Annotated in this window: 206 protein-coding genes (2 of these 206 cut by a window edge); 87 read left to right on the top strand and 119 right to left on the bottom strand. The window is 74.2% G+C overall.

Going from position 1 to position 230,686, the window contains the following annotated elements:
• The 3 genes from O2W17_RS17425 to paaI all read left to right on the top strand — a co-directional run.
• A protein-coding gene (locus O2W17_RS17425) for a SpoIIE family protein phosphatase (protein WP_269193708.1) crosses the window boundary here: on the top strand, window positions 1–1,282 show its 3' portion. Its footprint begins 473 nt before the window's first position; the window shows 1,282 of its 1,755 coding nt (coding positions 474–1,755); its start codon lies off the left edge, out of view; it ends in the stop codon at window positions 1,280–1,282.
• Between the two features lie 108 nt (window positions 1,283–1,390).
• Window positions 1,391–1,840, top strand: coding sequence for an ATP-binding protein (locus O2W17_RS17420; RefSeq protein ID WP_269193707.1), 450 nt, complete (start codon window positions 1,391–1,393; stop codon window positions 1,838–1,840).
• A gap of 152 nt (window positions 1,841–1,992) precedes the next feature.
• Entirely contained in the window at window positions 1,993–2,433 is a 441-nt protein-coding gene (gene paaI / locus O2W17_RS17415) for a hydroxyphenylacetyl-CoA thioesterase PaaI (protein WP_269193706.1), read from the top strand.
• Between the two features lie 12 nt (window positions 2,434–2,445).
• Here paaI and O2W17_RS17410 read toward each other — a convergent pair whose 3' ends face one another.
• Both O2W17_RS17410 and paaK read right to left on the bottom strand, forming a co-directional pair.
• Window positions 2,446–3,045, bottom strand: a complete 600-nt coding sequence (locus O2W17_RS17410; RefSeq protein WP_269193705.1) for a TetR/AcrR family transcriptional regulator — start codon at window positions 3,043–3,045, stop codon at window positions 2,446–2,448.
• Window positions 3,042–4,373, bottom strand: a complete 1,332-nt coding sequence (paaK, locus tag O2W17_RS17405) for a phenylacetate--CoA ligase PaaK (RefSeq protein WP_269193704.1) — start codon at window positions 4,371–4,373, stop codon at window positions 3,042–3,044. The genes O2W17_RS17410 and paaK overlap by 4 nt, the downstream gene beginning before the upstream one ends.
• A 116-nt stretch (window positions 4,374–4,489) precedes the next feature.
• On the opposite strand from paaK, the gene paaA reads away from it, so the two are divergent.
• Genes paaA through paaE form a run of 5 tightly spaced genes read left to right on the top strand, consistent with a single transcriptional unit; the run spans window position 4,490 to window position 8,350 of the window.
• The gene (paaA, locus tag O2W17_RS17400) at window positions 4,490–5,455 is read left to right on the top strand and encodes a 1,2-phenylacetyl-CoA epoxidase subunit PaaA (RefSeq protein WP_269193703.1); all 966 of its coding nucleotides are present in this window, start codon (window positions 4,490–4,492) and stop codon (window positions 5,453–5,455) included.
• Window positions 5,452–5,817, top strand: coding sequence for a 1,2-phenylacetyl-CoA epoxidase subunit PaaB (paaB, locus tag O2W17_RS17395; RefSeq protein WP_442864583.1), 366 nt, complete (start codon window positions 5,452–5,454; stop codon window positions 5,815–5,817). The genes paaA and paaB overlap by 4 nt, the downstream gene beginning before the upstream one ends.
• A 17-nt stretch (window positions 5,818–5,834) precedes the next feature.
• Window positions 5,835–6,746 (top strand): 1,2-phenylacetyl-CoA epoxidase subunit PaaC, encoded by a 912-nt coding sequence (gene paaC / locus O2W17_RS17390; RefSeq protein ID WP_269193702.1) that lies wholly within the window; start codon window positions 5,835–5,837, stop codon window positions 6,744–6,746.
• On the top strand, window positions 6,743–7,255 hold the full coding sequence (gene paaD, locus O2W17_RS17385; RefSeq protein WP_269193701.1) for a 1,2-phenylacetyl-CoA epoxidase subunit PaaD: 513 nt from the start codon (window positions 6,743–6,745) through the stop codon (window positions 7,253–7,255). The genes paaC and paaD overlap by 4 nt, the downstream gene beginning before the upstream one ends.
• A gap of 3 nt (window positions 7,256–7,258) precedes the next feature.
• Window positions 7,259–8,350 (top strand): 1,2-phenylacetyl-CoA epoxidase subunit PaaE, encoded by a 1,092-nt coding sequence (paaE, locus tag O2W17_RS17380; RefSeq protein ID WP_269193700.1) that lies wholly within the window; start codon window positions 7,259–7,261, stop codon window positions 8,348–8,350.
• A gap of 21 nt (window positions 8,351–8,371) precedes the next feature.
• Here the strand turns inward: paaE and O2W17_RS17375 are convergent, their stop codons facing one another.
• Window positions 8,372–9,622, bottom strand: a complete 1,251-nt coding sequence (locus O2W17_RS17375) for a 3-deoxy-7-phosphoheptulonate synthase (RefSeq protein WP_269193699.1) — start codon at window positions 9,620–9,622, stop codon at window positions 8,372–8,374.
• A gap of 187 nt (window positions 9,623–9,809) precedes the next feature.
• Between O2W17_RS17375 and O2W17_RS17370 the strand changes: the two genes are divergently transcribed.
• Window positions 9,810–10,013: a zinc-ribbon domain-containing protein gene (locus O2W17_RS17370; protein WP_269193698.1), complete on the top strand. Its 204-nt coding sequence runs from the start codon at window positions 9,810–9,812 to the stop codon at window positions 10,011–10,013.
• Between the two features lie 31 nt (window positions 10,014–10,044).
• On the opposite strand, the gene O2W17_RS17365 is transcribed toward O2W17_RS17370, so the two are convergent.
• The 3 genes from O2W17_RS17365 to O2W17_RS17355 are packed head-to-tail and all read right to left on the bottom strand — an operon-like array spanning window position 10,045 to window position 13,407.
• Entirely contained in the window at window positions 10,045–11,523 is a 1,479-nt protein-coding gene (locus O2W17_RS17365; protein ID WP_269193697.1) for a mannitol dehydrogenase family protein, read from the bottom strand.
• Between the two features lie 13 nt (window positions 11,524–11,536).
• Window positions 11,537–12,637, bottom strand: coding sequence for a LacI family DNA-binding transcriptional regulator (locus O2W17_RS17360; protein ID WP_269193696.1), 1,101 nt, complete (start codon window positions 12,635–12,637; stop codon window positions 11,537–11,539).
• A gap of 41 nt (window positions 12,638–12,678) precedes the next feature.
• On the bottom strand, window positions 12,679–13,407 hold the full coding sequence (locus O2W17_RS17355; RefSeq protein ID WP_269193695.1) for an SDR family oxidoreductase: 729 nt from the start codon (window positions 13,405–13,407) through the stop codon (window positions 12,679–12,681).
• A gap of 221 nt (window positions 13,408–13,628) precedes the next feature.
• On the opposite strand from O2W17_RS17355, the gene O2W17_RS17350 reads away from it, so the two are divergent.
• A complete protein-coding gene (locus O2W17_RS17350; protein WP_269193694.1) occupies window positions 13,629–14,324 on the top strand; it encodes a nucleoside/nucleotide kinase family protein in 696 nt (231 codons plus the stop codon).
• A 68-nt stretch (window positions 14,325–14,392) separates the two neighbouring features.
• Here the strand turns inward: O2W17_RS17350 and O2W17_RS17345 are convergent, their stop codons facing one another.
• The 4 genes from O2W17_RS17345 to O2W17_RS17330 are packed head-to-tail and all read right to left on the bottom strand — an operon-like array spanning window position 14,393 to window position 18,364.
• Complete coding sequence (locus tag O2W17_RS17345) at window positions 14,393–15,382, bottom strand: ABC transporter substrate-binding protein (protein WP_269193693.1); 990 nt, start codon at window positions 15,380–15,382, stop codon at window positions 14,393–14,395.
• Window positions 15,379–16,476, bottom strand: coding sequence for an ABC transporter permease (locus tag O2W17_RS17340; protein WP_269193692.1), 1,098 nt, complete (start codon window positions 16,474–16,476; stop codon window positions 15,379–15,381). Before O2W17_RS17340 ends, O2W17_RS17345 begins: the two co-directional genes overlap by 4 nt.
• Window positions 16,473–17,231, bottom strand: coding sequence for an ATP-binding cassette domain-containing protein (locus O2W17_RS17335; protein ID WP_269193691.1), 759 nt, complete (start codon window positions 17,229–17,231; stop codon window positions 16,473–16,475). The genes O2W17_RS17340 and O2W17_RS17335 overlap by 4 nt, the downstream gene beginning before the upstream one ends.
• Window positions 17,228–18,364 (bottom strand): LacI family DNA-binding transcriptional regulator, encoded by a 1,137-nt coding sequence (locus O2W17_RS17330; protein WP_269193690.1) that lies wholly within the window; start codon window positions 18,362–18,364, stop codon window positions 17,228–17,230. Before O2W17_RS17330 ends, O2W17_RS17335 begins: the two co-directional genes overlap by 4 nt.
• 268 nt (window positions 18,365–18,632) lie before the next feature.
• Between O2W17_RS17330 and O2W17_RS17325 the strand changes: the two genes are divergently transcribed.
• Window positions 18,633–19,886: an AGE family epimerase/isomerase gene (locus tag O2W17_RS17325; RefSeq protein WP_269193689.1), complete on the top strand. Its 1,254-nt coding sequence runs from the start codon at window positions 18,633–18,635 to the stop codon at window positions 19,884–19,886.
• Window positions 19,887–19,890: 4 nt separating this feature from the next.
• Here the strand turns inward: O2W17_RS17325 and O2W17_RS17320 are convergent, their stop codons facing one another.
• Complete coding sequence (locus tag O2W17_RS17320) at window positions 19,891–20,724, bottom strand: class II fructose-bisphosphate aldolase (RefSeq protein WP_269193688.1); 834 nt, start codon at window positions 20,722–20,724, stop codon at window positions 19,891–19,893.
• 194 nt (window positions 20,725–20,918) lie between these two features.
• On the opposite strand from O2W17_RS17320, the gene O2W17_RS17315 reads away from it, so the two are divergent.
• Together O2W17_RS17315 and O2W17_RS17310 are read left to right on the top strand one after the other, a co-directional pair.
• The gene (locus O2W17_RS17315; RefSeq protein ID WP_269193687.1) at window positions 20,919–21,893 is read left to right on the top strand and encodes a 1-phosphofructokinase family hexose kinase; all 975 of its coding nucleotides are present in this window, start codon (window positions 20,919–20,921) and stop codon (window positions 21,891–21,893) included.
• Window positions 21,890–23,278, top strand: a complete 1,389-nt coding sequence (locus tag O2W17_RS17310; RefSeq protein ID WP_269193686.1) for an FGGY-family carbohydrate kinase — start codon at window positions 21,890–21,892, stop codon at window positions 23,276–23,278. Before O2W17_RS17315 ends, O2W17_RS17310 begins: the two co-directional genes overlap by 4 nt.
• Window positions 23,279–23,287: 9 nt before the next feature.
• On the opposite strand, the gene ppsA is transcribed toward O2W17_RS17310, so the two are convergent.
• The 6 genes from ppsA to O2W17_RS17280 all read right to left on the bottom strand — a co-directional run bounded on the left by ppsA (window position 23,288) and on the right by O2W17_RS17280 (window position 31,337).
• Window positions 23,288–25,708: a phosphoenolpyruvate synthase gene (ppsA, locus tag O2W17_RS17305; protein WP_269193685.1), complete on the bottom strand. Its 2,421-nt coding sequence runs from the start codon at window positions 25,706–25,708 to the stop codon at window positions 23,288–23,290.
• Window positions 25,705–26,619 carry a pyruvate, water dikinase regulatory protein gene (locus O2W17_RS17300; RefSeq protein ID WP_269193684.1) on the bottom strand — a complete coding sequence of 305 codons (915 nt, stop codon included), beginning with the start codon at window positions 26,617–26,619 and terminating at the stop codon, window positions 25,705–25,707. The genes ppsA and O2W17_RS17300 overlap by 4 nt, the downstream gene beginning before the upstream one ends.
• A gap of 229 nt (window positions 26,620–26,848) precedes the next feature.
• Window positions 26,849–27,049, bottom strand: a complete 201-nt coding sequence (locus tag O2W17_RS17295) for a dihydrofolate reductase family protein (RefSeq protein WP_269193683.1) — start codon at window positions 27,047–27,049, stop codon at window positions 26,849–26,851.
• A complete protein-coding gene (locus tag O2W17_RS17290; RefSeq protein ID WP_269193682.1) occupies window positions 27,004–27,441 on the bottom strand; it encodes a dihydrofolate reductase family protein in 438 nt (145 codons plus the stop codon). Before O2W17_RS17290 ends, O2W17_RS17295 begins: the two co-directional genes overlap by 46 nt.
• 189 nt (window positions 27,442–27,630) lie before the next feature.
• Window positions 27,631–29,985 (bottom strand): penicillin acylase family protein, encoded by a 2,355-nt coding sequence (locus tag O2W17_RS17285; RefSeq protein ID WP_269193681.1) that lies wholly within the window; start codon window positions 29,983–29,985, stop codon window positions 27,631–27,633.
• 125 nt (window positions 29,986–30,110) lie between these two features.
• On the bottom strand, window positions 30,111–31,337 hold the full coding sequence (locus O2W17_RS17280) for an MFS transporter (protein WP_269193680.1): 1,227 nt from the start codon (window positions 31,335–31,337) through the stop codon (window positions 30,111–30,113).
• 339 nt (window positions 31,338–31,676) lie between these two features.
• On the opposite strand from O2W17_RS17280, the gene O2W17_RS22305 reads away from it, so the two are divergent.
• Entirely contained in the window at window positions 31,677–32,054 is a 378-nt protein-coding gene (locus tag O2W17_RS22305; protein ID WP_442864582.1) for a helix-turn-helix domain-containing protein, read from the top strand.
• Here the strand turns inward: O2W17_RS22305 and O2W17_RS17270 are convergent.
• Window positions 32,021–32,629, bottom strand: a complete 609-nt coding sequence (locus O2W17_RS17270) for an Lrp/AsnC family transcriptional regulator (protein WP_269193679.1) — start codon at window positions 32,627–32,629, stop codon at window positions 32,021–32,023. The genes O2W17_RS22305 and O2W17_RS17270 overlap by 34 nt on opposite strands.
• A gap of 108 nt (window positions 32,630–32,737) precedes the next feature.
• Between O2W17_RS17270 and ald the strand changes: the two genes are divergently transcribed.
• Window positions 32,738–33,853, top strand: coding sequence for an alanine dehydrogenase (ald, locus tag O2W17_RS17265; RefSeq protein ID WP_269193678.1), 1,116 nt, complete (start codon window positions 32,738–32,740; stop codon window positions 33,851–33,853).
• A 483-nt stretch (window positions 33,854–34,336) separates the two neighbouring features.
• Here the strand turns inward: ald and O2W17_RS17260 are convergent, their stop codons facing one another.
• The 3 genes from O2W17_RS17260 to O2W17_RS17250 all read right to left on the bottom strand — a co-directional run bounded on the left by O2W17_RS17260 (window position 34,337) and on the right by O2W17_RS17250 (window position 38,597).
• Window positions 34,337–35,086 carry an alpha/beta fold hydrolase gene (locus tag O2W17_RS17260; RefSeq protein ID WP_269193677.1) on the bottom strand — a complete coding sequence of 250 codons (750 nt, stop codon included), beginning with the start codon at window positions 35,084–35,086 and terminating at the stop codon, window positions 34,337–34,339.
• Between the two features lie 133 nt (window positions 35,087–35,219).
• Entirely contained in the window at window positions 35,220–37,931 is a 2,712-nt protein-coding gene (locus O2W17_RS17255) for a helix-turn-helix transcriptional regulator (RefSeq protein ID WP_269193676.1), read from the bottom strand.
• 312 nt (window positions 37,932–38,243) lie between these two features.
• Window positions 38,244–38,597, bottom strand: a complete 354-nt coding sequence (locus tag O2W17_RS17250; protein ID WP_269193675.1) for a nuclear transport factor 2 family protein — start codon at window positions 38,595–38,597, stop codon at window positions 38,244–38,246.
• A 78-nt stretch (window positions 38,598–38,675) separates the two neighbouring features.
• Here O2W17_RS17250 and O2W17_RS17245 point away from each other — a divergent pair, with 78 nt between their 5' ends.
• Window positions 38,676–39,473 (top strand): MerR family transcriptional regulator, encoded by a 798-nt coding sequence (locus O2W17_RS17245; protein ID WP_269193674.1) that lies wholly within the window; start codon window positions 38,676–38,678, stop codon window positions 39,471–39,473.
• 30 nt (window positions 39,474–39,503) lie between these two features.
• On the opposite strand, the gene O2W17_RS17240 is transcribed toward O2W17_RS17245, so the two are convergent.
• Window positions 39,504–40,544 (bottom strand): NAD(P)-dependent alcohol dehydrogenase, encoded by a 1,041-nt coding sequence (locus tag O2W17_RS17240; protein WP_269193673.1) that lies wholly within the window; start codon window positions 40,542–40,544, stop codon window positions 39,504–39,506.
• Window positions 40,545–40,680: 136 nt separating this feature from the next.
• Here O2W17_RS17240 and O2W17_RS17235 point away from each other — a divergent pair, with 136 nt between their 5' ends.
• Complete coding sequence (locus tag O2W17_RS17235; RefSeq protein ID WP_269193672.1) at window positions 40,681–41,577, top strand: helix-turn-helix transcriptional regulator; 897 nt, start codon at window positions 40,681–40,683, stop codon at window positions 41,575–41,577.
• 247 nt (window positions 41,578–41,824) lie between these two features.
• Here the strand turns inward: O2W17_RS17235 and O2W17_RS17230 are convergent, their stop codons facing one another.
• Window positions 41,825–43,276, bottom strand: coding sequence for a family 14 glycosylhydrolase (locus O2W17_RS17230; RefSeq protein ID WP_269193671.1), 1,452 nt, complete (start codon window positions 43,274–43,276; stop codon window positions 41,825–41,827).
• Between the two features lie 983 nt (window positions 43,277–44,259).
• Here O2W17_RS17230 and O2W17_RS17225 point away from each other — a divergent pair.
• Window positions 44,260–45,288: a sensor histidine kinase gene (locus O2W17_RS17225; protein ID WP_331254320.1), complete on the top strand. Its 1,029-nt coding sequence runs from the start codon at window positions 44,260–44,262 to the stop codon at window positions 45,286–45,288.
• 26 nt (window positions 45,289–45,314) lie between these two features.
• Here O2W17_RS17225 and O2W17_RS17220 read toward each other — a convergent pair whose 3' ends face one another.
• Window positions 45,315–47,927: a SpoIIE family protein phosphatase gene (locus O2W17_RS17220; protein WP_269193670.1), complete on the bottom strand. Its 2,613-nt coding sequence runs from the start codon at window positions 47,925–47,927 to the stop codon at window positions 45,315–45,317.
• Window positions 47,928–48,157: 230 nt separating this feature from the next.
• Between O2W17_RS17220 and O2W17_RS17215 the strand changes: the two genes are divergently transcribed.
• The 4 genes from O2W17_RS17215 (at window position 48,158) to O2W17_RS17200 (ending at window position 51,476) form a co-directional block, all read left to right on the top strand.
• Window positions 48,158–48,487, top strand: coding sequence for an MFS transporter (locus O2W17_RS17215; protein WP_269194394.1), 330 nt, complete (start codon window positions 48,158–48,160; stop codon window positions 48,485–48,487).
• Window positions 48,488–48,660: 173 nt separating this feature from the next.
• On the top strand, window positions 48,661–49,416 hold the full coding sequence (locus tag O2W17_RS17210; protein WP_269193669.1) for a type 1 glutamine amidotransferase domain-containing protein: 756 nt from the start codon (window positions 48,661–48,663) through the stop codon (window positions 49,414–49,416).
• 310 nt (window positions 49,417–49,726) lie between these two features.
• Window positions 49,727–50,104 carry a DUF2267 domain-containing protein gene (locus tag O2W17_RS17205; protein ID WP_269193668.1) on the top strand — a complete coding sequence of 126 codons (378 nt, stop codon included), beginning with the start codon at window positions 49,727–49,729 and terminating at the stop codon, window positions 50,102–50,104.
• A gap of 106 nt (window positions 50,105–50,210) precedes the next feature.
• Window positions 50,211–51,476, top strand: a complete 1,266-nt coding sequence (locus tag O2W17_RS17200) for a DUF2254 family protein (protein WP_269193667.1) — start codon at window positions 50,211–50,213, stop codon at window positions 51,474–51,476.
• A 220-nt stretch (window positions 51,477–51,696) separates the two neighbouring features.
• Here O2W17_RS17200 and O2W17_RS17195 read toward each other — a convergent pair whose 3' ends face one another.
• The 3 genes from O2W17_RS17195 to O2W17_RS17185 all read right to left on the bottom strand — a co-directional run bounded on the left by O2W17_RS17195 (window position 51,697) and on the right by O2W17_RS17185 (window position 54,419).
• Window positions 51,697–52,800: an alpha/beta hydrolase fold domain-containing protein gene (locus O2W17_RS17195; protein ID WP_269193666.1), complete on the bottom strand. Its 1,104-nt coding sequence runs from the start codon at window positions 52,798–52,800 to the stop codon at window positions 51,697–51,699.
• Between the two features lie 180 nt (window positions 52,801–52,980).
• On the bottom strand, window positions 52,981–53,811 hold the full coding sequence (locus O2W17_RS17190) for a DUF2182 domain-containing protein (RefSeq protein WP_269193665.1): 831 nt from the start codon (window positions 53,809–53,811) through the stop codon (window positions 52,981–52,983).
• Between the two features lie 5 nt (window positions 53,812–53,816).
• A complete protein-coding gene (locus O2W17_RS17185; protein WP_269193664.1) occupies window positions 53,817–54,419 on the bottom strand; it encodes a DUF1326 domain-containing protein in 603 nt (200 codons plus the stop codon).
• A 528-nt stretch (window positions 54,420–54,947) separates the two neighbouring features.
• On the opposite strand from O2W17_RS17185, the gene O2W17_RS17180 reads away from it, so the two are divergent.
• On the top strand, window positions 54,948–56,684 hold the full coding sequence (locus O2W17_RS17180; RefSeq protein ID WP_269193663.1) for a DUF429 domain-containing protein: 1,737 nt from the start codon (window positions 54,948–54,950) through the stop codon (window positions 56,682–56,684).
• Window positions 56,685–56,898: 214 nt separating this feature from the next.
• Window positions 56,899–57,870, top strand: a complete 972-nt coding sequence (locus O2W17_RS17175; protein WP_269193662.1) for a quinone oxidoreductase family protein — start codon at window positions 56,899–56,901, stop codon at window positions 57,868–57,870.
• An 85-nt stretch (window positions 57,871–57,955) separates the two neighbouring features.
• On the opposite strand, the gene O2W17_RS17170 is transcribed toward O2W17_RS17175, so the two are convergent.
• The 8 genes from O2W17_RS17170 to O2W17_RS17135 all read right to left on the bottom strand — a co-directional run bounded on the left by O2W17_RS17170 (window position 57,956) and on the right by O2W17_RS17135 (window position 67,068).
• On the bottom strand, window positions 57,956–58,912 hold the full coding sequence (locus O2W17_RS17170) for a VWA domain-containing protein (RefSeq protein ID WP_269193661.1): 957 nt from the start codon (window positions 58,910–58,912) through the stop codon (window positions 57,956–57,958).
• The gene (locus O2W17_RS17165; protein ID WP_269193660.1) at window positions 58,909–59,940 is read right to left on the bottom strand and encodes a DUF58 domain-containing protein; all 1,032 of its coding nucleotides are present in this window, start codon (window positions 59,938–59,940) and stop codon (window positions 58,909–58,911) included. Before O2W17_RS17165 ends, O2W17_RS17170 begins: the two co-directional genes overlap by 4 nt.
• Window positions 59,937–61,217 carry an AAA family ATPase gene (locus O2W17_RS17160; protein WP_269193659.1) on the bottom strand — a complete coding sequence of 427 codons (1,281 nt, stop codon included), beginning with the start codon at window positions 61,215–61,217 and terminating at the stop codon, window positions 59,937–59,939. Before O2W17_RS17160 ends, O2W17_RS17165 begins: the two co-directional genes overlap by 4 nt.
• A gap of 277 nt (window positions 61,218–61,494) precedes the next feature.
• Entirely contained in the window at window positions 61,495–62,874 is a 1,380-nt protein-coding gene (locus tag O2W17_RS17155; RefSeq protein WP_269193658.1) for a C40 family peptidase, read from the bottom strand.
• Between the two features lie 185 nt (window positions 62,875–63,059).
• Window positions 63,060–64,595 carry an AMP-binding protein gene (locus O2W17_RS17150; protein WP_269193657.1) on the bottom strand — a complete coding sequence of 512 codons (1,536 nt, stop codon included), beginning with the start codon at window positions 64,593–64,595 and terminating at the stop codon, window positions 63,060–63,062.
• A 105-nt stretch (window positions 64,596–64,700) separates the two neighbouring features.
• A complete protein-coding gene (locus O2W17_RS17145; protein WP_269193656.1) occupies window positions 64,701–65,126 on the bottom strand; it encodes a DUF1772 domain-containing protein in 426 nt (141 codons plus the stop codon).
• Window positions 65,127–65,317: 191 nt separating this feature from the next.
• The gene (locus O2W17_RS17140; RefSeq protein ID WP_269193655.1) at window positions 65,318–66,076 is read right to left on the bottom strand and encodes an SIR2 family NAD-dependent protein deacylase; all 759 of its coding nucleotides are present in this window, start codon (window positions 66,074–66,076) and stop codon (window positions 65,318–65,320) included.
• Window positions 66,073–67,068 (bottom strand): phosphatase PAP2 family protein, encoded by a 996-nt coding sequence (locus tag O2W17_RS17135; protein WP_269193654.1) that lies wholly within the window; start codon window positions 67,066–67,068, stop codon window positions 66,073–66,075. The genes O2W17_RS17140 and O2W17_RS17135 overlap by 4 nt, the downstream gene beginning before the upstream one ends.
• A 274-nt stretch (window positions 67,069–67,342) precedes the next feature.
• Between O2W17_RS17135 and O2W17_RS17130 the strand changes: the two genes are divergently transcribed.
• The 4 genes from O2W17_RS17130 (at window position 67,343) to O2W17_RS17115 (ending at window position 72,619) form a co-directional block, all read left to right on the top strand.
• Window positions 67,343–70,198, top strand: a complete 2,856-nt coding sequence (locus O2W17_RS17130; protein WP_269193653.1) for an aconitate hydratase — start codon at window positions 67,343–67,345, stop codon at window positions 70,196–70,198.
• A gap of 25 nt (window positions 70,199–70,223) precedes the next feature.
• A complete protein-coding gene (locus O2W17_RS17125; protein ID WP_269193652.1) occupies window positions 70,224–70,985 on the top strand; it encodes an SDR family oxidoreductase in 762 nt (253 codons plus the stop codon).
• A 17-nt stretch (window positions 70,986–71,002) separates the two neighbouring features.
• Complete coding sequence (locus tag O2W17_RS17120) at window positions 71,003–71,698, top strand: sirohydrochlorin chelatase (protein WP_269193651.1); 696 nt, start codon at window positions 71,003–71,005, stop codon at window positions 71,696–71,698.
• A 297-nt stretch (window positions 71,699–71,995) separates the two neighbouring features.
• Complete coding sequence (locus O2W17_RS17115) at window positions 71,996–72,619, top strand: DUF881 domain-containing protein (RefSeq protein WP_269193650.1); 624 nt, start codon at window positions 71,996–71,998, stop codon at window positions 72,617–72,619.
• Window positions 72,620–72,625: 6 nt separating this feature from the next.
• Here the strand turns inward: O2W17_RS17115 and O2W17_RS17110 are convergent, their stop codons facing one another.
• The 5 genes from O2W17_RS17110 to O2W17_RS17090 all read right to left on the bottom strand — a co-directional run bounded on the left by O2W17_RS17110 (window position 72,626) and on the right by O2W17_RS17090 (window position 78,338).
• Window positions 72,626–73,090: an SgcJ/EcaC family oxidoreductase gene (locus O2W17_RS17110; protein ID WP_269193649.1), complete on the bottom strand. Its 465-nt coding sequence runs from the start codon at window positions 73,088–73,090 to the stop codon at window positions 72,626–72,628.
• Window positions 73,091–73,339: 249 nt separating this feature from the next.
• The gene (locus tag O2W17_RS17105; protein ID WP_269193648.1) at window positions 73,340–75,232 is read right to left on the bottom strand and encodes an ABC transporter ATP-binding protein; all 1,893 of its coding nucleotides are present in this window, start codon (window positions 75,230–75,232) and stop codon (window positions 73,340–73,342) included.
• 77 nt (window positions 75,233–75,309) lie between these two features.
• Window positions 75,310–76,101 carry an enoyl-CoA hydratase/isomerase family protein gene (locus O2W17_RS17100; RefSeq protein ID WP_269193647.1) on the bottom strand — a complete coding sequence of 264 codons (792 nt, stop codon included), beginning with the start codon at window positions 76,099–76,101 and terminating at the stop codon, window positions 75,310–75,312.
• Between the two features lie 69 nt (window positions 76,102–76,170).
• Window positions 76,171–76,401: a helix-turn-helix domain-containing protein gene (locus O2W17_RS17095; protein ID WP_269193646.1), complete on the bottom strand. Its 231-nt coding sequence runs from the start codon at window positions 76,399–76,401 to the stop codon at window positions 76,171–76,173.
• 335 nt (window positions 76,402–76,736) lie between these two features.
• A complete protein-coding gene (locus tag O2W17_RS17090) occupies window positions 76,737–78,338 on the bottom strand; it encodes an ABC-F family ATP-binding cassette domain-containing protein (RefSeq protein ID WP_269193645.1) in 1,602 nt (533 codons plus the stop codon).
• 84 nt (window positions 78,339–78,422) lie between these two features.
• On the opposite strand from O2W17_RS17090, the gene O2W17_RS17085 reads away from it, so the two are divergent.
• A complete protein-coding gene (locus tag O2W17_RS17085) occupies window positions 78,423–80,252 on the top strand; it encodes an SCO7613 C-terminal domain-containing membrane protein (RefSeq protein ID WP_269193644.1) in 1,830 nt (609 codons plus the stop codon).
• A gap of 12 nt (window positions 80,253–80,264) precedes the next feature.
• Here O2W17_RS17085 and O2W17_RS17080 read toward each other — a convergent pair whose 3' ends face one another.
• Window positions 80,265–80,741, bottom strand: coding sequence for a DUF6194 family protein (locus tag O2W17_RS17080; protein WP_269193643.1), 477 nt, complete (start codon window positions 80,739–80,741; stop codon window positions 80,265–80,267).
• Window positions 80,742–80,768: 27 nt separating this feature from the next.
• Here O2W17_RS17080 and O2W17_RS17075 point away from each other — a divergent pair, with 27 nt between their 5' ends.
• Window positions 80,769–81,515, top strand: a complete 747-nt coding sequence (locus O2W17_RS17075) for a MerR family transcriptional regulator (protein ID WP_269193642.1) — start codon at window positions 80,769–80,771, stop codon at window positions 81,513–81,515.
• A 124-nt stretch (window positions 81,516–81,639) separates the two neighbouring features.
• Here O2W17_RS17075 and O2W17_RS17070 read toward each other — a convergent pair whose 3' ends face one another.
• Genes O2W17_RS17070 through O2W17_RS17035 form a run of 8 tightly spaced genes read right to left on the bottom strand, consistent with a single transcriptional unit; the run spans window position 81,640 to window position 88,613 of the window.
• Window positions 81,640–82,044 carry a metal-sulfur cluster assembly factor gene (locus O2W17_RS17070; protein WP_269193641.1) on the bottom strand — a complete coding sequence of 135 codons (405 nt, stop codon included), beginning with the start codon at window positions 82,042–82,044 and terminating at the stop codon, window positions 81,640–81,642.
• A complete protein-coding gene (sufU, locus tag O2W17_RS17065) occupies window positions 82,044–82,511 on the bottom strand; it encodes a Fe-S cluster assembly sulfur transfer protein SufU (protein ID WP_269193640.1) in 468 nt (155 codons plus the stop codon). The genes O2W17_RS17070 and sufU overlap by 1 nt, the downstream gene beginning before the upstream one ends.
• A gap of 28 nt (window positions 82,512–82,539) precedes the next feature.
• Window positions 82,540–83,853 carry a cysteine desulfurase gene (locus O2W17_RS17060; protein ID WP_269193639.1) on the bottom strand — a complete coding sequence of 438 codons (1,314 nt, stop codon included), beginning with the start codon at window positions 83,851–83,853 and terminating at the stop codon, window positions 82,540–82,542.
• Window positions 83,850–84,623: a Fe-S cluster assembly ATPase SufC gene (gene sufC / locus O2W17_RS17055; protein ID WP_269193638.1), complete on the bottom strand. Its 774-nt coding sequence runs from the start codon at window positions 84,621–84,623 to the stop codon at window positions 83,850–83,852. Before sufC ends, O2W17_RS17060 begins: the two co-directional genes overlap by 4 nt.
• 15 nt (window positions 84,624–84,638) lie before the next feature.
• Window positions 84,639–84,992 carry a Rieske (2Fe-2S) protein gene (locus O2W17_RS17050; RefSeq protein ID WP_269193637.1) on the bottom strand — a complete coding sequence of 118 codons (354 nt, stop codon included), beginning with the start codon at window positions 84,990–84,992 and terminating at the stop codon, window positions 84,639–84,641.
• A 2-nt stretch (window positions 84,993–84,994) separates the two neighbouring features.
• Window positions 84,995–86,311 (bottom strand): Fe-S cluster assembly protein SufD, encoded by a 1,317-nt coding sequence (gene sufD, locus O2W17_RS17045; protein ID WP_269193636.1) that lies wholly within the window; start codon window positions 86,309–86,311, stop codon window positions 84,995–84,997.
• A complete protein-coding gene (gene sufB / locus O2W17_RS17040; protein WP_269193635.1) occupies window positions 86,311–87,750 on the bottom strand; it encodes a Fe-S cluster assembly protein SufB in 1,440 nt (479 codons plus the stop codon). Before sufB ends, sufD begins: the two co-directional genes overlap by 1 nt.
• Window positions 87,747–88,613: a helix-turn-helix transcriptional regulator gene (locus O2W17_RS17035; protein WP_269193634.1), complete on the bottom strand. Its 867-nt coding sequence runs from the start codon at window positions 88,611–88,613 to the stop codon at window positions 87,747–87,749. Before O2W17_RS17035 ends, sufB begins: the two co-directional genes overlap by 4 nt.
• A gap of 163 nt (window positions 88,614–88,776) precedes the next feature.
• Between O2W17_RS17035 and O2W17_RS17030 the strand changes: the two genes are divergently transcribed.
• Window positions 88,777–89,703, top strand: coding sequence for a COX15/CtaA family protein (locus tag O2W17_RS17030; RefSeq protein ID WP_269193633.1), 927 nt, complete (start codon window positions 88,777–88,779; stop codon window positions 89,701–89,703).
• A 20-nt stretch (window positions 89,704–89,723) separates the two neighbouring features.
• Here the strand turns inward: O2W17_RS17030 and O2W17_RS17025 are convergent, their stop codons facing one another.
• A complete protein-coding gene (locus O2W17_RS17025; protein ID WP_269193632.1) occupies window positions 89,724–90,053 on the bottom strand; it encodes a hypothetical protein in 330 nt (109 codons plus the stop codon).
• A 10-nt stretch (window positions 90,054–90,063) separates the two neighbouring features.
• Window positions 90,064–90,996 (bottom strand): heme o synthase, encoded by a 933-nt coding sequence (locus O2W17_RS17020; RefSeq protein WP_269193631.1) that lies wholly within the window; start codon window positions 90,994–90,996, stop codon window positions 90,064–90,066.
• A 275-nt stretch (window positions 90,997–91,271) separates the two neighbouring features.
• Between O2W17_RS17020 and tkt the strand changes: the two genes are divergently transcribed.
• From tkt to pgl, 6 genes are all read left to right on the top strand, one after another.
• A complete protein-coding gene (tkt, locus tag O2W17_RS17015; protein WP_269193630.1) occupies window positions 91,272–93,485 on the top strand; it encodes a transketolase in 2,214 nt (737 codons plus the stop codon).
• A 44-nt stretch (window positions 93,486–93,529) separates the two neighbouring features.
• A complete protein-coding gene (tal, locus tag O2W17_RS17010; RefSeq protein ID WP_269193629.1) occupies window positions 93,530–94,630 on the top strand; it encodes a transaldolase in 1,101 nt (366 codons plus the stop codon).
• Window positions 94,627–96,231, top strand: coding sequence for a glucose-6-phosphate isomerase (locus tag O2W17_RS17005; RefSeq protein ID WP_269193628.1), 1,605 nt, complete (start codon window positions 94,627–94,629; stop codon window positions 96,229–96,231). The genes tal and O2W17_RS17005 overlap by 4 nt, the downstream gene beginning before the upstream one ends.
• A 138-nt stretch (window positions 96,232–96,369) precedes the next feature.
• Window positions 96,370–97,887, top strand: coding sequence for a glucose-6-phosphate dehydrogenase (gene zwf, locus O2W17_RS17000; protein WP_269193627.1), 1,518 nt, complete (start codon window positions 96,370–96,372; stop codon window positions 97,885–97,887).
• A gap of 40 nt (window positions 97,888–97,927) precedes the next feature.
• The gene (locus O2W17_RS16995) at window positions 97,928–99,004 is read left to right on the top strand and encodes a glucose-6-phosphate dehydrogenase assembly protein OpcA (RefSeq protein ID WP_269193626.1); all 1,077 of its coding nucleotides are present in this window, start codon (window positions 97,928–97,930) and stop codon (window positions 99,002–99,004) included.
• Entirely contained in the window at window positions 99,001–99,801 is an 801-nt protein-coding gene (gene pgl / locus O2W17_RS16990) for a 6-phosphogluconolactonase (RefSeq protein ID WP_269193625.1), read from the top strand. Before O2W17_RS16995 ends, pgl begins: the two co-directional genes overlap by 4 nt.
• A gap of 56 nt (window positions 99,802–99,857) precedes the next feature.
• Here the strand turns inward: pgl and O2W17_RS16985 are convergent, their stop codons facing one another.
• The 13 genes from O2W17_RS16985 to O2W17_RS16925 all read right to left on the bottom strand — a co-directional run bounded on the left by O2W17_RS16985 (window position 99,858) and on the right by O2W17_RS16925 (window position 116,221).
• The gene (locus tag O2W17_RS16985; RefSeq protein ID WP_269194393.1) at window positions 99,858–100,199 is read right to left on the bottom strand and encodes an RNA polymerase-binding protein RbpA; all 342 of its coding nucleotides are present in this window, start codon (window positions 100,197–100,199) and stop codon (window positions 99,858–99,860) included.
• Window positions 100,200–100,326: 127 nt separating this feature from the next.
• Window positions 100,327–100,563 (bottom strand): preprotein translocase subunit SecG, encoded by a 237-nt coding sequence (secG, locus tag O2W17_RS16980; protein ID WP_269193624.1) that lies wholly within the window; start codon window positions 100,561–100,563, stop codon window positions 100,327–100,329.
• Window positions 100,564–100,810: 247 nt separating this feature from the next.
• The gene (locus O2W17_RS16975; RefSeq protein ID WP_269193623.1) at window positions 100,811–102,586 is read right to left on the bottom strand and encodes an ABC transporter substrate-binding protein; all 1,776 of its coding nucleotides are present in this window, start codon (window positions 102,584–102,586) and stop codon (window positions 100,811–100,813) included.
• A gap of 44 nt (window positions 102,587–102,630) precedes the next feature.
• On the bottom strand, window positions 102,631–103,440 hold the full coding sequence (gene tpiA, locus O2W17_RS16970) for a triose-phosphate isomerase (protein ID WP_269193622.1): 810 nt from the start codon (window positions 103,438–103,440) through the stop codon (window positions 102,631–102,633).
• A 13-nt stretch (window positions 103,441–103,453) separates the two neighbouring features.
• On the bottom strand, window positions 103,454–104,647 hold the full coding sequence (locus O2W17_RS16965) for a phosphoglycerate kinase (protein WP_269193621.1): 1,194 nt from the start codon (window positions 104,645–104,647) through the stop codon (window positions 103,454–103,456).
• A gap of 2 nt (window positions 104,648–104,649) precedes the next feature.
• Window positions 104,650–105,654, bottom strand: a complete 1,005-nt coding sequence (gap, locus tag O2W17_RS16960) for a type I glyceraldehyde-3-phosphate dehydrogenase (RefSeq protein ID WP_269193620.1) — start codon at window positions 105,652–105,654, stop codon at window positions 104,650–104,652.
• A 260-nt stretch (window positions 105,655–105,914) separates the two neighbouring features.
• Window positions 105,915–106,895, bottom strand: a complete 981-nt coding sequence (gene whiA / locus O2W17_RS16955; protein ID WP_269193619.1) for a DNA-binding protein WhiA — start codon at window positions 106,893–106,895, stop codon at window positions 105,915–105,917.
• Window positions 106,896–107,029: 134 nt separating this feature from the next.
• A complete protein-coding gene (locus tag O2W17_RS16950) occupies window positions 107,030–107,998 on the bottom strand; it encodes a gluconeogenesis factor YvcK family protein (protein ID WP_269193618.1) in 969 nt (322 codons plus the stop codon).
• Window positions 107,999–109,009, bottom strand: a complete 1,011-nt coding sequence (rapZ, locus tag O2W17_RS16945; RefSeq protein ID WP_269193617.1) for an RNase adapter RapZ — start codon at window positions 109,007–109,009, stop codon at window positions 107,999–108,001.
• Window positions 109,006–111,039: an excinuclease ABC subunit UvrC gene (gene uvrC / locus O2W17_RS16940; protein ID WP_269193616.1), complete on the bottom strand. Its 2,034-nt coding sequence runs from the start codon at window positions 111,037–111,039 to the stop codon at window positions 109,006–109,008. The genes rapZ and uvrC overlap by 4 nt, the downstream gene beginning before the upstream one ends.
• 156 nt (window positions 111,040–111,195) lie before the next feature.
• Window positions 111,196–111,486: a hypothetical protein gene (locus O2W17_RS16935; protein WP_269193615.1), complete on the bottom strand. Its 291-nt coding sequence runs from the start codon at window positions 111,484–111,486 to the stop codon at window positions 111,196–111,198.
• 208 nt (window positions 111,487–111,694) lie between these two features.
• Complete coding sequence (uvrA, locus tag O2W17_RS16930; protein WP_269193614.1) at window positions 111,695–114,592, bottom strand: excinuclease ABC subunit UvrA; 2,898 nt, start codon at window positions 114,590–114,592, stop codon at window positions 111,695–111,697.
• Window positions 114,593–114,772: 180 nt separating this feature from the next.
• Window positions 114,773–116,221 (bottom strand): amidase, encoded by a 1,449-nt coding sequence (locus O2W17_RS16925; RefSeq protein ID WP_269193613.1) that lies wholly within the window; start codon window positions 116,219–116,221, stop codon window positions 114,773–114,775.
• Between the two features lie 47 nt (window positions 116,222–116,268).
• Between O2W17_RS16925 and O2W17_RS16920 the strand changes: the two genes are divergently transcribed.
• On the top strand, window positions 116,269–116,934 hold the full coding sequence (locus tag O2W17_RS16920) for an MBL fold metallo-hydrolase (RefSeq protein WP_269193612.1): 666 nt from the start codon (window positions 116,269–116,271) through the stop codon (window positions 116,932–116,934).
• 27 nt (window positions 116,935–116,961) lie between these two features.
• Here O2W17_RS16920 and O2W17_RS16915 read toward each other — a convergent pair whose 3' ends face one another.
• From O2W17_RS16915 to O2W17_RS16885, 7 genes are all read right to left on the bottom strand, one after another.
• Complete coding sequence (locus tag O2W17_RS16915) at window positions 116,962–118,014, bottom strand: phosphotransferase (protein ID WP_269193611.1); 1,053 nt, start codon at window positions 118,012–118,014, stop codon at window positions 116,962–116,964.
• A complete protein-coding gene (locus O2W17_RS16910; protein WP_269193610.1) occupies window positions 118,011–119,225 on the bottom strand; it encodes an aminoglycoside phosphotransferase family protein in 1,215 nt (404 codons plus the stop codon). Before O2W17_RS16910 ends, O2W17_RS16915 begins: the two co-directional genes overlap by 4 nt.
• Window positions 119,212–121,098, bottom strand: coding sequence for an ABC transporter ATP-binding protein (locus tag O2W17_RS16905; RefSeq protein WP_269193609.1), 1,887 nt, complete (start codon window positions 121,096–121,098; stop codon window positions 119,212–119,214). The genes O2W17_RS16910 and O2W17_RS16905 overlap by 14 nt, the downstream gene beginning before the upstream one ends.
• Window positions 121,095–122,279, bottom strand: coding sequence for a glycosyltransferase family 4 protein (locus O2W17_RS16900; RefSeq protein ID WP_269193608.1), 1,185 nt, complete (start codon window positions 122,277–122,279; stop codon window positions 121,095–121,097). Before O2W17_RS16900 ends, O2W17_RS16905 begins: the two co-directional genes overlap by 4 nt.
• On the bottom strand, window positions 122,279–123,550 hold the full coding sequence (locus tag O2W17_RS16895; protein ID WP_269193607.1) for a glycosyltransferase: 1,272 nt from the start codon (window positions 123,548–123,550) through the stop codon (window positions 122,279–122,281). Before O2W17_RS16895 ends, O2W17_RS16900 begins: the two co-directional genes overlap by 1 nt.
• Complete coding sequence (locus O2W17_RS16890) at window positions 123,537–124,826, bottom strand: glycosyltransferase family protein (RefSeq protein ID WP_269193606.1); 1,290 nt, start codon at window positions 124,824–124,826, stop codon at window positions 123,537–123,539. Before O2W17_RS16890 ends, O2W17_RS16895 begins: the two co-directional genes overlap by 14 nt.
• 184 nt (window positions 124,827–125,010) lie before the next feature.
• Window positions 125,011–125,292, bottom strand: a complete 282-nt coding sequence (locus O2W17_RS16885; protein ID WP_269193605.1) for a hypothetical protein — start codon at window positions 125,290–125,292, stop codon at window positions 125,011–125,013.
• A gap of 107 nt (window positions 125,293–125,399) precedes the next feature.
• Here O2W17_RS16885 and O2W17_RS16880 point away from each other — a divergent pair, with 107 nt between their 5' ends.
• Window positions 125,400–125,990, top strand: a complete 591-nt coding sequence (locus O2W17_RS16880) for a sugar O-acetyltransferase (protein ID WP_269193604.1) — start codon at window positions 125,400–125,402, stop codon at window positions 125,988–125,990.
• Window positions 125,991–126,093: 103 nt separating this feature from the next.
• Here the strand turns inward: O2W17_RS16880 and O2W17_RS16875 are convergent, their stop codons facing one another.
• From O2W17_RS16875 to uvrB, 6 genes are all read right to left on the bottom strand, one after another.
• Complete coding sequence (locus O2W17_RS16875; RefSeq protein WP_269193603.1) at window positions 126,094–127,743, bottom strand: M28 family metallopeptidase; 1,650 nt, start codon at window positions 127,741–127,743, stop codon at window positions 126,094–126,096.
• Between the two features lie 225 nt (window positions 127,744–127,968).
• The gene (locus tag O2W17_RS16870) at window positions 127,969–129,960 is read right to left on the bottom strand and encodes a S9 family peptidase (RefSeq protein ID WP_269193602.1); all 1,992 of its coding nucleotides are present in this window, start codon (window positions 129,958–129,960) and stop codon (window positions 127,969–127,971) included.
• A gap of 61 nt (window positions 129,961–130,021) precedes the next feature.
• A complete protein-coding gene (locus tag O2W17_RS16865; RefSeq protein ID WP_269193601.1) occupies window positions 130,022–131,122 on the bottom strand; it encodes a TerC family protein in 1,101 nt (366 codons plus the stop codon).
• A 220-nt stretch (window positions 131,123–131,342) separates the two neighbouring features.
• Window positions 131,343–132,515, bottom strand: coding sequence for a TerC family protein (locus O2W17_RS16860; protein ID WP_269193600.1), 1,173 nt, complete (start codon window positions 132,513–132,515; stop codon window positions 131,343–131,345).
• Between the two features lie 306 nt (window positions 132,516–132,821).
• Entirely contained in the window at window positions 132,822–134,405 is a 1,584-nt protein-coding gene (locus O2W17_RS16855) for an alpha/beta hydrolase domain-containing protein (RefSeq protein WP_269193599.1), read from the bottom strand.
• Window positions 134,406–134,554: 149 nt separating this feature from the next.
• Window positions 134,555–136,672 carry an excinuclease ABC subunit UvrB gene (uvrB, locus tag O2W17_RS16850; protein ID WP_269193598.1) on the bottom strand — a complete coding sequence of 706 codons (2,118 nt, stop codon included), beginning with the start codon at window positions 136,670–136,672 and terminating at the stop codon, window positions 134,555–134,557.
• Between the two features lie 501 nt (window positions 136,673–137,173).
• Between uvrB and glgX the strand changes: the two genes are divergently transcribed.
• Together glgX and treY are read left to right on the top strand one after the other, a co-directional pair.
• Window positions 137,174–139,285: a glycogen debranching protein GlgX gene (gene glgX / locus O2W17_RS16845; RefSeq protein ID WP_269193597.1), complete on the top strand. Its 2,112-nt coding sequence runs from the start codon at window positions 137,174–137,176 to the stop codon at window positions 139,283–139,285.
• The gene (gene treY, locus O2W17_RS16840) at window positions 139,282–141,615 is read left to right on the top strand and encodes a malto-oligosyltrehalose synthase (protein WP_269193596.1); all 2,334 of its coding nucleotides are present in this window, start codon (window positions 139,282–139,284) and stop codon (window positions 141,613–141,615) included. Before glgX ends, treY begins: the two co-directional genes overlap by 4 nt.
• Before the next feature lie 27 nt (window positions 141,616–141,642).
• Here the strand turns inward: treY and O2W17_RS16835 are convergent, their stop codons facing one another.
• Complete coding sequence (locus tag O2W17_RS16835) at window positions 141,643–142,599, bottom strand: ATP-grasp fold amidoligase family protein (protein WP_269193595.1); 957 nt, start codon at window positions 142,597–142,599, stop codon at window positions 141,643–141,645.
• A 255-nt stretch (window positions 142,600–142,854) separates the two neighbouring features.
• The gene (locus O2W17_RS16830) at window positions 142,855–143,622 is read right to left on the bottom strand and encodes a hypothetical protein (RefSeq protein WP_269193594.1); all 768 of its coding nucleotides are present in this window, start codon (window positions 143,620–143,622) and stop codon (window positions 142,855–142,857) included.
• A gap of 171 nt (window positions 143,623–143,793) precedes the next feature.
• Here O2W17_RS16830 and O2W17_RS16825 point away from each other — a divergent pair, with 171 nt between their 5' ends.
• Window positions 143,794–144,534, top strand: coding sequence for a hypothetical protein (locus tag O2W17_RS16825; RefSeq protein WP_269193593.1), 741 nt, complete (start codon window positions 143,794–143,796; stop codon window positions 144,532–144,534).
• A gap of 43 nt (window positions 144,535–144,577) precedes the next feature.
• On the opposite strand, the gene O2W17_RS16820 is transcribed toward O2W17_RS16825, so the two are convergent.
• Window positions 144,578–145,432 carry an ATP-grasp fold amidoligase family protein gene (locus O2W17_RS16820; RefSeq protein ID WP_269193592.1) on the bottom strand — a complete coding sequence of 285 codons (855 nt, stop codon included), beginning with the start codon at window positions 145,430–145,432 and terminating at the stop codon, window positions 144,578–144,580.
• Window positions 145,433–145,768: 336 nt separating this feature from the next.
• On the opposite strand from O2W17_RS16820, the gene treZ reads away from it, so the two are divergent.
• A complete protein-coding gene (treZ, locus tag O2W17_RS16815; protein ID WP_269193591.1) occupies window positions 145,769–147,523 on the top strand; it encodes a malto-oligosyltrehalose trehalohydrolase in 1,755 nt (584 codons plus the stop codon).
• On the top strand, window positions 147,523–148,260 hold the full coding sequence (locus O2W17_RS16810; RefSeq protein ID WP_269193590.1) for a dihydrofolate reductase family protein: 738 nt from the start codon (window positions 147,523–147,525) through the stop codon (window positions 148,258–148,260). The genes treZ and O2W17_RS16810 overlap by 1 nt, the downstream gene beginning before the upstream one ends.
• Window positions 148,261–148,306: 46 nt before the next feature.
• Here the strand turns inward: O2W17_RS16810 and O2W17_RS16805 are convergent, their stop codons facing one another.
• Window positions 148,307–148,873 carry a maltokinase N-terminal cap-like domain-containing protein gene (locus O2W17_RS16805; protein ID WP_269193589.1) on the bottom strand — a complete coding sequence of 189 codons (567 nt, stop codon included), beginning with the start codon at window positions 148,871–148,873 and terminating at the stop codon, window positions 148,307–148,309.
• A 111-nt stretch (window positions 148,874–148,984) separates the two neighbouring features.
• On the opposite strand from O2W17_RS16805, the gene O2W17_RS16800 reads away from it, so the two are divergent.
• The 3 genes from O2W17_RS16800 to ligD all read left to right on the top strand — a co-directional run bounded on the left by O2W17_RS16800 (window position 148,985) and on the right by ligD (window position 152,808).
• Window positions 148,985–150,055: an ATP-dependent DNA ligase gene (locus tag O2W17_RS16800; RefSeq protein WP_269193587.1), complete on the top strand. Its 1,071-nt coding sequence runs from the start codon at window positions 148,985–148,987 to the stop codon at window positions 150,053–150,055.
• A gap of 85 nt (window positions 150,056–150,140) precedes the next feature.
• Window positions 150,141–151,706, top strand: a complete 1,566-nt coding sequence (locus O2W17_RS16795) for an alpha/beta hydrolase (protein WP_269193586.1) — start codon at window positions 150,141–150,143, stop codon at window positions 151,704–151,706.
• A gap of 34 nt (window positions 151,707–151,740) precedes the next feature.
• Window positions 151,741–152,808: a non-homologous end-joining DNA ligase gene (ligD, locus tag O2W17_RS16790; RefSeq protein WP_269193585.1), complete on the top strand. Its 1,068-nt coding sequence runs from the start codon at window positions 151,741–151,743 to the stop codon at window positions 152,806–152,808.
• Window positions 152,809–152,815: 7 nt separating this feature from the next.
• On the opposite strand, the gene O2W17_RS16785 is transcribed toward ligD, so the two are convergent.
• A complete protein-coding gene (locus O2W17_RS16785) occupies window positions 152,816–153,448 on the bottom strand; it encodes a flagellar brake protein (protein WP_269193584.1) in 633 nt (210 codons plus the stop codon).
• Window positions 153,449–153,674: 226 nt separating this feature from the next.
• A complete protein-coding gene (locus O2W17_RS16780) occupies window positions 153,675–153,896 on the bottom strand; it encodes a hypothetical protein (RefSeq protein WP_269193583.1) in 222 nt (73 codons plus the stop codon).
• Between the two features lie 269 nt (window positions 153,897–154,165).
• Between O2W17_RS16780 and O2W17_RS16775 the strand changes: the two genes are divergently transcribed.
• The gene (locus tag O2W17_RS16775; RefSeq protein WP_269193582.1) at window positions 154,166–154,570 is read left to right on the top strand and encodes a hypothetical protein; all 405 of its coding nucleotides are present in this window, start codon (window positions 154,166–154,168) and stop codon (window positions 154,568–154,570) included.
• Window positions 154,571–154,728: 158 nt separating this feature from the next.
• The gene (locus O2W17_RS16770) at window positions 154,729–154,932 is read left to right on the top strand and encodes a cold-shock protein (protein ID WP_014377016.1); all 204 of its coding nucleotides are present in this window, start codon (window positions 154,729–154,731) and stop codon (window positions 154,930–154,932) included.
• Window positions 154,933–155,001: 69 nt separating this feature from the next.
• Here O2W17_RS16770 and O2W17_RS16765 read toward each other — a convergent pair whose 3' ends face one another.
• Entirely contained in the window at window positions 155,002–155,481 is a 480-nt protein-coding gene (locus tag O2W17_RS16765; protein ID WP_269193581.1) for a hypothetical protein, read from the bottom strand.
• Between the two features lie 110 nt (window positions 155,482–155,591).
• Here O2W17_RS16765 and msrB point away from each other — a divergent pair, with 110 nt between their 5' ends.
• Window positions 155,592–156,008, top strand: a complete 417-nt coding sequence (gene msrB / locus O2W17_RS16760; protein WP_269193580.1) for a peptide-methionine (R)-S-oxide reductase MsrB — start codon at window positions 155,592–155,594, stop codon at window positions 156,006–156,008.
• 80 nt (window positions 156,009–156,088) lie between these two features.
• Here the strand turns inward: msrB and hemQ are convergent, their stop codons facing one another.
• The 4 genes from hemQ to hemE all read right to left on the bottom strand — a co-directional run bounded on the left by hemQ (window position 156,089) and on the right by hemE (window position 160,519).
• On the bottom strand, window positions 156,089–156,808 hold the full coding sequence (gene hemQ / locus O2W17_RS16755; RefSeq protein ID WP_269193579.1) for a hydrogen peroxide-dependent heme synthase: 720 nt from the start codon (window positions 156,806–156,808) through the stop codon (window positions 156,089–156,091).
• 272 nt (window positions 156,809–157,080) lie between these two features.
• Entirely contained in the window at window positions 157,081–158,052 is a 972-nt protein-coding gene (locus O2W17_RS16750) for a hypothetical protein (protein WP_269193578.1), read from the bottom strand.
• Between the two features lie 56 nt (window positions 158,053–158,108).
• Window positions 158,109–159,485 carry a protoporphyrinogen oxidase gene (gene hemG, locus O2W17_RS16745; RefSeq protein WP_269193577.1) on the bottom strand — a complete coding sequence of 459 codons (1,377 nt, stop codon included), beginning with the start codon at window positions 159,483–159,485 and terminating at the stop codon, window positions 158,109–158,111.
• Window positions 159,482–160,519, bottom strand: coding sequence for a uroporphyrinogen decarboxylase (gene hemE / locus O2W17_RS16740; protein ID WP_269194392.1), 1,038 nt, complete (start codon window positions 160,517–160,519; stop codon window positions 159,482–159,484). Before hemE ends, hemG begins: the two co-directional genes overlap by 4 nt.
• Before the next feature lie 119 nt (window positions 160,520–160,638).
• Here hemE and O2W17_RS16735 point away from each other — a divergent pair, with 119 nt between their 5' ends.
• Window positions 160,639–161,265, top strand: coding sequence for a DUF3000 domain-containing protein (locus O2W17_RS16735; protein WP_269193576.1), 627 nt, complete (start codon window positions 160,639–160,641; stop codon window positions 161,263–161,265).
• A 168-nt stretch (window positions 161,266–161,433) separates the two neighbouring features.
• Complete coding sequence (locus O2W17_RS16730; RefSeq protein ID WP_269193575.1) at window positions 161,434–162,648, top strand: ribonuclease D; 1,215 nt, start codon at window positions 161,434–161,436, stop codon at window positions 162,646–162,648.
• A gap of 221 nt (window positions 162,649–162,869) precedes the next feature.
• Here O2W17_RS16730 and O2W17_RS16725 read toward each other — a convergent pair whose 3' ends face one another.
• From O2W17_RS16725 to O2W17_RS16715, 3 genes are all read right to left on the bottom strand, one after another.
• A complete protein-coding gene (locus tag O2W17_RS16725; RefSeq protein ID WP_269193574.1) occupies window positions 162,870–164,156 on the bottom strand; it encodes a sugar ABC transporter permease in 1,287 nt (428 codons plus the stop codon).
• A 10-nt stretch (window positions 164,157–164,166) separates the two neighbouring features.
• The gene (locus O2W17_RS16720; protein ID WP_269193573.1) at window positions 164,167–164,973 is read right to left on the bottom strand and encodes an ATP-binding cassette domain-containing protein; all 807 of its coding nucleotides are present in this window, start codon (window positions 164,971–164,973) and stop codon (window positions 164,167–164,169) included.
• Window positions 164,974–165,117: 144 nt separating this feature from the next.
• The gene (locus tag O2W17_RS16715; protein ID WP_269193572.1) at window positions 165,118–166,221 is read right to left on the bottom strand and encodes a sugar ABC transporter substrate-binding protein; all 1,104 of its coding nucleotides are present in this window, start codon (window positions 166,219–166,221) and stop codon (window positions 165,118–165,120) included.
• Window positions 166,222–166,443: 222 nt separating this feature from the next.
• On the opposite strand from O2W17_RS16715, the gene O2W17_RS16710 reads away from it, so the two are divergent.
• Complete coding sequence (locus O2W17_RS16710) at window positions 166,444–167,649, top strand: thiolase family protein (protein ID WP_269193571.1); 1,206 nt, start codon at window positions 166,444–166,446, stop codon at window positions 167,647–167,649.
• On the top strand, window positions 167,646–169,733 hold the full coding sequence (locus tag O2W17_RS16705) for a 3-hydroxyacyl-CoA dehydrogenase NAD-binding domain-containing protein (RefSeq protein ID WP_269193570.1): 2,088 nt from the start codon (window positions 167,646–167,648) through the stop codon (window positions 169,731–169,733). Before O2W17_RS16710 ends, O2W17_RS16705 begins: the two co-directional genes overlap by 4 nt.
• A 278-nt stretch (window positions 169,734–170,011) precedes the next feature.
• Here the strand turns inward: O2W17_RS16705 and O2W17_RS16700 are convergent, their stop codons facing one another.
• From O2W17_RS16700 to O2W17_RS16685, 4 genes are all read right to left on the bottom strand, one after another.
• On the bottom strand, window positions 170,012–170,299 hold the full coding sequence (locus O2W17_RS16700; RefSeq protein ID WP_269193569.1) for a thiamine-binding protein: 288 nt from the start codon (window positions 170,297–170,299) through the stop codon (window positions 170,012–170,014).
• On the bottom strand, window positions 170,296–172,227 hold the full coding sequence (gene dxs / locus O2W17_RS16695) for a 1-deoxy-D-xylulose-5-phosphate synthase (RefSeq protein ID WP_269193568.1): 1,932 nt from the start codon (window positions 172,225–172,227) through the stop codon (window positions 170,296–170,298). Before dxs ends, O2W17_RS16700 begins: the two co-directional genes overlap by 4 nt.
• A 187-nt stretch (window positions 172,228–172,414) precedes the next feature.
• A complete protein-coding gene (locus O2W17_RS16690; protein WP_269193567.1) occupies window positions 172,415–172,783 on the bottom strand; it encodes a hypothetical protein in 369 nt (122 codons plus the stop codon).
• Between the two features lie 111 nt (window positions 172,784–172,894).
• Complete coding sequence (locus tag O2W17_RS16685; RefSeq protein ID WP_269193566.1) at window positions 172,895–173,125, bottom strand: DUF4177 domain-containing protein; 231 nt, start codon at window positions 173,123–173,125, stop codon at window positions 172,895–172,897.
• A gap of 148 nt (window positions 173,126–173,273) precedes the next feature.
• Between O2W17_RS16685 and O2W17_RS16680 the strand changes: the two genes are divergently transcribed.
• Together O2W17_RS16680 and O2W17_RS16675 are read left to right on the top strand one after the other, a co-directional pair.
• The gene (locus O2W17_RS16680) at window positions 173,274–174,461 is read left to right on the top strand and encodes a PP2C family protein-serine/threonine phosphatase (RefSeq protein ID WP_269193565.1); all 1,188 of its coding nucleotides are present in this window, start codon (window positions 173,274–173,276) and stop codon (window positions 174,459–174,461) included.
• A 93-nt stretch (window positions 174,462–174,554) separates the two neighbouring features.
• Entirely contained in the window at window positions 174,555–174,686 is a 132-nt protein-coding gene (locus O2W17_RS16675) for a hypothetical protein (protein ID WP_269193564.1), read from the top strand.
• A gap of 12 nt (window positions 174,687–174,698) precedes the next feature.
• On the opposite strand, the gene O2W17_RS16670 is transcribed toward O2W17_RS16675, so the two are convergent.
• Both O2W17_RS16670 and O2W17_RS16665 read right to left on the bottom strand, forming a co-directional pair.
• Complete coding sequence (locus O2W17_RS16670; protein WP_269193563.1) at window positions 174,699–176,021, bottom strand: class I SAM-dependent RNA methyltransferase; 1,323 nt, start codon at window positions 176,019–176,021, stop codon at window positions 174,699–174,701.
• Window positions 176,014–178,056, bottom strand: a complete 2,043-nt coding sequence (locus O2W17_RS16665) for an APC family permease (protein ID WP_269193562.1) — start codon at window positions 178,054–178,056, stop codon at window positions 176,014–176,016. The genes O2W17_RS16670 and O2W17_RS16665 overlap by 8 nt, the downstream gene beginning before the upstream one ends.
• Window positions 178,057–178,231: 175 nt before the next feature.
• Between O2W17_RS16665 and O2W17_RS16660 the strand changes: the two genes are divergently transcribed.
• Both O2W17_RS16660 and O2W17_RS16655 read left to right on the top strand, forming a co-directional pair.
• Window positions 178,232–178,900, top strand: a complete 669-nt coding sequence (locus tag O2W17_RS16660) for a potassium channel family protein (protein ID WP_269193561.1) — start codon at window positions 178,232–178,234, stop codon at window positions 178,898–178,900.
• Window positions 178,900–179,583, top strand: a complete 684-nt coding sequence (locus O2W17_RS16655) for a potassium channel family protein (protein WP_269193560.1) — start codon at window positions 178,900–178,902, stop codon at window positions 179,581–179,583. Before O2W17_RS16660 ends, O2W17_RS16655 begins: the two co-directional genes overlap by 1 nt.
• Window positions 179,584–179,599: 16 nt before the next feature.
• On the opposite strand, the gene O2W17_RS16650 is transcribed toward O2W17_RS16655, so the two are convergent.
• From O2W17_RS16650 to O2W17_RS16625, 6 genes are all read right to left on the bottom strand, one after another.
• Entirely contained in the window at window positions 179,600–180,406 is an 807-nt protein-coding gene (locus O2W17_RS16650; RefSeq protein ID WP_269193559.1) for a DUF3159 domain-containing protein, read from the bottom strand.
• 58 nt (window positions 180,407–180,464) lie between these two features.
• On the bottom strand, window positions 180,465–180,842 hold the full coding sequence (locus tag O2W17_RS16645) for an OB-fold nucleic acid binding domain-containing protein (RefSeq protein WP_269193558.1): 378 nt from the start codon (window positions 180,840–180,842) through the stop codon (window positions 180,465–180,467).
• A gap of 64 nt (window positions 180,843–180,906) precedes the next feature.
• Complete coding sequence (locus O2W17_RS16640; protein ID WP_269193557.1) at window positions 180,907–181,632, bottom strand: DUF3710 domain-containing protein; 726 nt, start codon at window positions 181,630–181,632, stop codon at window positions 180,907–180,909.
• 1 nt (window position 181,633) lies between these two features.
• Window positions 181,634–182,140: a dUTP diphosphatase gene (gene dut / locus O2W17_RS16635; RefSeq protein WP_269193556.1), complete on the bottom strand. Its 507-nt coding sequence runs from the start codon at window positions 182,138–182,140 to the stop codon at window positions 181,634–181,636.
• A gap of 47 nt (window positions 182,141–182,187) precedes the next feature.
• Entirely contained in the window at window positions 182,188–183,087 is a 900-nt protein-coding gene (locus tag O2W17_RS16630) for a hypothetical protein (protein WP_269193555.1), read from the bottom strand.
• A gap of 78 nt (window positions 183,088–183,165) precedes the next feature.
• Entirely contained in the window at window positions 183,166–183,465 is a 300-nt protein-coding gene (locus O2W17_RS16625; protein ID WP_269193554.1) for a DUF4193 domain-containing protein, read from the bottom strand.
• A gap of 285 nt (window positions 183,466–183,750) precedes the next feature.
• On the opposite strand from O2W17_RS16625, the gene O2W17_RS16620 reads away from it, so the two are divergent.
• Together O2W17_RS16620 and O2W17_RS16615 are read left to right on the top strand one after the other, a co-directional pair.
• On the top strand, window positions 183,751–184,794 hold the full coding sequence (locus tag O2W17_RS16620) for a phosphotransferase family protein (protein ID WP_269193553.1): 1,044 nt from the start codon (window positions 183,751–183,753) through the stop codon (window positions 184,792–184,794).
• A gap of 118 nt (window positions 184,795–184,912) precedes the next feature.
• Window positions 184,913–185,458: a LytR C-terminal domain-containing protein gene (locus tag O2W17_RS16615; protein ID WP_269193552.1), complete on the top strand. Its 546-nt coding sequence runs from the start codon at window positions 184,913–184,915 to the stop codon at window positions 185,456–185,458.
• A 13-nt stretch (window positions 185,459–185,471) separates the two neighbouring features.
• Here the strand turns inward: O2W17_RS16615 and O2W17_RS16610 are convergent, their stop codons facing one another.
• Window positions 185,472–186,302 carry an inositol monophosphatase family protein gene (locus O2W17_RS16610; RefSeq protein ID WP_269193551.1) on the bottom strand — a complete coding sequence of 277 codons (831 nt, stop codon included), beginning with the start codon at window positions 186,300–186,302 and terminating at the stop codon, window positions 185,472–185,474.
• Between the two features lie 59 nt (window positions 186,303–186,361).
• On the opposite strand from O2W17_RS16610, the gene ppgK reads away from it, so the two are divergent.
• The 5 genes from ppgK to O2W17_RS16585 all read left to right on the top strand — a co-directional run bounded on the left by ppgK (window position 186,362) and on the right by O2W17_RS16585 (window position 192,993).
• Window positions 186,362–187,105 carry a polyphosphate--glucose phosphotransferase gene (ppgK, locus tag O2W17_RS16605; protein WP_269193550.1) on the top strand — a complete coding sequence of 248 codons (744 nt, stop codon included), beginning with the start codon at window positions 186,362–186,364 and terminating at the stop codon, window positions 187,103–187,105.
• A gap of 286 nt (window positions 187,106–187,391) precedes the next feature.
• Window positions 187,392–188,741, top strand: a complete 1,350-nt coding sequence (locus O2W17_RS16600) for an RNA polymerase sigma factor (protein ID WP_269193549.1) — start codon at window positions 187,392–187,394, stop codon at window positions 188,739–188,741.
• A 529-nt stretch (window positions 188,742–189,270) separates the two neighbouring features.
• Window positions 189,271–189,495 carry a DUF7455 domain-containing protein gene (locus tag O2W17_RS16595; RefSeq protein ID WP_269193548.1) on the top strand — a complete coding sequence of 75 codons (225 nt, stop codon included), beginning with the start codon at window positions 189,271–189,273 and terminating at the stop codon, window positions 189,493–189,495.
• 142 nt (window positions 189,496–189,637) lie between these two features.
• Window positions 189,638–191,845, top strand: a complete 2,208-nt coding sequence (locus tag O2W17_RS16590) for a VanW family protein (protein ID WP_269193547.1) — start codon at window positions 189,638–189,640, stop codon at window positions 191,843–191,845.
• A gap of 83 nt (window positions 191,846–191,928) precedes the next feature.
• A complete protein-coding gene (locus O2W17_RS16585) occupies window positions 191,929–192,993 on the top strand; it encodes a YihY/virulence factor BrkB family protein (protein ID WP_269193546.1) in 1,065 nt (354 codons plus the stop codon).
• A 132-nt stretch (window positions 192,994–193,125) separates the two neighbouring features.
• Here O2W17_RS16585 and O2W17_RS16580 read toward each other — a convergent pair whose 3' ends face one another.
• Window positions 193,126–193,353, bottom strand: a complete 228-nt coding sequence (locus O2W17_RS16580) for a DUF3039 domain-containing protein (protein ID WP_269193545.1) — start codon at window positions 193,351–193,353, stop codon at window positions 193,126–193,128.
• 91 nt (window positions 193,354–193,444) lie between these two features.
• On the opposite strand from O2W17_RS16580, the gene O2W17_RS16575 reads away from it, so the two are divergent.
• From O2W17_RS16575 to O2W17_RS16550, 6 genes are all read left to right on the top strand, one after another.
• The gene (locus tag O2W17_RS16575; protein WP_269193544.1) at window positions 193,445–194,374 is read left to right on the top strand and encodes a pseudouridine-5'-phosphate glycosidase; all 930 of its coding nucleotides are present in this window, start codon (window positions 193,445–193,447) and stop codon (window positions 194,372–194,374) included.
• Window positions 194,375–194,382: 8 nt separating this feature from the next.
• Window positions 194,383–195,261, top strand: a complete 879-nt coding sequence (locus tag O2W17_RS16570; RefSeq protein WP_269193543.1) for a carbohydrate kinase family protein — start codon at window positions 194,383–194,385, stop codon at window positions 195,259–195,261.
• 111 nt (window positions 195,262–195,372) lie between these two features.
• Window positions 195,373–196,401 (top strand): iron-siderophore ABC transporter substrate-binding protein, encoded by a 1,029-nt coding sequence (locus O2W17_RS16565; RefSeq protein ID WP_269193542.1) that lies wholly within the window; start codon window positions 195,373–195,375, stop codon window positions 196,399–196,401.
• Complete coding sequence (locus O2W17_RS16560; RefSeq protein ID WP_269193541.1) at window positions 196,398–197,441, top strand: FecCD family ABC transporter permease; 1,044 nt, start codon at window positions 196,398–196,400, stop codon at window positions 197,439–197,441. The genes O2W17_RS16565 and O2W17_RS16560 overlap by 4 nt, the downstream gene beginning before the upstream one ends.
• The gene (locus tag O2W17_RS16555) at window positions 197,438–198,490 is read left to right on the top strand and encodes a FecCD family ABC transporter permease (RefSeq protein WP_269193540.1); all 1,053 of its coding nucleotides are present in this window, start codon (window positions 197,438–197,440) and stop codon (window positions 198,488–198,490) included. The genes O2W17_RS16560 and O2W17_RS16555 overlap by 4 nt, the downstream gene beginning before the upstream one ends.
• Before the next feature lie 52 nt (window positions 198,491–198,542).
• The gene (locus O2W17_RS16550; RefSeq protein ID WP_269193539.1) at window positions 198,543–199,370 is read left to right on the top strand and encodes an ABC transporter ATP-binding protein; all 828 of its coding nucleotides are present in this window, start codon (window positions 198,543–198,545) and stop codon (window positions 199,368–199,370) included.
• On the opposite strand, the gene O2W17_RS16545 is transcribed toward O2W17_RS16550, so the two are convergent.
• Complete coding sequence (locus O2W17_RS16545; RefSeq protein WP_269193538.1) at window positions 199,357–199,695, bottom strand: DUF3099 domain-containing protein; 339 nt, start codon at window positions 199,693–199,695, stop codon at window positions 199,357–199,359. The two genes, O2W17_RS16550 and O2W17_RS16545, sit on opposite strands and share 14 nt — an antisense overlap.
• A gap of 108 nt (window positions 199,696–199,803) precedes the next feature.
• Entirely contained in the window at window positions 199,804–200,397 is a 594-nt protein-coding gene (locus tag O2W17_RS16540; RefSeq protein ID WP_269193537.1) for an HhH-GPD-type base excision DNA repair protein, read from the bottom strand.
• A gap of 239 nt (window positions 200,398–200,636) precedes the next feature.
• On the opposite strand from O2W17_RS16540, the gene O2W17_RS16535 reads away from it, so the two are divergent.
• From O2W17_RS16535 to O2W17_RS16525, 3 genes are all read left to right on the top strand, one after another.
• Entirely contained in the window at window positions 200,637–201,452 is an 816-nt protein-coding gene (locus tag O2W17_RS16535; RefSeq protein ID WP_269193536.1) for an alpha/beta fold hydrolase, read from the top strand.
• Window positions 201,453–201,555: 103 nt separating this feature from the next.
• The gene (locus O2W17_RS16530) at window positions 201,556–201,756 is read left to right on the top strand and encodes a hypothetical protein (protein ID WP_269193535.1); all 201 of its coding nucleotides are present in this window, start codon (window positions 201,556–201,558) and stop codon (window positions 201,754–201,756) included.
• Window positions 201,753–202,070, top strand: coding sequence for a type II toxin-antitoxin system PemK/MazF family toxin (locus O2W17_RS16525; RefSeq protein ID WP_269193534.1), 318 nt, complete (start codon window positions 201,753–201,755; stop codon window positions 202,068–202,070). The genes O2W17_RS16530 and O2W17_RS16525 overlap by 4 nt, the downstream gene beginning before the upstream one ends.
• Window positions 202,071–202,135: 65 nt before the next feature.
• Here O2W17_RS16525 and O2W17_RS16520 read toward each other — a convergent pair whose 3' ends face one another.
• Window positions 202,136–202,273, bottom strand: coding sequence for a hypothetical protein (locus O2W17_RS16520; protein WP_269193533.1), 138 nt, complete (start codon window positions 202,271–202,273; stop codon window positions 202,136–202,138).
• Window positions 202,274–202,647: 374 nt separating this feature from the next.
• On the opposite strand from O2W17_RS16520, the gene O2W17_RS16515 reads away from it, so the two are divergent.
• Window positions 202,648–202,857, top strand: coding sequence for a hypothetical protein (locus O2W17_RS16515; protein ID WP_269193532.1), 210 nt, complete (start codon window positions 202,648–202,650; stop codon window positions 202,855–202,857).
• A gap of 366 nt (window positions 202,858–203,223) precedes the next feature.
• Here the strand turns inward: O2W17_RS16515 and O2W17_RS16510 are convergent, their stop codons facing one another.
• The 4 genes from O2W17_RS16510 to O2W17_RS16495 all read right to left on the bottom strand — a co-directional run bounded on the left by O2W17_RS16510 (window position 203,224) and on the right by O2W17_RS16495 (window position 208,996).
• A complete protein-coding gene (locus O2W17_RS16510; protein ID WP_269193531.1) occupies window positions 203,224–204,312 on the bottom strand; it encodes a class I SAM-dependent methyltransferase in 1,089 nt (362 codons plus the stop codon).
• Between the two features lie 131 nt (window positions 204,313–204,443).
• Complete coding sequence (locus O2W17_RS16505; protein WP_269193530.1) at window positions 204,444–206,081, bottom strand: LuxR family transcriptional regulator; 1,638 nt, start codon at window positions 206,079–206,081, stop codon at window positions 204,444–204,446.
• 324 nt (window positions 206,082–206,405) lie between these two features.
• Window positions 206,406–207,047, bottom strand: coding sequence for a response regulator transcription factor (locus tag O2W17_RS16500; RefSeq protein WP_269193529.1), 642 nt, complete (start codon window positions 207,045–207,047; stop codon window positions 206,406–206,408).
• Window positions 207,044–208,996: a histidine kinase gene (locus O2W17_RS16495; protein ID WP_269193528.1), complete on the bottom strand. Its 1,953-nt coding sequence runs from the start codon at window positions 208,994–208,996 to the stop codon at window positions 207,044–207,046. Before O2W17_RS16495 ends, O2W17_RS16500 begins: the two co-directional genes overlap by 4 nt.
• A gap of 170 nt (window positions 208,997–209,166) precedes the next feature.
• On the opposite strand from O2W17_RS16495, the gene O2W17_RS16490 reads away from it, so the two are divergent.
• The 3 genes from O2W17_RS16490 to trhA all read left to right on the top strand — a co-directional run bounded on the left by O2W17_RS16490 (window position 209,167) and on the right by trhA (window position 211,040).
• Window positions 209,167–209,655 carry a hypothetical protein gene (locus O2W17_RS16490; RefSeq protein ID WP_269193527.1) on the top strand — a complete coding sequence of 163 codons (489 nt, stop codon included), beginning with the start codon at window positions 209,167–209,169 and terminating at the stop codon, window positions 209,653–209,655.
• Window positions 209,656–209,704: 49 nt separating this feature from the next.
• A complete protein-coding gene (locus tag O2W17_RS16485; RefSeq protein WP_269193526.1) occupies window positions 209,705–210,193 on the top strand; it encodes an allene oxide cyclase barrel-like domain-containing protein in 489 nt (162 codons plus the stop codon).
• Window positions 210,194–210,341: 148 nt separating this feature from the next.
• Entirely contained in the window at window positions 210,342–211,040 is a 699-nt protein-coding gene (gene trhA, locus O2W17_RS16480) for a PAQR family membrane homeostasis protein TrhA (protein WP_269193525.1), read from the top strand.
• 19 nt (window positions 211,041–211,059) lie between these two features.
• On the opposite strand, the gene O2W17_RS16475 is transcribed toward trhA, so the two are convergent.
• The 3 genes from O2W17_RS16475 to O2W17_RS16465 form a co-directional block, all read right to left on the bottom strand.
• Window positions 211,060–211,959: a F510_1955 family glycosylhydrolase gene (locus O2W17_RS16475; RefSeq protein WP_269193524.1), complete on the bottom strand. Its 900-nt coding sequence runs from the start codon at window positions 211,957–211,959 to the stop codon at window positions 211,060–211,062.
• Between the two features lie 124 nt (window positions 211,960–212,083).
• Window positions 212,084–212,698: a DUF305 domain-containing protein gene (locus tag O2W17_RS16470; protein ID WP_269193523.1), complete on the bottom strand. Its 615-nt coding sequence runs from the start codon at window positions 212,696–212,698 to the stop codon at window positions 212,084–212,086.
• Window positions 212,699–212,776: 78 nt separating this feature from the next.
• Window positions 212,777–213,232: a hypothetical protein gene (locus O2W17_RS16465; protein ID WP_269193522.1), complete on the bottom strand. Its 456-nt coding sequence runs from the start codon at window positions 213,230–213,232 to the stop codon at window positions 212,777–212,779.
• A 206-nt stretch (window positions 213,233–213,438) separates the two neighbouring features.
• Here O2W17_RS16465 and O2W17_RS16460 point away from each other — a divergent pair, with 206 nt between their 5' ends.
• From O2W17_RS16460 to sigB, 5 genes are all read left to right on the top strand, one after another.
• The gene (locus O2W17_RS16460) at window positions 213,439–215,970 is read left to right on the top strand and encodes an HAD-IC family P-type ATPase (RefSeq protein ID WP_269193521.1); all 2,532 of its coding nucleotides are present in this window, start codon (window positions 213,439–213,441) and stop codon (window positions 215,968–215,970) included.
• 4 nt (window positions 215,971–215,974) lie between these two features.
• Complete coding sequence (locus O2W17_RS16455; RefSeq protein ID WP_269193520.1) at window positions 215,975–216,940, top strand: patatin-like phospholipase family protein; 966 nt, start codon at window positions 215,975–215,977, stop codon at window positions 216,938–216,940.
• A 116-nt stretch (window positions 216,941–217,056) separates the two neighbouring features.
• Complete coding sequence (locus O2W17_RS16450; RefSeq protein WP_269193519.1) at window positions 217,057–217,581, top strand: DUF421 domain-containing protein; 525 nt, start codon at window positions 217,057–217,059, stop codon at window positions 217,579–217,581.
• Between the two features lie 71 nt (window positions 217,582–217,652).
• Window positions 217,653–218,084 carry a D-aminoacyl-tRNA deacylase gene (gene dtd / locus O2W17_RS16445; RefSeq protein ID WP_269193518.1) on the top strand — a complete coding sequence of 144 codons (432 nt, stop codon included), beginning with the start codon at window positions 217,653–217,655 and terminating at the stop codon, window positions 218,082–218,084.
• A 281-nt stretch (window positions 218,085–218,365) separates the two neighbouring features.
• Window positions 218,366–219,352 (top strand): RNA polymerase sigma factor SigB, encoded by a 987-nt coding sequence (gene sigB, locus O2W17_RS16440; protein WP_269193517.1) that lies wholly within the window; start codon window positions 218,366–218,368, stop codon window positions 219,350–219,352.
• 196 nt (window positions 219,353–219,548) lie between these two features.
• Here the strand turns inward: sigB and O2W17_RS16435 are convergent, their stop codons facing one another.
• Together O2W17_RS16435 and O2W17_RS16430 are read right to left on the bottom strand one after the other, a co-directional pair.
• Window positions 219,549–222,248, bottom strand: a complete 2,700-nt coding sequence (locus tag O2W17_RS16435; RefSeq protein ID WP_269193516.1) for a bifunctional acetate--CoA ligase family protein/GNAT family N-acetyltransferase — start codon at window positions 222,246–222,248, stop codon at window positions 219,549–219,551.
• On the bottom strand, window positions 222,241–223,422 hold the full coding sequence (locus O2W17_RS16430; RefSeq protein WP_269193515.1) for an acetoin utilization protein AcuC: 1,182 nt from the start codon (window positions 223,420–223,422) through the stop codon (window positions 222,241–222,243). The genes O2W17_RS16435 and O2W17_RS16430 overlap by 8 nt, the downstream gene beginning before the upstream one ends.
• A 156-nt stretch (window positions 223,423–223,578) precedes the next feature.
• Between O2W17_RS16430 and O2W17_RS16425 the strand changes: the two genes are divergently transcribed.
• From O2W17_RS16425 to O2W17_RS16410, 4 genes are all read left to right on the top strand, one after another.
• Window positions 223,579–224,304 (top strand): metal-dependent transcriptional regulator, encoded by a 726-nt coding sequence (locus O2W17_RS16425; protein WP_269193514.1) that lies wholly within the window; start codon window positions 223,579–223,581, stop codon window positions 224,302–224,304.
• An 11-nt stretch (window positions 224,305–224,315) separates the two neighbouring features.
• Window positions 224,316–224,624 (top strand): hypothetical protein, encoded by a 309-nt coding sequence (locus tag O2W17_RS16420; RefSeq protein ID WP_269193513.1) that lies wholly within the window; start codon window positions 224,316–224,318, stop codon window positions 224,622–224,624.
• 94 nt (window positions 224,625–224,718) lie between these two features.
• Window positions 224,719–226,797 (top strand): S9 family peptidase, encoded by a 2,079-nt coding sequence (locus tag O2W17_RS16415; RefSeq protein ID WP_269193512.1) that lies wholly within the window; start codon window positions 224,719–224,721, stop codon window positions 226,795–226,797.
• 183 nt (window positions 226,798–226,980) lie between these two features.
• Window positions 226,981–229,149: a DUF6351 family protein gene (locus O2W17_RS16410; RefSeq protein ID WP_269193511.1), complete on the top strand. Its 2,169-nt coding sequence runs from the start codon at window positions 226,981–226,983 to the stop codon at window positions 229,147–229,149.
• 95 nt (window positions 229,150–229,244) lie between these two features.
• Here the strand turns inward: O2W17_RS16410 and O2W17_RS16405 are convergent, their stop codons facing one another.
• Window positions 229,245–230,342: a DUF4192 domain-containing protein gene (locus O2W17_RS16405; RefSeq protein WP_269193510.1), complete on the bottom strand. Its 1,098-nt coding sequence runs from the start codon at window positions 230,340–230,342 to the stop codon at window positions 229,245–229,247.
• Window positions 230,343–230,436: 94 nt separating this feature from the next.
• A protein-coding gene (locus tag O2W17_RS16400; RefSeq protein ID WP_269193509.1) for a hypothetical protein crosses the window boundary here: on the bottom strand, window positions 230,437–230,686 show its 3' portion. Its footprint extends 551 nt past the window's final position; the window shows 250 of its 801 coding nt (coding positions 552–801); its start codon lies off the right edge, out of view; the stop codon is at window positions 230,437–230,439.

Raw genomic sequence — 230,686 nt, 5'->3', positions numbered from 1 at the left:
GGCGCGGGCCGAGGCCGAGCGCGCCGCGCTCCTCGCCCGGATCGCGGACCTGCTGACCGCGGGCTCCGACCTCGCCGACGTCTGGGAGTCGATCGCCACCCTCGCCGTCCCCGCGCTGGGCGACTTCGCCTACGTGTGCACCGTGGAGCGCGACCGCAGCCTCACGCCGGTCGCGGCGCGCCACCGCGAGCCCGCGGACCTGCCCGTCCTGTGGGACTGGATCACCGCTGCCGGCCGGCGCGCCGGGGAGAGCGCCGGGCCCGGCCACGTCGCCGTCACCGGGGAGGTCGAGCTGCTCGACCTCCCCGGCGCCCCGGGCCTGACGCCCGAACAGCTGGCGGCGGCCCGCCGGCTCTCGGTCTGCAGCGCGCTGGTCGTGCCCCTGACCAGCCGCCGCGAGGTCGTCGCGGTGCTGACCGTCGCCCGGACGACCGGCTCGCCGCCGTACTCGGCCACCGACCGCGAGCTGGTGACCGCCGTCGCCGACCGGGCGGCGCTGGTGGTGGAGAACGCCCTGGGCCGCGCGTGGGAGCGGACGCTCTCGGAGACCATGCAGCGGGCCCTGCTGCCTCCGCAGCTGCCGCAGCCCGACCGGCTGCAGCTGGCCTCCCGCTACCACCCGGCCGGGGACGTACAGCTGGTCGGCGGCGACTGGTACGACGCCTTCCTCGACGCCAGCGGCGGCATCAGCGTGGTGATCGGCGACGTCGCCGGGCACGACATCGACGCCGCGGCGACCATGGGCGAGCTCCGCACGATGCTCCGGATGGCCGGCCACCACGGGACGGCGACCGCCGCCGGTGTCCTGACCGCCGTGGACGCCGCCTGCGACTCCCTCGGCCACCACGTGTTCGCCACGGCCCTCGTGGCGCAGGTCCGCTCCGCGACGGGCGGAGGGCACGGCCGGGAGATCCTGTGGTCCTCGGCCGGCCACCCGCCCCCGCTGCTGCTGCACCCCGACGGGCACGTCGACGTGCTCACCGACCCGGTCGGGCTCCCGCTGGGCGTCCACCCCGACCGGCCGCGCGCGGTGCACCGGACGGCGCTCCCGCCGGGCAGCACGCTGGTGCTCTACACCGACGGGCTGATCGAGCACGGCGGCAGCGAGCTCGGCTCCCGCGACCTCGACGAGGGGCTGTCCCGGCTGGTCGACCTGCTCACCCGGTCCGCCGACGAGGACCTCGAGGAGCTGTGCGACCGCCTGGTGACACAACTGCTGCCCCCCGCCGGCGCCGACGACGACGTCGCGCTGATCGCGATCCGGGCCGGCCACGATGCCTGATCCCGGCCCCGCCGCTACCGTGGGAACCCGCGGGCTCGCAGCACCTCCCCGGCCACCCGGCCGCTCGTCGTACCGGACGCAGGCCCCGCCGAGCACCCGTGGGGAGCGATGAGCACCGACCGGCCCGCCGCCTGGGCGCACCGACCGCTGCCTCGCGTCACCGCCAGCACCGGCACGTGGTCGTGGACGATCAGCCGTCCCGCCGAGCTGACGGGTGCGCGGAACGACCTCCGGCGCGACCTCGTCGCGGGCGCGCTGCCGGTCGGCGCCGACGCCGACGACGTCGACCGGCTGCTGCTGGCCTTCGAGGAGCTGGCCTCCAACGGCCTGCGGCACAGCGGGGTCGCGGTGCAGGTGCGGGTCGTCGGCTGCGACGGCGGCTGGCTGGTCGACGTCAGCGACGCCCGGCCCGACCGGCTGCCGGTCCCGGCCGTCGATCGGGACCCCGCCTTCGGCGGCCTCGGGCTGCACCTCATCGCCCGGATGTCCACGGCGTTCGGGTGGGCCGTCGTCGGCGCCCGCAAGCACGTCTGGGCGGCGCTGGTCCCCGCGGCCTGACCCGGCGCCGGCGCACCGGCGCTCCCACGGCCGGCGGTCCGCCGACGCCGCGCCGGCCGGCGGGCCGCGTGGGAGGCTCGGCCCGTGATCACGACCTGGCCGAGCTCACGCCCCCCGGCGTGGGGTGACCGGCCGGGGTCGGGACGGCCCCGATGACCGGCCCGTCCCCGCAGCGCGTCGCGGAGGACGCGGTCCGCCGCTACCTCGCCGGCGACGCGGTCGCCCGGGCGCTCGGCGTCACCGTCAGCTCGGTGGCCCCCGGTGCGGTGACCGCGCACCTCACGGTCCGCCCCGAGATGCTCAACGGGGCCGGCAGCGCGCACGGGGCCGCGCTGTTCGCCCTCGCCGACATCGCCTTCGCGCTGGCCTGCAACTCGCACGGGTACCCGGCGGTGGGGCGCTCCTGCAGCATCGAGTACCTCGCACCGGCCTCCCCCGGCGACGCCCTCCGGGCGACGGCCGTCGAGCGCGTCGTCGTCGGGCGGGGCGGCATCTACGACGTCGCCGTCACCCGGGATGCCGACGGCGCGCTGCTGGCGGAGATGCGCGGCCACAGCCGGCAGGTGCCCGCCGCCCCGACCGCCCCGGCCTGAGAGCGGCGCCGCTCAGGGGCGCGTCCGCAGCCCCTCGAAGCTCGTGGCGATTAGCGCGTCGGCGAGGTCGTCGGCGGAGAGACCGCCGTCGGGGCGGTACCACTCGGCGATGGAGTTGACGGCGCCGAACAGCAGCCGGCTGGTGACCGCGGGGTCGACGTCGGGCCGCACGTCCCCCTCGTTCCCGGCCGAGCGGACCAGGTCGGTGACGATCCGGTCGAACGCCCGCCGCCGCTCGAGCGCCGCGCGCTCGACCTCCGAGTTGCCCCGGACCCGCAACAGCAGGGTGACCGACGGCAGCTCGGCGACGAGGACCCGCACCGAGCCGCGGACGACGTGCTCGAGCCGGTCGATGGCCCGGCCCCGCGTGGCCCCCGGCTCCTCGGTGACGGCGAACAGCGCGTCCAGCGCGCGGTCCAGGGCCAGGCGCAGCAGCCAGACCTTGCCGGGGACGTGGTGGTAGATGGCCGACTTGGTGACACCGAGCCGCGCGGCCAGCTCGTCCATGCTCGTCGCGTCGTAGCCGCGCTCGTTGAAGGTCGCGACGGCGACGTCGAGCAGCGACTCCAGCGAGTGGCCCGGCCGCCCGCGGCGCACCCGGACGCCGGTCACCCCCTCCCCCGGTTGTCGGTCAGCCGCTGCAGCTTGCCCACCGAGCGCGGCAGCGTGTCGGGGTCCACCACGAGCACGTCCACGGTCGTCCCGACGGTGTCCTTCACGCCCCGGGCCACCTCGGCGGCGGCCGGGTCCCGCCGCTCGGCGGGGCAGTCGGGCCGCGCCTCGATCCGCACCGTCAGGTGGTCCAGGCGGCCGCGGGTCGTCAGCTCGAGGGCGAAGTGCGGGGAGAGGCCCGGCGTGCGCAGCACGATCTCCTCGATCTGCGTCGGGAACAGGTTCACCCCGCGCAGGATGATCATGTCGTCGGTGCGCCCGGTGATCTTCTCGATGCGCCGCATGCCCGGCCGGGAGGTGCCGGGCAGCAGGCGGGTCAGGTCGCGGGTGCGGTAGCGGACGACCGGCATGGCCTCCTTGGTCAGCGACGTGAACACCAGCTCCCCCTGCTCCCCCTCGGGCAGCACCTCCTCGGTGGACGGGTCGATGACCTCCGGGTAGAAGTGGTCCTCCCATACGTGCAGGCCGTCCTTGGTCTCCCCGCACTCCTGCGCGACGCCGGGGCCCATCACCTCGGAGAGCCCGTAGATGTCGACGGCGTCGATGTCGAGGCGCTCCTCCATCTCCCGGCGCATCTGCTCGGTCCAGGGCTCCGCGCCGAAGATGCCGATCTCCAGGGACGACGACCGGGGATCGAGGCCCTGCTGCTCGAACTCGTCGATGACGGTGAGCATGTAGGACGGCGTCACCATGATCACCCGGGGCTCGAAGTCCTGGATCAGCTGGACCTGCCGCGGCGTCATCCCGCCGGAGACCGGGATGACGGTGCAGCCGAGCCGCTCCGCCCCGTCGTGGGCGCCGAGGCCCCCCGTGAAGAGGCCGTAGCCGTAGGCGTTGTGCAGCTTGTCGCCGGGACGCCCGCCGGCGGCGCGGATCGAGCGGGCCATCACGGTGGCCCAGGTGTCGAGGTCGCGCTCGGTGTAGCCGACGACGGTGGGCCGGCCGGTGGTCCCGGACGAGGCGTGCACGCGGCGGACCCGATCCTGCGGGACGGCGAACATGCCGAACGGGTAGTTGTCGCGCAGGTCCGCCTTGCTGGTGGTCGGGAACCGGGCGAGGTCGGCGAGGTCTCGGCAGTCGTCGGGGTGCACGCCGGCGTCGTCGAACGCCCGCCGGTAGTGCGGGACGTTGTCGTAGGCGTGGCGCAGCGTCCACCGCAGCCGCTCCAGTTGCAGGGCGCGGAGCTCGTCGCGCCCCATGCGCTCGGCCGGGTCGAGGCTCGCGGGCTCCGGGGCGTGGCCGAGCCGTCGTGGTCGGGTCGTCGTCATCCGTGCCGTCCTCGTCGCTCGGGCCGCTCCGCCCACCGGCCGGCGCTTGTGCTCGCCGGTGGTCTGGGTCACACTATTCCTGACCGGACGGTCAGTAAACAGCTCGAGGAGATCCGATGTCCGCGCCCACGCTGGACCGACCCGCGGCCGAGCGCCCCGACGAGGCCGCCCTGCAGCGGCAGTTCGACGCCACGATCGCCGCCGACCGGCGCATCGAGCCGCGCGACTGGATGCCCGAGGGCTACCGGAGGACGCTGGTCCGCCAGATCGCCCAGCACGCGCACTCGGAGATCATCGGGATGCAGCCGGAGGGCGACTGGCTGCTGGCGGCGCCGAGCATGCGGCGCAAGGCCATCCTGCTGGCCAAGGTGCAGGACGAGGCCGGTCACGGCCTGTACCTGTACTCGGCCGCGGAGACCCTCGGCGCGGACCGGGCCGACCTGACCGACAAGCTGATCGAGCGCCGGCAGAAGTACAGCTCGATCTTCAACTACCCCACGCCGACCTACGCCGACGTCGGCGTCATCGGCTGGCTGGTCGACGGCGCCGCGATCTGCAACCAGGTGCCGCTGTGCCGCTCCTCCTACGGCCCCTACGCCCGGGCGATGATCCGGGTCTGCAAGGAGGAGTCCTTCCACCAGCGGCAGGGCTACGAGCTGCTGATGACGATGATGCGCGGCACCGACGCGCAGCGGGCGATGGTGCAGGACGCCGTCGACCGGTGGTGGTGGCCGTCGCTGATGATGTTCGGCCCGCCGGACGACGACAGCCCGAACTCGGCGCAGTCGATGGCCTGGGGCATCAAGCGGCACAGCAACGACGAGCTGCGTCAGCGCTTCGTCGACATGACCGTTCCCCAGGCGGCGGTGCTCGGCGTGACCCTGCCCGACCAGGAGCTGGCCCCGGACCCGGAGACCGGCCGCTACCGGTTCGGCGCCATCGACTGGTCGGAGTTCAAGCAGGTGCTGGCCGGCCACGGGCCGTGCAACGACGAGCGGATCGCCCGGCGGCGGGCCGCCCGCGACGACAACGCCTGGGTGACCGAGGCCGCGACCGCGTACGCCCGGAAGCACGAGTCGTGAGCGACGTCACCGCGGAGGGCGGGCACGGCGCCGTCCCGACCGGGCCGCAGGTACCCGTGGAGGACCAGCCGGCCGTCAGCCGGCGGGACTGGCCGCTCTACGAGGTGTTCGTCCGGGGGAAGCGCGGCCTCAACCACGTGCACGTGGGTTCGCTGCACGCGCCCGACGACGAGATGGCGGTGCACGCCGCCCGCGACCTCTACACCCGGCGCAACGAGGGCGTGAGCATCTGGGTGGTGCGGGCCGCCGACATCACCGCCTCCAGCCCCGACGAGAAGGACCCGATGTTCGCCCCCAGCGGCGACAAGGTCTACCGGCACCCGACGTTCTACGAGATCCCCGAGAACGTCCCCCACATGTGAGACGACGGAAGGCTGGCATGGGGCACGAGGAGACGGTCTACGAGGCGCTCGACTCCGCGCACGGCGGCGAGGGCCAGTGGGCGTTCGGCACCGGGTTCGACGAGCCGCTGGCCGGGGTGGACACCACCGTGCCCGACGGCATCGACCCGGCCGACCTGGGCGCCTACTGCCTGATGCTCGGCGACGACGCCCTCGTGCTCGCCCAGCGGCTCACGCAGTGGGTCACCGCGGCCCCCGAGCTCGAGGAGGAGGTGGCGGTCGCCAACATCGCCCTGGACCTGCTCGGCCAGGCCCGGCTGCTGCTCGCCCGCGCGGGCTCGGTCGGCGTCCTCGGCCGCTCCCGGGACACGGCGACCGCGTCGATCCCCGACGAGGACGCGCTGGCGTACTTCCGCGATGCCGACGAGTTCCGGTGCACCGGCCTCGTCGCCGCCCCGAACGGCGACTTCGGGCAGACGATGGTCCGGCTGCTCGCCGCCGCGACGACCCGGCTCGCCGTCTTCGCCCGGCTGCGGGACTCGCGCGACCCGGTGCTCGCCGCCATCGCCGCCAAGGGCGTCGCCGAGCTCACCTACCACCGCGACCACGCCGCCCGCTGGGTGCTGCGCCTGGGCGACGGCACGCCGGAGTCACACCGCCGGGCGCAGGCCGGTGCCGACGCGGTCTGGCCGCTGCTGGCCGACGCCTTCACCGCGACCGACGTCGAGCAGCGGCTCGTCGGGGCCGGCGTCGCGGCCGACCCGGCCGGCACCCGCGAGGAGGTCGTCGGCGTGCTCACCCAGGTCCTCGACCGGGCGACGCTGCGCGTGCCGGCCTGGCCGGCGGACGCCCCGCCGCGCGGCCGGCTCGGGCTGCACGGGGCGGAGCTGGCGGTGCTGCTCGCCGAGCTCCAGGGACTCGCCCGCGAGCACCCGGCGGCGACGTGGTGACGACGCCGACGAGCACGGCCGACCCGCGCGGCGTGGCGGAGTCCGTCACCGACCCCGAGCTGCCCATGGTCACCCTCGCCGACCTCGGCGTCCTCCGCGACGTCCGCACCGAGGACGACGGCACCGTGGTCGTGGAGATCACGCCCACCTACAGCGGCTGCCCCGCCATGGGGGTGATGCGGGCCGACCTCGTGCACGCGCTCCACCGGGCGGGCTTCCCGGACGTCGACGTCCGCACCGTCCTGGCCCCCGCCTGGAGCACCGACTGGATCAGCGCCGAGGGCCGCCGCAAGCTCGCCGCCGGCGGCATCGCCCCACCCGGGCCCGCCCCGGAGCGCACGACCGGGCCGGTGCCGCTCTCGCTGGGCCCGACGCGGCGCACCGCCTCGTGCCCGCTGTGCGGATCCCCCGACACCGTCGAGCAGAGCGAGTTCAGCGCCACCGCCTGCAAGGCCCTCCGCCGCTGCCGCGCCTGCGGCGAGCCGTTCGAGCACGTCAAGGAGATCTGAGCCGTGTCCAGCGCAGAGACCGCGGCGCCCGCGCGCCGCCGGCCGCGGTTCCACCCGCTGACCGTGGCGCAGGTGGAGCGGCTGACCGACGACGCCGTCGCCGTCACCTTCGACGTGCCCGACCACCTGGCCGAGGACTACCGCTTCCGGCCCGGGCAGGCCCTCACCCTGCGGCGGGTGGACGGCGACCGCGACGAGCGCCGCTCCTACTCCATCTGCGCGCCGGTGGGCGCCGCGCCCCGCGTCGGGGTGCGCGAGGTGCCCGGCGGGTTCTTCTCCGCCTACCTCGTCCACCAGGTGCGGCCCGGCGACACGATCGAGGTGCTGCCGCCGTCGGGCACCTTCACCGCCGACCTCTCCGTCCCCGGCGACCACGTCTTCGTCGTCGCCGGCTCGGGGATCACCCCGGCGCTGTCACTGGCCGGCACCGTCCTGGGCGACGACGAGTCGACGGTGACCGTCTTCTACGGCAACCGGCGGACGAACACGGTGATGTTCGCCGACGAGCTGGCCGACCTGAAGGACCGCTACGGCACCCGCCTGCAGCTGGTGCACGTCCTCTCCCGCGAGCCCCGCGACGCCGAGCTGACCAGCGGCCGGCTCGACGGCCCCCGTCTCCGCACGCTCGTGGACAACCTGGTCGACGCGCCGCACGTGGACCACTGGTGGCTGTGCGGGCCGCACGGGATGGTCGGCGACGCCCGCGCGCTGCTGGCCGAGCTCGGCGTGCCCCGCGAGCGCGTGCACCAGGAGCTCTTCTACGTCGACGACGTCCCGCCGGAGCCGGTCCGCGGTGACGAGGAGACCGTCGAGGGTCCCAGCTCGCAGGTGACCGTCGTCCTCGACGGGCGGACCACCACGCTGGCCCTCCCCCGCGACGTGCCGGTGCTGGACTCCGCGCAGCGGGTCCGCGGCGACCTGCCGTTCGCCTGCAAGGGCGGCGTCTGCGGCACCTGCCGGGCGCGGGTGACCGACGGCGAGGTGGAGATGCGCCGCAACTACGCGCTGGAGGCCGCGGAGGTGGCGGCCGGCTACGTCCTCACCTGCCAGGCGCTGCCGCTCTCCGACGCCGTGACCGTCGACTACGACGCCTGAGCCGTCGCGGCTCCGATCCGGTCAGCTGCGCCCGGCGAGCTCCCGCCGCGCCCGCACCGCCGCCGCGAGCTCGGCCAGCATCTCCTCCGTGGTGTCGAGGTCGACGCACGCGTCGGTGACGCTGCAGCCGTAGGCCAGCCGCTCGGGGTGGCGCTGGTCGAGGTCCTGCCGACCGGCGACGAGGTTGCTCTCCACCATCACGCCGCGGATGGCTCGCTCGCCCCCGGCGATCTGCGCGGCGAGGTCGCGCACGACCCCGGGCTGACGCCGGTGGTCCTTCTGGCTGTTGCCGTGGGAGGCGTCGACCACGACCACCTCGGGCAGCCCGCGGGCGGCCAGCTTCTGCGTCGTCACGGCGATGTGCGCCGCGGAGTAGTTGGGGCCGGACTTGTCCCCGCGCAGGATGACGTGCCCGGTGGCGTTGCCCGTCGTCGACAGCTGGGCGCTCACGCCGTGCGCGTCGACACCGAGGAACTGGTGCGGCGCGCGGGCGGCCATGATCGCCTGGATCGCGGCGTCGATGCTCCCCTCGGGGGAGTTCTTGAACCCGACGACGGACGAGAAGCCCGACACCCGCTCCCGCGCGGTCTGGTCGGTGACGTTCCGGGCGCCCACGCCGTTGTAGGTGACCAGCCCGTCGACGTACTGGGGCGTGAGCGCGTTGAGCGGCTCCGCGGCGACCGGCACGCCGAGCTCGGTGATCCGGGACATCAGCATGCGGGTGGCCACCAACCCGACGCTGATCCGGCTGGAGCCGTCCAGGTACGGGTCGTACGCGAACCCCTTCCAGTCCACCTCGGTCCGCGGCTTCTCGGTGTAGGTGCGCATGAGGATCTCGAGGTCCGCGCCGTGCCGCTCCCGCATGCGGGCGAGGAAGCCGGCGTACTCGACGGCGGCCGCCGGGTCGTGGATCGAGCACGGGCCGGCGATCACGACCACCCGGTCGTCGGTGCCGTCGAGGACGGCGGTCGCGGACCGGCGCGCGGCCCGGGTCGTGGCGACCGACGCCTCGGACAGCGGGACGACGGAGGCGACGGCGGCCGGGGTGACCACGACGCTGAGGCCGGTGATCCGCGCGTCCACCAGCCCGGCGAGGTCCGTGGCGGGCGCGCTCGCGACGCCCAGCCGTTGCCGCACCTCCGGCAGCAGCGCGGCCAGGGCGGCCTCGATCTGCCCGTTCACCCGGGTCTGCACGTCGATGAGCAGATCGGTGATCCGGGTGGCGTCCGCCAGGGTCCGGTCCGGCGCACCGGCGAGCTCCTCCGTCGTCACGGGTCCTCCAACGCCTCGATGGGGCCGCACCGCGGGCGGCGGTCCGGCTCGGTCAGCATCCCGCGCCCCCGTCCCCGCACTCGCACCCGGCCCCCGCCGGCGCAGGACGGCGGTCGGGCCCTGCCCCCCGGGCCACGGGCACGCGGTCGCCCGAGCGGCGTGCCGGCCGGCTCCCTACGCTGACGGAGTGTTCTTCCTCTTCGGGTTCGGCACCAGGCAGAAGCACCTCGGCCCCGGGGACACCCGGACCTGCCCGAACTGCTCCAACACCACGCGGTGGGCGCGGGTCCGGCAGTACAAGCAGTTCTCGCTGTTCTTCGTGCCGGTCGCCCGCTGGAATCGCCGGCAGCTCGAGGTCTGCGGCGTCTGCGGCTTCACCGTGGCGGCCTGACCGCGCTCCTCCACCCGTCGTCGGGGCGCGGTCACTTGCCGAGGGTGCGTGCCGTCGCCGTCCGGGCCCCGAACCGGTCCAGCAGCGCCGCCGCCTGCGAGTAGGCGCGGCGGAACCGGTCGTCCCCGGCGAGGTCGCCGAACACCTCCCCCACGGTCAGGACGGCCAGCGGGTCCCGGTGCCGCAGCAGCGGCGCCAGCCGGTCCGAGCGGGCGTCCACCACGGCGATCGGGTCGCCGTCCTCGTCGGTCCCGGCGGCGTACCGGGCCCAGGCCGCCACGGCCAGCACCGACAGCTCGAACGGGCCGCCGGAGGCGAGCTGCTCGCGGATCACCGGGAGCACGAAGGTGGCGATCCGCTCCGACCCCTCCGCGCAGTTCCGGGCCAGCGTGTCGCTGACCGCGGGATTGGCGAAGCGCGCGAGCAGGGTGCGCCGGTACTCCGCGAGATCGGTGTCCGGCACCGGCGGGAGGGTCGGCGTGGCCTCCAGCCGCATGTACCGCTCGACCAGCTCGGCGAAGAGCGGGTCGGCCATCACCTCGTCGACCCGGCGGTGCCCGGCCAGGTAGCCCAGGTAGGACATCACCTGGTGGCTGGCGTTGAGCAGCCGCAGCTTCATCAGCTCGTAGGGGCGCACGTCCGCCACCAGCTGGACGCCGGCCTCGTCCAGCGGCGGTCGCGCGTCGCTGAACCGGTCCTCCAGCACCCACTGCAGGTACGGCTCGGCCACCACCGGCCACCGGTCGGCCATGCCCGTCTCGGCCGTCAGCCGCCGGCGGTCCTCGTCGGTGGTGGCGGGGGTGATCCGGTCGACCATCGAGTTCGGGAAGGCGACGGAGGCGGCGATCCAGTCGGCCAGCCCGTCGCCGGTCCGCTCCTCCTGCAGCCGGGCGAACTCCACCAGCGTCTGGCGCGCCAGGTCGCCGTTGCTCTCCACGTTGTCGCAGGAGACCACGGTGAACGGCGGCGTCCCGGCCGCGCGCCGCCGGCGCAGCGCCTCGGTGAGCAGGCCGAACGCGGTGCGCGGGTGCGGGCCGGTGAGATCGGCGGCGAGCGCATCGTCCAGCCGGAAGCGCCCGGTCGACTTGTCGGTGCTGTAGCCCCCCTCGGTGATGGTCATGGTGACCATCCGGGTCGCCGGCGCGGCCATCGCCGCCAGCACCGCCTCGGGGTCGTCGTCCAGCAGCAGGAGCGCGACCAGCGAACCGACCACGGACGGCTCGATCGACCCGTCCGACGCCTTCAGCACCAGCGTGTAGAGCCCGTCCTGGGCGCGCAGGGCCTCGTGCAGCGGGCGGTCGGCGGCGAGCACCCCGATCCCGGTGATCCCCCACCCCGCGTGCCCGAGGGCCAGCAGCCGGTCGAAGTAGGCCGCCTGGTGCGACCGGTGGAAGCCACCGACGCCCAGGTGGACGACGCCGCTGCCGGCCGCGGCGCGGTCGTAGCCGGGCCGCCGCACCGCCTCGGGCAACGCGGGCAGGGTCGTCTCGCTCAGCGGGATGGCGGTCACGGAAGGGGCTCCTCTACGAGCGACGGAGGGATGTCGGGGAACGGGTGCCGCCCCCCGCCGGTGCGGCGGAGCCGGCGCCCCAGACGCCGGTCCCCGACTCCGGGGACGAGGACGGGAACAGCGTCGACGCGTCCGCCGGCGACCAGCACGACCGGCGTTCGACGAGCCGGACCGGGACGATCGTGCGCCGGCGGAACCGCCGGTCGGGTGCGCCGAGCCGCTCGACCACCCGCTCGGCGGCCAGCCGTCCCAGGGTGGCCGGGTCCTGGTCGACGACGGTCAGCGCCGGCGACAGCATGTGCGCCATCGGGAAGTCGCCGAAGCCGACGACGGCCCAGCTGCTGCCGGCCAGCACGGGGACGAGCGCCATCGTCGTCCGGGCGTCGCCGCTGACCAGCGCCGTCGGTGGCGACGCCGCCGACCGGAGCCGGGCTACCACCCGCCGGGCGCTCTCCCGGTCGTCGGCGCCGAACGCGACGAGCTCGTCCCTGGGCGGCAGCCCGGCGTCGGCCAGCGCGGACCGGTGCCCGGCGAGGCGCTCCCCGGTGGTGGTCATGGCGGGGTCGTCCCCCACGAAGGCGATGTCCCGGTGGCCGTGCGCGACGAGGTGCGCGGTCGCCAGGCGGCCACCCTCGTGGTCGTCGCCGGTGAAGGCGTCGGCGGTCAGTCCCCGGGGCGGCCGGTCGACGAAGACGATCGGGAGCCGGGTCGCCCAGGTGCCGAGGTGGGCCTGGTCCGAGGACGTCGGCGCGACGACCAGCCCGCTCAGCGACCGGCGCAGCAGCGACTCGAGCGCCCCCGCCTCGCGCCGTGCGTCGTACCCGGTGCTGCTGACGACGACGGCCAGATCGGCACGCACGGCGACGTCCTCCACCGCCTTGGCCAGGACGGCGAAGAAGGGGTCGGCCAGGTCGGGGACCGCCACGCCCAGCGCCGGGGGGCGCCCGGTGCGGAAGGTCCGGGCCACCGAGTTCGGGACGTAGCCCAGCTCGCGCAGCGCATCGCCCACCCGGGCCCTGGTCTCCGGCAGCACGTGCGGGTCGTCGTTGAAGACCCGGGAGACGGTCTTGGCGCTGACCCCGGCGCGTGCGGCGACGTCCCGCATCGTCGTCATCGCGCGACGGCCCCCGGCCGGGCCGGCCTGGCAGCCACGGCTCAGCGGGCGGTGTAGCCGCCGTCGACGGGCAGCGACACCCCGGAGATCATCGAGGCGTCGTCGCTCAGCAGGAAGACGATCGGCGCGGCGATCTCGTCCTCGGTCGCCCACCGCCCCAGCGGCATCTGGTCCAGGAACGGCCCCTCGATGTCGGGCCGCCCCCAGTACCAGGCCGACATCTCGGTCATGACCACGGTCGGGTTCACGCTGTTCACCCGGATGCCGTACCGGCCCAGCTCGAGCGCCGAGACGCGGGTGATGTTGTCCAGCGCCGCCTTCGACGAGCCGTAGGAGATGTGGCCGGGCAGCGCCACCAGGCCGGCCTGGCTGGAGACGTTGACGATCGCACCGCCCCTGCCCAGGCGGATCATCGAGGCCGAGGCGTACTTCGTGACGAGCAGCGAGCCGCGCGCGTTGATGCTGATGACCTGGTCGAAGACGGAGATGTCGGTCTCCATCGGGGTGGCGATCTCGCCCCCGAAGCCGCCGCAGTTGACCACGCCCCAGAGGTCCAGCCCCTCGAGCGCCGTGCGGACGCTGTCCTCCGACGTGAGGTCGAAGGCCAGCGGGCGGGCGCCGGTCTCGGCGGAGAGCTTCTCCAGCGTCTCGACCGACCGGCCGCTGGCGATGACGTCGGCGCCGGCGGCCACGAGCCGGCGGACGGTGGCGCCGCCGATGCCGCCGGAGGCCCCGGTGACCAGCACGGTGCGGCCGGTGAAGTCGGTCATGGAAGCGCATCTCCTCAGCAGGTGCCGTCTCGGTCGTGCACCGCCGCGCCTGCGCCGGTCCGCGGGTCGATGCAACCACACCGCGGCCGCCATGTCACCGGTGACATGGTGGTCCACCGTCCGCGTTGACGGCGACGCCGGCCCGTCCCTACCCTGCTCCGTGGCCCGGGTGCGGCCACCCCGCGCCGCCCGCCGGCAGCCGGACCGAGAGGGCGTGGACGGTGCACGAGCAGGCTCCGCCCGTCGCGGGCCCCCCGCCGGTCGTCCGCGCGACGCTGCAGCAGCTGGTCGACCGGGCCGCGACCCTGGCGGTCCCCGGCAGCCGGCGCATCCTCGGCATCACCGGCGCACCGGGCGCGGGCAAGTCGACCCTGTGCGCGGCGCTGCTCGGCTCGCTCGGTGCGCGGGCGGCCCTCGTCGGGATGGACGGGTTCCACTACGCCAACGTGGAGCTGGCGCGCCTGGGCCGCAGCGACCGAAAGGGCGCGCCGGACACCTTCGACGTCGACGGTTACGTCGCCCTGCTCCGCCGGTTGCGCACGCCGCCCGCCGTCCCGGTCCTCGCCCCGGTGTTCGACCGCGCCCTCGAGGAGCCGATCGGCAGCGCCGTCCCGGTCACACCGGACACCCAGCTGGTGCTCACCGAGGGGAACTACCTGCTCCTCGACGAGCACGGCTGGTCGGCGGTGCGCCCGTGCCTGGACGAGGTCTGGTACCTCGACGTCCCGCCGGAGGTGCGCGAGCGCCGCCTGCTCCGCCGGCGGCGGTCCTACGGCCACGAGCCGCAGGCGGCCGAGGACTGGGTCCGCACCGTCGACGGGCGCAACGGCCGCACCGTCGAGGCGTCCCGGTCGCGCGCCGACCTCGTCGTCCACCTCGACGTCCCGGAGACCACCGGCGACGACGTCGCCGGCTGAACCCGGGGACGGACGCGCGACGCCCCGCCCCTCGGGAGAGGGACGGGGCGCCGTGCGTCGCTGAGGGATCAGCAGTCGGAGCGGTACAGCGCGTCCTCGTTGTCGGCCAGGTTCTCCTGCGTGAGGATGGTGAACCCGGTCTGGATCTCGGCCTCGGGCTCCTCGCCGTTCAGCTCCGCGATGACCTGCTCGAGGCCCTGCCGGCCGATCTCGGCCGGCTGCTGGGCGACGAGGGCCTGCACGGTGCCGTTCTCCAGCGCCTCCACCTGGGCGGGGCCGGCGTCGAACCCGACGACGGTCACCTGCTCCTCGGCGCCGGCCTGACGGAGGCCGGTGGCCGCACCTTCGGCGGCGAACAGGTTCGTGCCGAAGATGCCGACCAGGTCCGGGTTCGACTGCAGCGTCGAGGTGACGATGCGGGCGCCCTCGGCGACCTGGTTGGCCGCGTACTGCGTGGGCAGGGCGGTGAACTTCGGGTCCTCGGCCAGAGCGTCGAGGAAGCCCTTGATCCGCGCCTCGTTGGTGCTGATCCCGGGCTCGTGGCCGACGACGAGCACCTCGCCCCCGTCCGGGTTGGCCGCCTGGATCGCCTCGAACGCCGCGGCGCCACCGCCCTCGTTGTCCGAGGCGACCTGGGTGACCGCCATGGACGGGTCCTCCAGGGTGGTGTCGACCAGGCCGACGGTGATCCCGGCGTCCGCCGCTGCCTTGATCGGGCGGTACATCGCGCTGATGTCGGTCGGGGCGATGAGCAGCCCGTCCGGTGCGCTGGCCACGACGCTGTCGACGATCGGGGTCTGCAGCGCGGGGTCGAAGTCCTGCGGACCCTGGGTGGTGACCTCGACGCCGAGCTCCTCGGCCGCCTCCTGGATGCCGCATTCCATGGTGATGTAGAACTCGTCGCCGGCGACGCCCTGGACGAAGGCGATCTCGTAGGCCTCCGAGCCCCCTCCGCCCGCGGCGGAGCCGCCCTCACCGGCGTCGTCACCGCCACAGGCGGCGAGGCCGAGGGCGAGCGCCGAGATGGCGGCGATCCTGGCAGTGGTGGTTCTGTTCACTGTGCTTCCTTTCGACGTGCCCCTGATGGGCGGGAGAACCGGGAGAGCAGAGAGCGGCGGGTGCTCGCCCCGCGGCTCGCCGCGGCGCGGCGGACCTGGTCGACGTACACCGCGGCGATGAGGAACGCACCGACGACGACCTGCTGCCAGAAGGACTGGACGCCCATGATCACGAAGCCGTTCTGCAGGACGGCGGGGATGAAGAGGCCGATCACCGTGCCGGCGATCGTGCCGATCCCGCCGAAGAGGCTCGTGCCGCCGATGACGACACCGGCGATCACGTTGAGCGCGGTGTTCGACTGCCCGGCGATCGTGGTCGACGAGAAGAACGCGAGGTTCAGGATGCCGGCCAGCCCGGCGCAGAAACCGGCCAGCGTGTACACCAGGATCAGGTGCCGATCAGCCTTCACGCCGACCCGTCGCGCGGCCTCGTCGTTGGACCCGACGGCGTAGGTGTACCGGCCGAACCGGGTGCGGTGCAGGATCACCGCGCCGATCACCACGACCAGCAGCGCGATGAGCGACAGGTACGGGATCTGGCCGAACAGCCGGCCGAAGCCCACCGTGTCGGTCAGCACGGTGGGGGCGCCGCGCAGGTCGATGCCGCCGGTGAGGATCTGGGCGGCGCCCAGCGCCATGCCGAGCGTCCCGAGGGTGACGATCAGCGGCGGCACCTTGAGGCGGGCGATGACCACGCCGTTGAACAGACCCCACAACGTGCCCGAGGCGCAGGCGGCCAGGGCACCGAGGATCGACACGCCGACGCCCTGGCCACCGAGGGCCTCCATGAGCTTGGCCGCGACCACGCCGCTGAAGACGAGCACGCTGCCGACGGAGAGGTCGATGCCCCCGGTGATGATGATGAACGTCATCCCGACGCCGATGATCGCCAGGATCGAGACGTTGACGACGACGTTGCGGAAGTTGTTCACCGACAGGAACGCGGCGGGCTCGGCGAGGCTGAACAGCACGATCAGGATCAGCAGCACGCCCAGGATCTGGAACGCCTGGGCACCCACGAGGCGCTGCAGCGCGGTCTTCGGCTGCTCCTCGTCGGCGACGGCGTCCTGCTCCGGCTCGGTCGCGGTGGTCACGCCGCCTCCTGGTTGATCGCGCCGGTCATGGCCCCCACCAGTTCCTCCATCGAGGTCTTCTTGGCGTCGTAGGTCGCCACCCGGCGGCCGAGCCGCAGCACCTGGATGCGGTCGGCCACCTCGATCACGTGCGGCATCGAGTGGCTGATGAGGACGACGGCGATGCCGCGGTCGCGCACCCGCCGGATCAGGTCCAGCACGTTGCGGGTCTGCACGACGCCGAGGGCCGCGGTGGGCTCGTCGAGGAAGATGACCCGGCTGGCCCAGGCGGCGGCGCGCGCCACGGCGATCTGCTGCCGCTGGCCGCCGGACATCGCGCCGACCGGTGCCGAGAAGTCCCGCACCGTCGCCCCGAGGTCGGCGAACGCCCGCTGGGTCTTCTCCTTCATCTCCGCGTGGTCCATGAAGCCCAGCCGGCCCAGCAGGCCGGAGCGCATGACCTCCCGCCCCAGGTACATGTTCTGCACCGGGTCGAGGTGCGGGGCGAGCGCGAGGTCCTGGTAGACGGTCTCGATGCCCAGCGCACGGGCCGCGGCGGGGGTGTCGATCGTGACCCGCTTCCCGTCGCTGTAGAGCTCGCCGGAGTCGATCGCGAGCGAACCCGACAGCGCCTTCACCAGGGTGCTCTTCCCGGCGCCGTTGTCGCCGATCAGGGCGACCACCTCGCCGGGGTCGATGTCGAAGTCGGCGCCGTCGAGGGCACGGACGTGCCCGAACTCGCGCCGGAGGCCCCGAGCCTCGAGTGCGTAGGTCATCGCGCCCCCTCCTGTGCGTGCGGCGACGTCATGGTTGACGCCCTCCCTCCTGCTCCGTTGTGCGCCCTGTCCTGCGATCCGTCCTGCGCCAGGACGACGTCCTGGTCCCGCCGCCGCGGGCGCCCCGCTCCCGGCGGCGGCAGCTCGCCGGAGCCGCGCGGCACCAGCCGCACGGGCACCGTGACCGTCTCCGCCGGGGCGTCGAGGTCGTCGAGCCGGTGGAACAGCCGCTCGGCGGCGGCGCGGCCGATGACCTCGGGGTCGTGGTCGATGACCGTGACCGCCGGGACGAGCGAGTCGGCCATCGGGAAGTCGTCGAAGCTGACCACCGCCACGTCGGTGCGTCCGCGGCCGTGCAGCAGCGGCACCAGACCCAGCGAGCAGCGCATGTTCGAGGAGAAGATCGCGGTGGGCGGCCGCGGGCCGTCGAGCAGCCGCTCGGCCGCGGCACGGGCCTCGCGGGCCGAGCCGGCACCCACGGCCACGAGCGACTCGTCCTCGGGCAGCCCGCACGCGGCCAGCGCCCGGCGGTACCCGGCCAGCCGCAGCCGGGTCGTCGGGTTGCGCAACTCGGAGCCCAGGAAGGCGACCCGGCGGTGGCCGTGGTCGAGGAGGTGGCGGGTCGCCATGTCCCCGGCGGCGAGGTCGTCGACCAGGACGGCGTCGCTGACGATCCCCTCCGGCAGCCGGTCCACGAAGACGATCGGCGTCCGCCGGCCCGCCCCGGCGAGGTAGGCGTGGCTCTGCGCCATGGGCGCGACGATGAGGCCGGCGACCTGGCGGACGAGCAGGCTCTCCACGATCAGCGGCTCCCGCTCCGGCTCGCGGTTGCCGACGCTGGAGACCATGACCGCCAGGCCCCGCTCGTGGGCCGCCTGCTCGACGGCGCTGGTGAGCCGGGCGAAGAACGGGTCGGCGAGGCTCTCCACGACCAGTCCGACCACGTCGGTGCGGCCCACGCGCAGCGAGCGGGCGACCAGGTTGGGCTGGAAGCCCAGGTCCGCGATCGCCTGCTGCACCCGGGCCCGCGTGCCGGGGGTGACGTGGGCGTCGCCGTTCACGACCCGGGAGACCGTCTTCGCGCTGACCGCCGCGAGGTGGGCGACGTCACGCAGCGTGACGCGCTCACGCACGACTGCCGCCCTGCGGCAGTCCGGACCGCACGCCACCCAGCGGGCAGGCGGTCGGGGCGGGATCGGGCACGGCGCGCACCTTTGCGGGTCGTCGAACGGTCATGGTGTGACCCGCGCCATGCAACAACCGCGTTGTCATCGATGTCAAGCCATCGATATCTTCCCGAGACCTGGCTGTCGCACGCAGCGAGCCCCCGCTACCGCAGGAGCTAGGGTCCCTCCACCGACTGCTCCGGCCGGCCCGGTCGGCCATCCCCGAGGAGGACGCATGACGACGACCGGTGACTCCCCGCAGTCAGGCTCCTGGACCTCGCTGCCGGCCCACCGGGCCTGGCTGGACGCCGAGGGCGAGCGGCTGCTCGCCTTCGCCGAGGCCGCGGGCGGGGCCGCGTCGGGCTTCGCGTGGCTCGACGACGACGGCCGCCCCGACCCCGCCCAGCCGCCGCAGCTGTGGATCACCGCCCGGATGACGCACGTGTTCGCCCTGGCCTGCCTGCGCGGCCGCCCCGGCGCCGGGCCGCTGGTCGACTCCGGCCTGGCCGCGCTGGCCGGCCCGTTCCGGGACGCCGAGCACGGCGGCTGGTACTCGTCCCTGGCCGCCGACGGCGCGCCCGCGGCCACCGACAAGTCGGCCTACGACCACGCCTTCGTCGTCCTGGCCGCCGCCAGCGCCACCGCCGCCGGGCGGCCGGGCGCCGCGGAGCTCCTGGCGGAGGCGCTGTCGGTGGTCGAGCAGCACTTCTGGTCGGCCGAGGAGGGCCGGGGCCTGGAGAGCTGGGACCGGACCTGGACCGAGCCGGAGGCGTACCGCGGCGCGAACAGCAACATGCACACGGTCGAGGCCTTCCTCACCGCCGCGGCCGTCACCGGCGACGACCGGTGGCTGACCCGCGCCCTCAGCATCGCCGAGCGGCTCGTGCACCGGGCGGCCCGGGAGAACTCCTGGCGCCTGCCCGAGCACTTCGATCCGCAGTGGCAGCCGCTGCCCGAGTACAACGCCGACCGGAAGAACGACAAGTTCCGCCCCTACGGCTCCACCCCCGGCCACTGGCTGGAGTGGTCCCGGCTGCTGCTCCACCTCGAGGCCGCGCTCGGCGCCGACGCCCCCGACTGGCTGCTGCCCGACGCGCGCAGCCTGTTCGACGCCGCCGTCGAGGTCGGCTGGGCGCCCGACGGCGAGCCCGGTTTCGTCTACACGCTGGACTGGGCGGACCGGCCGGTCGTCGCCTCCCGGCTGCACTGGGTGCTCACCGAGGCCATCGGCGCGGCGGCCGCGCTGGTCCGGCGCACCGGCGACCCGGGCTACGAGCGCTGGTACCGCACGTTCTGGGACGAGGCCGCCACCCGCTTCATCGACCGCGAGCACGGCAGCTGGGTGCACGAACTGCCGGTCGGGGACGCCGACGCCGTCTGGTCGGGCAAGCCGGACGTCTACCACGCCTACCAGGCGACCCTGCTGCCGCAGCTCCCGCTGGCCCCGGTGCTGGCGGCCGCCCTCCGGCAGGAGCTCGGTGACGACTGACCGGTCAGCCGGCGAGCAGCCGGACCAGCCGCTCGACCTCCAGCGCGGTCGCCGTGCGGGCCGCCCCGAGATACTTCCGGGGGTCGACGAGCGCCGGATCGGCGGCGAGGGCGTCGCGGACCGCCCGGGTGAAGGTGCCGTTCAGGTGCGTCGAGATGTTGATCTTCGTCATCCCGGCGGCGACGGCCTCCTGCAGGTGGTCGTCCGGGACGCCGGAGGACCCGTGCAGCACCAATGGCACCGGCACGGCGTCCCGGATGGCGCTGATCAGGTCCAGGTCGAGCCGCGCCGTGCGCGTCGTCATGGCGTGCGAGCTGCCCACGGCCACCGCGACCGCGTCGATCCCGGTCGCCTCGACGAACCGGGCGGCGTCCTCCGGCCGGGTGCGCACGCCCGGGGCGTGCACGCCGTCCTTGCCCCCGATCTCGCCGATCTCGGCCTCCACCGAGACGCCGCGGTCGTGCGCCCGTTCCACGACACCGCGGGTGGTGGCGAGGTTCTCCTCGACCGGCAGCGTCGAGCCGTCGAACATCACCGACGTGAACCCGAGCGCGAGGGCCTGCGCCACCAGGTCCAGGTCGGTGGCGTGGTCCAGGTGCACCACGACCGGGACGGCGGCGGCGTCGGCGACGGCGAGCATGGCGCTGCCGACCGGCGCGAGCGCGCCGTGGTAGCGCACCGCGTTCTCGCTCAGCTGCAGCACCGTGGGCCGGCCGGCCGCCTCCGCACCGGCCACGATGGCCTCGGCGTGCTCGACCTGGATGACGTTGAAGGCGCCGAGCCCGCCACGGGCCTGCGCGGCCGTGGACAGGACGTCGGTCAGTGCTGCGCGTGGCACGGGGTGCTCCTCGGGTCGGTCGTCCCCCGGCACGGTCCGGGCCGTGCCCGGGGGGTGGCAGAGCGGGCCCGGTGCGGTACCGGGGAGCCGTCTCCCCGTCGATCAGCACCCTCGGCCCGGCGGCGAACGTAGCAGCCGCTCCACGACCGCTCAGCTGCGCACGCACTGGGCACCGACCCGTCCCAGGAGGACTCGTGCACGGACGTCCCACCGGCCCGACGGTCCACGTCGTCAGCCCGAACCCGGCGCAGGACCGGCTGCAGGTGGTCCCCCGGCTCCTGGTCGGCGAGGTCAACCGCGCCACGCAGGTGGTCAGCCGGCCCGGCGGCAAGGGCATGATCGTCGCCCGCGGCGTGGTGCGGCTGGGCGGCCGGGCGGCGCTGCACGGCTTCGTCGGCGGACCGGTGGGCGCGCAGATCTCGGCGGGCTGCCGCGACCTCGGCATCGCGGACCGGCACGTCCGGATCGACGGCGAGACCCGGGTCAGCACGGTGCTCGTGGACAGCGCCACGGGCGCCTCCACCGTCGTCAACGAGCCGGGCCCCGAGGTGCGTCCCGCGGAGGTGGACGCGCTGGTCGGCGGGCTGCTGGACGCGGTCCGGCCGGGTGATCTGGTGGTCTGCACCGGCAGCCTGCCGCGGGGTGCCCCGGCGGACCTGTACGCGCGGTGCGTCGCCGCGCTGCGCGGTCGCGGCGTCCTCTCCGTCGTCGACACCTCGGGGCCGGGGCTGGCCCTCGCCGTCCGGGCGGCCCCCGACGTGCTCAAGGTCAACGAGGAGGAGCTGCGGGCCGATGCCGGCCTCGCCGCGCCCGGCGAGGACCCGCCGGCGCTCCCCGCCCTGATGGGGCTGGTCCTGGACGCCGGGGTGGGCGCCGTCGTCGTCACCCGCGGTGCCGCGGGCCTGTCCTACCGCTCGACCACCGAGGGGTGGGAGGTGCGGAGCCCGTCGGTGCCCGTCGTCAACGCCACCGGCTCCGGCGACATGATGCTGGCGGGCTTCGTCACGTCGCTCGCCCGCGGGGACGACCGCGAGTCGGCGCTGCGCACCGGCGCGGCCGCGGGGGCGGCCAACGCGGCCCGGCTGGAGCCGGACCTCAGCGGGCCCGACGAGGTCGAGGAGCTGCGGGTGCACGCCGTCGCCACCGCCGTCCCGGGAGCACGCGGGTGAGCGCGACGTTCCTCGGGATCGACGTCGGCACGACCCGGACCAAGGCCGTGGTGCTCGCGCCGGACGGCGTCACCGTGCTCGCCACCGCCGCCGCCCCGACGCCCCAGGGAACCGCCGGCGACGTCGCGGTCCACTCCCCGGAGGTGGTCCGGGACGTGGCGGTCGGCGCGGCCCGGCGCGCTCTCGCCGACGCCGGTCCCGAGGCGCGCGCGGCGCTGGGCGGCATCGCCGTGACCTCGGTCGGCGAGGAGGCGGTGCTGCTGGACGCCGCGGCCCGGCCGGTCGGCGACGTGCCCACCTGGTTCTCCGGCGTCGGGCACGACGCCGCCCGCGAGCACGCCGCCGAGCTGGACCGGCGCGCTCCGGTCACCGGGCTGCGGCATCCCGAGTACACCGTGCACGCGCTCGCCTGGTGGGCGCGGACCCGCCCCGACCAGGCGCGGGCCGCGGTGACCCTGACCGACCTGGGCAGCTGGCTGCTGTCCTCCCTGGGCCCCGGCGACCTGGTGATGGACCACTCGCACGCGTCCCGCACCGGGCTGTTCGACGCTCCCACCCGCTCCTGGCGGCCCGACGGGCTGGACGTGGTCGGGATGGGCGGGCTGACCCTGCCCCGGCTGGTGCCCTCGGGGACCGTCGTCGGCGAGCTGGGCGCGCCGGCGGCGGAGCAGTTCGGCGTAGCCCCCGGCGTGCCGCTGGTCTCCGGCGGGCACGACCACTTCTGCGGTGCCCTGGCCGCGGGGGCCCGCTCGCCCGGTGACCTCTTCGTCTCGGCCGGGACCTCCGAGGCGCACCTGCTGGTGACCGATGCCCTCGATCCCGCGGCGACCGCGGGCAGCGAGGTCGGCTGCTTCGTCGCCGACGGGCTGTTCTACCTGCACGCCGCGCTGCCCTCCGGCGGGCTGTACCTGTCCTGGACGCGGCTGCTCGGCCTGGACCCCGCCACCCCGCTGGACCTGCTCCTCGGCGACGAGCCGGTCGGCAGCCGTGGCGTCCGGGGAAGCATCTCCGCCGAGCGCCGGCTGTCCCTGGCGGACGTGCCGCTCGACGTGACGCCGGCGACGCTGCTGCGCGCGCTCATGGAGACCACCGCCGTGGCGTCCCGGGACCTGACCCGCGAGCTGAGCCGGACCGCCGGCCGCTCCGTCGTCCGGCGGCTGCTCGCCGGCCGGCCGACGGAGTCACCGGCCTGGCGGGAGATCCGCACGGCGGTCGGCGAGGGCGAGGCCGCCTTCGTCGACGCCGACGAGGCCACGGCGCTGGGCGCCGCGCACCTGGCCGTGCGGGCGGTGACCGGGACCCTCCCCCCGCCGGTCCCGCGCCGCCGTCCCGACCCCGACCTGCCGGCGGCCCGCCGGGAGGAGTACCGCCGCGCGCTGGGCTGACCCCCGCCGTCAGGTCGCGGGCGCGGTCCTTGCCAGGTGCAGCCAGGTGTCGACGACGGTGTCCGGGTTCAGCGACATCGACTCGATCCCCTGCGCCACCAGCCACTCGGCCAGGTCGGGGTGGTCACTGGGCCCCTGACCGCAGATGCCCACGTACTTGCCCCGTTCCAGGCAGGCCTTGATGGCCATCTCCAGCACGGCCAGCACGGCGGGGTCCCGCTCGTCGAAGCCACCGGCGACCAGGCTGGAGTCGCGGTCGAGGCCGAGGACCAGCTGGGTCATGTCGTTGGAGCCGATGGAGAACCCGTCGACGTGGTCGAGGAAGGCGTGCGCCTGCAGCGCGTTGGAGGGCAGCTCGCACATCATCACCACGGAGAGGTCGTTCTCCCCGCGGCGCAGGCCGTGCTCGCCGAGCAGGCGGACCACGCCCTCGATCTCGGCCACGGTCCGGACGAACGGGATCATGATCTTGACGTTGGTCAGCCCCATCTCGTCGCGGACGTACCGCAGCGCCTCGCACTCCATGGCGAAGCAGTCGGCGAAGTCGGCCGACAGGTACCGGGACGCGCCGCGGTAGCCGAGCATCGGGTTCTCCTCGTGCGGCTCGTAGAGCTCCCCGCCCAGGAGGTTGGCGTACTCGTTGGACTTGAAGTCGCTCATCCGCACGATCACCGGCTCGGGCGCGAACGCCGCGGCGATCATCGAGACGCCCTCGGCGACCCGCTGCACGAAGAAGTCGCGCGCCGACGGGTAGGCGACGATCCGCTCCTCGATCTTCGCCTTCAGCGGGGCGTCCAGGGTGTCCAGCTCCAGCAGTGCGCGGGGGTGGATGCCGATCTGCCGGTTGATGATGAACTCCAGCCGGGCCAGCCCCACCCCGGCGTGCGGCAGCCGGGAGAACGCGAAGGCCTGCTCCGGCGTCCCGACGTTCATCATGATCTTGGTGGGGATCTCCGGCATGGCGCCCAGCTCGGTCTCCGCCACCTCGAAGCCGACCTCACCGGCGTAGACGAAGCCGGTGTCACCCTCCGCGCAGGAGACGGTGACCGGGGCGCCGTCGGACAGCACCCGGGTGGCGGTGCCGGTGCCCACGACGGCGGGGATGCCGAGCTCGCGGGCGATGATCGCTGCGTGGCAGGTGCGCCCGCCGCGGTTGGTCACGATCGCCGAGGCCCGCTTCATGATCGGTTCCCAGTCCGGGTCGGTCATGTCCGCGACCAGCACGTCGCCCGGGGTGAAGGAGTCCATCTCGTCGATGTCGCCGAGCACCCGGACGGCCCCCGCGCCGATCTTCTGCCCGATCGCCCGGCCCTCGACCACGACCTCGCCGGTGCCGGTGAGCCGGTAGCGCTCGGAGGTGTTCCCGGAGCGGGACTGCACCGTCTCCGGCCGGGCCTGCAGGATGAACAGCTTCCCGGTCAGCCCGTCCTTGCCCCACTCGATGTCCATCGGCCGGCCGTAGTGCTCCTCGATCCGCAGCGCCTGGCGGGCGAGCTCGAGCACCTCGTCGTCGGTGAGGGACAGCAGCCGGCGGTCGGCGGGGTCGACGTCGACGAACTCCGTCGTCCGGCCGACCTCGGCGTGCTCGGTGTAGACCATCTTGGTGGCCTTCTCCCCCACGCCGCGCTTGAGGATCGCCGGGCGCCCGGCCCGCAGCGCCGGCTTGTAGACGTAGAACTCGTCGGGGTTGACCGCACCCTGCACCACGCCCTCCCCCAGCCCGTAGGCGGAGGTGATGAAGACGGCGTCCCGGAACCCGGACTCGGTGTCCATGGTGAACATGACACCGGAGGCCCCGACGTCCGAGCGCACCATCCGCTGCACGCCCGCCGACAGCGAGACCGCCTCGTGGTCGAACCCGTGGTGCACCCGGTAGGCGATCGCCCGGTCGTTGTAGAGCGAGGCGTAGACCTCCCGGACGGCCTGCAGGACCGCGTCGATCCCGCGCACGTTGAGGAAGGTCTCCTGCTGCCCGGCGAAGGAGGCGTCCGGCAGGTCCTCGGCGGTGGCGCTGGAGCGGACCGCGAAGGAGGCCTCCGCGTCGTCCCCGGCCAGTTGGTCGTACGCCGCCCGGATGTCGGCCTCCAGGGCCGGCGGGAACGGCTGCTCGACGACCGCCCGGCGGATCTCCGTGCCCGCCGCGGACAGCGCCCGGACGTCGTCGGTGTCCAGCGTGCGCAGCCGCTCGGCGATCCGGGCCGCCAGCCCGGTGTCGCCGAGGAAGCGCTGGTAGGCCGCCGCCGTGGTGGCGAAGCCGTCGGGGACGCTCACCCCGGCGTCGGCGAGGTGGGAGATCATCTCGCCCAGCGAGGAGTTCTTCCCGCCGACCACCTCCAGGTCGCCCAGCCCCAGCTCGGCGAACCACCGGACGTTGTCGCCGTCGCCGGCCGTCCCCCCGGCCGGGGTCTCGGGTGCGGTGTCGGTGCTCATGAGCGGGTCGTCCTTCCTCGGGGGAGGTCGTGGCCGGACTGCGGTCGCGCGCCGGGGCGGCGCCGTTGCCGGGCCAGGGTCTGGATCACCACGGCGGCGATCTCCTCGACGGAGGCCGCCGAGGTGTCCACCGTGGGCAGGTGGTGCCTGTCGTACATCGCCGCCGCCCGGCGCAGCTCGAAGCGGCACTGCTCCTCCGAGGCGTACCGCGAGTCCGGGCGGCGCTCCTGGCGGACCCGGCTGAGCCGCGCCACCGTGGTGGTCAGCCCGAAGCAGCGGTCGCCCAGGTCGCGGACGGGGCGGGGCAGGTCGGTGGTCTCCAGGTCCTCGTCGACCAGCGGGTAGTTGGCCACGAACAGGCCGTGCTGCAGCGCCAGGTACATCGCGGTGGGCGTCTTGCCGCACCGGGACGGCGCCAGCAGCACCACGTCGGCCCGGTCCAGCCCCCGGGGGCTGAGGCCGTCGTCGTGCTCGATGGCGAACTCGATCGCCGCCATCCGGCTGTTGTAGCGGCGCACGTCGCCGAGCCCGTGCAGCCGCCGGGCCTCGCGCAGCCCGCGGGCGCCCAGCTGCTCCTCCACCCGGGCCATGTGGATGCCGAAGAAGTCGATGATCGGGGCCTTGGTCCTGAGCAGTTCCGCGCGCACCTCGTCGACGGCGGCGGTGGTGAAGACCAGCGGGGTGATCGGCCCCGCCATCACCTCGTCCAGCTGGGCGACGACCTCGCGGGCCTCCTCGACCGAGGAGATGAACGGGATCACGGTGCGCTCGAAGTGCACGTCCGGGAACTGGATGAGCAGCGCGTTGCCCATCGTCTCCGCACTGATCCCGGTGCTGTCGGACAGGAAGAACACCGGGACGACGGCCGCGTCACCGCCGTCCGGCTCGCCGGCCGCGGCCCGCTCGGTCACCGGGCGCCCCCGGACGAGCCACCGGCGTCCGGCGCGTGGCGGTCGCCCGGTCGGTCAGCCGTCATGTCAGCACCTCCGGTCTTCCGCGTCGTTGCGGAGAAGAGCGAGCTCCGTGGTCGAGTGTCTACCGTGCGCGGCCTCCCGGGTCCTGCCCGGGCCCCGATTCACCCCGCCAGGCCGCACCCGCCGGCGGGTGCGGGCGTGCCGGCCGCGACGGCCACCGGGGTGCTCACGCGTCGCCGGGCTCGCCCTCCCGCGCGGTCCGGTAGGTGAGCCGGGCGAGGCAGTCGCCGCCCGTCCCCACCTCGAGCAGGCGCACGGCCGTGCGGTCGACCGCGGGCCCGAACAGGCGCTCCCCGGAGCCCGGCACGACGGGGAAGACCATCAGCCGCAGTTCGTCGACCAGGTCGTGCTCCGGCAGCGTGCGCACCAGGGGGCGGCTCGCGTAGACGACGACGTCCCGGCAACTGCCCGCCTGAGACCGGACACCGCATCCACCACGCCGCCGGTCAGCACCGTGGTGTTGGTCCACCCGGGGTCCCGGAGCGTGGTGGAGACGACGTACTTCGGCAGGCCGTTCAACCGGTCCGCCCACGCCCCCGTCCGCGTCGGCCAGCGCGCGGCGAACCACGTGTAGCTGCCCCGCACCAGCAGCAGGGCGGCCGCGTCGCGCGCCTCCTCGTGCTCGACCTCCGCCCACGCCCGGCGGTCCGCGTCGCCGATCCGGCCGAACCAGCCGCCCTGGGCGAAGCCCTCCTCACCGGTCGGGTCCTGCACGACTCCGTCGATGGAGACGTTCTCGCTGACGACGATCCCGCCCATCCCCGACCACCTCCGCCGCTGTTCCGGCCCACCGGACGGGTAGACCGCGGTTCGCCGCCGAACTGGGCGCTCCCGGCCGGGCCGGGACGGCGCTCGCGCACGGCACGCGCCGGGAACGCCTCGAGCGTGGCGACGAGTCCGCGACCGGCCGCGGGTCGGTCCTCCGGCGGCCGCGCTACCGGTCCGGCCTCACGCGGTGGGGGCCGGTCCCGCCGTCGGGACGAGCACGATCCGCTGAGCGAGGTGCTCCATCACCCGCTCCCGGGTGTACAGCAGCGGGAACGCCCCGTCCGCCGCCCACCGGCCCAGCAGATCCTGGTAGTGCCGGCTCGTCGGCACCCCGGACTGGCCGGGCGAGTTCATCGCGACGCTGGAGTCCCAGCCGCCCACGTCGACGACCAGCCGGAAGCTCGCGCCGACCGTCTGGGTGAAGTCCCGGGAGTACGTGCAGCAGCCCACCGTGTCCCCGCTGCCCCCGCGGGGCACGGTCTCCAGAGCGGTCCACGAGGCGTGCTCGGGTCCGAGGAGGTCGGCCTGCGGATGGCGCAGCCGGGCTCGGTGCACCGTGCCCCACTGCCACCCCGCCGGGTCCTCCCCCAGCAGCTGCCGCACCTCCGCCCACGCCGACGCCAGCGAGCGCTCCAGCACGCCGGCGAGCACCCGGTCCGGGTCGGGCCCGAGGCGGTCGCCGGGACGGAGCAGCAGGCCGAGATCGACCCGGGAGTCCGCCGAGGTGTCCTCGACCGGCGAGATCCGCGCCAGTGCCTCCGCTCGCCGGTCCTCGGGCAGCAGGCGCGCCAACGCGGCACCGAGCAGGCCTGGGCGCAGGTGCCGGCGGTACCAGATCTCGAACAGCGCGGCCGCCGCGGAGTCCGGCGCCTCGTCCCCGTCCCAGCCGAGGAGCAGGTCCAGCCCGCGCTGCGCCGCCTCGTCCGCGGCGGACGGCAGCAGCCGCTCCAGGACGGCGACGATGCGCCGCGCCGGCACGCTGACGTAGTCGGTCTGCAGGTCCACGCAGTCCTGCACCGACCAGTTCCCCCGGGAACCGAGCTCCTCGGCGATGCGCTCGTGGCGCACGCCGGCGTACCAATCGTAGGTGACCGTCCGCTCGTCGTTCGGGTAGTCGTCGGGCAGGTTCATCTCGTTGGCGGTGGCGAACCAGCCCTCCGGCGGGTCCTGCACCGAGGGGAGCTGGTCGCCGTCGTAGAAGCCGTCCCACTCGTACCTGCCGTCGCCGGGCACCGGCAGCGTGCCGTCCCAGTTCGGCCGGACCGGGACGAGCCCGGCGGGTTGCCAGCCGATCGTCCCGTCCGGGGCGGCGTAGACCTGGTTCTCACCGGGTGCGCCCCACCGGTTCATCGCCGTGACGAACGCGTCGGGGTCGGGCGCGCCCATGTAGTCCATGCTGCCCAGGTAGGGCGCCATGCCCGGCTGCAGCCAGGCGGCACGGACGGCGAAGGCGGAGTGCCGGTCCGGGTCCTCGAGGACGACCGGCCCGTGCCGGGTGAACACCAGCTCGACCGTGCGCTCCTCGTCCGGGCCCGTCCGCACCGTCTCGTGCACCACGCGCATGCGGGACCAGCCGCCGTCGTACCAGTACTGGCGCGGATCGTCCGGGTTGGTCCGGTAGACGTAGAGGTCCTCCTGGTCGATCGCGAAGATCGTGAGCCCGAAGGCGATCCGGCCGTTGTGACCGATCGAGATGCCCGGCAGGGCAGGTTCTCCCCCGCCGATGACGTCGAGGCCGGGGGCCGACAGGTGGGCCAGGTAGCGCAGCGAGGGCAGGGTCACCGTGCGGTGCGGGTCGTTGGCCAGGATGGGCCGCCCCGTCGCCGTCCACGACGCCGCCAGCACCCAGTTGTTGCTGCCCTCGGGGTCGTACCGCGGGCCCGGGTCGGCGACCTGCGACAGCACCGGCGGCGTGGTGGCCAGCCGGTAGACGCGCAGCACGTCGTCGGGGATCAGCGACAGGTCGAGCCCGTCCGGGACCACCAGGGGCGCGCCCGGCTCGCGCACCCGGCGCAGGTCCTCCACCTCGGGGCCGAAGTCGCGCAGCGTGCGGGCACGCGCCACCTCCTGCTCCAGATTGTAGAACAACCCGTGGCTGCGGATCCGCGCCACGTCGGCCGGCTCCCACAGCGCCGGCAGGTAGCCCAGCTCGACGAACTCGGGCGGCAGGTGGGACGGGTCCTCCCGGGTGAGGCGCACGAACGCGTTGATGCCGGCGACGAAGGCGCTGACCACCCGCTTGGTGTCCGAGCCGTACGAGAGCCACTCCGCCCGCATGTCGCCGCGGTAGAGGAACAGCCGGGCGGCGCGGTCCCGCTCCAGGTGCTCCTCGCCGAAGACCTCGGCGAGCTGCCCGAGGCCCCGGCGCCGCCACAGGTCGATCTGGAAGAGGCGGTCCCGGGCGGCGTTGAAGCCCTGCGCCAGGAAGACGTCGTCGCGCGAGCCGGCGTACAGGTGCGGCACGCCCCACTCGTCGACCAGGATCTCGACCCGGTCGCCCAGGCCCGGTACCGCGTACTCCGCACTGTCGGGCACGTCCCCCGCCTCCCCCACGCTCAGTCGGCCCACACGTCGTGGATAGCGCTCGACGGGGCGAACCGCACGCCGTCGTGCCCGCCGTGCGGGTGCCCGTTCGACTCCGACCACCCGCCGGCAATCGGCTACTGGCTCGGCTCCACCGGGGAAGCCGTCCGGACGGTGAGCACCACGACGGTGGCCGCCGTCCCGATCGCCAGGGCTGCCACGATCACCGGCAGGTACCCCTCCGTGGCGCCGATCACCGCGCCCGCGGCCGGTGGTCCGATCGCCGACCCCAGGGCCGCGGACGTGTAGAGGATGCCCAGCAGCCCACCGAGTCCCCGCACCCCGAACAGGTCGGCGACCAGCGGCGGGCCGAGCGCGACGAACCCGCCGTACCCGATCCCGAGGAGCGCGGCGAACACCACGAGCCGTGGATAGCCGGGCGACCCGAGCCAGAGCAGGAAGCTGCCGGCCATCAGCGCGAAGCAGGCCTGGTAGGTGCGGAGCACCCCGGTGCGGGCGGCGGCGGCGCCGAGGGCCAGCCGCCCGACGATGCTGGCCGCGCCGATGACCCCCACCAGCGTCGCCGCCGCCACGTCACCCGCGCCCCGGCTCACGGCGTACGCCGGCAGGTGCACGAACGGGATGTACAGCACGACCGAGAGCAGCAGCCCGCTCGCGTAGAGGCGGAGGTACATCGGGGTGCGCAGGCGAGGGAGCAGCGGCGCCGCGTCGCCCTCCGTGGCCGTGGGGGCCGCGCGGACGAGCAGGGCGCACGCCACGAGCGCGACCGTGCTGACGGCCGCGAGGACGAGGTAGGCCTCGCGCCAGCCGTAGCGGGCGATGAGGTCGGCGGCCAGCGGGGCGACGAGCAGCGTGCCGAGGCCGATGCCGGACACCGCGATCCCGACCGCGAGGGTGCGCCGCCGGGCGAACCAGCCACCCACCACCGCCACCAGCGGCACGTAGCTGCAGGCCACCCCGAGCCCGACGCCGAGCCCGTGCCCGAGGTAGGCCTGCCACAACGCCGTGGCGCGGGAGGTGAGCACGAGACCGAGCCCCATCGCCAGGGCCCCGACGAGCACCACCCGCCGAGGGCCGAAGCGGTCGACCGCCGGGCCGGAGAACGCGCCGAGGCCGAAGAAGGCCATCGTGGTCAGGGAGAAGACCCCGGCGGTGGCCCCGGGCCCGGAGCCGAGCGCCTCGCTCATCGGGAGCAGGAACGCACCGAAGCTGTAGGCCACCCCGAAGCTGGTGAACATCGCGACGAAGGCCGCGGCCACGACCGCCCAGGCCCGCCGACCGTCCAGCAGGTCGGGTGCGCTCGGTGCGGACGGCGGGCGGGGAGCTGGCTGTCCGAGGGGCACCGGGACATCGTTCACGACGGCAGCGGATCGCTCGACCACCAGCCGGCGTCCGTGTGCCGGCAGGCCGCTGGGTGGGTGCACGCCGCCGTCGGCCGCGCACCGGCCGGACCCGTCAGCCGGCCACGCCACGGCACCCACCACGCGGGGGCCGCGACCACTCATCCCGAACTCTGCGGCGGGCGCACGGTCAACATCTGACGAACCGGACCGGTTCGTCTCGTCCTCCGTTCCCGCTGCGGACACGACCGCAGGCCCTACTGTCGGTAGCAGAACAGGTGCGCAACGTCGCCGACGACGAGCCGGCTTCGCGACCGAGAAACGACCACCGAGGAGATCGACGTGTCCCTTCCCCAGCGCTCCCCCGCTGCCGCCTCCCCCCGCCCGGCCGCCTACGGCCAGCGCCCCTCCAGCCGCCTTCCCGCTCCTGGCCCCGCGCCGGCGGTCCGGCAGCCCTCGGGCATGCGCCCCATGGGCACCCGCCCCGCGCCGGGACACCCGATGGCGTCCGCTCCGGGAATGCAGCGGCCGGCTCCCCGGCCGACCGTCTCCTTCCTGACCGTGACCGAGGTCGCGGCGATCATGCGGGTCTCCAAGATGACCGTGTACCGCCTCGTGCACGGCGGCGAACTGAGCGCCGTCCGTGTCGGCCGGTCCTTCCGGGTTCCCGAGCCGGCCGTCCGCGCCTACCTGTCCGGCGCCCGCACCGACGTCGCCTGACGGCCACGGTCCCGCGGCGGCTCCGGGGCCGGTACGTGCAGTGCTGCGCCGTCCTGGCGACCGCTCGGCGCTAGGCGCTCGCTCGCGCCCCGGACGTGGTCGAAGACCAGGCTCGTCTCGGTGGAGGCGAACTCCCGCGATGCGCTGAGGTGCCGGGTCACGAACTCGCGCAACGCGTCCGGGGAGGCAGCGGCCACCTGGATCAGGAAGTCGTCCCCACCGGAGAGGAAGTACACGTTCAGCACGCCCGGCAGCGCGGCCAGCCGCGGAGCCACGGCGCCGATGTCCGCCCGGGCGCTCGCCGACATCCGGACGGCGATCATGGCCTGGAGGGGCAGACCGAGCGCCTCCGGGGCCAGGTCGGCGTGGAAGCCGCGGATCACCCCGGCGGACACCAGGCGCTTCACCCGCAGAGAGCAGGTCGACGGAGCGACACCGACCCGCGCCGCGAGGGTGTTGTTCGGCAGCCGGGCGTCCTCGACCAGCGCGTCGAGGATCTGGCGGTCCACCTCGTCGAGCAGGACCTCCCCGGTCGACGACAGAGGGTTCGGCCGAGCCGCGCTCCAGACGGTCACCGTCGCAGGATATTCGATCGTCGCGCGGATTCTCACCGATCGTGCGATCTTGCGACCCGTGATCCGCTGCGGCGAACACGCTTCTCGCACCCGACCGGAGGAGGAGCTGTGCGCATCGGCGTGCCGAAGGAGATCAAGGACCACGAGTACCGCGTCGCCATCACACCCGTCGGCGTGCGGGAGCTGACCAGTCAGGGCCACCAGGTGGCCGTCGAGACCGGGGCCGGCCTCGGCTCGTCGATCACCGACGACCAGTACACCGCCGCCGGTGCCACGATCGTCGCCCGCGCCGAGGACGTGTGGGCGGGGGCGGAGATGGTGCTCAAGGTCAAGGAGCCCGTCGCATCGGAGTACCCGCTGCTGCGCGAGGACCTGGTGCTCTTCACCTACCTGCACCTCGCTGCCGACCGGCCGCTCACCGACGCCCTCCTCGACCACCGGGTCACCGGCATCGCCTACGAGACGGTGCAGCTGCCCTCGGGCGGGCTACCGCTGCTGTACCCGATGTCGGAGGTCGCCGGCTGCCTCGCACCGCAGGTCGGCGCCCTCTCGCTGCACAAGGCCCAGGGCGGCCGCGGTGTGCTGATGGGCGGCGTCGGCGGTGTGGCCAACGCCAAGGTCGTCATCCTCGGAGCCGGCGTCTCCGGGCAGAACGCGGCCAACATCGCGCTCGGCATGGGCGCCGACGTGACCCTGCTCGACACCGACCTGGACAAGCTGCGCATGTCGTTCTGGCGCTACGACAACCGCGTCCACGGACTGGCCTCCTCCCGGCTCGCCATCGAGGAGCAGGTCACCCAGGCGGACATGGTCATCGGCGCGGTGCTCGTCCCCGGGGCGTCGGCCCCCACCCTGGTCAGCAACGAGCTCGTCGCCGCGATGAAGCCCGGCTCGGTTCTCGTCGACATCGCCATCGACCAGGGCGGCTGCTTCGAGGACTCGCACGCCACGACGCACTCCGACCCCACCTACCAGGTGCACGGCTCGACGTTCTACTGCGTGGCCAACATGCCCGGCGCGGTGCCGACCACGTCGACCTACGCCCTCACCAACGCGACGCTCCCCTACACCGTGGCGCTGGCGAACAAGGGCTGGACGAGGGCGCTGTCCGAGGACCCGGCACTGGCCAAGGGCCTCAACACCCACGCCGGCGTCCTGACGAACGCACCCGTGGCCGACGCGCACCGGCTGACCGCGTCCTCCCTCGACGAGATCCTCGCCTGACGCGGGCAACCAACTCGACGAGCTGCACGGCCCGCGGCCGCTCGGACGTGCTGTCTTCCACTGACTCAGAACCCGTTCGGCCACGTCGTTCACGATGTCGTCCCCTGCTGCCTTCGTCGAGCGTGTCCATCGGAGCTCTCGTCGACCGTTCCGGCCGACGCCGGTCTCACCTCCCATGACCGCCCTCCTCCCCGTCCGCCCTTCCCAGGACGAACTCCTCGGGTGGGGAGAGGACCCGTTCGCCTGCACGGTGACGTGATGAGGCCCCGGTAGTACGTCCGGGTGGTGATGGAGCGGAAGGAGTGAGTCTTCGTGACGGCGGTGCTGCCGCCGGCGGGGATGTGTCGTGACCCGAGCTCGAAGGTCGAGGACCTGCATGTCGTTCCCGGCCTCCTCGCGCTGGGTGTCGGCGCCGTGCCGACCGCCCCGGGCCCGCTCCGTCAACCGGAGCACGGAGCGGGCGGGACGGTCGCGAGCGGCGTCTCAGCCGGTTGTCGCGCGGGCGGCCTCGACGATCAGGTCGGCGACCGCGCCGGGCCGGGACACGGCCACGGCGTGGGAGGCGTCGACCTCGACGGCCGTGGACTGCGCGCGCTGGGCCATGAAGGTCTGCGCCTCGGCCGGGACCGCGAGGTCCTGCCGCGTGACCAGGGTCCAGGACGGGATGGTCCGCCAGGCCGCCGCCGTCGCCTTCTCCTCCAGCGCCTCGCTGGTGATGGGCCGCTGCGTCGCGACCATCAGCTCGGCGACCTCCGGCGGGACATCGGCGGCGAACACCTGCCGGAACTTGTCCGGCTGGATGTACAGGTCGGTCACCGTGCCGCCGTTCCCGTCGGGGACGGGCACGGGGTCCAGCGCGGACCCCAGTTCGTTGCCGGGGAACTTCCCGGCCAGCTCACCGGTGCTCTCCCCTTCCTCGAGCAGGAAGCTGCCCACGTAGACGAGCGCCCGGACGCCGGGGTACCCGTCCGCGGCCACGCTCATCACCGAGCCGCCGTAGGAGTGGCCGGCCAGCACGATCGGGCCGTCCACCTGGTCCAGGACGCTGCGCAACTGCTCGGCGTCGGCGCGCAGGCCCCGGAGCGGGTTGGCCGCCGCGATGACCGGGTAGCCCTCGCTCCGGAGCTGCTCGATCACCCCGTTCCAGCTCGCGGACTCGGCGAAGGCGCCGTGTACGAGCACCACGGTGGGCTTCTCCTGGGCCGTCGTGCGCTCGTCGGTGTCGATGGTCATCGTCGTTCTTCTCGATCCGCAGCGACCGGGACGACCGGTTCGGCCGCGTCAGCGCTGATGGACCGACCGTAGGAAGCGAGGCCCTCTCCTCGCGTACGTCAGATGACCGTCGCGACGACGGTGGATCGGCCGGTCACGGGCCGATCGCGGCACGCAGGGCGACACGAGAGGTGATCCCCAGCTTCGGGAAGATCCGGTGCAGGTGCGTGCCGACCGTCCGGTGCGAGAGGTACAACCGCGCGCCGATCTCCCGGTTGGTCAGCCCGTCGGCGGCCAGCCGTGCGATCAGCAGTTCCTGCGGGCTGAGCTGCTCGCGCGCCTCCGGGGTGCGCGGCCTGCTCTGCTCCCCCGACGCCCGCAGTTCCTGCCGCGCCCGGTCGCCCCAGGCAGCGGCTCCCAGGGCGTCGAAGGTGTCCCGCGCGGCCCGCAGCGGGGCACGGGACTCCGCCGCCCGCCGGCACCGCCGCAGCCAGGCCCCGTGGGCCATCTGCAGCCGGGCACGGGCGAAGGGCCAGGCGCCCAGGTCGGCCGCGAGGCCCGCCGCGAAGAGCTCCTCGGCCTCGTCCTCGGGGGCCAGGAGCGCTCGGCCGTAGCGCAAGCCGATGTGCAGCACGGGTGACGGCGTCCGCGCCGCGATCGCCTCGAGGTCCGCGACGATCGGCTCGACCTCGGCCCGGTGCCCGCTGTGGACGGCGGCCTCCACCAGGTCGCCGACGGCGAAGCTGCGCACCACGGGGTGGTGGGCGGGGTCGGCGGGGTCGGAGAGGCGCACGAGCTGGTCCCAGGCCGCCTGGTGCAGCCCCAGGTCGAGCGCGACGATGCCGCGGGCGAACTGCACGCCCGCGAGGACGGCGTTCGAGTCCACCTGCAGGCCCAGCCGGGCCGCCTCGGCGAGGCGTTCCTCGACGTCCTCGGAGCCGCAGACCGCGGAGACCACCGACTGGACCACCAGGGCCACGGTCCCCATGAGCGGCTGGGCGGAGTCGGCGGCGAGCCGGGCTGCCTCGTCCGCGGCCGTGGCGGCCAGGTCGAACCGCCCGACGTTGAGCGCACTCCACGCCTGCACGGCCAGCGCTCGGCCCAGGAGGCCGAGCCGACCGTCGCCCCGGAGGCCGGTCACCGCCGACGTCAGGAACTCGACGGCGAGCGGGAAGTCACCCACGACGCTCGCCGCCTCGCCGGCGGCCTGGGCCCGCGCCGTGTCGAGCGGGCCCTCGGAAACGGCGCGCAATCGTTCGTGGAGCATCGCCCCGCGGTCGAACGGCGCCACGTACGAGAGCACCTCGAGCACGAGCACGTCGTCCGGGTCGAGTGCCTGCTCGACGACCTCCAGCAGGTGGGCGCGCGCCTCGGGGCCCGGCTCGGCCCACCAGCACCGCAGCGCCGCGGCCCGGACGAACCGCAGCGACTGGTCGGCCCGGCCGTCGGCCGCGGCCGCGGCGGCGACCTCGGTCAGCATCCGGGTGCCCGCCCGGACGTCGTGGATGCCCTCCTCGAACCCCTCCCGGATCACCGTCATGCGGGCCCGCTCCCGGGCCGGGACGTCGAGGACAGCGGCCTCGCGCAGGAGGCGGTCGACGACGTCGGGCCGCCCCCACTCGAAGGCCAGCTCGGCCGCTCGCAGGTAGCGCCGTGCCCGCTCCACCGGGTCGGCGGTCAGTCGGGCGGCGCGCTCGAGCGCCGCCTGCGCCGCAGCCGCGCCACCTCGGCGCTGGGCGCGGGCCGCGGCGTCCTCCAGTTCGGCGGCGACCGCGTCGTCCGGCACATCGGAGGCGACAGCCCGATGCCAGATCTGCCGGTCGGCGCCGCGCAGCGTCCCGGCCAGCGCGATGTGCGCGCGCTGCCGCTCGGCCAGTGGAGCCCGCTGGCGGATCGCGTGGCGGACCAGCGGATGACGGAAGGTCAGCTTCCCACCGTCGGCGGTGACCAGCCCGACCTCGACGGCCGGGGTCAGTGCCTCCGCGGTCACCTCGTCGCCGCGGAGTGCGGACGCCGCGGCCAGGACCTCTCCCAGGTCGCCCTCGTCCTCCAGGGCGGCGACCAGCAGCAGGTCCCGGGTCGCGTCGGCCAGCCCGGGGAGGCGGGCCGCGAACGCGCGCTCCAACCGTGCAGTCAGCGTCGGGGGCGCCCAGTCGTCCCGCGCGCCCTCCAGGGGCAGCTCCACCAGCGCGAGCGGGTTCCCCGCGGCCACGGCCAGCAGACGCCGGCGCACGGCCGGATCGAGCTGCGGTGCCCGGCGCGCCAGCACGTCCTCGGCGGAGCGACGATCCAGGCGCTCCAGGCGGTGCTCGCCCAGCACCGGGCCGGCGAGGGCGGGCGGGTAGCCGTCGCGCTGAGCCGCCACCATCACCACCGCTTCGGACTCCAGCCGCCGCGCGACGAAGCCGAGGACGTCGGCGCTGGGCCGGTCGAGCCAGTGCGCGTCGTCGACCACGAGCACGAGGGGCTGGTCCCCGGCGCTGTCGCTGATCAGCGTCAGGGCCGCCAGCCCGATCAGGAAGAGCTCCGGTGCGGCGTCGTCGGTCATGCCGAAGGCCGCCTTCAGCGCGCGCCGCTGCGGAGCGGGCAACGCGGGGAGGCGACCGAGCAGCGGCCGGACCAGCTGGTGGAGGCCGGCGAACGGGAGCGCTGTCTCGGACTCCACGCCGGTCGTGCTCAGCACCCGCAGCCCCCGTCCGGCCGCGGCTTCGCACACGTGGCGGAGGAGGGCGGACTTCCCGATCCCGGCCTCGCCACGGACGAGAACGGCGGCACCGCGGTGCTGCACATCGAGGAGCAGCCGATCGAGCGCGCCGATCTCCGCGTCCCGGCCCACCAGGCCGGCTGTCGTCTTGTCCGCGCCCATCTGCGCCCACCACCGTCCGGCTGCCGCGCGCCCTCCTCGACGACGGCAAGGTAGTGGGCGCGGGACAACCAGGTATAGGTCCGATACGAGGTCTCCGGTTCTGATATGGCGGGTCGCTCGCGGCCGCCGTCCGGCGGGTCACCGGCTCCCTGCTGTGCGCTGTCGAGGACGGGCCGTCCTGGTCCGAAGCCAATGCCGACAGGCTCACCGGTCGCCGGGCCACGCACATCCGTCGGATGACGGTCGTCGACCTCATCTGCACCCGCAGCGCGGCCCGTCCCGCGCACGCCGACGACGACGACGCCGCGGTCGTCACGGCGCGATGACGAGCTCCGCGACGAGGTCGCCGTCCATCGCGAAGCGGTAGCGCAGGTCGACGACGCCACCAGGGAAGTCGCCCTCCAGATGCTTGGTGGCGACCCAGTGCGCGTCGTCGGAGCGCTCCGCGGCGACGAGGGTGCTGGTGTACGTGAACTCGGCCCCGGCCTTGGCCAGGAAGCGCCGGATCTCCTCGGTCCCGCGGTAGGTGATGCCGTCGTCGACGACCACGGCGGTGGGCGTGAACGCGCGGAGCGCGGTGTCCGCGTCGCCGGCGTCGTGCGCGGCGAGGTAGCCCCGGATCATCACGGGGAGCTGGTCGGGCTGGATGCTGGTCGGTGAGGTCATGTCCTCACGGTGCGGCCTCCCGATGCGGGAGGGGCAAGCGCTGGACCCTCCCCTGGGGAGAGGGTGCACAGTGCACGCATGCTGGCGATCGGCGAGTTCTCCCGGCTGACCCACCTCAGCGTGCGCACGCTGCGCCGGTACCACGACGCCGGCCTGCTGGAGCCCGCTGCGGTGGACTCCACGACCGGGTACCGCTACTACAGCGCAGATCAGATCCCGACCGCCCAGGTCATCCACCGGCTGCGGGAGCTCGACGTCCCCCTGCCCGACGTCCAGCGCATCCTGCGCTCCCCTGACCCGGGTGCCCGGGCCACCCTCGTGGCCGACCACCTGCAGCGGCTCGAGGCAGAGCTCGATCGGACCCGCTCCGCGGTGGCGTCGCTGCGCCGGCTGCTCCGGCCGGATCCGGCCCCGTTGGACGTCGAGCTCCGCGCGGTCCCGGCGACGACGGTGGCCGCGGTCGAGGACGACGTGGCGCACGAGGAGGTGCTCGGCTGGTACGCCGGCGCCATGGCCGAGCTGGACGCCGTGGTCCGCCAGCCGACCGGCGCTCCGGGCGGGCTCTACGACAACGCGCTGTTCGAGGACGGCCGCGGGCACCTCCTCGTGTACCGCCCGACGGCGGAACCGCCACGCAGCGGCCGGGTGCACCCGGTCACCCTGCCGGCCGTCGAGCTCGCCGTCACCACCCACGCCGGCGAGCACGACGACATCGACGTCACCTACGGCGAACTCGGGACCTGGGTGGTGGCCAACGCACTGGCCGTGGCCGGCCCGGTGCGGGAGATCTACCTCGTCGGGCCACGCGACACCCCCGATCCGGACGCCTGGCGCACCGAGATCGGCTGGCCCGTCTTCCGGATGACCCCGCGATGAGCCAGCAGCCGGCCCGGTCCGCCATCGAGGTCACCGCAGGGTGGACGCGTCGATGACGAACCGGTAGCGGACGTCGGAGGCCAGCACGCGCTCGTAGGCCTCGTTCACCTTTGCGGCAGGGATGATCTCGACCTCCGCGCCGATGCCGTGCTCCGCGCAGAAGTCGAGCATCTCCTGGGTCTCGGCGATCCCGCCGATCATCGAGCCGGCGTACGTGCGCCGCCCGCTGATCAGCGACATCACGTCGAGGCTCAGCGGCTCGGCCGGTGCGCCGACGTTGACCAGCGCGCCGTCCACCGCCAGCAGCGACAGGTAGGCGTCGACGTCGATCGCCGCGCTCACGGTGTTGAGGACGAGGTCGAACCGGCCGGCCAGCTCGGTGAATGCCTCCGGGTTGCTGGTGGCGAAGTAGGCGTCGGCACCCAGCCGCAGGCCGTCCTCCTGCTTCTTCAGCGACTGCGACAGCACCGTCACCCCGGCGCCCATGGCGTGAGCCAGCTTGACGGCCATGTGGCCCAGCCCGCCCAGTCCGACGACGGCGACGCGCTTGCCGGGCCCGGCGCCCCAGCGGCGCAGCGGCGAGTAGGTGGTGATGCCGGCGCACAGCAACGGCGCGGCTGCGGCCGGGTCGATGCCGGCCGGCACGCGCAGGAGGTAGCCGGCGTCGACGACGACGTGGGTGGAGTAGCCGCCCTGGGTCGTGCTGCCGTCGCGGTCGGTGCCGGCGTACGTGGGCACCATGCCCTGTACGCAGTACTGCTCGTCGCCGGCCCGGCAGTTGGCGCACTCGCCGCAGGAGTTGACCATGCAGCCGACGCCGACCCGGTCGCCGACCCGGTGGCCCGTGACCTCGGCGCCGACCTCGGTGACGAGGCCGACGATCTCGTGGCCGGGGACGACGGGGAACGGCTGCGGCCCCCACTCGCCGCTGACGGTGTGGATGTCGGAGTGGCAGATACCGGCGTACTCGATCTCGATGAGGACGTCGTTCGCGCCGACCGGGCGGCGTTCGATGGTGGTGGGGGCCAGGGGCTGGCCGGCGGCGGGGGCGGCGTAGGCGTTGACGTGCATGGGGTGCTCCTCGCGACGTGGTCTGGACGGGTGTCGGACCCACGGAACGCGTTGGAGCCCTCGGGTGGGAGGGCGGGTTTGTGGGGGGTAGAAGCTCGACCTCCCTCCACCGGCGCAGCGACGTAGCGTCGATCGGGTGGACAACCGCGCGGACATCCGGGGCTTCCTCACGAGCCGGCGCGCCCGGATCACCCCCGAGCAGGCAGGGCTGCTCCCCGGCGGCGGACGACGACGCGTACCAGGGCTGCGCCGCGAAGAGGTCGCCGTCCTCGCCGGGGTGAGCACCGACTGGTACACCCGGCTGGAGAAGGGGCACATCAGCGGCGTCTCCGAGGACGTGCTCGTGGCCGTCGCCCGGGCACTGCAGCTCGACGACGCCGAGCGGACGTACCTGTTCGACCTGGCGCGCGCCGCCCGTCCGACCCGTGCGCCGCAGCGCCGCAGCAGGGCGCAGCTCCAGCCACGCGTGCAGTGGATGCTGGACACGATGACCGGGTCGGCCGCGTTCGTCGCCGACGGCCGGCTCGACATCCTCGCCGCCAACACCCTGGGTCGGGCGCTGCACTCGCCGATGTTCGACGACCCGCGGCAGCGGGCGAACTTCGCTCGCTTCCAGTTCCTCGACCGCAGGTCGCGCGACTTCTACCAGGACTGGGAGGGCGCGGCGACCATCACCGCCGCCCTGCTCCGCGCCGAGGCCGGCCGCCGGCCGCACGACACGCACCTGCGCGAGCTCGTCGGGGAGCTCTCGACGGTGAGCGATGAGTTCCGCACCCGCTGGGCCGCCCACGACGTGCGCATCCACCACGACGGCACCAAGCAGTTCCACCACCCCGTCGTCGGCGCGCTCGCCCTCGGCTACTGCACCCTGGCGCTGCCCGCCGAGGACCGCTCGGACCTCCGCCTGACCATCTACACGGCGGTCCCCGGGTCGGCGTCGGAGGACGGCTTGAAGGTGCTGGCGAGCTGGGCGGCGACCCAGGCGACGTCCTCGGCGGCCGGACAGGCGGCTCCAGCAGCCGACCAGCCCTGACCTGGGCGCCGGAGGTCCTCGACGTCGTCGACGTCCCGGAGCCGGAGGCCGGTCCGGAGCAGAAGCTCTACGACGCCTCCGCCGCAGGAGTCAACTTCGCCGACACCCACCAGCGGCTGTCTCCCAACTGACCTGAGGCGGGCCGTGGGCTGCTGTGGCGGCTACCCCACCGCCGGGCGGCCGCAGCTCTCTGCGCCAGCACAGGGAACTGCCGGTTCCACCCGGCGGTGACACCGCCGCCGCGTCGTCAGATGTCGGGGTTGTACGTCGCGATGAACTTCGCATATCGATCTGCCCCGGTGCCCGTGGACACGTCACCGATGCGAAGCACGGTCAGCCCGAGGTAGCCCCACATCTCGAAGGCCTCGTTGATGTTGTCCCAGCCCTCGTCGGACGTGACGCCGCCGGCGAGCGCGTTCTCGCCCTTGAGCTCGACGCCGGCGCGGTAGGCGTAGTCGCCGATCCAGCCGACCAAGGTCTGCGCCAGCGAGTAGGCGGGCTCCCCCGGGTCGTCGTCCATCTCGAGCGCGGTGAAGTGCATGACCACCTCGCGGGGGCCGCCGTCGAACCGGTTGGCCAGCTCGACGACCCGCTGGTAGCCGTGCCCGGTCTTCCAGGAGTCGAGGTCGATGCTCGTCTGGATCAGGCCGGTGGTCACCTCTGCGGCCCGCGGATGGGCGGGGTTGGTCATCGACCAGTGAATCCCCGGCACCTTGTAGCCGATGTCGGCATCGGGGAAGTCCTCGCCGAGGGCGTCGATGACCGCCCACAGCACGCGCTCGCCGTGCTCGACGAGCGAGCCGTTGTACCAGTCCACGAAGTCGCGGCCGTACTGCGTGTCCAGGTAGTCCAGGCCGGCGAAGAAGGCGTCGGCGTCCTCCGGCGGGGTGATCTCCTGCACCGACGCGAGGTGGGTCCCCCAGGCGGCGTTGATCGCTTCCAGGGAGCCGTACCGGTGCAGCATCTGGCTGCGGAGGTCCTGCACGGCCAGCGGGGAGTAGGCCTGCAGTGCACCCCGGGTCGGGTAGCCAGTGCCCTCGTCGTGCTGGTTGTAGGAGGGGTACCTCAACTCGCCGGACGGGCCGAGGGAGACGTTCATCTCGATCACCTCGTCGGCATAGACGTCCCCGTACTGCTGCTCGAACGCCTCGGTGAAGTCGCGGTACTCGTCCATGACCAGCTGGTCGGCCCAGCCCTGCACGCTCTCGGCGCTGTGGTTCCCCTGCTCGCTCTGGTGCTGGAGTCCCGTCGCGCCGAGCTCGATGCCGCGGTAGGTGACATCCGCGTACTTGGGCCACAGCCACGACGGCAGCAGGCTCGTGTAGTCGTCTCCGACGTTGCCGCCGGCCTGGTGGAACGACAGGATCGGCGCCAGGTCCAGGCCCTTGGACGTGATCACGTCGAAGACCTGGTCGTAGTAGCTCCAGTCGAACTGGTTGTCGGCCACACCCTCGACGTCGCCCCACCACACGTCGACGCTGACGGCGTCCACGCCATAGGCGGCCACGGTCTCGAGGTCGGCTTCGAACGTCGCCCAGTCGGTCACCTTCAGCGGTGCCATGACGTTCGCGGTGAACTCCGGGTTGTCCAGCGCCACAGGCCCGGGGGGGACCGGGCCGTCCGCAGGAGTGGCCTGGGCGCCGCTGGCGCCGGCGAGGAGCAAGCTCAGGACGGCGAACGTGACTGTGACGTGTCTCACACCCGGACACCCTGCCAGCCTCTCGCGCCGGGCTGCGGTTCAGTCTCCGGTCTAATACGTCTTCCCGGCGTGTCCTGCCCGACTCGCGGTCCTGAGCGGGCCGCAGACCTCGCCCCTGCGCATGATGGGCCTCGCTCAGCCCCAAGATCCACGGACGCCCGACCTCGAGGTCTGCACATGCAGTGGGTCGGGCATCTTCGCCCGCTGGCTGCAGCGGATACCCGCGTCAAGCGACGCCCGCCAGCCCGAGGAGAACTGCCCTGCGCCCAGGGCCCTAGCCTCACCCGCATGCGCGCTGTGCAGATCACCGCTTCGGCGGGCCCGAGGTCCTCGACGTCGTCGACATCCCGGAGCCGGAGGCCGGCCCCGGGCAGCAGCTCTACGACGTCTCCGCCGCCGGCGTCAACTTCGCCGACACCCACCACCGTCGGAGTGCTCAGTCGGCCCGCCGAGAGGCACGGACCGCTCGACATCGAGCCCCATTCCATGGCTCTCTGATCCCACCATTCAGTTGCCACGCGGCTCCGCCCCGCAGCGCACGTCCGTGTGAGCCGTTCGCCCGCGGAGCGCCGGGCATCGCCGGAGGCACTCGGTCCGAGTGCGCGTCGGGCCGGGACGAAGGCCGAGATCAGGTCGCTTGAGCAGCGGCTACAGGGGTCGGGTCCCGCCCCTGAACGACACCGAGGCCCGCTCTCCCTGCGGCGACTTCTTCGCGAGCAGCGGCCGGCGGACTTCGTCAGCTCTGCACTGGCCGCCGGCGACCCGGCGCCGGAGACCGTTCGGCAGCTGAAGGGCAGGGTGCTCGAGCACCAGGCCGAGCCGCGAGACGACGCCCGCATCGTCATCCCGGAGTGGCTCACCGGCGACACGGAGCAACTTCAGCCCTAGGCCCGCCACTCGTGTCGCACGACGACACAGCCCATCTCCCCGGTGGCTCGTACCGAAACCGCAGCTACCGTAGACCGGAGCCGCGCCTACCGAGCGTGAGCGGCACGACATGGGGGTTGGACGCGTTGGGCCTCGAACACACGGGGGACGCCGACCGGCACGGCAGCACGACCGGCGCCGGGCCGGGCGGGTGCGCGGTGCCGGATTTCCGGCATGACGCGCTGCTCTACGACTCGGCCGAGGACCTGGTCGACCTCGCCGCCCCGTTCCTGCTCGAGGGCCTGGCCGCCGGTGACGGCGCGGTGATCGCTGCCAGTCCGGAAGCCACCGCCGCCCTCCACGACGCGGTCGGGAACCACCCCCTGGTCCTGGTGCTCGAGCGGCACGCCCTCTACCGCGCACGCACGCCGACGGCGATCACCACGTTCCGCGGACTCGGTGAACAGGCGGGCGACGGCCAGCGGATCCGGGTCGTCGGCGAGGTGGACTTCGGCACCACCGTCGCTGACTGGACCGAGTGGCAGCGCTACGAGGCGGTCATCAATGCCGCATTCGCGCCCGCACCGCTGTGGGGGTTGTGCTTGTTCAGCACCGACCTGCCCGAGCCGCTGCTGGCCACCGCCAGGCACACCCACCCGCAGCTGGTCAGCCGCGCCGGCCGGGCGACGAACGGCGACTACGTCGACCCGGTGACCTACCTGGCCGGCCTGCCGGTGCCCGACGAGCCGTTGGAGCGCACGCCGCCGGCTCTGGCCGCCGACGACGTCACCGACTTCATCGGGCTCCGACGGACCATCCGCCGTCACCTGAGCATGGTCGCCGGACCAGATGACCTGCTGGAGGACTTCCAGCTCGCCGTCGACGAGATGACCTCCAACGCCGTCCGGCACGGCCACCAACCGGTCAGCCTGCGGCTGTGGACCGCGCCGGGTCAGCTGGTGTGCACCATCAGCGACGCCGGAACCGGCCCGGCCGACCCCTTCGCCGGGTACGGGCCCGCGCACGGCGAAGACCTGTCGGCCGGCGGGATGGGGCTGTGGCTGGCCCGCCAGCTGTGCGACCACGTGGCACTGCGCCGAGATGCACACGGCAGCAGCGTCCGGCTCACCACCCGCTGGGCCTGAGCAGGCCGCCTACCCGGCTGCGTAGGTCAGTCCACCGGGAAGCCCGGCGGCACCCGGTGCGGGCCGGCCTCCGGCGGGCGCGGCCGGTCCTGCGGGTGCAGCCGCACGGCGACCAGCGCGACGTCGTCGTCGGGCGCGTCGGGCAGCATGCGGGCCAGCAGCTCGTCGCACAGCTCGTCCAGCTCCCGGCCGGCGAGCTCGGCCAGCACGGCCTCCAGCCGAGCCGTTCCCGCGTCGAGGTCGGAGTTCCGGCGCTCGACGAGCCCGTCGGTGTACAGGAGGACGACCACGTCCCGCCCCAGCGTCACCTGCGACTCCCGGCGTACGGCCGCAGCGTCCACACCGAGCAGCAGGTCCGTGTGCTCGGTGGTCAGCGCGGTCACCGTGCCGTCGGAGGCGATCGTCATCGGCGGCGGATGGCCTGCGTTCGACCAGCGCAACCGGGTCAGCCCGGCTTCGCGCTCGGCGTCGGTCTGCTCCAGGCGCGCGATCAGCGTCGTGGCCAAGATCGGTGACTGCAGGGTCTCCATCACCTGCCCTACCTGGCGCAGCACTGCAGCCGGGCCGTCGTGGTCCAGAGCGCCGATGGTGCGCACGATGCTGCGGATCTGACCCATCGCCGCCGCGGCAGCCACGTCGTGCCCGACGACGTCGCCGATGACCAGCTGGGTCGCACCCCCTGGCTGCATGAACGCGTCGTACCAGTCGCCGCCGACCTCTGCCGACTGAGCTGCGGGCACGTACCGGACGGCGATCTGCAGGTGGTCGGGTTCGGGCGGAGCGGTGAGCAGCGACCGCTGGAAGCCCTCTGCCAGCCCACGCTGCTGCCGGAACAGCCGGGCGTTGTCCAGCACCAGCCCCGCCCGCGCGGCGACGTGCCGGGCGGTGACCAGGTCCTCGGCAGAGAATCCGCCCCGGTCGGTGCCGTTGGCCAGGGTGAGCATCCCGACCGAGCCGTCCCGCCCAGGTAGTGGGAGCACCACCACTGCTTCGGGTGCCAGCGCCCGGAGCGCATCGTGCATCGGCCCGGGGGTGAGCCTCGTGAGGGCTCGCGCGGTCGCGTTGGCGTCGAGGAGCTGCAGCTGACCTGTCCGCATGGCCCGCTTGAGGACCGCGTCGTCGGAGACGGCAGCCAGCCGGACCTGGGCGTAGCTATCCAGGATCTCCTGCATCGCGGGGTCGGCGTGCTGGGCTGCGGCCGGGCGCAGGCCGCGCCGGACGCCCGCGGCCTGGTCATCCACGCTGAGAGTGACGATGCACCAGTCGGTCAGCGCCGGAACGAGCAGCCGAGCCAGCCGGTCGGCGGCCTCGTCGGCGTCCAGGGTGCCGACCAGCTCCTCGGTGATTCGGCCCAGCAGCCGCTCCCGCCCGGCTGCCCGCTCCGCCTGCTGCTGCGCCGAGGCCCGGGCGGTGACGTCGACGAAGTGCAACGCAACCGCTGCTGGGTTCGGCACGGCGCGCACCTCGACCCAGACGTCCAGCGGCTGGGGGTAGTACGCGTCGAAGGACACCGGCTGCCCGGTGCCGGCGGCGCGGCGGTAGTGGTCCTCGAACTCGGTGCCGACGGTGGCCGGGAACGCCTCCCACAGCGTGCGGCCCAGCAGCTTCTCCCGGGGGAAGCCGGCGATCCGCTCGGCCTCGGCGTTGACGTGCGTGATCACCCAGTCGGTGTCCATCGCGAGGAAGCCGACCGCCATCGACTCGACCGCCTGAGCTGCCAGGGTCAGCGGCTCCCGCTGGGCGGTGGTGTCGTGCACCACGCCCACGAGGCGCGAACCGACGCCGTCTCCACCGCCGACCACCTGCCCTCGGGCGGCGAGCCAGCGGTGCGCGCCGTCGGCGAGGACGATCCGGTATTCGGCGTCGTAGGTCCCGCCGGTGTCGACGGCGTGCTGAACTGCAGCCACGACATCGGCGAGGTCGTCGGGGTGCACGTGGGCGTACACGTCCTCGGGCCGGCCGGAGAAGCCAGCCCGGTCCATCCCCGACAACTCCAGCAGGCGGTCATCCGCGGTCAGCGCGCCGGTGGCCAGGTCCAGGTCGAAGGTGCCGGCCTGCCCGGCGTGCAGCGCCAGCAACCACCGGGACCGGTCGAACTCGCGTTCGGCGAGCAACTGACGCGCGTGCGCCGCGGACTCCTCCGCCCGGGCGACGGCGGCGTCGGCGCGTAGCTGGGCAGCCCGCATCCGCAGCTCCGAGGCGCACGCTTCGGCCAGGTCGGTGAGCACCGCCAGGTCCTCGTCCCTCCACTCCCGCGGCCGGCTGTCGATGGCGCACAGCGAGCCCACGACCTGGCCGTCGGCGTCGGTCATCGGAACGCCGGCGTAGGCGATGACGTGCAGGTCGGGGATGGCCAGGTTGTCGGCGACCAACGGATCGGTGCGCGCGTCGGTGATGACCAGCGGGGCGGCCGAGCGCACCACGTGCTGGCAGAACGAGTGGCTCAGCGGCGTCCTACGCGTGGACTGCCAAGGCTCAGGCAGCCCCAGCGCGCCCGGGAACACCTGCTCGTCGGCCGACACCATGGTCACCAGCGCCACGGGGACGTCCAGCTGCCGACGCACCAGCCGGGCGAAGCGCTCGAACGCCGCATCCGACTGCGCGGGCAGCGCGGTGCCCGCAGGTAGCGAGCCAGTCACAGAGTCCCCCTAGGACAGGGACACGGACGTGAGGTCCCACGGAGTCAGCTCGCTGATGGTACCGGGCGCCGCTACGCCCACCGATCCGTCGATTCCCGGTCAGGGAGGGATGCACAGCTCCCCGGGTGGACTGCAGGCTATGGGCGATCGGACGGGTGCTCCGGGGGCGCTCTCCGACGTGATCAAAGCGGCCCTGGCCCGGTGACGAACGCGCCAAGCCCATAGCCTGACTGCATGCGCCCGCCCGGGCCCGGCGCCGCACCGGCGCCTACCTGTGGGGCGTGTTCCAGGACGCGGAGGATCCCGAGCTCTTCCTGGAGACGTTCACCGTCACCACGTGGCGTGAACACCTGCGCCAGCACGTCGAACGGGGCACGGTCGCCGACGCCGCCTTGGAGGAGCGGGCACGCGCCTACCTCGTCGGGAACACGGTCGTGCGGCACCTCGTCTGGGCCTACGCGGTGCCCGCGGCGCGGGCCGACACCGAGCCGGAGGTCATCCCGGACGCGCTTCCCGAGCCGGCTCCGACGGCCGCACCGGCTGCGGCGGACCCGCCGTGAGCCCGGACGTCATTCACCGTGGTCGCCCGGGAAGGTGTCCGGCCGCCCGGTGCGGGTACTCCACTCACCGCTGAGCAGCCGGCGAGGTGCGAACGACCGTGGCGCCGCCGATCGAGCTCCCGCTACCCGGGCAGTTCCGTCGTCCGTGCGCCATCAGGCAACAGGGGGACGCCATGCCCACCAGACGCCGGCTCAAGGGCCGGACCATCGCTGCCCTGGCGGCCGACGGCTTCGAGAAGGTCGAGTTGGTGGTTCCGCTGCGAGCGCTGAAGGCGGCCGGCGCCACGGTGGACGTCGTGTCCCTGCGGCGCGGGCGGATCCGCGGGGTGAACCTGCACATGCCGGCCAGCCGGGTCCGCGTGGACCAGCCGGTCGACGACGCCGATCCCGCCCACTACGACGGGCTGCTGCTGCCCGGCGGGTTCATCAATCCCGACCTGCTCCGGCAGTCCGCCGCAGCACGGGAGTTCGTCCGCGCGTTCGCCGCACGTGGCAAGCCCATCGCCACCCTCTGCCACGGACCGTGGGTGCTCGCATCGGCGGGCCTCCTGGACGGACGGACCCTCACCTCCTGGCCCGGGATCCGCGACGACCTGGTCAACGCCGGTGCCACCTGGCTCGATCGGGAGATCGTCCGGGACGGCAACCTGACCACGAGCAGAGGGCCCCAGGACATGACCGCCTTCGTCCGGGGGATGCTCGACGCCTTCGCGGAGACGTCACCGGAGCCGGCGACGACGACACCGGGTCGGGAATCCGACCGGCAACGCGAGGCCCCCGTCGGCTGGGCCGTCACCGCGCTGCGCTGGTCGCCGAAACCCTCAGCCGCCGCCGTCGTGGGCGTCGGCCTGGCCGCTGCCGTCCAGCGCGCCCTGCGTGTCCCGCCTCCGCGCAGCGGGTGGGCCCGGATGGCAGGTCGTGCCAGATGATGTCCCGGACCGTGGTCGCCGCTGCGCGCGGTGAGTGGTGCGGCGGCCCACGTCGACGTCTGGGCGCCGGGACGGTCACGACCGCGGCTGTCGGTCAAGGCGCCCCTGCCCACGACCGCGCCGGCGGCAGCGAGCGATGTCCTGCCAGGCGCAGCGCAGCTGAGGCCGGTCGGCCGCCCCACCGGTCGCCGGACGGCGCGCGAATCGGCAGGTCTGCCGATGGCCTCCCCCCGGCGGCACCCGCCAGGGTGGGGGCACCGGGCGGTCGGTCCCTCGCGTCCGGATCAGGCAGGGATCGCGAGGAGGAGCTTTGCAGTACGACGACTACATCTCGTCCGTCCAGGTACGCAGCGGACGCCCGCACGACGAGGCCGAGACTCTCGTCCACGCCACCCTGCGCGTGCTGGCACAGCGGCTGACCGCCGGTGAGGCCGACGACCTGCGTGCCCAGCTGCCCGGGGAGCTGCACGCCGACCTCATCCCGCCGGAACCCGAGGCACAGCCCTTCCAGCCGGACGAGTTCGCCCGGCGGGTCGCGCGGATGGCGCGCGTCCCCGAGGCGCAGGCGCGGGAGGGCATGGTCGCCGTGCTCGCCACGACCCGCGACGCGGTCGAGCCGGGCGAGTTCGACGACGTGCTGTCCCAGCTGGGTGGGGAGTTCGCCCAGCTCGTGGCCCGGTCGGGGTAGGCCGGCGGTGGCGTCCCCGACGGGAACGGAACCGCGGCGCCCTCGGGCCGAGCGGCGACTCTCCGCGGCTCCCGGCACCGGGACGCCGACCGACCACCCGGTGGTCGTGGCGCTCCTGTACGTCGCGGGCGGGGCGGCCCTGGCGGCCGGGACGCTGACGCTCGACCGGTGGCTCGGCCCGGACGGGACGCCGTCCTGGTTGCACGTCGGCACCTCCGTCGCGCAGGCCCTGACCACCGGCTTCGGCTCGAGCCTGCTCTTCGTGATCTCGGTCGTCTTCATGGTCCGGATCTACGCGCTGCAGATGAGCGCGGAACCGTTGTCCGCCCGGGTCCGACGTCGCTTCCTGACCGATCCGGTGCAGCGCCACGCGATGGGCGCCCTCGTCGGCTCGATGACCTTCGTGATCCTCGTCGCCCGGGCAATCCCCGACCCGGACGCCGGTGGTTCCGTGCCCCAGGTGTCCGTGGCCGTTGCATGCGCCGTCCCGGTCATGGCCGCGATGCTGGTCCTCTTCGCCCTCCGCAACGCCACCCACTGGGGCGAGATCGGCCGCATGATCCGCTGGATGACCGACAACTGCCTGCGCCTCATCGAGGTCACCCACCCGCCGCTCGAGCGTGGCCACTCGGCCGACCCCCCGGACACGGTGCCCCGGGGAGGCGACGACGGTCCGGGGCGTCCGGTGCTGGCGCAGGACAGCGGCTGGATCCAGCGGATCGACCTCGACGCCGTGCTCGACGCCCTGCCGCCGCGGACGACCGTGGAGCTGTCGGTGCACGCCGGGGACTTCGTGTCCGAGGGGATCCTGCTGGCGACGGTGCGGAACGGGTCGGACGGAGAGCCGGACGAGAGCGTGTGCTCCGCCGTCCGCTCGGCCGTCGTGATCGGCGCCGACCCGACGCTGGAGCAGGACCTCGGCTACGGGCTCACCCTGCTCGTGGACATCGCCGAGCGCGCCGGCTCCCAGAGCAGCAGCGACTCGACCACCGTCCGCGAGGTCGTCCTCCACCTCGGCATCGTCCTGCGTGCGCTGCTGCTGCGGGATCTGCCACCGAGCTGGCGGACGGCGAGTGCCGGGCGCGCGGTGGTCCTTGCCGACGAGCAGGGCTTCGGCGACTACGTCTCCACCGCCTTCGAGCGCATCCGCCTGGCGGGCGCCCAGTCGCCGACGATCGCCCGCTGCCTGCTGAGCACCATCGAGATGCTGGTGGCCCAGCTCGAGGACGCAGGCCTTCCCGACCGCACCGGCCCGCTCCGGCGGGAGGCGCGCCTCGTCCTCGACAGCGCGAAGGAGTCGCTGACGCTGTCCGCCGACTACGAGCGCCTGTGCGACCAGGCCTCCCCCTGGCTGGCCCCGGTCCGGTCGTGAGCCCGGCCGGGACCCCGTCGGGCCAGCGGTGACGAGTCCGGGTCCCCGGCCCTCGATCACGACAGCGCACCCGCGTCGCGCGGTGGACACCGGCACGTGGAAGTCGGTGGGATGCCCCGGAGCGCCGACTTCCTCGACCGCGTCCGACCCGCTCCGCGGGGTGAGCGGCAACGGGTCCGGTGCCCTCGACGTCGCCGATGACTAGCAGCGCCGTCGTCACTCAGAGCGCGTCAGCGAACCCCCGGATGTCGCGCACCGCCGCCTTGTACGCCTCGGGCACCGCCGCACGGAAGGACATGTCCGCGGCGTGGGTGAGGCCGAGGTTCACGCGGCCGACCACCGGGACCCCGGCCCGCTGCAGCAGCCGAAAGTAGGCGATCCCCTCGTCGCGCAGCGGGTCGAGCTCGTTGACTGCGATCACGTGCGGAGGCAACCCCGCGACGTCGTCCTCGGTGGCGAAGTACGGCCAGGCGAGCGGGTTCTCCGCGTTCTCGCCGGTCGGGTCGTAGACCGCCACGAGCATGTCCATCATGTCGCAGTTGATGTAGTGCCCGTCGTTCTCGACCATCGACGGCAGCTCCCGAAGCTTGCGCTCGCGGCTCCAGCCGTAGCCGCCACTGATGTACGGAACCATCGCGTAGACGCCGTCGATGCGGTTCAGCCGGTTCTCCCGCTTGGCCTTCAGCGTGGTGGCCAGCACGAGGTTGGCCCCGCCGGACGTTCCCTGCAGGACGATCCGGGTGATGCCCAGCTCGGCGCGGTGTTCGTGCACCCAGTCGAGCGCGGAGCTGCAGTCGTCCAGCCCCACCGGGAACGGGTTGGGCCCCTGCTCGGTCCAGGCGTTCCGGAAGCCGACGGTGACCACCACCATGCCGGTCAGGGCGAGGTCCTCGCTCCAGCGTCGGTGCACCGCGTTGTGCGCCTCGAGGATCGTCATGCCACCGCCGTGGATGTAGACCACGCACGGCAGTGGGCCCTCGACGCCGGCCGGACGGAGCACGTGCAGCGGGATCTCATATCCGTCGACCGCGCTCACCGTCTCCTGCCGGTGGTCGACATCGGCGCGCACCTCGTCGGGCCAGTCGCTGGGGACGGCGGCGTACAGCTCCTCGAAGGCGGCGTGCGAAGCGCCGACGAACTCGGCGACCGCCTCCGGCGGGGCGCTGCGGTCGAACGGCGGCGGGGCGGCGTGCCGGTCCAGCTGGAATGCCGCGAACGTCGCCCGCAGGCCGGGGTGCAGTCGTGGATCGGTGCGCAGCTCCACGTCCGGGTCGGCGAGCCGACCCTCCTGCCGCGCCCTGACCTCCTGCGTCGTCTCGCTCATGTGTCTCCTCGTGCGACCGGCGGCCGATACGCCGCACGGCACTGTGGCGCGAGTCACAACCGCAGTCGAGGAGTCGCAGGACCCGTGGAGTCCCTCGCGCGCCTGCCGCTGCAGGAGACTGCTGCGGGACACCACGGGCGACCACCGCTCGGGGCGCCCATCCGCGCCCGCCGCAGGTTCCTAGGAACTCATCGGACCCATCGTGCCCGTCTCCCCGGCTCCGGGAATCATGAGGGCCGGGACGGCATCCGGGGCCACGAACAGCAGCAGGCCGAGGCCGAGCAGCACAGCGGCCGTTCCGTACGTCGCGACCCTGCGCCAGGGCAGGGTCTTCTCGACCGCGATCAACCCGGCGACGAGGGCCATCCACACGATGCTCATGACCCCCAGGGCGAACAGCGAGGCCATGAGTGCCCAGCAGCAGCCGACGCACCAGGCGCCGTTCTTCGCGCCCATCAGGAACGCACCCCGGCGGCCGTCCCGCCACGCGCCGAGCAGGAACCCGAGCGGGCTGCGGCACTTGCCGAGACAGACGTCCTTCAACGGGGTCATCTCGTACGCCGCCGCGATGACCAGCGTGCCTCCCGCGATCCATCGGCCCGCCCGGTCCCAGGCCAGGAGATCGCCCGGCACCCGGCCGAGGATCACGGCGAGCGCATAGGCGAAAAGTCCGGCGCCGGCCCACGTGGCCAGATAGCCGCCGGTGAACAGCAGCGGTGAGAGCGGGGACCGCCGCCCGGTCATGCGGGAGTAGAGGGCGATCGTCGGTGCGACGGACGGGAACATCATCGCCGCCATCATCACGACCCACAGGACGAGGAACCAGCCCAGCGTGCCGAGGCCGGTCCACGGCCCGTCGTCCATGCCCCGCATCCGGTCGACCGTCCACCACCACCCCGCGCCGGCGAGCGCGAAGAGCGCGGCGACCAGCAGGAGCCGCACGCGCACCGCGGCGAAGGCGGGCGCCAGCCCCCCGCCGGCGCTGGAGCGTTCCCGGGTCGGCGCGCTCACGGGTGTCAGCCGGCCCAGGAGAAGTCCGAGGTCGACAGCCCGGTCTTGCCCTCGTACCGGATCCCGAAGGCGTCGATCCGCGAACTCCGCGCCTCGGCCATGGTCAGGTTCGCCCCGGCCGGGTGGAACATCCCGTCGAACCGCACCGGCTGCCCGTCCTCCTTGCCGAACGGCACGATGTCCTCCACCTCGAACTCGATCACGTCACCCACGCGGACGCGGTGCAGGAGCCCGTCGTCGCTGATCTCGATCCTCGCCCGCTCGACACCCGCGATCTCGCCGACGAGCGGGGCGAGCGCGGCCATCGGGCCGCCGAGCTGCCCGCCGAAGACCTTGACCAGCTTGTCGAACTGGTCGTCGTCGGCCTGGTCGTCGACGAACACACCGAGGCGCCAGCCGCCGTCGGTCATGACCTTCGGGGTGTCGATGATCGCCACGACACGACGGCCCCTGACATCGGTGCCCTCGACCTGGCCCTCGCGGATGTCGAAGGCCAGGGTCGCTCGGCAGTAGTCGTAGGTGGCACCGTGGTCGAACGAGAGATTGCAGGGGCACATCAGCTCGCACGAGCAGGTCTCGGCGTAGCTGCCTCTGACGTTCCACGACATCGCCGGCTCCCTCCACAGGAGAGGACCAGTGTCGAACCGCCGTCGGTGACCGGTCAACCTCCTCGGGCGCGGACGCCGACTCTGCCGGGGTGTCTTCCCCGTTCCAGTGGTCACCGGGCCAGGCCCAGCCAGCCTGCCTGCCTGCGTGCGTGCCGCGCAGATCACCCGCTTCGGCGGGCCCGGGGTCCACGACGTCGTCGACACCCCCGAGCCGGAGGCGGCCCCGGCCAGCGGGTCTTCGACGTCTCCACCGCCGGCATCGACCTCGCCGACCCCACCGCCGGCTGTCTGGCCACTGACCTGACGGCGGCCTGTGGGCGGGCAGCTCGGGGAGCCGCGCCTGCGGCGAGTCGGTGTCGTCACGTCCACGCAGCGGGTCCATGTCCTCGCGTTCGTCCACCCGGTGGACAGCCGGCCGGTGGAACGGCGCTCATCCGAGCGATCTCGGGCAGCTCGTCACACGGACCCGCCAGGCAGATCTCATGGGACGAGCCCCGCCGAGCTGCGGGGGCCGGGCATGCTGGCCTTGTGCACCACATCGGGATCGACCTCGCCTGGGGGCTCAGGCAACCCACCGGCCTCGCCGTGCTGGATGACGCCGGCCGGCTGGTGCACGTCAGCGCGGTGCGCACCGACGAGGAGATCGAGACCGCGCTGGCCCCGTTCACCGCCGGCCCGTGCATCGTGGCGATAGACGCCCCGCTGGTGGTCACCAACGCCACCGGGAATCGAGCCGCTGAGCGGGCGCTCAACGCCGACTTCGCGAGGTTCGAGGCCGGAGCGCACCCGACGAACACCGGCAGGCCCGAGTTCACCGATGGTGACACCCGCGGCGGGCGGATCGGCCGGCGCCTGCGGCTCGACCTCGACCCCCGCTCGGGCCGCGACCGCCGCGCGATCGAGGTGTACCCGCACGCGGCGACGGTGGCGCTGTTCCGGCTGGGCCGCACGCTGAAGTACAAGAACAAGCCGGGCCGGGCGCTCGAGCAGATGCGTGCGGAGCTGCTGCTGCTCATCGATCTGCTGGGCGCGGTGGCCGAGCTCGACCTCGGCGCACCGTTCGCCGCGCTGCGCCAGCAGGTGCAGGACGCCAGCCGCAAGAGCGAGCTGCGGGTGGCGGAGGACCAGGTGGACGCCGTGGTGTGCGCCTACGTGGGATGGATCGCCGTCCGGCGCCCGGACGAGGTGACCACCTACGGCGACGCGGCCGGCGGCGCCATCGTGACCCCGACCCTGCCGCCGGACCTGGAGCCCGGCCCGCAGGTCGCCGCACCCCCGCCCGACCCGGTGCAGCAGGCCATCCAGGCGTACGCCGACGGCCGGCCCGAGACCCTGGTCGCCGGGGCGCAGGCGCTCGCGCTCGTCACCGCGGTGCTCAACGACGCCGGGATCAACTACCTGTCGGTGACCGGGCGGACCAAGACCATCGCCTCGTTCGCGGAGAAGGCGGCCCGCACGGTCGACGGCGCGCCTGCCTACCCGGACCCGGCGCGCGACATCACCGACCAGATCGGCGTGCGGGTGATCACCTACGTGCAGAGCGACGTGGAGGCGGTCGCCGAGCTGCTGGCCGCGCAGGTGCGGGTGATCGACGACCGCGACATGGGACGGCGGACCGCGCAGCAGGGCCGGTTCGGCTACTCCAGCCGGCACCTGCTGATCGGCGTGGACCCGGGCCGGGCGGCGGAGCTGCCGGAGCTGGTCGGGCGCGTGGTGCAGGTGCAGGTGCGCACGGTGCTGCAACACGCGTGGGCCGAGTTCGAGCACGACATCCGCTACAAGGGCACGGTGCCGGACGAGCACGCCTCCGAGTTCGACCGCCGCTTCACCCTGGCCGCCGGGCTGCTGGAGCTGGCCGACCAGCAGTTCACCGCGATCCGCGAACGCCTACGGGCACCGGTTCCCAGCGACGAGGCCGACGACATCGACCCCGACGACCCTCGGATCGCGCCCCGCGAGCTGGCTGCGTTCCTGGCCGGGCAGTACGCCGACGCCGGCTGGTCACGCCCGGACCACTACACCTGGATCTCCGGCCTGCTCCTGGAGCTGGGCGTGACCAGCCTGGTGGAGCTGGGTGAGGTGCTCCGCGGTGTCGACGACAGCGGCATCACCGCCCGGATGGACTACCGCTATCCCCCGGGTGCCGTGCGCCGGCTGGACGACACGCTGCTGGCCGGCTTCGGGCAGCGGTACGTGGACCTGCACGGCAACGCCGACCGGCGGGGCGCGCTGGCCACCCGGCTGCAGCGGCTCGCCGGCGGCTGACCCTCGGCCAGGCAGCCGCCCGCGCGAGCGATGGGGAGCCCGCACCACCGGTGGGGCTGCGGGCGCCCCTGTCCGACTTCTACGTCGAGCTCGCCGACGACCACGCCCACCTCTGGATCCGGCGGCTCACCACCACGCCCCGGCCGAGCACCCGGCGACCGGCGGGGCTGGCCGGAACGACGTCCGGGCGTGAGCAGGTCATAGCCTCACCCTCATGCGCGCAGTCCAGATCACCGAGTTCGGTGGCCCCGAGGTCCTGACCGTCGTCGACGTCCCGGAGCCGGAGGCGGGCCCGGGCACAACCTTGCACGACGTCTCGGCCGCCGGGGTGAACTACGCCGACACACACCAGATCGAGAACTCCTACCTGGCCGAGCAGAGACTGCCGCTCGTCCCGGGCGCCGAGTTCGTCGGCACCCCGGTCGGGGGCGGTCAGCGGGTCGTCGGCCTCCTCGACGGCGGCGGGTACGCCGAGAAGGTGGCGGCGCACGACGCGCTCACCTGGCCGGTGCCCGACGGCGTCAGCGACGAGCAGGCCCTGTCGTTGGTGTTGCAGGGCAGCACCGCCTGGCACCTGCTGCGCACCAGCGCGCACCTGGCCGAGGGCGAGACGGTCGTCGTCATCGCCGGAGCCGGCGGTGTGGGCTCGCTGGCCGTCCAGCTGGCCCGCCGCTGGGGCGCCGGCCGGGTCATCGCCACCGCGTCCAGCCCGGAGAAGCGGAAGCTCGCCGAGGAGCTCGGCGCGCACGCCACCGTCGACCCGGCGCTGGCCGACGAGGACCCGAAGCGGTTCACCGGGGCCCTGCGGGAGGCCAACGGCGGCAAGCCGGTCGACATCGTGCTGGAGATGACCGGCGGCAACGTCTTCTCCGGCTCGCTGTCCGCGCTCGCGCCGTTCGGCCGGCTGGTCACCTACGGCATGGCCGCGCGGCAGCAGACCCCTTCGGTGCCGCCGGGGATGCTGATGCAGAAGAGCCGAGCGGTCATCGGCTTCTGGCTGGCGCACTGCATGGCGCGACCGCAGATGATGGACGCCGCCATGACCGACCTGCTGCAGCAGGTCGCCGACGGCCAGCTGCACCCGGTGATCGGCGGCCGCTACCCGCTGTCGGGCGTCGCCGACGCCCACCAGGACCTGCTCGCCCGCCGCACCACCGGCAAGCTCGTCCTCGACCCCGCCCGCTGACCCTGGCCGCGCACGGCGGCTCGTCCTCGCGGTGTTGCAGCCGTCCGTGCCGTCGACGGCGCGGACGGCTGCGGTACCGCGCGGCTCAGATCAGCCGGTTGGTCCAGAACAGGCTGAGGATCGCGCCGACCAGCACGACCAGGACGCCGGCCCGCACGAACCACGGGCTGATGTCCTTGGGCTCGGTGGTGTAGCCGATCTGGCTGCCCAGGTCGGAGTAGACCTGCTCCAGCTCCGCCGCGCTGGCGGCCTCGCTGAAGCTGCCGCCGGTCTGGTCGGCGATCTCCTCCAGCGCCCCCCGGTCCACCGGCACCGGCACCTGCTCCCCGTCGATGTCGAGGGTGCCGTAGTCGGTGCCGAACGCGATGGTCGAGACGGGCACCCCCGCGGCGCGCGCGGCGTCGACGGCCTGCGAGTTGTCCCGGCCGACGGTGTTGGTGCCGTCGGACAGCAGCACGATCCGCGCCGGCGGCGGCTCCTCGCCGTTGCTCTCCAGCGAGGTCTGGAAGTTCTCGATCGCCGCCAGCGAGGTGAACACCGCCTCGCCGATCGCGGTGGCCTCGGCGAGGTCGAGGTTCTCGATCGCGGTCGCCACCTGCGCGCGGTCCGTCGTCGGCGGGACCACGGTGGTGGCCGTCCCGGCGAAGGTGACCAGCCCCAGGTTGATCCGCTCGGGCAGCACGTCGACGAACTCGGTGGCCGCCCGCTGCATCGCCCGGAACCGGGTGGGCTCGACGTCCTCGGCCTCCATGGACAGCGACACGTCGACGGCCATCACCACGGTCGCCTTCTCCCGCGGCACCCGCACCTCGGTGCTCGGCACGGCCAGGGAGACGACGAGCGTGGCCAGGCCGAGCGCGACCACCCCGAACGCCAGGTGCCGCTTCCAGCCGGGCCGCCTGGGCACCAGCGAGCTCAGCAGCGCCACGTTGGTGAACCGGGCCGCGTACGCCTTGCGCCGCAGCTGCATCAGCACGTAGACGGCCACCAGCAGGGCGACCACCAGCAGGGCCAGCAGCCACCACGGGGACTGGAACGTCATCGGGAGGCCCCTCCGTTGCCGGCACGCCGGCGTTCGGCGACGAAGCGGACGACGTCCATGAGCCAGTCACGGTCGGTCCGCAGTTGCAGGTGGCCGGCGCCGGCCCGGCGCAGCGCCGCGGCCACCCGCTCGCGCTGGGCCGCGGCACCCTCGGCGTAGCGGGCGCGGAACTCGGCGTCCCCGGTCGGCACCTCGAGCGTCTCGCCGGTCTCGGGGTCCACCACGGTGAGCAGGCCGACGTCGGGCAGCTCCAGTTCCCGGGGGTCGACGACCTCGACGGCCAGCAGATCGTGCCGGGTGCCCAGACCGCGCAGCGGCCGCTCCCAGTCGCTGTCGCCGAGGAAGTCCGAGATCACCACGACCAGCCCGCGGCGGCGCAGCGGCCGGCGCAGCGTCTCCAGCGCGGCCGCGAGGTCCCCGCGCCGTCCGCTCTCGGCCCGGGGCGTGGCCACCACCGAGCGGAGCAGCCGCTCGGCGGCCAGCCGGCCGGGCATCGCCGGGTAGCGGTCGACCCGCTCCCCCGTGGTGACGACGGCGCCGAGCCGGTTGCCCCCGTGCACGGTGAGGTGGCCGACGGCGGCGAGGCCGGCGATCGCCAGGTCCCGTTTCTGGCAGTTCGCGGTGCCGAAGTCGAGGCTGGCCGACAGGTCGACCACCGCCCAGGTCTCGAGCTCGCGGTCGGCGATCGTCTCGCGGACGTGCGCGACCTGGGTGCGGGCGGTGACCGGCCAGTCCATCCGCCGGACGTCGTCTCCGGCGTGGTAGGTCCGCGAGTCGCCGGCCTCGCTGCCCGAGCCGGGCACCAGGCCCAGGTGGTCCCCCTGCAGCAGGCCGTCGAGCCGGCGGCGCACGGTCAGTTCCAGCCGGCGCAGCAGCACGTCGGCCGGGCCGTCGGTGAACCGCGGCGGCGCACCGTCGTCGCCCGGTCCCCCGCCCGCCGCCGAGCCGGGCGTCGCCGGGTGCAGCAGCAGGCCGGGGTGCTCGGGCGCGGCCGGGAGCGGTTCCTCCCGGCGACGACGGCGGATCACCTCGGCTGCGACCCGGGTGCGGCGCCGTTGGGGCCGCCGTTGCCGCCGGCGGCCGACGCACCGCCGTGGGGGCCGGCCTCCGGGCCGCCGGGCCCCTGCTGACCCGGGCCGTACTGCCGGCCGCCCGGCGCCTGCCCCCACGGGGCGCCGTTCGGCACGCCCTGCGGCGGACCGAAGAACGGGGCGCCCTGGCCGGGCGGCACCGCGGGCCCGCCCGGAGCACCGGGGCCCCCGCCGGAGGCGCCCTGCCGAGGCGCCACCTGCGGCAGCGGGACCGTCTGCACGATCCGCTTGACGATGTGGTCGGCCGGCACGCCGTCGGCGAGCGCGTCGTAGGAGAGCACCAGGCGGTGGCGCAGCACGTCCGCGGTGACGTCGAGGACGTCCTGCGGCAGGACGTAGTCCCGGCCGCGCACCAGGGCCAGGGCGCGGCTGGCGGCGATCAGGCCGAGCGAGGCGCGCGGGCTGGCGCCGTAGGAGACCCAGCTGGCGACGTCCTCCATGCCGTGCTCCCGCGGCGACCGGGTGGCCACCACCAGCCGGACGACGTAGTCGACCAGGGCGTGGTGCACGAAGACCTGGGAGGCGGTCCGCTGCAGCCGGCGCAGCTCGCCGGGCGCGAGCACCGTCTCGGCCACCGGCGGCTCGGCGCCCATCCGGTAGATGATCTCCCGCTCCTCCTCGGAGCTGGGGTAGTCGACCAGCACCTTCATGAGGAAGCGGTCGCGCTGCGCCTCGGGCAGCGGGTAGACGCCCTCGGACTCGATCGGGTTCTGCGTGGCCAGCACGAGGAACGGGTCGGGCAGCGGGTGGGTGACGCCGCCGATGGAGACCTGCCGCTCGGCCATGACCTCCAGCAGCGCCGACTGCACCTTGGCCGGCGCGCGGTTGATCTCGTCGGTGAGGACGAAGTTGGCGAACACCGGGCCGAGCTCGGTGTCGAAGGCATCCTGGCCGGCCTTGTAGATGCGGGTGCCGAGGATGTCGGCGGGCACGAGGTCCGGGGTGAACTGCAGTCGGGCGAAGCTGCCGCCGACGACCTTCGCCAGCGTCTCGACGGCGAGGGTCTTCGCGACGCCGGGCACACCCTCCAGCAGCACGTGCCCCCGGGCCAGCAGGGCGACGAGCATCCGCTCCACGAGCCGGTCCTGGCCGACGATGACGCGCTTGATCTCGAAGAGGACCCGTTCCAGCCGGGCGGCGTCGACCGAGGGCGGCACGGGCGCCTGCGGGTGGGCGGGCGCGCTCTCGGTCGGAGTGCTGGCAGCGCTGGACACGTGGCTCCCTGGTCGTGCCGGGCCGCGACTGCCCGGCTCGGGCAGGCCGTCGACGGGGCGGTGTCGTCCCGGCCCCCTGCCCAGTGTCCTACACGAAACCGGCTCGGCCACTCCCCGACGGCGCAGGCGGCGCGTGGCCTGCGCGAACAGGACGCTGCAGCGGCGTCGAGACCCCTGCCCGCGGAGCGTCCGGACTGCTAGCCTCGCGACTGCGTCGGGCAGCTCCCCCCGTGGCTGCCCGACGCCTTTTCGTGCGCCCCTCGTCGGGGCAGCCCCCTCAGGCGCTCGGTCGCACCGCGCCGAAGTACGTGCTGCTCGAGGTGCGCACCCTGGCGACGGTCACGTGCTCCCCGCGGTCCGGCGCCTCGATCATCTGCCCGCCGCCGATGTAGATCGCCACGTGCGTGATGGACATGTAGTCGTCCCGGTCGCCGCCCCAGAACAGCAGGTCGCCGGGCCGCAGGTCGCCGGTCGCCACCTGCTTCGTGCGGTTGAGCCACCACTGGTCGCGGCTGGTCCCGCCGATGGCGATGCCGGCGCGGGCGTAGGCGTACTGGGTGAGGCCCGAGCAGTCGAAGCCGAAGATCTGGGTGTCCGGGGCGATCCCGTTGCTCGGGCCGTTGCTCCCGCCGCCGCCCCACGAGTAGGGCACGCCGAGCTGCGAGCGCGCCGCGGCGATGGCCGTGGCGACCGCCGACGTCGAGGGCGCACCGGCCGTGCCGCCGTCGGGACGGACGGGCGTCGGCTTGACCGGTACCGGCACCGGGGCGGGTGCGGGTCGGGCGGGAGTGCGCTCCGGGGCCGCCACCGGCGCGGGCGCAGGCGCAGGCGCGGGTGCCGCCACCGGCGCGGGAGCCGGCCGGGCGGCGGCTTCCTGCGCGGCGGCCCGGGCACCCTCCAGGCCGTCGAGGGCCTGCTGCGCCTGCGCGAGCTCGGCCTGGAGACCGTCCTCCTGGGCGGCGAGCGCGTCGGCCTGGCTGCGCGCGGACAGCTCGTGGGACTGCGCGCTCGCCAGCAGCTCGGCGGCCTGCTGCTGGACGGTCTCGGCCTGCTCGGCGGTCTCCCGGGCGAGCTGCTCGGCGGTCTCCGCCTCCGCCTCCAGGACGGTGAGCTCGGCCACGACCTCGGTGCGGTTGACCCCCGCGGCGTCGAGCAGCGCCGAGCGCTCGATCAGCTCGGCCGGCCCGCCGGAGCTGAGCAGCGCGGTGATGCCCGGCGCGGTGGAGCCCTGCATGTAGCTGGCCCGCGCGAAGGAGGCGACGTCGTCGCGCCCGTGCTGCAGGTCGGCGGCCGCCCGGACGGCCGCGGCGGCCGCGGCGTCGGCGGCGGTGCGGGCGGCGTCGTACGCCGCCTGCTTGTCCTCGTAGTCCTGCTGCGCGATGAGCGCCGCCTGGTGGGCGGCGTCGATGCCGGCCCGGGCCCGCGCCAGCTGCGCGCCAATCTCCCCGACCCGGGTGGCGGCATCGGCCTCCGCCCGCTCCGCGGCGCCGAGCTCGGCATCGCTGGGGTTCCGCGGCGCGGCACCGGCCGGCGACGGGGTCAGGCCGATCGCCACCGCGGCGACGAGGAGCGTGACCGCCGTCCGCAGCGCCTGGCGGCCGCCATGACGCCCGACCACCCCGGAGGGGGAACCGGTACCGCCCCGCACCGTGCGCATCCGCGTTCCGCTGCCCACGACCTGCCTCTTCCCGACGTCCACGGGACGCCCGGTCGGGCGTCCCGTGGAGTCATCGGGCGGTGGGGCAGGACCGTTGAGGAGGGCTCACCCCGACGGGTGGGACCGCCCGAGCGGGTGAACCCTCCCCTTACGGAGGCCGCGCGCCGGCCGGCCCTCCGGAGAACTCAGTTGACCTGGCGGTCGGAGCCGGCCCAGAAGTCCTGCCGCAGCTTGAACTTCTGGATCTTGCCGGTGGCGGTGCGGGCGAGCTCGTCGCGAAACTCGACCCGCTTGGGCGCCTTGTACCCGGCGAGCCGGGCCTTGCAGTGGGCGATGATGTCGGCCTCCGTGGCCTGCTCCCCCTCGGCCAGGACCACGATCGCGGTCACCATCTCCCCCCACTTCTCGTCGGGGATGCCGATGACCGCCGCCTCGGCCACCGCCGGGTGGCTGAACACGACGTCCTCGACCTCGATCGAGGAGACGTTCTCGCCGCCGGTGATGATCACGTCCTTCTTGCGGTCGGAGATGGCGACGTAGCCCTCGTCGTCGATGCTGCCGCCGTCGCCGGTGTGGAACCAGCCGTCCTCCAGCGCCTCGGCCGAGGCGTCGGGGTTCTCCCAGTAACCGGCGAGCACGGTGTTGCTGCGCGCCAGCACCTCGCCGGTGTCGCTCACCGACATCCGGGTGCCGATCGACGGCGCGCCCGCGCGGGACAGCCGCTTGGCGCGCTCCTCGGCGTCGAGGTCGTCGTACTCGGCGCGCGGCCGGTTGATGGTGAGCAGGGGCGCGGTCTCGGTCAGGCCGTAGATCTGGTTGAACTCCCACCCGAGCTCGGCCTCCACGCGGGCGATCGTCCGCGACGGCGGCGGCGCACCGGCGACGATGATCCGCACCCGGTCGCGCCCGGGGATCTCGCCGTCCCAGTCCGCGGCCGCCTCCAGGACGGCGTTCCAGACCGCCGGGGCCCCGGCCATCAGCGTCACGCCGTGCTGGTCCACCCGCCGCAGGATCTCCGCGCCGTCGATCTTGCGGATCACCACCTGGCGGGCGCCGACCCCGGCCATGGCGTAGGGCAGCCCCCAGCCGTTGCAGTGGAACATCGGCAGGGTGTGCATGTAGACGTCGCGGTCGCTGACCTGCATGTGCATGCCGAAGGTGACCGCGTTGACCCAGATGTTGCGGTGGGTCATCTGCACGCCCTTGGGCCGCGCCGTCGTCCCGCTCGTGTAGTTGATGGTCGCCGTGGCGTCCTCGTCCGGCTCCGACCACGGCCGCGGCTCGACGTCGAACCGCAGCAGCTGCTCGTACTCCTCCCCCGTGCCGAACCGGTGCTCGGCACCCACGCCCTTCAGCGAGCTCTCCAGCTCCGGGTCGACCAGCAGCACCCGGGCGCCGGAGTGCCCGACGATGTACTCGACCTCCTCGGGCTGCAGCCGGAAGTTGATCGGCACGGCGACGCGGCCCGAGGACGGCACGGACAGCAGCAGCTCGAGCAGCCGGGCGGAGTTGTGGCTGACGATCGCCACCCGCTCGCCCTCGGCGATGCCCAGGGCGTCGAGCCCGGCCTGCAGGGCGCGGCCCCGCCGGGCCACCTCGCGGTAGGTGACGTCGCCGAGCGACGGCGCGGGCTGCGCCGGCTCGTCGACGGCGCCGATCCGGTCGCCGTAGACCAGCTCGGCCCGGTCGAGGAAGTCGCGACTGGTGAGGGGGACGCGCATGCCGGCTCCCGGAGGTGCTGGGCCGGCACCGGGCCGGCCGAAGAGGTGGTCCCCGTCACGCTATCGGTCAGCGGGGACGACGACGAGCGGCCGGGCGCGTGCCGATCAGGTGGCCAGCAGCGCCCACGCGGCCGCTGCCGTGCTGGCGGTGGCGGCGCCCGCCCGCACGCCGTCCACGGACAGCAGGCGGCGGTGCGCGGCGGCGTCCCAGCCGCGGTCGAGTCGGCGGTGCAACGGGACGGCGAGCAGCGCGGTGACCGCCAGGACGACGGCCAGGCCCGCCGCACCGACGAGGACGGGGAGCAGCGGCGTCCCGGCCGGCCGGGCTACCAGGAGCGCCAGCGTCGTGACCCCCTGCCCGGCGAACAGCGGACCGACGACCCGGGTGACCCGCCGCTGGTGGCTGCGCTCGTAGGCGGCGAAGGCGGCGGGTGGGACCTGGGCGAACTGCGGGTAGACCACGATCCGCACGGCCCACTGGAACCCGGCGTACGCCGCGGTGAGCGCGAGGTGGACGACGAGCAGCGTCACCGCGGGTCGGGGACGGCGCCGGTCACGCCGCCCACGGTAGGTCGCGGCCGTGGCGCTCCGGAACGATCAGGTCACCTGATCGTTCCGGGTCCTGGCTCAGCACCGGTCGTGAGCCAGGACCCGGTGCGGTGAGCCAGGAGCCAGCCGGTGCGGTGAGCCAGGGTCAGCCGGCGCAGTGAAAGGGAACGCGTTCAGCCGGCCGCGACCAGCCGCGGCAGCGCGGTCCCGATCGGCTCGCGGACGACGAGATCGGCGACGTCGTCGTACGGGGTGGGCTCGGCGTTGACCACCACCACGCGGGCGCCGTGCCGGACGGCGACGTCGACCAGTCCCGCCGCCGGGTGGACCTGGAGGGAGGTCCCCACCGCGAGCAGCACGTCGCAGTCGGCGGCGGCCGCCGCGGCGGCGTCGATCACCGCGGGGTCGAGCAGCTGCCCGAAGCTGATCGTCGCCGACTTGAGGATGCCGCCGCAGACCCGGCAGGCGGGGTCGGGGTCTCCAGCGGCGACCCGGTCCAGCGCCTCACGCATCGTCGTCCGGTCCCGGCAGCCCAGGCACTCGACCTCGTGCACCGTGCCGTGGATCTCCAGCACCCGCTCCGGCGCCGACCCGGCGGCCTGGTGCAGGCCGTCGACGTTCTGGGTGATCAGCGTGCGCAGCCGGCCCTGCCCCTCCAGGTCGACCAGCGCCGCGTGGCCGGCGTTGGGGCGCACGTCCAGCGCGCCCATGTCCCGGCGCATCAGCCAGGCCCGGCGCCGGATGTCGGGGTCGCGCACGTAGTAGGACAGCGTCACGAGCTTCTCGGCGTCCGGGTCGCGGGTCCAGACCCCGTTCGGCCCCCGGTAGTCGGGGATGCCGCTGTCGGTGGAGATGCCCGCGCCGGTGAGCGCGGTGATCCGGGAGGCGGCGGTCAGCCAGCCGGGCAGGGGTTCGGGGACGGCGCCGGTCACGCCCGCCACGGTAGGGCCGCGCGGCGGACGCCCGCGCGGACCAGCCGTCCGGCCGGCGGGGCGAGCAGGACGACGCCGCAGGCGTACGCGGCGCCCAGCAGGGTGTCGACGACGTAGTGCTCGCCGGACCAGACCAGCACCAGCGGCATCAGCACGGCGTAGGCCACCAGCGCGACCCGCTGCCACGTCCGCCGGGCCAGCGGGAGCAGGACCATGCACATCAGGACGGCGAACGCCGTGTGCAGCGACGGCACCGCCGCCACCAGGTTGACCTGGCCCTGGCTCGTGGCGAGCAGCACGCCGGCGCGGGGCAGCCCCAGCACCTCCCAGCCGGCGCTGCTGACCCGCCCGACCGGCTCGATCACGCCCTCCTTCGCGGCCAGCCACGGCGGGGCGGCGGGGTACAGCACGTAGGTCACCAGGCCGGCCAGCGACAGCGCCACCACCAGGCGGGCGCACCGCGCCCAGCGGGCCCGGTCGCGCAGCCACAGGACGGCGAGGACCACCGGCGTGACGACGAAGTGGCTGCTGTAGACGAGCGTGGCCAGCGCCTTCCACCAGTCGGCCCGCACGTTCTCCTGCAGCCAGACGGTGGGCAGCACGCCGCCGCCGAGCCACCGGTCCGCGTCGGCCGGCTCGGTCACGTGCACCGGCATGCCCAGGCCGTCGGCGAGCCCGCGGGTGGCGTCGTAGGCCAGCAGCACCGCCGCCAGCGGCAGCCAGTCCACCAGCAGGCGGACGAGCCGGCGCCAGCCCTGGGTGGCCGCGGAGACGCCCAGCCCGGCCAGCACCCAGCCCAGCAGCACGACGCGGTCGGTCGGCAGCCCACGGACGGCGCAGGTCCCGGCGAACGCCACTCCCAGGCACGTCCAGAGCACCCAGGTCACCAGCCGGGCGCGGGCCGGCCGCCCGGGCAGGCGGAGGCCGGCGAGCTGCTCCGGCGCGGGACGCGCCCCGGCGAGGACGGGTGCCGGTGGGTCGACCGCGGTCATGGCGCGGGACCGTAACCGCGCGGCGGCCGGCGGAGCGGCAGGTCTCCGCGGCACGCCGTCCCCGGGGGCCGGGTGGGACGGGTGCGGCGGTACGGGCGGGAGGGACGCCGGCATCCCGGCGTCCGCACGAACCGGGCGGCGCGTGTTTCCCGGGAGGTGGCACAGGTCACCGGGTGAGGGAAGGGTCGCCTGACTCGGTGCTCCCGGCCGCGAACTGGGATGATCGAGGGTGGTCAACGAAGCGTGATGAACCACGAGGGGTAGGCGCAGACAAGTGGCAGCCAGCAAGGACAGCTTCGGAGCCCGCTCGACGCTCAGCGTCGACGGCACCGACTACGACATCTACCGGCTCGACGCGGTCGAGGGCTCCGAGAAGCTGCCCTTCAGCCTGAAGGTGCTCCTCGAGAACCTCCTGCGCACCGAGGACGGCGCGGACATCACCGCCGACCACATCCGGGCGATCGCCAACTGGGACCCGTCGGCCGAGCCCGACCAGGAGATCCAGTTCACCCCGGCCCGCGTGGTCATGCAGGACTTCACCGGCGTCCCCTGCATCGTCGACCTCGCCACCATGCGCGAGGCCATGGCGGAGCTGGGCGGCGACCCGCAGAAGATCAACCCGCTCGCCCCGGCTGAGCTGGTCATCGACCACTCCGTGATCGCCGACATCTTCGGCACCGAGGACTCGTTCGAGCGCAACGTCGAGATCGAGTACGAGCGCAACGGCGAGCGTTACCAGTTCCTGCGCTGGGGCCAGGGCGCCTTCAGCGACTTCAAGGTGGTCCCCCCGGGCACCGGCATCGTCCACCAGGTCAACATCGAGCACCTGGCGCGCGTGGTGTTCCCGCGGCAGGAGGGCGACCGCGTGATCGCCTACCCCGACACCTGCGTGGGCACCGACTCGCACACCACGATGGTCAACGGCCTGGGCGTCCTGGGCTGGGGCGTCGGCGGCATCGAGGCCGAGGCCGCGATGCTCGGCCAGCCGGTGTCGATGCTCATCCCGCGCGTCGTCGGCTTCAAGCTCTCCGGGCAGCTCCCGGACGGCGCCACCGCGACCGACCTGGTCCTCACCATCACCGAGATGCTGCGCGAGCACGGCGTGGTCGGGAAGTTCGTCGAGTTCTACGGCGAGGGCGTCTCGGCGGTACCGCTGGCCAACCGCGCCACGATCGGCAACATGAGCCCGGAGTTCGGCTCCACCGCGGCGATGTTCCCCATCGACGAGGAGACCATCACCTACCTGCAGCTGACCGGTCGCTCGCCGGAGCAGGTCGCCCTCGTGGAGGCCTACGCCAAGGAGCAGGGCCTCTGGCACGACGCGTCCCGCGAGCCGGCGTTCTCCGAGTACCTCGAGCTGGACCTGGCGACCGTCGTCCCCTCGATCGCCGGTCCGAAGCGCCCGCAGGACCGCGTCGCCATCACCGACGCCAAGCCCGCCTTCCGCGAGGCCCTGGTCGACTACGTGGCCGCCGACGAGACCGGTGGCGAGGACCGCAAGCCCGGTGTCCCCGGCAACGAGCAGCCCTACGGCGTGGACTCCGCCGTCGACGAGGCCTCGGCGGAGTCCTTCCCGGCCTCCGACCCGGCGGCGCCGTCCGAGCACGGCAACGGCGCGGCCGGCAAGCCGCACCACGTCGACGGGCACGCCGTCGCCGAGCGGCCGCGGAAGCCCACCAAGGTCGTCATGGAGGACGGCACGGAGACCGAGGTCGACCACGGCTCCGTCGTGATCGCCGCTATCACCTCCTGCACCAACACGTCCAACCCGCAGGTGATGATCGGCGCGGCCATGCTGGCCAAGAACGCCGTCGAGCGCGGCCTGACCAGCAAGCCGTGGGTCAAGACGACGCTGGCCCCCGGGTCCAAGGTCGTCATGGACTACTACGAGAAGGCCGAGCTCACCCCGTACCTGGAGAAGCTCGGTTTCTACCTGGTCGGCTACGGCTGCACCACCTGCATCGGCAACTCCGGCCCGCTGCCGGAGCCGGTCTCGGCCGCGGTCAACGAGGCCGACCTCGCCGTCGTCTCGGTGCTGTCGGGCAACCGCAACTTCGAGGGCCGGATCAACCCCGACGTCAAGATGAACTACCTGGCGTCCCCGCCGCTGGTCATCGCCTACGCGCTGGCCGGTTCCATGGACGTCGACCTCAACAACGACCCGCTCGGCCAGGACCAGGACGGCAACGACGTCTTCCTGCGTGACATCTGGCCCTCGCCGCAGGAGGTCCAGCGGGTCATCGACCACGCCGTCTCCGCCGAGCAGTTCGGCCGCAGCTACGCCGACGTGTTCGCCGGCACCGAGCAGTGGCAGAACCTGCCCACGCCCACCGGCGACACCTTCGAGTGGGCCGAGGACAGCACCTACGTCCGGCGTCCTCCGTACTTCGAGGGCATGCCGGCCGAGCCGGCCCCGGTCGAGGACATCACCGGCGCCCGCACCCTCGCGGTGCTCGGCGACTCGGTGACCACCGACCACATCTCGCCGGCCGGCTCCATCAAGGCCGACAGCCCCGCCGGGCAGTACCTGCGCGAGCACGGTGTGGACCGTCGCGACTTCAACTCCTACGGCTCGCGCCGCGGGAACCACGAGGTCATGATCCGCGGCACCTTCGCCAACATCCGGCTGCGCAACCAGCTGGTCCCCGGCACCGAGGGTGGCGTCACCAAGAACCACCTGACCGGCGAGACGACGACGATCTACGACGCCTCGCGCGCCTACATCGACGCCGGCATCCCGCTGGTCGTGCTGGCCGGCAAGGAGTACGGCTCGGGCTCGTCGCGCGACTGGGCCGCCAAGGGCACCGCGCTGCTGGGCGTCAAGGCCGTCATCGCCGAGAGCTACGAGCGCATCCACCGCTCGAACCTCATCGGCATGGGAGTGCTGCCGCTGCAGTTCCCCGAGGGCCAGGACCGCGAGTCGCTCGGCCTGAACGGCGACGAGGAGTTCACCATCACCGGGATCACCGCCCTGAACGACGGCGAGGTCCCGCGCACGGTCAAGGTGAAGGCCGGTGACGTGGAGTTCGACGCCCGCGTCCGGATCGACACCCCTGGCGAGGCGAACTACTACCGCAACGGCGGGATCATGCAGTACGTCCTGCGGTCGCTGCGCGGCAGCGCGGCCTGACCGACGGACGGCTGAGGACCCGCTGATGGACCTGGGCCTGGGTGGTCGTGGATTCCTGCTCACCGGCGCGAGCCGGGGGCTGGGGTTCGCGACCGCCCGGGCCCTCGTCGACGACGGGGCCCGGGTGCTGGTCAGCTCCCGCTCCGCGGACGGCGTCGGCTCGGCCGTCGACGCGCTCGGCGGCGAGCCGGCCGCGACCGGGGTGGCCGCCGACCTGGCCGATCCCGACGCCGCCGAGCGGCTGGTCGGCGAGGCGAGGACCCGCCTGGGCCAGGTGGACGGTGCGCTGATCAGCGTCGGCGGCCCGAAGCCCGGCAGCGTGCTGGACACCCCCGAGGACGCCTGGCGCACCGCCGTCGACAGCGTCCTCCTCGGCCCCCTGCGCTTGGTCAGGACACTGGTCCCCCACCTCGGCGACGGGGCCGTGATCGCCTTCGTGCTCTCCATCTCGGTGCGCCAGCCGGTCGGGCACCTGGCGATCTCCAACGGTCTGCGCCCCGGCCTGGCGATGACGGCGAAGGCGCTGGCCGACGAGCTGGGGCCGAGAGGCATCCGCGTGCTCGGGCTGCTGCCCGGCACCATCGCCACCGACCGGATCACCGAGATCGAGGCCGCATCGGGTGATCCGGCCGCCATGCGCGCCCGGACCGAGGCATCGATCCCGCTGCGCCGGGTCGGGCGGCCCGAGGAGTTCGGCCGGGTGGCGGCGTTCGCCCTCTCCCCCGCCGCCTCCTTCCTCAACGGGACGATGATCGCCGTCGACGGCGGGGCGACCCGGGCGCTGTGACACCCACACCCGCACCAGTGCTCGTCGCCTGCGCGCACGGCACCCGCAACCCCACCGGCCGCCGGCTGATCGCCGAGCTCGCCCTCGCCGCCCGAACCCAGCGCCCCGGGCTCGTGACGACCGCGGCGTTCGTCGACGTGCAGCCGCCCACCGTCGTCGACGTCGTCGCCGGGCTGTCGGCCGACGGGCGGCCGGCGGTGGTCGTCCCGCTGCTGCTGTCCGGCGGCTACCACGTGCACGTGGACATCGCCCAGGCCGTGGCGTCGGCTCCCGGAACCGTGGCCGCCCGGCCGCTGGGGCCCGATCCCCGGCTGGCGGCCGTGCTGCGCGACCGGCTGGTGCAGGCCGGCGCGGACCCCGCCGATCCGCGGACCGCCGTGGTGCTCGCCGCCGCCGGCTCCAGCGACCCCCGCTCGGTCGCCGACGTGGAGCGCACCGCGGCGCTGGTCCAGGATTCGTGGGGCGGGCCGGTCACCACCGGCTACGGCTCGGCGGCCCGCCCGGCGGTGCCCGACGCGGTCGCTGCCGCCCGTGCGGCCGGCGCGACGACCGTGGTGGTCGCGTCCTACCTGCTGGCGCCGGGGCACTTCCACGACAAGCTGGGCGGGGCGGGTGCCGACGTCGTCACCGCGCCCCTGCTGCCGGACGACCGGATCGCCGCGATCCTGCTCGACCGGTACGACGCAGCCACCCCATCGGCGCAGGCCCGCTGACCCGCCCGGGCGCCACCGGCACGGGAGGGCGCTGACCTACTGTGGGGTGCGATGGAGCGCGAGCCGACGACCGACGGGGTGCCGGACCCGTCAGCCGGGTCGTCGCGCGGGGCCGAGCCGGCCGAGGTCGCGTCCTCCGAGCAGCCGTCCGCCGCACAGCCGGCCACCGCGCAGCCGGCCACCGACGGGGCGGACGCAGCGCCGTCCGGATCCGCCGTTCCCCCGCCGGCCGCTGAACCCTCGACCTCCACTGGAGCGTCACGGTCCCGGCGCGGGTGGAGCCGCCCGGTCGCGGCCGTGGCCACCGCCGGGTTGACCGTGACGCTGGGCTTCGCGCTCACCGTCCAGATCCGGAACACCGCCGAGCCGGAGGACCAGGACGTGCGGCGCGAGGCGGATCTCGTGCTGATCCTCGACGACCTCAACGCCCGCGAAGAGGCGCTGCGGCGGCAGATCGGCGAGACGCGCCGGACCGTCGAGGAGCTCAGCGGCGACCAGGAGGAGTTCGGCCCGGCGCTCGAGCAGGCGCGGTCCCGTGCCGAGGCCATCGGCATCCTCGCCGGCACCCTCCCGGCGTCCGGTCCCGGCCTGCAGATCACCATCCAGGACCCTGACGGCGCCGTGCCGGCGTCGGTGGTGCTGGGCGCCATCCAGGAGCTCCGGGGCGCCGGTGCGGAGGCGCTCCAGTTCGACGACGTACGGGTGGTCGCGTCCAGCGCCGTCACCGGGACCCCGGGCGACCTGCGCATCGACGGGCAGCCGCTGAGCGCCCCCTACGACGTCCGCGTCGTCGGCCCGCCCGCAGCGATGGCCGTCGCGCTGGAGGTCTCCGGCGGGATCGTCGACGACGTCGGCCGGGTGGGCGGCAAGGCCGTCGTGGAGCAGGTCGACGTCATCACCGTCGACGCGACGGTCGACTGACCCCGGTCACTGCGGGATGAGCAGCCCGCGGAGCTCCTCGGTGAGCTCCTCCCGGGCCTCCGGGTGCTGGTGCCACGCGGCGGGGGTCGCCTGGAACAGCGAGATCCGCCAGCGGCCACGCCCCTCGTCGACGGCGACCATCGTGTGGACCGCGTTCAGCTCCGGGTCGAGGTCGCTCCCGCCGGCGGGGATCATCCCGGCGTGCGCGGTGAGCATCGCGACCCCCTCGCCTACCGGCCGCACCGAGCGGACCACCGCGACGTACGCGGGGGTCTGGTGCGAGCCGAAGACCTGGCGGAGATCCGCGGCGATGGAGAGCCGGCCGCGGTGGTGGGTCCCGTCGAACCCGATGATGTCCCCGTCGTCGGCGAAACCGGCCGCCACCGCCGCGCCGCTGCGCCGGTTCCACCCGTCGACGAACTGGGCGTAGAGCGAACGGATCTGGGAGTCCTGCGGGTGCGCTGCGGTCACGTCTCCTCCTCGCTGGCGTTCGCCGGTTCGTCCGACGCCTGCTGTGGTTCTGCGTGACCGCGCCAGCCCGGTCACGTGTCCCCGGCTGCGGCCGCCTGGGACAGGAGTGACGCTAGTGGTCGGAGGGCCAGGCTCGTCCGACCCCCGCCGGAGTCACCCACCGTCTCAACTGCTGTTTCGTGGTTCTCCCGAGCGCCCACGACAGCGCGTGCCCGGCCATGAGCACAGCGCCACTGATTCTCGGTGCGGTCACCCGACGACGACCCGGCCGTCCTCCTTCTGCGCGAACTGGGTGCGGTACAGGTCGGCGTAGCGGCCGCCCCGCGCGAGGAGCTCCTCGTGCGTCCCGGACTGCACGATCCGCCCGCCGTCGACCACCAGGATCTGGTCGGCGCTGCGGATGGTGGACAGCCGGTGGGCGATGACCAGCGAGGTGCGCCCGGCCAGCGCGGTGTCCAGCGCGTGCTGGACCGCGGCCTCCGACTCGCTGTCCAGGTGGGCGGTCGCCTCGTCGAGGATCACGATCCCGGGCGCCTTGAGCAGCACCCGGGCGATCGCCAGGCGCTGCTTCTCGCCGCCGGAGAGCCGGTAGCCGCGGTCGCCCACGACGGTGTCCAGCCCCTCGGGGAGCGCGCGCACCAGGTCGCCGATGCGGGCGCCGGTCAGCGCGTCCCACAGCTGCTCGTCCGAGGCCTCCGGACGGGCGTAGAGCAGGTTGGCCCGGATGGTGTCGTGGAACAGGTGCGCGTCCTGGCTGACCACGCCGATCGCGTCGCGGAGCGAGGCGAGGGTCGCCTGCCGCACGTCCACCCCCCCGACCCGCACCGCGCCGCCGGTCGCGTCGTACAGCCGCGGTACGAGGTTGGCGATCGTCGACTTGCCCGCGCCCGAGTGGCCGACCAGCGCGACCAGGTGGCCTGGCTCGACCCGGAAGCTGACGTCGTGCAGCACGTCGACCGGGCCGCCGTGCTCGGGCAGCGACACCTCCTCCAGCGACGGCAGCGACACGTCCGCACCCGCGGGGTAGCTGAACGAGACGGCGTCGAACTCGATCGAGCGGTCGTCGGCCGGCACGGGGACGGCGTCCGGCGCCTGCCGGATCATCGGCGGCAGGTCGAGGACCTCGAAGACGCGGTCGAAGCTCACCATCGCGCTCATGACGTCGACCCGCACGTTCGCCAGCGCGGTGAGCGGGCCGTACAGCCGGGACAGCAGCAGGGCCAGCGCGACGACGTCGCCCGCGGTCAGCGTGCCGGTGAAGGCCAGCCAGCCACCGAGGCCGTAGACCAGCGCGGTGGCCAGGGCGGCCACCAGCGTGAGGGCGGTGAAGAAGGTGCGGCCGTACATGGCCGACAGCACGCCGATGTCCCGCACCCGGGCGGCGCGGCCGCGGAAGGACTCCGCCTCGGCGGTGGGCCGGCCGAAGAGCTTGACCAGCAGCGCGCCGGCGACGTTGAACCGCTCGGTCATCGTCGCGTTCATGGAGGCGTTGAGCGAGTAGGACTCCCGGGTGATCTCCTGCAGCCGGCTGCCGATCCGCCGGGCGGGCAGCACGAACAGCGGCACGAGCACCAGCGACAGCAGCGTGATCTGCCAGGACAACGTGAGCATCACGCCGGCGGTGAGCACCAGGCCGATGACGTTGGAGACGACGCCGGAGAGCGTGGACGTGAACGCCTGCTGGGCGCCGATGACGTCGTTGTTGAGCCGGCTGACCAGGGCCCCGGTCTGGGTGCGGGTGAAGAACGCGACCGGCATCCGCTGGACGTGCTCGAAGACCTGGCTGCGCAGGTCGTAGATGACGCCCTCGCCGATCCGCGCCGAGTACCAGCGGGTGGCCAGCGAGATGCCGGCGTCGACCACCGCGAGCCCGGCGATGAGCAGCGCGATGCGCACGATGCCAGCGGCGGTGCCCTCGAGCCCGGCGATCCGGTTGACGATGTTGCCGGCCAGCAGCGGGGTGATCACCCCGATCACCGAGGACCCGACGACCAGGACCAGGAACTTGGTCAGCTCGCGCTTGTAGGGGCGGGCGATGCCGAGGATCCGCCGGACGGTCCCCTTCGGCAGCCGCCGTGCGGTCACCGACGGGTCGCGCCGGAACGACCGCATCGCCGCCATGGAGGTCATGGGACTGTCCACCGAGCCTCCTCCGTCCGCCGGTTCCGCCCCGGCGGATCCTCCAACCGGGGCGCGACGGCGGTTGTTCCGACGACCGGTCAGCGGCCGCCCGCGAGATCGTGCAGGCGCTGCACCTGGGCAGCCCGCTCGGCGGCGTCCTGGGTCGGGAAGTCGTTGCGCACCGCGGAGCGCACCAGGGCCGCGGTCGCCCGGCCGGCCCCGGCCGGCGGCGCCAGCAGCGCCGCGGTGAGGTCGCCGACGGCGTCGTCCAGCTCGGCGACCGGGACGACGGCGGTGGCCAGCCCGATCGCCCGGGCCTCCGCCGCGCCGACGGCCCGCCCGGTCAGGCACAGCTCCAGCGCCCGGGAGTACCCGACGAGCTCGACCAGCGTGCTCGTCCCGGTGAGGTCGGGCACGAGGCCGAGGGTGACCTCCGGCAGCCGGAGCTGGGCGTCCTCGGCGAACACCCGGAGGTCGCAGGCGAGCGCCAGCTGGGCGCCCGCACCGATGGCGTGCCCCTGCACCGCGGCGATCGAGACGATGCCCGGTGACCGGAGCCAGCGGAAACCCGCCTGGTAGCCCCGGATGCGCTCCTGCGCCTCCTCGACCGGCAGGCGGACGAGCTCGCCGAGCCCACCCCCCGCGGTGGACGAGGTGTCGAACATGCTCCGGTCGAGGCCGGCCGAGAAGGACCGGCCCTCGCCGCGCAGGATGACGACGCGGACCTCGTCGTCGAGCGAGGCCCCGACGTCGGCCAGCGCCGACCAGGTGGCCGGCGTCTGGGCGTTCAGCTGGTCCGGACGGTCCAGCGTGACGGTGAGGACGGCGCCGTCGCGGCTGGTCCGCACCCAGCCGGAGGTGGCGGACGAAAACGTGGGGTCCGCGGTCACGACCCTGCCTCGCCGACGCTCGTCAGGCGCGGACCGCGCGGTGCTGTGCCTACCGGTTCGTCCGCGAGCTCACTCACTCTTCTTGCTGTTCCGGTTCGCCCCACCGCGGCTGCGCAGCGAGGCCCCGGACTCCGACAGGAGCCGGTGCACGAAGCCGTAGGACCGGTTCGTGGAGGTGGCCAGCGACCGGATGCTCTCGCCCTCGTCGTACCGCTTGCGCAGCTCGTCGGCGAGCGTGGACCGGTCTCCGCCGGTGATCCGCTTGCCCTTGCCGAGGTCCGAAGTGCTCGTGTCGGCCATGGCTCCCCTCCGTGTCAGCCACCGGCCCGCCGGCACCGGAGATGCCGGCCGCGTGGTGGCCAGTTGTTGGCTGTCGCCCTGGTGCCGCCGTCCCGTCGACCACGGCTCCCTCGAACCCATGATCACCCAGACCCATGACCTCGGCCATACGAATGGCGACCTTCCGAGCGGGGCCCGAAGGTCCCCGAGGAAGGTCGCGGACGCGCGGAGCGGGGCCGGGGACGGCACGAAGCCGCGGCACCCCGCGAGCCGCCCCTGCGAGGCGCCAGGGACGCGCTCGTCGCAGCAGGGGGACGGCACCTGGCCGCGGGTGTCGGCCGGAGGCCGACGATGTATCAGGCCAGTTCGACGAGGTCGGCGAGGTCCTCGCTCCAGGCGTCCTCCGTGCCGTCGGGCAGCATGATGACCTTGTCGGGGTCGAGCGCCCGCACGGCGCCCTCGTCGTGGGTGACCAGGACGATCGCGCCGGCGTAGGTGCGCAGCGCCTCCAGCACCTGCTCCCGGCTGGCCGGGTCGAGGTTGTTCGTCGGCTCGTCGAGCAGCAGCACGTTGGCGCCGGAGACGACGAGCGTGGCCATCGCCAGCCGGGTGCGCTCCCCACCGGAGAGCGTGCCGGAGCGCTGGTCGACCGACTCGCCGGAGAAGAGGAACGCGCCGAGGATCCGGCGCAGCTCGGTGTCGGTGCTGTCCGGGGCCGCGGAGCGCATGTTCTCCAGCAGCGACCGGTCCATGTCGATGGTCTCGTGCTCCTGGGCGTAGTAGCCGATCCGCAGCCCGTGCCCGGGCTTCACCGCACCGGTGTCGGGGCTCTCGGTGCCGGCCAGCATCCGCAGCAGCGTGGTCTTGCCTGCACCGTTGAGCCCGAGGACGACGACGCGCGCGCCCTTGTCCACCGCCAGGTCGACGTCGGTGAAGATCTCCAGCGAGCCGTAGCTCTTGGAAAGGCCCTCGGCCGTCAGCGGGGTCCGGCCGCACTGCGCCGGCGTCGGGAACCGCAGCTTGGCGACCCGGTCCTGCACCCGGACGTCGGCCAGCCCGGAGGCGAGCCGCTCGGCCCGCTTGTCCATGCTCTTGGCGGCCTTGGCCTTGGTGGCCTTGGCCCGCATCTTGTCCGCCTGTGCGGTGAGCGTGTCGATCTTCCGCTCGGTGTTGGCGCGCTCCTGCTTGCGCCGCCGCTCGTCGGTCTCCCGCTGGGCCAGGTAGGGCTTCCAGCCGAGGTTGTAGACGTCGACGGTCGCCCGGTTCGCGTCGAGGTGCCACACCTTGTTGACGACGGCGTCGAGCAGCTCGACGTCGTGGCTGATCACGATCAGCCCGCCGCGGTGGCTGGAGAGGAAGCCCCTGAGCCAGGTGATCGAGTCGCCGTCCAGGTGGTTGGTGGGCTCGTCGAGCAGCAGCGTCTCGGCGTCGGAGAAGAGGATGCGGGCCAGCTCGACGCGGCGGCGCTGACCGCCGGAGAGGGTGCGCAGCGGCTGCACCAGCACGCGGTCGGGCAGGCCCAGGTTGCTGCAGATCCGGGCGGCGTCGCTCTCCGCGGCGTACCCGCCGAGCGCGGCGAACTGGTCCTCCAGCCGCCCGTAGCGCCGGACCGCCTTGTCCCGCTCGGCGTCGTCGGCGGGCTCGGCCATGGCGACCTGGGCCTTGACCATCTGCGCCCGGATCACGTCGAGCCCGCGGCCGGAGAGCACCCGGTCGCTGGCGGTGATGTCGAGGTCGCCGCTGCGCGGGTCCTGCGGGAGGTAGCCGATCTCGCCGGTGACCTCCACCTTGCCGCTGTGCGGCAGCCGCTCCCCGGCGAGGGTGGTCAGCGTCGTCGTCTTGCCCGCACCGTTGCGCCCCACCAGTCCGATCCGGTCACCCGGCTGAACCCGCAGGTCGACCTCGCTGAGGAGGATGCGGGCGCCGGCGCGCAGCTCCAGGCCCGTCGTCGTGATCACTGAACCCAGGGTAGGCGCTCCACCGCCCGGTTCCGAACCGATTGCCGGTGATTCGGGCCGCCTCGGGCCGGGCAGGGTGCTCCGGTGACCCCGGGAGCGCGTCCGACGCCGCCGGCGGTACCGCCGTCGGTGCCCCCGTTCCCCTACCGCGCCCGCCCGCCGCAGGTCCTGCTCGCCGTCGGCGCCGTGCTGCTGGTCTGCGCCGGCGCAGCTCTGGCGTCGGCCTCCGGCGGGCCGGTCGTGCGGGTCGCGCTCCTGGCGCTGGCCGGAGCGGCCGCCGCCGGCTCGCTCCGGGGCGACCGGGCTGGGTTGCACAGCTCCGCCGAGACGTTCGCCGCCAGCGCTGCAGGCCTGGCGCTGGCGGCGAGCGACGTCGGTGGCGCCCTCCGGACCGGTGACCCCCTGCTGCCGCTGGCGCTGACCGGCGTCTTCCTGGTGCTGCACCGCGTCTCCCCCGCCACCGCCGCGTGGCCGCTGGCGGCGTGGGCCGGGCTCTCGGTGGCCGCACTCCGCGTGCTCGGCTCCGTACCCGTGCTGTTGCGCACGGAGTTCCTCGTGGCGGTGACGCTGGTCGGGCTGGCGGTCGCCCTGTTCGGCCGGCCGCTGGTGGCACGGGTGGGGATGGCGACGACCGTCCCCTGGCTCGCCGCCGCGGTCCTGACCGGCATCGGGGAGGCCTGGACGGCCGGGACGGCCGACCGGTGGGTGGCCGCGGCGCTGACGGCGGTCCCCGCCGGCGGGCTGCTGCTGGCGCGGCTCCGGGAACCGCTGGACGTGCTGCTCGGCCCGCCGCGGCTGGTCCCCGTCGTCTCCGGCGCCGTGACCGGTGTGGCCGTCGCCGGTGCCTCCTCCGCCGGCGGGCCGGTGGTCGTCGCGGTGGCGGGCTTCGCCGGCGTCCTCGTCGCCGCGGTGGCGGCCGGGGAGTTGTCGGGGTGGCGCCGCGGGCTGCTCCTGCCCGTGGCGCTGACCGGTGGCGTGCTGCTGGCCGTCCTGTCGGTCGTCCGCCTGGTGGCGGGGGTGCACTGGTCGGCGCTCGCGCTGCTGCTCCTGCTGACCGCGGCGCCGACCGTGTGGGTCGCGGCGCTGCGCCCCGACGACCGGCCGGTGGCGGCGCCGACGGCGGTCGGCTGCCTGGCCGGCGCCGCGCTGCTGCTGGGCCTGCCCGACGGCTGGGCCTCCCCCGCCGGGGCCGCCGTCCTGCTGACCGGCCTCTACGTGGTCTCGCTCGTCATGGCCGCGCTCCTCGAGCGCGAATCCCGCCGGGCCACCGTTATCGCCGCCGCAGCGGTCGCCGCCCTGGCCGTGCTGATCCTCGTGGCCGAGGGCGACCGGGCGCAGGTGCTGGTCCACCTGTCGGTCCAGGGGGCGACGACGCTCGGGTGGGCGTGGTGGACCGGCCGCGCGGCGCGCCGGGACGCCGGCACCGCGACCGACACCTCGACCGCCTGGCGGGTGGGCGCGGCGCAGCTGGTCCTCGCCGCCTGGATCGCGGCGGCGCTCGCCGGCACCGGGACCGTGGAGGCCTACACCCTGCCGGCGGCCGCGGGGCTGCTGCTCGCGGCGGGGCGGGACCTGCTGCGCGAGGCCTCCTGGCCGTCCTGGGGCCCGGGCCTGGTGACGGCGGCGGCGCCGTCGACCACGCTCGCCGTGCTCTCCCCCGCCGCCCCGCGCCCCGTGCTGGTGCTGGCCGTGGCGGCGGTCGCGATGGTGGCCGGTTCCCGCGCCGGCGTCCGCGCCCCGCTGGTGGTCGGGGCGGTCACGACGCTGGTGCTCGCCCTGGGGCTGGCGGTGCGCGCGCTGCCGTGGCCGGTGGGCGCCGCCCTCGTGGTCGGAGCGTTGCTGCTGCTCATCGGCATGCGCCGCGAGCGCTTCCCGGTGGCCGGCTTCGCCGCCCGCCTCGCCGACCTGCGCTGACCCGGCAGCCCGTCAGCCCGCGCCGCAGGCCCCCGCGCGGCGCTCGTGGCGTCCGCGCGCGGACTCGTGGGCCGCGCGGAGCAGCTCGCGCACGGTCGGGTCGGTCCGCGGGCCCGGGTCCACGACGGCCAGCCAGCCCAGCTCGCCGTAGACCGGGTGCGGGAACAGGACGTCGGCGGCGCTCGGGTCGACGGCCTGGGCGGCCGGCTCCCGGGGGGCGGAGCCGGTGATCCGGGTGAACTCCGCCGTCCCGGCGGCGATGTTGAGCCGGAAGGCCCCGGGACGGTCGAGGCGCGATCCCCGGTCGCCGGGCTGGTCCCCGGTCACGATGGTCGCGAACGGTTGCGTCCGCGGCACGACGCCGTCGGGCGCGTAGTAGAAGAAGCTGTCGCCCCAGCTGGCCTCCGGCGAGCCGTCCCCGGGCTGCGGCTGCAGGGTCAGGACTCCGCCCAGGGCCTGCACGAACCCGATGATCTCCTCGATGCGCATGGATTCCAGCGTTACATTCACGTGCTCGTGGAGACTTCGGCCGACGACCGCCGCGGAACGGGGTCGGCCGGTCGCAAGTGGGGCCTGCGGACCGTCGACGTCGCGCGGCGGGCGGGCTACTCCGTCCAGCAGATCCGGGACCTCGAGCAGGCCGGCGTCCTGCCACCGGCCGACCGGACCCCGGCGGGCTACCGGAGGTACACCGAGCGGCACGTGCACGCCGCCCTCGCCTACCGGGCGTTCGCCGCCGGGATCGGCCCGGTCGAGGCCAAGCGGGTGCTGCGGGCAGCACTGCGCGGAGGGCCGGCCGTGCTCGTCCTCCTGGACGCGGCGCACGCCCGGCTGCACGCGGAGCGGCGCGAGCTCGCGCTGGCCCGGGAAGCAGCCGGCGCGATCGCCGCCGAGCCCATCGCGGCCCCGCGGGCGTCGGACGCGATGAGCATCACCGAGCTCGCGGCCGCGCTCGGGATCCGTCCGTCGACCTTGCGGCACTGGGACGCGGAGGGGCTGGTGCCGGCCCACCGCTCGGGGCCGCGGAGCACGCGCACCTACTCCCCCGACGCCGTCCGCGACGCACGGATCACCCACCAGCTGCGCCGGGCCGGCTACCGCATCGGGCCGCTCCGCGCCCTGCTCGACCAGCTCCGCCGCACCGGCCGGGGGTCGGACGTCGAGGCCGGGCTGGCCGCCCGGAGCACGAGCATCGACGACCGGTCCCGGGCCCTGCTCCAGGGGGCTGCCGCCCTCGACCGGCTGCTCGACGGCGGCCCCTGATGCCGCCGGCTCCCGGACCTGGGACGACGATGTCCCCGGGCCGGACACTCCGTACGTCGGAGCGTCCGTCTCGGGGACATCGATCGGTGCTACCTGGCGCCCCGCGGGAGGCGGGGACGCCGGCTCAGACGCGGAAGCCGAGGGCGCGCAGCTGCTCGCGGCCGTCGTCGGTGATCTTGTCGGGGCCCCACGGCGGCATCCAGACCCAGTTGATCCGGATGTCGTCGACCAGGCCGGGGCCGGGGCCACCGGTGAGCGCCTGGCGCGCCTGGTCCTCGATGACGTCGGTCAGCGGGCAGGCCGCCGAGGTCAGCGTCATGTCGATGATCGCGACGCTGCTGTCCCCGTTGCTGTCGTCGACGTCCAGGCCGTAGACCAGGCCCAGGTCGACGACGTTCACGCCGAGCTCGGGGTCCACGACGTCGCGCATGGCCTCTTCGAGGTCCTCGAGCAGCGCCGACTTGTAGGCCGGCAGGTCGCCGGGCGCCCCGTCGGTGGCGGGAGTGGCGTTCTCGGTGGTCTCGCTCATCAGTTGCTGCCTCCGGTCTGGTGGGCGGACAGAGCCCGGGCGGACGCGTCCTTGAGGGCCATCCAGCTCATCAGCGCGCACTTGATCCGCGCCGGGTACTTGGACACCCCGGCGAACGCCACGGCGTCCTCCAGCTCGTCCTCGAGCTTCTCGGCCACCGCGGGGTCGCCCTTGGCCTGCATGAGGGTCATGAAGTGCTCGCCGGTCTCCAGCGCCTCGGTCACGCGCTTCCCGACCACCAGGTCGTACATCGCGGAGACCGACGCCTGGCTGATCGAGCAGCCCATGCCCTCGTAGGACACGTCGGCGACCGTCTCGCCGTCGAGCTTCACGCGCAGGGTCACCTCGTCCCCGCAGGTCGGGTTGACGTGGTGGACCTCGGCGTCGAACGGGTCGCGCAGGCCGCGCCCGTGCGGGTTCTTGTAGTGGTCCAGGATGATCTCCTGGTACATCGACTCGAGCTGCATCAGATGGCCAGATTCATGTGCGCGGACCTCACACCGTTCCGAAGAACTTCTGGGCCTGCCGAATTCCGTCCGCCAGCGCGTCGACGTCGTCGTACCCGGTGTGCACGTAGAACGTGGCCCGGGTGGTCGCCGGGACGCCGTAGCGGCGCACCACCGGCCAGGCGCAGTGATGCCCCACGCGGACGGCGATGCCCAGGTCGTCGAGCACCTGCCCCACGTCGTGCGGGTGGATGTCCTCGACGGTGAAGGAGATCGCCCCGCCGCGGGCGACGGTGTCGGGCGGGCCGATCACGGTCACGCCGGGGATCTCGGCGAGCTTGGCCAGCGCGTAGCCGGTCAGCACCTTCTCGTGCTCCTCGACCTTGTCCATGCCGAGGGCCTGGAGGTAGTCGACAGCGGCACCGAGCCCGATCACCTGGGCGGTCATCGGCACGCCGGCCTCGAAGCGCTGTGGCGGCGGCATGAAGGTGCTGGCCTCCATCCGCACGACCTCGATCATCGAGCCACCGGTGAGGAAGGGCGGCAGCTTGTCGAGCACCTCGTAGCGGCCCCACAGCACGCCGACGCCGGTGGGACCGAGCATCTTGTGCCCGGAGAACACCAGGAAGTCCGCGCCCAGCGCGGTGACGTCGACCGGCTGGTGCGGCACCGACTGCGCGCCGTCGACCAGCACGAGCGCACCCACCGCGTGAGCGCGCGCAACGATCTCCTCGAGCGGGTTGATCGTGCCGAGGATGTTCGACTGCTGGGTGACCGCGACCAGCTTGGTGCGCTCGTTGACCACCGTGTCCAGGTCCGACAGGTCCAGCCGCCCCTCGTCGGTCAGCCCGAGCCAGCGCAGGGTCGCCCCGGTGCGCTCGCACAGCTGCTGCCACGGCAGGAGGTCGGCGTGGTGCTCCATCTCGGTGACCACGATCTCGTCACCCTGGCCGACGGCGTAGGTGCGGAACTCCGGCTCCTTCGCCGTGACGGCGTTGGAGAGCGCGTACGCCACGAGGTTGATCGCCTCGGTGGTGTTGCGGGTGAAGACGATCTCGTTCTCGGGGGCACCGAGGAACGCGCCGATCTTCGCCCGGGCCTCCTCGTAGGCGGCGGTCGCCTCCTCGGCGAGCTGGTGGGCTCCCCGGTGCGGCGCGGCGTTGATGTTCTCGTAGAACCAGCGCTCGGCGTCCAGCACCGAGCGCGGCTTCTGCGACGTGGCCCCCGAGTCCAGGTAGACCAGCCGCTTCCCGTCGCGGACGGTGCGCGTCAGGATCGGGAAGTCCGCCCGGATCGCCTCGACGTCCAGGGGCAGGGGCACCTGCTGCGCCCCGGCTCCGGGACGCGAGACGGTCTGGGTCATGACGTGCTGACCTCCGCGGACGCTTTGACGTAGGACGCGTAGCCCTCGTCCTCGAGCTTGGCCGCCAGCTCCGGTCCGCCCTCGTCGACGACCTTGCCGGCGACGAACACGTGCACGAAATCGGGCTTGATGTACTTCAGGATCCGGGTGTAGTGCGTGATCAGCAGCACGCCGACGTCGCCGTCCTCGCGGCTGCGGTTCACACCCTCGGACACCACGCGCAGGGCGTCGACGTCGAGGCCGGAGTCGGTCTCGTCGAGGATCGCGATGGCCGGCTTGAGCAGCCGCATCTGCAGGATCTCGTGGCGCTTCTTCTCACCGCCGGAGAAGCCCTCGTTGACGTTGCGCTCGGCGAACGCCGAGTCCATCTCCAGGCCGGCCATCTCGGTCTTGACGTCCTTGACCCAGGTGCGGAGCTTGGGCGCCTCGCCCTTGATGGCGGTGGCGGCGGTGCGCAGGAAGTTCGACACCGAGACGCCGGGCACCTCGACCGGGTACTGCATGGCGAGGAAGAGGCCGGCGCGGGCGCGCTCGTCGACGCTCATCGCGAGGACGTCCTCGCCGTCGAGGGTGACGGTGCCCCCGGTGATCGTGTACTTGGGGTGGCCGGCGATCGAGTAGGCCAGGGTGGACTTGCCCGACCCGTTGGGCCCCATGATCGCGTGGGTCTCGCCGGAACGGACGGTGAGGTCGACGCCGCGGAGGATCTCCTTGGTGTCGTCACCCTCGCCGACCGTGACGTGCAGGTCGCGGATCTCCAGAACGGACACTTCTCTTCTCGCTCCTCAGTTGCCGGACGGGAGGGGCAGGCGGCCGTCGGCTTCGGTGTCGACGAGCACGTCCTCCCCTTCCACGCGCACGGGGTAGACGGACACCGGCTCGGTGGCCGGCAGGTTGGTGGGTTCGCCGGTGCGCAGGTCGAAGCACGACCCGTGCAGGAAGCACTCGATGGTCGGCGCACCGTCGAAGGTCTCGACGTCGCCGTCGGTCAGGGGCACGTCGGCGTGCGAACACCGGTCCTCGAGCGCGTAGACGGCGCCCTCGAACCGGACGACCGCGATGTCGATGTCGGGCAGCTCGACCCGCAGCGAGCCCATCTCCTTGATGTCGGAGAGGGCGCAGACCCGCTCGAAAGCCATGGTCAGGCCACCTCGACCGGCTGCTCGTCGAGGCCGGGCAGCGCACCGAGACGGGTGTCGATGGAGCCCATCAGCCGGTCCTGCAGCTCGTCCACGCCGATGTGCTGGACGACGTCGGCGAAGAAGCCGCGCACCACCAGCCGGCGGGCGGTCTCGGCGTCGATGCCGCGCGAGCAGAGGTAGAACAGCTGCTCGTCGTCGAACCGGCCGGTGGCGCTGGCGTGGCCGGCGCCGACGATCTCGCCGGTCTCGATCTCCAGATTGGGCACCGAGTCGGCGCGGGCGCCGTCGGTGAGCACCAGGTTCCGGTTCAGCTCGTAGGTCTCGGTGCCGGTGGCCGCCGGGCGGATGCGGACGTCGCCGATCCAGACCGTGCGGGCGTCCTCGCCCTGCAGCGCGCCCTTGTAGAGCACGTTGCTGGTGCAGTTGGGCACCGCGTGGTCGACCCAGAGCCGGTGCTCCTGGTGCTGGGTCTCGTCGGCGAAGTAGACGCCGAAGAGCTCCGCGGAGCCGCCGGGACCGGCGTACTGCACGTTGCTGACCAGGCGGACCAGGTCGCCGCCGAGGGTCACCACGACCTGCTTGAAGGTCGCGTCCCGGCCGACGACGGCGTCGTACTGCCCGCCGTGGACCGCACCCGGCGCCCAGTCCTGCACGGACACCAGGGTCACCTGCGCGCTGTCGCCGACGAGCACGGTGACGCCCCCGGCGTACCGGGCCAGGCCGGTGTGGTCCAGCACGACGGTCGCCTTGGCGAACGCGCCGACCTGGACGACCAGCTGGCCCCAGACGACCTCGTCCGCGCCGGTGCCGGCCAGGCCGAGGGTGACCGGGCGGTCCAGCTGCGCCTCGGCGGGCACGCGGACGACGGCGGCGCCGCCGCTACGCTGCCGGGCGAGGGCCGCCAGCCGGTCCACCGGCTCCGGCAGCTCCTTGAGCAGCGGGTCGCCGGCCTCGACGCTGGTCAGCTCGACGCCCTCGGGCAGGTCGCTGGTCCAGGTCAGGGAGGCGTCCGACGGCGCACCGTCGAGCAGAGCGCGCACCCGCTTCATCGGCGTGAAGCGCCACGTCTCCTCGCGCCCGGTGGGCACGCCGAAGGCGTCCGGGTCGGTGGAGGTGAACCGCTCCGCGGGCGAGCCGGTCGGCGTCGGACCACCGTGCGAGTGCGCACCGGGCTGCACGTCACCGGCGGTGCCGGTGTCGGACGCCGGTGTCGTCGGGGGCCCGGCCTGCGCGCCCACGCCCGGGGCGAAGAGCTCCGAGGCGAGGGTCGCCGGCTGGGTGGTGAGGTCGGTCGTGCTGGTGTTCTCGGTCGACATCAGCCGACGGCACCTTCCATCTGCAGTTCGATGAGCCGGTTCAGCTCGAGGGCGTACTCCATGGGCAGCTCGCGGGCGATCGGCTCGACGAACCCGCGCACCACCATGGCCATGGCCTCGTCCTCGGAGAGGCCACGGCTCATCAGGTAGAAGAGCTGGTCCTCGCTGACGCGGGAGACGGTCGCCTCGTGCCCCATGGAGACGTCGTCCTCGCGGACGTCGACGTAGGGGTAGGTGTCCGAGCGGCTGATCGTGTCGACCAGGAGCGCGTCGCACTTCACCGTCGACTTCGAGCCGTAGGCGCCCTCGTCGACCTGGACCAGGCCGCGGTAGGAGGTGCGGCCACCGCCGCGGGCCACCGACTTCGACACGATCGTCGAGGAGGTGTGCGGAGCGGCGTGCACCATCTTGGCGCCGGCGTCCTGGTGCTGGCCCTCGCCGGCGAACGCGATCGAGAGCACCTCGCCCTTGGCGTGCTCGCCGGTCATCCAGACCGCCGGGTACTTCATCGTCACCTTGGAGCCGAGGTTGCCGTCGACCCACTCCATGGTCGCGCCCTCGTGGGCCACGGCCCGCTTGGTGACCAGGTTGTAGACGTTGTTCGACCAGTTCTGGATGGTCGTGTACCGGCAGCGCGCGTTCTTCTTGACGATGATCTCGACGACCGCGGAGTGCAGCGAGTCGCTCTTGTAGATCGGCGCGGTGCAGCCCTCGACGTAGTGCACGTAGGCGCCCTCGTCGACGATGATCAGCGTCCGCTCGAACTGGCCCATGTTCTCGGTGTTGATCCGGAAGTAGGCCTGCAGCGGGATCTCGACGTGCACGCCCGGCGGCACGTAGATGAACGAGCCACCCGACCAGACGGCGGTGTTCAGCGCGGCGAACTTGTTGTCGCCGGAGGGGATCACCGAGCCGAAGTACTCCTGGAAGATCTCCGGGTGCTCCTTGAGCGCGGAGTCGGTGTCCAGGAAGAGCACGCCCTGGTCCTCCAGCTCCTTCTGGATCTGGTGGTAGACGACCTCGGACTCGTACTGCGCGGCGACACCGGACACCAGGCGCTGCTTCTCGGCCTCGGGGATGCCGAGCCGGTCGTAGGTGTTCTTGATGTCGTCGGGCAGGTCCTCCCACGAGGCGGCCTGGGCCTCGGTGGAGCGCACGAAGTACTTGATGTTCTGGAAGTCGATGCCGGAGAGGTCCGAGCCCCAGTCGGGCATCGGCTTGCGGCCGAACAGCTTGAGGGCCTTGAGGCGGCGCTCGAGCATCCACTCGGGCTCGCTCTTGCGGGCGGAGATGTCGCGGACGACGTCCTCGTCGACACCGCGGCGGGCCGAGGCACCGGCGACGTCGGCGTCCGCCCAGCCGTACTCGTACCGGCCGAGCTGGTCGATCTGCTCGTCCTGCGTCAGCGGCGTGGCCACCGGCTGCTGGGTGCTGGTCATGCGGGCGTCCTCTCCCGGTCGTTCGTGGGGGTGGTGGTGCTGGACGGTGCGGTGCGTGCCCGGCCGGGCCGGGACGCTCCTCGCTCACCGGGTACAGGGCGCGCGGGGGCTGTTCTGTTCCCCGCGCGGGTGGAGTCCCGGCTGCCGCCGGGACGGTTCCCGGGCACCAGCGGTCCCGGGATGTGGGTGGTGCAGATCCCGTCGCCGTGGGCGATGGTGGCCAGCCGCTGCACGTGGGTGCCCACGAGCCGGCCGATCACCGCGGTCTCCGCCTCGCACAGCTGGGGGAACTCCGCCGCGACGTGCGCGACCGGGCAGTGGTGCTGGCACAGCTGCCCGCCGCCGGAGAGCGCCGAGGCCGTGGCAGCGTAGCCCTCGGCGGTGAGAGCGCCGGCGAGGGCCTGCGCGCGGTCGACCGGCTGCCCGGAGCGGGCGCGGACCGCCTCCTCCACGGCCGAGGAGGCGCGCCGCTCGAGACCGGCGAGCTGCTGCTCGGCGACGGCCCGGACCGCGTCGGGCCCGCCGGCGGCGGCGACGTACCGCAGGGCGGTCAGCGCCAGGTCGTCGTAGGCGTGCGGGAAGGCCGAGCGGCCGGCGTCGGTGAGGTGGAAGTGACGGGCCGGGCGGCCGCGGCCGCGGTGCGCCCCGGTACCGCCGTGGCCTGCCGCCCGCTCCTCGACCCGGCCGGTGGCCAGCAGGGCGTCGAGGTGCCGGCGGACGGCGGCCGGGGAGATGCCCAGCCGCCCGGCGAGCTCGGTGGCGGTCTGCGGGCCGTGCTCGAGGAGGAGGGCGGAGACGCGGTCGCGGGTGCGCCCGTCGTCGGCGGTCGCCGACGGCCGGGGGTGCGCCGCGATGGATTCCACAACACGAGTGTGTCCTATTTCGGGCACCCTGCAAGCAAGGTCATCCTAAGAACGGCCGCCTGCGGACCCGTCGTGACCAGGCTCACCGCCCCGGCGCGGTCGCGCCCCCCACCGGGTTGCCGCGCGCGCCGGATCTGCCCGCGCGACCGCCTAGCATCGTGGCGTGCCGGTCCTGCCCGCTTCCTTCTCCGCGACGACCATCTCGCGGGTCGCCTTCGCCAACGTGGTGGCCAACGGGGCGATCGTGCTGACCGGGGGCGTCGTCCGCCTGACCGGATCCGGCCTCGGCTGCCCGACCTGGCCCCGGTGCACCACCGAGAGCTTCGTGACGACGCCGGAGATGGGCATCCACGGCGTGGTCGAGTTCGGCAACCGGCTGCTGACCTTCGTCCTCGCCGTCCTGGCCGTCGCGCTCGTCGTCGTGGTGGTGCGCTCCCCACGCCGCGACCTGCGCCCCCTGGCCGTGGCCGCATTCCTCGGGATCCCCGCGCAGGGCGCGCTCGGGGGCGTCACCGTCCTCACCGGCCTGAACCCGTGGACCGTCGCCGCGCACTTCCTCGTCTCCATGGCCCTGGTCGCGCTGACCACCGTGCTGTGGCTGCGGTCGCGCGAGCCCGGGGTCGGGGAACCGCTGCTGGCCCGGCCGTTCCGCCTGCTCGTCGGCGCGATCGCCGCGGTCACCGCGCTGGTGCTCGTCATGGGCACCGTGGTCACCGGCAGCGGCCCGCACAGCGGCGATCTCGAGGCCGGGCGCACCGGGCTGGACCCCGAGCTCGTCAGCCACCTGCACGCCGACGCCGTCTTCCTGCTCGTCGGGCTCACCGTGGCGCTGCTGGTCGCCGTCTACGCGACCGACTCCCCCGGCCGGGTCCGCCGGGCCGCGCGCGACCTGCTGGTCGTGCAGCTGGCGCAGGGCGTCGTCGGCTACGTGCAGTACTTCACCGGTCTCCCGGTCCTGCTGGTGCTGCTGCACATGCTGGGCGCCGTGCTGATCGCTGCGTTCACCGCCCGCCTGGTGTGGTCGGTCCGCGGGCCGGCGTCCGAGCTGCCGCTGGCCACCCCCGCCGAGCCGGCCGTCGCCGCCGGCTGACCCGGACCCGGCGCGGGCGGTCAGCCCCGCCAGGCGAGCACGACGGCGACCGCCCCGGCGGGCGACGCCCAGCGGCTCGCGGTGACCGACTGCCCACCCGCCCCCGGCGCGTCGCCGGTGGTGAGCGCCGTGCGGGCGTCGGCCCACGCCGGCCAGGCGTCGTCCTCGTCGTGCCAGACGACGCGGCCACCGGGCAGGTACGTCGCCACCGGGCAGCCGGACTCGACCAGCGGCTCGACCTCGTGGCGGGTCAGGCGGGTCGCGCGGCGCCGGTAGGTCCGGCCGTCCGGGCCGGCCAGCGTGCCCATCCCGAGGGCGTCCCAGTCCCCGCCGGGGAGCTCCCGCCGCACGGCGTGCCGCTCAGACGAAGACGTCGACGATGATCGCGACCGACAGCAGCGCCATGTAGGAGATCGAGACGTGGAACAGCTGCATCGGCCGGGTCTCGGCCCCGCGCTGGATGCGGGCGAGCAGCCGGTGCGCCTCGACCAGGAACCACGCGCCGAGGGCCGCGGCCGGCACCGTGTACGCCCAGCCGATGCCGTACTCGCCGCCGAGCGGGGCGAGCAGCAGGGAGACCGCCACCGTGAGCCAGGTCCAGACGACGGTCTGCCGGCCCACGGACAGCTCGGAGGCGACGACCGGCAGCATCGGGACGTCGGCGCGCGCGTAGTCCTCGCGGAAGCGCATGGCCAGCGCCCAGAAGTGCGGCAGCTGCCAGCAGAAGACGACGCCGAAGAAGATCCACGCCGGCCAGGCGAGCGAGCCGGTGACGGCGGCCCAGCCGATGAGCACCGGCGCGGCCCCGGGCACCCCGCCGAACAGGGTGCTGTGCCGGGTGCGCCGCTTGAGCACCGCCGTGTAGATGACTGCGTAGTAGAAGATCGCCCCCGCGGCGAGGGCGGCGGCCAGCGGGGTCGTCGTGAGCGCCAGGAGGCCGATGGCGAGCACCGTCAGGACGACGCCGAACGTGAAGGCGTTCCGCGCGCTGACCTCGCCGGTCACCAGGGCCCGGCGCTCGGTCCGGCGCATCAGCCGGTCGATGTCGCGGTCGTACCAGCAGTTGAAGACGTTGGCCGCACCGGCGGCGAGCGTGCCGCCGACCATCGTGGCGGCCAGCAGCCCCCAGGAGGGCCACCCGCGCGCCGCCACGATCATCGCCGGGAGGGTGGTGATGAGCAGCAGCTCGATGATGCGCGGCTTGGTGAGGCCGACGTAGGCACCGACCCGGGCACGCAGGCGGGTGGTGAGACGAGCAGCGGAGGCGGCGGGGCGCTCGGACAGCGCCGTCACCGGGTGCCCTCGTGCGCGGTCGCGCGCGGGCAGCAGGGCACCACGGGATCCCTTCGAACCGGGGGGCGGAACGCCCCCACTGTAGCCCCGGGCCGTTTCCCGGCAGCCGCACGGCATGACCTGCGATGACTAGGGTTGATCACGTTGCTGCCGGGGGTGCAGCGGGTAGGGGCGGACGGACGACGTCGTCACGCCCGTGCCCCTGGACCGGCCCGTCGGCGGCCGGCCGCCGGCCCGGGCACGACGTCAGGCCTACTCGAGGGAGAACCCACCAGATGGACACGCGAAGCACCCAGGCGGAGGCCCCGGCCGAGGCGGCGAGCGACACGCCGACCGGTAACCCCGCGCAGCCGCAGCCGACCCTCCCCCAGGACTTCGGCGACCTCGACCGCCGGGCCGTCGACACCGCCCGCGTGCTGGCCATGGACGCCGTCCAGAAGGTGGGCAACGGCCACCCCGGCACGGCCATGAGCATGGCCCCGACCGCGTACCTGCTGTTCCACAAGTGGCTGCGGCACGACCCCACCGAGCCGAACTGGGTCGCCCGCGACCGCTTCGTCCTCTCGATGGGGCACTCCAGCCTCACGCTGTACGTGCAGCTGTTCCTCTCCGGCTACGGCCTGGAGGTCGACGACCTCAGGGCGCTGCGGACCTGGGGCTCGAAGACCCCGGGCCACCCCGAGGTCAACCACACCCCGGGGGTGGAGACGACGACCGGCCCGCTGGGCCAGGGCGTCGGCAACGCGGTCGGCATGGCCATGGCCGCCCGCCGCGAGCGCGGCATGCTCGACCCGGACGCCCCCGAGGGCGAGAGCCTGTTCGACCACTCCATCTGGTGCTTCGCCTCCGACGGCGACATGGAGGAGGGCGTCAGCGGCGAGGCGTCGTCCCTGGCCGGCACGCAGAAGCTCGGCAACCTGACGCTGGTCTACGACGACAACCAGATCTCCATCGAGGACGACACCACCGTCGCCTTCACCGAGGACGTCGGCAAGCGCTACGAGGCCTACGGCTGGCACGTGCAGCACGTCGACGACGGCGAGGACCTCGCCGCCGTCGACGCCGCGTTCGCCGCCGCGAAGGCCGAGACCACCCGGCCGTCCCTGGTCGTGCTGCGCACGGTCATCGCCTGGCCGGCCCCCACCAAGCAGAACACCGGCGCTTCGCACGGCTCGGCGCTCGGCGAGGACGAGGTCCGCGCGACCAAGGAGATCCTCGGCTTCGACCCCGAGCGCACCTTCCAGGTCGACGACGACGTGCTCGCCCACGCCCGCTCGGTGGTGGACAAGGGCCGCGCCGACCGCGCGGAGTGGGAGGAGCGGTTCGCCGCCTGGGAGCAGGCCAACCCCGGGGGCGCCGCCCTGCTGGCCCGGATGCGCGAGCGCCGGCTGCCCGACGGCTGGGCCGAGGACCTGCCCTCCTTCCCCGCCGACGAGAAGGGCGTGGCCACCCGCAAGGCGTCGGGCAAGGTGCTGGCCGCGCTCTACCCGCGGCTGCCCGAGCTCTGGGGCGGCTCGGCCGACCTCGCGGAGAGCAACAACACCGCGGTGGAGGGCGAACCGTCGTTCCTGCCCCCCGACCGGCAGACGAAGATGTGGTCCGGCGGCCCCTTCGGGCGCACGATCCACTTCGGCGTCCGCGAGCACGCCATGGGCGCGGTGATGAACGGCATCGCCCTGCACGGCGGGACCCGCGTCTACGGCGGCACGTTCCTCACCTTCTCCGACTACATGCGCGGCGCCGTCCGGCTGGCCGCGCTCATGCAGCTGCCGGTCACCTACGTCTGGACCCACGACTCCATCGGCCTGGGCGAGGACGGCCCGACGCACCAGCCGATCGAGCACTTCGCCGCGTTGCGGGCCATGCCGGGCCTCGACGTCGTGCGCCCCGCGGACGCCAACGAGGTGACCGCCGCCTGGCGGACGATCCTGGAGAACAACGACCGCCCGGCCGGGCTGCTGCTGTCCCGGCAGAACCTGCCGGTGTTCGACCGCGAGGCGTTCGGCTCGGCCGACGGCGTGGCCCGCGGCGCCTACGTGCTCGCCGACGCGTCGAACGGCAGCCCGGACGTGATCCTGCTCGGCACCGGCTCCGAGGTGCAGATCGCCATGGCCGCCCGCGAGCGGCTGGAGGCCGACGGCGTCCCGACCCGGGTCGTCTCCGTGCCGTGCGTCGAGTGGTTCGCCGACCAGGACCAGTCCTACAAGGACGAGGTGCTGCCGCCCACGGTCCGCGCCCGGGTCAGCGTCGAAGCGGGCGTCCCCATGGGGTGGCGGGAGTTCGTCGGCGACGCCGGCCGGATCGTCGGCCTCACCCACTACGGCGCCAGCGCGTCCTACTCCGTGCTCTACGAGGAGTTCGGCCTCACCGACGAGGCCGTCGTGGCCGCCGCGCGCGAGAGCCTCGAGGCGGCCCGCTCCGGCACCGCCGTCCCCGCCGGTCCGATCGCGGCCACCGGCGGCCTCCCCCAGGCGACCGGCGACCGCTGAGCCGAGCGCTGCCGACCATCCCTCCAGCCCGAAAGGCATCCGTCATGGCACAGAACGAGAACCTGGCCGAGCTGTCGTCCGCGGGGGTCGCCGTCTGGCTCGACGACCTCTCGCGCGACCGCATCCGCAGCGGCAACCTCCAGTCCCTGGTCGACGAGCACTCCGTCGTCGGCGTCACCACCAACCCGAGCATCTTCGCCGCGGCGATCAGCGGCTCGAAGTCCTACGACGACCAGCTGCACGCGATGGCGACCCGCCGGGTGAGCGTGGAGGAGGCGCTGCGCACGATCACCGCCGCCGACGTCCGCGACGCCTGCGACCTGCTGCGGCCGGTGGCCGAGCGCCAGCCCGGTGACGGGCGGGTCTCCCTGGAGGTGGCGCCCGGCCTGGCCAACGACACCGACGCCACGGCCGCGGAGGCCGCGCACCTGTGGTGGCTGGTCGACCGCCCCAACCTCTACATCAAGATCCCGGCCACCGAGGCCGGCCTGCCGGCGATCACCGAGACGATCGCCAACGGCATCAGCGTCAACGTCACCCTGATCTTCAGCCTCGAGCGCTACCGCGCCGTCATGGAGGCCTACCTCGCGGGTCTGGAGAAGCGGGTGGCCGAGGGCGGCTCGCTCGAGGGCATCGCGTCGGTGGCCTCGTTCTTCGTCTCCCGGGTGGACAGCGAGATCGACAAGCGCCTCGACGCGGCCGGCGCCGACGCGTCGCTGAAGGGGAAGGCGGGCGTGGCCAACGCCCAGCTGGCCTACCAGGCCTACGAGGAGGTCTTCTCCTCCGACCGCTGGCAGGCCCTGGAGGCGCAGGGCGCGGCGCGGCAGCGGCCGCTGTGGGCCTCGACCGGGGTGAAGGACCCCGCCTACTCCGACACGATGTACATCAGCGAGCTCATCGCGCCGGGCACGGTCAACACCATGCCGGAGAAGACGATGATGGCCTACGCCGACCACGGCAGCCCCGGGACGCCGGTGCAGAAGTCCTACGACGAGGCGGCCGCCGTCATGCAGTCGGTGCGCGACGCCGGCGTCGACCTCGACGACGTGTTCCGCGTCCTCGAGACCGAGGGCGTGCAGAAGTTCGTCGACTCCTGGGACGAGCTGACCGAGTCGGTGCGCACCGAGCTGGAGGACAAGGCGTGACCTTGGGCTTCAGCTCCACCGGCCTGGAGGTCCCGGAGCCGGTACGGGGCCAGCTCCAGCAGGACGACGTCGCCGCGCGGCTCGTCCGCAAGGACGCCACGCTGTGGGGTCCCGACGCCGAGAGCGAGGCCGCGGTCCGGCTGGGCTGGCTGGACCTGCCGGCCACGTCGCGGTCGCTGGTCGCCCAGCTCGCCGAGCTCCGCGCCCAGCTGGTCGCCGAGGGGCTGGACCGGATCGTGCTCTGCGGCATGGGTGGCTCCTCGCTCGCGCCCGAGGTCATCTGCCGCACGGCCGGCGTGCCCCTGGTCGTGCTCGACACCACCGATCCGGGGCAGCTCCTGGCGGCCATGACCGACCTGGAGCGGACCGTCGTGGTGGTCAGCTCCAAGTCCGGCGGCACCGTGGAGACCGAGAGCCAGCGCCGGGCCTTCGTCGCCGCCTTCGCCCGGGCGGGCCTGGACGAGGGCCGGATCGGCGCGCGGTTCGTCGTCGTCACCGACCCCGGCTCGCCCCTGGCCGACACGGCCGCGGCCATGGGCGCCCGCGCGGTGTTCCTGGCCGACCCGACCGTCGGCGGCCGGTACAGCGCCCTGTCCGCTTTCGGCCTGGTGCCCTCCGCGCTGGCCGGGGCCGACGTGGCCGCCCTGGTCGACGACGCCGAGACGCTCGCCGAGCGGCTCGCCGATCCGGGCAACGCCGCCATGGAGCTGGGCATCGCCCTGGGCGCGGGCTTCCGCACCGGCCGGGACAAGCTGGCCCTCGCCGACGCCGGCGAGACGCCGATCCAGGGTTTCGGCGACTGGGCCGAGCAGCTGATCGCCGAGTCCACCGGCAAGGAGGGCCGCGGCATCCTGCCGCTGGTGCTGGAGTCGCCGGAGGCGCCGGGGGCCGACGCCCCCGACGTGCTGTTCGCCCTCGTGGGTGGTCAGGCGCCCGCGCACCGGCCGTCCATCTGCGTGACCGGCCCGCTCGGTGCCCAGTTCCTGGGGTGGGAGTACGCCACCGCCGTCGCCGGGCGGGTGCTGGGGATCAATCCCTTCGACCAGCCCAACGTGACCGAGAGCAAGGAGAACACCTCGGCGATCCTCTCCGCCGGGCTGCCGGACGAGCAGCCGGTGGCGACGATCGGTGCGGTCGAGATCCGGGGCAACGCGACGGTCCTCGACGGGGTGGACCTCTCGTCCCACGACGGGCTCTCCCTGGCGCTGGACGCACTCCTGGCGTCGATCCCGCCCCGCGGCTACCTGGCCGTCATGGCGTACCTCGACCGGCTCGGCGACGCACGCACCGCCGACCTGCGGCTCGCGCTCGCCCGGCGGACCGAGCACGCGGTGACGTTCGGGTGGGGGCCGCGCTTCCTGCACTCCACCGGCCAGTACCACAAGGGCGGCCCGCAGGTCGGCGCCTTCCTGCAGGTGACCGGCGCGGTGGGCGAGGACCTCCCGGTGCCCGAGCAGACGTACACGTTCGGCACCCTGCAGGCCGCCCAGGCGGCGGGCGACCGCAAGGCGCTCGCCGACCGGGAGCGGCCGCTGCTGCACCTGCACCTCACCGACCGGGCGGCGGGCATCGGCCAGGTGCTCACCGCCCTGAACTGCTGAACCCCGGGGCACCCGGCCGGGAGGACCGCCTCCCGATCCGCGCCTGTCCCGGCCCGCCGTCCGGCCCCTCGGGCCGGACGGCGGGTCACTCCGACCACGAGGACGGACGATGACCCTCCCCCCGCTGCGCGGCCAGCGATGACCGCCAACCCGCTGCGCGACCCGCGGGACCGGCGGCTGCCCCGGGTGCCCGAGCCCTGCGCCCTGGTGGTCTTCGGGATCACCGGGGACCTGGCCCGCAAGAAGCTCCTGCCGGCGGTCTACGACCTCGCCAACCGCGGGCTGCTGCCCACCAACTTCGCGCTGCTGGGCTTCGCCCGCCGCGACTGGGGCGACACCGAGTTCGCCGAGCTGGCGCGCGACTCGGCCCGCCAGCACGCGCGCACCCCGTGGCGGGAGGAGGTCTGGGAGCGGCTGGCCGGCAGCGTGCACTTCGTCCAGGGCTCCTTCGACGACGACAATGCCTTCGACGAGCTCGCCGGCGCGCTCTCCGAGCTCGAGGGCAGCCACGGCATCGGCGGCAACGCGGCGTTCTACCTGTCGATCCCCCCGGCGATGTTCCCGACCGTGCTCAAGCAGATGCAGCGGACCGGCATGGCGGAGAACACCCCCGGCCGCTGGCGCCGGGTGGTGGTGGAGAAGCCGTTCGGCACCGACCTGGCGTCCAGCCGCGAGCTCAACGAGCTGGTCGACTCGGTGTTCAGCGCCGAGGACGTCTTCCGCATCGACCACTACCTGGGCAAGGAGACCGTCCAGAACCTGATGGCGCTGCGGTTCGCCAACGAGCTGTTCGAGCCGGTCTGGAACGGCCACCACGTCGACTCGGTGCAGATCACCATGGCCGAGGACGTCGGCATCGGCGGCCGGGCCGGGTTCTACGAGGAGACCGGGGCGGCCCGCGACGTGCTGCAGAACCACCTGCTGCAGCTGCTGGCGCTGACCGCGATGGAGGAACCGGTCGAGTTCTCCGCCGAGGAGATCCGGACCGAGAAGCTCAAGGTGCTGCGGGCGATCTCGCTGCCCGAGGACCTGGGCGCCTACGCCGTGCGCGGGCAGTACCAGCCGGGTTGGCTGGCCGGGCAGCGCGCCCCCGGCTACCGGCAGGAGGACGGCGTCGACCCGGGGTCGACGACGGAGACCTACGCCGCGGTGCGCCTGGGCGTCGAGACCCGCCGCTGGGCCGGGGTGCCGTTCTACCTCCGCACCGGCAAGCGGCTCCCCCGCCGGGTCACCGAGATCGCGCTGGTGTTCAAGCGCGCCCCGCACCTGCCCTTCGCCGACACCGACACCCAGGAGCTGGGCAACAACCAGCTGGTGGTGCGCGTGCAACCGGACGAGGGGGTCACCCTCAAGTTCGGGTCGAAGGTGCCGGGCAGCGTCATGGAGGTCCGTGACGTCTCCATGGACTTCCTGTACGGGGAGCAATTCACCGAGTCCAGCCCCGAGGCCTACGAGCGCCTGCTGCTCGACGTCCTCCTGGGCGACGCCACCCTCTTCCCCCGCAACGCCGAGGTCGAGGCCTCCTGGGCGGTCATCGACCCGCTGGAGGAGTTCTGGCGGGACACCGAGCCGCAGCCCTACCGCGCCGGCGAGTGGGGCCCCCGGGCCGCCGACGAGATGCTCGCGGCCGAGGGCCGTCGCTGGCGGCGACCGTGAGGCCCGCACCCCCGCACCCCCGTCGATCGGAGGAACAGTCGTGACAACGCTGTGGGACACCACCGGTTCGGCCGTGGTGAAGGAACTGGCCGCCCAGCGGCGCACCGGGGGTGCGGTGCTCTCCGGGGTGGCGCTGACGCTGGTCGTCGTCGCCGAGGAGAGCCGGGTGACCGAGGCGGAGGAGGCGGCGACGCACGCCGCGGAGATGCACCCCTGCCGGGTGCTCGTCGTGGTGCGACGGCAGATCGACGCCCCCGGCCCCCGGCTGGACGCCGAGGTGCAGATCGGTGGCCGGCTCGGCCCCGGCGAGGCCGTCGTCATGCGCATGTACGGCCGGCTGGCGCTGCACGCCGAGTCGGTCGTGCTGCCGCTGCTGGCTGCCGACGCACCCGTGGTCACCTGGTGGCACGGGGCGCCGCCCGAGCGCATCGCCCGGGACGCGCTGGGCGTCCTGGCCGACCGGCGGATCACGGACAGCTCGCTGGCCGAGGACCCGTTGGACTGCCTGCGGGTGCGCGCCGACGACTACGCCCCCGGCGACTCCGACCTGGCCTGGACGCGCACCACCGGCTGGCGCTCGGCGTTGACCTCCACCCTGGACTCGGTCGCCGGACGGCGCGGGGACTCCGTCCGCGTGCGCGGCGGCTCGATCGAGGGCGACCCGCACAACGCGACCGCACGGCTGCTCGCCGGGTGGCTGTCCTCCCGCACCGGCTGCAGCGTCGACATCACCGAGGCGTCCCGCACGCCCGGGCCGAGCGGCGTGGCCGCCGTCAAGCTGTCGCTGGACCAGGACGAGGAGGTGGAGATCCGGGCCGATCGCCGCGGCGGCGCCGTCATCTCGCAGCCCTTCCGGCCCGACTCGACCGTCGCCCTGGCCGAGCGCCCGCTCGGTGACCTGCTGAGCGAGGAGCTGCGCCGGCTGGATCCCGACGAGCCCTACAGCGAGGCCCTGGAGGCCGCCACGGGCCTGGACGGGCTGTCCGAGCGCTCCTCGGTCCGCAAGCTCGTGTGGTTCGACCCCGCCGCCCAGGACGGCGACGGCGACGGCGACGCGGCGGATGATGCCGCCGGCGAGCCGGACCCGACCACCGGCGAAGGAGCCCTGACCTCGTGACCATCTCCCCCGGCGAGCGCTCCGCCGACGCAGCGCCCGTCCCCGACGTCGTCATCGAGCCCGACGCCGACCGGCTGGCCCGCGCGGCCGCCGAGGCGCTCGTCGCCCGGCTCGCCGCGGCGCAGGCCGTGCACGGCACCGCCGCCGTGGTCCTGACCGGCGGGAGCATCGGCATCGCCGTCCTCGAACGGGTCGCCGGCCTCGCCGCCGAGCCGGTGCGGGAGACCGTCGACTGGACCGCGGTGGACGTCTGGTGGGGCGACGAGCGGTTCGTGCCGGCCGACGACGCCGAGCGGAACGAGAAGCAGGCCCGGACGGCACTGCTGGACGCTGTGGGCGTCCCGCCGGAGCGGGTGCACGCGATGCCGGCGTCCGACGGCGGCTTCGCCGAGCCCGAGGACGCCGCCGCCTGGTACGCCCAGCAGCTCGCCGCGGCGGCTCCGGAGGGGCACGACCTGCCCCGGCTCGACCTGCTGCTGCTCGGCATGGGCCCGGAGGGGCACACCGCCTCGATCTTCCCGGACTCCCCCGCCGCCCGGGACGAGCGCCCCGTGCTCGCGGTCCGCGACTGCCCCAAGCCACCGCCGACCCGGATCAGCCTCGGGTTCACCGCGATCAACAGCGCCGAGGAGATCTGGCTGCTGGTCTCGGGCGAGGGCAAGGCACCCGCCGTCGCCCGGGCGCTGGCCGGCGCCGGCCCGCAGGAGCTACCGGCTGCCGGCGTGCACGGTGCCCGGGCGACGCGGTGGTTGCTCGACGCCGCCGCGGCCGCCGAGCTGCCCCGCCCCGGGAGCTGACGCCCCCGGCGCCGCGGCGTTCGCGGGGATCAGCCCCGCTGCGGCGGACGCGGGGATCAGCCGCCGCGGCGGACGCGCAGCCGGTCCAGCGCCTCCTGGAGGAGCGCGTCGCCGTCGGCGTCGGTGCGCCGTTCGCGCACGTAGGCCAGGTGCGTCTTGTAGGGCTCGATGCGCGGCGCCGGCGGCGGCGCGGCCTCGTCCTGCCCGGCCGGCAGCCCGCACCGCGGGCAGTCCCAGAACTCCGGGACCTCGGCCTCGCTCGCGAGCACCACGCGCGTCTCGTGCCCGTTGGCGCACCAGAACGGGATGCGCCGCCGTGGTGCCGACTCGCCGCGCTCGACCTCGCCTATCGGACCCGCACCGACCCGGGTCCCCCGGATCGCGTTCCCACCAGCCACCACGTGTGCCCCCTGATCATCGGTCCAGGTCGCGGCAGCGCCGACCGCCGCGCGGGCAGTCTAGGGCGAAACGGGACTCTCTCCGGTCACGTTTGTGCGCCGGATCTCCGATCAGGCGGAGCTGGGCTCAGGCCTGGACCTTGATCAGGATGCCCAGGCCCACGATGCAGACCGTCCAGATCATCGCGGTGAAGACGGTCAGGCGGTTGAGGTTCTTCTCGACCACCGACGACCCGGACAGCGACGAGGACGCCGCACCGCCGAACATCGACGACAGACCGCCACCCTTGCCTCGATGCAGCAGGATGAGCACGATGAGGAGCAGGCTGCTGAGGATCAGCAGCACGTTGAGCACCAGCTCCATGGACCTCTCCGGAAGGCTCGACGACCGGCGACGGACGCCAGCTCTCGTCCCGAGCCTAACCGACGTCCCCGCCCGGACCTGTCAGCGGACCCTGTGACCTGTCCGCTTCCGCGCCCCGGTCCGCTCCTCGCTCGCCGGCGCTCGCTGCGATGCTCCCGGGGCTGTCAGCGGACCCTGTGACCTGTCCGCTTCCGCGCCCCGGTCCGCTCCTCGCTCGCCGGCGCTCGCTGCGATGCTCCCGGGGCTGTCAGCGGACCCCGGCGGTGGCGACGTCGTAACCGTCGTACGGGCGCATCACCACGCCGTTGCGCAGCCGCTGCCCCGAGACCAGCTGGATGCGGGTCTCCGCGAGCGGGACGTAGGCCCCGCTCGCCCGGGCCGCGTCGGCGACCTGCGCCCAGTCGGCGTCGCCGGCCCGGGCCTGGTCGACCAGGGCGTTGATCTCCGGGTCGTCCAACCGCGCGTAGTTCGGGTTGCCCACCCGGGCGACGCTGCGGCCGTCGACCAGCGGCCCCAGGAAGGACCCGGCCGTCGGGAAGTCGGCGGTGCGGGTGGCGAGCACCAGCCCGTAGCCGTTGGCCGCGACGTTGCCGGGGTTGCCCACGTCGGTGGCGTAGAAGGTGGCGGGATCCAGCGGGCGGACCTCGACGTCGATGTCCACCGCGGCGAGCTGGGCGGCGATCTCGTCGGCGACGTCGACGCTGCTGCGCACGTCGGGCACCGCGAGGACGGTGGCGAAGCCGTCCGGGCGGCCGCAGTCGGCCAGCGCGGCCCGGGCCGCCTCGGGATCCGGCTCCGCGTCGGCCCCCCCGGGACCTCCCCCGAGTGCCCGCGGCCACAGCTGCGTGCTGCGGACGGCGTCGACCGCACCACCGAGGGCCGACTGGACCGCGCGCCGGTCGATGGCCGCGACCACGGCCGCCCGGCAGGCGGGGTCGTCCATGGGCGCCACGTCGGTGGGCAGCGCGAGCAGGCGCACCGCACCGGTCGTCACGTCGTCCACCCGGTCCAGCAGGGCGGCGCCGTCCTCGGCGGCCAGCCGGGCGGTCGTCGCCGCCTGCACGCCCGTGCCGGAGACGTCCAGGTCGGCGGAGCCGGCCAGCAGCGCCTGGTCGCGGGCCAGACCGGAGAGCCCGGTGCGGACCTCCACCCGGTCGGGCAGCGCGGTCCGGACCTCGTCGGTCGCCGGGTCCCACTCCGGGTTGCGCTCCAGCACGATGCCGGTCTCCGGGTCGACCGAGGTGATCGCGTACGGGCCGGAGGACACCGGATCGGCGCCGTACTCGCCCCGGGTGTCGGCCTCCGCCGGCACCGGGCTGCTGGACGGCAGGGCGAGGACGTAGGGCAGGTCCGGCTGCGGCGAGCGCAACCGGAAGACGATCGTGCGCTCGTCCGGCGTCTCGATCGAGCTGAGGACGGGGTCGTCCTCCTCGGTCGAGTAGGGGCCCGGGTAGGGGTTGGCCGGGTCGTCCAGGAGGTCCACCAGGTAGGTGGGCCCGCCGACGATCACGTCGGAGGCGAACGACCGCTGGATGCCGTACTTCACGTCACCGCTGGTGATCGGCCGGCCGTTCTCGAAGCGGATGCCCTCGCGCAGGGTGTAGGTCCAGGTGAGACCGTCGTCCGACACGGCGCCCAGGTCGGTCGCGAGGTCCGGCACCAGCTCACCGGTGGCGCCGGGCGCCGCGTCGAACGTGACGAGCGTGCGGGTGTAGAGGCGCATCAGGTTCCACACCCCGGGCAGGTAGGACCGCTGCGGGTCGAGGCTGTCGACGGCGGGGGCGACGACGCGCAACGTGCCACCGCGCTCGTCCGACGGGGAGCGGACACCGTCGACGCCGGCGTCGGGCCCGTCGGCCAGCACCGGGACGTCGGCCCGCCCGCCACCGCTGCCCAGACAGCTGACGGCGACGACGAGCACCAGCACGATCACGGCTGCAGCAGCGAGGACTCGCCGCCAGGACCAGCCGCGCGCCCACGGCGGGAGCCGGTCGGCCGGCCGCTCCCGGATCTGCTGCTCCACCTGCTGCCCGCCCTCCCCGTGTCCGGCCGGGGGGGCAGCAGGGTTCAGCTACCGCCGGCGGCGATCCGACAGATCTGCGCGAACTCGTCGGCGTCCAGGCTGGCACCGCCGACGAGCGCACCGTCGATGTCCGCCCCGGCCAGGATCCCGGCCGTGTTCGCGGCCTTCACCGACCCGCCGTAGAGGATACGGACCGTGGCCGCGCTGTCACTCCCGAAGCGCTCGGCGAGCCGCGCCCGCAGCGCCCCGCACACCTCCTGCGCATCATCGGGGGTGGCCACCTCACCGGTGCCGATGGCCCACACCGGCTCGTAGGCGAGCACCAGCCCGGCGACCTGCTCGGCGGTCAGCCCCTCGAGGGCCGCGTCGAGCTGGCCGGTGCAGTGGGCGACGTGGGTGCCGGCCTTGCGGACGTCGAGCCCCTCCCCCACGCACAGGATCGGCACGACGCCGTGCCGCAGCGCGGCCCGCACCTTGGCAGCGACGACGCCGTCGTCCTCGCCGTGCAGGGCCCGCCGCTCGGAGTGGCCCACCGCGACGTACCCGCAGGCCAGGGCGCTGAGCATCCCGCCGCTGACCTCGCCGGTGTAGGCGCCCGAGTCCTGCGCGGAGATGTCCTGCGCGCCGTAGCCGATCGCCAGCTTGTCGCCGGCGACGAGCGTCTGCACGCTGCGCAGCGCCGTGAACGGCGGGAGGACGACGACCTCGGCGGCGTCGAGCTCCTCCTCCTTGAGCGAGAACACGACCTTCTGGACCAGCCCGATGGCCTCCAGGTGGGTCATGTGCATCTTCCAGTTGCCGGCGATGAGCGGCCGGCGCCCTTCACGGGCGGGGACGGGACGGGTGCGTGCCATGTCGGCTCCTCGCTCAGTCGGCCAGGACCGCGAGGCCCGGCAGGTCCCGGCCCTCGAGGTACTCCAGCGACGCACCGCCACCGGTGCTGATGTGCCCGTAGGCGTCCTCGTCGAGACCCAGGACGCGGACCGCCGCCGCCGAGTCACCGCCCCCGACGACCGACAGGCCGTCCACCGCGCCGACCGCCTGGGCCACGCCGCGGGTGCCGGCCTGGAAAGGGGCGAGCTCGAAGACGCCCATCGGGCCGTTCCAGAACACGGTGCGGGCGTCGCCGAGGATCGACCCGAAGACCTCGACGGTGCGCGGGCCGACGTCCAGGCCCATCTGCCCGTCGGGGATCTCGGTCGCGTCGACGACCGAGGTCTCCGCCTCCGCGCTGAACTCGGGGGCGCAGACGACGTCGACCGGCAGCACGATCCGGTCGCCGGCCTCGGCCAGCAGCCGGCGGCAGGTGTCCACCTGGTCGGCCTCCAGCAGCGAGTTGCCCACCCCGTGGCCCTGGGCGGCGAGGAAGGTGAAGCACATGCCCCCGCCGACGAGCAGCCGGTCGACCTTGGGCAGCAGCGCCTCGATGACCGCGAGCTTGTCGCTCACCTTCGAGCCGCCGAGCACTACCACGTAGGGCCGCGCGGGCTCGGTGGTCAGCCGGGTGAGCACCTCCAGCTCGCGGGCGACCAGCCGGCCGGCCGCGTGCGGGAGGCGCTCGGCGACGTCGAACACCGAGGCGTGGGCGCGGTGCACCGCACCGAAGGCGTCGTCGACGTACACGTCGGCGAGGGCGGCCAGCCGCTCGGCCAGCCCGGCCCGCTCGGCGTCGTCCTTGGACGTCTCCGCGGCCTCGAAGCGGACGTTCTCCAGCAGGAGGACGTCGCCGTCGCCGAGGGCGGCGGCCTTGGCCCGCGCGTCGTCACCGGCGACGTCGGCCGCCAGCGGCACCGTCGTCCCCAGCAGCTCTCCCAGGCGCGCGGCGACCGGCGCGAGGGAGGACTTCGGGTCGAGCGTGCCCTTGGGCCGGCCCAGGTGGGCGGCCACGACCACGCGGGCGCCGGCCTCGCGCAGGGCCTGCAGCGTGGGCAGGCTGGCGCGGATCCGGCCGTCGTCGGTGATGGTGCCGGTCGTCTTGTCCAGCGGGACGTTCAGGTCGGCGCGCAGCAGCACGCGCCGACCCGAGACGCCCTCGGCGAGGAGGTCGTCGAGAGAGCGCATCGTCAGAGGGACTTGCCCACCAGCGTGGTCAGGTCGACCAGGCGGTTGGAGTAGCCCCACTCGTTGTCGTACCAGCCCAGCACCTTGACCATCGGGCCGAAGACCTTGGTCAGCGTGGCGTCGTAGATGCAGGACGCCGGGTCGGTGACGATGTCGGAGGAGACGATCGGCGCGTCGGTGTAGGTCAGGTACTTGCCCAGCGGGCCGGCGGCGGCCTCGCGGTAGGCGGCGTCGACCTCGTCGGCGGAGGCCTCACGGGTCAGCTGGACGGTGAGGTCGGTGGCCGAGCCGGTGGGGACGGGCACGCGGATGGCGTAGCCGTCGAGCTTGCCCTTGAGCTCGGGCAGGACCAGGCCGATCGCCTTCGCGGCGCCGGTCGAGGTGGGCACCATGTTGAGGGCGGCGGCGCGGGCGCGGCGGAGGTCCTTGTGCGGGCCGTCCTGCAGGTTCTGGTCGGCCGTGTACGCGTGGATGGTCGTCATCAGACCGCGCTCGATGCCGAAGGCGTCGTGCAGGACCTTGGCCAGCGGGGCCAGGCAGTTGGTGGTGCACGAGGCGTTGCTGATGATCGTCTGCGAGCCGTCGTACAGGTCGTCGTTGACGCCCATGACGATCGTGATGTCGTCGTCGGTGGCGGGTGCGGAGATGATGACCTTCTTCGCCCCGCCGGCGTCGACGTGCTTGCGCGCGTCGGCGGCCTTGGTGAAGAAGCCGGTGGACTCGACGACGACGTCGACGCCCAGGTCGCCCCACGGCAGGTTGGCCGGGTCGCGCTCCGAGAGGACCTTCATGGTCTTCCCGCCGATGGTGATGCCGTCGCCGTCGGCCGAGACGTCCTCCTTGAGGACGCCCAGGATGCTGTCGTACTTGAGCAGGTGGGCCAGCGCCTCGTTGCTGGTGAGGTCGTTGACCGCCACGATCTCGATGTCCTGGCCGCTGGCCGCGGCGGCCCGCCAGAAGTTGCGGCCGATCCGGCCGAATCCGTTGATGCCTACCCGGACCGTCACTGCAGACCTCCCATAGGAACCGTCACCTTCGCCGGGCCGCGCAGACACGCGGCCTCGCTCCGTGCAGACCCTATCGGTCGGGCGGGACACCGGCTCCCGGTCGCCCCGGCTGTCACCGGACCGGGTCAGCCGCCCGAGGCGCCGTCCTCCTGGGCGCCACCGCCCCGGAGCACCGGGAGCCCGCCCGACGGGTGACGTCTGGAACGCCCGCCCGTCGGGATCCCGCGCCGCGCGTGCGCGGCGCGGGAGACGTGATCCGGCTACTGCGCGAGCATGTCGTCGGTGACGACGGACTCCGTGTCCGGGATCCCCAGGTCCTTGGCGCGCTTGTCGGCCATGGCGAGCAGACGCCGTATCCGACCGGCGACGGCGTCCTTGGTCATCGGGGGGTCCGCGCGCTGGCCGAGCTCCTCGAGGGATGCCTGGCCGAACTCCAGCCGCAGCCGGCCGGCGACCAGCAGGTGCTCCGGGGCGTCCTCGCCGAGGATCTCCAGGGCCCGCTCGACCCGCGCGCTGGCCGCCACCGCGGCCCGGGCGGAGCGGCGCAGGTTGGCGTCGTCGAAGTTGGCGAGCCGGTTGGCGGTGGCCCGCACCTCGCGGCGCATCCGCCGCTCCTCCCACGCCATCACCGCGTCGTGGGCACCCATCCGGGTCAGCAGCGCGCTGATGGCGTCGCCGTCCCGGACGACGACCCGGTCCGCGCCCCGGACCTCGCGCGCCTTCGCGGCGATGCCCAGGCGGCGAGCAGCGCCGACGAGCGCCATGGCCGCCTCCGGGCCCGGGCAGGTGACCTCGAGCGACGAGGACCGGCCGGGTTCGGTGAGCGACCCGTGCGCGAGGAAGGCACCCCGCCAGGCGGCCTCGGCGTCGTTGATGCTGCCGGACACCACGGCCGGCGGCAGGCCCCGCACGGGGCGCCCGCGCTGGTCGACCAGGCCGGTCTGCCGCGCCAGGCCCTCGCCGTGCTTGGCGATCCGGACCAGGTAGCGCACGCCGCGGCGGATGTTGCCGCCGGCGAGCACGCTCACCCCGCTGGTGTAGCCGTAGACCTCGCTGATGTCCCGGCGCAGCCGCCGGGCCACCGAGCCGGTGTCGAGCTCGGCCTCGATGACCACCCGCCCACCGACGATGTGCAGGCCACCGGAGAACCGCAGCAGCGCGGTCACCTCTGCCTTGCGCTCGGAGGTCTTCGTGCACTCCACCCGGGAGAGCTCGTCCTTCACCATGGCGGTCATCGCCATGCCGTCCACCCCCACGTTCCCCCGCGGTAACCCGCCACCGCAGTTCGGGTCAGCGTCATGTACGCCGTCCCCTTTCCCCCTCGTGCCGGCCAGCCGGCCGTACGCCCGGTATCCGCTCGCACACCTCTACTCGTTCACCGCACCCCGACCACGGAGGCCAACGCCGCGGACAGCCGCACGGGGTCGTGCCGCGGCGCGCCGTCCGGCTCGGCCACCGGCGCCAGCAGGAGCTCGGCACCGCACCCGTTGACTGCGTCAAGGAGACCACGGCGGTCAACCACCGATTCCACGTTCGCGATCACGGTGTGCAACGCCACTCCGTTCAGATGCGCCTGCAGCACGGCCAGATGCTCCTCCGGGGAGAAGCCGTCGGTCTCACCGGGCTGTGGTTCCAGGTTCAGCACCACCACCACCCGGGCGCGCGACGCGGTCAGTGCGGCGCGCAGCCGGGGCACGAGCAGGTGTGGCAGCACCGAGGTGTACCAGGAACCGGGGCCCAGCGAGACCACGTCGGCCGCCGCGATCGCCTCGAGGACGGCCGGGTGCACCACGGGGTCGGCCGGCGCCAGGCGGATCTGCCGCACCCGCCCCGGGGTCGCCGCGATCGCGACCTGCCCCCGGATGGTGCGCACCCGGGCGGGGTCGTCGGGGTCGGCGGTCTCCACGCGCGCGACGAGGTCGAGCGGTTCGTCGGCCATGGGCAGCACCCGCCCGCAGGCCCCGATCAGCGCGCCGAGCTCGTCGAGGGCGCGCACGGTGTCCCCGCCGTGCATCTCGGCGAGGCCGGTGAGCAGCAGGTTGCCGACCGGGTGCCCGGCCAGCACGCCGCTGCCGCCGAAGCGGTGCTGGAAGAGCGCGGCGAGGGTCTGCTCCCGCTCCGCGTCACCGGCGAGGGCGGCGAGGGCCATCCGCAGGTCGCCGGGCGGCAGGACCGGCATCTCCCGGCGGATGCGCCCGGACGAGCCGCCGTCGTCGGCGACGGTCACCACGGCGGTGAGCTCGGAGGTGATGCGGCGCCAGGCGGCCAGCGCCGCGGCGAGGCCGTGGCCGCCACCGAAGGCGACCACCCGGGGCGCCCGCCCCGGGGACGTCGTGCCGCCCATCTACTCGCGGCCCAGGTCGCGGTGCCGGGCCACGGCGGCGATGCCCTCGGCGTCCAGCCGCCGGGCGAACTCCTCCGCGATGGCGACGCTGCGGTGCTTGCCCCCGGTGCAGCCGACCGCCAGCGTCAGGTACCGCTTGCCCTCCCGCCGGTACCCGGGCAGCAGCAGCCGCAGCACCTCGGAGTAGCGGTCGAGGAAGTCGGCGGCGTCGTCCTGCCCGAGCACGTAGTCGCGGACGTCGGCGTCGCGGCCGGTGTGCTCCCGCAGCTCCGGGACCCAGTGCGGGTTGGGCAGGAAGCGCGCGTCGACGACCAGGTCGGCGTCCAGGGGCAGGCCGTACTTGAAGCCGAAGCTCATCACCGTCGCGGTGAGCGGCGGGGTGCGACCGTCGCGGGCGAACGCGTTCTCCAGCGTGGCCCGCAGTTGGTGGACGTTCAGGTCGCTGGTGTCGACCCACAGGTCGGCCTCGCCGGCGATGCCGGTGAGCAGCGCGCGCTCCTCGGTGATCCCGTCGGTCAGGGTGCCGCTGCCCTGGAGGGGGTGCTCCCGCCGGTTGGACTCGTACCGGCGCACCAGGACCTCGTCCCGGGCGTGCACGTAGACCACGCGGGGCCGGTGCCCGGCCGCGGACAGGACCCGGATGGCCTCCTCCAGGTCGCTGGAGAAGGCACGGCTGCGGACGTCGACCACCGCGGCGAACCGGCGCAGGTCGCCCCGGGCGCCGAGCTCCACCATCGGCAGCAGCAGCGCCGGCGGCAGGTTGTCGACGACGAACCAGCCGAGGTCCTCGAGCACCCGGCCGGCGCTGTTCTTGCCGGCCCCGGAGAGCCCGGTGACGACGACGACCTCCAGCGGCTGCGTCTCGGTGCTCGCGGGGTCGAGCGCCGGGGACACGCCGTTCTGCGGACCGGCGACGGCGGACTGCCCGGCCCCCGGCGCGGGTCCGGCGCCCTGGTCGCCCCCGCCGGCGTCGGCCGTGGCGTCGGCCCCCAGGTCGGTACCCGCGGTCACGAGGCCACCCGGCCGACCTCGGCGGTGTCGCCGGACCCCGCGCGCGGGCCGGCCTGCTCGGCCGGGCCCGGCGGCGACAGCGAGGTCGCCACCTCCGGCGGTGCGTCCTGCGCCCCCCGGACCGGCTCGGCGACCGCCGACTGCACCGCCTCCGCCGTCCGCCGCCCGATCCCCGGCACCGCCATGAGTTCCTCCACCGTCGCCGCACGCAGCCGCTTGAGCGACCCGAACTGCTTCATCAGCGCCTTCCGCCGCGCCTCCCCGAGCCCGGGGACGTCGTCCAGCAGCGAGACCAGCATGCCGGTGGAACGCTTCTGCCGGTGGTAGGTGATGGCGAAGCGGTGGGCCTCGTCGCGCACCCGCTGCAGCAGGTACAGCGCCTCGGAGGTGCGCGGGAGGATGACCGGGTCGCTCTCCCCCGGCAGCCACACCTCCTCCATGCGCTTGGCCAGCCCGCAGACGGCGACGTCGACGATCCCGAGCTCCTCCAGCGACCGCGCGGCCGCGGCCACCTGCGGGGCACCGCCGTCGACGACGAGCAGGTTCGGCGGGTACGCGAACCGGCGCGGCCGCCCCTCCTCGGCCGCGAGGCCCTGCTCGTCCCTGCGGTCGGCCTCCTCCTTGAGGTGGCGGGCGAACCGGCGGCGCACCACCTCCGCCATGGCGGAGGTGTCGTCGGTCCCCTCGGTGACGGAGAAGCGCCGGTAGTCGGACTTCTTCGCCAGGCCGTCCTCGAAGACCACCATCGACGCCACCACGTTCGTGCCCTGGACGTGGCTGATGTCCATGCACTCGATCCGCAGCGGGGCGTCGGGGAGCTCGAGGGCCTCCTGGAGCTCCGAGAGCGCCAGCGAGCGGGCGGTGAGGTCGCTGGACCGCTTCACCCGGTGCCGGGCGAACGCCTCCTTGGCGTTGCGCTCCACGGTCTCCATCAGGCTCCGCTTGTCCCCGCGCTGGGGCACCCGCAGCGACACCCGGCCGCCGCGCAGCTCCTCCAGCAGCTCGACGTAGACGTCGGCGTCGTCGGGCAGCTCGGGCACCAGCACCTCGCGGGGCACGGCCTCCCCCGCCTCGCCCGACCCGGTCTGCTCGTCCACGCCGCCGTAGACCTGGAGGAGGAACTGCTCCACCAGCTCCCCGGTGGTGACCTCCTCGACCTTGTCGATGATCCAGCCGCGCTGGCCGCGCACCCGCCCGCCGCGGACGTGGAAGACCTGGACGGCCGCCTCCAGGTCGTCCTGCGCGAAGGCGACGACGTCGGCGTCGGTGCCGTCGCCGAGGACGACGGCCTGCTTCTCCATGGCCCGCTTCAGCGCGCCGATGTCGTCCCGCAGCCGGGCGGCCTTCTCGTACTCCATCGCCTGCGCGGCCTCGGCCATCTCCCGCTCGAGCCGCCGGATCATCGCGTCGGTGCGGCCGGCCATGAAGTCGCAGAAGTCGTCGACGATCCCCCGGTGCTCCTCTGCGCTCACCCGGCCCACGCACGGGGCGGCGCACTTGCCGATGTAGCCGAGCAGGCAGGGGCGGCCGATCTGACCGGCGCGCTTGAAGACGCCGGTGGAGCAGGTGCGGGCCGGGAAGACGCGGGTCAGCGTGTCGAGGGTCTCCCGGATCGCCCAGGCGTGGGCGTAGGGCCCGAAGTAGCGCACGCCCTTCTTCTTGGGCCCGCGCATGACCTGCAGCCGGGGGTACTCCTCGTTCAGCGTCACGGCCAGCGACGGGTAGCTCTTGTCGTCGCGGTAGCGGACGTTGAACCGGGGGTCGAACTCCTTGATCCAGTTGTACTCGAGCTGCAGCGCCTCGACCTCGGTGCCCACGACCGTCCACTCGACGCTCGACGCCGTCGTCACCATCTGGCGGGTGCGCGGGTGCAGCCCGGCCACGTCGGCGAAGTAGCTGTTCAGGCGCTGCCGGAGGCTCTTGGCCTTGCCGACGTAGATGACCCGGCCGTTCGGGTCGCGGAACCGGTAGACACCGGGGCTCTCCGGGATGGAGCCGACCGCCGGGCGGTACGTGGACGGATCGGCCATGCCTCCACCCTAGGTCGGCCCACCGACACGACGTCAGCCGCCGGGACCCGTCCGACCCAGTGGCCCCAGGGGCCCCGGGTCGCGTCGGGCATGCCACCAGGACGCCCGGCGCACCGGGCGTCCCGGAGACGGATCAGCCGATCGGCCGCGGCGGCGTCAGCCGGCCGGTCGCGAGCGGTGCAGCGCCCACGGCGCGTGCGCGCCGGCGCTGGACGCGAGCCGCTGGCCGAGCCGGAGGCAGCGGCGCCCGAGCACCAGCGCGGACGCGATCGCCACCCCGCCGGACATGAACGCCACGGTGCCCGAGGCCTCGCCGCTGGCGACCGAGAACGAGGCGGCCAGCAGCGCCAGCACGACGATGTTGGAGCGGATGCTGCCGGTTCCGCTGCCCACGGGCGAGCCGCAGTTGGAGAGGTCTGGGTCGCAGTCAGGCGTGAGCGCGCTCATCGCTGTCCTCCTCCGAGGGACTCCGTCACGCCGCCCGGAAGCCTGTACGTGACATCGGTCACAGGGACCATACGACGAGGAACGCCTCCGTCTCAACCCCTGCTGCCGAGGACCTCTCCCGCACCCGTTCGCCGCCGCCCGTCGCCGGGTCCGCGCGACGACGGCCCGCGTCCCCAGCGGGGCGCGGGCCGTCGTGGACGCCGGTGGGTCAGCTGGCCTTCTTGCGGGCCCGCTTCTTCACCGGGCCGGCCGCGGCGGCGGCGATCGCGTCGGCGTCGAGCAGCGGCGCCAGGTAGCGACCGGTGTGGCTCTCCGGTACCGAGGCGACGAACTCCGGCGAGCCCTCCGCGACGACCATGCCGCCGCGGAAGCCGCCCTCGGGCCCCATGTCGACGAGCCAGTCGGCGCTCTTGATCACGTCCAGGTTGTGCTCGATGACGAGCACCGAGTTGCCCTTGTCGACCAGGCCCTGCAGCACCAGCAGCAGCTTGCGGATGTCCTCGAAGTGCAGGCCGGTGGTCGGTTCGTCGAGCACGTAGATGCTGCGCCCGTTGGACCGCTTCTGCAGCTCGCTCGCCAGCTTGACCCGCTGCGCCTCACCACCGGACAGCGTCGTCGCCGGCTGGCCGAGGCGGACGTAGCCGAGCCCGACGTCGGTGAGGGTGCGCAGGTACCGGGCGATGGCCGGGATCGCGGCGAAGAAATCCGCCGCCTCCTCGATCGGCATGTCGAGGACCTCGGACACCGTCTTGCCCTTGTAGTGCACCTCGAGGGTCTCCCGGTTGAACCGGGCGCCCTTGCACACCTCGCAGGGGACGTAGACGTCGGGCAGGAAGTTCATCTCGATCTTCAACGTGCCGTCGCCGGAGCAGGCCTCGCAGCGGCCGCCCTTCACGTTGAACGAGAACCGGCCGGGGAGGTACCCGCGGACCTTGGCCTCGGAGGTCTGGGCGAACAGCTTGCGGACGTGGTCCCAGACGCCCGTGTACGTCGCCGGATTCGACCGCGGGGTGCGGCCGATCGGGGACTGGTCGACGTGCACGACCTTGTCCAGGTGCTCCAGCCCGGTGACCGTCCGGTGCCGGCCGGCGACCTGCCGCGCGCGGTTCAGCTGGTTGGCCAGCGTCGTGTAGAGGATGTCGTTGACCAGGGTGGACTTCCCCGACCCCGAGACACCGGTGACCGCGACCAGGCAGCCGAGCGGGAAGGCGACGTCGATCCCGCGCAGGTTGTTCTCGCGGGCGCCCTTCACGACCAGCTCGCGGCCGGGCTCCGGCCGGCGGCGGACCTCCGGGACGGTGATCTCCATCCGGCCCGAGAGGTAGGCGCCGGTGATCGACCGCTCGCTGGCCAGCAGGTCCTCCACCGTGCCGCTGACGACGACCTCGCCGCCGTGCTCGCCGGCGCCGGGACCGATGTCGACCACCCAGTCGGCGGTCTTGATCGTGTCCTCGTCGTGCTCGACGACGATGAGCGTGTTGCCCATGTCGCGCAGCCGCACGAGCGTCTCGATCAGCTTGGTGTTGTCGCGCTGGTGCAGCCCGATCGACGGCTCGTCGAGCACGTAGAGCACCCCGACGAGGCCGGAGCCGATCTGGGTGGCCAGCCGGATGCGTTGCGCCTCGCCCCCGGCCAGGGTGGCGGCCGGGCGGTCCAGCGACAGGTAGTCGAGGCCGACGTCGACGAGGAAGGACAGCCGGGCCTGGATCTCGCGGAGCACGCGGTCGGCGATCGCCTTGGCCCGCTCGCCCAGCTCCAGGGCGTCCAGCCACTGCGAGGCCTCGCCGATCGAGAGGTTGGTGACCTCGGCGATCGACCGGCCGCTGAGCTTGACGGCGAGGATCTCCGGCTTGAGCCGGGTGCCGTGGCAGACGGGGCAGGGCACGTCGCGCATGTAGCCCTCGTACTTGTCCCGCATGTAGTCGCTGTCGGTGTCGTCGTGGCGCCGCTCCAGGAACGGCAGCACCCCCTCGAACGCCGCGTAGTAGCTGCGCTCGCGGCCGTAGCGGTTCTTGTAGCGGACGTGCACCTGGTCGGGCGAGCCGTGCAGGATCGCCTTCTGCACCTTGGCCGGCAGCCGCTCCCACGGGTCGTCCATGGAGAAGCCGATCTGCTGGGACAGACCGGTGAGCAGCCGGGTGAAGTACTCGTTGCTCATCGAGCTGGCCCACGGCGCGATGGCGCCCTGCGCGAGGCTCTTGCCGGGGTCGGGGACCACCAGCTCCGGGTCGACCTCCTTGCGGGTGCCGATGCCGGTGCACTCGCCGCACGCACCGAAGGGCGAGTTGAAGGAGAACGAGCGCGGCTCCAGCGCCTCGAACGACAGCCCGTCGTCGACGCAGGCGAGGTGCTCGGAGAAGGTGCGCTCCCGCTCCGGGTCGCCCTCGGGCAGGTCGACGAAGTCGAGGACCACCAGGCCACCCGCGAGACCGAGCGCGGTCTCCACCGAGTCGGTGAGCCGCCGCTTGGCGCTCTCCTTGACCGTCAGGCGGTCGACGATGACCTCGATGCTGTGCTTCTCCTGCTTCTTGAGCGTCGGCGGCTCGGTCAGCGGGTGCACGGTGCCGTCGACGCGGACGCGGGAGAAGCCCTGGGTCTGCAGGGAGCTGAACAGGTCGACGTACTCGCCCTTGCGCGCCCGCACGACGGGGGCCAGCACCTGGAAGCGGGTGCCCTCCGCCATGGCGAGCACCTGGTCGACGATCTGCTGCGGGGTCTGCCGCGAGATCGGCTTGCCGCAGTTGGGGCAGTGCGGCTGGCCGGCGCGCGCGTACAGCAGGCGGAGGTAGTCGTAGACCTCGGTGATGGTGCCGACGGTCGACCGCGGGTTGCGGTTGGTCGACTTCTGGTCGATCGACACCGCGGGCGAGAGGCCCTCGATGAAGTCGACGTCGGGCTTGTCCATCTGGCCGAGGAACTGGCGGGCGTAGGCCGACAGCGACTCGACGTAGCGGCGCTGGCCCTCGGCGAAGATCGTGTCGAAGGCGAGGCTGGACTTCCCCGACCCCGAGAGCCCCGTGAAGACGATGAGCGCGTCACGGGGGAGGTCGATGTGGACGTCCTTGAGGTTGTGCTCACGAGCGCCGCGGACGACGAGCCGGTCCATGTGATCCCTGTCGGTCTCTGGTGGATGTCACCGGGTGGATGTGCGGATGGTGCTGTGCTCGGCGGCCGTCCTGCTCCGGTCGCAGCCACCCGGTGCAACGCGCCGGCGACCGGGGGTCGTCCGCCGGGAGATGTGAGCTGCGCCCGGTCCCGGCGGCGGTGCGGCCGTGGTCGGGACCGATCAGGCGGTGGTCGCGGCCGCCGGCCCGGTCGGGTCGAAGACCGGCGCGTACCGCCGCCACGGCTGCCGCGCCTCGAGCTCTCCGGCGATCCAGAGTAGTAGCCCCTCGGCGCCGGGCGGGCCGACGAACTGGACCGGTACCGGCAGCCCGCCCGGCCGGGTGCCGGCCGGGAGCACCGCGGCCGGGATCCCGGCCAGGTTCCAGGCCGCCGTCCAGGGCGCCCACCGGGCGTTGGCCGTGAGGTTGGCGAGGAAGGACCGCTCGTGCCACGGCCGGGCGGGCAGCGGCGGGCCGGTGGTGACCGGCGTGAGCAGCAGGTCGACGTCGTCGAAGAACCCGATCATCCGCTCGCGGAAGCGCTCCTGGGTGCGCGGCCGCACGAGCCCGAGGCGGCGCACCACCCGGCCCATCCGGGCATGGGTGCGGCTGCGGGCCTGCAGCTCGGCCCGCGGGATGCCGAGGAACTCGGCATCGTCCTCCGCACCGGCCATCCAGCGCACCACCGCGCCGAAGGCGGCCGCCGGGGTGATCGGCGGCGTCCGGCGGACGACGGTGTGCCCGGCGGCGCGCAGCTGCGCCACCACGGCGTCGACCGCGGCGCGGACGGGGGCGTCGCCACCGAGGCCGGGGACGGGCGACCGGGTGCTGACGGCGATGCGCAGCGGGCGCCCGGGATCGGCCGGCGGGGCCGGCTGCTCGCCGGCGAGGACGGCGTGCGCGACGGCCAGGTCGGCCACGGTGGTGGCCAGCGCCCCGTTGACGGCCATGCCCGACCAGTCGTTCGCGCCGATGCCGCCGGGGACGACGCCGACGCCGGGCTTCAGGGTGACCAGACCGCAGGCCGCGGCGGGCAGCCGGAGCGAGCCCATGCCGTCGTTGCCGTGCGCCACCGGCACCGACCCGGACGCGACCGCCGCCGCGCTGCCGCCGGAGCTGCCCGCGGGCGAGAGGGCGGTGTCCCAGGGGTTGCGGGTGACCGTGCCGGGCCCGTCGGTGGCGGCGTAGAGGCAGAGCTCGGGTGCGCGGGTGATCCCGACGATCACCGCCCCGGCCTTGCGCAGCCGGGTGACCACGGCGTGGTCCTTCCGCTCCGGCTCGGACCGGCGGCCGGGCGAGCCGTCGGTGCAGGTCTCCCCCGCCACCTGCACGTTGTCCTTGATCGCCACCGGGACGCCGGCCAGCGGCAGCGCGAACCGGGTCAGGCTGGCGTCGACCGCCGCGGCCTCGGCCAGCGCCGCCTCGCGCCGGACGACGCGGAAGGCCCCGACGCGGGCGTCGACCGCCTCGATGTGGTCGAGGTGGGCGCGCACCACCTCGACGGCCGTCAGCTCCCCCGCCCGGACCCGGGTGGCGATCTCGGTGGCCGTCAGGCCGACGATCGGCCCGCCGTCCCGCGCACCGCCCCCCGCTCCGCCCTGAGCAGTGCCGACACCTCCGCTAGCGTCCATACCTGGACCGTAACGGCGGCCGCCGACACTTTCCGAACGGAGTCCGGATGAGCACCTCTACCTACACCGGGGACGTCGCGGTGGGTGGTCCCGCCGACGTGCGCGAGCTGCCCGGGCTGACCATCACCAAGGTGGCGGTGAGCGAGATGGCGAACAACGCCTACCTGCTGCGCTGCACGGCCACCGGCGAGGCGCTGCTGGTCGACGCCGCGGCGGAGCCGGAGACGCTGCGCGCGCTCATCGGGGGCACCGACCTGCGCACCGTCGTCACCACCCACCGCCACTGGGACCACCACCGGGCCCTGCCCGACGTCGTCCGGGAGACCGGCGCGGTCACCGTCGCCCACCCGGCCGACGCCGCCGAGCTCCCGGTGCCGGTGCAGCGGCCGGTGGAGCACGGCGATCCGGTGACCGTCGGCGCGCAGGTGCTCGAGGTGGTGCACCTGCGCGGGCACACCCCGGGGAGCATCGCGCTGGTCTGGCGCGGCCCCGGCGACGCCGGCGTGCACGTCTTCACCGGCGACAGCCTCTTCCCCGGCGGGGTCGGGAAGACGTGGTCGGCGGAGGACTTCGCCAGCCTGGTCGACGACGTCGAGCAGCGGCTGTTCGCCGTCCTGCCCGACGAGGCGTGGGTCTACCCCGGGCACGGCAGCGACACGACCATCGGCGCCGAGCGCCCGCACCTCGCGGAGTGGCGCGAGCGCGGCTGGTGACCGGCCGGACCGGGCAGCCACGCAGCGTCAGCTGACCGGTGCGCCGGGGCGGAAGGCGTACACCGCGGCGAGCCGGAGCCGGGTCGCCGCCGCGTGGGCGGGCACCCGGTCGAGCGTGGCGCCGGAGGGCCGGTACCCCTCGAGCACCGCCTCCCGCAGCACCGCCGCGTCCCGGAGGAGGCCCTGCCGCTCGCGCAGCTCCAGGTGGACGAGCAGGTTGGCCAGGTCGAGCGCCGGCTCGCCCGCCGCGAGCAGGTCGAGGTCGAGCAGCCCGACGGAGCCGTCACCGGCCACGAGGACCTGCCGGTCGTGCAGGTCGCGGTGGAGGAGCACCGGCCGCCCGGCCGGCCCGGCCGCCAGTGCACCGGCCGCCTCCTCGACGCCGGCGATGTCCGCCGCACCCCACGTGCGGGCCAGCTCCGACCACCGGCGGAGCACCGCCACCTCGGCCGCCGCGTCGTGCACCGGCGTGCCCGGCGGCACCGGCGCCGCGTGGAGCGCCGCGAGGGCGGCCCCCAGGGCCCGGCAGGCCGGGACCGCGGCGGGCGAGCCCAGCAACTCGTGCAGCGGCCGGCCCGGGAGCGCCGCCGTGGTCAGGCGGCCGAGCCGGGGGTCGGAGCCGATCAGCCGGGGCGTGCGCACGGGCAGCCCGGTCACCCGCTCGGCGGCGAGGAGCAGGTCCGGCAGCCGGTCCGGCCGCACCACCTTGGTGTAGACCGTCGCCCCGCCGGGTCCGGGGTGGCGCAGCACCGCGCGCCGCTCCGGACGGTGGGCCAGCAGCGCGGCGCCCGGTGCGGCGAGCAGGTCGCCGAGGCCGCGCAGCCGGCGGTCGGCGCCCCGCGGCTGCAGCACGAGCCGGCCGCGCACGGTCGCGCCGACCGTCGCCGAGGCGACCGCCCGGGCCCGGTCCGGGTCCGCGAACCACTGCCCGGCGGTCGGCGCCCCGCCCAGGGCGATCTCCAGCAGCAGGTGCTCCGGGCTGCGCGGCCAGGCCCGCAGCAGCCGACCGCCCCGGCTCCCGACGTCGGCGCCGGCGGTGGCCAGCCGGGCGGCCGCTCCCCCGCCGTCCGCACCGCTCACGGCAGGACCTCCTCGGCCGCGTCCAGCGCGCGGACCACACCCGCCTCCCACGAGGGGGCGGCCAGCCGGAAGGGCTCGGGCGCCCGGCGCAGCAGCGCGGCGGCCGTGTGAGCGGCCAGCTGCCGCGCGGGGGGAAGGGGCCGGGTGGTCGCGTAGCCGGCGAGCACGGGGCCGACGTCGCCGTCGTGCCCGGTGCCGTCGAGGCGCGCGCTGGCGGTCATCGACCCGAGGTCGACGGCGGGGTCGTCGAGGGCCACCTCGTCGAGGTCGGCGAGCGCGGGGCCGTCCGGACCGACGACCACCTGGTCGGCCGAGAAGTCGCCGTGGGAGACCCGCAGCCCGGACGGCGGCCGCAGCTGCCTGCCGATGGCCTCCGCCAGCCCGAGCGCCCGGCCGGCCTGGGCCGGGAGCAGCCGCGCCACGAGGGTGGCGGCCGCCCGCGCGCTCTCCGCCGCCGCACCGGAGCGGCGCGGGCGCAGCCCGGGTGCCGGGTGCTGGTGCAGCTGGGCGAGCACCCGGCCCGTCGGCCGGAGGAGGTGCCCCCGGTCGCCGGCCGGGAGGTCGCTCAGCGCCTGCCCGGGCAGCCATTCCATGACCGTCAGACCCAGGCCGACGTCGGCGGCGACGACCCCCGGGGTGCGCACCCGGGCCGTCCCGAACGCGGTGAGCGCGGCCAGCAGCTCCGCGCTGACCGCCGGCCGGTGGACGCGCAGCAGCAGCGGGTCCCGGCCGGCCGGGGCGAGGATGCCGACCCACCGGCGGGCGGGCTTGTAGCGCAGCACCCGGACCGTGGCCGCGTCGAGCGGCCACCCCGGGAGCAGCGGCGCCAGGACCGCAGCCGGGCCGCCCCGCCCGGCCAGCGCGGCGATCGCCGGCAGGTCGCGGTCGGCCTCGCCGGTGGTGAGCAGCAGGTGGCTGCCCTCGTCGACCGCGAGGACCGTCCCGCTCGAGGCGCGGAGGCGGGTCTTGCCGAGCTTGGGCGAGCTGTCGGCGGACCAGGCGCCGAGCACCGCCGGGACCGGGCCCCCGCCGGTGCGCAGCTCCAGGCCGAGGACGCAGCTCGTGCCGGGCTTGTACCGGAGGTAGCGGCGTCGCCCCGGTCCGAGGCCGCGCCCGGCCAGCCAGCCGGCCAGCAGGTCGTCGTCCAGCAGCACCGGCAGACCCGGGAGGGCCCGGTCGCGGGCGGCGAGATCGGCGTCAGCGGGCCGCACGGGGGAACTCCTCGGGACGGGCCGGCGGCCGCTCCGCCGGCACGCCGCGGACCGGGACGGCCGGGGGCGGAACCGCCGGCAGCGCGACCGGGCCGGGCGGCAGGATCTCCTCGGGCCGGCCGGCGCGGACGATCCGGCCGTCCTCCATCCAGAGCACCCGGTCGGCGTTCCGGGCGGCGGCGAGGTCGTGGGTGATCACGAACGTGGTGCGCCCGCGGGTCAGCCGGGCCAGCGCCGCGGTGACCTCGGCCTCGGTGTCCTCGTCGAGCCCGGTGAGCGCCTCGTCGAGGACCACGATCGGGGCGTCGCGCAACGCGGCGCGGGCGATGGCGATCCGCTGGCGCTGCCCCCCGGAGAGCGTCGAGCCGCGCTCGCCGACCACCGTGTCGTAGCCCTGCGGCAGCAGGGTCACGAAGTCGTGCGCGCCGGCGAGCCGGGCGGCCGCCTCGATCTCCTCCTGCGTCACCTCCCGGTCGACCCCCAGCGCGATGTTCTCCCGCACCGGAGCGGCGAACAGCACGCTCTCCTGCAGCACGATCGACACCTGCGCGCGCACCGACGCGACGGTGAGGTCGCGCAGGTCGTGCCCGTCGAAGGAGACGGTGCCGGAGTCGGGGTCGCGCAGGCGGGAGAGCAGCGAGACCAGGGTGGACTTCCCGGCGCCCGAGGGGCCCACGACGGCGATCCGCTCCCCCGGCCGGACGCGCGCGCTCAGCCCGCGCAGCACCGGGTGCCCCGGCTCGTAGGCGAGGTGGACGTCGTCGAACTCGACGTAGCCCAGGAGCGCGGGGCACGGGCGCGCCCACGGGGCGTCCCGCAGCTGCGGCTCGACCTCCAGGACGTCGACGATGCGCTCCCCCGACGCGGCCGCCTTGGAGATCCGGCCGGTGTACTTGGCGATGTCGCGCATCGGCTTGAACGCCGTCTTCAGGTAGGTGAGGAACACGGTGAGCTCGCCGGGGGTGAGGTCGCCGGCGAGGACCTGCCGGGCACCGACGTAGAGGACGACGCCGGTGGCCAGGCCGACGAGGACGTCGGTGCTGCGTTCCAGGCCGGCGGAGAGCCGCTTGGCCTGCACGCCGTCGCGCAGGCTGCGCTCGTTGCTGCCGCTGAAGCGCTCCTGCATGCGCGCCTCCAGGGAGTAGCTCTGCACGACGGTCATCGCGCCGAGCGACTCCGTGGCCAGCGAGGCCAGCGCCCCCTCGGCCGTGCGCTGGGTCCGCGAGACACCGCTGATCCGCCGGGTCAGCCGCACGCTGACCAGCCCGAAGATCGGGAACACCAGGAGCACGACCAGCGCCAGCTGCAGGTTGAGCACGGCGATGACCACGAGCATCCCGAGCAGGGTGACGACGTTGCCGAACAGCGGCAGCGCCGCGGTCACCGTCGCCTCCTGCAGCCGGCCGACGTCCCCCGTGACGCGGGTGACCAGGTCACCGGTCCGGGCGCGGTCGTGGTACCCCATCGACAGCCGGTTGAGGTGGGCGTACAGCTCGCTCCGGACCCGGGTGAGCACCCGGTTCCCGGCCAGCGCGAAGCAGAGCGTCATGGCGAACGAGGCCAGCGCCCGCAGCGCGATGACCCCGAAGACGGCGACGGAGGCGACCACCAGCACGGCGCCCAGGTTGTCGGGCGGCGCGACGGAGAGGTCGGCGCCGGCGGCGACCACGACCGCGTCGATGACCCACGCCAGGGGCCAGGGCTCGAGCAGCCGCATCGCCACCTCGACGAGCAGCGCGAGCAGGCCCAGGACCAGCAGGCCGCGCTGGCTGCGCACGTGCGGGGCGAAGCGGCGCAGCGTGCGTCGCAGCCCCGGCACCGCCGAGCGCAGGCCGGTCGGCCGGTCCCGGCGGATCGCCCGGACGGCCCTCACCGCGGCCCCCCGGGCACCGCCCGCACCGGTCCCGCCGGCGTCCCCAGCGCGTGCGCCAGCGAGCGGCGGACGACGTCCCGCCACGCGTGCCTGGCCACCGCGGCGGCGCGCCCGTCGGCGCGCAGCCGGGTCCGGGCGTCCGGGTCCCCGCGGAGCGACACCAGCGCAGCGGCCAGCGCCACGGCGTCGCCGGGCGGGACGAGCACGCCCAGCGGCCGCCCGCCGGGACCGCTGCCGAGGACGGCCGGCAGCTGCCCGACCCGGCTGGCGACGACCGGGAGCCCGGCGGCGAGGTACTCGTACACCTTCAGCGGGGAGAAGTAGCTGTCCGCGTCGGCGGGATAGGGCGCCACGCCGACGTCCATCCGGTGCAGCTGGGCCGGCACGTCCTCCGGCGGCAGCGAGCCGGTCGCCTCGACCGCGACGCCGAGCTCGGCCGCGCGGGCGAGCAGCGCGGTCGCCGTCGGCCCGTCGCCCACCAGCAGCAGCCGCCAGGTCGGGTCCTGCGCCGTCAGCGCGGCGACGGCTTCGACCAGCGTCTCCACGCCGTGCCACAGCTTGAGGGTGCCGACGAAGCCGACCGTGAACGGTGTTCCCGACGCCGGGGTCACCGGGCCCGCGGCCGGCCGCACCCGGTCGACGTCGACGCCGTTGGGCTCGGTGTGCACCCGGTCGGGGCGGCCGGACCTCGACCGGGCCCAGTCGGCGACCGCGTCGCTGACGCACACGACGGCCGTCGCCGCGGAGAGGGCCGCGCCGGCGACGGCCTCGGCCCCCGCGCGGTCGGCCAGGGACCGGTGGGTGGCCTGCTCCCGGGGCAGCGGCGCGTTGACCTCCAGCACGCTGGGCACGCCGGCGGCCTGCGCCCACGCGGTCGCCGTGCGACCCCACAGGGAGTACCGCTCGTAGACGAGGTCGGGGCCGATCCGGTCGAGGCAGGCACCGACCGCGGCGTCGCAGGCCTGCGCGGAGCGCTCCCGGTCGCCGTCCCTCCCGGTGACCGGCGGCAGGCCGTGCAGCCGGACGCCGGCCGGTGGTGCGCCGCCCGGGCGGGGGCTGAGAAGGTGCACCTCGTGCCCGTCGGCGACCAGCACGCGCAGCACCGCCTGCAGGTGCACCGAGGCGCCCTTGCGGCCGATGACCGGGATGCCGGGGTCGGTGCAGACGACGGCGACGCGCATCAGCCGGCCACCCCGGCGCGCGGCCGCTCCGCCGGCGCGCCGGCCGGGGCGGCGGGCGCAGGCGGCGGGAAGCCGGCCGCCACGCCGGCCGCCTGCCGGCGGGCGTCGAAGTCCGCCTCGATGCGCTGCCGGGCGGCCGTCGCCAGGCGGGTGCGCAGGCCGGCATCCCCCAGCAGCCGGTCGAGGGCGGCCGCGAGGGCCCCCGGATCGCGCTCGGGCACCAGGAGGCCGGTCTCCTCGTGCCGCAGGACCTCGGGGATGCCGGTCACCGGCGTCGCGACGCACGGCGTCCCGAGCGCCATCGCCTCCAGCAGCACGGTGGGCAGCCCGTCCCGGTTCCCGTCGGCGCCGACGACGCAGGGCGCGGCGAACGCGGCGGCCGCGCCGACCACCGCCCGCACCTCCTCCTGGGTCAGCGCCCCGGTCATCGTGACGGCGTCCCGGAGCCCCAGGCGGTCGAGCCGGGCGGCCAGCTCGGGCCCCAGCGGGCCGGTGCCCACCAGCTGCACCGAGACGTCCCGCCCGCGGGCGCGGAGCAGCGCGACGGCCTCCAGCAGGTCCCCGAACCCCTTCTTCTCCACGAACCGGCCGACCGCGGCCACCACCGGCGGGCGGTCCGCCGGCGAGGTGTGCGGGAAGGCCGCCAGGTCGAGGCCGTTGTAGACCCGCCGGACCCCGTCGGCCGCGGGCCCGAAGCGTGCGCGCAGGTGGCCGAGGTTGTAGTTGCTGATCGTGACGACGTCGGCGGCGTCGGCGAGCTTGACGCGCAGGTCGTCGTCGCTGACCTCGCTGTGGAAGATGTCCTTCGCGTGGGCGGTGAAGGAGTACGTGATCCCCGCCAGCCGGGCGGCGAGCCGGGCGACCGTGGTGGCGACCGACGCGAAGTGGGCGTGCAGGTGCGTGATCCCCGCGGCGCGGGCGGCCAGCGCCAGCTCCACCGCCTGCACGGCGTCGCGGGCGTCGGCGTCCCACAGCTCGTCGGCGTGCCGGGCCAGCTCGGGCAGCTCGGCGCGGGCGTCCCGGAACGCCGTCCACAGGTCGTCGGCGCGGATGCTCGACGAGCGCAGGTAGGTGACCGGCGTCCGCAGGCGGGCCAGCGACTCGTGGAAGCGGCCGTCGGCCGGTGGCCGCAGGGAGAACACCGTGAGATCGAGACCGCGCTCCTGGTGGGCGAGCAGCTCGGTGACCACGAAGGTCTCGGAGAAGCGGGGGTACATCTTCAGCACGTAGCCGACCCGGGGCGCGGGGACTACCGGGTCAGGCCGCTGCACGGTCGGCTCCCCTCGGCGCGACGCGGACGTCGCCGCCGGCCGGCTGCCCCTGGGCGGGGGCGGGCTGCGTGCCCAGCAGGCGGTCGGCCAGGGAGGGGACGCGCTGCAACCCGTCCAGGTCGACCGGGGTCCCGGGCGGCGCGGGCGTGCTGACCGCGGCGGCCAGCCACGCGCCGAGCACGGCGCTGGTCAGCCCGGCCGGGTGGCAGTAGTCGAGCAGGCCGCGCGCGGCCAGCCGCTCGGCCCGCAGCAGCTGCTCCGCCCGGGGGCTCACCCGGGGGACCACGAGCGCCCGGCTGCCGGCGGCCAGCACCTCGCAGACGCTGTTGTAGCCGCCCATCGACACCACGGCGGCCGCGCCGGCGATGAACTCCTCGCTGTCGGGCACGAAGTCCAGGACGGTCAGGCGGTCGCCGGCCGCGGCGGCCGCCGTGACGGCGTCGCGCACGGACCGCTGCATGAACGGGCCGGTGAGCAGCACGCCGCGGTGGCCGTCGGGGAGCGGTGCCGCGGCGAAGGCCCGGGCCAGCTCCTGACCGTCCTGCCCGCCGCCCACCATGCAGAGGACGTAGGGCCCGGCGGGCGGGGCGACGCGGGCGGTCGGACGGGTGCGCGGGCGGACGGCGGTGCCGCGGCCGTGACCGAGGTACCCGGTGTGCTCGACCATGGCCGCCACCTCGGGCGGCAGGCGGTACTCGACGACCGGGTCGTAGACGCCGGGATCGCCGTAGACCCACACCGCGTCGTAGTAGTCGGTGAGGACCTCGGTGGTGGCCGACCGCGCCCACTCGTCGATCGCCACCTCCGGGCGGTCCAGCACCTCGCGCAGGCCGAGCACGACACGGGTGCCGCCCAGCTCGCGCAGCGTGCTCAGCGCCGGCAGCAGCTCGCCGCGGATCCCGGCGGCGACCTTGTCCACCACCAGCAGGTCCGGCGCGAAGGAACCGAGCGCGGCGTCCAGGATGCGTGCCCGGACGTCGAGCACCACCTCGAGCGGGCTGACCAGCGCCCGGGAGGCGTAGTCGCCGTCCCCGGTCTTGCGGATGGTCGGCAGGGTGAGGACGTCGGTGCGCGGCGGCAGCGGCAGCATCGCCGCCTCCGGGTTCCCGGTCAGCAGGAGCACGTCCGTGCGGGGGTCGGCCGCCACCAGCGCGGCGGCCAGCGCGATGTTGCGGCGCGTGTGCCCGAGGCCCTGGGTGTCGTGCGAGTAGAACGCGACCCGCCGCTGCCGCGATGGGACCGGGGCGGGACGGGAACGGTGGAGCGGCAGCGACATGAGGTCCTCCGGCGACGAGGACGTGGACGTCCGGTGTCGAGTGGGTGACCTCACCGTTCCCCGCGCCGGTGGCATCCCGGTGAGCCGCGGATGAGAGAGCCCTCATCCCCGGGACGCCCGGCGCCCGCGCGGGGGCCGGCTCGGGACGGCCCGACCCGGACGGCGCCGTCCGGGTCGCCGCGTGTCAGTCCTCGGTGAAGAGGGCGACCAGCTCGTCGGCGGTGCCGGGGACGTGCAGCGGCAGCACCGACACCGTCCACTCCGGCTGCCGCTCGTCGACGCCGAGCGCCAGGTCCCACGCGGCCCGCGGGGTCAGCGGGCCGAAGCAGGCGTCGTCGCCGTCCTCGCCGAGGTCCACCTCGACCAGCCAGTTGTCCGACAGGTCCGCCGCGAGCTCGGAGAATTCCGGGGGTGAGTCGTCGTCAGGTTCCGGGGAGTCGATCCGGACCGGGTAGATGAGCGCCATCCTGCGCACGCTAGGCCCCAGCGGCCGGTTCGACACCTCTTCCCGGGACGGGAACGGCGATCCCGCGCCGCCCGCCGGCCGAGCGTGCGGCTGCGTAGGTCCGGCGCGTGACGACCGCACCGGAGGACGACGGCCGCTCGATGCGGGAGCGGATGCTGGCCGGCGAGCTCTACCTCGCCGACGACCCCGAGCTCGGTGAGCTGGGCGCGCGCGCCCTGGACCTCGCCGACGCGTACAACGCGACGTCGGCGCGGCAGGGGCCGCTGCGCCGGCGGCTGCTGGCCGAGCTGCTGGCCTCGGTCGGCGAGGGCACCGAGATCCGGCCGCCGCTGCGGGTCGACTACGGCCGCCACCTCTCGATCGGTGCCCGCTGCTTCGCGTACTACGGCCTGGTGGCCCTCGACGTCGCACCCATCACCATCGGCGACGACGTGCAGATCGGGCCGAACGTGCAGCTGCTGACGCCCACCCATCCCGTCGAGGCGGAACCGCGGCGGCAGAAGTGGGAGGCCGCGCTGCCCATCGTCATCGGCGACAACGTCTGGCTGGGCGGCGGTGCCATCGTGCTGGCCGGCGTGACCATCGGCGCGAACACCGTCGTCGGCGCTGGCGCCGTCGTGACCCGCGACCTGCCGGCCGACGTGGTCGCGGTCGGCAACCCGGCGCGCGTCGTCCGCCGCCTGGACGAGCCCCGGTAGCCGACGAGCCGCCGTCGGCGTTCCCCGCGGGAACGCCGACGGCGGCTCGAACGGTCGGGGTCCGACGGTGGCGCGGCCGGTGCGGCCGCGCCACCGTCAGCGGTCAGCCCGTGGTGTCGTGGTCGTGACCGTGGTCGTGCTCCAGGCCACCGCCGCCGGCGGCCTCCGCGAACGTGCCCCGCGCGCCCGCCGGGGCCGGCAGCTCGAACGCCGGCCCGGGGACCGGCCGGCCCTTCACGCCGTTCACCGACTCCGTGGAGAAGGCGTAGGTGAGCATGGCGAAGGCCATGACGTCGCTGTTGACGTCCAGCGCGTCCAGGGCGAGGTTGTCGATGTCGTCGCAGGCCTGGTGGTAGCACGGGTCGAACGACTCACCCGCGGTGCCGCCCCAGATCGTCGCCTGCTCCGGCGTCTTCACGACCTCCGCGCCGGTGAACAGACCACCGGAGGGGATGCCGGCCTCGATGAACGCCTGGTAGTCGCTGCGCCCGGAGTACTCGGCGTCGTCGTACGGCACACCGATCGAGGTGTAGTACGACTCGAAGAGGTCCTCGATGGCCGTGGAGCCCTCGGGGATGACCACCGGCGCCTCCCAGGTCGACTGGTCGGCGTCGTAGACCATCTGGACGTAGTTCGGCGAGCCGACCATGTCGTAGTTCAGGTAGAGGGCGATGCGGTCCCGCTCGGCCTGGGACAGCTTCTCCACGTAGCTCGCCGAGCCGACCAGCCCCTGCTCCTCCGCGGCCCACCACGCGAACCGCAAGGTGTTGTGCGGCTTCATGCTGGCCATCGACAGCGCCGTCTCGAGCAGGGCCGCCGACCCCGAGCCGTTGTCGTTGATGCCGGCGCCCTCGGTGACGCTGTCGAGGTGCGCGCCGGCCATGACGACGTTGTCCTTGTCCCGGCCCCGCACCTCGGCGATCACGTTGTAGTCCGTGCGCGTCTCCGCCGGGAGCACGTTCACGTAGGCGGTCGCGCCTTCCTCCGCGAGGGCCACGCCCTGCGCGAAGCTGGCGCCCACCACGGGGATGCTGTGCGTGACCGTCCTGCCGTCGCCCAGGGTGGCCGCGTTGGCGACGATCAGCTCCATCCGGTCCTCGCCGTTGCCCTGGTTGAAGATGACCACGGCCTCCGCTCCGGCTTCATCGGCGTTGAGGGCCTTGTCCCCGAAGTTGCAGAAGCCGCGCTGGACCAGCGCGATGTCCGCGTTGCCGCTCCAGTCCACGCCGGCGAAGTCCTCCGCCTCGCAGCCGCTCGTGGAGGCGGCCGGATCCGTCAGGTTGATGTCGACGGGGACCACGGTCCCCTCCACCTCGCCCGAGCCGCTCCCGGTGAAGACCCCGGTCTCGTACTCGGCCGCCACCGGGGTGAGCTGCCGCAGCTCGGCGGGGAAGTTCACCGTGACCTCGACCGGATCCAGCGTGACGTCCAGGCGGGCGTCCCGCAGCATGCCCGCGACGTACTCCACGCTGTCGGCATAGCCGTCCGTGCCCGCCGCGCGGCTGCCCGGGTAGTCCGGGTCGTCGCTGTTGTCGGCGATCTTCTGGAAGGCGCGCTGGTGCTCGAGCACGTCCTCGAGGTCCACGCACTCGAGCAGCTTGGCGTAGGTGATGTTGTGCCGGCGGTCGCACGAGTCGCGCGGTGCGGCGATGGCGGTGGTGGGCATCGCCAGGGCGAACAGCAGTGCGCCGCTGCCCAGGGCGATCGTTCGAGCCGCCGTCCGTCGTGCGGACGCGGTCCGTCGTTGGCTCACGCTCGATCCCTTCGATCGGTGCTCGCCGGCGGGGTGGCCGCCGGCAGTCGACACCGTTGTCGACACCGGGACCCTCGCCCCCGCGACCCGGGTTGCATAGGCGGTCGAGCGGCCGGGGCGGTTCCACGCGCCCGGTGGGCGGCCCTGGCTCCGGACGACCCGCCGGTGCCGACCTGCGCGTTTGCTGTGATGCGAGTCACGACACGCAGAGCGATGACGAATGACTCAGGGTGGGCCTAGTTCACCCACCGTCAGCGCGGAGGCACCCGGTGCGGTCGTGGGGAGCCACCGCCCCCACCACCGCAGGAGGTGCTCGAAGCGCGCCAGCCGGTGCCTCGGCCGGCCGGTGCGCGGGAGGTCGTGCCCCTCCCCCGGGAACAGCAGCAGCTCGGTCGGCACACCCCGACGCGCCAGCTCCACGTAGAGCCGCTGGCCCTGCTCCAGGGGCGTCCGCCGGTCGTCCTCCGCGTGGACGACCAGGGTCGGCGTGCTGATCGACCCGGCCTGCGCCAGCGCGCTCTGCGCGGCCAGCCGCTCCGGATCGGTGCCGAGGTACTGGTCGGTCAGGTACCAGCCGACGTCGGAGGTGCCGGTGAAGCTGGCCGGGTCGGTGACCGCCCGCTCCACCACGGCGGCGGCGAACCGGTCGGTGCGGGCGATGAGCCGGGCCACCAGGTACCCGCCGTAGGAGCCGCCCGCGATGCCCACCCGGTCCGCGTCGAGCGCCGGGTCGCTCAGTGCCGCGTCGAGGAACGCGAGGACGTCGTCGGCGTCCGGCCCGCCCCATGCACCGCGGATCGCACGACCGTGCTCGGCGCCGTAGCCCGACGAGCCTCGCGGGTTGCACTGCACCACCGCGTAGCCCGCCGAGACGTACACCTGCGTCTCGTCGAGCAGGCCCCGGTCGTACTGGCGGAACGGCCCGCCGTGCAGGGTCAGGAGAACCGGGTGCGGGCCCGGCCCCGGCGGCGTGGTCACCCACCCGTGCACCGGGTAGCCGTCCGGCGCGGGAGCCGTGCGCTCCTGCGCCGGGAACAGCCGGCCGGTCGCACCCAGCTCGCGGCCGAACCCGGTGAGCAGCCGGCGCCCGCCGTCGGTGAGGGCAAGCAGCTCCCCCGCCGACCGGTCGTGCGCGACGGTGGCGACGACGACCCCCGCGGCGGCCGCGATCCCCCGGACCGCGAACGGCCCCTCGACGAGCGTCTCGGGCGCGCCGCCGTCCAGGGGCACGCGGAGCAGCTCGACCGTGCCCCGCCGCTCCACGCCCACCAGCACGGCGTCGTCGGCCAGCACGGTCGCCGCCGTGGCGTCCCCGCGCTGGTGCAGCTCGGGGTCGAGCAGCGGCACGAGCGGCCCGCCCTCGGCGGGCAGCCGGCAGGGCACCGCCTGCCGGGCGACGACGTCGAGCCCGTCGGGGCCCCGGTCGGGGACGGCGGTGACCACGAGCGACGAGCCGTCGGGGGTGTACGCGGGGTGCGCGCAGTCGGCGCGGGACCCCGTGAGCCGGCGCAGGCCGGTGCCGTCGGGCTGGACGGCGTGCACGTCGCGGACCAGGTCGCGGCCGGCCCGCTCGTGCCGCGCCGAGACGAACGCCAGCTCGGTGCCGTCGGGGCGCCAGGTGACGTCGGTGCAGTCGGCGTCGCCGCTGGTCACCTGGGCCGGCCGCGGCTGCGGGGCGGCGTCGTCGGCGAAGTCCGCCGGCAGCGCGACGACGAAGACCTGGCCGGGCCGGTCGTGCAGGAACCCCACGCCGTCCAGCCGGTACGCCAGCGTGGTGATCAGGCGGGGTGGCTCGGCGGCCGCGTCGACGCCGGGCACGGTGCCGTAGCGGCCGTGCTCGGGCACCCGGGCGACGTAGGCCAGCCGGCGCGAGTCCGGCGACCAGACCGGCGCTCCGGCGCCCAGCGGGTGGTCGGTCAGCCGGCGCGGGGCGCCCCCGGCTGCGGGCAGCACCCGCAGCTGCGGGCGGCCCCCGGCCTCGGCACCCCGGTAGGCCAGCCACCGCCCGTCCGGGGAGAACACCGGATCGGTGTCCCGGTGACCGGAGGTCAGGGGCCGGGCCGGGGCCGCGCCGTCGGTCGGGACCGCCCACAGCTGGCTGCGGTACTCGTCCGCCTCGAGGTCGGGCCAGCCGACGGCCACGACCGCCATGCGTCCGTCCGGTGAGATCGCCGGCGTCCCGGGGACGCGCAGGAGCGCGAGGTCGGTCGGCCGCATGCCGGCGACGCTAGCCGAGCTGCCCGGCGGGTCCGCCGCCCCCGTGCGGGGGCGGCGGGCCTCAGCGCTGGCCGGCGCTCTTGCCGGGGTCGTTCTGCTCGGCGATCCGCGCCTCGGCCGCGGCCGCGGCCTCGGGGCCGCCGGTCGGGACGGACTTCGCCGTCTCGGTGTCGACGTCCGGCGGACCGGCCGTGGCGAACTGGCCGCGGGTCTTCACCAGGCTGGCCACCGTGGCGACCACGAGCACGCCCAGGATGATGGAGAGCGAGAGCCAGATCGGGATCTCGGGGATGCTCTCGAGGGGCTCGCGCTCACCGGCGAACGGCAGCTGGTTCTCGTGCAGCGCCTCGAGGATCAGCTTGACGCCGATGAAGGCCAGGATGACGGCGAGCCCCAGGGAGAGGTACACCAGCCGCTTCAGCAGGCCACCGAGCAGGAAGTACAGCTGGCGCAGCCCCATGAGGGCGAAGACGTTGGCCGTGAAGACGATGAACGGCTCGCGGGTGAGCCCGAAGATGGCCGGGATGCTGTCCAGCGCGAAGATCAGGTCCGTGGTGCCGAGCGCGAGGATCACCACGATCATCGGCGTCCACATCTTCTTGCCGTTCTCGGTCACCCGGATCTTCGCGCCGTGGTAGTCCTTCGTGATCGGCAGGACCTTGCGCATCCGCCGGATGAAGGCGTTCTCCTCGTAGTCCTCGTCCTCGCCGCGGTGCTTGACGAGGTTGATCGCGGTGTAGATCAGGAAGATGCCGAAGATGTAGAAGACCCACACGAACCGCTCGATGACCACGGCACCGATCAGGATGAAGATCCCGCGCAGGACGAGCGCGATGATGATGCCGATCATCAGCGCTTCCTGCTGGAACTTCCGCGGCACCTGGAAGCGGGCCATGATGATCACGAAGACGAAGAGGTTGTCGACCGAGAGCGAGTACTCGGTGAGCCAGCCGGCGTAGAACTCCGTGGCGTAGGTGCCGTTCGTGAACGCCAGCATGAGGACGCCGAAGATCAGCGCCAGGCTGACGTAGAAGCTGACCCAGAGGCTCGCCTCCTTGATGGAGGGCTCGTGCGGGCGGCGGGCGACGATCGCGAGGTCGGCGAGCAGCAGGACGGTGAGCCCCACGAACGTCGCGATCTCGAACCAGGCGGGGAGTTCCATGCGGGCGAGTTCCTCCGGAGGCAGGCGTCGGCACCGGAGGTCTCTCCCACCGCCGGCCCAGGGCCGGCGACCGGCAGCACCGGAGATCGTGGGATCTCGTGATGACGACACTGCCGCGGGGGGATACTCCCCTCCATCGTGCGACCCCGTCGCCGTGCAGGCGCCGTCGACTGCGAGCACCGGGGTACGTGGCGCACACCGTACCCCGGCGCACCGCCGTCTACCGCCGGAGCGATCCGTCCGCCCGGCGCGCCGTCCCGTCGTCCGCGGCTCGACCGCCGTCGCCCACGCCGCGGCCGAGCGGGTCGGGGGTGGCGTCGGTCCGGACCGCCGGGTCGGCACCCGCCGGCCGCTCCTCGGCGGCCAGCCCGGCCGGCGCCTCCGGGATCGCGGACTCCGCCCGCAGGCGCGCGTGCTCCTCCCGGTCCCGCCGGCTCCGCGCCAGGCTGGCCACCGTCGTCACCACGAGGGTGACCAGGATGACCGAGAGCGACAGCCAGGTCGGCACCTCGGGGATGAGCGTGATGTGCTCGCCGCCGTTGAGGAACGACAGCTCGTTGGTGTGCAGCGCGTGGATGACGAGCTTGATCCCGATGAAGCCGAGGATCACGGCCAGGCCGTAGGCCAGGTACACCAGCCGGTCGAGCAGCCCGTCGATGAGGAAGAACAGCTGCCGCAGCCCGAGCAGCGAGAAGGCGTTCGCGGCGAAGACCAGGAAGGTCTCCTGGGTGAGGCCGAAGATCGCCGGGATCGAGTCGACGGCGAAGATGACGTCGGCCGTGCCGATGGCGATCAGCGCGATCGACAGGGGCGTCAGGTAGCGCTTCCCCTGCTGCTTCACGGTCATCCGGTCGGAGTGGTACTCGTCCGTGGTGCGCAGCCGCTTGCGCGCGAACCGCAGGACGGCGTTCTCCTTGTAGTCCTCCTCCTCGCTGTGCCCCCCGCTGCGGGCCTGCACCCACGCGGTGTAGATGAGGATGGCGCCGAAGAGGTAGAACACCCAGCTGAAGTTGGCGATGGCGGCGGCGCCGACGGCGATGAAGACCGTGCGCAGGGCCAGCGCGAAGGCGATGCCGAACAGCAGCACCTTCTGCTGCAGCTCCCGGGGCACCCCGAAGCTCGCCATGATGATGACGAACACGAAGAGGTTGTCGACCGACAGGCTCTTCTCGGTGATGTAGCCGGCGAAGTACTCACCGCCGAACGTGGCGCCGTAGAAGATCCAGATCAGGATCCCGAAGACGACCGCGAGCGCGACGTAGACCGCCGACCAGATCGCGGACTCACGCAGCGACGGCGCGTGCGGTGTGCGCACGTGGCCGAAGAAGTCGAAAGCGAGCATGGCGACGATCGCGGTGACCGTGATCGCCCACACCCAGAACGGGACGTCCAAGAAAAGCCTCCGGTGAACTGGCGGTTGTCAGTTTGGCCGGAGGTCTCTCCCACCGCCCGGACGGGCGGCCGACGGGCCGGGGACCGCAGAGGATCCCGTAATGACGACCCGGTCGCGTCGGGATACTCCCCTCCACGAACCCGGAGCCGTGCAGACGACATCGCCCGCACGTCCCGTGTGGTTCGAGGGGTCAACGCCCCGGGATCCCGAGGAGTTCCCCGATCCCCGAGAAACAACCCCGGGGCAGCCGGGCAGCGGCGGGGTGCCCGGCCGCACCGGCATCGTCGCCGGGCGGCCGGGCCGCTGTCAGGCCGTGGCGGCCAGGTACGCCGCGCGGGCGCCGGCCAGCATCCGCTCGCGCTCGGCGGCGGCGAGGTAGCCGGCCCGGATCTGCTGGTCGACGGCGGCGGCGTAGCGCACCAGGTAGCCCTCGACCGTGCCGTACCGGGCCTGCAGCTCCTCGGCGGTGAACGGCTGCCACCCGCCCCAGTTGCCGCACACGTCGGTGATCGACGACGTGCCGACCGGCGACAGCGCGACCGGCACCGGCCGGCCCAGCGGGACGACGGCGTCGGGGAACCGCACGCCGCCGCGCGGCATCGCGGTGTCCCGATCCACGACGGGGACGGCGAGCTGCACGCCGGGGAGGCCGTTGAAGGCGGCCGGGTCGTCCGCCGGCGCGGGCCGGAGCTGGAAGACCGCCGGCTCGGGCAGCCGCCCGCGGTCCGCCCCGCCGGGGGGAACGATCGCGGCGAGATCGGCCACCAGGGTGCGCAGGTACGGGTCGTAGGTCAGGGGGTTGCGCGCCACGACGGTCCCGCCGTTGCACCCGAGGGCGCCGAACACCAGCGCGTCGGCGAAGCCGAGCCCCGCGTGCGGTGCCGGCCAGTCGTAGCGCCCACCGCCCCGCGCGTGGCCGCGCTCGGCGGTGAGGCTGGCGCGCAGGCGGTAGTAGTCGGTGTAGGTGGCGACGTCGACGAACAGCGGGTCGCTGGTCCGGCGCGTCAGGATCTCGTCGCGGCGGAGCGGGACGCCGTCCTCCAGGACATAGGGCCGCTGGGGCGCGTCGCCGGCGAGCTGGTTGATCGCCAGCCAGTTCCCGGCGCCGGAGACGGCGAGGGCGGCGTCGTAGACCCCCCGGCCGGTGCGGTCGTCGACGTTGAAGCCCTCGGCCACGAAGGTGTTCACGAACCACGCGCTCTGGCTGATGCCGGCGAGGACCGACGACCGGTAGGACGGCAGGGCCGGGGCGCCGGTGGGACGGGCGGCCGGCTGCTCCAGCAGGCGACCGAAGTCGCGCACGATGACCTCGCCGACGCCCTGGGCGGTGGCGGGCACGCCGGCGGCGATGCCGGTCTCCCACTGCACGCGGGCGTAGGACATCTCCTGCTCGGCCAGGAAGCCGAGGCCCAGGCCGTCGGGGTAGACGGCGGCGGTCGGGTTCCGCGCGTCCGTCCCGAGGGCGAACTGCTCCAGGGAGAGCAGGACGGCGGGGCGGCCGCGGTTCTCCGCCTCGACGAGCACGACGTCCTGCACGCCGGCCCCGGGCGGTGCGATGAGCTCGAACTCCGCGCTGTAGCGGTAGCCCTCGTCGTCCATGACGAGGTCGGCCAGCCCGGCGACCTGCTCGCGCGGGTCCACCACGCCGTGCACCACCCCGGTGGTGCGCTGCCACGTCCGGTCCCCGACGCGCAGCGGGCTGGTCGTCGCCTCGACGGCGGTGATGGCCGACGACAGCGGGGGGCCCTCGCGACCGGGCGCCTCCTCGGGCAGCCCGGGGCGGACGGGTCCGGCCAGCGCGGGGCCGGCGGTGAGGGACAGGGCAGCGGTGAGCGCGATCGTGGCGGCGGTCAGGCCGCCGCTCGTACGCCGGGAACGCAACGGGGGCACGCGGGAGCCTCTCGACCGGGGGATGTGCCGCGAACGTACGTCAGCTGTGACGTGCGTCGCCTTCCGGGCTTCCGCCGGCCCGCGCACCCGCTGCACCACCGGGGCGCGGCCGGGCCAGGTGTGGCCGGGCCGCGTGCCGCTCCGCCGGATCAGGCGTGCGCCGCGTCGAACTGGCGCAGCTCCTTCTTCAGCTCGTTCAGCTCGTCCCGCAGCCGGGCGGCGACCTCGAACTGCAGCTCGCGGGCGGCGGCGAGCATCTGCTCGTTCATCGTCTGGATCAGGTCGGCCAGCTCGGCCCGGGGCAGGCCCTGCACGTCGATGGACCCGGCCTTGGCCTTGCTCTTCGACGACAGGCCGGGAACCGGCGACTTCCCGCGGGACTGCTGACGCCCCGATCCGCCCAGCAGCTCGGTCGCCGCCTCCATGTCCTCGGCCGCCTTGTAGATGCCGTCGAGGATGTCGACGATCTTCTTGCGCAGCGGCTGGGGGTCGACGCCGCGCTCGGTGTTGTAGGCGATCTGCTTCTCGCGCCGCCGGTTCGTCTCGTCGATGGCCTGCGCCATCGACGGGGTGATCTTGTCGGCGTACATGTGCACCTGGCCGGAGACGTTGCGCGCCGCGCGGCCGATGGTCTGGATCAGCGACTTCCCCGAGCGGAGGAAGCCCTCCTTGTCGGCGTCGAGGATCGCGACCAGCGAGACCTCCGGGAGGTCCAACCCCTCGCGCAGCAGGTTGATGCCGACCAGCACGTCGTACTCGCCCTGCCGCAGCTCGCGCAGCAGCTCGACCCGGCGCAGCGTGTCGACCTCGGAGTGCAGGTACCGCACCTTGATGCCGAGCTCGAGCAGGTAGTCGGTGAGGTCCTCGGACATCTTCTTGGTCAGCGTGGTGACCAGGATCCGCTCGTCCTGCTCGGTGCGGAGGCGGATCTCGTGCACCAGGTCGTCGATCTGGCCCTTGGTCGGCTTGACCACGACCTCCGGATCGATGAGCCCGGTCGGCCGGATGACCTGCTCCACGACGTCGCCCTGGACCTTGCCGAGCTCGTAGTCGCCCGGCGTCGCCGAGAGGTAGACCGACTGGTGGATCCGGTCGGTGAACTCCTCCCACTTGAGCGGGCGGTTGTCCATCGCCGACGGGAGCCGGAACCCGTGCTCGACCAGCGTGCGCTTGCGGCTCATGTCGCCCTCGTACATGCCGCCGATCTGCGGCACGGTCACGTGCGACTCGTCGACGACCAGCAGGAAGTCGTCGGGGAAGTAGTCGATGAGACAGGCGCCGGCGCTGCCGGGCGCGCGACCGTCGATGTGCCGCGAGTAGTTCTCGATGCCCGAGCAGAACCCGACCTGGCGCATCATCTCGATGTCGTAGGTGGTGCGCATGCGCAGCCGCTGGGCCTCCAGCAGCTTGCCCTGCCTGTCCAGCTCCGCCAGCCGCACCTCGAGCTCCGCCTCGATGGAGCCGATCGCCCGCTCCATCCGGTCAGGACCGGCGACGTAGTGGCTGGCCGGGAAGACGAACAGCTCCTCGACCTCGCGGACGACCTCGCCCGTCAGCGGGTGCAGGTAGTAGAGCCGCTCCACCTCGTCGCCGAACATCTCGATCCGGACGGCGAGCTCCTCGTAGACCGGGAAGATCTCGATCGTGTCCCCTCGCACCCGGAACGTGCCGCGGGTGAAGGAGAGGTCGTTGCGGGTGTACTGCTCGGTGACCAGGGTGCGCAGCAGCTCGTCGCGGTCGCGCTCCTCCCCCAGCTTGATCTTCAGTGCGCGCTCGACGTACTCCTGGGGCGTGCCCAGGCCGTAGATGCAGGAGACGGTCGAGACCACCACGACGTCGCGCCGGGTGAGCAGGCTGTTGGTCGCCGAGTGCCGGAGCCGCTCGACCTCCTCGTTGATCGAGGAGTCCTTCTCGATGTAGGTGTCGGTCTGCGGGACGTACGCCTCGGGCTGGTAGTAGTCGTAGTACGAGACGAAGTACTCCACGGCGGCGTCGGGCAGCAACTCCTTGAACTCGTTGGCCAGCTGCGCGGCGAGCGTCTTGTTCGGCGCCATCACCAGGGTCGGGCGCTGGACCTGCTCGATCAGCCAGGCCGTCGTCGCCGACTTGCCGGTGCCCGTGGCGCCCAGGAGGACGACGTCCTTCTCCCCCGCGTTCACCCGCTCGGCGAGCGCCGCGATGGCCGCCGGCTGATCACCCGCGGGCTCGAACTCGCTGACGACGCGGAAGCGCCCCTGGGTGGGCCGGAGATCGGTGGTCGTGCGCACGCCGTCGACGGTACGTCGCGGGTGTGACAGGACGCGTCGCGAGCGCCGGCCGGCGACCACTGGGGCACCGGCGGGAGGAGCGGCAGGGCGGGTACTTGTCTCCCGGCCGCGACCGCCCTAGCGTGCCGGGTCGCAGGAGCGGTCCACGCCGAGGACCAGCGCCACCCGGGTTCCCCGGGCGAGGTCGGACCCGGCGCGCCGGTCCCGGCCCCCGGAGGGGTGCGACGCCCGCGGACCTCCGGCCGGGCCGACCGGTGGCACCGAGGCCGGACCTGCGCACGACGCCCCCCGCGGCCCGCCGCGGGGGGCGTCGTCGACCACGGGTCCGGTCCCCCCGGCGGGCGCGGCGGGTTCGCGGTACGTCTCACACGCCGCGGAGGTGTGGCGGACCGCCGGGGCGGGCAACGGGGTCCCGACGCCCGTCCCGACCCGGCTGCGTAAGCATGTACCGGGTCACCCGCCCCCGGCCCGGGGCGCCCTGCGCAGGAGGAACAGCCCAACATGACCCAGGTGTGGCCCGGAAACGCCTACCCTCTCGGCGCCACGTACGACGGCACCGGCACCAACTTCGCCATCTTCAGCGAGGTGGCCGAGAAGGTCGAGCTGTGCCTGTTCGACGAGCAGGGGAACGAGGAGCGCATCCGGCTGCCGGAGATGGACGGCTACGTGTGGCACGCCTTCCTGCCGGGGATCCATGCCGGCCAGAAGTACGGCTTCCGAGTGCACGGCCCCTACGACCCGGCCCATGGGCTCCGGTGCAACCCGAACAAGCTGCTGCTGGACCCCTACGCGAAGGCGGTCGACGGCCAGATCGACTGGGCCCAGGCGTGCTTCGGCTACGACTTCGAGACCAAGGAACGCAACGACGAGGACTCGGCGCCGCACATGCCGAAGTCCGTCGTGGTCAGCCCCTACTTCGACTGGGGCGTGGACCGCCCGCCGAGGACGCCGTACAACAAGACGGTCATCTACGAGGCCCACGTCAAGGGCTTGACGATGACCAATCCCCGCATCCCGGAGGAGCTGCGCGGCACGTACGCCGGCGTGGCCCACCCGGCCACGATCGAGCACCTCACCGACATGGGCATCACGGCGATCGAGCTGCTGCCGGTGCACCAGTTCGTCCAGGACGACACGCTGCAGCAGAAGGGCCTGCGCAACTACTGGGGCTACAACACGATCGGCTTCTTCGCCCCGCACAACGAGTACGCCAGCGACACCTCGGCGGGCCAGCAGGTCCAGGAGTTCAAGGCCATGGTGCGCGCGCTGCACGAGGCGGGCATCGAGGTCATCCTCGACGTCGTCTACAACCACACCGCCGAGGGCAACCACAACGGCCCCACGCTGTCCTTCCGCGGCATCGACAACCGCACGTACTACAAGCTCGTGGAGGGCGACGAGCGGTACTACATGGACTTCACCGGTACCGGGAACACGCTCAACGTCCGGACGCCGCAGTCGCTGCAGCTGATCATGGACTCGCTCCGCTACTGGGTCACCGAGATGCACGTCGACGGGTTCCGCTTCGACCTCGCCTCCGCGCTGGCCCGCGAGCTGCACGCCGTCGACCGGCTGTCCACGTTCTTCGACCTCGTGCACCAGGACCCGGTGGTCAGCCAGGTGAAGCTGATCGCCGAGCCGTGGGACGTCGGCGAGGGCGGCTACCAGGTGGGCAACTTCCCCGCGCTGTGGACGGAGTGGAACGGCAAGTACCGCGACACGGTGCGCGACTTCTGGCGCGGCGAGGGCGGCACCATCGGCGAGTTCGCCGACCGGATCTCCGGGTCCTCCGACCTGTACCAGCACTCGGGACGGCGTCCGTTCGCGAGCATCAACTTCGTCACCGCGCACGACGGCTTCACCCTCAACGACCTCGTCTCCTACAACGAGAAGCACAACGAGGCCAACGGCGAGGGCAACAACGACGGCGAGAGCCACAACCGCAGCTGGAACCACGGCGTGGAGGGCGAGACCGACGACCCGGAGATCCTGCAGCTGCGGGCGCAGCAGCGGCGCAACTTCATCGCCACGATCATGCTGAGCCAGGGCGTGCCGATGCTGCTGCACGGCGACGAGCTGGGCCGTAGCCAGGGCGGCAACAACAACGGCTACTGCCAGGACTCCGAGCTCACCTGGATCGACTGGGAGAACGTGGACGAGGGGCTGCTCGAGTTCACCAAGAAGGTGACCAAGCTCCGCTGCGACCACCCGACGTTCCGTCGTCGCCGGTTCTTCCACGGCCGGCCGGTCCGCCGCGGCCTGGGCGACCCGGTGCCCGACATCGCCTGGCTGGCCCCCTCCGGCGAGGAGATGGCCGACGAGGACTGGGACGCCGCCTACGCCAAGTCGCTGGCCGTCTACCTCAACGGCGTCGGCATCCGGGAGACCGACGAGCGCGGCGAGTACGTCAAGGACGACCACTTCTACCTGGCGTTCAACGCCTCGCACGAGCCGATCGACTTCGCCCTGCCCAGCGACGACTACTCGCGCAGCTGGACGACGGTGCTCGACACCGCCGAGATGAACGAGGTGGAGCCGGTCGAGGTCAAGCCCGGTGAGACCGTCACCGTGCAGGGCCGCTCGATCATCGTCCTGACCGGTCCCGCCCAGTGACGCAGCCGATCCAGGTCCCCGGGAGCGAACGCCGCCGCGGGACCCCCGCGGCGACGTACCGGCTGCAGGTGCACGCCGGCTTCCCGCTGCAGGACGCCGCCGACGTCGCGGGGTACCTCGCCGACCTCGGTGTGACGCACGCGTACTCCTCCCCCCTGCTCCGCTCGGCGGAGGGCAGCACGCACGGCTACGACACCGTCGACCACGCGCACGTCGACGAGGCCCGCGGCGGCCAGGCCGGCTTCGACCGGTTCGTCGCCGCGCTGCACGAGCACGGCCTGGGCCTGGTGCTGGACCTGGTGCCCAACCACATGGGCGTCGACGACCCATCGGCGGCCCCGTGGTGGTGGGACGTCCTGCAGCACGGCCGGGGCTCCGCGCACGCGGCGGCGTTCGACATCGACTGGGAGTTCGGCGGCGGCAAGGTCCGCATCCCCGTGCTCGGGTCCGGCGACGACGTCGCGAAGCTGGAGGTGGTGGACGGCGAGCTGCGCTACTACGACAACCGCTTCCCGATCGCACCCGGCACCGAGCAGGGGACGCCGCAGGACGTGCACGCCCGCCAGCACTACGAGCTGGTCGACTGGCGGCGCGCCGACTCCGACCTGAACTACCGCCGGTTCTTCGCGATCAACACCCTCGCCGGCCTGCGGGTCGAGGACCCCGCGATCTTCGACGCGACCCACGAGCTGGTGCTGCGGTTCGTGCACGACGGCGCCGTCGACGGGCTGCGGATCGACCACCCGGACGGGCTGGCCGACCCGAAGGGCTACCTCGACCGCCTGGCCGAGGCGTCGGAGAACCGCTGGACCGTCGTCGAGAAGATCCTCGAGCCGGGCGAGGACCTGCCCGACAGCTGGGCGACGGCCGGGACGACCGGCTACGACGCGCTCGCCGAGGTCGACGAGGTGCTCGTCGACCCGGCCGGCGAGGCCGCGCTCACCGCGCTGGACACCGAGCTCACCGGCGGGCCGGTCGACTACGCGCAGCTGGTGCGGACCTGCAAGCGCGAGGTCACCGACGGCATGCTCGGCTCCGAGGTGGCCCGGCTGGTCCGCGTCATCGGCGAGCTGCCCGGCATCGACCGCGCGCAGCAGACCGAGGCGCTGGCCGAGCTGCTCGCCACCTTCGGCGTCTACCGCAGCTACCTGCCTGACGGCCGCGAGCACCTCGACGCCACGGTGGCGGCCGTCCGGGAGCGCCGACCGGACCTCGTCCCGGCCCTGGACGCGCTGCACCCGGTGCTGTCGCAGGCCGGTACCGAGGCGGCCACCCGCTTCGAGCAGACCAGCGGCCCGGTCATGGCCAAGGGCGTCGAGGACAGCGCCTACTACCGGTGGGCGCGGTTCGTCGCGCTCAACGAGGTGGGCGGCGACCCGGCGCGCTTCGGCAGCACCGTGGCCGAGTTCCACGAGGCGCAGGCTCGCCGGCTGGCGCGGTACCCGCAGGGGATGACGACGCTCTCCACGCACGACACCAAGCGCAGCGAGGACGTCCGCGCCCGGCTGGCGGTGCTCGCCGAGATCCCCACCGAGTGGGCGCAGCTGGTGCGGGGCTGGCTGGGCCGGCACCCGCTGGCCGACCGGTCGCTGGCCCACCTGGTCTGGCAGAACCTCGTCGGGGCGTGGCCGCTGTCGCCCGAGCGGGCGCACGCCTACGTGGAGAAGGCCGCCCGCGAGGCGGGGACCTCGACGACCTGGACCAACCCGGTGCAGGAGTTCGAGGAGCAGCTGCACGCGCTGGTCGACGCCGCGTTCGACGACCCGGCGACGACCGCCGAGATCGACGCCTTCGTCACCCGGATCGCCCCGCTGGGCTGGTCGAACTCGCTGAGCCAGAAGCTGCTGCAGCTGACGATGCCCGGCGTCCCCGACGTCTACCAGGGCACCGAGCTGTGGGACTTCTCCCTGGTCGACCCGGACAACCGCCGGCCGGTCGACTACGCGCTGCGCCGCACGCTGCTGGCCTCCCTGGACGGCGGTGAGGTGCCGGCCGTCGACGAGACCGGGGCGGCCAAGCTGCTGGTCACCTCCCGCACGCTGCGGGCCCGGCGGGACCACCCCGAGTGGTTCACCGGCTACGAGCCCGTCGGGGTGATCGGGTCGGCCGCGGAGCAGGTGATCGCCTACGACCGCGGGGGCGTCGTCGTCGTCGCGACCCGGCTGCCGGCCCGCCTGGCCGCCGACGGCTGGGGGGACACCGCGCTGCAGCTGCCCAACGGCGCCTGGCGCGACCTGTTCACCGGCGGGCGCGCGGTCTCCGACGTCGCCGGGGTCGCCCTGGACAGGCTGCTCACCCGGCTGCCGGTGGCGCTGCTCGTCCGCGACTGAGCAGCCGCCCGCACGTCGAGTGCGCGCTCAGCGTGGTCCGGGTGCTCCCGGGACCACGCTGAGCGCGCGCTGGCCGCCCGCCGCCGGGTCGGACGACGTCGGCAGCGACCAGCGGTCCCCGAGCCACTCGTCGAACGAGCGCGGCTCGTACCGCATGACGCCGCCGCTCGGGTACGGCGTGAGCTCGCCGAACCAGACGGCGTCACCCGTGCTGTACAGGTCGACCCGCATGAAGTCGAAGGGCCGGGCGAGCACCTCCGCCGCGTGCAGCATGGCGGCCAGGTTGGCCGGGGCCGCGGTCGGCGGCCCGCTCGGCACGACGAGCTGGACGGGGACGTGCTCCCAGTCGGGGGTGTAGTAGCTGCGCGTGTGGTTGCTCGTGAACCTGCCCCGGTCCACCTGTACGGCGGCGACCTCCCCGTGGAAGACCAGGAACTTGTAGTCGTCCAGCGGGCCGCCGCCCCCGGCGATGTCCTCCTCGACGAGGAACAGGTGGCGGGCCTGGCTGTACGCCCACTCCCCCAGCAGCACGCTCTGGTCGTCCCGCAGCCAGTCCCGCGTCGCCGCCACGGTCGCGGCGTCGATCACGTCCGACGATGCCCCGAAGCGCACCAGGCCGCTCCGGTGGTTCGGCTTGAGCACCCAGGCCCGGTCGAACGCGCGACCGGCCACCGCGCCCAGGTCGTCCCCCGACCACAGCGTCTCGGGCACGGCCACACCCGCCTCCTGCTGGACGCGGGCCGCGTACTCCTTCATCGCCAGCTTGTCGCACGTCCACGCCAGCTCGGGCCGGCGGTCCCGCAGGATGCGCCAGTTGACCTTCTCGGTGAACGTCCGCGGATCACTCAGCCGCGGCAGGCGGTGGTGACCGGCCAGGTACAGGTACCGCCGCCGGGCGGTCGGCGGCAGCAGACCGGCGATCCGGCGGTGCGCGGGCTGCAGGGTCGAACGGAGGACCGCGTTCAGCTGGCTCCGGGGCATCATCGGTCCTTCTGTGCCGCCGCCGGCCGGTCCGGCGATCTCCTGGCCGTGGCCGACGCAGACGGTCCGCAGCCGGGGCGAGACTACGTGGCACGACACGTTCCGTAACCCCTCCGTCGAGGGAGATGTGCCGCCGGGCGGGCGATCCGTACCGGCAGGAGCGGCTTCCGCTGCCGGTGGCGCTGCTCGGCCGAGAACCTGCCGCGCCCCGCACGTGCGTGCGCGATCCGCGCCGCTCCCCCGGGCCCGCTCAGGAGGTCAGGACGGCGAGGTGCCCGACCGCTGCTCCGCCAGGTCGGCCGGTCGGCCCACGGCCCGGACGGTCCGCCGGGACATCGAGATCATCGCGGCCAGGAAGACGATCGCGCCGGCCATCTCCAGCGACTCCTCGATCGACGACGCCACGACGAACGCCAGGCTCCCCTTCTGGCCCCCGGCGAGGTCGTAGGCCAGACCACCGAGCGCCTCCACGCCCATCGCCCCGCCGACGTAGAGCACGGCGGCGATCACGACGAGACGGCCGATCGGCGCGGGCAGTGCCCGCAGGAAGCCGAGGTAGGTCAGCGCGAACGCGACGACGACGGGTGCTGCGACCAGGATCCAGCCGAACGAGAAGATCCCGCCGGCATCGATCACCGAGTCGACCACCACCTCGGCCGACTCGTGCAGCCGGGCCGCCTCGTCGGCGGAGAGGTAGGCGAAGGTCACGGCGAGGAACCCCCAGTGCCGCCACCACCTGTCCCCCGCGGCCCGCCGGTCCGCCGCGATGCCCCAGACGACCAGGGCGGAGAGCAGGAGCATCGTCGCGGACAGCCAGGACGCCAGGTTGGCCTCCTGGTCGACGCTGAAGATGCGCAGGAGGCCCTGGTACCCGAAGAACACCGGCTGCCGCATCCCGCTCTCGAGCTCGGCCGCGTTCGCCGGATCGGTGGCGATCAGCCGCAGCACGAAGCTCACGATGTTGATGACGACGGCAGCCGCGCTGAGCGCGATGATCAATCGCCGGGTGTTGCCGGTCGGCACCATCGGAACCGTCTCCTACCCCTCGCGAGTCCTTTTGGGTAGGCCTCAATGGACCAACCGTAGCTGAACTCCAGGGGCCCGGGCCTGCTCAGCTGCGGGTTCCCGACCCGGACGGCCTGGCGCATCCGTCGCCGTCGACCGGGTGGACAGGTCGTCTGCGTAGCATCGCGCCGCATGACCGGACGACCTGACACCGATCGCGTGCAGCTCCTGTGGACCGGCGGCTGGGACTCCTCGTTCCGGTTGATGCACCTGCTGCTCGTCGAGCGGCGCCCCGTGCAGCCGATCTACGTGATCGACACCGGCCGGCCCAGCACGCTCTTCGAGCTGCGCGCCATGGCGGCCATGCGCGCGGGGCTGCTCGCCCGGCTGGCGGACCCGTCCCTCCTGGCCCCGACCCGCGTGGTCCTGGCGAGCGATCACCCGCCGGCGCCGCAGGACGCGGCGATCGGGGAAGGCCTGCGCCGGGAGACGTCGATGGGCACCCAGTACGTGTGGCTCAGCGGCCCGGCTGGAGCGCTCGGGTGGTCCGGCGTCGAGCTCTGCATCGAGCGCTACGAGTCCGGCCTCAGCGACTGGCAGCGCAGGATCTTCGCCGAGCCGGGCGTGCTGAACGGATCACCGGAGTCGGAGCTCTTCCGGTTCTGGTCGTTCCCCGTCATCCACCTGACCAAGGACGAGATGCGGGAGGCCGCCCGGTCCGCCGGCTTCCTGGACCTGCTCCTGCTGCGCTGGTTCTGCTTCCGCCCGCTGCTCGGCAGGCCGTGCGGGCGGTGCCGTCCCTGCCGGCTGACGCACCGCGAGGGGGTCCGCTTCGCCAACCCCGTCCTGGTCGCGGTCCGCGACCTTTTGCGCAAGGCCGCGAAGGCGGTGCGGGAGCCCGCCGCGGCGCTGGACGTGCTGCGCCGGCGCTGACGCCGGACGGTCCGGCCACCCCGCCGTCGCCCGCCGCTGGGACTCAGCGGGACAGCGTCGGCAGGGACCACCGCTCGCCGAGCCACGAGTCGAACTCGGGGGGCTCGAACCGCGTGACGCCCCCGCCCGGGTACGGCGTGAGCTCGCCGAACCAGACCGTGTCCCCCGTGCTGTACAGGTCGACCCGCATGAAGTCGAAGGAGCGCCCGAGGACCTCCGCCGCGTGCAGCATGGCGGCCAGGTTGCCCGGCGCCACGGTCGGCGGGCCGCTCGGCACCGTCTTCTGGACGGTGATGGGCTCCCACTCGGGTGAGTAGTAGTTGCGCACGTGCTGCCTGGTGAACCTGCCTCGATCGACCTGGATCGCGGCGACCTCCCCGTGGAAGACGAAGAACTTGTAGTCGTCCAGCGGACCGGCCCCGGCGATGTCCTCCTCGACGAGGAACAACTGCCGGGCCTGGCTGTAGGCCCACTCCCCCAGCAGCACGCTCTGGTCGTCGCCCAGCCAGTCCCGCGTCGCCGCTACCGTCGGGGCATCCATCGGCTGCGCGGCGGCCCCGAAGCGCACCAGGCCGCTCCGGTGGTTGGGCTTGAGCACCCAGGCCCGGTCGAACGCGCGACCGGCCACGGCCCCCAGGTCCTCCCCCGACCACAGCGTCTCGGGCACGGCCACACCCGCCTCCTGCTGGACGCGGGCCGCGTACTCCTTCATCGCCAGCTTGTCGCACGTCCACGCCAGCTCGGGCCGGCGGTCCCGCAGGATGCGCCAGTTGACCTTCTCGGTGAACGTCCGCGGATCCCGCAGCCGCGGCAGGCGGTGGTGACCGGCCAGGTAGAGGTACCGCCGCCGGGCGGTCGGCGGCAGGAGCCCGGCGATCCGGCGGTGCGCGGGCTGCAAGCGCGAACGCAAGGCTGCATTCAGCCGACTACGGGGCATCGGGAAGTCCTCCTGCGGGGAACGCCGGCATGTCCGCCGACCGTCCGGCCGGGAACGGACATGTGTTTCCCTCTGCCCGGCGACTGTAGCCGCGACACACCGTCCCCACCTGCGCTCGGGCGGTGGACGAGCTCGCCCGCCCGCACGACGAGCGCCCCGCGCGTCGCGTCCGCCCGGTCGCCCGCCACGCCGGGCGGCGGCTGGTCCGTGCGCGGGTGTGTCCCGGTCGGCGGTTGGCCGACCGCCGTACGGGCATGAGCAGCCTGTCCCGCCCGCACCGTTCCTGGAGGCCCCCGCATGCCCGCTCCCGTCGAGTTCACCGTCTGGGCCCCGCTGCCCGAGCGCGTGCGCGTGCAGGTCGACGGCACCGTCCACGACATGCGCCGGGACGACGGCGGCTGGTGGCGGGCCGAGATCGACGCCCGGCCCGACGCCGACTACGGCTTCCTGCTGGGCGACGACGACACCCCCCGCCCAGACCCGCGCTCGCGGCGGCAGCCCGAGGGCGTGCACGGCCTGTCGCGCCGGTTCGACCCGTCCGCCTACACGTGGGGCGACGACGCCTGGACCGGGCGGCCGCTGGCCGGCGGGTCGGTCTACGAGATGCACATCGGCACCTTCACGCCCGAGGGCACCCTCGACGCGGCGATCGGCCGGCTGGGCCACCTGGTGCGCCTCGGCGTCGACTTCGTCGAGCTGCTGCCGGTCAACGCCTTCAACGGCACGCACAACTGGGGCTACGACGGCGTGCTCTGGTACGCGGTGCAGGAGGAGTACGGCGGCCCGGAGGCCTACCAGCGGTTCGTCGACGCCTGCCACCAGCAGGGCCTGGGCGTCATCCAGGACGTCGTCTACAACCACCTCGGGCCGTCCGGGAACTACCTGCCGCTGTACTTCCCGATCTTCGCCGAGGGCGGGTCCAACACCTGGGGCGAGTCGATCAACCTCTCCGGGCCCGACTCCGACGAGGTTCGCCGCTACATCCTCGACAACGTGCTGATGTGGCTGCGCGACATGCACGTCGACGGCCTGCGCCTGGACGCCGTGCACGCCCTCGTCGACGAGCGCGCCGTGCCCATCCTGGAGCAGATGGCCGTCGAGGTGGACAGCCTGTCGGTCGCCGTCGGCCGGCCGCTCACCCTGATCGCCGAGAGCGACCTCAACGATCCGCGCATGGTCACCCCGCGCGCGGCCGGCGGGACCGGGCTGGCCGCCCAGTGGAGCGACGACTTCCATCACGCCCTGCACACCACGCTGACCGGGGAGGGCCAGGGCTACTACGCCGACTTCGCGCAGGCCGGGCTGCCCGGCCTGGCCAAGACGCTGACCGGGGCCTTCTTCCACGACGGCAGCTGGTCGAGCTTCCGGCGCCGCTCGCACGGCCGGCCGGTGGACACCGCCCGGCTGCCCGGCTGGAAGTTCCTCGCCTACCTCCAGGACCACGACCAGATCGGCAACCGCGCGGTGGGCGACCGCATCTCGGCCTCCCTCTCCCCCGGCCAGCTCGCCGTGGGCGCCACCCTGGTGCTCACCAGCCCGTTCACGCCGATGCTCTTCATGGGCGAGGAGTGGGGCGCCACCACGCCCTGGCAGTTCTTCACCAGCCACCCCGAGCCCGAGCTGGGCAAGGCCACCGCCGAGGGCCGGATCGGCGAGTTCGCCGAGCACGGCTGGGACCCCGCCGTCGTCCCCGACCCGCAGGACCCGGAGACCTTCACCCGCTCCAAGCTGGACTGGTCCGAGCTGTCGCAGGAGCCGCACGAGCGCCTGCTGGCGGTGCACCGGTCGCTGCTGGCGCTGCGCCGCGCCCACCCCGACCTGGTCGACGCCGACCTCTCCGCCGTGCAGGTCTCCTGGGACGACGCCGACCGCTGGCTGGTGGTGCACCGCGGCTCGCTGCGGGTGGTGGCGAACCTGGCCGGCGAGCCGCGGGAGATCGACCTCGACCGGCCGGTGGCCGACGTCCTCTTCAGCACCGGTGAGCTGCCGACGGTGGACGGGGACACGGTCACGCTGACCGCCGAGAGCGCGGCCGTGTTCAGCACCCGCTGATGCGCCGCCTCCTCCCCGGACCGGCCGAGCTGGACGACGCCGGGCTGGTCGAGGCTTACCGGCTGCCCCCGGGGCGATCGCTGCGGGTCAACTTCGTGGCCTCCCTGGACGGCGCCGTGACCGTGGACGGACGTAGCGGTGGTCTCGGCTCCCCCGGCGACGAGCGGGTCTTCCGGCTGCTGCGTGCCCTCTCCGACGCCGTCCTGGTCGGCTCCGGGACGGCGTCGGCCGAGGGCTACCGGCCGATCACGGCCGACTCCGCCGTCGGCCGGCTGCGGGTGGAGCTCGGCCGTCCGGCCACCGCGCCGGTCGTGGTGGTGTCCCGGCGGGCCTCGCTGGCACCGGACGACCGGCTGGTGGCCGGCGCGGTCTCGCCCACCGTGCTGATCACCACCGGGACGGCCGATCCCGGGCGCCGGGCCGCCCTGGCGGAGGCGGGGGTGCGGGTGCTGGTCTGCGGCGAGGACGACGTCGACCTGCCGCTCGCCCTCGACCGGCTGGCCGGGCTCGGCCTGGATCAGGTGCTCTGCGAGGGCGGCCCCCAGTTGTTCCGTGCGGCGTTGCGCGCCGGGGTGGTCGACGACCTGGCGCTCTCGATGGCGCCGTCGCTGGTCGGCCCGGCCGGTGCCCGGCTGCTCGGCGGGGAACTGGCCGACGTCGTCCCCCTCGAGCTGCGCCAGGTGCTCGAGGAGGACGGCATGCTGTTCACCCGGTACGGCGTCCGGGCGGCCCGCTGACCCCGGCCCGGGGCGGCGATCCGGCCCCGCGACGGGCCGACGGGCGCTACCGGACGACGGCGACGACGCCCCGGGCCGCGCTCCCGTCCGGTCGCGCCCAGTCCGCCTCGACCGTCCCGCGACCGTCGCCGGCCGCGGCGGGGCCGGGCACCCGGACGATCTCGACGGCGGTCGGCTGTTCCCCGTTCCCGGCCGGCGAGCGGCCGACGGTCGGATCGAGGGTGTCGCTCCGGGTCGCGTGCTGCGCCTCGACCGCGCCGCCCACGAACGCGAGCAGCTGGGCCACGGCGACCGGGTCCCGCTCGGCGTCGTAGATCCACCGGGTGCCCAGGACGCCGTGCTCCGAGGTGCCGAGGAGCCCGTCGGCCGCCTCGTCCAGGGGCGCACCGCGGTAGGTCAGCGGTACGGCGTACGTGGTCGCGTCCGCCCCGGTGCCGTCGGTGACCAGCAGGAACTCGATGCCGACGGCGCCGGCCGGGTCGTCCAGGCGGAAGCCACCCGCGCGGGACAGCTCCGGCGTCCCGGTGCCGCGGTACCAGGGCTGCCGGGGCAGCCAGCCGGCGACGAGCTCGAGCTTGGTGGGCGCCATGGTCGTGGCGTGGACGGTGGCCATGCCCGCACCCTCGCACGGCCGGACCGTGGGCGGGAAGGACGGCGCGGGCGGCCCGGACCGGCGGGACCGGCACGGCCCGCAGGTCCGCACCGGGCTGCTTGACTGACCGGCATGGACCTGCCCGTGATGCCGCCGGTGAAGCCGATGCTGGCCAAGGCCGCGACGAAGCTGCCGGTCGCCGACGGCATGTTCTACGAGCCCAAGTGGGACGGCTTCCGCTGCATCGTCTTCCGCGACGGCGACGAGGTGGAGCTGGGCAGCCGCAACGAGCGCCCGCTGACCCGCTACTTCCCCGAGGTGGTCGAGGCGGTCCGGGCCGCGCTGCCGGAGCGGTGCGTCGTGGACGGGGAGATCGTCGTCCCGGCCGGCGACCGGCTGCACTTCGAGGCGCTGCTGCAGCGGATCCACCCGGCCGAGTCCCGGGTGCGGCTGCTGGCCGAGCAGACCCCGGCCTCCTTCGTCGCCTTCGACCTGCTCGCCCTGGGCGACGAGTCGCTGCTGGAGGTCCCCTTCGCGGAGCGGCGGGCCCGCCTCGAGGCCGCCCTGGACGGGGTCCGGCCGCCGGTGCACCTGACGAGCGTCACCCGCGACCCCGGCACCGCGGAGCGCTGGTTCGAGACGTTCGAGGGCGCGGGCCTCGACGGCGTCGTCGCCAAGGCGGCGGACCTGCCCTACGGGCCGGACCAGCGGCTGATGACCAAGATCAAGCACGTCCGGACGGCGGACTGCGTCGTCGCCGGGTTCCGCTGGCACAAGAGCGGGCCGATCGTCGGCTCGCTGCTCCTGGGCCTCTACGACGAGGGGACGCTGCAGCACATCGGCGTCGCCGCCTCCTTCCCGATGAAGCGGCGGGCGGAGCTGGTGGAGGAGCTGGCGGCCTACCGCGCCGAGGCGCTCGACGGCCACCCGTGGCAGGACTGGGCCAACGCCCAGGTGCAGGAGGACGGGGAGAACCGCATGCCCGGTGCGGTCAGCCGGTGGAACGCGAAGAAGGACCTGTCCTGGGTGCCCCTGCGACCGGAGCTGGTGGTCGAGATCAAGTACGACCAGCTCGAGGGCCGTCGGCTCCGTCACACCGGCCAGTTCCTCCGCTGGCGCCCCGACCGGGACCCGCTCAGCTGCACGTACGACCAGCTCGACGTGCCGGTGCGCTACGACCTGGCCGAGGTGCTGGACCGGTGACCGGGATCGCCCGCGCCCCCGGCCCCTTCGCCCGATCGGGAGCGCGCCGCTGCACCGGTGGCGCGAGGCTCCTACGCTCGTGATCATGCGTCTGCACCGTGGCCTCCCGGCCGTCGCGTCCGGCCTGCTGCTGGCGTTGCCGCTGGCCCTGACCGGCTGCACCTCCTTCGCCGAGACCGCGGAGGCGCCGGCCGCCACGGCGGCGACGACGCCGCCGGCCGAACCCGAGGTCGCGCCGATCGAGTGGACCGACTGCGACGCGCAGATCCAGCCGCTGATCGAGGGCCAGCCCGGCAGCGAGCGCGACCTCGCCTTCGAGTGCGGCCGCACCGACGTGCCGATCAGCTACGACGAGCCCGGCGGGGCGACGCTGCCGCTGTTCCTGGTCCGGGCCGTCTTCGCCGGGCAGACCGACCGCATCGGCTCGCTGATGGTCAACCCCGGCGGTCCGGGCGGCTCCGGCGCGGACGCCGCCATCGGGCTGGCCCTCACCCTGCCCGAGGACGTGCTGCGCCGCTTCGACGTCGTCGGCTTCGACCCGCGAGGCGTGGGGCTGTCCACCCCCGTCGAGTGCATCCCCAAGGAGCTCAAGGACCGCGCGATCGCCGCCGAGCCGCGCCCCACCACCGAGGAGCAGCTCGACGCCGTCTTCGCGCTCACCGACGAGGTGGCCGAGGGCTGCGCCGAGCAGTACGGCGATGCGCTGGGCACCTTCAACACGGTGGACACCGCCCGGGACATGGAGCAGATCCGCCAGTCCCTGGGGGACGAGCAGCTGAACTACCTCGGCTACTCCTACGGCACCACGCTGGGCTCCACCTACGCCGAGCTCTTCCCCGACCGGGTGCGCGCCATGGTCCTCGACGCCGCGGTCGACCCCGACGCCGACGCGATCGCCGACGCCGCGGCCAGCGCCGCCGGGTTCGAGGCGGCCTTCGACGCCTTCGCCGAGAACTGCCGCGGCCTGATCGCCGGCTGCCCGCTGGGCGAGGACCCCCGGCTCTTCCTCGAGGAGCTGCTGGCGCAGGCGCAGACCACGCCCATCCCGAGCAGCGAGCCCGGGGAGACCCGGCAGGCCACGCCCGGCGTCGTGCTCACCGCGGTCCAGGCGGCGCTGTACGACACCGCGTCCTGGCCCCAGCTGGCGCAGGGCCTGGCCGCCGCCCGCAACGGGGACGCCCGGGCGCTGTTCTCGCTGGCCGACGACTACAGCGGCCGGCTCGAGGACGGCACCTACTCGAACCTCTTCGACGCGAACCTGGCGATCAACTGCGCCGACACCGAGGAGACGGTGGAGGAGGCCCGCGTGCGGGAGCTGGTCGCCGAGTGGAGCGCCGCGTACCCGCTGTTCGGCGCGGGCTCGGCCGCCGGTCTGTACACGTGCTCGGCGTGGGAGGCCGAGCGCACGCCCCTCCCCGAGCGCGACGCCGAGGGCAGCGCCCCGATCCTGGTGATCGGCAACGTCGGGGACCCGGTGACCCCGCTGGGGGGCGCCGTCGACCTCGCCGAGGACCTCGACAGCGGCGTGCTGCTCACCTGGGAGGGGCAGGGGCACACCGCCTACCCGAAGACCGAGTGCGTGACCGCCGCGGTCAACGCCTACCTCATCGACCTGGCGGTACCCGTGGACGCGGCGACCTGTCCTGCGTGACACTCGGCGACCCCGGAGCGAGCGGAGCAGCCGAATGGCCAGCAGCAAGGACGCCGTCGTCTTGGACGTCGACGGGCACGAGGTGCGGGTCTCCAACCCGGAGAAGCCGTACTTCCCCGACCGGGGCATCCGCAAGATCGACGTCGTCGAGTACTTCGTGGCCGTCGGCGAGGGGATCCTCTTCGCCCTGAGGGACCGGCCGACGACGCTGGAGCGCTGGCCGGGCGGGGTGTTCGAGGGCGCCCGCATCTCCACGCGAACGGACAACACCGGCGACGCGTTCTACCAGAAGCGGGTGCCGAAGAACGCCCCCGAGTGGATCCCGACCGCGCACATCACCTTCCCCAGCGGCCGGACGGCGGACGAGATCGCCCCCGACTCGGTGGCCGTGGTCGCCTGGGCGGCCAACCTCGGCACGCTCACCTTCCACCCGTGGCCGGTCACCCGGGCCGACGTCGAGCAGCCGGACCAGATCCGCATCGACCTGGACCCGCAGCCGGGCACGGACTTCTCCGACGCCGTGTGGGTGGCCCCGCACGTGCGCGAGCTGCTTCACGAGTTCGGCATGGAGGGCTGGCCGAAGACCTCCGGTGGCCGCGGCGTGCACATCTACGTCCCGATCCAGCCGCGCTGGACCTTCCCCGAGGTGCGCCGGGCGGTGATCGCGTTCGGCCGCGAGCTGGAGCGCCGCCTGCCCGAGCGCGTGACCATGTCGTGGTGGAAGGAGGAGCGCGGCGAGAAGATCTTCGTCGACTACAACCAGATGGCCCGGGACCGCACGATCGCCTCGGCGTACTCGATCCGGCCGAAGCCGCACGCCCCGGTCTCCGCGCCGGTGGACTGGGACGAGCTGCCCGACGTCCACCCGACCGACTTCGACATCCTCACCATGCCGGCCCGGTTCGCGAAGGTCGGCGACAAGCACGCCGGCCTCGCCGAGCACGCCTTCGGCATCGAGCCGCTGCTCGAGCTCGCCGAGCGGCAGGCGGCCGACGACGGCCTCGGTGACCTGCCCTACCCGCCCGACTACCCCAAGATGCCGGGTGAGCCGATGAGGGTGCAGCCCAGCCGCGCCCGCAAGCCCGCCGCCGGCGGGGAGTGAGCCGGCCTCAGTCGGCCAGCGCGCGCTCCTCGCGCAGCGCCCGGAACACCCGGCGGCGGAGCAGGTCCGCGTCCCGATCGGGCAGCTCGTGGAACTGCACCGACAGCAGCCACCGCGGGCCGGCCGCCTGCTGGCGGACGACGTGGCCGCGGACGTCCACCGTGACGTCGTCCAGCGTGATGCTCGCCTGTGCCGGCGTCCCCGGGTCCGGGGGGAGCCCCCACCCGTCGACGAGCGCCCGCATGCCCGCCTCGCTGAGGTCGACGGTGGTGCCGGTGAGCGAGCCGTCGAGCCACGGCAGGACCACCGGGACCTCGACGCGCGCCCGCACCGTCCGGCGGCGCTGGCTGCGCTCGGCCGGCCCGGTGGCGACGAGGTGCCACAGCGGCTCCTCGGTGGCCTCGACGCCGGTGACCTTCGCGGGGAGGGTCCGCTCCTCGTACCCGCTCACCCAGTAGATCGCGACCGGGTTCCCCGGCTCGACCTTCTGCTTCCACTCGTCGCCCTGGCCGAGGGGCCGGACGACGATGGTGTGCTCGTTGGAGACCTCCACCTGCGCGGTCACCGTCAGCCCTCGCGCCACGAGGGTGACGTCGGCCTGGCTGCTCTCCTCGGGCCGATCGTGCTCCGGCTCGGTCATGGCGGTCCTCCACTGCGGAAACGAGACGTGCTGGCGCCGGTGCGCCCCGGCGGAAGCTAGCGCGCCGGCCGGCCGGAACCGCACAGCGCAGTGGGCGTGTCCCGCTGGTCGGCCGCCTCCCCGGGCTGTCGATGACGCGCGGAGGGGATCGGCACCTGCCCGCGCGCTCCGGACACCTCCGGGCCGCCCGGTCACCCGGAGGGGTGAGCGGAGGGCGCGCCCGGGCTCAGCCGGCCAGCCGGGAGGCGGACGCGCCGAGCGCGTGCGCCCGCAGCGCGGCCGGCTGCCCGACCTGCCGGGCCAGCTCCGCCGCTGCCACCGCGGCGCGCAGGGCGTCGGCGGACTCCGCCAGCCGGTCGGCGATCACCAGGTCCAGGTCCGCGTCGTGCAGGTCCTCGATGTCGCGCAGGAAGACGGCGGCGGCGGGCGAGGCGGCGAGGGGGTGCATGAGGTCCTCCTGGATCGGTGGTGCGCCGGATCCGTCCGGCTCGATGCCACCGTCGCGAGCGACCCGCAGGGCGCCCTGCAGGAAAGCGCAGGAAATGCGCAAGACCGCGGGCGACCGGGCCGCAGCGTCACCACGCCGGCCGCTCGGTCGCCCGGACGGTCGCGCCCCTTGCCCCGGACGGGTGAGGCCCGCCGCCCGGGCACCGGCCGTTCCTCCAGCCGCGGGTAGCGGTGGTCGATGCAGCTGTCGACCACGGTGGAGGAGAACGGGTGAGGATCTGGCTGCTGGCGTACGGCGTGCTGTACGTCGTGATCGAGATGGTCGGCCGGAGCCTGGAGACCATCGGCTGGCCGCAGATCACCGCCCTCGACGTGGCGACGGCGGTCACCGACGCGTTCCTCACCGTCTCGGTCTGCCTGGCCCTCCTCCTCGCCGGCCAGCTGGGCCTGCGGCGCTGGAGCCGGGTCCGGTCCGTCCCGCCGCGGGGGCCGGCGCCTCCGCGCGTCCTCGCCGGTCCACCGCTCGGCGTCCGCTCGTGGCGGGCGCCGCTCGCCCTGCCGCCCGCCGCGCCGGTGCGCAGCCCCTACTCGGTGGGCGCCTACGGCCCCGGCTGGAGCCGGCGCGGACGGCGTGTCGCACCCGCGTTCCCGGAGGAGCCGGGCCGCCTGCTGTGAGCCCGCGGGACGCCGTCCGACCGGACGGCCGGGAATCCCAGGTCACAGTTCTGCCGCTCCTGTGTTCCCTTCTGGCGATCTTTGGCTAGGGTTGTGCCGTCGGGAAGGCCCTGCGCTATGGCAGGACCCCGATGCAGCACCTCAGCTAGGAGCGAGCAATGCCCGAAGGAACTGTCAAGTGGTTCAACGCGGAGAAGGGGTTCGGCTTCGCCACCCCCGACGGCGGCGGACCGGACGTCTTCGTCCACTACTCGGCCATCCAGTCCAGCGGGTACCGCTCGCTCGATGAAGGCCAGCGGATCGCGTTCGACATCGAGCAGGGCCAGAAGGGCCCGCAGGCTGCGAACGTCACCCCGCTCTGATCGCCTGATCAGCACAGCGCCCCCGCCCGGTTCTCCGGGCGGGGGCGCTGTCGTTCCGGGGCCGGGTCGCTAGCGCGCCCGGGGCACGTACCCGCCGATCAGCGCCGACATCAGCAGCGCTCCGTCGTGCTCGCCGACGGCGGCGGCCGCGTCGGCGAAGGCCTGCCAGCGCTGCCGCTCGACGTCGGTGGGCGCGTTCGCCGCCCGGGCGGCCAACTGCTCGGTGAGCCGCTCCCACTCGCTCTGCGGCGTCGGCCAGAGGCCGGTGAGCCGCCGGGCCTCCGCGGAGATGCCGGTGATCCGGACGATGTCGCCCGCGTGGTTGGTCAGCGGCTCGATGTACCCCGTGTCGGCCAGTGCCCTCGCCGCCGCGACCACCTCCGCCTTGGGCAGCCCGCTGGCGGGCACCACCGCACCCAGCAGGTAGGGCGTGTTGCCGTGCTCGGAGCTGTCGACGAGCCGGGCGATGGCGCGGAGCACCGGCAGGTCACGGGTGAACCAGACGTCCGGCAGCAGGCCGCGCGGCGCGGTGGGATCGGGGGAGGTCACTCCCCCAGTCTCCTCCCGGCCCGGCGCACGACGGCGCCCCGCCCCGGCGGCACGGGCGGAGCGCAGCCGGCCCGGGGAATGGTGCTCCGGGGGCGGTCGTTGCTCCAGGCATGACGACCTCCCCCCAGAAGCCCCAGGTCAGCAAGACCGACGAGGAGTGGCGGGCGCAGCTGTCCCCGGAGGAGTACGCGGTCCTCCGCCAGGCCGGTACCGAGCGGGCGTGGACCGGCGAGTACGTCGACACGAAGACCGTCGGCGTCTACGAGTGCCGCGCCTGCGGCGCCGAGCTGTTCCGCTCGGAAACCAAGTTCGACAGCCACTGCGGCTGGCCGTCGTTCTACGAGGCCTCCGCCGAGGACAACGTGATCCTCCGCGAGGACCGCAGCTTCGGCATGCGCCGGACCGAGGTGCTGTGCGCGACCTGCCACAGCCACCTGGGCCACCTCTTCGACGACGCCCCGCAGACGCCCACCGGCGACCGCTACTGCATCAACAGCGTCTCCATCCGGCTCTCCGCGGCGGAGTAGCCGCCCGCTCCGGGGGTGTTGTTCGCGCTCCGGGTGTCCTGCAGACGCCGACCGCGCGAGGAGCACCCCCGGAGGCGTCTCTACGGCAGGTCGTGGACCAGCTCGGCGACCGGCTTGCGGGTGCCGGTGTAGAACGGGATCTCCTCGCGCACGTGCCGGCGGGCGCGGCTGGCCCGCAGGTCGCGCATCAGGTCGACGATGCGGTGCAGCTCGTCGGCCTCGAAGGCGAGCATCCACTCGTAGTCGCCCAGCCCGAACGAGGCGACCGTGTTGGCCCGCACATCGGGGTAGGGCCGGGCCTGCATGCCGTGCTCCTTGAGCATGTCCCGCCGCTCCTCGTCGGGCAGCAGGTACCACTCGTAGGACCGCACGAACGGGTAGACGCAGACGAACCGGCGCGGCTCCTCGTCGGCGAGGAACGCGGGGATGTGGCTGCGGTTGAACTCCGCGGGCCGGTGCAGCGCCATCTGCGACCACACCGGCTCCAGGCGCCGGCCCAGTGCGGTCCGGCGGAGGCGGGTGTAGGCCTCCTGCAACGCCTCGGGCGAGGTCGCGTGCCACCAGACCATGAGGTCGGCGTCGGCCCGCAGGCCGCTCACGTCGTAGGTCCCGCGGACGACGACGTCCTTGCCGGCCAGCTCCTCGACCAGCGCGGCGGCCTCGTCGGCCGCGGCGGTGCGCGCCTCGTCGCCGAACGGCCGGGCCAGCTTGAACACCGACCACATCGTGTAGCGGATGCTCGCGTTCAGCTCGTTCGCCCGCTTGCCGATGCTGCGTTCCTCGACCTGCTGCTCGCTCATGCCGCCATTGTCCTCCCGGAGCCCGCGGTGGAAGCGCCGGGCCCCGTGCCGTGCGCGGGATCACGACCGCTGCGGTCGCCGCCGTGCGCGGCACGGCAGTCGCCGCACGCAGCCATCCACACGTGGTGGCGGAGGCAGCGGCCCGGCGGGGAGGACCGGACGGAAATCCTTGTCGATCGGTGCATCGTCGTCACGTCCCTGTCAACAGCGGCGAGCCCTGCCGGATGCCCCCCGGCCGGTGTGGTCCGCGCGACGGTCGCCGCCCCGCCGGATCAGCGGGGGACGACGACCGGCCGGCGGCGGTCGCGACCGGGCAGGCAGGCGACCGCGGCGAGCGCCAGCGCGGCGGCGTCCTCGACGAGCGCGGCCCACGTGTCCGGCATGCGCCCGACGGCCCAGCGCCGCCAGCCCAGCCCCGCGTAGGACCCGACCAGCGCCCCGGCGATCCCCGCCACCACGGGCAGCGCGCCGTTGGAGCGCTCGCGCGCGGCCAACCGCCCGCCGCCCTCTCCGGCAGCCAGCAGCCGCGGCACCAGGACGGCACCCTCCGTCCGCGGCGGCGTGCCCGGCTGCTTGTCGGCGATCAGCTCGACGACGACGCCCGCGGCGCTGAGCACCTGGTGCTTCCTGGACACCCGCCCCGGGGCCCCGGCGGCCGTCGGCGCGGTGAGGACCGGGCCGGCGAAGCCCAGCGAGCTGCGGCCTCCGGCGGCCACCCCCAGGACCGCGGACCGGACGACCAGCCCGGCGCGGGCCGGCCCCCGGGGCGTGGTCCGCTCGGCGGGCGTCGGCACCGCCGCCAGCACGGTCTGCACCGCCGCGCCGTAGGCGAGGTGCGGGACGGCGTCGGTCGCCCAGTCGGCGGCCGACCAGGTGCGCGGGTCCGCGACCCCCAGCGCCGCCACCGCGCCGTCGGTCGCCGCCGCCGACGCCGCGCCGGCCAGCACCGCGCCCACGGGCGCCGGGAAGCGGACGCCCAGCGACCGGACCGTGCTGGCCAGTACGCCGACGCCCAGGCCGTTCGCGATGCCGGCGAGCGCCCCGAGCGCGCTCCGCCGCGCGTCGCGTTCCGCGCGGCCGCCGGGGACGGCCCGGCTCACCCGTGCGGCGACGGCGTCGACCAGCTGCTCGGGGACCTGGCTGGCCGGGCGGCCGCGCAGGACCATGTCGAGGTAGGAGACGGTGTTGAGCGCGACGGTGCCGGCCGCGCCGGCGGCCAGCCCACGTGCGAAGGACCCGGTCATGCCCCCGACCCTGGGCACCCCGGCCGCTCCCGGCAACCCGGGCCCGCCACACCGGGTCAGGCGAGGGCGTCGACCGCCCGGTGCGCGTCGCGGATGCAGGCGGGAACGCCGATCCCCTCGTAGGCGGCGCCGGCCACGGCCAGGCCGGGCACCGCGCCGACCGCCGTCCGGATCGCCGAGACGCGCTCCGGGTGGCCCACCAGGTACTGCGGAAGGCCACCGCCCCAGCGCACCACGCGGGTGTCCAGGGGATCGGGGCGCGAGAGCCCGAGCAGGTCGACGACGTCGGCGACGACGTCGGCAGCCAGCTCGTCGTCGGGCCGCTGCAGCTGCGACTCGTCGCGGAAGCGCCCCACCGACGACCGCACGAGCAGCGCCTCCCCGCCGGCCAGGTGCGGCCACTTCGCCGAGGAGACGGTGACGCCCTTGACCAGCCGGCCGGTCACCGGCGGCACCAGCAGGCCCGAGCCCGCGGGGACGTCCTGCGCCGGGAACGCCATCGCGACGACAGCCATGGACGCGTACGGGATGCCCCCGAGCGGGGCGACGGCGTCGGGGACGGCCTCGCCGAGCAGCCGCGCGGCCTTGGGCGCCGGCGCCGTGACGATCACCGCGTCGGCGGTCAGGACCTCCGGGGCGGCCACCGCCCCGGCCGAGATCTCGAAGCCCCCGGCGGTCCGGCGCAGGCCGTGCGCGGGCGTGCGGAGCCGCACCTGCGCACCTGCCGCCTCGACCAGCGCCGCAGGCAGCGCACCGATCCCGACGTCGACGGTCACGAACACCGGCCCGTCGGCGTCGAAGCGGCTGCGGGATCCGGCGTCCCGGGCGGCCGCGGCCGCCTCGAGCACCGACCGGGCACCCCGGACGTGGGCGGCCAGCGCCGGCATGGTGGCGGCCAGCGAGAGCTCGTCGGCCCGGCCCGCGTACACGCCGCCGAGGAGCGGCTCGACCAGCCGGTCGACCACCTCGTCCCCGAGCCGCTCGCGCAGCAGCCCACCGACCGCGACGTCGCCCTCGGGCAGCGAGAGCGGCGGCAGCTCGGCCTCGGCCCGGACCCGGGCCACCCCCGCCGGGGTCAGGACGCCGTCGAGCCCGTCGGCCGAGACGGGCACGCCCAGGACCGTGCCGGCCGGCAGCGGGAAGCGCCCGTCCGGCAGCACCACAGAGGCCTGCGTGGTCGCCGGTGCCACGAGCCGGTCGCCCCAGCCGAGCGCCTCCACCAGGGCCACCGCCTCCGGCACCCGGGCGAGCAGCGCCTCGGGGCCGGTGTCGTACCAGGTGCCGGCGAGCTGGACGCGGTCGAGCTTGCCGCCGATCCGGTCGCCGGCCTCCAGGACGACGATCTCGTCGTCGGGCCGGCGCCGGCGCCACTCGAAGGCCGCGGCCAGCCCGGTGATGCCGGCCCCGACGACGACCAGCCGGCGGGGGGTCACTCCGCGGTCAGCTCGTGCACCAGCGCGGCCACGCGGGTGAGCACGTCGGGGTCGGTGTCGGGCAGCACGCCGTGGCCCAGGTTGAAGATGTGCCCGCGGGCCGCCTCCGCCTGGCGGACGATCCGGCGCACCTCCCGCTCCACGGTGTCCCGGTCGGCGAGCAGGACCGCGGGGTCGAGGTTGCCCTGCAGCGAGCGCCCGGGGCCCACCCGGCGGGCGGCCTCGTCCAGGGGCAGCCGCCAGTCCACGCCGACGACGTCGGCGCCGGCGTCGCCGATGAGCGGGAGCAGCTCGCCGGTGCCCACGCCGAAGTGGATGCGGGGCACGTCCCGCTCCCCCAGCCCGTCGAAGACCGCCCGCGAGTGCGGCAGCACCCGCTCGGCGTAGTCGGCGGCCGAGAGCACCCCGGCCCAGGAGTCGAACAGCTGCACGGCCGAGGCACCGGAGTCGACCTGGGCGCGCAGGAACGTCGCCGCCGAGCGCGACAGCCGCTCCAGCAGCCGCGCCCACGCCTCGGGCTCGGCGTACATGAAGGCCTTGGTGCGGGCGTGCTCCTTGGAGGGGCCGCCCTCGATCAGGTAGGTGGCCAGGGTGAACGGCGCACCGGCGAACCCGATGAGCGGTGTCGGGCCCAGCTCGGCCACCAGCGCGCGCACCGCCGTCTCCAGGAAGCCGAGCTGCTCGGGCGCGAGGTCGGGCAGGGCGTCCACGTCGGCGACGGTGCGGACCGGGTTCGCGACCACCGGGCCGATGCCCGGCTTGATCTCGATGTCCACCCCTGCCACCACCAGCGGCAGCACGATGTCGGAGAACAGGATCGCGGCGTCGACCTGGTGCCGGCGGACCGGCTGCAGGGTGATCTCGGTGACCAGGTCGGGGTCCTGGCAGGCCGCGAGCATCGCCGTGCCGGCGCGCAGGGCCCGGTACTCGGGGAGCGAGCGCCCGGCCTGGCGCATGAACCAGACGGGGGTGCGGCTCACCGGGAGGCCACGTGCGGCGCGGACGAGGTCGGAATCGGCCGGGGACGCCGACACAGGAGCGGGACTCACGAGGGTCGATCCTCCCAGACGCCCGGCGACCTCCGGTCCGCCGCGTCCGGCCGGTGTGCGGCGCGTCGGCACGCCAGTCCCGGTTACCGGCCTACTCTGCGGGCGTGGAGCCGCGCAACCTGGCCGACGCCGGGGACGAGAGCAGGGACGCCGACGCCGTCCCTGCCGTGTTCCGCGCCGCCCTCGAGTCCCTGGCGGGCGTGCGCGCCCGCCCGGAGATCGAGCTGGGCTCCATCCCCGCCCCGCAGCGGCTGGCCCCGTTCGCGCACGCGATCGGGGCGCGGGTGCCGGACCCGGACGACGAGGACGACGTCGAGATCGCCAGCGCGCGGTTCATCGTCCTGTACGACCCCGCGGGCCACGAGGCCTGGCACGGCACCCTGCGCTGCGTCGGATACCTCTCTGCGGAGACCGACGAGACGCTGGTCGACGACGCCATGTTCTCCGAGGTGGCCTGGAGCTGGCTCACCGACGCCCTCGCCGAGTCCGGGGCGGCGCACCACACGGTCGGCGGCACGGTCACCCGCACCGCCTCCACGAGGTTCGGCGAGCTGGCCGGGCCCGAGCACTCCGTCGACGTGGAGATGCGCGCCTCCTGGACTGCAGAGGGCACCGACCTCGACCGGCACCTGCTGGCCTGGCTGGAGGTGCTGGGCAACGCGGCCGGTCTGCCACCGCCCGGCGTGCGGCTGCTGGGTCCCTCCGACCGGGTCGGTAGCGAGACTCTCTAACATCGGTGCGGCACAACGGGCCCGGAGCTCGTTGCGCCGGTGCTCCCCCTGGATCCCGCGGCCGGCCGCGGTGGACCCCGGCCGGGCGCCGGTGGACCGACAGACGAGGACGGGCGAGAAGGTGGACGGCAACTGAGCACCGAGCCCACTCCCGAGACGCCGGAGGCCGTGGCAGCGGCCGCGGCTCCCGAGCCCACCCCGCTCCTCGCACCCCGCGACGGGCTCCCGCCGGTCATCGAGACCTCCACGCAGCTGGTCGAGTACGCCGAGGCCCTGCGCGGTGGCACCGGGCCGGTGGCCGTCGACGCCGAGCGCGCGTCCGGGTACCGCTACGGGCAGCGCGCCTACCTGGTGCAGCTGCGCCGCGCCGGCTCGGGCACCGGCCTGCTCGACCCGGTCCCGCTGCCGGACCTGTCGGTGGTCCAGGAGGCCATCGCGGACGCCGAGTGGGTGCTGCACGCCGCCAACCAGGACCTGCCGTGCCTGGCCGAGATCGGTCTGGTGCCGGCCCGCGTGTTCGACACCGAGCTCGCCGCCCGGCTGGCCGGGCTGCCCCGCGTGGGCCTGGGCGCCGTCGTCGAGTCGCTGCTGGGGTTCTCGCTGCAGAAGGGGCACTCGGCCGCCGACTGGAGCACCCGACCGCTGCCCGAGGAGTGGCTGGTCTACGCGGCGCTCGACGTCGAGGTGCTCGTGGACCTGCGCGACGCCCTCGCCGCGATCCTCGAGGAGCAGGGCAAGACCGGCTGGGCCCGCGAGGAGTTCGAGGCGATCCTCGCCGCCGGTCCGCCCGCGCCGAAGCAGGACCCGTGGCGGCGCACCTCGGGCGTGCACGGGCTGCGCAGCCGCCGCCAGCTCGGGATGCTGCGCGCCATCTGGGAGGCCCGCGACGACCTGGCCCGGCGGCGCGACGTCGCCCCCGGCCGGGTGCTGCCCGACTCGGCGATGGTGGCGGCGGTGCAGGCCGACCCGAGGAACGAGGGTGCGCTGCTGGAGCTGCCGGTCTTCCGCGGCCGGGCCAACCGGCGGCTGGTCGCGCACTGGTTCACCGCGCTGGCGCGCGGCAAGGCGCTGCCCGAGGACGACCTCCCCCTGCATAGCAAGCCCGGTGACGGCCCGCCGCCGGTGAACCGCTGGGCCGACCGCGACCCCGCCGCGGCGACCCGCCTGCAGGCCGCCCGGGCCGGGCTCGCCGAGCTCTCGGAGAAGCACGTGGTGCCGGTGGAGAACATCCTCTCCCCCGACCTGGTGCGGCGGCTGGTGTGGAGCCCGCCGGAGCCCCGTGAGCCATCGGCGGTCGCCGAGGCGTTGCGCGCCGGTGGCGCGCGGGCGTGGCAGGTGGAGCTGACCCTCGACGTGCTGACCGACGCGATCGCCCGCGCCTGACCCCAGGCATAGGAAGCTATGCCTGCGGATCGGCGCCGCGTTCCACGGGCATAGGAAGCTATGCCTGCGGATCGGCGCCGCGTTCCACGGGCATAGGAAGCTATGCCTAGGCCCATGTCCACTGACGACGAACGCCGGCGCCCCCCGCGCGGAGCGGAGGACGCCGGCGTCGGCGTGGGCACCTGCCGCCCGCCGGCGCTGAGCACGGCGGGCGGCAGGGGTCATCGTCGGGCCGTGGCCGCCCGGCGCCGGGCCAGCGCGTCCACGCTGGCCGCCAGCAGCAGCACGCCACCGGTGATCACGAAGTTCAGGTAGGCCGCCACCCCGAGCAGGCCCAGCCCGTTGGCGATGATCGCGATCACCAGGCCACCGAGGACGGCGTCCCGGGCCTTGCCCCGGCCGCCGAAGAGGCTGGTGCCACCGATGACCGCCGCACCGACCGCGTACAGCAGCGTGTTGCCCGCACCGGCGTCCGGCGTGACCGAGCTCAGCCGCGAGGTGGCCAGGATGCCGCTGATCGCCGCCAGGCTCGACGAGATCACGAACGCCAGCACCCGGATCCGGGTGACGTTGATGCCCGCCCGGCGCGCGGCCTCGGCGTTGCCGCCGACGGCGTAGATGTGCCGCCCGAACGTGGTGCGCGAGAGCACGAACGTGAGCACCAGCAGCAGGACCACGACCAGCGGCACCGCGTAGGGGATGCCGGCGAGGTCGATCGCGGCGGCCAGCGCCCGGTCGACGCTGAGCAGGGCGGTCACGCCGAACACCACCGCGGCGATGAGCACGATGCGGGCCACCACCAGCACGAGCGGCTGGTGCGCCAGGCCGCGGGACTGCTGCGACCGCCAGCGCCACAGCTCGAAGGCGGCGTAGGACACCGCGACGACCACGGCCAGGATCCAGCCGATGGTCACCGGCACGTTCTCGTTCGCCAGGGCGCGGATGACCGGCTCGCGGACGGGCACGGTGCCGCCCTGGCCGATGATCCGCAGCGTGACGCCCTGGAACCCGAGGAAGAGGGCCAGCGTCACGACGAAGGACGGGATGCCGACCATCCCGACGAGGCTGCCGGTGAAGACGCCGATCACGGCACCCGTGGCGATGGCGGCCAGCACGGCGATCGGCCAGGCGACGCCGACCTGCACCAGCAGTTGGGCGAGCACCGCCGAGCAGACGCCGCTCACCACACCCGCGGACAGGTCGATCTCGCCCAGCAGCAGGACGAAGACCAGGCCCATCGCGAGCACGATGATCGGGGTCGACTGCACGAGCAGGTTGGACAGGTTCAACGGCGTCAGGAACGTGTCCGGCCGGAGCACCGTGAACAGGATGCCCAGGACGACGATGCCCAGGATGGCCGGCAGCGCGCCCAGGTCACCGGCCCGCAGCTTGTTGACGTAGCCGCGGACGGCGCCGCCCACGGTGTTGTCGTGGCGGTCGCCCTCGAAGCCCGCAGCCGGCTTGTGCGGACCGCTCGCCTCGGCGGCGGTCAGGGTGTTGCTCGACATGGCAGTCCTCTCAGTCCTCGAGCGCGTCCGGCGCGAGCCCCAGCTCGCCGGACCGGCCGGAGGTGATCAGCTCGATGACCTGGGTGCGGTCGACCTCGGAGATGGGGACGTCGGCAGCGACCCGGCCGAGGTAGAGCGCGGCCACGCGGTCGGCCACCTCGAAGACGTCCACCATGTTGTGGGTGATGAAGACGACGGCGTGACCGGTGTCGGCCAGCCGGCGGACCAGGTCGAGCACCTGCCGGGTCTGGGCGACGCCCAGGGCGGCGGTCGGCTCGTCCAGGATGACCAGCTTGGACTCCCAGAGGACCGCCTTGGCGATGGCGACGGTCTGCCGCTGACCGCCGGAGAGGCTGGAGACCAGCTGGCGCACCGACTTGAGGGTGCGCACCGACAGCTTGGCCAGCGTGTCGCGCGCGGCCTCCTCCATCGAGGCCTCGTCCAGCAGGATGCCCCGCTTGCGCTCGCGGCCCAGGAACATGTTCTGGACGACGTCGAGGTTGTCGGCGAGCGCGAGGTCCTGGTAGACGACCTCGATGCCCAGCCGGGCGGCGTCCCGGGGGCCGTTGAGCTGCACCGGCTCGCCCTCGAACTCCACGGTGCCGGAGTCGATCGGGTGGATCCCCGCGATGGACTTGATCAGCGTGCTCTTGCCGGCGCCGTTGTCACCGACCAGCGCGGTTACCGTGCCGGGGTAGACGTCGAGGTGGACGTCGTGCAGGACCTGGACGGCCCCGAAGCTCTTGTTGACCCCCCGGAGGCTCAGCGTGGGCCGCTCGAGGGTCGGGGTGGTCGTGCGTTGATCGGGTGCGGACACCGCTGCGTCCTTCCTGCATGGGCACGGCCCGGCCGGACCGTGGGAAGACAGTGTGGCGCCCTGCGGGCCCCGGTGGAGCCGGGACCCGCAGGGCGGGGAGCACGCGGCCGGGGCACCCGCCATGGGGTGCCCCGGCCGGATGGATCAGGAGATGCCGAGCTCGGTGCAGGCCGCGGCGAAGTCGCCGGTGCAGACGTCGGCGGCGGTCTGGTAGCCGTCGTCGATGACCTGCTTGACGTTGTCCCGGAAGATCGAGACCGGCTCCAGGAGCACCGACGGCACCTCGCGCCCGCCCTCGGGGTCCTCGACCGAGCCGTCGACCTCGGGCTCCTCGCCGTTGACCAGCGCCACGGCCAGCTCGGCCAGCGCGTTGGCCTCTTCCTCGATCGGCTTGTAGACCGTCATGCACTGGTTGCCGGCGAGGATGTTCTGCAGCCCCTCGACCGTGGCGTCCTGGCCGGTGACGGGCACCTGGCCGGCGGCGTTGTTGCGGCCGAGGATCGACACGACCGCGTTGGCCAGACCGTCGTTGGCGGCCAGGACGCCCTGGATGTCACCGCCGGCCTGGGTGTACATCTGCTCGAAGATGGTGGCGGCCTGCTGGTTGTCCCACTCGGGGACGGCCTGCTCGGCCACGACGGTGTACTGGTCCATCGGGTCCAGCACCTCGTGGGCGCCCGAGGAGAACAGCGTGGCGTTGTTGTCGTCCGGCGAGCCGTTGAGGTAGGCGATGTTCGCCGGCTCGTCGCCGAGGCACTGGGCCAGGCCCTCACCCTGCAGCCGACCGACCTCGGTGTTGTCGAACGAGACGTAGTAGTCGCTCTCGCCGCCGAGGGTCAGCCGGTCGTAGTCGATGGTCTGCACGCCCTGCGACTCGGCCTGCTGCTGGATCGCCGCACCGGAGGCCGAGTCGAGGTTCGTGATCGCCAGGACGGTGACGCCCTCGGTGATCATCTGCTCGGCGATGGTGGCCATCCGCTGGGCGTCGCCCTGGGCGTTCTGGATGTCGTACTCGACACCGGCCTCCTCGAAGGCCGCCTCCAGGAGCGGGCGGTCCGCCGACTCCCAGCGGGCGGAGGACGCCGTGTCGGGGAGGATCACGCCGACCTTGCCGGCAGCCTCGCCGCCGCCGCCACCGCCGCCGCTGGTACCGCCGTTGCCGCTGCTGTCGTCGCCGCCGCCGCAGGCGGCCAGGCCGAAGACCAGAGCCGCCGCGATCGCCGTCGTCACCGTGCGCCGTCGCGCCATGAGAGGGACCTCTATTTCGTTGGGGTTACAGAGAAATTCCGGCGGGTCATCTTGCGCGCAGGGGCCTTGTGACTGCAAGCACAGCCCCCCGCCGTTGCCGGACCGTGACCCGCAGACCCCCCGAAGGGGTGCCGTGGCGCGCTTGGCGAGGAGGTTACCGGCGGGTAACTTCATGCTTCGCCGGGCTCCTCCGGGCCCGGTCCCGAACTCTGCGGAGGTCTCATGTCCCGCTCGTTGCGTGAGGTCGTCTTCGTCGACGGCGTACGCACCCCCTTCGGCAAGGCCGGTCCGACGGGCATCTACGCCGAGACCCGCGCCGACGACCTCGTCGTGCGGGTGATCCGCGAGCTGCTGCGCCGCAACCCGGCACTGCCCGCCGACCGCGTGGACGAGGTGGCCATCGCCGCCACGACCCAGATCGGCGACCAGGGCCTGACCCTCGGCCGCACCGCCGCGCTGCTGGCCGGTCTGCCGACGTCGGTGCCCGGCTACTCGATCGACCGCATGTGCGCCGGCGCGATGACCGCCGTGACCACGACCGCCAGCGGGATCGCCTTCGGCGCCTACGACGTCGCCATCGCCGGCGGTGTCGAGCACATGGGCCGCCACCCGATGGGTGAGGGCGCCGACCCGAACCCGCGGTTCTTCAGCGAGAAGCTGGTCGACGAGTCCGCTCTGGTCATGGGCGCGACCGCCGAGAACCTGCACGACCGCTTCCCGCACCTGACCAAGGAGCGGGCCGACGCCTTCGCCCTGGCCAGCCAGCAGAAGTACGCGAAGGCCGTGGCCAACGGCCAGATCGGCCCGGAGCTGGTTCCCGTGGCCACCCGGTCGGCCGAGCAGGGCTGGGGCGTCGCCACCGTCGACGAGCCGCCGCGCCCGCAGACCACCCTCGAGGGTCTCGGCGCGCTGAAGACGCCGTTCCGCCCGCACGGGCACGTGACCGCGGGCAACGCCGCGGGCCTCAACGACGGCGCCACCGGCTGCCTGCTGGCCGCCGAGGACGTCGCGCTCGAGCTGGGGCTGGACATCGGCATGCGCCTCGTCGGCTACGGCTTCGCGGGCGTCGAGCCGGAGGTCATGGGCGTGGGCCCCGTCCCGTCGACGGAGCGCGCGCTGGCCCGCACCGGCCTGACCGTCTCCGACATCGGGCTCTTCGAGCTCAACGAGGCCTTCGCCGTCCAGGTGCTGGCCTTCCTCGACCACTTCGGCATCGCCGACGACGACGAGCGCGTCAACCCGTGGGGCGGCGCCATCGCCGTCGGCCACCCGCTGGCCTCCTCGGGCGTGCGGTTGATGACCCAGCTGTCCCGGCAGTTCGCCGAGCGTCCCGACGTCCGGTACGGCCTCACCGCCATGTGCATCGGCCTCGGCATGGGCGCCACCGTCATCTGGGAGAACCCGAACTGGGAGGGCTTCACCAAGTGACCACCACCGTCTTCGAGAACGAGGTCGTGACCGCGGCCAAGGTCCGGTTCCTGAACCTGGCCGGCCTGTCCGGTGAGTTCGCCCTCATCACCATCGACAACGGGCACGACCACACCCGCCCGTCGACGTTCGGCCCCGGCGGGCTCGCGTCCCTGGACGCGGCGCTGGACGAGATCGAGGCCCGCTCCCCCGCCCCGGTGGCGATCGGCGTGACCGGCAAGCCGTTCATCTTCGCGGTCGGCGCCGATCTCTCCGGCGTCCCGACGATCACCGACGCCGCCATGGCGCGGGAGATCGCCGAGACCGGGCACCGGGTGTTCCGCCGGCTGAAGGACTCGTCGGTCCCGACGTTCGCCTTCGTCAACGGCGTCGCGCTGGGCGGCGGCCTGGAGCTGGCGCTGCACTGCCGGTACCGGACCATCGCCGGCACCGCGATGGTGGCCTTCCCCGAGGTCTTCCTCGGGCTGGTGCCCGGCTGGGGCGGAACGCAGCTGCTGCCGGACCTGATCGGCATCGACGCCGCCGTCACGGTGGTCGTCGAGAACGCCCTGGCGCAGAACAAGATGACGCCGGCAGCCAAGGCGGCGAAGCTCGGCATCGCCGACGCCGTCCTGGAGCCGGCGGACTTCCTGGAGCGCTCGCTCGAGTGGGCCGTCGGCGTGCTCGGCGGCTCCGTCACCGTGGACCGCCCGCAGGTGGACCGGTCCGCGTGGGACGACGCGATCGCCCGGGCCCGCCAGATCGTCGGTGCCCGCACCCGCAACGCCTCCCCCGGCGCCGTCCGGGCCGTGGAGCTGCTGGACCTGGCCCGCGCGGGCGTGGACGGTGAGGCGTTCACCGCCGGCACGGCCGCGGAGGACCATGCGCTCACCGACCTGCTGATGAGCGACCCGCTGCGGGCCTCGCTCTACTCGTTCGACCTGGTGAACAAGCGGGCCAAGCGACCGGCCGGCGCGCCGGACAAGTCGCTGGCCCGCAAGGTCACCAAGGTCGGCGTCGTGGGTGCGGGCCTCATGGCCTCGCAGCTGGCGATGCTGTTCGTGCGGCAGCTGAAGGTGCCGGTCGTGCTGACCGACATCGACCAGGCCCGCGTGGACAAGGGCGTGGCGTACGTGCACGGCGAGCTGGACAAGCTCGCGCAGCGCGGCCGGCTGAACGCCGACAAGCTGAACCAGCTGAAGGGCCTGGTCACCGGTTCGCTGTCCAAGGAGGTCTTCGCCGACGCCGACCTCGTCATCGAGGCCGTGTTCGAGGAGATGTCGGTCAAGCAGCAGGTGTTCGCCGAGGTGGAGGCGGTCGTCTCCCCCGAGTGCGTGCTGGCGACCAACACCTCGGCGCTGTCGGTGACCGAGATGGCCGCGAAGCTGGAGCACCCCGAGCGGGTCGTCGGCCTGCACTTCTTCAACCCCGTCGCGGTCCTCCCACTGCTCGAGGTCGTGCGCGCCGAGCAGACCGACGACGCCACGCTGGCCACCGCCTTCGCCCTCGGGAAGTCGCTGAAGAAGAGCTGCGTGCTGGTGGCCGACGCCCCGGCGTTCGTCGTCAACCGGTTGCTCACCCGCTTCCTGGGCGAGGTCACCGCCGCCGTCGAGCAGGGCACGCCGGTCGAGGTCGCCGAGCGGGCGCTGGACCCGCTGGGCCTGCCGATGACGCCGTTCGAGCTGCTCTCGCTCGTCGGCCCCGCGGTGGCGCTGCACGTGGCCGAGCGGATGCACGAGGCGTTCCCCGACCGGTTCGCCGTCGGCGAGGGGCTGCGGCGGATCGTCGAGCTGGGCAAGGCCGGCGTGTTCGTCGAGCCGGGCGTCGTCGACCCCGAGCTCACGGACGCCTTCGCCGGCGGCGACCCGCTCACCGCGGAGCAGGTGCGCGACCGCGCGGTCGGGGCGCTGGCGCAGGAGATCCGGCTGATGCTGGACGAGGGCGTCGTGCAGGCGGTGCAGGACATCGACCTGGCCATGATCCTCGGCGCCGGGTGGCCGTTCTGGCTGGGCGGCATCTCCGCCTACCTGGACCGCACCGGCGTCTCGGAACGCGTCACCGGCGCGCGGTTCCTGCCGGAAGGCGTGGCCTCGCTGCCCGCATGATGATCAGGTGACCTGATCATCAGGGGTCCTGGCTCGCGGTCGGACGTGAGCCAGGACCCCGCACGGTGAGCCAGGACGACGGCCCGGCCCCCTCAGCGTCGAGGGAGCCGGGCCGTCGTCATCGGAGACGGGGACGAACCCGTCGGCCCGAGTGGGGCCCGGAGGGTTCCGCACAGGGACGACTCAACGGCTCAGCGGCACGGGGGAACGGCACCTGACCGCGATGCGATCCGGAGGATCGCGAGGTGCTCAGCGGTGTCGTCCGGAGGACGACAGCGTCATTGCCGGAACTTGCTGGTGAGGCTGTCCATCGTGCGGTTCACCGAGGCGACCTTGACGTGCGAGAGCCCGGCCGAGGCGCCGGCGGCGAGCATCGCCTCGTGGGCGGCCCGCAGGGTGGCCCACACCTCGTCGGCCTCGCCCTCGAGCGTGGTCCCGAGCGCGCCGACCTCGTAGCGCAGCCCGGACGCCTGGATGACGGCGATCGCCGCCTCCACGTGCGCGTGCGGGTTCTCCGCGGTGCCGGGAGGGGACGGCGCCACCTGGATCTCCGCGATGACGGTCATGCCCGCTCGTCCGCGGTCGCGTCGGCGGGGGCGGCGGCCGACCGGTTCTCGGCGCGCTCGGCGAGCACCGCGGTCCACTCGGCGATCCGGCGGGCCACGTCCTGCTCGGTGAGCCCGGCGTCGGCCAGCACCTGTCCGCGGCTGCCGTGCTCGAAGAACCGCTGCGGCAGGCCGACAGTGCGCACCGGCACGTCGATCTCCCGGTCCTGCAGCGCCTGGCTGAGCGTGGTGCCCACGCCCCCGGCGCGGCCGCCGTCCTCGACCGTGACGACCAGCCGGTGCCCGGCGGCCAGCTCGACCAGCTGGTCGGAGACCGGGAGCACCCACCGCGGGTCGACGACGGTGACCTCGATGCCGTGGTCCGCGGCGCGCTCGGCGACGGCCAGGCACATCGGGACCATCGACCCGACGGCGACCAGCAGGACATCCCGCCGCTCCCCGCGGCGCAGCACGTCGACCGGCCCGCGCCGCTCCAGCGCCGGCAGGTCCGGCGGGAGGACGCCCTTGGGGAAGCGGACGACCGAGGGGCCGTCGGAGATGTCGACCGCCTCGCGGAGCGCCTCGCGGAGGGTGGCCTCGTCCCGTGGCGCAGCGACGTGGACGCCGGGGACCACGGACAGGATCGACATGTCCCACATGCCGTTGTGCGAGGCGCCGTCCTCACCGGTGACCCCGGCCCGGTCGAGGACGACGGTGACCGGCTGGCGGTGCAGCGCGACGTCCATGAGCAGCTGGTCGAACGCGCGGTTCAGGAACGTGGAGTAGACCGCGACGACCGGGTGCATGCCGGCCATCGCCAGCCCGGCGGCGGAGGTGAGCGCGTGCTGCTCGGCGATGCCGACGTCGAACGTCCGCTCGGGGAACCGCTCGGCGAACGGGGCCAGTCCGGTCGGGTGCAGCATCGCCGCGGTGATGGCGACGACGTCGGGCCGCTCGGCACCGACCCGCACCAGCTCGTCGGCGAAGGCGTCGGTCCAGGGCCGCCCGGTCTTGCGGGCGCTGGTGCCGCTGTCGGGGTCGAAGATCCCGGTGGCGTGCCATGCGTCGATCTGGTCGGTCTCGGCCGGCGGGTAGCCGAAGCCCTTGGTGGTGACGGCGTGCACGATCACCGGGCCGCCGAAGGAGCGGGCCCGGCGCAGCGCCGACTCCATGACCTCGATGTCGTGCCCGTCGACGGGGCCGACGTACTTCATGCCGAGGTCCTCGAACATGCCCTGCGGCGACAGGACGTCCTTGATCCCCTTCTTGATCGCGTGCAGCGCGTCGAAGAGGGCCGAGCCGACGACGGGGGCGCGGTGCAGCGCCTGGCGCACCTGGAGCAGGGCGTTCTCGTACCCGGGCCGCAGCCGCAAGGTGGCCAGCGCATCGGCGACCCCGCCGATCGTCGGCGAGTAGGAGCGGCCGTTGTCGTTGACGACGATGACGACCGGGCGGTCCTTGGCGGCGGCGATGTTGTTCAGCGCCTCCCAGGCCATGCCGCCGGTGAGGGCGCCGTCACCGATCACCGCGGCGACGGGGCGCTGGTCCCCGCGGACGGCGAATGCCTTCGCCAGCCCGTCGGCGTAGGACAGCGACGTCGAGGCGTGGCTGTTCTCCACCCAGTCGTGCTCGCTCTCGGCGCGGCTGGGGTAGCCCGACAGGCCCCCGCGCTGGCGCAGCCGCTCGAACCCGTCGACGCGCCCGGTGAGCATCTTGTGCACGTAGGACTGGTGGCCGGTGTCGAAGACGATCGGCTCGCGCGGGGAGTCGAACACCCGGTGCAGCGCGATGGTCAGCTCGACGCAGCCGAGGTTGGGCCCCAGGTGGCCACCGGTCCGGGCGACGCTGGTGACCAGCGCATCACGGATCTCCGCCGCGAGGGCGGGCAGCTGGTCGGGGGGCAGGGCCCGGAGGTCCTCGGGACCCCGGAGCGATCGCAGGAGCGGCACGGCTCGACGGTGTCCTCTCGGTCGGGCGGCAGCTGCTCGGCAGCCGCCGACCCACTGTAACTGCGCTTTCCCCGCACTTCCGGTCGAGCGGGATCAGCGGATGCAGCTCACAGCGCCGATGGTTCGCTCCCGCGGGGCGCTCCGCTCCTCGCTCGTTCCTCGCTGCGATGCTCACGCCCCTGCCCGCTCACAGTCGCGGGACCCACCGCTCGCCCCGGAGCGCGCCGCCGACCACCTCGACGCCGCGGGCGGCGGCGGCCAGCCGCGCACCCTCCCGCTCGTAGGCGACCATCGCCGCCTCGATGGCGTCGGGCGGGAGCTGGTCGGCCAGTTCCACGCGCAGCGTGCGCCACCCCGTGCGGGCCGCCTCGAGGCCGGCGGAGACGTGGTCGGCGGCGAACCGGGCGAGCAGGACCGGGTACCGGCGGAGCACCTCGTGCGCGCGGTAGTCCGGTGGCACGAGGTCGAACAGCCAGACGACGGCGGTGCGCTCCCAGTCGGGCGCTCCCGGCGGGCGCACCTCACCCGGCCAGCCCGGCGGCACCGTCGCGTCCACGGCACCAGTCTGCCGCACGGGTCGAACAGGTGTTCGACACCGCGCCGTCCGATGACCGGCGGCGGCCGGGGCCGGGCGCTCCGCGCGGTCAGCCCCGGGGTGCCGCGCCGCTCAGGAGCCGACCTGCCGCTTGAGCCAGAACTGCTCGAACCCCCAGGTGCCGGCGCCGCTGGAGTGGTAGCTGACCAGCTCCCACCCCTCGGCGCCGAGCTTGTTGAGGACAGAGCTGGTGTCGCCCTGCTGCCGCTCCGACGCGCCGCCGGGGAGCTTGATGCTCACCCCGGCTCGCTGCGACTCGGCGTCGTTGGCGGTGATGACCGAGGCGTATTCCCACGTGGGCACCCCCAGACGGTAGCCGAGGCGCTCCGCGGGCCCCGATCGTCGACAGCGCGTCACCACCGGCCACCTGGGCGTCCGGCCCGCTGTGCCGGTGGTCACGTCGGCGGCTCCCCGGGGTGTGGTCGCGCCGCCGACCTGCGATCGTCGGGCGGTGACGACCCCGGATCCGCTGCAGGCCTTCCTCGAGGACGTCCACCTCCTGGCACCCGACCAGCTGTCCGCGGTCGTCGCGGCCCGCGCCCGCCAGCTCGGGTGCAGCGAGGCCGTCGTCTACCTCAGCGACTACGAGCAGCTGCTGCTGCAGCCGGTGCGGGGCGTGGGCGTGCCCCTGCGGCAGGAGCTGACCGTCGACGGGACCCTCGGCGGGCGCGCGTTCCGCCGGGTCGAGGTGCTGACCTCACCCGTGGGGCCGCGGTCCACGCGCCTGTGGGTGCCCCTGCTGGACGGGGTGGAGCGGCTCGGCGTGGTCGAGCTGCTCGTGCCGGACCTGGCGCCGGACCGCGAACGGCTGCTGCGGGCCTTCGTCTCGCTGATCAGCGAGGTGTTCGTGGTCAGCGACCAGTACACCGACATCTTCGCCCAGCTGCGCCGGCGCAGGACGCTCAGCCTGGCCGCCGAGATCCAGTGGGAGCTGCTGCCCCCGCTGACCTTCGGCTCCGACCGCGTGGTGGTCTCCGGCGCGCTCGAGCCGGCCTACGACATCGGTGGGGACACCTTCGACTACGCCGTCAACGGTCCACTGGTCGATCTGATGGTGCTCGACGCCGTGGGCCACGGTCTCCCGGCAGCCCTGCTGTCCTCCGCGGCCGTCGGCGCCTACCGCCACGCGCGCCGGAACATGTGGGACCTCCCGGAGGTCGCCGCGGCGATGAACGACGTGATCGCCGGTCAGTTCACCGACAGCCGGTTCGCCACGGCCGCGCTCGCCCGCCTGCACCTGGACACCGGCCAGCTGCGCTGGATCAACGCCGGCCACCCGGACCCGATCGTCGTCCGGGGTGGCGCACTGCTCCACCTCGGGCCGTGCAAGCCACACCCCCCGCTCGGCCTGCAGGTGCGCAAGCCAGACGTGTGCGAGGCCCAGCTGCACCCCGGGGACCGGGTCATCCTCTACACCGACGGCGTCGTCGAGGCCCGGTCGCCGGAGGGGGAGTTCTTCGGTGAGGAGCGGCTGGCGGACTTCATCCACCGGGCCGCCGCGGACGGCGACTCGGCGCCGGAGACGCTGCGGCGGCTGATGCGCCGCGTGCTCAGCCACCAGTCCGACCACCTGCAGGACGACGCCAGCATCGTCCTGCTGGAGTGGCGGACCGGGGACGAGCGCCGGCTGCAGGTCTGACCCCGCCCCCGCCGCGGAGCGACGTGGGAACGCCGCCACCGTCACGCCGCGTGGTTGCTTGCCCACGCATATCGGGCCGGGCAGGCTCCCGGCATGGCCGAGCGACTGTTCTGCTGGTGGCGCCTGCGCTGCGCCCGCCGATGGGCCGCCCGGCACCGGCCGGTCGGCGCACAGCAGGGCGACCGCACCCGGCCGGCCGACGGCCGGCCGAGCGCCGCGGCCTGACCTACCGCCCGGTCACGACGACGCCGGGACCAGCAGCGCGACGCTCTCCACGTGGGCGGTCATCGGGAAGGCGTCGAAGCCCCGGACGGCGGCGAGCCGGTACCCGGCCTCGGCGAAGGCGGCGACGTCCCGGCCGAGGGCCGCGGGGTCGCAGGCGACGTAGACGACGGCGCGCGCCCCGGTGCCGGCCAGCAGCCGGCTCACCGCGCGCCCCGCACCGGCCCGCGGCGGGTCCAGGACGACGACGTCGGGCGGCGTGCCGAGCTCGGCGAGGAGCTCCGCGAGCCCCTCGGCGTCCACCTCGCCCTGCCAGACCTCGGCCTGTGGCAGGTGGGCCAGGTTGGCGTCGGCCGCCGCGCACGCACCGGGGTCGGACTCCACGCACACCACCCGGCCGTCCTCGCCGGCCGCCGGGGCGAGCGCGCCACCGAACAGGCCCGCGCCGGCGTACAGGTCCAGCACGGTGTCGCCGGCCCCCACCGCGGCGAACGAGGCGACGGCCGTGACGAGCGCGTCGGCCGCGGCCGGGTGCACCTGCCAGAACCCGGTGCCCTCGACCTCCCAGTCCCGGCCGCCCGCCCGCCGCTCGGCGCGCCCGGCCGGCTCCCGGGGCAGCTCCTCCCCCGCCTGCAGCACCTCGCTGTGCTGCGGGCGGCCGCGCCGGTCCAGCCGGGTGGTCGTGACCGCCCCGGTGGAGTCGATGGAGACGTCCACCGCACCGGCGCCCGCCCAGCGCCGGGACAGCACCGCGCGGGCGGCCGGCTCGACGGTGATCGGGCAGTCGTCGAGCACCACCACGTCGTGCGAGCGGTGCCGCCGCAGGCCGGGGGCACCGGCGCGGTCGACGGCGAACCGGGCCCGGGACCGCCAGCGCAGCGCTCCGCCGGGCAGCTCCTCGACCGCCAGCCCGGTCACCACCGGGTCGTCGGCGTCCAGCTTCCCGAGCCGCACCAGCTGCTCCCGGACCACGGCCGCCTTGAGCCGGTGCTGCTCCGCCGGGTCCACGTGCTGCCAGTCGCAGCCGCCGCACTTCCCCGGGCCGCTGTAGGGGCAGGGCCGCCCGACCCGGCCCGGTGCCGCGGTCAGCACCTCGACGGCGTCGGCGCGGCAGAAGCCGGGGTGCCGGTCCTCGGTCACCCGCACCCGCACCCGCTCCCCCGGCAGCGTGTGCCGGACGAACACCACCCGGCCCTCGTGCCGCGCCACGCAGTGCCCGCCGTGCGCGACCGGGCCCACCTCGACCTCGAACTCCCGCCCGGTCCAGCCACCGCCGCGGTCCGCCCGCGGGAGGGCCGGCCGGCCCGCACGGCGGCCGGGACGACGCCGGTCAGCCATACGGCGTCACGTCCAGCTCGTCGGTGAACCCGCGGCGCAGGTCACCGGGTGCAGGACCGCCGCGGCGCCCGTCGCCGTCCTCGTGACCGGCCGTGCTCGCCAGCAGCCACGGCACGGTCGTGATCATCACGCCGGGCTGGAACTGCAGGCGGGCGCGCAGGCGCAGGGCGCTCTGGTTGTGCAGGACGTTCTCCCACCAGTGGCCGACGACGTACTGCGGCACGAAGACCACCACCAGTTCCCGGGGGCTGTCCCGGCGGATGCTCTTCACGTAGTCGAGCAGCGGCCGGGTGACCTCCCGGTACGGGGACTCCAGCACGGTGAGCGGCACCGGGATGTCGTAGCGCTCCCAGTCCGCCTGCAGGGCGCGGGTCTCCTCGTCGTCCACGTTGACCGTCAGCGCGGTGAGCTCGTCGGGCCTCGTCGCGCGGGCGAAGGCCAGTGCGCGCAGCGTCGGCTTGTGCACCTTCGAGACCAGGACGACGGCGTGCACCTTGCTGGGCAGGGTGCGGGAGTCGGTGTCGGGCACCAGCTGGTCGGCGACGTGCGAGTAGTGCCGGTCGATGGCCCTCATGAGCACGATGAGCACCGGCATCGACACGAGCACCAGCCAGGCCCCGTGGGTGAACTTCGTGACGACGATGATGACGAGCACCACCGACGTCAGGCTGCCGCCGAGGAAGTTGATCGCCTGCGAACGGCGCATCCGGCTGTGCGCCGACCGGTCCTCGGTCGACCCCATCTCCCGGTGCCAGTGCCGGACCATGCCCCACTGACCGATGGTGAAGCTGGTGAAGACGCCGATGATGTACAGCTGGATCAGTTGGCTCACCGAGGCGTCGAACGCGACGATCAGCAGCACCGCGAAACCGGCCAGCAGCAGGATGCCGTTGCTGTAGGCCAACTTGTCACCGCGCGTGTGCAGCTGCCGGGGCAGGTACCGGTCCTGGGCGAGCACCGAGCCGAGCAGCGGAAAACCGTTGAAGGCGGTGTTGGCGGCCAGGATCAGGATCAGGGCCGTCGCGGTCTGGATCACGTAGAAGCCGAGCGAACCGTCGCCTCCGAAAGCCGCCGCGGCGAGCTGGGCGATGACCGTCCGCTGCGGATCGGTCTCGCAGTTCCCCTCGAATCCGACCAGGTCGCAGGTGAACTCGGTGTACTTGACGTCGGCGAGCACCGCCAGCGCCGTGACCCCGGCGAACATCGTCGCGGCGATGCCGCCCATCAGCGCCAGGGTGGTGGCCGCGTTCCTGCTCTTGGGCGGCCGGAACGCCGGTACGCCGTTGGCGATCGCCTGGACGCCCGTGAGGGCGGTGCACCCGGAGGCGAAGGCCCGCAGGGCGAGCAGCACCAGCGCCAGGCCGGCGAGATCCGTGTATCCCGACTCCGGGGTGATCGAGTAGTCGGAGCTCTCGGCCACCAGGCCCTCGGGGCTGAAGAAGTACCGGATGAACCCGGTGACGAGCATGACGAGGATGCCCGAGATGAACAGGTAGGTGGGAAGCGCGAAGGTCCGGCCGGACTCGCGCAGGCCGCGGAGGTTGGCGGCGGCGAGCACCACCACGAGGGATACCGCGATCAGGAGGCGGTGGTCGTTGAGCGACGGGAAGGCGGAGATGATGTTGTCGGTGCCGGCGGACACCGACACCGCGACGGTCAGCACGTAGTCCACCAGCAGGGCGCTGGCGACCACGAGCCCCGCTCCGGGCCCGTGGTTCTTCATCGCGACCTCGTAGTCGCCGCCGCCCGAGGGGTAGGCCCTGACCACCTGGCGGTAGCTGAGCACCACGGTGACCAGGAGGACGACCACGGCTGCGGCGAGCCATGGCGACAGGAAGAGGAAGGCGCTCCCGGCGAGGGTCAGCACGATGAGCATCTCCTGCGTGGCGTAGGCCACGGAGGAGAGCGGGTCGCTGGCGAAGATGGGCAGCGCGAGGCGCTTGGGCAGCAGCGACTCCCCCGCCCGGTCGCTGCGCACCGGGCGGCCGAGTACGAGACGTTTCGGGAGTTGTCCGAGGTCGGACAGGGTCGGCACGGCGCGATGGTACGGACGCCGGGGGCCCGCGCGCCGGTGACTCGGCGCACGCCCGCCCCGTCGGAGGAGGAACCGCCGCACCTGCGGGGTCGGGCGCCTGGCGCGGGTGTAGCTTCGCGGCCGGGATGCGCGGGCGGACGGCGCCGGCGCCACCGGGACATGCGGGGAGTGACACGTGCACGTGGTCGTGATGGGCTGCGGCCGCGTCGGCTCGGCCATCGCCCGGCGCCTGGAGCAGATCGGGCACAGCGTGGCCGTGATCGACCAGGACCCGGAGGCGTTCCGCCGGCTGGGCCCGGACTTCACCGGCCGCCAGATCAAGGGCCTGGGTTTCGACCGGCAGACGCTGCTGGACGCCGGCATCGACTCCGCCGGCGCGTTCGCCGCGGTGAGCAGCGGCGACAACTCCAACATCATCTCCGCCCGGGTCGCGCGCGAGACCTTCGGTGTGCAGCACGTCGTGGCGCGCATCTACGACTCCAAGCGGGCCGAGGTCTACGAGCGCATGGGCATCCCCAGCGTCGCGACCGTCCCGTGGACGGTGAACCGGCTGCTCCGCGAGCTGCTGTCGGTCAAGGTCAGCGAGCTCTGGCGCGAACCCACGGGCAAGGTGCTGCTGGTGCGGGTCACCGTCACCGAGGGCTGGGTGGGGCGCAAGCTCGCCGCCCTCGAGGCGGCCACCGGGGCCCGGGCGGCCTGGCTGGTCCGCTTCGGCGACGCGCAGCTGGCCACGCCCGCCACGGTGCTGCAGGACGGCGACCAGCTCATCGTCGCCGCCACCGACGAGCTGACCGCGCGCGTCCACGAGGTCGTCGAGCGCGGGCCCCGGGACGGTGAGCACTGATGCGCGTCGCGATCGTCGGGGCCGGCGCGGTCGGCCGGTCCATCGCCGGGGAGCTCCTGGGCTACGGCCACACCGTCATGCTCATCGAGAAGGACGGCCGCAAGGTGCGCACCCGGTCGGTGCCGGGCGCGGAGTGGGTGCAGGCCGACGCCTGCGAGGTCTCCTCGCTCGAAGAGGCGCAGCTGGCCACCTGCGACGTCGTCGTCGCCGCGACCGGTGACGACAAGGCCAACCTGGTCGTCTCCCTGCTGGCCAAGACGGAGTTCGCCGTCAACCGCGTGGTGGCCCGCGTCAAGGACCCGCGCAACGAGTGGCTCTACACCGAGGCCTGGGGCGTCGACGTCGCCGTCTCGACGCCGCGGGTGCTCGCCGCGCTGGTCGAGGAGGCCGTGAGCGTCGGCGACGTCGTCCGGCTCATGAGCTTCCGCAAGGGCGCGGCCAACCTCGTCGAGATCACCCTGGGCGACGACACCTCGTGGGTCGGCCACGCGCTGCGGGAGGTGCCGCTCCCCCGCGAGACCGTGCTGACCGCGATCCTCCGCGGCGAGCGGGTCGTGACGCCGTCGCCGGACGAGCCGCTGGAGTCCGGCGACGAGCTGCTGTTCGTCTCGCACGGGGACACCGAGGAGGAGCTGCAGGCCGTCTTCGCACCCGCCGGAGGGCCCCGGCGCACCGAGGGCTGACCGGAACCGAACGCCGTCAGGCGGCGGGGTCCGCCTCCGGCGGTCCGGGCGTGCGGTGGCGGTGCATGCGGGCGACCACCCAGAGCGTCACCACGAGGACGACGGCGGTCAGCGGCAGGCCGAGGACGACCGACGCGGTGCCCAGCAGCTCCACCTCGTCCGCGCGGTAGAGCACCCACTGCACGCCGGCGCGCAGCAGGAACGAGGCGGCCCAGAGCACGGTCAGCCACGAGTAGGCGCGCAGCAGCCGGGGGTCGTGCCGCCAGTGCAGCTCGGGCGCCTCCGGGACGGCGCGGGCCGCCGCGACCGGCTCGGGGACGGGGGCCTGCGCCGCGCGCCGGTTCCACGGCATCGAGTGGGCGGCCATCGACCCCAGGTGGCTGGGCGCGAGGAACTCGGCGACCACGCCGACCAGCGGCCACCGGAACGGGATCGAGCCGAGCAGCACCACCCCGACCGCCAGGCTGCGCACGATGCCGAGCACGAAGAAGTCGCGCGCCTGCCCGGTGTTCGCGGCGATGGCGACCGCGATCCCGACGGCGAACAGCCCGCCGACGGCCTGCTGCACGCTCTCCCGGCGCGCCAGCCGCAGCACGAAGACGACGACCGCGGCGGCCACCGCCGCCCAGATCCCGGTGCGCAGGCCTGCGATGCCGTTGGCCACCACGAAGGCGACGGTGGGCAGCGTGGCGTCGACCATGCCCCGCCAGCCGCCCAGCGACGCCAGCATCTGGTCCCGGTCGAACAGCGACGCCGGGGCGTCGGCACCGGCGCCGGCCGGGCGCTCCTGCTCGCCGTCGGCCGGCGGACCTGCTGCGGTCACCCTCGTCCCCCTCGTTCGCTGACCTCCGCTCGCGACCGCGGCGGTTCCCCGCCGCCGGTCAGCCGGCGCCGAGCTCGTACCAGGGGTTGTAGATGACCTGCCGGCCGTCGAAGGCGGCGAACCGGCCGCGGGCGGTGAGGGAGCGGCCCGGCTCGATGCCCGCGATGCGCCGCCGGCCCAGCCAGACCAGCGTGACCGAGCCCGAGCCGTCGAACAGCTCCGCCTCCAGCGTCGGCACGGTCTCGCGCGGCGTGTAGACCACCGACTTCAGCCGGCCGGTCACCGTGACCACGGCGCCCTTGCGGCAGGAGCTGACCGGCTCGCAGCCGGCGCTCGCCGTCCCGGCCCGCAGCTCCTGCGCGTCGATGGTGTGGTCGTCGGCGGTGAGTCGCTGCAACGTGCGCGACCACCAGCCCGCCGGTCGGGTCTCCGTCACGGTGCCAGCGTAGTGCGGGCGCGTCGGCACGGGGGCAGGCACAGGTGTTGCCTGCGTCGCGTCGTCAGGCCGGCCCGGCGGCGGTGCCGCCGGCCGGAGGTGGCGTGCCCTGGGCCGCCTCCTGCTGCGCGGCGAGCTGCGCCGCTGCCTGCGGGGGCAGGGCGAGCGGGAGCGGCTCGCGCACCGGCATGGGCTCCGAGCCCCGGACGACGACGATGCCGCGGAACGCCGTCTCCAGCGCCTGGGCCTCCGCCTCGGCACCGGCGGCCGCCGAGCCGCTGAGCAGGCCCCGCAGGAACCAGCGCGGCCCGTCGACGCCGAGGAAGCGGGCCGGCCGCCGCACCGCCGGCTGCGCGGGCTGCCCGGGCCGGGGCGGCAGCGCGGCGATGACCGTGCCGGCCAGCTCGATGCCGAAGGGGCCCTCGACCTCGCGCAGCGAGGCCCCCTGCCCCGAGGCGGTGCGGGCCAGCTCGGCGCGGACGTCGTCCCAGATGCCGGCCGCCCGGGGCGCGGCGAACGCCGCGACCTGGAGCAGCGAGTCGCCGTGGCGCAGGGTCGCGCCGATCACCTTCTGCTGCTGGTTGAGCTCGACCCGCAGGTCCATCCCCGGCAGCGCCGGGAGCCGGATCGCCCCCAGGTCGATGCGGACCAGGCCGTCGCCGGGATCGTCGGCCTCGTCCCAGGGGCCCGTCGTCTCCTCGACGTCCCGGATCCGCGGCTGCGGCTCCGGGGGCACGCCCCGCTCGCGCAGGCTGCGGTCGATGCGATTGCGCCGTCGTCCGAACGGCATGTCAGTTCCGCCCCTCGAGTGCTGATGGATCGGAGGACCCGGGCGCCGCGGCCCGGTACCCGCCGGTGGAGCCGTGCCCGCCGGCGCCGCGATCGCTGGCGGGCAGCTCGCGCACCGCCACGAACCGGGCCCGGGCCACCGGCTGCACCACGAGCTGCGCGATGCGGTCCCCGCGGGAGAGCCGCACCGGCGTCGCCGGGTCCAGGTTGATGAGGTTGACCATGATCTCGCCCCGGTACCCCGCGTCGATCGTCCCCGGTGCGTTCACCATGCTCAGCCCGAGCCGGTGGGCCAGCCCCGAGCGGGGATGCACGAAGCCGGCGTAGCCCTCGGGGATCGCGACCGCGACCCCGGTGCCCACCAGCCGGCGCTCGAAGGGGGCCAGCTCGACGTCCTCGGCCGCGGTGAGGTCGGCGCCGGCGTCCCCGGGCAGCGCGTAGCGCGGCACGGCGCCGTCGGGCGCGGTCAGCAGGACGGGCACGTCCGGCTCGGCGGAGGGCTCGGGCACGACGGCGACCCTAGCCGCGCGGCGGGCACCGGTGGGCACGGCCGGGGTCAGCTGCCGGCCATGCCGCCGTCGCGAGGCGGCGGGCTCCCCAGGTCACCCAGGAGACGGCGGGCCAGGGTCTCGGTCGCCCGGCGGTTGACCCGCCCGGCGAGCGCGGCACCGACGAGGAACGGCGCGGCCGAGGGCACCGCGCCGGCCAGCCGGCGGGTCATCCGCCGCCGGAGGGCGCGCACCCCCGCCGTCCCCAGCAGGGAGCCCAGCCCCGCCGGCCCCGGGCCGGTGACGGCGCGCTGCTCGGACCAGCTGCGCAGGTACGCCTGGGCCCGCTCGGCGGCGTCGCCGGGGGCCGGCCGGCCGTGCAGCTCGTGCAGCTCACCGATGAGCACCACCTCGACGGCGGCGACGAGGACCGTCTCCGCGCCCAGCTCCAGCGGGACGGCGAGCAGCGACGGCGGCGCGAACCAGTGCGCGGCGGACAACCCGCCGGTGGCCGCGCCGATGCCCGAGGTGACCCGGGCGGTGCGCTGGACGAGCGCCTCGGCGATCTCCGCGTCCGACGCCCCGGGGTGGGCGGCGCGCAGCCGCGCCCGGTCCCGGATCGGCAGCCGGGGCACGGCGGTGGCGAGCAGATCGCCGAGCAGCGCGCCGGGGTTCCGGCCGTCCCCGGGGGCGGCGCGGTCACCCGTGGCGGCGCCCGCGGGCCCGGGGGCCGACGGGGTGGGGCCGAAGGCGCCGGCCACCGCTCCGGCGACGGCTCCGACGACGTCGCGCAGGCCGCCGCCCGCGGACCGGTCGGAACCGGTGCCGGTGAGCCCGGCGACGGCCTCGGCGAGGGCCCGTCCGGCCCGGGCCAGCGGGCCCTCCTCCGCCGGCGCCTCCGCCGGCGGGGTCACCGGACGCGGGGGCGGGACGTCACGTGGCGCGCCGGTGCGCGGCCCCTCGGTCATCGGTCGTCCCTCCTGTGGTGAGCCTCCCGGCAGGGTCCCGCCGCAGGCGTGCGCGCGGCGGGGGCCACGGGCTCCTCGTCAGGCGCAGTCGCGGCAGAAGACCTGGTCACCACGGGTGGCGGCCAGGCGGCTGCGGTGCTGCACCAGGAAGCAGCGCGAGCAGGTGAACTCGTCCTCCTGCTTGGGCAGGACCCGGACCGTCAGCTCCTCGTTCGAGAGGTCGGCGCCGGGCAGCTCGAGGTTCTCGTTGAAGTCGGTCTCGTCGACGTCGACCGAAGAGGACTGGGCCTCGGCCCGCCGCGCCTTGAGCTCCTCGAGCGAGTCCTCCCCGAGCTCGTCGGTCTCGTTGCGGCGCGGGGCGTCGTAGTCGGTGGCCATGGGGTGTGCCCCTCCTCCGGGGTTGTCGCGGGCGTCGTGCCCGCTCGTCTGACGCGGCGCGGGATGCGCGCCGTCGTCCTGGCGGTCGCCGGTAGGCGACCGGTGGGTCGGTGTGGGGGCAGCCCGCTCACGCGGCGCCCTCCACCCCGCTGGCTCCTCCTGACGTCGGGGCCGGCAGCCCGCCAACGCCGCACGGTCCCGATTTGTGCCCGCCTCGGCAGAGGTGACACATCGGGCCCGGGAACGGGCGGGCGGCTGCGGAGCGCCAGAGGTTACCCTGCGCCGGTGTCGACTCCCCCGGGTGCTGATCCAGCCGTCGTAGGGCCGTATCTGGCCGCCGCCTTCGGCGACCAGCGATGGCGCTCGGTGCGCATCGAGCTGATCGCGGCGGGCATGTCCAACCTCACCTACGTGGTGAGCCCGGAGGCCAGCCCGGCCGACGCCGTCATCCTCCGGCGCCCGCCCACGGGCGCGGTCCTGGCCACCGCGCACGACATGGCGCGCGAGCACCGGGTCATCTCCGCGCTGGGTCCCACGCCCGTGCCGGTGCCCCGCACCCTGCACCTGTGCACCGACCCCGAGGTGCTCGGTGCGCCCTTCTACGTGATGGAGCGGATCGTCGGCGTGCACGCCGCCCGCGAGCTCCCCGCCGGGTACGCCGACGCGCCCGAGCAGCGGCGCGCGATCGGGAACGCGCTGGTCGACACGCTGGGCGCGCTGCACGCCGTCGACCCGGCCGCCGTCGGGCTGGGCGACTTCGGCCGGCCCGAGGGCTTCCTCGCCCGGCAGGTGCGCCGCTGGACGACCCAGTGGGAGGCCACCCGCGACCGCCCGCGCCCGGGTCTGGACGCCCTGGCCGCCCGCCTGGCCGAGACCGTGCCGGTCACCCAGCGGCCGGGCATCACCCACGGCGACTACCGCCTGGACAACTGCCTGCTCGACCCGGGCACGCCCGGCCGGATCTCCGCGGTGCTGGACTGGGAGATGTCCACGCTCGGCGACCCGCTGACCGACCTCGGGATGATGCTCGTCTACTGGCCGGAGGCCGGCGAGCAGCGCCCCTCCTCCCAGAGCGTGGTCACGGCGCTGCCCGGTTTCCCGACCCGCCGCGAGGTCGCCGAGCGGTACGCGGCCGTCACCGGCACCGATCTCTCCGACCTCAACTGGTACGTGGGGTTCGGGTTCTTCAAGTTCGCGGCGATCATCGCCGGCATCGTGGCCCGCTCCGCGGCCGGCGCGATGGCCGGCAAGGACACCAGCGGGTACGCCGAGCGGATCGACCCCTGCGTGGCGCTGGGACGCGCCGCGCTGGACGACGATGCGATCTAGTGCCGGCCGGCGCCCCTAAGCTCAGCCGACAGTTGTCCGCAGCAGGACGCTGGCTCCGCCGGTCCCCCGAGGGCCGGCCGGCGCCGCTCCTGCCGGGTCCTCGCCGAGGAGCTTCACCGTGACCGAGCGCACCGTCCGTCCTCCGGTGCGCCCGCGCAGTGGCCGTCGGCCGCTCCCGCCGCTGATCTTCCTGCTCGTGCTGGCCGTGGCCGCCGGTGCCGTGTGGTGGACGGTCGTGCGGCAGGACCGCGAGCGGCAGGCCGCGGAGGCGGCGGCGTGCGAGACGGCGGAGGCCGCACCCCCGTCGCTGGATCCGGCGACCGTGTCGGTGCGCATCTTCAACTCCACCGACGAGGCCGGCCTGGCGCAGCGGGTCGCCGACGAGTTCGGCGCGCGCGGCTTCACCGTCCGAGAGGTCGCCAACGACCCCACCGACCGGGCGGTCGAGGGCGTCGGCGAGGTGCGGTACGGGGCGCCCGGCGCGGACGCCGCGCGGTTCCTGACCGTCTTCATGCCCGGGTCCACCACCTACCGGGACGTCCGGGCCGACGCCGTCGTCGACCTGGCGATCGGCCCGGACTTCGTCTTCCCGGACAGCCTGGCCACCCCCGAGCAGGTGGCCGAGACCCTGGCGGCCACGGAGGACGCGGCCACCGGGTGCTGACGAGGCCGGCGCCTCAGCGGTGCAGCTCGGCCACCAGCTCGAGGAACGGCTCGGCTACCGACGGCGCGACGGCGACCACCATCGGCTCGCCGACCGGGGTGCCGCCCAGCCCGGCCACGACCGCCCCGGCCTCCGCGGCCACCAGCGCGCCGGCGGCGTGGTCCCACGCGTTGAGGTCGAGCTCGTAGTACGCGTCGACCCGGCCGGCGGCCACCGCGCACAGGTCGAGGGCGGCGCTGCCGAACCGCCGGATGTCGCGCACCAGCGGGAGCAGCTGCGCCACGACCGCACCCTGGGACCGCCGCTGCTCGGCCCGGTAGCCGAAGCCGGTCGCCACCAGAGTGCGGTCCAGCGACTCCGGGCGGTTGACCGCCAGCCGCCGCACGGGCCGGCCGGGCGCCGCCAGCCACGCCCCACCGCCGGCCGTCGCGGTGAACAGCTCCCCGGTCGCGACGTCGAGCACCGCGCCGGCCCGCACGACCCCGTCCACCTCGGCGGCGACCGAGACCGCGTAGGCCGGGACGTCGTAGAGGAAGTTGACCGTCCCGTCGATCGGGTCGAGGATCCAGCGCACCCCGCTGGTGCCCCCGCGCTCGGCGCCCTCCTCCCCCAGCACCCCGTCGTCGGGGCGGTCGGCCAGCAGCCGCCGGACCAGCAGCTCCTCGGAGGCCGCGTCGACCGCCGTCACGACGTCGACGGGGCTGGACTTGGTGGTGACCTGCTCGGCCGCCGTGTCCCGTCCGCGGGCGACCAGGACGGCCGCCTCGCGGGCCGCCGAGACCGCGAGAGCGAGCAGCGCGGCGGGCTCGGGGGCCGGGGCGGCACCGGTCCGGGGAGAGGCCATGACCGCGATCCTGCCGCAGGGGTGGCCGGACCGGTGGCGGCCCTCACTAACCTGTCGGCGTGCAGGGCTTCGGAGTGGACATCGGCGGCAGCGGCATCAAGGGGTGCCTGGTCGACCTGGACGAGGGGCGGCTCGTCGGCGAACGGCTGCGGATCGAGACGCCGCAGCCCTCGCTGCCCGAGCCGGTCTACGACGTCGTGGCGCAGATCGTGGACGCCTTCGGGTGGACCGGTCGGCTGGGCGTCACGTTCCCGGGGGTGATGAAGTCCGGGGTGGCGCACACGGCGGCCAACGTCGAGAAGAGCTGGATCGGCACCGACGTCGACGCCGGGCTCTCCCAGCGCATCCCCGGCTCGGTGGAGACGCTGAACGACGCCGACGCCGCCGGCATCGCCGAGATGCGCTACGGCGCCGGGCGCGACCGCCGCGGCGTGGTGCTCATGCTCACGTTCGGCACCGGGATCGGCAGCGCCCTGTTCGTCGACGGCCGGCTGGTGCCCAACACGGAGTTCGGGCACATCCAGGTCGACGGCGAGGACGGCGAACGCCAGGCCTCCGCCGCCGCCCGCGAGCGGGAGGAGCTCAGCTACCCCGACTGGGCGCGGCGGGTGGACCGCTACCTCGACGTCCTCGAGGCGGGCCTGTGGCCCGACCTGATCATCGTCGGCGGCGGGGTGAGCAAGAAGGCGCACAAGTGGGTGCCGCTGCTCTCCACCCGGACCCCCGTGGTGCCGGCGGAGCTGCAGAACGACGCCGGCATCGTCGGGGCCGCCCTGGCCGCGGCCGAGCACCTGGAGCCCTGACCTGCCCGGTGCCCCTCGTGGCCTGCCGCACCCTCCCGGGGCGGCCGGTACGCCTCGTCGGAGCGAGGACCTCGGATCCGAGGCGCTTCTTTCGCCCGGGGACGTCGTTACAATGGTGACGCCCCAGCCCGTCGCCCTTCAGCCGGGAGGGATCCCCCGACCCGACCGCGGCCAAACGCCGCGCCGGTCCGCCGGGTCCTCACCCCCTCCAGAGCACAGGCCGGAGCCGCTGCCCGCGGACCACACGGTCCCCCGGGGAACGAACCCAGCACGGGAAGGAACCTGAGTGCCCGCCGATCAGCCAGCACCGGAAGCAGCCACAGCGAGCACCTCGCCCGCCAGGACGGCCGCAGCCGGTACCCGTGCCAGCGCCAAGAAGACGGCCGCTGAGCCGGCGGCCGCCCGGAAGCGCGCGCCGGCCAAGGCAGCCGGCGCCAAGAGCCCGGCCAAGGGCCGCGCCAAGCCGGCGATCACCCCGTCCCCGGGCGCCGGTGAGGGCGCCGTGCTGACCGCGGTGGCCACCGGCGGCGGCGCCGTGGCCGTCGTCGACGCCGGCTCCGAGGGCCTCAAGCTCGACGAGACGGTCGTCACCGGCAAGGACGGCGTCGAGGTCGCGGCCGAGGAGGAGACCACCGAGGGCGGCACCGACTTCGAGTGGGACGAGGAGGAGGAGTCGGAGGCGCTGCGGCAGGCTCGCAAGGACGCCGAGCTCACCGCCTCGGCCGACTCCGTCCGCGCCTACCTCAAGCAGATCGGCAAGGTCGCCCTCCTCAACGCCGAGGAGGAGGTCGACCTCGCCAAGCGCATCGAGGCCGGGCTCTACGGCTCCGAGCGCCTCCGCCAGGTCGAGGAGGAGGGCCAGAAGATCTCGCCGCAGATGCGGCGGGACCTCAACTGGATCGTCCGCGACGGCGAGCGCGCCAAGAACCACCTGCTCGAGGCCAACCTCCGCCTCGTGGTCTCCCTCGCCAAGCGCTACACCGGCCGCGGCATGGCGTTCCTGGACCTGATCCAGGAGGGCAACCTCGGCCTGATCCGCGCGGTCGAGAAGTTCGACTACACCAAGGGCTACAAGTTCTCCACGTACGCCACCTGGTGGATCCGGCAGGCCATCACCCGCGCCATGGCCGACCAGGCCCGCACCATCCGCATCCCGGTGCACATGGTCGAGGTCATCAACAAGCTCGGCCGCATCCAGCGCGAGCTGCTCCAGGACCTGGGCCGCGAGCCCACCCCGGAGGAGCTGGCCAAGGAGATGGACATCACCCCGGACAAGGTGCTGGAGATCCAGCAGTACGCCCGGGAGCCGATCAGCCTCGACCAGACCATCGGTGACGAGGGCGACAGCCAGCTCGGCGACTTCATCGAGGACTCCGAGGCCGTCGTGGCCGTGGACGCGGTCAGCTTCACCCTGATGCAGGACCAGCTGACCAGCGTGCTGCAGACGCTCTCCGAGCGGGAGGCCGGCGTCGTCCGGCTGCGCTTCGGCCTGACCGACGGCCAGCCGCGCACCCTCGACGAGATCGGCCAGGTCTACGGCGTGACCCGCGAGCGGATCCGCCAGATCGAGTCCAAGACCATGTCGAAGCTGCGGCACCCCAGCCGTTCGCAGGTGTTGCGCGACTACCTGGACTGACGTCCTCCGGACGTCACCGCGGCCAGGTGCCTTACCCCAGCGGCGCTGAGCCGCTGCGTCGTCCCTGCACGGACCCTCCGGGCCCGCTCGGGACGACCCTGGACCTCCCGGCGGCCGCCGGCCCATCACCGGGTCGGCGGCCGTCGCCGCGTCTCGGAGCGGGTGCGATCCGGAGGGCCGCCATGTCACCGCCTCCCTCACCCGGAAGGGTTCCGGTGTGGTCACGACCGGTGTGCGCCCACATGTGTCGGGTAGACGGCGTAGCGTGGGCCTCGTCAGAACAGCAGCGGACCCACGGTCGGCCCGGGCCACCACCGAGCCGGCAGATCACCACCAGCACGTGCACCACCAGTTCCACCCCAGTGACGTCCCCTGCTGGACCCGCTCCACCCACGCCCGGTGTGTTACGGACTCATCTCTTTCGGCGAGTCCCGGATGAACCGGGTGGGAACGGGAATCCGAGGGGCCATCCTGGCGCTGTGCAGGAGGCCGATCCGCAGCCGCGGGTCCGTGCGGTAGAGAGCGAGTGATGACCCAGATGACCCAGACGCTGACGACGACCCCCGCCGCCGACGACCTGGTCGTGCCCTTCCACTGCGACCGTTGTGGCGCCCTGGCCAAGGTCCGTGTCGTGCTCGCCAGCGGTAGCGACCTCGTGTTCTGCGGGCACCACGCCCGGGAGTACGAGACCAAGCTCCGTGACATCGCCGTCGACATCATCGACACAGAGGGCGAGCAGCGCGTAACTGCCTGATGGAGGCGATATCGTCGCGCCCGCGATGACCGCCTCACCCGACGACGCCGCCGCGTCCTCCGCACCGCCTCGTGCGGACGGAGGGCCGGCGGCTCCGTCGTCTCCGGGGACCCCCGGTCGGCGGCGACCGGAGGAACCTTCCATGTCCCAGCAGTCCCCTGCGCACGACGAGACCGTGCGCATGCACCCCGAGGGCGCCGAGGGGCGGCCCCGGCCGGCGGGCTCCTCGCCGGCGTTCGGGGAGCAACCCGACGACACCCGCCCGGTGAGCCGGGAATGGCTGCGCACCACCCCCGAGCCGTCTCCGGAGCAGCCGGCCGCCGGGTCCGGCGCCGACGAGCACACCGCCGACGAGCACCCCGCCGAGGAGCACCGCGCCGAGGAGCACCCGGCGGACGACGACGCCGACGGCACGCAACGCATCGACCTCTCGGCCGGGACGCCCGCTCCGGCGGACGACGCCGGCGGGACCACGAGCACCGCCGTCGTCCCGCCCGTCGGCGGGGGTGACAGCGACGGGCCCGCCGGTGCGCCGCCGGGCGACGAGCTCCCTGCCCCCGGGCCGCGCGGCCCCTGGTGGCGCCGTCGCGCCGCCGTCGTCCCGGCCGGCGTCCTCGTCCTGCTCGCCGGCGCCTACGGGGCCGACCTGCTGGTGTCCTCCGGCGACGTGCCGCGAAACACCGTCGTGGCCGGCGTCGACGTCGGTGGCCTCGCCCCCGCCTCGGCGGCGCAGCGGCTCGAGGAGCAGCTGGCCCCGCGCGTGGTCGCCGACCACACCGTGCAGGCCGCCGACGTGACTGCCACCCTCTCCCCCGCCACCGCGGGCATCACCCTCGACGTCCCGGGCACCGTGGACGCCGCCGAGGAGCAGCCCCTCAACCCGTGGACCCGGCTGGTCACCCTCTTCGCCGACCGCGAGGTGGAGCCGGTCATCACCGGCGAGGAGACCGCGCTGCAGGCCCAGATCGAGGGCATCGCCGCGCAGGTCGACCGCGCCCCGCAGGACGCCACGATCGCCCTCGACGGCACCACGCCGTCGGTGGTGGAACCGCTGGACGGCCGCGCGCTGGACCGTGACGGCGCCGCCGAGGCCATCACCGACGCGCTGGCGGCCGGCGGCGACCCGGCCACGCCGATCGAGCTGCCCGTCGAGGTCACCCCGGTGGCCGTCGACGCCGAGGAGGCCGAGCGCGTCCTCGACGAGACGGTCACCCCCGCGCTGTCGGCGCCGGTGCAGGTCGTCAGCCAGGACGGGGTGACCTCCGCCGAGGTGCCCGTTGACGCGATCGCCGCCGCCCTCACCTTCACCCCGGCCGACGACGGCGAGCTCGTCGTCGGCCTGGACCCGGTGGCGCTGCAGGAGGCCCTCGGCGACGAGCTGGGCGCGTTCGGCACCCCCGCCCAGGACGCCCGGTTCGAGGTGTCCGGCGGCTCGGTGAGCGTCGTGCCCTCGGTCGACGGGACCGGCGTCGCCCCGGCGCAGCTGGTCGAGCAGCTGCTGCCCGTGCTGGCCGACCCGGCGCCGCGGACAGTGACCGCCCAGCTCGGGCCCGTGCCGGCCGAGTTCACCACCGAGGAGGCCGAGGCGCTCGGCATCCGCGAGGAGATCTCCAGCTTCACCACCAACATCAGCAACCCCGCCAGCGGCGAGAACATCCGGGTGGTGGCCGAGGAGGTCGACGGCGCGCTGATCATGCCCGGCGAGACCTTCAGCCTGAACGGCTTCACCGGCCCCCGCGGCGTGGCCCAGGGCTACGTGGAAGCCACCGTCATCAACAACGGCGAGTTCACCAAGGCCGTCGGCGGTGGCATCAGCCAGTTCGCCACCACGATGTTCAACGCGGTCTTCTTCGCCGGGCTCGAGGACGTCTTCCACAAGCCGCACAGCTACTACATCAGCCGCTACCCGGCCGGCCGCGAGGCGACGGTCTACTACGACTCGATCGACCTGAAGTGGCGCAACGACGGCGACACCGGCGTCTACGTCGACACGGCCTGGACGCCCGGCTCGCTCACCGTCACCTTCTACGGGACGCCGCGCTACGAGATCCAGTCGATCAGCAGCGACCGGTACAACCTGCGCCAGCCCGTCGTGCAGAACAAGCCGGACAGCCCGACATGCGAGCCGCAGTCCGGGTCCACCGGCTTCGACATCACGGTGACCCGGGTCTTCCGCGACCTCACCAGCGGCGCGGAGATCAAGCGGGAGCCCTTCCAGACCCGCTACGCGGCGGAGCCGATCATCAACTGCGTCCCGCCCGAGCCGGCACCCCCGGCCCCCGAGGGCACGGCGCCCAGCAGCGCCCCGACCCCGGGCGGCCGGCGGCCGGCGCGGGCACGGGCGGCCTGACGCCGTCGGCCGGGCCGGCCGGGAGGACGCCGTCCGCCGGTACCGCACCGGTCGGGGACGGCGCCCGCGTGCACACTGTGCAGGTGAGCGCCGTCCTGCCCAGCGACTCGCCCGCCCGGGCCGGGGCGGACGAGCCGGCGAGCGCCGCCCCGGGCGCGGGTGGCGGCGCGTCCAAGGCCGACTCCCCCAGGCCCTCCCGGCTGCGGCGCTGGCCGGGGTTCCTGCGCGTGCCCCTGCAGGTGCTCGGGCGGACGCTGGCCAAGGCCTGGCAGGACCGGATCCTCGGCCTGTCGGCGGAGGCCGCGTTCTGGCAGATCCTCTCGGTGCCCCCGTTGCTCATCGGGCTGCTCGGGTCGCTGGGCTACCTCGGTGACCTGATCGGTGGCGAGGCCGTCGCGATGATCGAGGAGCAGCTGCTCGACGCCTCCTCGCAGTTCCTCACCGACGACGTCGTCGACGACCTGGTGCGGCCCACGCTGGCCGACATCCTCGGGTCCGGCCGGCTCGAGGTGGTCAGCCTCGGCTTCCTGGTCTCGCTGTGGGCCGGTTCGTCGGCGACGGCGACGTTCATGAACACCATCGTCATCGCCTACGACCAGCGGGACGTGCGCGGACCCATCCGCACCCGGCTCAAGGCGCTGTGGCTTTTCGTCGTCGGCCTGCTGATGGCGGTGCTGATGCTGCCGCTGCTGGTGCTGGGCCGGGGCACCCTCGCCGATCTCGTGCCGCCGGACTGGCGGGACACCGCAGTGATGCTGATCAACGCCGTCTACTGGCCGCTGGTGGTCATCGGGCTGCTGGTGGCGCTCACCAGCTTCTTCCACGTGATCCTGCCCAACCGGCTCCCCTGGCGGCGGCAGCTGCCCGGCGCGCTGCTCAGCCTGGGCTTCTTCCTGCTCGCCGCGCTGCTGCTGCGCGCCTACATCGGCGACTTCCTCACCACGGCGCTCCCCTACGGGGCGCTCGCGGCGCCGATCGGGGCACTGCTGTTCTGCTTCTTCTTCGGCATGGCCGTGCTGCTCGGGGCGGAGCTCAACGCCACCATCCAGTCCCGCTGGCCCGCGCCGCTGAGCCGGCACGACCGGCGGCGCCGGGCCCGCCGCCAGGCCAAGCTGGACGACGAGGCCCGGCGACTCGGCCTGCGATGAGGATTGCACTGTCGTCCTCCGGACGACACCGCGGCCAGGTGCCGTCGCGGCTGCGCTGAGCGCATTCGTCGTCCCTGCGCGGACCCTCCGGGCCGACTCGGGACGACCGAGCAGGTGTTCGGCCCCTGCCCGCTACTTGCGGAGCTGGTTGTAGACCTCCTTGCAGGCCGGGCACACCGGGCTGCCGGGCTTGGGGCTCTTCGTCACCGGGAAGATCTCGCCGCACAGGGCCTCGACCATGGTGCCCATGACCGCGCTCTCGGCGATCTTGTTCTTCTTGACGTAGTGGAAGACCTCGTTGGCGTTGCCGGTGTCCGACTCGCGGACGTCCGGCCGCTCGAGGATGTCGCTGCTGCTCATGCGGGCTCCCTGCTCGACGGTCCAGTCGTGCGGCGGCCGCGCGGCCGGGGTCGCCGCGGTGCTCGGCGCACCCGCCGACCATGATGACAGGGTGCACGACGCGAACACCGCTCCCCAGCCGGTCCTGTCCCCCGAGGTCGCCGACGCCCTGCGCGACGGCCGTCCCGTGGTCGCGCTGGAGAGCACCCTGCTGGCCCACGGGCTCCCCCGTCCGGACAACCGGGCGGCCGCCGACGACGTCGAGGCCGCGGTTCGGGCCGGCGGCGCCGTGCCGGCCACCATCGCCGTGCTCGACGGGGTCCCGCACGTCGGGCTGACGTCCGCGCAGGTCGACCGCGTCTGCGCCGATCCCGACCTGGCCAAGCTCGGCGTCCGGGACCTGCCCGTCGCCGCCGCGCTCGGGATGAGCGGCGCCACCACCGTGTCCAGCACCGCGCTGCTGGCCGAGGCCACCGGCGTCGAAGTCTTCGCCACCGGCGGGCTGGGCGGCGTGCACCGGCAGTCGGCCGACACCTTCGACGAATCCGCCGACCTGACCGCCCTGTCCCGGACCTCGCTGGTCGTGGTCTGCGCCGGCGTGAAGTCGATCCTCGACGTCCCGGCCACCCTCGAGCGGCTGGAGTCCCTGTCGGTCACCGTCGTGGGGTACGGCACGACCACGTTCCCGGGCTTCTACGTCGCCGACTCCGGGTCCACGCTGGACTGGTCGGTCGCCGACGCGGAGCAGGCGGCCGCCGTGTTCGCCGCGCGCCGGCAGCTCGCCCCCGGCGCCGTGGTCGTCGCCAATCCGCTGCCCGCCGACGAGCAGCTGGACCCGGCCCTGCACGACCGGGTCATCGCCGACGCCCTGGCGGCGGCGGACGCGGCCGGGGTGCGCGGCAAGGCGGTCACCCCGTTCGTGCTCGACCACCTCCACCGCGCCAGCGAGGGCGCCACCCTGGCGGTCAACGTCCGGCTGGTGCTGCGCAACGCCGAGCTGGCCGGCCGGATCGCCTCGGCGCTGGCCGCCCGCCCGGCCTGACCGCCGCCGTGCGCACCCCCGTCGTCGTGGTCGGCGACGTGGCCACCGACGTCGTCGTCGTGCTGTCCGGGGAGCCCGCGCCCGGATCGGACCGGCCGGCGTCGATCGCCAGCCGCGGCGGGGGCGCCGGCGCCAACGTCGCGGCGCACCTGGCCCGGCTCGGGACGCCGACGGTGCTGGCCGGGTGCATCGGCGACGACGCACCGGGCGCGGGACTGGCCGCCGAGCTCACGGCGGCCGGGGTGGCGCTGCGGCTGCGCACCGTGCCGGGCGCCGCGACCGGCACGATCGTCAGCCTCGTCGAGCCCGACGGGCAGCGGAGCATGCTGGCCGACCGCGGCGCGAACCTCGCCCTGCGGCCGGCGGACGTGCCCGCCCCCACCCCGGGCGGCCACCTGCACGTCTCCGGGTACACGCTGCTGCACCCCGGTCCGCGCGAGGCCGGGCTGGCCGCCCTGCGGGCGGCGGCGGACGCCGGGTGCACCGTCTCGGTCGACCCGGCGTCGACCGGCCCGCTGCTCGGCTACGGGGTGGACCGGTGGCTGGCGGACACGGCCGGGGCGACGCTCGTCCTGCCCAACGCCGACGAGGCGCGCCTGCTCACCGGCTGCGCCGACCCCACCGCCGCGGCCCGCGCCCTGGCCGGCCGGCACCCGATCGCGGTGGTGACGCTCGGACCGGACGGCGCGCTGTGGGTGGCCGGCGACGAGGTGGTGCACCGCGCCGCCCACCCGACGACGGTCGTGGACACCACCGGGGCCGGCGACGCGTTCGCGGCCGGGCTGCTGGCCGCCTGGCTCGGTACACCCGACCGGTCCCCCGCGGCCGCTCTGGACGCCGGCCTCGCCTGCGCGGCCGAGGTCGTGCGCCGACCCGGCGCCCGGTGATCCCCGCCACCCCCACCCCGGCGTTACCTGTTCGTGATCCGACCCGCGGCGACCATGACCTAGGTTAGGCAAGCCTCACCTGAGCGCACTGGACCTGACCGGAAGGACCCCATGCACCGCCCCACACGCCTGGTCGCGCTCTCCGCGGCAGCGCTCATGACCGTCGCGCTCCCGGCCTGCTCCTCGTCGTCCTCCGCCTCGGACGCCCGGCCGGAGGGCTCGGCGGACTGGACGCCGGTCACCATCGAGCACGCGCTCGGCACGACGACGATCGAGTCGGAGCCCGAGCGGGTCGCGACGGTCAGCTGGGCCAACCACGAGGTGCCGCTGGCCCTCGGCGTCGTCCCCGTCGGCATGGCCGCCGCCAACTTCGGTGACGACGACGGCGACGGGCTGCTGCCGTGGGTCTCCGAGCGGCTCGAGGAGCTCGACGCCGAGACCCCGGTCCTGTTCGACGAGACCGACGGCATCGACTTCGAGGCCGTGGCCGACACCGACCCCGACGTCATCCTGGCCGGCTACTCCGGGCTGACCCAGGAGGACTACGACACGCTGAGCGAGATCGCGCCGGTCGTGGCCTACCCGGAGGCGCCGTGGGCGACGCCGTGGCAGGAGATGATCGAGGTCAACGCCGCGGGGATGGGCATGGCCGAGGAGGGGGCGGAGCTGATCGAGGGGCTCCAGCAGGACATCGACGCCGCCGTCGCCGAGCACCCCGGTCTCGAGGGGACGGCGACCATGTTCCTCACCCACGTGGACACCACCGACCTCAGCGAGGTCAGCTACTACACCCCGTCCGACACGCGGGCCGCGTTCTTCGAGGACCTCGGGCTCACCACCCCCGGGAGCATCGCCGCGGCGTCGACCGACCCGGACAAGTTCTCCGGCGCGATCAGCGCCGAGCAGATCGACACGCTCGGGGACGTGGAGATGATCGTGACCTACGGCGACCAGGCGCTGGTCGACGCACTGGAGGCCGACCCGCTGCTGTCGCAGATGCCCGCGGTCCGCAACGGGGCCGTCGTGCTGCTGCCCAACACCCCGCTGGGCACGGCCGCGAACCCGACCCCGCTCGCCATCCCGTGGGTTCTCGAGGACTACGTCGGGATGCTCGCCGAGGCTGCCGCCAAGGCGTCGTGACCCTGGTCGACACCACCCCCAGCCCGGACGCCGCCCTCTCGCGGCGTCCGGGGTCGGCGCGGTTCCTGTGGCTGCTGGTCGTCCTGGCCGTCCTGGCCGCGCTGATGGCCACCTCGGTGGCGATCGGGTCCCGCGGTGTCGGCTGGTCGGACATCGTCGCCGCCCTCGGTGGGTCCTCGAACACGATCGAGGAGGCGGCGGTGACCAAGCGCATCCCCCGGACCGTGCTCGCGGTGGTCGTCGGTGCCGCGCTCGGGCTGGCGGGCGCGGTCATGCAGGGGGTCACCCGCAACCCGCTGGCCGACCCGGGCGTCCTGGGCATCAACATGGGCGCGTCGCTGGCCGTGGTCGTCGGCTTGGCCTGGTTCGGGCTGTTCACGGCGACCAGCATCATCTGGACGGCGATCACCGGGGCCGCCCTGGCGGCGGTGTTCGTCCACGCCGTCGGATCCCTCGGTCGGGGCGGCGCGACCCCGCTCAAGCTGGCGCTGGCCGGCGCGGCCACGTCGGCCGCCCTGGTCTCCTTCCTCACCGCGATCGCCCTCCCCCGCGGCGACATCGCCGAGGGCGTCCAGTCCTGGGAGGTCGGCGGCGTCGGCGGCGCGTCCTTCGCGACGATCACCCCCGTGCTGCCCTTCCTGCTGGCGGGCGCCGCGATCAGCATCCTGTCCGCGCGCAGCCTGAACTCCCTCGCCCTCGGCGACGAGCTGGCCGCGGGGCTCGGCGAGCGCGTCGTCCTCGTGCGCGCGGTCGCGGCGGGCGGCTCGGTGCTGCTGTGCGGGGCGGCCACCGCCGTCGCCGGGCCGATCGGCTTCGTCGGGCTCGTCGTCCCCCACCTGTGCCGGCTGCTGGTGGGCGTGGATCACCGGTGGCTGCTGCCGTTCTCGGCGCTGACGGGGGCCTGCCTGCTGACCGCGGCCGACGTGCTCGGCCGCATCGTCGCCCGGCCCGCCGAGGTCGACGTCGGCATCATCACCGCGCTCATCGGCGCGCCCTTCTTCATCGCCATCGTCCGCCGGCAGAAGGTGCGCGAGCTGTGACCGCCCTCGCCACCCCGTCGCCGTCGACCGTCGACGCCGTCGCCCGCGGCCGGGTCCGCCGCGCCTCCCGCCGGCGACTCGTCGTGGTGGCGCTGGCCGTCCTCGTCGTCACGGCGTACACGGTCAGCCTGATGGTCGGGCGGACGTCCTACCCGCCCGGCGACGTGCTCCGGGTCGTCCTCGGCGAGGAGGTCCCCGGCGCGACCTTCACGGTCGGGCGGCTGCGGCTGCCGCGGGCGACCCTCGCCCTGGTGGCCGGGCTGGGGTTCGGCCTGGCCGGTGTGACGTTCCAGACGATGCTGCGCAACCCGCTCGCCAGCCCGGACGTGATCGGCATCAGCTCGGGTGCGAGCGCGGCCGCCGCCTTCGCCATCGTCATCCTCGGCTGGTCGGGGACCGCAGTCTCGCTCACCGCGATCGTCGCGGCGCTGACCGTGGCCCTGATGATCTACACGCTGGCGTTCAAGGACGGTGTCGCGGGCACCCGGCTGATCCTCATCGGCATCGGCGTGGCGGCCATGTGCACCAGCATCACCTCCTACGTGCTGTCGCAGGCCGGGGCCTGGGACTACGCCGAGGCGCTGCGCTGGCTGACCGGCAGCCTCAACGGCACGACGTGGGAGGCGACCGTCCCGGCCCTGCTGGCGCTGGTCGTGCTCGCGCCGGTGCTGCTGTCCCGGACGAGGGACCTGTCGGCGCTGCAGCTGGGCGACGACACCGCCTCGGCCCTGGGCGTGCGGGTCGAGCGGACCCGGCTCGTCGCGATCGTGGCCGCGGTCGGCCTGATCGCCTTCGCCACCGCGGCCTGCGGGCCGATCGCCTTCGTGTCGTTCCTCGCCGGCCCCATCGCGGCGCGGATCGTCGGCCCGCACGGATCGCTGCTCGTGCCGGCCGCCCTCGTCGGGGCGCTCCTGGTGCTGGTCGCCGACCTGGCCGGCCAGTACGCGCTCGGCACGCGTTACCCCGTCGGCGTCGTCACCGGGGTGCTCGGCGCCCCGTACCTGATCTACCTGATCGTCCGCACGAACCGCGCCGGAGGCTCGCTGTGAGCGGCCCTGCAGTCCTGGCGGCTAGGCCGCACGCGAGCGAACGGAGAACACCATGACCGCCACCCACGTCCTCGCCGCCGAGGCCCTGCGGCTGGGGTACGGCGAGCGCACGGTCATCGAGCACCTGGACCTCGTCGTGCCACCCGGCCGGATCACCGCGATCGTCGGGGCGAACGCCTGCGGCAAGTCGACCCTGCTGCGGTCGATGTCGCGGCTGCTCGCCCCGCGGGAGGGCCGGGTGCTGCTCGACGGCAAGGCGGTGCACCGGATGCCGGCCAAGGAGCTGGCGCGCACCCTCGGGCTGCTCCCGCAGTCGCCGATCTCGCCGGAGGGCATCACGGTCGCCGATCTCATCGGCCGCGGCCGCCACCCGCACCAGGGCCTCTTCACCCGCTGGCGCCCGGAGGACGACGCGGCGGTGGCCGCGGCCCTCGAGGCGACGCAGACGACCGGGCTGGCCGACCGCGCCGTCGACGAACTCTCGGGCGGGCAGCGCCAGCGGGTGTGGATCGCCATGGCGCTGGCCCAGCAGACCGACCTGCTGCTGCTCGACGAGCCGACGACGTTCCTCGACGTCAGCCACCAGATCGAGGTCCTCGACCTGCTGACCGACCTCAACCGGGCCCGCGGCACGACCGTCGTCATGGTGCTGCACGACCTCAACCTGGCCGCGCGCTACGCCGACCACCTGATCGCCCTGGCGGCGGGCCGCCTGCACGCGGCCGGCGACCCGGCGGACGTGCTCACCGAGGAGTGCGTGCGGGCGGTCTTCGGGCTCGACAGCCGGGTCGTGGTCGACCCGACGTCGGGCCGGCCGCTGATGCTGCCGATCGGCCGGCACCACATGCGGGAGCCGGCCGGGACGTTCAGCCCTCGATGATCCGCCCGGATCGCGCGGGGTTCGCCAGGACGCGGTCGGGGCGCGCGTCGACGCCCTTGAGGCGGGTCTTGGCCTTGGGCGGCCGGTCGTTGGCCATGACCACGGCGATCCACGGCAGCACCGTGCCCAGGATCGCGAGGATGACCATCAGCCAGACGATCTGGTAGAAGACGGCGGCCAGGATCAGCGCCACGCTGCGGATGGCCATGGTGATCGCGTAGCGCCGCTTCCGGGCCGCCTGCTGGTCGATCATGCTCGGAGCTGCCTCGGTGATCAGCACCGGCTCCGGTCGGCGCGACCGCTGGAACTGCTGGCTCGAGGCCACGGGCACTCTTCCCTCCGCTGGCCGGGGTGACTCGGAGGGTGACCCCGCCGGCTCCCGGACCAGCCCCATGGTGCCACCGGGACGGAGCCCGTGCAGGTGCTCTCCGACTCAGCTCCCCGGTCCCTGCTTCGCCGCCTTCGCGGCCTGCTTCTGCTCCTGCTTGAAGGCCCGCACCTCGGCCAGCGACCCGGGGCCGGTGATGTCGGCGACCGAGCGCCGCGAGCCCTCGGTGCCGTAGTCGCCGGCCGCCTCCCGCCAGCCCGGCGGCGTGACGCCGTACTGCTTGCCGAGCAGCGCGAGGAAGATCTTCGACTTCTGCGCGCCGAAGCCCGGGAGCCCGTTCAGCCGCTTCAGCAGCGTGGCCCCGTCCGGGGCGTCGGCCCACAGCCCCTCGGCCCGCCCGTCGTAGTGCTCCACCAGGGCGCGGCACACCTCCTGCGCCCGGCCGGCCATCGAGCCCGGGTAGCGGTGCAGGGCCGGCGGCCCCTGGAAGACGCGGACCAGCTCCTCGGGGTCCATGTCGGACAGCTGCGCGGCGGACAACGTCTGCACGCCGAGCCGGTCGGCCAGCAGCCGTGGGGCACCGAAGGCCCGCTCCATCGGGAACTGCTGGTCCAGCAGCATCCCGACCAGCAGCGCGAGCGGGTCGCGGCTCAGCAGCTCGTCGGCGGCGGCGTCCTGGGCGATGCGGAGGGTCGGCACCCTGACGATGGTGCCGCAGCGCCCTCCCTCGGCCATCACCGGCCGACGTGCTCGCAGCGACTCCGGTGACGCCGCTCCCACCGGCTACCGGGTAGTGAACGACTCACGCGGTGCCACCGTCGCGCCCCCCGATCTCGACGACGTGGTGCCGCCGTACGGCCGACGGGGGTTCGAGGGGAGTGGAGCCGTCCACCCTGTCGTCTGGACGGCGGCCAGGTCTGCGTTCCACCCTTGCCGCCATGGAGCTCTCGATGGCCCGGGTTCCCATCCAGGACGGAGAGCTGGAGGCGGCGGTCCTCGGGGTCGGCGAACCCCTCGTGCTCGTGCCGACCGCACTGGCTGCTGATCAACTCCTGCCGCTGGCCGAGCGACTGCGGACGCGGTTCGGCGTCGTCCACTACCACCGGCGCGGTTATGCCGGCAGCAGCCCGGCGATGCCGCCCGGTTCCGTCGCTCGGGACGCGGCCGACTGCGCACAACTGCTCGCGGCGCTCGCCGTCGAACGAGCTCACCTTCTCGGCACGTCCTACAGCGCCGCGGTCGCGCTCCAGCTGGCCATCGACCACCCCAACTTGGTCCACACGCTCACGCTGGTCGAGCCGCCTCCGGTGCACGGTCCTGCGGATGCCGCCTTCCGCGCCGCCAACACCGCTCTCCTAGCCGACCGCCGGGCACGCGGCGCGACGGCGGCCGCCGACCACTTCCTCACGACCACGACGGGGCCCGATTGGCGCAGTCGGCTCGACGAGGCCGTCCCGGGAAGCTCAGCGCAGGTGCTGCGCGACAGTCACACCTTCCTCGACGCCGACATCCCTGCGCTGCTGGCCTGGGACTGCGACGACTCCACCGCGGCGCGAGTGCGCTGTCCGGTGCTGCACGTCGCCGGGAGCGACCACGGCCCGCTCTTCCACGGCGTCGGTGGGCTGATCCGCAGGTGGCTGCCCGCCGCCGACCAGGTGACGATCGCCGGCACCGGGCATGACGTCACGTTCACGCACCCCGACGTGCTGGCCGAGGTGCTCGTCCCGTTCCTGGTCCGCCATCCCGTCGGCTGACCCTGGGCGGGCCGCGGCAGACCGGAGCCGGTCAGGACCAGCAGCGCGCGGCAGATCCGGACACTTGTTGTACAGCCGTCGCGCACTTGTCTAACATCACGGCGTGGCCAGGACGATCGGATTCCGTGCGACCGAGGACGACGAGCGGATCATCCGCGAGGCGATCCGGGACGACGAGCGCACGGCCGACGTCATCCGCCGCGCACTGCGCCTGCTGGATCGTGAGGCATGGCTGGCCCGGGGACGTGCCGACGCCGAGCGGTTGGCCGACGAGGACCTGTCCGACGAGACCGACGCCTGGTGATCCGCGGGGCCGTCTATCGGGTGGACCTCGGCGAGGCCCGACGTGGTCACGAGCAGCGTGGCCGGCGCTACGGCCTGGTGCTCAGCCCGACCGACATGGCCTGGAGCATCGCGACGATCGTCCCGACCTCGACGAAGGCGCAGCCGGCGGTGTTCCGGCCCGAGATCGAGTTGGGCGGGGTCCCCACCCGGTTCCTCGTCGACCAGCTCCGCAGCATCGACGTGAGCTTCATCGACGGGGAGCCCGCCTTCGTCCTCCATCGCGACGAACTCGAGGAGGTCGAGGTCGCCCTGGCCAGGTACCTCGGTCTCTGACATGACACTCGGGCGACCAGGTGTCTGCGCGGCTCGTCGGGGGCGGACGCCTCCCTTCCGACCACCTACCGCGCCCGGGTGGCCGCTGCACTGCTTCGTCGACCCAAGCGCTGGTCCAGCAGCATGCCGAGGAGCAGCGCGAGCGGGTCGCGGCCGAGCAGTTCGTCGGCGGCGTCGTCCTGGGCGATGCGGAGAGTCGGCACACCGAAGACGGTGCCCTAGGGCGATCCCGGGGCAATCACCCGCGAGCAGGAGCGGCGGCCGACCCATCTACTGCATGCCGCCTGCGCCACCCCCGCCGCTGCCGAGGCCCCGGGCGATTATCGCGGTTTTCGTCACCCGGTCCTCCGGCGGCAGATCGTTGGGGTCGGTCCCGTAGACGGCCTGCGTGTCGGCAGCCGCCGCCCCGACGGATTCCCCACCGCACGCTGCGTCGCACGCCCATCCCTCGTCCTCCTCTTCTGCCTGTGCGGATACAGGTCATCCCGGGTCAGGGTCGATCGGAAGGGGCGAAGGTTCTCGGCCGCAGAGACCTTCCGCTCTGGGGGAGCCATGACGCGCCGGACAGCCTCGGGAGGTGACCGGTAAACCCCTTCGCTGCCACCTGGGGCTCCACTCGTGGCTATCCCGTCACCCGGCCGACGAGCGCTACGACGGCCCGGACCAGAAGGTCTGCCGCCGCTGCGGCAAGGAGCGAGGCCTCCCCTTCGGTGTCGTTCCCCCGGGCCCGGGCGGCAGCGGCAGCGGCGACGGCGGCGGCGGCGGCGGCGGCGGCGGCATGACCTGATCGCAGGAGCACCACGGTCGGTCCACTTCTCCGACGCAACGGCCTCGTCGACCCGGCAGACGGCCGCGCACATCGACGCCCGCGCGGCCACCCACTCCATGCCCGTGCGCCATGCGCACCCGCCACCCGGTGACCGGCTGCCGAGGGGTCCCGGCGAGCAGCGTTCAGGAGTCACCTTTCCCGCACGCTCCACTGTTTCGTTGACGCCTGTGCTGGTCCAGCAGCATCCCGATCGGCAGGGCCAGCGGGTCGCGGCCGAGCAGCTCGTCGGCGGCGTCGTCCTGGGCGATGCGAAGGGGTGGGCACGCGTTCATCGTGCCTGGCCCGCACCGGACGCAATCGCGGGGCGATGCCCTGACTTCAGGCTCAGCCGAGGGTGCAGACGTAGTAGGCGTTCTGCGGGTCGGTGTCGATCTCCCGGACCCTGACATCGGCGAAGCCCGCCTCACCGAGCATGCGCAGCGCGGTCTGCCGGCCCCACATCGTGCCCAGTCCCACCCCGCCCAGGTCCAACGAGACCGGCATGCAGTGCAGCAGCGAGCAGGTGTAGAGGAGCGTCGCCAGCGGCAGGTCGACGTTGTCGGCGACCTCGCTCGACCCGGTGATGTCCACCATGAGGAACACCCCGTCCGGCCGCAGCGCCGCGGCGACGGCGGCCAGCACCTGCGCCGGCTGCGCCTGGTCGTGGATGGTGTCGAAGGCGGTGATCAGGTCGAAGGCGTCGGCACGGTCGAGGTCGGCGACGTCCTGCAGCTCGAAGCGGGTGTTCGGCAGGTTCCAGTCGACCGCCTCGGCCCGGGCCCGACCGATCGCCTCCGGTGAGAAGTCGTAGCCGATGAAGCGGCTCGCCGGGAAGGCCCGGGCCATGAGGTTGACCGCGTGGCCGGAGCCGCAGCCGAAGTCGGCGACGTCGATGCCGGCGGTGAGCCGTTCCGGCAGACCCGGGACGAGGGGCAGGATGGTGGCGAGCAGCGAGGCGTCGTTGACGGCGGCGCTGTCCTCGGCCATCACCTCGTGGAACCGGCTGAACGCCGAGTAGGGCACTCCCCCGCCCGAGCGGAACGCCTCCACCACCAGGTGCTCGGCCTCGGCGAGCATCGGGATGTACCGGCACAGCCGGGCCAGGTTGTCCGGTCCGGCGGCTCGGGTGAGCGCGGCGGCGTGCTCGGGAGGCAGCCGGTAGGTGCGGGTCGAGGCGTCGTGCTCGACGACGTGGGCCACGGTCAGCGCGGCGAGCCATTCGCGCACGTAGCGCTCCTGCATCCCGGCAGCCCGTGCGACGTGCTCCGACGTGGCGCCGTCCAGTTCCGCCAGCACGTCGAACAGCCCGAGTTGGTCGCCGATGCTGCACTGCAGCACCAGGCTGGCCGCATCGACGGCGCTGACCATCCGATCGGCGAAGGCCGTCGCCCGCTGCTCGTCCAACGGGCGCTGCTGCATCTGGGTGGTGGGCATGATCGCTCCGGGGGGTCCGTGCTCGGGCAGTCGTTCGGCTGCCCGACCGACGCTAGGGCGAGCGCGGACCGCGATGCTTCGGTGCGAACACCCATCCGCGCGGAGAGCATGGGTGTTCCTGCGCACTCCCGTCAGACCAGGCTGTGCTCGACCGCGTACCGGGTGGCGGCGGACCGGGAGCCGACGCCGAGCTTGGGGTAGAGGTTGGACAGGTGCCGCTCCACCGTCCGCCGGCTGATCGTCAGGGTCGCGGCGATGTCGGCGTTGTGCAATCCCGCCGCGAGGAGGCGCAGGACCTCAGCCTCCCGCCGGGTCAGGCCGGCAGGGGTCGGTGCGGTAGCCCTGCCGCCGAGTTCCGGCCATGCGGGACGGGCGCGCAGCCGGGCGAGCACCTTCGCCGCCGCGTCCTCCTCGAGCTCCGCGCTCGCCCGGTCACCCAGAGCTCGGTAGCACCGGGCGAGCAGCTGCCGGCTGCACGCGGCCTCATAGGGCGTGCCCAGCTCGTGCCACCGGTGGCAGGCGGCCCGCAGCGGCGGCAGCGCCTCGGCCGGGGCTCCCCGTGCCAGGGCGACCGCCCCGGCCGCGGTGCCCGCCAGCGGGACGACGAGGGACTGCGGCCAGGTGCTGCCGAGCTCGCGCAGCTCCTCCGAGCGCCGCTGCGCCTCGGCGAGGTCGTCCGCGGCGCAGGCGATGCGGATGGCCGCCGTCAGCAACCGGGCCCGCTGGTGGAGGTGCCCTTCCGCCCCGTGCAGCAACGCCGTCCGCACCGCAGCACCGGCGGCGGCGACGTCCCCGCGGTCCAGCTGCAGCAGCGCCAGACCGAGCTGCGGGTCGGCGCCGCGCCGGTGCGCCTCCCCGAACGCCGTCTCGGCCCCGGGTCGGTCCCCGGTGAGCAGCCGTAGCTCACCGCGGACCAGCCAGGCCGCCCCGACGGTCTCCTGGCACAACTCGCGCAGCTCGCGGCAGGTCCGGTCCAGCGCCGGTTCCACCCGTTCCCACTCACCGGACAGCTGCCAGAGCCGGGCCCGGTACACGCGGCACGCGCCGGTGAACAGCACCGCCGCCGGCAACGAGTCCAGCCACTGCTCGGCGTCGTCGAGCCAGAGCCGCATCCGGGCGACGTCGCCGACCCGTTCGGCGACCTCCATGGCCATGCAGAAGGCGTTGCCCAACCACTCCGGCGACATGGTCTCGGCATCCAGCCCCACCATCGCGTCGTCGAGCAGCGTCATCCCTTGCGGGACCCGCCCGGTCCCGGCCAGGGCGTACCCCTCGGCGACGAGGGCGACCAGCGCCAGCGCCCGGTCCGCCTGCCGGCGTGACAGCGCAACGATGCCGCGGGCGGCGGCCAGCACCCCCTCGGGCGAGGCCTGCGGCAGGTTGTACTCGACGTCGCGGTAGAAGGCGACGTAGCCGTGCGTCGGGGACTCCGGGACGTCGCGCAGCAGCCGGCTGGCCCGGTTCATCCAGCCGGAGCCGAGCGGCAGCTGGCCGAGGAGCAGGTGGTACATCGCCACGTCCGAGGCAGCCGAGGCCGCCTCCTCGAGGCGCCCGGCGTCCAGCAGTTGACGGTGCGCCCGGGCTACGAGGCGAACGGACTCACCGGCCCGTCCACACCACCAGCTGGCCTGCGCCGCCGCGACCAGGTCCTCGGGGGCGCTCATCAGTCCGTCCTGGGCCGCGCGAGAGAACGCCTCCCGGGCTGCGGGCCAGTCGCCCTGCCGGTAGGCCGCCCGCGCCTCGTCCAGCGCCGGCTTCGCCGTGGCCATGACCGTAGTGTCGACCCTCGCGGCGCCGTACGGCTACGCCGTCACATATGCGGCGTCGAGGACGTGCCCCACCGAGCCGGGAAAGATCAGCTGCTTCGTTGACGCACGTCCTGGTCCAGCGGCATGCCCAGGAGCAGGGCGAGCGGGTCGCGGCCGAGCAACTCGTCAGCGGCGTCGTCCTGGGCGATGCGGAGAGTCGGCACCCGCACGATCCGGCCGCACCGGCCCAGGGGTGCAGGCGACGCCGTCCGTGGGGGGAACGTCTCCTCCGGGGGCAGGAGTCAACCGCTCCTCGCGCGCAGCGATCGGCACCGGTGCGACGGGCTAGGCGCGGCCCATGCCGGTCTCCCTGGCGCGGGCGATGGCGGTCGCGCGGTCCGGGACCTGCAACTTGGTGAGCACGGCCGAGACGTGGTTGCGCACCGTCTTGTCCGACAGGGCCAGCCGACGGGCGATCTGACCGGTGGGCAGGCCGGCGGCGAGCAGCTCCAGCACCTCGCGTTCGCGCGCGGTCAACCCGGGGAAGGCCGGGGTCGTGGAGGCGGTCCCGGTCAGGGCGTCGACGACGCGCCGCGCGACCGCTCCGCCGTAGACGGCGTCGCCGCCGGCGACCGCGAGAACGGCCCGGACGATCTCCTCCCGATCCGCGCCCTTGAGCAGGTAGCCCCGCGCTCCTGCGCGGAGCGCCCCGAGCAGGGAGCCGTCGTCCTCGTGCATGGTGAGCACGAGGACGCCCAGGCCCGGGCGCCGTCGGGTCAGCTCGTCGATGGCCGCCGTGCCGGACAGGGTCGGCATGGAGAGGTCGGTCAGGACGACGTCCGGCGCACAGCGGTCCACCACGGCCAGCAGCTCCGCCCCGTCGGCTGCCTCCCCGACCACCTCGACCTCGGGCGAGGCGTCGAGGACGGCGCGCAGCCCGAACCGGTACATCGGGTGGTCGTCGGCCAGCACCACGCGCACGGTCACCGCTCCGCCTCCAGCGGCAGACCGGCGGTGACGCGCGTGCCCCCCGGCCCGCTGGTCACCGTGAGCCCGCCCCTCACGGCCGCGGCACGGGTACGCATCGAGACCAGGCCCACCCCGCCGGCACGGCAGCCGTCGGATGGGGCGAAGCCCGTGCCGTCGTCGACCACGGTCACTTCCAGGCACCCGCGCCGCGCGCGCACGTACACCTCGGCCGATCGGGCGCCGGAGTGGCGGGCCACGTTGGTCAGCGCCTCCTGGGCGATCCGGTAGGCCGCCGTCTCGACCTCCGGCGGCAGCTGGGGCAGTTGCTCGGCGATCACCCGCACCGGCACCCTGGAGGCGAGCGTGTCGGCGTGCCGGCGGACCGCCACCACGAGACCGAGATCGTCGAGCGGAGCCGGGCGGAGCCCGTCGAGGATCCGACGGACCTCGCCGACGGCGGCATCGACCTCGTCCTTCAACCGGGCCAGCAGTCCCCCGGTCGACGGCTCGGCGGTCCGGCCCAGCTGCGCCTGGACCGCCTGCACCCCCAGGCCGATCCCGGCCAGCGACGGGCCGAGGCCGTCGTGCAGGTCACGGCGGATGCGGTCCCGCTCGGCGTGGGTGGCGGTCAGCACCCGGTCGCGCTCGCGCTCCAGCGAGCGGGTGAGCTCCAGCGCCCGGACCACGACCGCGACCTGCGGCGCCAGCGCTGCCAGCAACCGCCGGTCCCCGGCGGTGAACGCCTCACCGGGCTGCCGCTCGGCCACGCACAGCGTGCCGACGTCCCGACCGCTCACCTTCAGCGGCACGGCGATGGACCCTCCGGGGTCGACCGCTTCCCGGGGCGGCAGCACCCGGGCGGCCGGTGCACGCAGCGCCGCGGTCACCGTGCCCAGGACGGCGGGGAGCAGATCGGCCTCGTCCGCGGTCGCCACCCGGTGGCCGAGCTCGGTCACCGCGGTCACCGGGTCACGGCGCCGTCCGTAGACGAACCGGTCGGCCGCCGCCTGCAACCGTGCGCGCGCCGGGCTGAGCGCGACCGCGAGCAGTGCGGCGGCCACCGCCCCGGTCGCCGGGGAGAGGGTGCGCCCGAGCGCCGCCGCGGCCACCGTCGCGACGACCAGGTACAGGAGGACGACGGCGGCGGTGAGGCCGGCGTAGACCAGCGCCCGGCTCAGCACGATGCCGAGCAGCCGGTACCGGACCACGCCGACGAGGATGGCGACCGGGACCATGAGGGTCAGGGGCAGGGCGACCCACCCGGCGGAGTCCGGCAGGTAGAAGACCGCCAGCATCAGCGGCAGGACGACGCAGACCAGCCAGGCCAGCTGCTGCCGCTCCGGCGGCCGGGCGCGCACCAGCCGCACGACCGTGGCGACCCAGATGGTGGCGGTGCCGCAGAGCACGGCCCCGCCGGCGACGAGGGCGGCCGGGACCCACCAGGTCTCCGGCAGGTCCACCGGGGCGGTCCCGGGGGCGATGTCGTCGTAGGCGGACCGGCTCAGGCTGCTGGCCACGGTGAGGACGGCCAGCCCGGCCGACACCGCGGCCACCGGCCACCGCCACCACCGCGCAGGCAGCCGACCGGACGGGTAGAGGGCGACGAGGACGGTGGCCGGGAGCGTCAGCGACGCGATCCAGATCATCGACGTGCTCTGCGCGACCACTCGCGCGAGGGGCCACTCCGGCTGGGCCGCGGCCACGCCGTATCCCCCGTACGCGTTGCCGCCGACGCTCAGCGCCTGGAGCAGGCCGGTGAGCACGAGCAGCCACCCGATGGCGTTGCGCGGGCGCAGGTGCACCAGGAGCACGCCGGTCGCCGCGTACACGAGGGCGTACACGCCGCCGACGGTCGAGGCCGGCGGATCGGCGACGCGGGCGTCGACCCAGACCGTCAGGCCGAGGGCGGCGGCGCAGAGCAGCGCCGCCGCGACGGCGGCGCCGGTGGTGAGCAGGCGCGGGCGCACCGCGTCAGTGTGCGGCGCCGCGCGTCCCGGGGAAGGCCCTCCGCGTCCCGGTCGATCCGGGAGATCCTCCCGGCTCGGCGGGCCGTACGGCCCATCCGGCGGGTCGGACCGGGCGGCCACGGTGTCCCCGTCCGGCCGCGAGGCGCCGGCCCGATCCGGGAGGACCCGCCATGACCGCCAGTGCCACCACCCCGCCCCCCACCGTCCACCGGCGCGTGCCCATGCCGGACCGCTGGACCACCGCCGGCGCCGGGGTCGCGCTCGTCTGCACGCTCGTCGGCCAGTACGCCGAGACCCCGTGGAAGTCGGGCTCCGGCGACTGGGGGATCGACTTCGCGGGCAACGGCGGCTGGGCCGCGCTCGCGTCGATCGCCGCCTTCGTCGCCGTCGCGGTGGTCCTCGTCGGCCTGGCCACCGACCGGGCGCGGGCCGTTCCGCCGGAGCGGACGGCCCGTCGCGCACTGGTCCTCGCCGTACTGGGCGTGGTGACCCTGGCGGTCTTCTGGACCGGGGTGCCGCCGGTGCTCGCCGGTGGGGCGGCCGGGCTGGCCCTCGACTCACGGCGCCGGGCCGGGCGGCTCCCCACCGCCGCCGCGGCCGGCGGTGCCCTCGCCGTCCTCGTCGTCGCCACCGCGCTCTGGCTGGCCTTCACCGGCTGATCCCGTCCTGCCCCCCCCCCGTCCCGACCCCGCACCCGGAGGAATCCCCGTGACACCGTCCCGCTCCACCCGCCGCGCCGCCCTCACCGCGGCGGCGCTGACCGCCGGTGCCGCTTCGGCGCTGGCCGTCCTGCCATCCGCTGCCGCCGACCAGCCCCTGCGGCTGACCACCGTGGCCGTGCCCGACCGGAACACCGACCTGGACCTCGGCGAACCCGGACCGAGCGCCGGTGACACCCAGGTGTTCCTGGACGACGTCCAGCGCAACGGCCGCACCGTGGGAAGCAGCGCCGGCAGCTGCACCATCGTGACCCTCAGCGAGAGCCGGCTGGTCGGCGCCTGCACCGCCACGGTGACCCTGCCCGAGGGATCGCTCACCGTCCAAGGCGCGTTCGACGAGGACCCCGCCGTCGGGCCCACCAGCTTCGTGTGGGCGGTGACCGGGGGCACCGGTCGCTACACGGGGGCGGCCGGCGAGGTGACCGGCACCCTCCGACCCGGCACGGACACCATCGATCTCGAGGTCCGCCTGCGCTGACCGCCCGCAGCGGTCAGCGCGCTCACGGCACCGGGACCGGCTTCCTCGTGGCGGCCGGTCCCGGTGTCACGACGTCCGGGGCCACCGACCTGCTCACCCGGGCAGCACCGGCGGGCGGCGCGGCCACGGCCGCATCACACTGGCACCCATGGCCGGCCGCGCGTCGTCGCGCACGGTCCCAGCTCCGGCGTTGCTCTACGACTCCCAGCGGGACATCCACTACCCGAAGCCGCTCCTGCGCGGCTGGCTGCACCTCGTGTGGTTCGCGGGATCGCTCGTCGCCGGTCCCCTGCTCCTGGTCGCCGCGGACGGCGCCACGCACCTGATCGGTGTCGCGATCTACGCGGGCTCTCTCAGCGGGCTCTTCGGGGTGAGCGCCCTGTACCACCGGGGGAACTGGAGGCCGGCCGCCGGCCGCGTGCTGCAGCGGGCCGACCACGTGATGATCTCCCTGCTGATCGCCGGGACCGCCTCCCCGGTCTTCCTGCTCGCCCTGCCCGGCACGACCGGGCTGGTCGGCCTGGCCGTCCTGTGGGCCCTCACCGCTCTCTCGATCGGTGCGCACATGGCGCGCATGCAGGCACCCGAGAAGCTCGTCGGCGGGCTCTTCCTCGGGCTCGGGGCCGTCAGCGCGCTCCCGCTGCCCGCCCTGTGGACCTCCGTCGGTGCCGCCCCCGCCGTCCTGGTCCTCGCCGGCGGCCTCCTCTACGTCACCGGTGCCGTCGCGTTCCACCGCCGCCGGCCCGACCCCTACCCCGCGGTGTTCGGCTACCACGAGGTCTTCCACGCCCTCGTCTGCGCCGCCGCGACCTGCCACTTCGCGGCGATCGCGCTGCTGGGCGGGTGACCTGGCGGCGCAGCACCGGTCACCACTCCGCCACGACGTCGAACGTCCGCCCCCCGTCGACGGACTCGACCAGGGCCGTGGCGGTGGCCACGACGATCCGGGAGACGCCGTCCCCGGTGCCCGCCAGCGTCACCGCCTGCGGGGCGGAACCCAGCCCGGGGCCCTCGTGCCAGGTGCTCCCGCCGTCGCTGCTGGTCCAGAGGACGCCGGACGGGTCCACGCCGGCGACGTCGGTGCCCGCGTCGGCCCAGTCCACGACCTGCAGGAGCGGAGCGCCGTCCACCGCCGACCAGGTCCGGCCGGCGTCGGTGGAGCGGAGCAGGCCCCGGGCGGTCGTGGCGAGCGCCGGCTGCCCGTCCGGGGACGCCGTGAGCGTGTGCGGCTCGGCCGGGATGGGCAGCTGCTCCCAGGTGCTGCCGTCGCTGCTGCGGACCAGCGTGCCGTCGTAGCCGAGCACGCCGGCCCCGCCGGCGGTGAGCGCGTGGAAGTCCGACTCGCCCTGCCGGGACACCGGGCTCCACGTCCGCCCGCCGTCGGTCGACTCGATCAGCCCCATGGGCTCGGGCAGGTCGACGTCCGGACCAGGGTGGCCGGAGGCGAGGAAGTGCCCGGGCCCGGCCACGGTGAACCCCATGAGGTCCATGACCGGACCGACCGGCGCGGGGTCCCCGCCGGCGGGCAGCCGGAGCAGGCCGTCGTGCGTCGCGACGAGGAGCGCGCCGTCGGCCGGGTCCACCCCGACCCCGTGCACGTGCCCGGCCGCCAGCGCGGCGGGCGCCGACGAGGGTGCGGCTCCCGGCTCCGGCTCCGGGGGTGCTGCGGTGCAGCCGACCAGCAGGGCGGCGGGCAGGACGACGGCCGACGCCCTGCGCCGGACCCGGGAGCCGGGGACGGGGGCGGTCTGCGAACGGGTGGTCACGGGTGGGCTCCTGGTACGCGGGTGCGGCGGGGCGGTACGCGCCGGGACGGTCGCCGCCGGCGGGGGGGTCGGGTCGAGCGGCCGGGGCGCGGCAGCCGGTCGGCGCCGCGCCCCGGCCCGGGCATCAGCCGAGCTCGGTGAGCAGCTGCCGCATCTCCTCGATCTCCTGCCGCTGGGTCTCGCCGATCGTCCGAGCCAGCTCGATCGCCTCGGCGTCGCGGCCCTCGTCGATCTCCGTCCGCGCCATCTCGACGGCGCCCTCGTGGTGCTCGATCATGGCCTCGAGCCACCTGCGGTCGAACGCCGCGCCGGAGGCCGGCATCTCCCCCATGTCCATGCCGCTCATCCCGTGGTCGGCGCCCATGCCGTGATCCGCGCCGCCTCTGTGGCCGCCCCCCTCCTCGACCGGCTGGCCCCAGTCGTCGAGCCAGCCGGTCATCAGGTCGATCTCGGGCTCCTGGCCGGCCGCGATGCGCTCGGCGAGCCGCACGACCCGTGGATCGGCGGCGCGCTCGACGGCGACGTCGGCCATCATGAGCGCCCCCTCGTGGTGCGGGATCATCTCCTGCGCGAAGGCCACGTCGGCGTCGTCGACGTCCGCCGTCGGATCGGCGGCGTTCTCGGTGGTGCCGCTGCCGGCGGCCGGGGTCTCGGCGGCGGTCGAACAGCCGGTGAGGGCGACGACGGCGGCGGCGAGGCCACCGGCGAAGCGGACGAGTCGGGTGCTGGTACGGGTCACGCTGGTCTCCTGGGATGCGGGTGCAGGCATGCGGACGGGACCCGGGACAGCCGGAGCTGCCCGGGCGCGGCGTCCGGCCTAGATGCGCAGGAGGCAGAGCGCGGAGAGGTCGGGAGGGCGCGGCGGCGGCGTCCTCCCGGTGGACCACCGGGACGCGGGCGGCGATCCGCGGACGGCCCGGGCCGTCGTCGGCCAGCGGCGCAGTGCGACCGCACCGAGGGCGGCCGCCCCCGCGAGCAGGACGGCCAGGCAGGCGGCCGCCACCTGGGCGCCGTGCGCCGGGAGGTGGAGGACGAGGAGGTGCGCGGCCCCGGCCGCGGCGGCGACCTCGGGCTTCGCGTGCCCTGCGGCGGGGGTGGTGGCAACCGTTCCGGCAGCCGAGGGGGTCGGGGTGGGGGCGTGCCCCGACGATGACGCCGCGGCCGCGTGCGAGACGCCGTGGCCGGACGCGCCGTCGTCGGCCAGGCACTGCAGGCCGTGCACCGAGAAGAAGGCGCCCAGCACGAGCAGGACCCACAGCCGTCGACCCGGCATGCCACCCCCTCGCACCGGATCGAGGCTACTGCGTGGCACCGGAGGACCGGGGCACGCGGTGGGCAGCCCCGTGCGCGGCGACCGCGGCCGCGGCGGGAGAGACTTCCCAGGAACGGCGGGCTGGTCCGGGCCACCGCGAGCGCCTCCGGGCCGCGCGGCACGGCCTGCCGGTGCAGGCGCGGGAGCGACGGCAGGAAGCGGGCGACATGGACGTGCGGGCGACCGAGGCGGACGGCGCGCTCGCCGTCCGGCCCGGCGGGCTGTCCCAGCGCGAGGCCGAGGCCCGCCGCCGGCGCGGTGAGGGCAACGCCGCCGTCAGCCGGTCGGCGCGCAGCTACGCGCAGATCCTGCGCACCAACGTGTTCTCGTTCTTCAACCTGATCCTGTTCGGCATCGGGGTCGCGCTGCTGGCGCTCGGCCAGGTCAACGACGCGGTGGTGAGCGTCGGCCTCGGCCTGGTCAACGCCGCGATCAGCGCCGTCCAGGAGATCCGGGCCAAGCGCAAGCTCGACCGGCTCCAGCTGCTCAGCCGCAGCGCGGTGACCGTGGTCCGCGACGGCCGGGACGTCGAGGTGGCGCCGCAGGAGGTGGTGCGTGGCGACGTGCTGCACGTCCGCCCCGGCGATCAGATCGTCGTCGACGGTCCACTGCTCGAGGGCGGGCGGGTCGAGGCCGACGAGTCGCTGCTCACCGGCGAGTCGGACGCCCAGCTGAAGGAGCCCGGCGACGACCTGCTCTCGGGCAGCTTCAGCGTCGGCGGCGAGGGCCGCCAGCTCGCCCGGGACGTCGGCGCGGCCAGCTACGCCAGCCGGCTCACGGCCGACGCCAAGCAGGCGTCCACCGACACCACTCCGCTGCAGCGCCGCATCAATTTCGTCGTCCGGCTGGTCATCTGCCTGGTCGTGCTCATGAGCGGGGCCATCCTGCTGCAGGCGGCCCTGGAGGGGCTGTCCCTGGTCCGCGTGGTGCAGACGACGGCGGTGCTGTCCGGGCTGGTGCCCTACGGGCTGTTCTTCCTGATCGCCGTCGCCTACACCGTGGGGGCGGCGAAGAGCGCCGGCCACGGGGCGCTCGTGCAGCAGGTCAACGCGGTCGAGTCGATGAGCAACGTCGACGTGGTCTGCACCGACAAGACCGGCACGCTGACCACCGGCCGGTTGAGCCTGGCCGAGGTGACACCCGTGGGCGGTGTCGACGACGTCGGGCGGCTGATCGGGTCGATGGCCCGCAGCGCCGCCGCGCCCAACCTGACCTCGGCGGCGCTGGCCGCCGCCCTCCCCGGCGAGGCGTGGGAGGTGCGCGAGGAGATCCCGTTCTCCTCGTCGCTGCGGTGGAGCGCGCTGCGCACCGACGACGGCGTCGTCGTCCTCGGTGCGCCGGACGCCCTGGCCCCGCAGCTGTCCGGCGCACCCCTGACCGCGACCGTGGGCGAGCGGACCGCGCGGGGGCTGCGCGTCCTCGTCGCCGCCCGTGCCGCCGACCCCCGGGCACCGCTGCGCGACGACGCCGGCCGGCCGCGGCTGCCCGCGCTGGAGCCGCTGGCCGTGGTCGCCCTGGCCGACGAACTGCGCCCGGAGGTCCGCGAGACGCTGGCCCGGTTCACCGCCGACGGCGTCGCGGTGAAGGTGATCTCCGGCGACGACCCGCGCACCGTGGCCGCACTGGCCCGGCAGGCCGGCCTGGCGGGCGGGGAGCCGGCCACCGGCGCCGCCCTGGCCACGCTGCCCGACGCCGAGCTCGACGCGCTCGTGGCGCGGACATCGGTGTTCGGCCGCGTCGCCCCGGAGCAGAAGGAGCGCCTCGTCGCCTCGCTCCGCCGGCAGGGCCGCTACGTCGCCATGATCGGCGACGGCGTGAACGACGCCCGGGCGCTCAAGGCGGCCCAGGTCGGCGTCGCCATGCGCAGCGGCAGCGCGGTGACCCGCGACGTCGCCGACATCGTGCTGACCGAGGACTCCCTGGCCGCGCTGGTGCCCGCGCGGCAGGAGGGCCGCCGCATCATCAGCGGCCTGGCCACCTCGATGCAGGTGTTCCTCGCCCGGGTGGCCACCCAGGGCCTGGTGATCCTCGCGGTGACCATGCTCGGCCTGGGCTTCCCGTACTCGCCGGCGCAGGTCGGGCTGACCCTGCTCACCGTCGGCGTCCCGACGTTGTTCCTGACCACGTGGGCGAAGCCCCTGCCGCCGGACCCGCACCTGCTGGCCACCGTCGGCCGTTTCGTGGTGCCGGCGGCGCTGGTCACGGCGGCCGCCGGCGTCGGCGTCTACGCCTGGCTCTACACCGACGTCTTCACCAACCTCGACAGCGGCAACGCCCCGCCGTTCGTCCTGGCGGACTTCGAGGTCTACACCGGGCTGTCGTCCGACGACGTCGGGTTCGCGGAGGCGTCGGCCACGATCGGCGCCCAGACCGGGCTGTCGACCTTCGTCTCCTTCGCGGCCTTCCTGCTCATCCTCTTCCTCAAACCGCCGAACCGGTTCTTCGCCTCCTGGACCCGGCCGGACGGCGACCGGCGCCCCGCGGTGCTCGTCGCCGTCCTGGTCGCCGTCTTCACCGCCGGGCTGCTCGTCCCCGCCTTCACCGACTACTTCGGGCTCACCGAGGCCGTCGAGCCCGTCGTGTTCGCCGTGCTGCCGGCGCTCGTCCTGTGGTTCGTCCTGCTCAGCCTCGCCTACCGGTACCGCCTCCTGGACCGGGCCCTCGGCCTGGACCACCTCCCCGAGCGGCCCGCAGACTGACGTCATGACCAAGGTCGGCGTGGTGCTGGGCGCAGGGGGCGTCGTCGGTCAGGCGTACCACTCGGGGGTCCTCGCCGTCCTGCAGCACGACTTCGGCTTCGACGCCCGGCGCGCCGACATGATCGTGGGCACCTCGGCCGGATCGATCACCGGCACGCTGCTGCGGCTCGGTGTCTCCGCGGAGGACCTCGCGGCGTGGACGGTGAAGGCGCCGCTGTCCGGCGGCGAGGACGTGCACCGCCAGATCGTCGAGGCACCCCTGCCCGAGCTCGCCCCGTTCCGGCTGCTGCACCTCTTCCGGCCGATGCGCCTGCCCGGCCCGCGCATGCTGCAGCGGGCGCTGACCCGCCCGCTGCAGTTCCGGCCGCTGGCGGCGGGCATGGCCCTGCTCGCGCCCGGCCGGCACGACGTCGTCGCGCAGCTCGGTGCGCTGCGCGAGCTGGCGACGGCGGAGTGGCCGCCCGACCTGTGGATCTGCGCGGTCCGCCGGCGGGACGGGCGGCGCGTCGTCTTCGGTCGCCCGGGCACGCCGGACGCCCCGGTCCACCTCGCCGTCGCCGCCTCCTGCGCGGTTCCCGGCTACTTCGCCCCGGTGGAGATCGGCCGGCACGCCTACGTCGACGGCGGCGTCCACTCGCCGACCAACGCCGCCGTCCTCCGGGACCAGGGCCTGGACCTGGTGATCATCGTCTCGCCCATGAGCGGACCGGCCGGATCGCCCGTCGACCCCTTCGCGGCGGCCCGCCGGCACTCGGCCCGGCTGCTCGGGCGCGAGGTCGCCGCCCTGCGGGCCAACGGCGTCCCGACGGTGGTCTTCACCCCGGGGACGGCGGAGCAGGCGGTCATGGGCAACGACATGATGTCCCGCGAGCGCGTCGACGAGGTCATCCAGCAGTCGTTCCTCGCCGCCGGCGCGCACGCCGCCACCCCGGCCGTCTCCGACCTCCTCCGGCGTGCCGTGCAGGGCTGACCCGCCCCGGCCGTCGTCCTCGCCAGGCGGCTCCGCGCCCCCGGGTCGTGTGCCTCCCGGGTCGCCGGGTACCCGCGCCGGGGCCCGCAGCCCGCACCTCACCGGGAGGTCGCCCCGTGAACCAGACCCGGTTCTTCTGGGACGACGACAACCCCGTCGCGCGCATCCTGCTGATCGGCACGCTCGGCTACATCGCCCTCGCGCTGCTGCTGCGCGTCTCGGGTGCGCGGACGATGGCCCGGATGACACCGTTCGACTTCGTCATCACCGTCACCCTGGGCTCGGCGTTCGGCCGGGTGCTGACGGCCAGCGAGGTCTCCCTGGTGGAGGCGCTGGTCACCTTCGCGCTCCTGGTGGTCCTGCAGTGGGTGTTCGCTTACGGGCGGTTCCACTGGTCGTGGTTCGCGCGGGCCGTCGATCCCGGCCCCACCCTGGTGTGGCACGACGGCGCCCCGGTGCGCGGCGCGCTCGCGCGGCACCGGATCTCCGAGTCCGACCTGGACTCCGCCGCGCGCGAGAAGGGCTTCGGCTCGCTCGACTCGGTGGCGGCCATCGTGCTGCAGGCCGACGGCCGGTGGGCGGTCGTCGGCAAGGAGGGGTTCGGGAACGGATCGACGGTGCCCGCCCCGGCGGGCCGCTGACCCGGCGGCCGGGTGACCGGCGCTGTCGGCCCCGCGCCGTCGCCCCGCGGCGGACCAGGGAGGATGCGCAGGTGCGTGCAGTGGTGAGCAGGGTCGGTACAGCGGCTGTAATGGTCGAGGAAGCGGTCGTCGGCGAGATCGGCCGAGGGTTGCTGTCACTGGTCGGAGTGGGGCGCGACGACGACCGGGACCGCGCCCGCGCCATGGCGCGGAAGATCCACGAGCTGCGCATCTTCCCCGGCGACAGCGGTGCGGTGTCGGCCGCCGACCTCGGCCTGCCCGTCCTGGTGGTCAGCCAGTTCACCCTCTACGCCGACACCCGCAAGGGCCGGCGCCCGTCGTGGCAGGACGCCGCCCCCGGTGAGACGGCGGAGCCGCTGGTGGACGAGGTGGTCGCGGAGCTGCGCCGTCGCGGGGCGACCGTCGCCACGGGGGTGTTCGGCGCCGCCATGCAGGTCTCGTCGGTCAACGAGGGCCCGATGACGCTCCTCCTGGAGACCTGAGCCGCCCGAGTCGTCGCACAAATGACATGTCTGGGAGTCCGGGGGCACGGGTATCCGGAGGTGACCGAAAGCACTCCCTGTCGGTTTGCTGTGAACGGTCGAATTGCGGAACACCGGACCCCGTGGCAGCCGTTGTGCAGGGCGTACCACACCGGACAGACAAGAGCGGGACCGGCCGGTGACCCCGTAGCCGTGGCCCCCGCTCCACGCCTGGATGACGACCCGCCACCCGAAGACGCCGGCGAGCGCATCCGAATCGAAGGCAAGGACGAAGACCCATCGTGACGCTGCTGCAGTCCTCCCCCACCGACACCCTGGACGTGCGCGCCCCCCGACGGGAGCCCGACACCAGCGGCCTGGTCTCCACCGACCTGGTGCGCGTCTACCTCAACACCATCGGCAAGACCGCTCTGCTGACCGCGGAGCAGGAGGTGGAGCTGGCCAAGCGGATCGAGGCCGGCCTCTACGCCGCGCGGCTGCTCGCGGAGCAGGAGGGCCTGACCCCGGCCCGCAAGCGCGACTACAAGATCCTCGCCACCGACGGGAAGGCCGCCAAGGCGCACCTGCTGGAGGCCAACCTCCGGCTCGTGGTCTCCGTGGCCAAGCGCTACACCGGTCACGGCATGACGTTCCTGGACCTCATCCAGGAGGGCAACGTCGGCCTGATCCGCGCGGTCGAGAAGTTCGACTACACCAAGGGCTTCAAGTTCTCCACCTACGCCACCTGGTGGATCCGGCAGGCGATCACCCGGGCCATGGCCGACTCCGGGCGCACCATCCGGCTGCCCGTCCACCTGGCCGAGCAGGTCAACAAGGTGGTGCGCACCCGCCGGCGGATGCACCAGGAGCTCGAGCGCGAGCCCACCGCCGAGGAGCTGGGTCTGGAGCTGGACCTGCCCGAGGAGCGGATCACCGAACTGCTGGAGTACAGCCGCGACCTGGTCAGCCTCGACCAGACGGTGGGCACCGACGAGGAGTCCCGGCTCGGTGACTTCATCGAGGACGCCGACGCCGCGGTCGCCGAGGACGCCGTCGCCTTCCAGATGATGAAGGGCGACGTCCGCACCGTCCTCTCCACGCTGGAGGACCGGGAGCGCGACGTGGTCGTGCTCCGGTTCGGCCTCGACGGCGGCCAGCCCCGCACCCTGGAGCAGATCGGCAAGCAGTTCGGTCTCTCCCGCGAGCGGGTCCGGCAGATCGAGCGCGAGACGATGGCCAAGCTGCGCGACCCCCAGCGCGCCGACGCCCTCCGCGACTACCTGGCCTGAGCCATGACGCTGTCGTCCTCCGGACGACACCGCGGCCACGAGCCGTCCCAGGTGCGCTGAGCGCGTCCACGAAGGTCCTGCCGGGAGCCTCCGGCCCGCGCCAGGACGCCGTTGCCCGCAGAGCGGCTCACCTGGACGAGGTGACCGCTGGGCACGAGAGCCCGCCCCCCACCCGGGAGGCGGGCTCTCGTGCATCTCACACCGCGCTGCGCATCCTGCGGGGGCCGGGGTCGACGCGGGCGGTGGGCGGACCCACCAGCGCGGCGCCGCCGGCGACGACGAGCGAGCGGCCGCCGTGCCACGGCTCGGCCGGGCCGACGATGACCGGCTCCAGCGTCAGCCGCAGCACCTCGGGCAGGTCGTCGGCCAGCCGGGCCACGCGAAGCACCAGGTCCTCCAGCGCCGCGAGGTCGACCGGCTCGGAGCCGCGGTAGCCGTCCAGCAGGGGAAACGCGCGCGGTGAGCGCACCAGCTCGGCGGCGTCCAGGTCGGTGAGCGGGAGGGTCCGGTAGGCGCGGTCTCCCAGCAGGTCGGTGGCCACACCGCCGAGCCCGAAGCTGACCAGCGCTCCGAACGACGGGTCGTCGACGATCTCCACCACGGTGGCGACACCGGGCGCCGCCATCTCCTGCACGATGACCGGGTCACCGGACGGGATAGCGGCGAAGGCGCCGCGCACCGCGTCGGCGTCCGGCAGGTCCAGCCGCACGCCGCCGAGATCGGAGCGGTGCCGCAGCCACGGGGCGGTCGACTTCAGCACCACCGGGTAGCCGACGGCCTCCGCGGCGGCCACGGCCGCCTCGGCGTCGGTGACCGTGCGGGTACCGAGCAGTGGCACGCCGTAGGCGGCCAGCAGCCCGAGCAGCTCGTCGTCGGTGAGCTCCCGCCCCTCGGGCGATCCGGCGAGCGCACCGTGCACGATCCGCTCGGCGGCGGCCTCGTCGACGTCGGGCAGCTCCGGCAGCTCACCGACCGGCCGGCGCCGCCACCGGGCGTACTCGGCCACCTTCGCCAGCGCGATCACCGCGCGTTCCGGCGTGCTGAAGGAGGGCACCGACCCGCGCGACGGCATCCCCTCCTCCTCGCAGACGGCGAGCTCGGGCGGGATGCCCTCGGTGGACAGGAAGCTGGCCACGACCGGCTTCCCCGCATGCACCGACACCTCGCGCAGCGCCGGCCCGTACTCGTGCGAGCCCGCCATCAGCGGCGGCAGGAAGACCGCGACGACCGCGTCCACGCCCTCGTCGTCGACCGCTGCCTGCAGCGCCGCGCGGAACTCCTCCGGCGTACCGCGGACGCCGATGTCGACCGGGGCCTCGTGCGCCAGCTCCAGCCCCTCCTCGAGGACGGCGTCGGCGACGAGCACGCCGATGGCGGTCGAGTTGCCCACGATCGCCACCCGGTTGCCGGCGGGCAGCGGCTGGTGGGCCAGCAGCGTGCCCACGTCGAACAGCTGGGCGACGGTCTCGACCCGGATGACGCCGGCCGAGGCGAACAGCGCCGCCACCGACTGCTCGGGAACGGCGACGGAGGTGCCGGCCAGGCCCGGGGTCATCCCCACGTGCCGGCCGCTCTTGACCGCGACCACGGGCTTCGTGCGCCCGACGGTGCGGGCCAGCCGGGCGAACTTGCGCGGGTTGCCGAAGCTCTCCAGGTGCAGCAGCACCACCTCGGTGCCGGGGTCGGTGGCCCAGTACTGCAGCAGGTCGTTGCCGCTGACGTCGGCGCGGTTGCCGGCGGACACGAAACTCGACAGCCCGATGCCGCGGCTGCGGGCACGCTCGAGCAGGGCGACGCCGAGCGCACCGGACTGGGCGAAGAAGCCGACCCGCCCGCGCCCGGGCACCTTCGGCGCGAGGGAGGCGTTCAGGCAGACCCCGGGGTCGGTGTTGACGACGCCCAGGCAGTTGGGCCCGACCACCCGCATGCCCGAGGCCCGGGCGGCGGCGACCAGCTCGCGCTCGGCGGCGCGCCCCTCCGGCCCGGCCTCGCCGAACCCGCCGGAGATCACGACCAGCCCGCGCACCCGCTTGCGGCGGCAGGCCTCCACGACGCCGGCCACCTCGTCGGCGGGCACCGCGAGGATCGCCAGGTCGACGTCGTCGGGGATGGACTCGATGTCGGCGTACGCCGGCACCCCCCGCACGTGCCGGACCCCCGGGTTCACCGGGTACACCGGGCCGGCGAAGCCGTAGTCCAGCAGGTGCCGGAGCACCGCGTTGCCGATCTTGCCGACGTCGTTGCTGGCACCGACCACGGCCACCGACGAGGGCGTCAGCAGGCGCGCGATCGACCGGGACTCGCTGCGCTGCTCCCGCTCGTAGGCGACGGCGAGGGCGTCCTCGGTCTGCTCGATCGGGAAGGTCAGGTGGACGACGCCGTCCTCGTAGGAGCGCTCGGCCTTGTACCCGGCGTCGCGGAAGACCCGGACCATCTTGCTGTTCTGGGCCAGCACCTCGGCGACGAAGCGCTTGATCCCCCGCTCCCGGGCGGCCGCGGCGAGGTGCTCGAGCAGGACCGAGCCCAGACCGCGGCCCTGGTGGGCGTCCTCGACCAGGAAGGCGACCTCGGCATCGTCGGTGCCGGGGTACCGGTCGTAGCGGCCGACCCCGATGACCTGGTCCCCGAGCAGGACCACGAACGCCACCCGCTGGTCGTGGTCGACGTGGGTGAACCGGTGCAGGTCCTTGTCCGAGAGCCGCTTCATCGGCCCGAAGAAGCGGTAGTAGCGGGTCTGGTCGCTGCTGCGGTCCATCAGGCCGGTCAGCCCGTCGGCGTCCTCGGGGCAGATCGGCCGCAGGTGCACCGTGCCGCCGTCGGCGGCGACGATGTCGGCCTCCCAGCCCGGCGGCGGCGCGGGGTTCTCCTGCTCCGCGGAGCGGTTCGGCTCAGTCACGGGGGTCGTCCGGGTCGAGGCCGAAGTAGGGGAAGCTGGCCCGCCGGGTGCGCATGATCGCCCGGTCGACCCGCGACTCGGTGAAGTTGTCCCAGCGGGAGAAGCCGGTGTAGCCGCCCTCGGTCATGTGCGTGGGCGGGCGGGCCCGCAGCCCCCGGCGGACGACGTCGTCGCGCCAGGATTCGGGGATCTCGGTGGCGGGGTCCAGCCCGGCGCCGCTGACCTCGGCGATCAGGTGGGTCCACGCCCGGGGGACGCAGCGCACCAGGCCGTAGCCACCGCCGCCCAGCGCGATCCACCGGCCGTCGCAGAGCTGGTGGGCCAGCTCGTGCATCGCCTTGTAGCTGGCCCGCTGCCCGTCGACGGTCAGCGCCAGGTCGGCGAGCGGGTCCTCGTGGTGGGCGTCGCAGCCGCACTGGGTCACAATGATCTGCGGCTGGAAGGCCGTCAGGACGCTGGGGACGACGGCGGTGAACGCGCGCAACCAGGAGGAGTCGTCGGTGCCGTTCGGCAGGGCGAGGTTGACCGCGCTGCCCAGGGCCTTGTCGGGGTCGCCGGTCTCCTCCGGGAAGCCGGTGCCCGGGAAGAGGGTCAGCGGCGTCTGGTGGATGCTGACGGTGAGCACCCGGGGGTCGTCGTAGAACGCGGCCTGGACGCCGTCGCCGTGGTGGACGTCGAGGTCGACGTAGGCGATCCGCTCGTACCCCTTGCCCAGCAGCCAGGCGATGGCCACGGCGGCGTCGTTGAACACGCAGAACCCGGAGGCGCTCCCGCGCATCGCGTGGTGCAGCCCGCCGGAGATGTTGACCGCGTGCTGGGCGGCGCCGCTGTGCACCTGCTGGGCGGCGAGCATGGTGCCGCCGGTGATGAGGGCCGCGGCGCCGTACATGTCGGGGAAGATGGGGTTGTCCGCGGTGCCCAGGCCGTGGCCCACGTCGGGGTTGCCCGGCGCCTGGCGCACCGCCTCCAGGTACAGCGGGTCGTGGACGAGGGTCAGCAGTTCCTCGTCGGCCGGCGTCGGCTTCAGCACCCGGACGCGGTCGTTGCCGAGCAGGCCGAGGCCGTCGGCCAGCCGCATCGTCAGGTCCAGCCGGACCGGGTGCAGCGGGTGGTCACCACCCATCGTGTAGCCGAGCAGCGCGTCGTCCCAGACGACGGCGACCGAGTCGCTCATGCACCCCTCCCCTGGGCAGCACCCGGCCGGGCGCGCCTGCCCCTCCCGGACGCTACCGGGTTCCGTCGCGGCCGGTACGCCGCCGAGATGACCCGCGGGTCGGCCGATCGGGGTGCCCGGGCCCCGTAGACTGGCCGCCGACACGGAGGAGTACCTGTGAACGACCTCATCGACACCACCGAGATGTACCTCCGGACGATCTTCGAGCTGGAGGAAGAGGGCATCGTCCCGCTCCGGGCCCGCATCGCCGAGCGCCTGCACCAGAGCGGCCCGACGGTGAGCCAGACGGTCGCCCGCATGGAGCGCGACGGCCTGCTCACCGTCGAGGGCGACCGGCACCTGCAGCTCTCCGAGGAAGGCCGCCAGCTGGCCACCGCCGTCATGCGCAAGCACCGGCTGGCCGAGTGCCTGCTCGTCGACGTCATCGGCCTCGACTACGCCGACGTGCACGAGGAGGCGTGCCGCTGGGAGCACGTGATGAGCGAGGCGGTGGAGCGCCGCCTGGTGTCGCTGCTGGGCAACCCGACGGTCTCCCCGTTCGGCAACCCGATCCCGGGCCTGGAGGCGCTGCGCGGCGACGAGCCGCTCGGGGGCGAGACCGTCGCGGTGCTCGACTCCCTCACGCTGCTGGCGACGACGGCCACGTCCGAGGGCCGGCCGGTCGTCGTCCGCCGGATCAGCGAGCAGCTTCAGGAGAACGCCGAGCTGCTCCGCGCGCTGGCCGACCACGGCGTCCGGCCGGGCGTGACCATGACCGCGCAGCTGGTGGAGGGCTCGGTGAGCCTCGACGGCTACGTGCTCCCGGCCGGCGTGGCCCAGCACATGTTCGTGAGCGCGGTGGACGAGGAGCTCACGCCCCTCGAGGCCGCGCCGATGCTCTAGCCGTCGCGCCGGTGGACGCGGCCTCCCCGGACGGGCTCCGTGCGGCCGACGTCTTCGTCGCGCAGCTGCTGCCGCGGCCGGGCGGGCCGCTGCGGCACCGCGCCCGGGTCGCCGGGGCCTTCCTCGCGGAGCTGCTGTGGGGGCTGGTCCCGGGGCCGTCGGTCCACGACGTGGTGGTGACCCGGCTCGACGACGGCCGGGAGGTGCTCCGGGTGCCGGCCGGGGAGCCGATGGTCGCCGGGGACCTGCTGCGGGCGGTCGGCACCGAGCTGGCCACGCTGGGCCCGGAGGAGTTCCTCGCCGCCTGGGACGTGCGCTGATCCCGGTCCGGTCCCGGCCCGGCCGGGACGGCGGCGGGCGGGTCGATCTCACTACGGTGGGGCGGTCCCCGCTCCCCCGCGAGAGAAGGCCCCGGTGAGCTCGTCCGCTCCTGCCCCCTCCGACCCGTCCGCCGGGCCCGCGCCCACCCCGTTCCACCGCCTGGCGGACTTCGTGGCGCTGCCGCGGATCGGGGGGCTGGCGCTGTCGCCCGACGGGTCGCGGCTGGCGGTCTCGCTGCACACGCTCGACCCGGAGCGGAAGAAGTGGCAGTCGGCGCTCTGGGAGCTCGACCCGCAGGGCGTGCGGCCCGCCCGCCGGCTGACCCGGAGCGCGCCCGGGGAGTCCGCGCCCGCCTGGGCGCCCGACGGCTCGCTGCTGTTCACCTCGGCCCGACCGGACCCCGGCGCGGCGTCCGAGGCGGAGCCGAAGCCGGCGTTGTGGAGCCTGCCCGCCGACGGCGGCGAGGCCCGCCCGGTGCTCGCCCGCCCCGGCGGCATCAGCTCGTTCGCGGTGGCCGCCGACAGCGGGGACGTGGTGGTCGTCGCGGGCACGATGCCGGGCGGCGCGGACGCCGCGGCCGACGAGGAGCTCCGGAAGAAGCGGGCCGACGCCGGGGTGACGGCGATCCTGCACGAGGCCTACCCGGTGCGGTACTGGGACCACGACCTCGGGCCGGCGGCCCCGCACGTGTTCTGGGCCGGCCGGCTGCCTGCGGAGGAGGCGCCCGTCGGCGGGACGCCGGTCGAGCTGCGCGACCTGACCCCGGACGCGCTGCCGCCCAACGGCGCCGGCGACGACATCGCCCTCTCCCCTGACGGCCGACTGCTCGCCCGGACCGAGGAGGTGCCCGACGGCCCGGCCGGCCGCCGCAGCCGGCTGGTCCTCACCGAGACCGGCTCGGGCGAGACGCGGGTCCTCGTCGACGACCCGCTGGCCGACGTCTACGGGGCGGCGTTCTCGCCGGACGGCGCCCGTCTGGTCTGCGTGCGCGAGGCGATGTCCTCCTACGCCGAGCCGCCGGACTACACGCTGCTGGTGGTCGAGGTCGCCGACGGCGCCGCCCGCGACCTGACCCCGGACGTCGACCGCTGGCCGAGCGCGCCGCAGTTCTCCGCCGACGGCGCCGCGGTGTACTACCTCGCCGACGAAGACGGCCGGCACGCGCTGTTCCGGGTGCCGGTCGACGGCGGCGACCCGGTCCGGCTGACCAGCGACGGCGCCTACAGCGACCTGCGGATCGCCCGCGACGGCAGTGCCCTGTACGCGCTGCGCTCGGCCTACGACTCCCCTCCGGTGCCGGTCCGGCTGGACCCCGCCGCGCCCATGCAGGACCCGGAGCCGCTGCCCAGCCCGGCCGGCATCGACCGGCTCCCCGGGACGCTGCAGGAGGTGGCGGCGACCGCCGCCGACGGCACGCGCGTGCAGTCGTGGCTGGTGCTCCCCGAGGGCGCGTCGGCCGACGCCCCGGCGCCGCTGGTGCTCTGGATCCACGGTGGCCCGCTGATGAGCTGGAACTCGTGGTCCTGGCGCTGGTGCCCGTGGGTGCTGGCCGCGCAGGGCTATGCGGTGCTCCTGCCGAACCCGGCGCTGTCCCAGGGGTTCGGGCAGGACTTCGTGCGCCGGGGCTGGGGCGAGTGGGGCGACGCCCCGTACACCGACCTCATGGCCGCCGTGGACGCCGCCGAGCAGCGCCCGGACATCGACCCGAGCCGTACCGCGGCGATGGGCGGCTCCTTCGGGGGCTACATGGCCAACTGGGTGGCCACCCGGACCGACCGGTTCAAGGCGATCGTCACCCACGCCAGCCTCTGGAACCTCGAGTCGTTCACCGGCACCACCGACGCGTCGTACTACTGGGAGAAGGAGTGGGGCGACCCCTTCACCGAGCCCCGGCGGTACGAGCAGAACTCGCCGCACCGGTACGTGGATGCCATCCGCACCCCGATGCTGGTCATCCACGGGGACAAGGACTACCGGGTGCCGATCGGTGAGGCCCTAGCCCTCTGGTACGGGCTGCAGAAGCGGGGCATCCCCTCCAAGTTCCTGTACTTCCCGGACGAGAACCACTGGGTGCTGACCCCGGGGAACAGCCAGATCTGGTACGGGACGGTGCTGGCGTTCCTCGCCGAGCACGTGCTGGACCAGGGATGGCAGCGCCCCGACCTCCTGTAGCGCCGGAGGTTCCGGGCCATCGAGCGGCGAGCCGCTGGAGAGTCTCGTGGCAGCGGGTCATGGGTTCGATTGGCGTCTCACACGCTTGTTGTTAACGTGACCCGGGTCATATCTGAGCCGACCGGTTCCGAGTTCTCTCCGGCAGTCACCGTGGGCCGATCGCGCATCCCGTCGGGAGCCCGCATGCGCCCACGCCCCATCCTCCGCCGTCCGCTCCGCGCCGCCGGGGCCCTCGCCACCGCGACGGTCATCGTCGTCACGGGGGCCGTCGCCGCCCCGGTGGCGTCGGCCGGTCCACCCGTCGACCGTGGCTCGGCCAAACAGCAACCGTCGCGATTGGCGGTGTCCACGCTGTCCACTGCGGCGGACATGGTGAGCGGAGGTGACGTCCTCGTGCGGGTCGACCTGCCGCCGAACCTCTCCGCGCCCGACGTCACGGTCCTCCGGAACGGTGAGGACGTCACCCGCGCGTTCCGCCCGGCCCCTGACGGACGGTCGCTGACGGGGCTGGTCACGGGTCTGGAGCTCGGTACGAACGAACTCGTGGCTCAAGGCGGTCGCGACCGTGCCGCAACTCTCACGGTGGTCAACCACCCCGCGGGCGGGCCGATCTTCTCCGGTCCCCAGCAGATGCCGTACGCCTGCACCACTCCCGAGTGGGGTCTCGTCCCCGCCGACGAGGGACGGTGCTCCGGCGTCACGGAGGTGGACTACCGGTACCGCACGGACTACGGCGAGTTCGCGCCCTTGCCTCCGGGCGCCCGCCCCGACGACCTGGTGGAGACCACGACGAGCACCGGGGAGCGTGTTCCCTACATCGTCCGGGTCGAGACCGGGACGCTCAACCGCGCGGTGTACCAGTTCGCAGTCCTCGACGACCCGGCCACGCCGGAGCCGGACCCCTGGACGGACGAGCCGGGCTGGAACCAGCGGCTCGTGTACACCTACGGCGGAGGGTGCCGGTCGGGTTACCACCAGGGCACCGAGACGGGCGACGTCATGCAGGACCTGCACCTCTCCCAGGGCTACGCGGTGGCCTCCTCGACCCTCAACGTCAACAACACCAACTGCAACGACGTGGTGTCGGCCGAGACCACGATGATGGTCAAGGAACGCGTCATCGAGCAGATCGGCGTGCCCCTGCACACGATCGGCTGGGGTGCCTCCGGTGGGGCGATGCAGCAGTACGAGATCGCGCAGAACTACCCCGGCCTCCTCGACGGGATCACCCCCACGCTGAGCTTCCCGGACGCCACGACCTACTTCATCGGTGCGGACGACTGCCGCGTCCTGCTCCGTCCCTACCTGAACGCGAACGAGTTCACCGACGAGCAGAAGGAGGCGATCAGCGGCTACGCCGAGTGGGAGACCTGCGACGTCCAGCACGCCGGGCGGCCCGGGCGGCTCGACCCCGAGGACTGCGATCCCGCGATCCCGGAGGCGTGGTGGTACGACGCCGTGACCAACCCGGACGGTGCCCGCTGCTCCATCTACGACGGGATGAAGAACATCTTCGGCACCGACCCGGAGACGGGTTTCGCGCGCCGCCCGCACGACAACGTAGGCGTCCAGTACGGCCTCGAGGCGGTCAACAGCGGGCAGATCACCCCGGAGCAGTTCCTCGACCTGAACGCGGGCATCGGGGGCTACGACATCGACATGAACTGGACGCCCGAGCGCGTCGAGGGGGATGTCGAGGCCATCCGTGCGGCGTACTCCACGGGGCGGACCACCAGCGGCGCCGGCGGGCTGGCGACCGTGCCGATCATCGACGCCCGGCCCTACCTGGACCTGGCGGCCAACTTCCACGACAGCGTCCGCTCCTTCTCGATGCGCGACCGGCTCATCAAGGCCAACGGGCACGCCGACAACCAGGTCATCCTGCGGGCCGACCCGAGCGTCTACGAGGACGTGGAGCGGGAGTTCCTGGCGCAGATGGACGCCTGGCTGACCGCGCTCGGCGAGGATCGGAGCGACGCCCCGGAAGCGGTCAAGGTCCTCCGCGCCAAGCCCGACGACCTGGTCGACGCCTGCTGGACGGCCGACGGCACGAAGATCGAGGAGCCGGCCACCTACTCCGACGAGGGACGGTGCAACGAGCTCTTCCCGCCGCACTCGGGTCCCCGGATCGCCGCCGGTGGCCCTCTCTCGGACGACGTGTGGAAGTGCCAGCTGACGCCGGTGGACCCGTCGGGTTACGCGGTCTCCTTCACCGACGCCGAACTGGACCGCCTCCGGGAGATCTTCCCCGACGGCGTCTGCGACTGGTCGAAGCCCAGCATCGGCTTCGAACCGCTGGCGGGCACGTGGTTGTCCTTCGCGGATGTCGGGACGCCGGCCACCGCGGACTAGGCGGACGAGCGGCGCCGAGCGGGCGGGGCGAGCGGCCATGGCCCGGCAGCCGTCCCTCCGCTCGGGCCCGCCGGGAGACGCCGGGGTCCGGCCCGTCATGCCGGCCGGACCCCCGGGGCGCCGGAGGGGGCCCGGGCGATCAGCGCGCGCAGCTCCCCCGGCGGGAGGCAGGCGGCGAGCCCCTGGCTCAGCAGCCGGGCGAGGGCGTAGCCGGGATCGCCGGCGAGCGCGCGGTCCAGGGCCACGTTCGCCAGGGCGCCGTCGCCGCGCAGCCAGGCGCTCACCGCCAGCAGGGTGGCCGGCGCCGCGTCCAGGGGTGCCGGCGCCCGGCGCGTGCACTCGGTCCACAGCAGCTCGGCCGCCACGGCGTCCGCCCCGAGCGCCAGCTGGAGGGCACGGTCGCGCACGCCGACGTCCTGCAGGACCTCCAGGAGCCGGGCCAGCTCGTCGTCGTCCAGCGGGTCGCCGGGGTCCGGCGCGCCGGGGCGCGACCGCGCCACCGCCTGCCGCACGACGGCGTCCGGCTCGGCGTCCGGCGTCCGGCCCCCCTCCAGGAGGCGGGCCGCGCGCTCGACGGCGAGCCGCTCGAGGGCGCGTCGGACGCCGTCGGGGGCACCGGGCGGCGCGGTCAGACGGGCGCCCAGGGCCGACCGGTCGGCGGCCACCACCTGCCCGGTGGTCACCGACGCCGCCGCCAGCGCGCTCACCCCGGCGGGTAGCGGCGTGCCCACCGCGGGCGCGCAGCACGGGTGCGGGCAGTCGTAGGACCACCAGCGCCCGCGGCGGACCAGCAGCACGTCGCGCACCGGGACGTCGACGGCGGCCAGCGCGAGCACCAGGTCGTGCACCAGCGCCCGGTGCGGCAGCTCCGCCCCCGGGTACCCGGCGCCGGGCCCGGCGCGGTCGTCGGCGGCCTCGGAGACCACGACGACCAGCGCGGCGACGGGGTCGTCGGTGCGCAGGCTCCGGGCCAGCAGCCGCGCCGCCGCCGCGCCGGCGCCGGCCGGTGGGAGGTCGGCCCGCACGGTGAGCCCGACCCGCCCGCCGGACGGCCCGCCGAGCCCGATCAGGACCACCGACTCGCGCGGGTGGAAGCCGAGCAGGTGCGGAAGCGCGGCGGCCACCTCACCAGGATCGGAGATGCGGACCTCGGGGCGGTCGTCGGAGCGATCCTGCTCGGCGGTGGCGTCCATGCCTGCCGACCCTGGTCACGCGCACCGGCGCGGGGAACAGCCCGGAGTGGTCTGTGGACGCCCGCGCGGGTTGTGGACGACGCCCGGCGCCGGATCAGTCGAGCGCGTCCGCCTGGGTCTCGTGGGCCTGCGCCAGCAGGTCGGCGAAGGCGGCCGGATCGGTGGCCCCCGCCCCGGCCTGGCCGGCGTCGATGGTGAGCAGCAGGAGCAGCCGGTCGCCGTCCTCGACCGCGCCGATCAGCGTCGGCACCGACACCTGCGAGCCGTCGGGCGCCGACAGGGTGGTGGTGTACCGGAGCAGCGCGGCGCGGTCGCCCAGGTCGTCCACCGGGAGGTTCTCGAAG

This window comes from Blastococcus sp. VKM Ac-2987 (assembly GCF_026967805.1).
GTDB lineage: Bacteria > Actinomycetota > Actinomycetes > Mycobacteriales > Geodermatophilaceae > Blastococcus.
This window is presented reverse-complemented; position numbering and strand designations above follow the sequence as displayed.

Excerpts from the sequence above, each read along its gene's own strand:
- O2W17_RS16920 (WP_269193612.1), top strand. The coding sequence starts at position 116,269 with ATGAGCACCTCTACCTACACCGGGGACGTCGCGGTGGGTGGTCCCGCC.
- paaI (WP_269193706.1), top strand. The coding sequence starts at position 1,993 with ATGACCGGCCCGTCCCCGCAGCGCGTCGCGGAGGACGCGGTCCGCCGC.
- tkt (WP_269193630.1), top strand. The coding sequence starts at position 91,272 with ATGGACACGCGAAGCACCCAGGCGGAGGCCCCGGCCGAGGCGGCGAGC.
- sufU (WP_269193640.1), bottom strand. The coding sequence starts at position 82,511 with ATGCAGCTCGAGTCGATGTACCAGGAGATCATCCTGGACCACTACAAG.
- O2W17_RS16610 (WP_269193551.1), bottom strand. The coding sequence starts at position 186,302 with ATGGCCTCTCCCCGGACCGGTGCCGCCCCGGCCCCCGAGCCCGCCGCG.
- paaA (WP_269193703.1), top strand. The coding sequence starts at position 4,490 with ATGTCCGCGCCCACGCTGGACCGACCCGCGGCCGAGCGCCCCGACGAG.
- O2W17_RS17335 (WP_269193691.1), bottom strand. The coding sequence starts at position 17,231 with ATGACCTACGCACTCGAGGCTCGGGGCCTCCGGCGCGAGTTCGGGCAC.
- O2W17_RS16805 (WP_269193589.1), bottom strand. The coding sequence starts at position 148,873 with ATGGCCACCGTCCACGCCACGACCATGGCGCCCACCAAGCTCGAGCTC.
- O2W17_RS16780 (WP_269193583.1), bottom strand. The coding sequence starts at position 153,896 with ATGCACCCCCTCGCCGCCTCGCCCGCCGCCGCCGTCTTCCTGCGCGAC.
- paaC (WP_269193702.1), top strand. The coding sequence starts at position 5,835 with ATGGGGCACGAGGAGACGGTCTACGAGGCGCTCGACTCCGCGCACGGC.
- O2W17_RS17150 (WP_269193657.1), bottom strand. The coding sequence starts at position 64,595 with ATGCGCGTCCCCCTCACCAGTCGCGACTTCCTCGACCGGGCCGAGCTG.
- O2W17_RS16785 (WP_269193584.1), bottom strand. The coding sequence starts at position 153,448 with ATGACCGAGCCGGAGCACGATCGGCCCGAGGAGAGCAGCCAGGCCGAC.
- O2W17_RS17260 (WP_269193677.1), bottom strand. The coding sequence starts at position 35,086 with ATGACCATCGACACCGACGAGCGCACGACGGCCCAGGAGAAGCCCACC.
- O2W17_RS16750 (WP_269193578.1), bottom strand. The coding sequence starts at position 158,052 with ATGACCGGGTCCTTCGCACGTGGGCTGGCCGCCGGCGCGGCCGGCACC.
- trhA (WP_269193525.1), top strand. The coding sequence starts at position 210,342 with ATGGCCGGCCGCGCGTCGTCGCGCACGGTCCCAGCTCCGGCGTTGCTC.
- tal (WP_269193629.1), top strand. The coding sequence starts at position 93,530 with ATGGCACAGAACGAGAACCTGGCCGAGCTGTCGTCCGCGGGGGTCGCC.
- ligD (WP_269193585.1), top strand. The coding sequence starts at position 151,741 with ATGGCCAGCAGCAAGGACGCCGTCGTCTTGGACGTCGACGGGCACGAG.
- O2W17_RS17210 (WP_269193669.1), top strand. The coding sequence starts at position 48,661 with ATGCCCACCAGACGCCGGCTCAAGGGCCGGACCATCGCTGCCCTGGCG.
- uvrA (WP_269193614.1), bottom strand. The coding sequence starts at position 114,592 with ATGGACCGGCTCGTCGTCCGCGGCGCTCGTGAGCACAACCTCAAGGAC.
- O2W17_RS17175 (WP_269193662.1), top strand. The coding sequence starts at position 56,899 with ATGCGCGCAGTCCAGATCACCGAGTTCGGTGGCCCCGAGGTCCTGACC.
- O2W17_RS17135 (WP_269193654.1), bottom strand. The coding sequence starts at position 67,068 with ATGACCGCGGTCGACCCACCGGCACCCGTCCTCGCCGGGGCGCGTCCC.
- O2W17_RS17355 (WP_269193695.1), bottom strand. The coding sequence starts at position 13,407 with ATGACCGACTTCACCGGCCGCACCGTGCTGGTCACCGGGGCCTCCGGC.
- O2W17_RS16640 (WP_269193557.1), bottom strand. The coding sequence starts at position 181,632 with ATGCCGTTCGGACGACGGCGCAATCGCATCGACCGCAGCCTGCGCGAG.
- msrB (WP_269193580.1), top strand. The coding sequence starts at position 155,592 with ATGACGACCTCCCCCCAGAAGCCCCAGGTCAGCAAGACCGACGAGGAG.
- secG (WP_269193624.1), bottom strand. The coding sequence starts at position 100,563 with ATGGAGCTGGTGCTCAACGTGCTGCTGATCCTCAGCAGCCTGCTCCTC.
- O2W17_RS17245 (WP_269193674.1), top strand. The coding sequence starts at position 38,676 with ATGCTGGCGATCGGCGAGTTCTCCCGGCTGACCCACCTCAGCGTGCGC.
- O2W17_RS16795 (WP_269193586.1), top strand. The coding sequence starts at position 150,141 with ATGCGTCTGCACCGTGGCCTCCCGGCCGTCGCGTCCGGCCTGCTGCTG.
- O2W17_RS16770 (WP_014377016.1), top strand. The coding sequence starts at position 154,729 with ATGCCCGAAGGAACTGTCAAGTGGTTCAACGCGGAGAAGGGGTTCGGC.
- O2W17_RS16465 (WP_269193522.1), bottom strand. The coding sequence starts at position 213,232 with ATGCCGGGTCGACGGCTGTGGGTCCTGCTCGTGCTGGGCGCCTTCTTC.
- O2W17_RS17060 (WP_269193639.1), bottom strand. The coding sequence starts at position 83,853 with ATGACCCAGACCGTCTCGCGTCCCGGAGCCGGGGCGCAGCAGGTGCCC.
- O2W17_RS17070 (WP_269193641.1), bottom strand. The coding sequence starts at position 82,044 with ATGAGCGAGACCACCGAGAACGCCACTCCCGCCACCGACGGGGCGCCC.
- O2W17_RS16460 (WP_269193521.1), top strand. The coding sequence starts at position 213,439 with ATGGACGTGCGGGCGACCGAGGCGGACGGCGCGCTCGCCGTCCGGCCC.
- O2W17_RS16455 (WP_269193520.1), top strand. The coding sequence starts at position 215,975 with ATGACCAAGGTCGGCGTGGTGCTGGGCGCAGGGGGCGTCGTCGGTCAG.
- O2W17_RS16700 (WP_269193569.1), bottom strand. The coding sequence starts at position 170,299 with ATGACCGTCATCGCGGAGATCCAGGTGGCGCCGTCCCCTCCCGGCACC.
- O2W17_RS17255 (WP_269193676.1), bottom strand. The coding sequence starts at position 37,931 with ATGGGCGCGGACAAGACGACAGCCGGCCTGGTGGGCCGGGACGCGGAG.
- hemQ (WP_269193579.1), bottom strand. The coding sequence starts at position 156,808 with ATGAGCGAGCAGCAGGTCGAGGAACGCAGCATCGGCAAGCGGGCGAAC.
- tpiA (WP_269193622.1), bottom strand. The coding sequence starts at position 103,440 with ATGGCACGCACCCGTCCCGTCCCCGCCCGTGAAGGGCGCCGGCCGCTC.
- glgX (WP_269193597.1), top strand. The coding sequence starts at position 137,174 with ATGACCCAGGTGTGGCCCGGAAACGCCTACCCTCTCGGCGCCACGTAC.
- O2W17_RS17125 (WP_269193652.1), top strand. The coding sequence starts at position 70,224 with ATGGACCTGGGCCTGGGTGGTCGTGGATTCCTGCTCACCGGCGCGAGC.
- sufB (WP_269193635.1), bottom strand. The coding sequence starts at position 87,750 with ATGACCAGCACCCAGCAGCCGGTGGCCACGCCGCTGACGCAGGACGAG.
- zwf (WP_269193627.1), top strand. The coding sequence starts at position 96,370 with ATGACCGCCAACCCGCTGCGCGACCCGCGGGACCGGCGGCTGCCCCGG.
- O2W17_RS16630 (WP_269193555.1), bottom strand. The coding sequence starts at position 183,087 with ATGACCGAGGGGCCGCGCACCGGCGCGCCACGTGACGTCCCGCCCCCG.
- O2W17_RS16510 (WP_269193531.1), bottom strand. The coding sequence starts at position 204,312 with ATGCCCACCACCCAGATGCAGCAGCGCCCGTTGGACGAGCAGCGGGCG.
- O2W17_RS16670 (WP_269193563.1), bottom strand. The coding sequence starts at position 176,021 with ATGGCTGACCGGCGTCGTCCCGGCCGCCGTGCGGGCCGGCCGGCCCTC.
- O2W17_RS16595 (WP_269193548.1), top strand. The coding sequence starts at position 189,271 with ATGACCCAGATGACCCAGACGCTGACGACGACCCCCGCCGCCGACGAC.
- O2W17_RS17095 (WP_269193646.1), bottom strand. The coding sequence starts at position 76,401 with ATGGCCGACACGAGCACTTCGGACCTCGGCAAGGGCAAGCGGATCACC.
- O2W17_RS16625 (WP_269193554.1), bottom strand. The coding sequence starts at position 183,465 with ATGGCCACCGACTACGACGCCCCGCGCCGCAACGAGACCGACGAGCTC.
- O2W17_RS16710 (WP_269193571.1), top strand. The coding sequence starts at position 166,444 with ATGTCCCGCTCGTTGCGTGAGGTCGTCTTCGTCGACGGCGTACGCACC.
- O2W17_RS16715 (WP_269193572.1), bottom strand. The coding sequence starts at position 166,221 with ATGGCGCGACGGCGCACGGTGACGACGGCGATCGCGGCGGCTCTGGTC.
- O2W17_RS16405 (WP_269193510.1), bottom strand. The coding sequence starts at position 230,342 with ATGGACGCCACCGCCGAGCAGGATCGCTCCGACGACCGCCCCGAGGTC.
- treZ (WP_269193591.1), top strand. The coding sequence starts at position 145,769 with ATGCCCGCTCCCGTCGAGTTCACCGTCTGGGCCCCGCTGCCCGAGCGC.
- O2W17_RS16835 (WP_269193595.1), bottom strand. The coding sequence starts at position 142,599 with ATGATGCCCCGGAGCCAGCTGAACGCGGTCCTCCGTTCGACCCTGCAG.
- O2W17_RS17050 (WP_269193637.1), bottom strand. The coding sequence starts at position 84,992 with ATGGCTTTCGAGCGGGTCTGCGCCCTCTCCGACATCAAGGAGATGGGC.
- O2W17_RS16580 (WP_269193545.1), bottom strand. The coding sequence starts at position 193,353 with ATGAGCAGCAGCGACATCCTCGAGCGGCCGGACGTCCGCGAGTCGGAC.
- O2W17_RS16890 (WP_269193606.1), bottom strand. The coding sequence starts at position 124,826 with ATGTCGCTGCCGCTCCACCGTTCCCGTCCCGCCCCGGTCCCATCGCGG.
- O2W17_RS16430 (WP_269193515.1), bottom strand. The coding sequence starts at position 223,422 with ATGAGCGACTCGGTCGCCGTCGTCTGGGACGACGCGCTGCTCGGCTAC.
- O2W17_RS16925 (WP_269193613.1), bottom strand. The coding sequence starts at position 116,221 with ATGGACGCTAGCGGAGGTGTCGGCACTGCTCAGGGCGGAGCGGGGGGC.
- O2W17_RS16825 (WP_269193593.1), top strand. The coding sequence starts at position 143,794 with ATGACCGGACGACCTGACACCGATCGCGTGCAGCTCCTGTGGACCGGC.
- sufD (WP_269193636.1), bottom strand. The coding sequence starts at position 86,311 with ATGTCGACCGAGAACACCAGCACGACCGACCTCACCACCCAGCCGGCG.
- O2W17_RS17325 (WP_269193689.1), top strand. The coding sequence starts at position 18,633 with ATGACGACGACCGGTGACTCCCCGCAGTCAGGCTCCTGGACCTCGCTG.
- O2W17_RS16865 (WP_269193601.1), bottom strand. The coding sequence starts at position 131,122 with ATGGAACTCCCCGCCTGGTTCGAGATCGCGACGTTCGTGGGGCTCACC.
- O2W17_RS17185 (WP_269193664.1), bottom strand. The coding sequence starts at position 54,419 with ATGTCGTGGAACGTCAGAGGCAGCTACGCCGAGACCTGCTCGTGCGAG.
- O2W17_RS17155 (WP_269193658.1), bottom strand. The coding sequence starts at position 62,874 with ATGCGCACGGTGCGGGGCGGTACCGGTTCCCCCTCCGGGGTGGTCGGG.
- O2W17_RS16550 (WP_269193539.1), top strand. The coding sequence starts at position 198,543 with ATGACCGCCACCCACGTCCTCGCCGCCGAGGCCCTGCGGCTGGGGTAC.
- O2W17_RS16490 (WP_269193527.1), top strand. The coding sequence starts at position 209,167 with ATGACCGCCAGTGCCACCACCCCGCCCCCCACCGTCCACCGGCGCGTG.
- O2W17_RS16965 (WP_269193621.1), bottom strand. The coding sequence starts at position 104,647 with ATGCGCTCTCTCGACGACCTCCTCGCCGAGGGCGTCTCGGGTCGGCGC.
- O2W17_RS16725 (WP_269193574.1), bottom strand. The coding sequence starts at position 164,156 with ATGTCGAGCAACACCCTGACCGCCGCCGAGGCGAGCGGTCCGCACAAG.
- O2W17_RS16800 (WP_269193587.1), top strand. The coding sequence starts at position 148,985 with ATGGACCTGCCCGTGATGCCGCCGGTGAAGCCGATGCTGGCCAAGGCC.
- O2W17_RS16935 (WP_269193615.1), bottom strand. The coding sequence starts at position 111,486 with ATGAGCGCGCTCACGCCTGACTGCGACCCAGACCTCTCCAACTGCGGC.
- O2W17_RS17290 (WP_269193682.1), bottom strand. The coding sequence starts at position 27,441 with ATGGGCGGGATCGTCGTCAGCGAGAACGTCTCCATCGACGGAGTCGTG.
- O2W17_RS17360 (WP_269193696.1), bottom strand. The coding sequence starts at position 12,637 with ATGACGACGATGCGGGACGTCGCCGCACGCGCCGGGGTCAGCGCCAAG.
- O2W17_RS17240 (WP_269193673.1), bottom strand. The coding sequence starts at position 40,544 with ATGCACGTCAACGCCTACGCCGCCCCCGCCGCCGGCCAGCCCCTGGCC.
- O2W17_RS16410 (WP_269193511.1), top strand. The coding sequence starts at position 226,981 with ATGCGCCCACGCCCCATCCTCCGCCGTCCGCTCCGCGCCGCCGGGGCC.
- uvrC (WP_269193616.1), bottom strand. The coding sequence starts at position 111,039 with ATGGCCGATCCGTCCACGTACCGCCCGGCGGTCGGCTCCATCCCGGAG.
- paaK (WP_269193704.1), bottom strand. The coding sequence starts at position 4,373 with ATGACGACGACCCGACCACGACGGCTCGGCCACGCCCCGGAGCCCGCG.
- O2W17_RS16810 (WP_269193590.1), top strand. The coding sequence starts at position 147,523 with ATGCGCCGCCTCCTCCCCGGACCGGCCGAGCTGGACGACGCCGGGCTG.
- O2W17_RS17420 (WP_269193707.1), top strand. The coding sequence starts at position 1,391 with ATGAGCACCGACCGGCCCGCCGCCTGGGCGCACCGACCGCTGCCTCGC.
- O2W17_RS16885 (WP_269193605.1), bottom strand. The coding sequence starts at position 125,292 with ATGGCGCTCATCTACCCGGTCCGGATCGACTCCCCGGAACCTGACGAC.
- O2W17_RS17170 (WP_269193661.1), bottom strand. The coding sequence starts at position 58,912 with ATGACGTTCCAGTCCCCGTGGTGGCTGCTGGCCCTGCTGGTGGTCGCC.
- O2W17_RS16505 (WP_269193530.1), bottom strand. The coding sequence starts at position 206,081 with ATGGCCACGGCGAAGCCGGCGCTGGACGAGGCGCGGGCGGCCTACCGG.
- whiA (WP_269193619.1), bottom strand. The coding sequence starts at position 106,895 with ATGGCGATGACCGCCATGGTGAAGGACGAGCTCTCCCGGGTGGAGTGC.
- O2W17_RS16655 (WP_269193560.1), top strand. The coding sequence starts at position 178,900 with ATGCGCGTCGCGATCGTCGGGGCCGGCGCGGTCGGCCGGTCCATCGCC.
- O2W17_RS17080 (WP_269193643.1), bottom strand. The coding sequence starts at position 80,741 with ATGCGCATCGAGGAGATCATCGGGTTCGTGCAGGCCCTGGGCGGAGTC.
- O2W17_RS16535 (WP_269193536.1), top strand. The coding sequence starts at position 200,637 with ATGGAGCTCTCGATGGCCCGGGTTCCCATCCAGGACGGAGAGCTGGAG.
- O2W17_RS16830 (WP_269193594.1), bottom strand. The coding sequence starts at position 143,622 with ATGGTGCCGACCGGCAACACCCGGCGATTGATCATCGCGCTCAGCGCG.
- O2W17_RS16870 (WP_269193602.1), bottom strand. The coding sequence starts at position 129,960 with ATGCGGCCGACCGACCTCGCGCTCCTGCGCGTCCCCGGGACGCCGGCG.
- O2W17_RS16950 (WP_269193618.1), bottom strand. The coding sequence starts at position 107,998 with ATGGGCGGCACGACGTCCCCGGGGCGGGCGCCCCGGGTGGTCGCCTTC.
- O2W17_RS16900 (WP_269193608.1), bottom strand. The coding sequence starts at position 122,279 with ATGCGCGTCGCCGTCGTCTGCACCGACCCCGGCATCCCGGTCATCGGC.
- O2W17_RS17195 (WP_269193666.1), bottom strand. The coding sequence starts at position 52,800 with ATGAGCGAGACGACGCAGGAGGTCAGGGCGCGGCAGGAGGGTCGGCTC.
- O2W17_RS16565 (WP_269193542.1), top strand. The coding sequence starts at position 195,373 with ATGCACCGCCCCACACGCCTGGTCGCGCTCTCCGCGGCAGCGCTCATG.
- ppsA (WP_269193685.1), bottom strand. The coding sequence starts at position 25,708 with ATGAGCACCGACACCGCACCCGAGACCCCGGCCGGGGGGACGGCCGGC.
- O2W17_RS16675 (WP_269193564.1), top strand. The coding sequence starts at position 174,555 with ATGGCCGAGCGACTGTTCTGCTGGTGGCGCCTGCGCTGCGCCCGCCGA.
- O2W17_RS17250 (WP_269193675.1), bottom strand. The coding sequence starts at position 38,597 with ATGACCTCACCGACCAGCATCCAGCCCGACCAGCTCCCCGTGATGATC.
- O2W17_RS16590 (WP_269193547.1), top strand. The coding sequence starts at position 189,638 with ATGTCCCAGCAGTCCCCTGCGCACGACGAGACCGTGCGCATGCACCCC.